The sequence below is a fragment of the Streptomyces wedmorensis genome, assembly GCF_000716445.1.
GTDB lineage: Bacteria > Actinomycetota > Actinomycetes > Streptomycetales > Streptomycetaceae > Streptomyces > Streptomyces wedmorensis.
On sequence record NZ_JNWK01000010.1, the window covers coordinates 56,838 to 219,736 of the forward strand.

Sequence of the window (162,899 nt, forward strand, 5' to 3'; positions counted from 1 at the left end):
GCCGCGGCCGTCCGGCTGGCGTTCGGCGTCCCGGCGGAGATCACCGAGAGCGGTGGTGCCGACTGGTCCGCCGCCCCCCTGGGCCCGTTCCCGGGGACTCCCGTGGCCGGGCTGCACGTCGTCCTCCGGGTCGCCGACCCCGCGTCCGTGGATCCGCACCGGCTGCGCGCGGTCGTGGCCGCCGCCCGCCCCGCCCACCTGCCGTTCACGGTCTCGGTGACCGCTTCCCGTACCTCCGAAGGAGCCTGACCCCCATGAGTGACGCGCCCCAGACCCGCCCCTGCCCGGACTGCGCGAGCCCGGTGCGTACGGCGGACCAGTCGTTCTGCGACAGTTGCGGAGCGTTCCTGCGCTGGGACACCCCGGCCGGAACGCCGGCCACCGCCGACCCGCACGCCGCCGACCGCACGCCCCCGGCGACCACGGCCGACGCCGCCGACGGCCGGTCCGGCCACGCGACCGGCACGGCGGCACAGGCCGGCGCGGGCCGGGAGGAGGGGTCCTCCCCCGCCCCGGCCGGCGACACGCCGGAGGCGGGTACGGCTCCGGCGGCCCCGCGGTCGGACGCCGTCGGCACGGAGACCTCGGGCCCGGACACAGCGGGCACCACGAGCGACGGCGCGCCCGGCGGTCCCCGCGTCGGTCCGCCGCCCGCCGGCCCCGAGGAGGTCACGGCACCGCTGCCGGCCGTCGCGGATTCGCCGGAGGCGCAGGGACCGGCTGACGCACGGGCGCAGGCACATGCGGAGGCACCGATTGCGGCACCCGCACCCACAGCGACGTCCTCGCCCTCGCCCGCCTCCGTACCGGTACCGGTACCGGAGGCACGGGCCGCGGGCGACGGGCCGTCGGACACGGCCGTGCGCGCGCTCCTCGTCCCGGTCCCCGGGAACCGGCCCGCGGAGCCGCCCGTCGCCGCGCCGGTGCTGCCCGCACGTCCGGAGGCGGCGCGGCCGACGGTCCGGGCCGCGGAGGCGGCCGTGCCCGTGCAGGGCGGCACGCCGTGCCCGGCGTGCTCGCTCGCCAACACGCCCGGCCGCCACTTCTGCCGTTTCTGCGCGACCCCCATGGTTCCCGAGCGGCTGTCCGACGTGGAGGGCCCCTACGCGGGCCGGCGGCCCGGGCTCGCCCGCGACGGGAGCCGGTGGATCGTCCGCGCCCTGATCGCCACGGCGGTCGTGGCCGTGGTGGTCGGCGGGATCGTCGGCGGCCCGCCGGCCGCCCGCGCGGTCCAGGACCACTTCGCCACCCGGGTCCCGGTGCACCCCGTCGCCTGGACCGCCTCGCACTCCGCGCCGAAGCGGGACCCGAAGCTGGCCGGGGACGGATACTCCAACACCTGGTGGGGCACGGGGTACGCGGGCGACTCGGCGGGCCAGTACCTGGAGGCCCGGTTCGCCGAGCCGACCGACCTGCTGAGCCTCCTGATCACCCCCGGCAGCTCGAAGAACACCACGCAGGCGGACGGCCAGGCGACCCCGCGGACCTTCGACCTCGTCGTGAAGGACTCCTCGGGCGAGACCCGCGTGACCCACCACCGCATCAACGACGGCGGCACCCAGCGCGTCGACCTCCGGGTGCGCGACGCGCTGTCCGTGCGCCTCGTCCTCGGCACGGCGTGGCGGGCCGACCCCCGCAAGCAGGTGGCCGTCGCGGAACTGGAGTTCTTCGGCAGGTCCGTCTCCTGACGCGCCTCGCACGCTCCGATGTGCCGGAGCGACCGGCTCGCGTACTACCTGGGTCGCTCCACCGTCCCCCACCACGCCCCGCCCCGGGCGGCGTCCGCCGCCGGGTGGTCGGGGGCGGTGCCGGCGAGGGCGAGGCGGGTGACGATGCGGTAGCGGTCACCGCGGTAGAGGGAACGGACGTACTCGACCGGGCGGCCGGTCGCGTCGGAGGTGGTCCGGTCGAAGAGCAGCGCGGGTGAGAGGACGGGGACCTCCAGGAGGGCCGCTTCCTCCTCGCTCAGTACGGTCGGTTCGATGGACTGGACGGCGTGGGCGGTCCGGATGCCGCGCCGCTCGCGCAGATGGGCGTAGAAGCCGCCCTCCATGTCGGCGACGGTGAGGCCGGGGACCAGGTCGGCCGGGACGTGGAGCTGTTCCAGGGCTATCGGTGCGCCGTCGACGTGCCGGAGGCGGGTGACGTGCACGAGTTCCGCCGCCGGCGAGACGGCGAGTCTGCGGCCGATGCGCGCGCCGGCCCGGACGGTGCGGAGTTCGAGGACCGTGCTGGTCCAGCTGCCGGGGCTGCGGGGAGCGCTCGCCGCGTGGTCCTCGGCGACCAGCTCCTGGGTGATCTTGTCGGGGGCGACGAACATGCCCCGGCCGTGCTCGCGCACCAGCAGGCCGGTGGCGACGAGTTCGTCGACGGCCGCGCGCAGGGTCGGGCGCGAGACGCCCAACGAGGCCGTCGCGGGTGAAGTCGAGGCGGGAGACGATCCGGTAGCGGTCGCCGCGGTAGACCGAGTGGACGTACTCGACGGGGCGGCCCGCGGTGTCGAGGGTGAGGCGCTCGATGAGCAGGGCGGGCGAGAGGACGGGGACGTCCAGGAGTGCGGCCTCGTCCTCGCTGACGACGGTGGGTTCGATGGACTGGGTGGCCTCCTGGACGTGGACGCGGTGGTGCTCCCGCAGGTGGTCGTAGAGGTCGCCCGCTTCGAGTTCCGCCGGGCTGAGCGCGGCGCCGACGAGGTCGGCCGGGATGTGCAGGTGCTCGATGGCCATGGGGGCGCCGTCGACGAGGCGGAGCCGGGCGACGTAGAGCAGCTCGGCGGCGGGTGACAGGCGGAGCTTGCGGCCGATGCGGGCGCCGGCCCGGACGGTGGCGGATTCCAGGACGGTGCTGGACCAGTCGCCGGAGGCCCGGGGGACGGCGAAGGCCGCGTCGTCCGGGGCGAGTTGCTGGGTGATCTTGGCGGGGGCGACGAACATGCCCCGGCCGTGCTCGCGCACCAGCAGGCCGGTGGCGACGAGTTCGTCGACGGCCGCGCGCAGGGTCGGGCGCGAGACGCCCACCGCTGGAGGAGCCGTCCTTCATGCCACTCTCCCTGACTGGTCAACTGGTAAGTCAGATACTAGCCGGACGAGTTGACCTGTCATCGGGTGAACAGCACATGTTTTCCGGGGGATTGACGACTCCATTGGTCCATGCCACCTTCTGGTCACAGACCTGACCACTTGACCAATTGGTCAACCACCCATCGAGGTGCCCCTTGAAGACTCGTCCCTTCGCCGGCCCCTTCGCCGGCCGCCTCGCCCTCGCGGCGGCCGTCGTCCTGGCCGCCGCGTCCTGCAGCGGCCCGACGGACCCGACGGCCTCCGGCGGACCCGAGAAGGTCACCGTCTGGTTCATGAAGGACAGCGTCACCGACGCGTTCCTCACCCGCTTCCGCACCGGCTTCGAGGCCGAGCACCCGGACATCGACCTCGACATCCAGATCCAGGAGTGGGACGGCATCGGCGAGAAGGTCACGGCCGCCCTCGCCAGCAAGGACGCGCCGGACGTCATCGAGGTCGGAAACACCCAGGTCGCGCAGTACGCGGCGAGCGGCGGAGTACGCGATCTCACCGACAAGTCCGGCGAGTTGAAGGGGTCCGACTGGCTCCCCGGCCTCGCGGAGCCCGGCAAGGTCGACGGCAGGCAGTACGGCATCCCCTGGTACGCGGCCAACCGTGTCGTCATCTACCACAAGGACCTCTTCGCCCGGGCCGGCGTCACCGCTCCCCCCAGGACGCAGGCCGAATGGCTCGCCGTCACCGCGAAGCTCGACCGGGGCACGACCCAGGGCATCTACCTGCCCGGCCAGAACTGGTACACCCTGTCCGGCTTCGTATGGGAGGCCGGCGGCGACCTCGCCGTACAGGACGGCACCACGTGGAAGGGCGCGCTCGACACCCCGCAGGCCCTCGCCGGGATGGACTTCTACCGGCGGCTCCAGGCCCTGGGCAAGGGCCCCAAGGACTCCGACGAGGCCAAGCCCCCGCAGGCCGAGGTCTTCGCCAAGGGCGACGTCGCCCAGATCGTCGCCGTACCGGGCGGCGCGAAGATCGTCGAGGAGATCAACCCCGCGCTCAAGGGGAAGCTCGGCTTCTTCCCCGTACCCGGCAGAACGGCGGAGAAGCCCGGCGCGGTCTTCACCGGCGGCTCCGACCTCATCGTCCCCGAGGCCTCCACCCACCCCGACGCCGCCTACGAGGTGGTCAAGGCGCTGGCCGGCGAGAAGTGGCAGACGGACATGGCGAAGACCATGAGCTACGTCCCCAACCGCACCTCCCTCGCGCACGTCATCCAGGACGACGAGGGCACGGCCGCCATGGCCGCCGGCGCGGCCCAGGGCCGGGCCACGCCGAACTCGCCGCAGTGGGCGGCCGTCGAGGCCACCAACCCGATCAAGCAGTACATGACCGCCGTGCTCACCGGCACCGACCCCGCCCGGGCGGCGGCGACCGCCTCCGCGAGCATCACCCGGACCCTCGGCTCGTGAGACGACGCCACGGACCGGACCTCCGGCCCTATCTCCTGATCGCCCCCACCGTCGTCGGCGGCGCCCTCCTCCTCGGATACCCCCTGGTCCGCAATCTGCTGATCTCCTTCCAGGAGTACGGCATGGGCGAACTCATCCGCGGCGGCGCCGGGTTCGTGGGGTTCCGCAACTACCGGACCGTGCTGGCGGACCCCGAGTTCTGGGAGGTGGTCCGGCGCACCTTCTGGTGGACGCTGGTCAACGTCACGCTGATCATGGTGATCGGCACGCTGGTCGCGCTGATGATGCAGCGGCTCGGCCGGCGGATGCGGATCCTGGTGACGAGCGGGCTCGTCCTCGCCTGGGCGAGCCCGGTCATCGCCACCACGACCGTCTTCCAGTGGCTCTTCGCCTCCCGCCTCGGGGTGGTCAACTGGGTGCTCGTCCGGCTGGGGTTCGAGTCCTTCGAGGGCTACTCGTGGCTGGCCGACGGGCCCGCCGCGTTCACGGTCCTGGTCCTCCTGGTGGTCTGGCAGTCGGTGCCGTTCGCCGCGATCACCCTCCACTCGGCGCTGCTCACCGTCCCGGCGGAGCTGTACGAGTCGGCCCGGCTCGACGGGGCCGACGGCCGAAGGATCTTCCGGTCGGTCACGCTGCCCCTCCTGCGACCGGTCTTCGGCCTCGTGCTCTGCCTCGAAGTCATCTGGGTCTTCCGCTGCTTCGCCCAGATCTGGGCCGTCACCAAGGGCGGGCCGGGCGAGGCGACCACCACCCTGCCCGTCTACGCCTACCGCGTCGCCCAGTCCCTGCACCGCTACGACCTCGGCGCGGCCGTCTCCACCCTCACCGTCCTCCTCCTCGTGGCCGTGCTCATCGCCTACTTCCGCCAGCTGCTCCGACAGGAGGCCGAACGGTGACCCCGCGCGCCCTGCGCCGACTCCCCCTGAACACGGCGGCGACGCTCGTCTTCGTCCTCGCCGTCTTCCCGGTGTACTGGATGGTCCTCACCGCCTTCCGGCCCACCCGCGACATCCAGTCCGAGACCCCGCGCTTCCTGCCCGGCGCCGTCACCCTGGAACACTTCCGGAACGCCGTCGCGGCGGACGGCTTCTGGACCTTCTGGCGCAACAGCCTGCTCGTCACCGCCGGGTGCGTCCTGCTCGCCCTGCTCGTGGCGCTCGCCGCCGCCTTCGCCGTGGCGCGGCTGCGCTGGCGCGGTCGCCGCGGCTTCCTGCTGATGGTCTTCCTCGCCCAGGTGGCGCCCTGGGAGGCGCTGCTGATCCCGATGTACGTCATCGCTCGGGACGCCGACCTGCTCGACCGGCTGGCGACGCTCAGCCTGATCTACTTCATGATCACGCTGCCGTTCACCGTCGTCACCCTCCGCTCCTTCCTGGCCGGAGTCCCGGCGGAACTCGAGGAGGCCGCGCAGGTCGACGGCTGCACCCGCGCCGGAGCCTTCCGCCGGGTGACCCTGCCGCTGCTCGCGCCGGGGCTCCTCGCCACCTCGCTGTTCGGCTTCATCACCGCCTGGAACGAGTTCGCCTTCGCCAACATGCTCATCATCAAGAACCAGGACGACCGCACCCTGCCCGTCTGGCTCTCCTCCTTCTCCAACGTCTTCGGCACGGACTGGGGCGCCACCATGGCCGCCTCCACCCTCTTCGCCCTGCCCGTCCTCGTCCTCTTCCTGGTCCTGCAGGGCCGGGTCTCCGCCGGAATGACCGGCGGAGCCGTGAAGGGATAACGCACCGCGATGCCCCTGCCCCCACTCGTCCCCGAACCCACCCACCTCTCCGTGCTCCCCGGCCGGTTCACCTTCGACGCCACGACCACGCTCAAGGTCACCCCCGGCGCCGACGCCGCGGCCGACCTGCTGCGCGCCCTCCTCGCCCCGGCCACCGGCCTGGCACTGCCCGCACGCCCCGACGGCTCCGTCGTCCTGGCCCTCGACCGCGCCCTGACCGGACTCGGCGACGAGGGGTACGGGCTGACCGTCGGCACCGAGGCGGTGCTGCTGCGGGCCGCCCGCCCCCGCGGCCTCCTGGCCGGCGTCCAGACCCTCCGTCAGCTCCTGCCCGTCGAGGCCCTGCACCCGGAGCCCGTGCCCGGCGTCGCCTGGTCGATCCCCTGCGCGCAGATCACCGACGTCCCCCGCTTCCCCTGGCGCGGGTCCATGCTCGACGTGGCACGCCGCTTCCGGCCCGTCTCCTACCTCCGGCGGTACGTCGACCTCCTCGCCCTGCACAAACTCAACGTCCTGCACCTGCACCTCACCGACGACCAGGGGTGGCGGATGCCGGTCGCCGCACTCCCCCGGCTCACCGAGGTCGGCGGCCTGCCGCACGGCGGCGCCTACACCCGGGCGGAACTCACCGGCCTCGTCGCGTACGCGGCGGAGCGCGGCGTCACCGTCGTGCCCGAGATCGAGATGCCGGGCCACGTCCGCGCCGCCCTCGCCGCCTACCCCGAGATCGGCAACCATCCGGGCCGCACCTACGAGGTCTGGGACCGGTGGGGCGTCTGCGACACCATCCTCGGCGTCCACGACGGGGCCCTCGACTTCTGCCGCACCGTCCTGGACGAGGTGATGGACGTCTTCCCGTCCCCCTACGTCCACATCGGCGGCGAGGAGTGCCCCACCACCGAGTGGCACGCCTCCACGGCGGCCCGCCGCAGGGTCGCCGCCGAGGGGCTGCCGGGGCCCGACGCCCTGCACGGCTGGTTCATGGAACGGGTCGGACGCCACCTCGTCGACGCAGGCCGCCGCCCGCTCAGCTGGACCGAGAACGGCGCCGACCTCCCTCCGTACTTCACCGTCATGCCCTGGCGGGACGCCGACCACGGACGCACGGCCGTCCGCCGCGGACACCAGGTCGTCATGGCGCCCCACCGGACCACCTACCTCGACTACCCGCAGTCGGCCGGCGCCGAGGAACCGCCCGGGCAGGCCGGCGAGGTCGTCGACCTGCGGGCCGTCCACGGCAACGACCCGGCACCCGCCGACTGGAGTGCCGAGGAGGCCGCCCGGGTCCTCGGGTCCCAGGCCCAGCTGTGGACCGAGTACGTGCCCACCGCCGCGCACGCCGAATACCTCACGTTCCCCCGGCTCTGCGCGCTCGCCGAGGTCGTCTGGACCGGCCGCCACGACTGGCCCGGCTTCCGCGAGCGCCTGCGCCACCACCGGACCCGGCTCGACGCCCTCGGGGTGCCGCGCCGCCTTTCCCCCACGCCCCCGGCCGCCGGCCGGACCCGACCCAAGGAGGAGTCCTCATGAGCGACCCGTCGAAGAACAGGAAGCTGCGCATCCGTGCCGCGCTCGCGGTCACCGCGGTGACCGGGCTCGGCGCCACCGCCCTCACCGCCCTTCCGGCGGCGGCGGCCGGTGAGGCCGTCACCGTCCAGTACCGGCAGAGCGCCACCGGCGGCGACCAGGTCGAGCCCTGGCTGAAGGTGGTCAACACCGGTACCGCCTCCGTCCCGCTGAGCCAGGTCAAGGTGCGCTACTACTTCAAGGCCGACGCGGGAGCCTCGTACACCTACGCCTGCTCCTGGGCCGTGAAGGGCTGCGCGAACCTCACCGGCACGTTCGGGACCCTGGCGAACCCCACGGCGACCGCCGACCGCTACCTGGAGGTCGGCTTCACCGCCGGCGCCGGTTCGCTCGCGCCCGGCGCGGACACCGGGGACATGCAGCTGCGCTTCCACCGCTCCGACTGGCAGCCGCTCAACCAGAACGACGACTACTCCTTCGGCCCGGCCCAGACCTCGTACGCCTCCTGGTCCAAGGTCACCGCCACTGTGGCCGGCGTCCCCGTCTGGGGCACCGCCCCCGCCGGCGCGGAGCCCACGCCGACGCCGACCGACCCGACGACGCCGCCTCCCACGGGCGCCGCGCTGTTCGACGACTTCGACTACACCGGACACACCGACCCGGCCGTGGGGGCCCACGGCTGGAGCGTGCGCTCCAACGCCGGCGGCCCCGGCGTGCCGGGCGCCACCTGGGCACCCGAGAACGTCACCTTCGCGAAGGAGGGAACGAACTCGATCATGAACCTCCGGACCTCCACCGCGGGAACCGGCGAGTCCACCCGGCACACCGAGATCCTCACCCGGGCCACGAAGTTCAGGAACGGCACCTACGCGGCGCGCGTCCGCTTCTCCGACGCGCCGCTCTCCGGCCCCGACGGCGACCGCGTCGTCCAGACCTTCTTCACCATCAACGACCTCAAGGCCCCGATGGCCGACGACTACGCCGAGTACGACTTCGAGTACCTGCCCAACGGAGGCTGGGGCGAGCCGGCCAACATCCTGTACACCACCTCCTGGGAGACCTACCGGCCCGACCCCTGGGAGGCGGTCAACCAGCACTCCGCGTCCCGTACGTCCTACGCCGGCTGGCACGACCTCGTCGTCACCATCGACGACACGGCGATCGTCTACTACGTCGACGGCCGGGAGTTCGGCCGCCACGACGCCCGCTACCTCCCCGAGCGCCCCATGTCCATCAACTTCAACCAGTGGCTGATCGACCTCGCCGGCCAGCCCTCCACGACCCCGCGCTCCTACGACCAGAAGGTCGACTACGTCCTGCACGTCAAGGACCAGGTCCTCACCCCGGCGCAGGTGGCCGCCAAGGTCTCCGCGTACCGCTCCGCCGGCACCGCCTTCGAGGACACCGTCCCCGCCACCTCGTGACCCCACGGGCCCGGTCCCGCACGGGACCGGGCCCCAGTGGAACCCCGCACCGCGGGGTGCCGCCGGGGCGACCCGGCCGGATACGGTGCTCCCTCGACACCGGCACGGAAGCGGGGGTCATGCGCAGCTGCACCGGGGTGCTCATCGGCCACCTCCTCTTCGCCACGCTCTGTCTCTTCCCGGGACCGCGTCAAGGACACGACCGTCGCCTACGCGGACGACACCTTCGTGCTGTGGGCGCCGCGCTCCGGCCCGGACGTGCCGGAGGCCCGGTTGGCACGGCGGACGTCCTGGAGGCGTCGCTCGTGCGGTACGAACCCGACAGCGAGGGGACGTTCACCACCTACGGGGGCGACTACGCCCCCGCCGAGTTCACCCCCCTGATCAGGCTGAGACTCCGGGTCCGTGACACCGGCGGGGACGCGCGGGCCGAAGGGGCCGCGCCGACCGGCGAGTTCGAGCTCACGGACGAGTGGCCGGTGCCGCCGCTCTGCCTGTCGGCGGTGACCGCCGGCCGCCTCGCGGTGCTCGTCGACCCGAGGGCTCCCGACGCGCCGGCCGAACCGGACCCCCGGACGATGGCCCGTGGGAGGTCCAGCGGGAACGCCTCCCCGCCCGGCCGGCCTCGAACTCCTCCTCCCGCCCCGCTCCGACACCCTCTGGCGCCTCATGACCCTCCTCGTCTCCCACGCCCACTCCGTCCCCACCTCCGTCCTCGACCTCCGCGACCGCCGCCACCACCCGCTCGCGGGACCCGTCATGGAGCTCTTGACCTAGAGAGGACTCCAGCTCCTAGCGTGGGGCCGTCGGCCGACGGGGCGACCGGAACGGAGCGGGGAGAGCATGGGTGTTTGGTTTGTCACGGGTGCGTCGCGCGGGCTCGGCGCGAGGATCACCCGTGAGGCACTGGATCGCGGGCACGGCGTGATCGCCACGGCGAGGGACGCGTCGGCGGTGGAGGGGGCGTACCCGGAGAGGCCCGACGGCTTGCTGGCGGTGAGCGCGGACGTGTCCGAACCCGGCCGGTTGGCGGCCGCGGTGGAGGCGGGTCTGGCGAGGTTCGGCCGGATCGACGTCGTGGTCAACAACGCCGGATACGGGCTGGTGGGCGCGGTCGAGGAGGTCTCCGACAGCGCCGCCCGGGCCCTGTTCGACGTCAACGTGTTCGGGGTGTTGAACACGCTGCGGGCGACCCTGCCGACGCTGCGGGCCCAGCGATCGGGGCACGTCCTGAACATCGGCTCCGTGGGCGGCTTCGCCACCGCTCCGGGCGTGGGTCTGTACGGTGCTTCGAAGTTCGCCCTCGAAGGCATCTCCGAGGCGCTGCACGGCGAGCTGGGCCCGCTGGGCATCCGCGTCACGATCGTCGAGCCGGGCGGCTTCCGCACCGACTTCCTCGACAGCCTGAGCATGCGGGTCGAACCGGCCTCCATCGCCGACTACGCCGCCGGGGCGGGGCCGGTGCGGGAGGCGCTCACCCACCACAACGGCCGCCAGCCGGGCGATCCGGCGAAGGCCGCGAGGGCCGTCGTCGACATCACCGAGGTCGCGGACCCGCCGCTGCGCCTGCAGTTGGGGGCGGACGCGGTGGAGCGCGTGGAGGCGAAGCTGGACCTGGTGCGGCGTGAACTCGACGCATGGCGTCACGCGGCACTCGCCACCGGCTTCTGAGCAGGTCGGACGGCGCGTCGTAGGGTGCTCGGTATGGCTGAGACGGGTGGGCTGCGGGAGCTCAAGAAGCGGCGGATGTACGAGCGGTTGTCGGATGTGGCGATCGGCTTGTTCGTGGAGAGGGGGTTCGAGGAGGTGACGGTGGCCGATGTGGCGGCGGCCGTCGAGGTGTCGAAGCCGACGCTGTTCCGGTACTTCCCGACCAAGGAGGACCTGGTGCTGCACCGGCTGGCGGACCACGAGGGGGAGGCGGGGAGGGTGGTCGCGGGGCGGCCCGAGGGGTGTTCTCCGCTGGAGGCGCTGCGGGGGCACTTCCTCGAGGGGCTGGCGCGCCGTGACCCGGTGACGGGGCTGAACGACGACGAAGGGGTGCTCGCGTTCCATCGGCTGGTGTACGGGACGCCGTCGGTGGTGGCGCGACTGCACGCGTATGTGGAGCGGAACGAGGAGATCCTGGCCGGGGCGCTCGGGGGCGGGGTGGCGGGCCGGCTCGCCGCCGGTCAGGTGGTCGCCGTCCAGCGTGTCCTCGCGCGGGAGAACTGGCGGCGGATCACCGGGGGCGACAGCGCGGACGGGCTCTATCCCGAGGCGGTCGCCGTCGCGTCGGAGGCGTTCGACCAGCTCGGCAGCGGGGTGGCCCTGCTCTCCTGAGCACCCTCCGATAAAACGTTACTCGGTTACATATTTTCTTGGGTTGCATTATGTTGAACCCATGACACCCCTCGATTCCGCACTCCGTGACGCCCTCAGCCGGGAACGCGCCCACCACGACGACTGCCGAGCGGCACTCACCGCGATGATCGACGGCGCGCAGGAACAGGTGGTCGTCGGCGAACACGCCTCCGCGTCCGGCGCGGACGCCGAGGTCCTGGGACGGCGGCTGCGCGGCCAGGCCAGGGACCTGCGTGAACTGCCCCCGGGCCCGCTGTTCTTCGGGCGGCTCGACTTCGCCCGGGCGCCCGGAACCGCGGGCGACCACGCCGGGCAGACTCACCACATCGGGCGCATGCGCATCGCGCGCGATCCGTCGGCGCCTCCGCTGGTGGTCGACTGGCGCGCACCGGTGGCACGCGCCTTCTACCAGGCGGCCGCCCGTGACCCGCAGGGCGTCGCCGTCCGGCGCCGGTTCGGCTGGTCGCCCGCCGGCCGCGGGGACGCGGCCGACCTGACCGGTCTGGAGGACGAGCACCTCGCCGGGGACGGGCCGGGCGGGCCCGGCCCCGGCGGCAACGGGGTACGGCCGAGCGGGATCGTCGCGGCCGAGATCGAACGCCCCCGCACCGGGCCCATGAGGGACATCGCCGCGACCATCCAGCCCGAGCAGGACGACCTCGTACGGGAGGACTTCTCCGCCTCCCTCTGCGTCCAGGGCGCCCCCGGCACGGGGAAGACCGCGGTGGGACTGCACCGCGCCGCGTATCTCCTCTACACCCATCCGCAGCGCGTCCAGCGGGGCGGCATGCTCATCCTCGGCCCCCACCGCGCCTTCCTCGCCCACATCTCCCAGGTCCTGCCCGCGCTGGGCGAGACGGACGTACGGCAATCCACCCTGGACGACGAGATCGCCCGCCACCCGGTCGGGGCGCAGGACGGCCCGGCGGCCGCCGCTATCAAGCACGACGTCCGCATGGCCGAGGTCCTGAACCGCGCGCTGTACGCACACGTGCGGGCCGACCGGGCACAGCCGCTGGTGCTCCCGGACGGCTCGTACCGGTGGCGGGTGCCCGTCGACGAGCTGGAGCGGATCGTCGAGGACGTGCGCGCGGAGGAACCCGCCTACGCGGTGGGGCGCGAGCGCGTCCGTACCCGTGTCGTCCGCGCCGCGCAGATGCAGGCGGAGCGCCGCGCGGGGCCCCGTACCCGGACGTGGGTGCGGAAGGCGTCCCGGGCGAGGCCGGTCACCGCCCTGCTCGACGCCGTGTGGCCCGCCGTGCGCCCTGAGCAGGTGCTCCTGGGGTTGCTGACGCGACCGGACGCCCTGGCGGCCGCGGCGGCGGGCGTCCTGGACGCGTGCGAGCAGCGGGAGCTGCTGCGGGCCGGCCCGTCGCGGTCCGTCAGGGCGGCGCGCTGGTCGGCGGCCGATCTGGTCCTGCTCGACGAGCTCGCCGGTCTGATCGAGCGCCCCGAGGGGTACGGACACGTGGTGATCGACGAGGCGCAGGACCTGTCCCCGATGCAGTGCCGCGCCATCGCCCGCCGTTCGGCCTTCGCGTCGCTCACGGTGCTCGGCGATCTCGCCCAGGGCACCACCCCGTGGGCGGCCCGTGACTGGCCGGGGCTGCTCGCCCACCTGGCCAAGCCCGGTACCGTCGTCACCCCGTTGACCACGGGCTTCCGTGTTCCGCGCGCCGTCGCCGAGCTCGCCAACCGGCTCCTGGGCCATCTCGACGTGGACGTGCCTCCGGCCCGTTCCCTGCGCGACGACGGCAGCGCGACGATCGAGGCGACGCACGACACGGCCGCGGCGGTGGTCGCGGCGGTGGCCGCCGCGCGCGAACGTCCGGGTTCCATCGGCGTCATCGCCGCGGACTCGGCCACGGACACGCTGCGGGGCGCCCTGGACACGGCCGGTGTCGCGACGGCGGGACCTGAGGTGCCCGGCGCCCGCGTCACCGTGGTCCCGGCGACGGCGGCGAAGGGCCTGGAGTACGACCACGTGATCGTCGTGGAGCCCGCGGACATCGTCGAGGCCGAGCCCCGGGGCCTCAACCGGCTCTACGTGGCGCTCACCCGGGCCGTGTCGGAACTCCGCGTCGTCCACGCGAAGCCCCTGCCGGCCGCCCTCGCACCGGCAGGGGCTTCGCGGCCGGTCAGCCGGGCATGACCGGCGAGTAGTGGATCTTGGCGTTGACTCCCGTGAAGAAGGGTTCACCGGTCTTCGGCATTGCGCGGGCGGCCGGGCGGTCGCTACGCGCGGAACGAGGCGCGTCCCGCCGGGCGGGTCGTCGTCATCCGGCCGAGCGCCAGCACGCTGAGGCCGAACATGAGGACGCCCAGGGGGACATGGAACGAGGGCATGTGCGCGATGCCCGACACCACCTGGCCCGAGGCGAGCACGAGGAAGACCGAGGCGTGCGGGATGGGGCGGAGCGACCCGCCGCCGGGCCGCCACGCGAGGATCGCGGCGAGCACGTAGAGCATCGACGCGCCGTACATCACGCGGGCGCCGACCGCGTGGAGCAGCTCGCCGTACGAGGTGGACAGCAGCAGGCCAGCGGAGACCGCCTGGAGGAACAGGGTCAGGGTCTGCAGGGCGATCGAGACCCGCAGGAACGTGTGGGTGCGCGATGCAGCCGTCGTGTCGGTGGCCATCGTGCGGTCCTCTCTTCTGCCTCGCGGCGGTGGATCGTCGCGTTCTCGACGGTTCGACGACGCAGGCGCGCGAAGTGTGAGTGGGACACCGGTCACGTCCGGTGCGATGATCATGTGACATACCGGGAGCGGGAACGGACGAGAAGAACGAGGGAGCGGTCGCGACCATGGGCACCCCAGTGGAGCAGACGCACGACCGGCGCGATCCGGTGCTGAGCGAGATCCTCGGCGAGCGGCGCCATCTGACCAACCTCGCCTACCGGCTGCTCGGTTCACTGGCCGAGGCCGAGGACGCCGTCCAGGAGACGTACACCCGCTGGTACGCGATGACGCGGCGGCAGCAGGAGGCGGTCGAGTCGCCGGGCGCCTGGCTGACCACGGTGGCCGGCCGCATCTGCCTGGACGTGCTCGGCTCGGCGCGCGCCCGGCGCGAGCGCTATGTCGGCGCGTGGCTGCCCGAGCCGCTGCCCGACCGTACCGAGTGGTTCAGCGGGCGGAGCGGGAACGGCGGGGCGGAGCCTGCCGACCCCGCCGACCGGGTCACCCTGGACGAGTCGGTGCACATGGCCTTCCTGGTCGTCCTGGAGTCGATGACCCCGGCGGAGCGCGTCGCGTTCGTGCTGCACGACGTCTTCCGCTACCCGTTCCCCGAGGTCGCCGGGATCGTCGGCCGGACACCCGCGGCCTGCCGGCAGCTGGCGGCCTCGGCCCGTCGGCGGATCCGCGACGCCAGGGCCTCGGCGGCCCCGGCTGCCGGACAGGCCGCGCTGGTACGGGATTTCAAGGAGGCCTGGGAGGCGAAGGACATCAAGGCCCTCGTCGGCCTCCTCGACCCCGCCGCCTCGATGACCGCCGACGGCGGGGGCCTGGTCGGGACCGTCCTCCGTCCGGTCGAGGGCGGCGACCTCATCGCCCAGTACCTGATCCACATCGCCGACAAGGCCCCCGGGCTGACACTCCTCGAACGCACGGTCAACGGCAGGCCCGGCCTGGTCGCGCAGCACGCCGGCACGACGGTGACGGTCGCCGCGTTCGACTTCGACGGCGGCCGGGTGACGCGCATCTGGGCGGTCCGCAACCCGGAGAAGCTCCGCCCGTGGATCGAGGACGGCACGGAGGCGACCGGGTAGGACGTGACGGGAGCCGTCGCCGTGGGGGACGGCGACGGCTCCCGTGAGCGGGGCGGGGTCAGGGGCAGCTGATGCGGGTGTCGCCCGCGTCGGTGGTGCAGGTGTCGGTGCCGAAGCCGCCGTTGGCGGTGTCGTTGGCCGGCACGCCGTCGGTGGTGGTGAGGCGGTCGTTGCCGTAGTAGCCGGTCAGGGTGTCGTTGCCCGGGCCGCCGTTCAGGGTGTCGTCGCCGAAGCCGCCGTCGATGTCGTCGTTGCCGTAGCCGCCGTGGACCGTGTCGTTGCCGTAGCCGGAGCGGACGGTGTCGTTGCCGCCGAGGGCGCAGATCACGTCGTTGGCGTAACCGCCGGTCAGGGTGTCGACGCCGCTGGTGCCGATGACGGTGCAGCCGCGGGCGTTGTTGACCGAAGTGGTCGCGACGGCCGTGTTGTTGGAGCCCACGGGGTCCTGCGGGCTCCCCGTGGCGGTGGCCGTGTGCGTGATCGTGCCGGTGGAGCGGGGCTCGGCCGTCACCGTGACCGTCGCGCTCGTGCCCGGGGCGAGGGAGCCGAGGGCGCAGGAGGCCGTCGTCGCCGTGGTCGTGCAGGTGCCCTGCGGCGAGGTGGCCGAGGTGAGGGTGACGCCGGCGCCGGAGAGCGTGTCGGAGAGGGTGACGCCGGTCGCGGTGGCGGTGGAGGCCGTGGAGTTGGCGACGGTCACCGTGTAGGTGACCCGGTCGCCGATGCTGACGGGGACCGTGGGGGCCTGCGTCACCACGAGGTCCGCGCTCGGCGCCGGGGGCGTGGTGCCGTCACCGCCCAGGTAGCGGGCGAGCGCGAAGGCGAAGCCCGCTCCGTGGCCGGCCGCGACGATCTTGCCGTCGGGCTGGACGAGTACCGCGCGGGCCTCGTCGAAGTCGTTGAAGCCGGTGACCACGAAGCCGTCGCCGCCGAAGCCGGTGTCGACGGTGCCGTTGGTGTGGAAGCGGACGACTCCGAAGTCGTTCGCCTCGGCGCTGTTCGGGTCGTCGGCCCGGCCGGCGAGGACGATCCTGCCGTTGGTCTGGAGTGCCATGGCGTTGGCGGTTCCGCCGTCGCCGGGGAAGGCCACCGAGGTACGCCCGCCGGTGGCGAAGCCTGTGTCGGCGGTGCCGTTGGCGTTGTACCGGAGGAGCGCGAAGCCGGCGCCGCCGCTCCCGGCGACGAGGATCCTGCCGTCCGGCTGTACCGCCACGGCGTTGCCGAACTCGGTGCCGCCGAAGTCCGCCGTCACCATGCCGTCGCCGCTGAAGGTCGTGTCGAGGGTGCCGCCCGGCAGGTAGCGGGCCACGCCGATGTCGAAGGCCGTGTCGCCGACGTAGCCGGTGAGGAGGATCTTCCCGTCGGGCTGGAGCGCCAGGGAGCGGGCGATGCCGCCGGCGTCCTGGGGCGAGGTGGGGGTGAAGCCGGCGACCACCGTGCCGTCGCCGCCCAGGCTCGGGTCGAGTTCGCCCTCGTCGGTGAGTCGGACCAGGGTGAAGCCACCGCCGCCGCTCTTGCCGGCGGCGATGATCGCGCCGTCGGGCTGTACGGCGATGTCCGTGCCGTCCGCCGAGCCGCCGAACTCCTCGATCCGTACCAGGCCGCCGTCGCCGAAGCCGGTGTCCGGGGTGCCGTCGGTGTTGTACCGGGCCACGGAGAAGAAGCAGCAGCCGCCGCCCTCTTCCGCGATCACCTCGGTGGTGCCCGCGACGACGATCTTGCCGTCCGACGGCTGGATCGCCACCGCGTTGGCCGTGTGGGCTCCGCCGCCGAAGTCGCTGGTGACCGTGCCGTCGCCGCCGAAGGTGGTGTCGAGGCCGCCGCCCGGCAGGTAGCGGGCGAGCGCGAAGCCCGCCTCGCTGCTCAGGCCGACCATGACGAGCTTCCCGTCGCCCTGCCGCGCGATGTCATGGCCTTCGGCGTACCCCGGGAGGGGCGTCGTGACCCGGCCGCCGGTTCCGAACGTCGGGTCCAGGTCACCGGGCGCGGCCAGTGCGGTGCCGGGCGCGGCGAGGGCGAGCGCCAGTCCGCACGCGGCGAGCGCCCCGGCCCTCCCGCCGGCTCTGCGGCGCCGGCCCGGCGGCCTGAGGTGTGCTTGGGTCATGGGAGCGGGAACCTCCGTCTTCGCTGGTGTACGGGCAGCGCACAGCTTCGTCCCGGTACTCCGCCGCTCCCCCGCAGACCGCGCCGCACTGCGCCCACTGGCCCCGGGGAACCACTCCCGTGAGGGAGCGCGCGCGGCGCCCTCCGGGTGGGGGGATACTGCCCGTCATGCGAGAAGCCACGACCGGCGACGCGACGCGTCCAGCGCCCCTGATCCTCGACGCCGACGAGGTGACGTCCGGCCCCGGCCTCCGCGCCCGGTTCGCCGAGGAGGCCCATCGGATCCTGGCGGACCTGGTCAGCGGGGGCGCCGCGCTCGGCTGGGTCGAACCCCCGGCGGCCGACGAGGTGGAGCGGCTCCTCGACGACGTCGTCGTCGCGGCCCGCGCGGGCGACGGTGCCCTGCGTGCCGCGTACGCCGACGGCCGTCTGGTCGGGCTGGGGTACTGGCTCCGCTACGCGCGACCGACCCACCGTCCGCACGCCGATCTGGAGAAGCTGGCGGTGGACGCCGCCGCGCACGGTCGCGGGATCGGCCGGGCCCTCACCGCCGCCCTGGTCGCCGACGCGGAGCGGGCCGGCATCGAGGTCCTGACCCTCGACGCCCGCGGCGACAACGCCGACGCCCTGCGCCTCTACCGGTCGCTGGGGTTCCGGGAGTACGGCCGCCTGCCCGACTTCGTCGCCGTCGGCGAGCGCCGCTACGACAAGGTCTTCTGCATGCTGGACTTCCGCGGGGAGCGCTGACGGCCCGGTGTGACGGCTACCGGCGCCGCCGGGTCACAGGCGCACGCCGAGGGCGTGGCTCGTGAAGGCGGTCTCCAGCTGGTGGCGTAGGTGGTGGGAGAGCGGGTCGAGGAGGTGGGCGCGCGCCATCGGCAGGGACAGGGCCAGGGTGGCCGGGACGGCGCCGGCCGAGAGGGGGACGGCGGCGCAGACGGTGCCGGGGGCGTACTCCTCGCGTTCCTGGACCGCGTGTCCCCTGCGGAGCCGGGAGAGTTTGTGCAGCAGCGCGTCGGCGTCGGGGACCGTGTACGGGGTGAGTTGTTCGGCGGGGTGGCGGGCCAGGTGGTCGCGTCGGGCTTCGGGGTCGAGCTGGGAGAGCAGGCACTGGCCGATCGCGTGCGCGTGGGCGGTGCGCCGGAAGTCCGCCCACTCCTCGACGGCCGGTATGCCGGGGCCGGAGGACTGTCCGACCAGCTTGACCTCGCCCTCGTCGTACCGGGCGTAGTAGATGGCGGCTCCGGTCTGGTCGCGCAGGGAGTCCAGCCACGCCTGGAGATCGCGGGCGTCGGTCTGTTCGGGTACGGCTCCGCCGAGGCGGGCCGTGGCGGCGCTGATGAGGTAGCGGCCGCCGTCGCGGTGCAGATAGCCGTCGTGGGTGAGGGTGCGGAGCAGGTGGTAGGTGGTGCCGATCGGGATGTCTGTGCGCCGGGCGAGGTGCTTGGCGGTGGAGCGCGAGGGGTCTTCGGCGACGGCTGCGAGCAGGCGCATGGCTCGTCGGACGGATCCGATGAGCGTGGGGCCTGCTGTGGTGGGTGGCGTCATGGCGGGGTTCCCCCTGGGGAGGCCCCTCGTCGTCGTGAGGGGCCTGTCGTCTCGTGGTCCGGTACTGCGTGGGGCGGCCCGGTCGTGCGTTCCCCCGGATACGTACGTCCTTCGCGTGGTCTTCCCCTGCATAGCCCACCATGCTGACACCCGCTCTGACCAGGTCTGTTCCATGTGAGCGGCGCGGGCCCCCGGTCGGGGCCCGCGCCGGTCGCGGGTCGGGAGCGGCCTGGAGGCCGCCCGGGACTACGGGTTGATGTCGATCCGGAAGGTGGATGTGGTGTTGCGCACGTCGACGGCGTTGCCGTTCAGTTCGAGGCCGTTGAACGTCACTTCGCCGACGGCCGGGCCCTGGCCGGACTCCGGCATCTCGTTGGCCCAGAGGCCGAAGCCGGACTTGGCGTCGTACGCGTCGCCGCTCTTGCGCGCGCCGGTGATCGAGACGTCGGTGAAGACCGTGTCCTTGATGGGGAACTGGGGCCGGCCGCCGACGTAGTTCGTCTGGAACATCACCCCGCTGTAGGTGGGGTCGACGATGTCGACGTGGTTGACCCTGATGCCCTGGAAGACCTTCGAGGCGGAGAAGACCCAGATGCCGGGGAAGGTCTGCGAGCCCCAGAAGTGGCCGCCGGCGCGGACGATCGAGATGTTCTCGAAGGTGGTGGGATCCGTTCCGAAGCCGTTCATCGGGTAGCCGAAGTCGAGGGACGAGATGGTGATCCCGGAGTAGACGAGGGTGTCGGCGATGTGGATGTTGCGGAAGGTGTTGGCGTAGCCGCCGTAGACGGCCACTCCGGCCGCCCGCCAGGTCAGGGTGGTGGTGAGGTTCTCGTAGACGTTGTTCTTCATGTCGGCGCCGCCGGCGTCGACCGCCGAGAACAGCGCGAAGCTGTCGTCGCCCGTCGCGCGGGCGTCGTTGTTGGTGACGAGGTTGTCCGTGGAACCGTTGGTCATGTTGACGCCGTCGGCGAACAGGTTGCGGATCCGGGAGTTCTTGATGGTCATCCGGTCGGTGTTGGCGCCCCAGTAGAGGCACACCATGTGCTCGTTCCAGACGTCGTCGATGACGATGTCCGACACGTTGGCGAAGTCGAACACCTTGCCCGGGCCGTCGATCCGCGAGGTGTAGTTGCCGAAGTAGGCGAAGCCCTTGAAGAGGGAGCCCTTCGCGGCGGCCTCGGCGCGGAAGCCGACGTCGGTGTTGTCCTGGGTCGAGGGCGCGTGGAACCGGGTGTACCACGGTCCGGCGCCGACGACCTTGACCGCCTTGCCGTAGACCTGGAACTTGCTCGACGTCTGGTAGTCGCCCGGCGGCAGGTAGACGCCGACGAGGGTGCCGGTGGTGTCCATGCGGACCTTGTCGAGCGCGTTCTGCACGTCCTGGTGCGTGGTCCCGGCCGGCACGGTGTACGTGGCCGGATCGGGGTTCGCGGCCGGCGCGACCTGCTCCAGGTTCACGAAGTCGATCGCGTACGTGGAGGTGTTGGCCGCGTCCTTCTGGAGCCGGATCCTCGAGCCGGCCGGGACCGTCTCGCCGAGGAGGAGGTGCGCCTCGTCGTAGATGTGGCGCGGGGCGCCGGCGCCCGGGGAGTTGCCGGGCGCGGTCTCGTTGCCGTACAGCCAGGCGTACTTGGAGGTCAGCGGGAGCGCCTTCCTGAAGACTCCGTCGACGTAGACGTCGATGGTGGAGTCGATTCCGCCGCCGCCCGGGGCGTCCGGGATGGAGAAGCGGGTCACCAGGGTGTTGGTCGCGGCGCGGGTGGTGAACTCGACGTACTCGCCCGTCGCGTCCAGGTTGACGGCCTTGCGGCCGGACGCCTCGCCCGCGATGTCGCCGACGGTCCGGTTGGGTCCGACGACGGTGGCTCCGCCGCCGGCCGTGCCGTCCTCCGCCTCGTACATGTCGTAGGGCATGTGCGCCCCGCGTCCGACGAACAGCGGCTGGGTGGAGGTGTTGTTGGTCCGCTTGACCGGCGGCTCGTTGGCGTCGTCGGCGAGGACGGTCCGCACGGTGTACGAGCCGTCGGCCGCGGTCCACGGGCCGAGGGTCACCTCGGCCGTGGCGCCGGGGGCGAGGGCGCCGCCGTGGGTTCCTGTGAGGGTCTTGACCGTGCCGCCCCGGGAGTCGAGGAGGCTGAGGGTGACGCCGTGGCCGCCCGAGGCGCTCGCCTCGGTGCCCTGGTTCCGCACGGTCGCCTTGAACGTGACGGTGTCTCCCGCGGCCGGGCTCGACGGTGTGGTCGTCACCGAGGCGGTGACCAGGTCGGATCCGCCTACGGGCTTGACTACGAGGGCGGTGGGGCTGGTGTGGGTGTTGTTGGACTCGTTCTGCTCGATGACGGCGTTCGCCTCGTCGGCGACGGCGCTCAGCTGGTAGGTGCCGGCCTCGCGGGCGCCGATGGAGGCGCTGACGGTGGTCTGCGCGCCGGCGGCCAGGGCGCCGACCTGTGCGGTGGCGACCTTGGTGCCGCCGAGGCGCAGGGCGACGGTGCTGGCCGGTGCGGCGGCGGGGCCGCTGTTGCGGACGGTGGCCGACACGGTGATCGGGTCGGACTCCACCGGGGCGGCGGGCGACACGGTGAGGCCGGTGACCTCCAGGTCGGGGTTGGGTGCCGGGACGCCGATGACCTGGAAGTCGGCGAGCTGGCCGGCCGGTGCGCCGGTGTTCGCGGTGAACGTGAGCCGGACGTCGGCGACGCGCCCGGAGACCGGGACGGTGACGGTGTTGCCGCTCGCCGGGTCGAAGGTGTGGCTCTTCGCCGCTGCCAGGGTCGTGAAGGCGGTGGCGTTCTGTTCGCGGCCGAGGACCTCGATGGTCTGCGAGCGGGTCGCCCAGGCGGTGTCCGGGTTGAGCCGGAGCACGATCCGGTCGAGATCGGCGTTGGCGCCGAGCTTCACGGTCAGGGTCTGGGGGTAGCTGCCGCCGGCGCCTTCCCAGTACGTCGCCGTGTTGTTGTCGTTGGCGTTCTCGGCGACGAACGTGTGGACGGTGGAGGAGGCGCTGATCGGCTTGGCCACGGCGAGGTCGGAGCCGGTGCCGCCGCTGCCGTTGCGGGTGACGGCGTTGCTGTCGACGGACTGGTTGCCGGCCGCGTCCCTGGCCCGGACGCGGTAGGTGACGGTCGCGGAGGCGGGCTGGGTGTCGGTGTAGGTGGTGACGCCGCCCGCGACGGTGGTGCGCAGGGTCCCGTTGGCGTAGACGTCGTAGCCGGTGACGGCGGTGTCGTCGGTGGCCGCGGTCCAGGTCAGCTTCACCTGGCCGCCGGCGGGCTCGGTGAAGGCGAGGTTCGCGGGTGCCGTCGGTGCCTGCGTGTCGCCGGTGTCGGCGGTGCGGGTCACGGTGTTGCTGTCGCCGGACTGGTTGCCGGCCGCGTCCCTGGCGCGGACGTGGTAGGACACCGTCTGGTTCGCCGGCCGGTTGTCGGTGAACGTGGTCACGTCGCCGGCGACGCTCGTGAGGAGGGATCCGTTGGCGTAGACGTCGTAGCCGGTGACGGCGGTGTCGTCGGTGGCCGCGGTCCAGGTGAGCCGGATCCGGCCGGTGGCGGGTTCGGTGTAGGCCAGGCCGGTGGGCGCGGAGGGGGCCTGGGTGTCGCCGGTGGCCGGGCCGTACACCTCCAGTTCGGATATCTGGGCGGCGGGCTGCACGCTGTTCGCGGTCACCAGGACCCGCAGGAACCGGGTGGTGGTGGCATCGAAGGTGACCGTCGCCGAGCGGCCGTTGGAGGCGTCGAAGGCGTGGGACCGCGAGGCGGTGAGGTCGGTGAACGCGGTGCCGTCGGTGCTGCCCTGGATCTTCAGGGTCTGGCTGCGGGCGCCCCAGGTCTCGGGCAGCCGCAGGACGACGCGGTCGACCCGTACGGCGGAGCCGAGGTCGGCCTGGAGCCACTGGGGCAGGGCGTTGTTGGCGCTCTCCCAGTAGGTGCCCCGGTTGCCGTCGTTGGCGTTGGCCGCCGTGTAGACCTCGGTGTGGCTGCTCGCCGTGAGGGTGCGGCCGCTCGCCAGGTTGCCCGAGGAGCCGTCGGCGGCGTGGACCTCCAGCTCCGACAGCTGGGCGGCCTGCCAGCCGGTGTTGGCGGTGATGTCGACCCGCACGAACCGGGTCTGGGCAGCGGGGAAGGCGACCGTGACCGTGTTGGCCGCGCCCGGGGCGAAGGCGTAGGTGGCGGAGCTCTTGAGGGTGGTGAAGCTCGTGCCGTCGGCGCTGCCCTGGACGGACAGCGTCTGGTTGCGGCTCTCCCAGCCCGCGGGGAGCTTCAGGACCACCTCGTCCACCCGGGTCGTGGCGCCGAGGTCGACCTGGACCCACTGGGGCAGGGTGCTGCCCGCGCTCTGCCAGTAGGTGCCCTGGTTCCCGTCGGTGATGTTCGCGGCGCCGTACTCGGCGTGGGCGCCGGCCGCCGCGGTGGCGTCGCCCAGGGCGATGTTGGGGCCGCCCGCCGCCGTGGCGGCCGTGAGGGGGCCGCCCAGTGCCAGGAGGCTGGTCGCGATCGCGGCGCTCAGGCCCCGTGATCTCCATGTACGCATGGTCGTCTGTCCTCGCTCTCGGATGGTGTGCACGGAGGTCAACCGGCCCGGTTGACGACGAACTGCGAGCCGGGCTCGACCAGGACGTCCCCCTCGGCCGAGTTCGTGATGGTGACGTCGGTGAGCGTCGCGCTGCCCCGGGCGCCGCTCATCGCGAGGATTCCGGAGCCGTTGGCGGATCCGTCGATGCGGACGTTCGTGACGCGCACGCCGGGCATCGATCCGCCGCCGGTCTTGAACTGGATGCCGTCGTAGGTCGAGTCGAGGATGTCGGTGTCGCGGATGGTGACGCCGGGGATGTCCTGGCCCTGCGCGAAGAGCGTGATGGCGCCGAACTCCTGGTCCTCGTTCCAGAACGCTCCGCCGGTGCGGTGCAGGGCGTTGTTGGCGATGAGGGTCTGCCCGGTGAAGGGCAGCGGATCGTGGTCGGTCGCCAGCATGATCCCCGGGTAGTTCATGGTGTCGGAGATGATGTTGTTCTCGATGGTGTTGCCGTAACCGCCGTACACGGCGATGCCGTTGGCACGCCAGGGCAGCTGGATGGTGTTGTTGCGGAAGTGGTTGTCGTGGCCGACGTCCACCGACGTGTCCTTGACGTACTTGCTCGACCAGACGGCCAGCGCGTCGTCACCGGTGTTGCGGAACGACGAGTTGTAGACGGTCGAGTTGCGGGTGCCGTTGGCGAAGTTGATGCCGTCGGCGTACGTGTTGCGGATGCGCATGCCGGTGAACTCCAGGCCGTCGCCGGGTCCCCACAGCTCGGGGATGTTGGAGTAGTCGCGGCCTGCCCACACGCCGACGTTCGCGTGCTCGATCCACACGTTGCTGATCTTCGTGCCCTTGCCGAACCGGCCGTTGAGACCGACGCCGCCCTCGGCGTTGCCGTCGCCGCCGCGGATGGTGCCGGAGCCGAAGATGGCGAGGTCCGAGATCTGGGTGTTGTGGTCGATGTCGAAGCCGAAGTTGCCCTCGTGCGGGTGGTTGATGCCGCCGGCCTGGTGGGGCGGGGTGGTGGTGTAGAGCTGGGAGTGCCACATGCCGGCGCCGCGGATGGTCACGTCACGGATTCCGACCTGGTTGAACTCGCCGCGGTTCAGCGGGTCGTCGGTGAGGATCTTCTGCTCCTGGCGCCACTGGCCGGCGGGGATCCACACGCAGCCGATCTCGCCCTTCTGGTCGGCGGTGACGGCCCGCTGGATGGCGTCGGTGTCGTCGATGCCGTCGTTGGGGACGGCTCCGTACGCGGTGATGGAGACGCATCCGGACGGCTGGGCGGCGGCCGGCGCCACCTGCTCCAGGTCGACGAGGTCGAGGACGTAGAAGGCGGCCGTGTCACCGGCGTCGCGCTGGAGCCGGAACCTCGTGCCCACCGGGTAGGTCTGCGTGAGGAGGGCGTGGGACTCGTCGAAGAGCCGTCGCGCGTCGCCCTGCGGGGTGTTGGTCAGGCCCTCGGGGCTGTCGGTGGTGCCGTAGAGCCAGCTGTGCTTGGAGGACAGGGTCAGCTTCCGCAGGAAGGTGTCGTTGACGTAGAGGCTGATCGTGGCCTCGGCGCCGCCGCCGGCCGGGGCGTCGGGGACCGAGTTGCGGACGACGATCGAGTTGGCGGGGTTGGTGGAGGTGAACTCGACGAACTGGCCGGTGGTCGTGAGCCGGACCGAGCGCCGCCCGGAGGACTCGGTGGCGAAGTTCGTGTGCCCGAAGGTCCGCTTCTGGTCGGCGGTGAGGAGCGTGCCCTGGTAGCGGGCGTCCTCCGCCTCGTACTCCGTGTACGGCACGGCGGCGCCGCGTCCGACGACGAGCGAGCGCGAGAAGACGTTGTTGTTCTCGTCGGTCTCGGCGACCGTGCCGGTGGCGTCGGCCGTGGCGGTGAGGGTGACGCCGCCGCTGGTGGCCGTCCAGGTTCCGGTGACGGCGACGGTGGCGCTGTCTCCCGGGGCGATGGCCGGGGTGGTGCCCTGGAGCGTGGTGGTGCCGGCGGAGAGGCGGGTGATCGTGCCGGCCGGGACGGTGGCGGTGCCTCGGTTCTGGACCGCGACGGTGAAGGAGACGGCCGCTCCGACGGCGGGCGCCGACGGGTTGGCGGAGATGCCGGTGACCTTCAGGTCGGGGCCGGGGCTCTGGGTGACGGTCAGCTTCGTCGCGGCGGTGCGGCTGTTGTTGCCGTTGTCCTGCTCGGCGACCGTGTCCGTCGGGTCGACGACGGCGGAGACGGTGTACGCCCCCATCGGTCGCCGTCCGACGGCGACCGCGACGGTCGTGGACGCTCCGGCGGGGAGGGAGGCCACCGGGGCGGACCCTGCCACGGCGCCCTCGACGCTGACGTTCACCGAGGTGGCGGCCGCGGGCGCGCTGCCGGAGTTGCGGACCGTGGCGTTCACCGTCACGGTGTCCGCCTCCGACGGCGTGGCCGGGGTCCAGGTCAGGTCGGTGAGGACGAGGTCGGGGTTGGGGGCCGCCGTGCCGAGGACCTGGACCTCGGCGACCTGGGCGCCGGGGGCGCCGGTGTTGGAGGAGAAGGCCAACCGGAGGTCCGCGTACCGGCCGGTGACCGGGACGACGACGGTGTTGGCGCCGGAGGACGGGCTGAAGGAGTAGTCGGCCCTGGCCTTCAGGGAGGTGAAGCCGGTGGCTCCCTGCGGGCGGCCGAGGACCTGGAAGGACTGGGTGCGCGGCCCCCACGCCTGGTCGGGGTTGAGCTTCACGACCACGCCGCTGATGTCGGCGTCGGCGCCGAGCCGTACGGTCAGGTCGGCCGGGAATCCGGCCGACTCCCAGTAGGTGGCGAGGTTGCCGTCGTTGGCGTGGGCGGCGACGTAGTTCTGGGTGGTGGAGGTCGCCTCGATCGGCTTGCCGCGGGCCAGGTCGGTCCCTTCGACGGGCGGGTCGACGGGGCCGCCGTCGCCGTAGACCTCGACCTCGGACAACTGGGCCGCGTTCCACCCCGTGTTGGAGTCGACCTGGATCCGGAGGTACCGGGTGGTGGCCGAGGTGAGGTCGATGTCCACCGCGTTGGCGGCGGAGGGGTCGAAGGCGCGGGACCTGGGGGCGGAGAGGGTGGTGAAGGTGCTGCCGTCGGTGCTGCCGAGCACGCCGACCGCTTCGGAGCGCGCCTCCCAGCCGGTGGGGAGTTTCAGCGTGACCCGGTCGACGCCCACGGCGGCGCCGAGGTCGATCTGCACCCACTGGGGGAACGAGCCCGCCGGCCCTTCCCAGTAGGACTGTTGGCTGCCGTCCGTGACGTTGCGGGCGGGGTAGGCGCCGTGGGCGCCTCCGGCCGTCACCGACCGGCCGAGCGCCAGGTTGGGTTCCGCCGCCGCCTCGGCGTGCGCGGGGGCGGGGAGCAGCCCGATGGCGAGCAGACCGGCGGTCAGCGCGCCGGCCGTGAGCCGCCGGCTCAGGTGTGTGCCTCTCATGGTGACCTTTCCATGAACCGGGCCGCGCGGCGCGCCCTACCTGCGGAGAGGAGAGCAACAGGGGCGTTCGGCGGGAACCCGGCATGACTCCGACAGTGAAGTGCGGCGCATTACCTGACTTTTGAGCAATTCAGTCAATCTTTTGCGTCGCCGAGGTGACAGGTTTCTACCGGGTCACGACTTTGTCAACGGTCGGGGAACTTCCGGACGCAAAAAAGCACCGGCACCGGGCGCCACGGGGGCGTCCTCGGTGCCGGTGCCGGCGGGTGGGGAAGGGAGGTGCGAGAGCTGCCGAAGGGGGCGGGGCTCAGCCGACGGGCGGCTGCGCGGTCGACCCCCGGACGACGAGTTCCGGCTCGAAGAGCAGCTCGCCGGGGTGCGTCTGGGTTCCCTGGATCTGGGCGCAGAGCAGCTCGACGACCGCGCGGCCCATGGCCTCGATGGGCTGACGGACGGTCGACAGCGGGGGCTCGGTGCAGTTCATGAAGGCCGAGTCGTCGAAGCCGACGACCGACACGTCCTCCGGCACCGAGAGCCCACGCCGGCGCGCGGCCCGGATGGCCCCGAGGGCCAGCGGGTCGCTCGCGCACACGATGCCGGTCACCCCGCGCTCCAGGAGCCGTGCGGCGGAGGCCTGTCCGCCTTCGAGGGAGAAGATCGACCGCTCGACGAACTCGTCGGTCAGCTCCCTGCCCGCGGCCGCGGCCACGCCCCGGGCCGCTTCGAGCTTGCGGCGCGAGGGGATGTGGTCGCCGGGCCCGAGGACCAGGCCGATCCGCTCGTGTCCGAGGGAGGCGAGGTGGCGCCAGGCCTGCTCGACGGCGACGGCGTCGTCGCAGGAGACGCAGGGGAAGTTCAGCCCCTCGATCGCCGCGTTGATCAGGACGACCGGGATGTTCCGCTCCGCCAGCTGGTGGTAGTGGTCGTGCGGCGCCGCGGCCTGGGCGAAGAGACCGCCGGCGAAGACCACGCCGGAGACCTGCTGCTGGAGCAGGAGCTCCACGTAGTCGGCCTCGGAGACGCCGCCCTTGGTCTGCGTGCAGAGGACGGGCGTCAGGCCCTGCTGCGCCAGCGCGCCTCCGATGACCTCGGCGAACGCCGGGAAGATCGGGTTCTGGAGCTCCGGAAGGACCAGCCCGACGAGCCGGGCGCGCTCGCCGCGCAGCTGCGTGGGCCGCTCGTATCCGAGCACGTCCAGGGCGGTGAGCACGGACTGCCGTGTCGCTTCGGAGACCCCGGGCTTGCCATTGAGGACACGGCTGACCGTCGCCTCGCTGACCCCCACCTTCTTCGCCACTTGAGCAAGTCGTCGCGTCATGAACGCAAGACTAGCGCAAGTCACGCAAGCGAGTTGCAGGTACCCCGCAACCAACCGCGCGCCACCGGCCGTCGTGCACGCGTCTCCCAGGCGCCGGAGAAGCCGGTACGCACGCGCCTCCCAGGCGCCGGAGAAGCCGGTACGCACGCGCCTCCCGTGCGCCGGAGAAGCCGGTACGCACGCGCCTCCCAGGCGCCGGAGAAGCCGGTACGCACGCGCCTCCCAGGCGCCGGAGAACGCCGGCGCGCACGCGTCGTTCCGCCGGTCGGCGACCGCCGGGCCGCGGGCATGCCGAAGGCCGCCCCCGGCGGTGCCGGGGGCGGCTCTCAGGTGGTCGGACGGACGCCGCCGGTCAGCCGGAGGTCGCCTCCCGGTGGGCCCGGACGATGTCGGCGTACCGCCGCCCGCTCGTCTTCACCGTGCGCCGCTGCGTGGCGTAGTCGACGTGGACGAGGCCGAAGCGCTTGTCGTAGCCGTAGGCCCACTCGAAGTTGTCGAGCAGGGACCAGGCGTAGTAGCCGGCGAGCGGGGCGCCCTTGCGCAGGGCGGAGGCGCAGGCGGCGAGGTGCTGCTCCAGGTAGCGGGTGCGGTCCGGGTCGTGGACCAGGCCGTCGGGGCCGACCGTGTCGGGGAACGCCGAGCCGTTCTCGGTGACGTACAGCTTGCGCACGCCGTAGTCCTCGGTGAGCCGCAGCAGGAACGCCTCCAGGCCGCCCGCGTCGATCTGCCAGTCCATGCCGGTGCGGGGCACGTCGGGCAGCCGCACCTCGGTGGCGTACGGGACGGGGCCGGCGGGGTCGTCGGCGACGGTGGCCGGGAAGTAGTAGTTGAGGCCGTGCCAGTCGAGCGGGGCGGCGATGGTCTCCAGGTCCCCCGGCCGTTCGGGGAGTTCGACCCCGTACAGCTCCCGCATGTCGGCGGGGAAGCCGCGGCCGTACACGGGGTCGAGCCACCAGCGGTTGGTGTGGCCGTCCATGCGGGTCGCCGCGGCGATGTCCTCGGGCCGGCTGGAGGCGGGCGTGACGGTCGAGTGGTTGGTGACCAGGCCTATGCGCGCGCCGGGGGCGGCCGCGCGGACCGCCTGTGCGGTGAGGCCGTGGGCGAGCAGGAGGTGGTACGAGGCGCGGACGGCGGCCGTGAGGTCGGTGAGGCCCGGGGCCATGCGTCCTTCGAGGTGGCCGATCCAGCCCGAGCAGAGGGGCTCGTTGAGGGTGGCCCACTGGGTGACGCGGTCGCCGAGGCGTTCGGCGACGACGGTGGCGTAGGCGGCGAGGTGTTCGGCCGTCTCGCGGACGGTCCAGCCGCCGCGGTCCTGGAGGGCCTGCGGCAGGTCCCAGTGGTAGAGGGTGACGGAGGGCGTGATGCCGGCGTCGAGGAGTCCGTCGACGAGCCGGTCGTAGAAGTCGAGTCCGGCCGCGTTGACGGGTCCGTCGCCGCCGGGGACGACACGGGGCCAGGCGACGGACAGCCGGTAGGCGTCCGTGCCGAGCTCCTTCATCAGGGCGACGTCCTCGGGCCACCGGTGGTAGTGGTCGCAGGCGGTGTCGCCGTGGTCGCCGTTGTCGACGGCGCCGGGGGTGTGGGAGAAGGTGTCCCAGATGGAGGGGCCGCGGCCGTCCTCGGCGACGGCGCCCTCGATCTGGTACGCGGACGTGGCCGTGCCCCAGGCGAAGGAGGGCGGGAAGGCGGCGAGGTCGAGCGGTTCAGACACGGGAGTCCTTTCGGGGGCGGTGGCGCCGGTGGTGGGCGTCACTTGACCGCGCCGGCGGTGAGGCCGGTGACGAGGTAGCGCTGGAGGAGGAGGAAGCCGGCGACGACGGGGACGCTGACCACGAGGGAGGCGGCCATCACCTGGTTCCAGTACACGTCGTTCTGGGTGGCGTAGCCCTGGAGGCCGACGGCGAGGGTGCGGGTGGTGTCGTTGGTCATGACGGAGGCGAAGAGGACCTCGCCCCAGGCGGTCATGAAGGCGTAGACGGCGACGGCGACGATGCCGGGGACGGCGGCGGGGACGATGACGCGGAAGAGCGCTCCGAGGGGGCCGCAGCCGTCGACCTTGGCGGCCTCGTCGAGGTCGCGCGGGACGGCGTCGAAGTAGCCGATGAGCATCCAGACCGAAAACGGCAGTGAGAAGGTCAGATACGTGAGGATCAGACCGCCCCGCGAGCCGAAGAGGGCGATGCCGGTGGCGTTGCCGATGTTGACGTAGATGAGGAACAGCGGCAGCAGGAAGAGGATGCCGGGGAACATCTGCGTGGACAGGACGGTGACCGTGAAGACGCGCTTGCCGCGGAAGGAGTAGCGACTGACGGCGTAGGCGGCGAAGACCGCGATGGTGACGGAGCAGACCGTCGCGATCCCGGCCACGACGACCGAGTTCACGAAGTAGTCGGCGAGCGGGACGGTCTCCCAGATGTCGAAGTACGGCCGGAGGGTGAGCCCGGAGGGGATCCACTGGAACTTCCCCGAGACGTCCTCCAGCGGCTTGAGGGAGCTGGAGACCATCACGTACACCGGCAGCAGGACGAAGCCGGTGAGCAGGGTGAGGAAGATCCGGCGGCTCCAGAGGAAGGAGCGGGGCGCGGCCATGGGCGAGCGCGGCCGCCTCCGTGCGGTCTCAGACATCGCTCGCCTTCCTTCCCCGGGTGGTGAGGAGCAGGTAGCCGCCCGTGACGACCAGGAGGAAGAGCAGCAGCAGGACGGACATCGCCGAGCCGGTGCCGAAGTTCCAGGTCTGGAACGAGGACTGGTAGATGTGCAGGGAGATCAGGTCGGCGGATTCGGGTGCCGCCTTGCCGAAGAGGACGAAGGGGGTGTTGAAGTCGTTGAAGGTCCAGAGGAACAGCACGAGGATCAGGACCTGGTTGACCGGGCGGAGGGACGGCAGGGTGATGCGGCGGATCTGCTGCCAGACGCCGGCGCCGTCGAGGGCCGCGGCCTCGTAGATCTCCTTGGGGATGTTCTGGAGCCCGGCCATCATGATGAGGAAGGCGAAGGGCCAGCCCTTCCAGACGGAGACGACGAGCAGGGTGACGAAGGCGTTGTCGCCGATGAGCCAGAAGGCCGGGCTGTCGCCGATGCCGAGCTGGTCGTGCAGCACGTGGTTCACGAGGCCGTTGTCCCGCTGGAACATGAACGCCCAGGTGATGACCGCCGCGTAGACCGGCAGGGCGTACGGGACGAGGAAGAGCGCCCGCAGGAAGCCGCGGCCCCGGAATGTCTCCTGCATGAAGATCGCGGCCGCGGTGCCGAGCAGCCAGCACAGGCCGACCGAGCAGAGCGTGAAGAGGCAGGTGGTGAAGAACGAGGCGAGCAGCGCCTCGCCGACGGGGGCGTCGAAGTCGACCGAGACGGCGTAGTTGTCCAGGCCGGCCCAGGGGGCGCTGGTCCAGTCGCGGATGAAGAACTGGGTGAGTTCCCGGAAGCTCATCACGATGCCGATGACCATCGGCACGAGGTGGACCAGGAGCTCGAGGAGCAGGGCCGGCAGGAGCAGCAGGTACGGCAGGCCGAGGGCCCGGAGCCGCCCGGGGCGGCGCTTGCGGGGCGCCGTCCCGGGGGTGTGCCGCTGTCCGCTCCGTCCGCCGGTCTTCTCGATGGCGGTGGTGGTCATGGTGGCTTCCGGACTCACTTCTTGGGCATCTGCTGCTGGGCCTTTTCGAGCTTGGCCCGGACGGACTCGGTGGTGACGGCCCGGCCCGCGGCGGCGTCGGCGAAGAGCTCCTTGACCGCGGTGCCGACGACGGTCTCGAACTGCGACTCCTCGGGGACCTGCGGGAGGGCGGCGGCGCTGGTGGCGAGCGTCTCGCGCAGGACGGCGAGTGCGGGGGCGCTGAACGCCGGGTCCTGCTGGGCGCTCTTCACGGGCGGGATGGAGCCGTAGGCCGTGTTGAGGATCTTCTGCTCCGCGTCGCCGGTCATGAAGTTCACGAACTTCATGGCGCCGTCGATGTTCTTGGTGTTCTTGAAGACGGCCAGGTTGATGCCGGCGACCATGGAGTTGGTGGCCTTGCCCGTGCCGGGGACGCCGGACGGGACGGGCGCGGGGGCGACGCCCCACTCGTCGTCGTTCATGCCCTGGGCCTTGAAGGTGGCGGAGGCGGTCTGCCAGAGGACCATGGCGGTCTTGTTCTTGGCGAAGTCGCTGAGGGACTGGTTCTGGGCGTACTCGGCGTTGCCCGGGGCGACGATCCTGTGGGTGGCCATGAGGTCGACGTACTGCTTGACGGCGGCGACGGCTCCGTCGGAGGTGAATTCGGCCTTGCCGTCGGGGGTGAAGAAGTCGGCGCCGTGCTGCTTGCCGAGGACGAAGACCTGGTGGATGTTGTTGGAGAGGTTGGAGCCCTCCACGCCGATGCCGGAGCCGCCACCGCCGGTGATCTTCTTTCCGGTGGCGATCACCTCGTCCCAGGTGGCCGGGGGCTTCTCCACGCCGGCGTCCTTGAACATCTTCTTGTTGTAGTAGAGCGCGTACGCCATGGAGTACAGCGGGACGGCGGCCGGGTCCTGGCCCTGGACGCCGGTGGAGCCGAGGGCGGAGTCGACGAAGCGGTCCTTGCCGCCGATCTTCTCGAAGTTCTTCGCGTCCCAGGGCAGCAGGGCGCCGCTGGCCTGGAGGGAGGCGCTCCAGGTGTTGCCGATGTTGAGGACGTCCGGTCCCTGGCCGGAGGTGGTGGCGGTGAGGATGCGGTTGAGGAGGTCGGACCAGGGGACGACCTCCAGCTTCACCTTGATGCCGGTCTCCTTCTCGAACTTGTCGAGTTCGGGCTGGAGGACCTTCTTGTCGACCTCCAGGCTGGCGCCCTGGTTGGAGGCCCAGTAGGTGAGGGTCTTGGGCTGGGAGTTGGAGCCGGCACCGTCCGTGGTGCCGCCTCCGCAGGCAGCCGCCGAGAGGACGAGGGAGAGGGTGACGGCACCGACGGCGGCGGCTCTGATTCTGCGCATGATCCCAGGGGCCTTTCGTGGGGTCGTGGAAGTCGGGGAGGAGGGAGCGCGACGTCCCGCGTTCAACCTCCGAAACCCTCTCCCGACTTAATTTAGGATGTGAGTTAAACCTCAAGCGAAGGTGGCGTCAAGAGGTCCGCCAGGGGTATGTTGCGAATCCGATCCAAGGGAAGAGGGTGCTCGGTGAGCGTACGCAGCGGCCGGACCGTGCGTGACCTGCGGCGGGAGAACCGCACCGCGGTACTGCAACGGTTGTATTTCGACGGGCCGATGAGCCGCTTCTCGCTGGGCCCCGCGACCGGACTGAGCTCGGGTTCGGTCAGCAACGTGGTCGCCGAACTCGTCGCGGACGGCCTGGTGGAGGAGGCCGGCAGCGTCGACTCGGCCGGCGGGCGCCCGCGGACGCTCCTCCGCATCCGCCGGGCCAGCGCGTACATGATCGGCGTGGACGTCGGCGAGACCCGCGTCCGCGTCGAGCTGTTCGACATGGCGCTCACCGAACTCGCCCGCGTGGAACGCCCACTGGACCCCGAGGGCCCCCGCCGGGTCGACCGCTACGAGGTCGGCGTCGTGGTCGGCCACGTCCGCGACGGCGTCGAGGAGGTCGTCCGGCAGGCCGGCGTCGACCCCGAGCGCCTGCTCGGCGTCGGCGTCGGCGTCCCCGGCATCGTCGTCCGCGACCCCGGCGGCCAGGCCGTCGTGCACGGCCAGACGATCGGCTGGGACGCCGTCCCGTTCGAGCGGCTGCTGCGCGCCGCCGTACCCCTGCCCGCGTCGGTGCCGTACGTCATCGACAACGGCGCCAAGACCCTCGGCCAGGCCGAGATGTGGTTCGGCGCGGGCCGGGGCGTCCGCAACGCCGTCGTCGTCCTCTTCGGCTCGGGCGTCGGCGCCTCGGTCGTCTCGGACGACCTGCGCCCCGGCCGGGCGGTGGAGTGGGGACACCTGACGGTACGGGTCAGGGGCCGGCGCTGCCGCTGCGGCGCCCGCGGCTGCCTGGAGGCGTACGCGGGCGCGGAGGCCCTGCTCGAACGGTGGCGCGAGGCGGGCGGACAGCCTCCGGCCGGCGCGGACGAGGAGACGGCCCTGACCTCGATGCTCGCCGCCGCGTACCCCGCCGATCCCGGCACGGCCCCCGACGCCACCGCGCTCGCCGTCCTGGAGGAGACCGCCGAGTACCTCGGCGCCGGCTTCGCCGACCTCGTCAACCTCTTCCAGCCCGAACGCATCCTCGTCGGCGGCTGGGCCGGCCTCCAGCTCGGCACCCGCTTCCTGGAGACGGTCAAGGGCTACGCGAACGAATACGCGCTCGCCTTCCCCGCCTCCCGCGTGCACATCGGCCTCGGCACGCTCGGCCCCGACGCCGTCACCGTCGGCGCGGCCATCCTCCCCCTCGCCGACTTCTTCGCCCGCGGCGGCCGCCTCGCACCACCGGACGTCGAGGAGGCGGCACCGGCCTGGCAGGAGACCCTCCGGGAACGGGCCGCGCACGGGTGACCGACGCGGGACGTGCCCGCGACGAACGGTCAGGCGTTCTGCGCCGGGTCCGTCCGCGACGCCGATTCCGGCGTCGGCTCGGAGGCCGCCGGGGAGTGGGTGTACGGGAGGTCGGCGGGCAACGGAACCCGCTGACGCCAGTGGGTGCACAGGAGCGCGTTGAGATCGCGTTCGGCTCCGGGCGTCGCCGGGCGCGCGAGGCAGAGCTTGTCGTACAGGGCGAATCGGTAGGTGTCGATCGCGGCGTCGACGGCCGCGCCGTACGCGGCGGCGGAGTGAACCGCCGCCCGGTAGCTGAGCCTTGCCAGGAAGGCGGGGGCCGCGGCGAGCAGCAGCCACCATCCGGAGTGCCACAGAAGCGCGGCCGCCGCCACCGCGGTGAGGCTCGCGGTCACGGCGAGTCGGGAAGCCGCGTCCATGGCGTCGCGGTACGTGTCCACCGACTCCTTGGCCCCGCCGTCGACGAGGGGGTAGAGCCGGGGCCAGGCGACCACCACGTCGAGCCGGTGTGTCGACCCGGCGTAGGACTCCATGGCCGCCAGGGTGTTGCCGAGGGCGGTCGGCGCCGCGGGCAACTCGTTGGGAGGGAAGCGCGTGGTGAGTTCGGTCCAGGCGGCGCCCGCCCGGTTCATCTCCGCCGGGGAAGGGGAGAGCGAGGCCGTCCGGCGCTCCGCTTCCTGCCGCCGGGACTCCTGGCGGCGGACGGCACGGACCCGGATCCGGGCGAGTATCGCCGGCCAGTCGCCCTCCAGGACACGGACCAGACGCAGCTGGAACGGGTGGGCCACGATCGCCACGAGGGTGAGGGCGAGCCACAGCAACAGCAGTTCCCCCACTCCCAGTTGGGCGATGGTGTCCCAGGCGCGGCCGAAGTCCGGGGCGCCCGCCCGCGGTGCACCGGCCCACGCCAGCACCAGCAGGAAGAACCCACAGCTCAGGGTCGGCAGGTAGGAGACCAGGAGGAAGCGGCTGCCCAGCACTCCCCCGGCAGGGCCGAGCAGCGACGACACCTTCACCGGAGCTCCGCCTCCGTCGGTCCGGTGCATCGCGGGCACGGCGGCGGGGTGGGCGACGGGCTGTAGACGGGCCCGGAGGAGGCGGGGCAAGCGGAGCAGTGGTAGGTGAAGGCGGTGTAGTGGCGGGATGCCCCGGGCATCGCCGATCGATCACCGTCGCCTCGGGAACCGAACCGCCGCTCGGACAGGTCGACGTCGCCGCCCGCACCAGGGCTCCCGGACTCGCCACGGCCACCGGAGTCGACCGGCGCCGATGGGTACATCGCGCGGGTCGCGACGCCGATCAACTCGCCTTCCACGTACACCGCGAGGACCTTCAGATCAGGGAACGCGTCGAATACGCACTGGAGTTGTTCGGCCGCGTCGGCCGCTCGGCGGGCCGCGGACCGGGCGTCCGATGCCGGGAGCGCGGCGACGGGATCCCGTTCCGTGGCCACCGAACCTGGTGTGATGATGTGGCGGTAAGTCCGTTGAAGTGCGCTCAGATTCGGCAACTCGGCTCCATCGGGGAGGGGACGACCGTGTCCGACGGGATGATAGCCGCGCTCGCCTCGCGGCTTTCGAGGTACCGGGAGAGCCGCGACCGCACGCTGCTCGAAGAACCCGAGGCGCTCGCGGAGTCCGCCGCGGTGCTCCAGTACGTCCTCGCGTCCTTGGACGACGGAACGCTCGTCGTGGACGGGGTGAACAAGCTGTGCTGGTTCCATGCCCACCGGCTCGACCCGGAGCGCGGAATCGGTCTCCACGACCTCGACGGCCCCGTGGCCATCCTGCTCACCTCGGTCCTCGTCGAATCCCTGGCCGGCTCTCCGTATCCGCTGCCCCCGCTGCCTCCCGGCCTCGTCGACCAGGAGCCGGAGCCGGCGCTCTTCGCGTGCAGCGCGTTCGCCCTTCAAGCCCCGCATCTGGCCCGCTCACCGGCGCGCCTCGCCACCGCGCGGGCTGTGCTGGAGGTCGTCGCCCGGGTCACGGCCACTCCCCGTCTGCGGCGCGAGGCGTTGAGCGCCCTCGCCCACGTCGAGTACGACAGGCACAGGGAGACCGGGGACGTCGCCGACCTGGAGCGGGCGGTGCACATCGGACGGCAGGCAGCCGACGCCCAGCTCCTCGGGCCCTCGGACCCCGGCCCCACCGCACAAATGTGCGACTCGCTCGGTACTGCCCTGTACTTCCTCTACAGAGCGACGTACGAGGTGGACCTCCTGGAGGAGTCCGTCTTCCAGCATGCCCGCTTCATGGAGATCGGCCCGGGAGACGGCCCTGCCGACAACCGCGTGCTCGCCCACTACATGGACAACCTGGGCGCGGCACTGCACGCGCTCGCCGAGGTACGCCGCGACCCGGAGACGCTGCGCGACGCCCTGGAGGCCTTCAAGGAAGCCGCCCGGACGCAGGACGCCGGACCCGCACGGTGGGCGGTGATCGACAAGGTCTGGCGGACCCTGGTGCTCGTCCCCACCGTCTGCCGTTCGGCCCGCGAACTGGACGAGGCGATCGCGGAGGCGCGTGCGCTGCTCGACGAGGGCGGCGAGGCGGACCCCCTGCATGCCACGCACCTGACCATGCTGTCCAAGTTGCTTCACGACCGCTGGTGTCTGAGCGGTACGGGCGCCCCCGCTCGTGCGGCGCTCGACGACTTCGTCGAGGCGGCACGGCAGGCTTGGGAGGCATATCCGGAGGGCGATCCTGACCGGTGGCGGGCAGCCTCCAACCTGTCCACGGCCCTCATGACCAGATCCATGGTGACCGGCAGCCCGGCGGACGAGCGGGAGGCCGAGGCCCTGGCCTCGCCGGCCACCGGCCGCACCGGGCCGCGGGAGGCGGTGGTCCCGCAGGAGACGGTCCCGCTCGATTCGTCCCCCGAGGCTCCGTCCGCCGTCCGCGGCGAGCTGAGGGCGCTTACCGCCCTCGCGTTCCTGTACGCGTCCCACAGCAATCCGCTGTACCTGGAGACGGCCATCCGGCAGTGCAGGGAAGCGGTCGCGACTGTTGCCCCCGACGATCCGGCGTACGGCGTCCTCCACGCGATGCTGGCCGATTTCCGGCAGGACCGGGCGCAGCGCACGGGTCGGTCCGAAGACCTGGATCACGACATCACGCGGCTGCGCTCCGTTCTGGGAGATCTCCCGGAGGATTCGGACGGTCGGGCCAACGTGGCCTCGACACTCGGTCACCTGCTGCGCGTCCGCTACGAACAGCAGGGGGCCAAGGCCGACATATACGAGGCCGTTCAGGTGGCCACCGCGTCACTCGGCGGCTTCGGCGGAGGCTTCGGGCGGGCCGCGGCGCTCAACCGCCTGGGCCTGGCCCTCAGGCTGCGCTATGACCACAACCGGGATCTCGCGGACCTGCGGGCTTCCGTGCACGCGCTCTCCGAGGCCGTCGAATTGCTGTCGGGTGACCCGGCCCACAAGGCGTCCGCCCTCGACAACCTGGGAACGGCTCAAGGAGAACTGTTCGCCCGGCTCGGCGACGTGGGAGACCTGGAACAGTCCATCGCCCGGCTACGGGAGTGTGTGGCGCTCACCTCCAACGGCGAGGTGCACTCCGCGACGCGATGGGACAATCTGGCCAGTGCCCTCCTGAGCCGGTACGCACGCTTCAAGGAACGCGGCGACCTGGACGAGGCGTTGGCCCACGCGCGGCGCGCCGCGGAGGAGACCCCGCCCGATCACGTGGAACGCGGCCGCCGCGTGAGCCGGATCGCGTCGCTCCTGCGGGCGCGGTTCCTGACAGGGTACGAGATCGGGGATCTCACCGCGGGTATCGCCTACGCGCGCAGCGCGGTGCGTGCGACTCCGCTCGGGCATGCCCACCGGGCGGAGTTCCTCGGCGCGCTCGGCGAACAGCTGAAGTTCCTCTTCCTGCTCGGCCAGAGGATCGCGGGGCTCGACGAGGCGCCCGAGGCCTTCGACGAGGCGCTCGACGCCTTCGACGCCGGCCGGCGGCACACGAGCTCCCTCATCCACCTACGGGCCTGGTCCGCCCGGGAATGGGCGTCGCTGCGCGCACTGCGGGACGACCGCGACGGTGTCGAAGCCGCCGTCGACGGCGCCGAGCTCGCATGGGAGCTGCTGTCGGAGATCGACTGGCACGGCATGACCGTGACAGACCGGCTGCGGCTCATTCGGGACTGGCGTGGATTCGCGAGGGAAGCCGCGGCCTGGGCGCTCTCGTCCGCCGATCCCGACAGGGCGGTGGCGTTCCTCGAACAGGGGCGCGGTCTCCTGTGGGCCCAGCTCACCGATCACGAGTCGGACGTCGAGCGGCTGCGCGAGGTCGACGACGACCTCGCCGACCGCTTCCTGACCGTACGCGCCCGAGCGAGAGACCTGACGGACGGGGAGCGGGCTCAGGCGGCCGCCCCGGGGGCAGCGGAGGGCAGCAGGGCGGAGGTGCTGGCGCGGGTGAACGACGAGCACCGGTCCCTCGTGCGGGAGATCCGCCGGCTGGACGGGTTCGACGCCTTCCTCGGCCCCCCGTCCCCGCACTCCTTGGCCACCGCGACCGCCGGAGGCACGGTCGTCGTCCTCAACGTCGGGACGACGCGATGCGACGCCGTCCTGGTCACGGCATCGGGAAAGGAATGCGTTCCCCTCGCCGTGACCGCCGCGGAGGTCACCGAGCAGGCCGCCCGGTTCACGGACGCGTGGCGGACCGCCGGGGAGGCCCAGGCCGCCCTGTCGGCCGGCCCTTCGGCACCTCGGGCGGCAACCGTGGCGTTCCGTACCGCGGTCGACGAGATGACGGACGTGCTCGCCTGGGGATGGGACGAGGTGACCGGGCCGGTTCTGGAGGCTCTCGGGCACCGGACGGCTCCGGGGGAAGGCGGGTCCTGGCCGCGGGTCTGGTGGTGTCCCACGGGACCGCTCACCGCCTTACCGCTCTTCGCCACCGGGCACCACGACGGTTCCCTGAGGTCCGTCATCGACCGCGTCGTCTCCTCGGAGGCACCGACGCTGAGGACCCTCGCCGAGGCCGGATCGCGCGCTCCGGCGCAGGGCGACCCTCGGCTCCTGGTCGCCTCGGTGCCCACCCCCTACGACAGAGCGGACGTACTCCACGGCGTCAGGGACGAGGTCGCGTCGGTGAGCGCGTTCTCGCCGGTTCCGGTCACCCGTCTGGAGGGTCCCGACGCGACGCGGGACGCTTTGCTCGAAGGGCTGCCCTGGCACGCCTGGTTCCATTTCGCCGGCCATGGCGCCGCCGCCGTCACCGACCCGGCGGACACGGCCCTCAGCGCCTTCGACGACCGGGTGACGCTCGCCGACCTGGCCGGACTGCGACGTGCCGGGGGCGTGCTGGCCTATCTGTCGACCTGTCACGGCGCCACCCCCGGGGCCGACGACCTGGACGAGTCCGCCCATCTGGCCGCTGCCGTACTCGTCGCGGGCTTCCGCCACGTGATCGCCGTCCGTCAGGAACTGGACGACCGGGTGGGCGCCGAGCTCGCCGCGGGCTTCTACCGCGCGCTGGGGGACGAACCCGACCCCGGGCTCGCCCTCCATCGTGCACTGCGCGCGCTCAGGGAGCGTCTGGACTCGGACTCGGACGAGTATCCGCCCGTGAACCCATGGGGATGGGCCGGCTTCGTCCACTTGGGGCCGGCCGGCTGAGGCCGGGGCGGGTCCCGCTCTCCCGCTACCGGTCCAGGCCGGGCAGCGCGTCCGGGGCGGGGCAGATCCTCGTGCCCTGGTGGTCGAACACGTACAACTGGGCGAGGTCGACGAGCAGCGGCACCTGCGCGCCGGCCCGGACGCGGACGTGGGGGCCGGTCCGCAGGACGAGGTCGCTGCGGCCCGCGGTGCGGCGTTCACGGGCGGCGTACGGTTCGCCGGACGGGCCCCGGCCGGCTGCCGGGTCCGCCGCCGGGCGGCCTTCCGCCGCAGGACCCGCCGGAAGGCCTTCCGCGGACGTCTGGCTCCCGCCGAAGGCCGCCGCGCGCGCCCTGATCCGGCCGACACCCAGGGCCGCCGCGCGTGCCCCGATCCTGCCGAGGCCCCGCTTGCGCCGTCCGCTCCCCCGCCGTCCGCCGGCGCGGGGGCGCGCCGCCTCCAGGTCCGCCACGACAGCGGGCCGTGAGCCGGTGTCCAGGTGTACGAGCACCTCGTGGCCCTGGTACTCGACGTGCTCGACGATCCCGACGAGTGAGGCCTCACCGGGCCGCGCCTGGCTGGGCGGCGCTATCCGTACCGCCTCGGAACGCAGCCCGACGATGATGGGTCGCCCCTGCTGGATCCGGAGGAGCTGGTGGTCGACGCTCAGCGGCAGGGGAAGGACGAGGCGCTGGCGGCCCAGCTCCAGGCTCATCGGCCCGTCGAGCGGTGCGTGGACGACCGCGTCGAGGAGGTTGATGCGCGGGGTGCCGACGAACGCGGCGACGAAGACGTTGACGGGCCGGGCGTACAGCTCCTGCGGCGGACTGACCTGTTGGAGGACGCCGTCGCGCATGACCGCCACCCGATCGCCCAGTGACATCGCCTCGGACTGGTCGTGCGTCACATAGACGGTGGTGACGCCCAGTTCGGCGGTGAGCCGGGCTATCTCGGCCCGCAGGTGGCCGCGGAGCTTGGCGTCGAGGCTGGACAGCGGCTCGTCGAGGAGGAAGACCGAGGGGCGCCGGGAGATCGCCCGGCCCATCGCGACCCGCTGGCGCTCGCCGCCGGACAGCTGCCCGGGCAGCCGGTCGAGCAGGTCCTCGATGGCGAGCATCCGGGCCGTCGCCTCGACCTGTGGGTCGTGGTCCGCCGACGGGTCCCGCAGCTTCAGGGGGAAGCCGATGTTCTCCCGCGAGGTCATGGACGGGTAGAGGGCGAAGTTCTGGAACACCATGGCGATGTCGCGTTCACGGGGCGGCACGTCGTTCGCGTGCTCGCCGTCGAGGAACAGGTCGCCGTCGGTGATGTCCTCCAGACCGGCGATCATCCGCAGGACCGTGGACTTGCCGCATCCGGAAGGGCCGAGCAGCACCAGGAACTCGCCCGGTTCGACGGTGAGGGAGACCCTCCGCACCACAGGGGAACCGCCGTAATTCTTGCTCACATCTCGCAGCACGATGGCGCGACTCATGGAAATCCGCCCGGAGTAGAAGGACCGCAGGGGGTGTGTGGCCGAAAGTAACCCATCATGAAGCGCTGCGGAACAGTTTCGTACGTATTACGGAAAGAGGAATTCAGCGGCGGACGAATGCGGAAGACACGGCCCGCCCCCGGTCGTCACGCGACCGGGTCAGGCCGATTCCCGCACGACGAGTTCCGGGGCGAACACCAGGTGCGCCGGGCTCGCGGACGCCCCCTGGAGCCGGCCCACGAGCAGCTCCGCCATCGCCGCGGCCATCCGCTCGACGGGCTGGCGCACGGTGGTCAGCGGAGGCCGGCAGGTCACGGCGACGCTGGAGTCGTCGAAACCCACCACCGCCACGTCCCCGGGCACGCTCAGACCCCGCTCGCGCAGCACCTCGCACGCCCCTTGAGCCATCAGGTCGTTGGCCGCGAAGACCCCGTCCACCCGCGGGTGCTCCGCGAGGAGCCGACGCATCGCCGCCGCACCGCTCTCGACCGTGAAACCGCCCTCCACCACCGGCGGGGCGGCCCGGCCGGCGCGCTCCAGGGCCTCGCGGAACCCGGCGAGGCGGGCCTCGCCGGCCGGGAGGTCCCGGGGCGCGCGGATCGTCGCGGGGCGACGGCATCCCCTGGCCAGCAGGTGCGCGGCGGCGAGCCGGCCTCCCTCGTGGTGGTCCACGTCGACGTAGCTCAGCGCCGGTCCCTCCGGGGGCCGCGCGAACAGCACGAGGGGGACGCCCGCGGCGGCGAGCATCGACGGCAGCGGGTCGTCGGCCTGGATGGAGACGACGAGGGCCCCGTCCGCGCTGCCCCGGCGCAGGTGGTCGACCACCTGCCGCCTGGCCGCCTCGGACTCCGCGAACATCAGCACGGGATGCGCGCCGCGCCCGCGCAGAAACGTCACGGCACCACTGACGACACGCCCGAAGAACGGATCGGCGAACACCCTCGCGGCGAACGCGTCCCCGGCCCCGCAGACCACGAGCGCCACGGTCTCGGTGCGCGCCACCGGATGCGGATCGCGGCCCGTGACCAGGCTCCTGGCGGCGGTGTTCGGTGTGTATCCGGTGCGCTCGATGGCCTGCCGCACGACGTCTTGGATCGCGGGGTCGACGTTGCGCACCCCGTTCACGACCCGCGACACCGTCGCCCTGGAGACGCCCGCCTCCCGCGCCACGTCCTCCAGCGTCGGTCCCCGCCTGATCACTCCCGTACTCTAACCTGCCGCTTTCCCGGGCACGACGGGCGGACCGCGGGAAGTGCCGTGCGACGGTCCGGGGCGCGGGCCGGTATTCACGGATGGGCATTCACGGCTCCCCGTCGGTGAATTCACCGCGTACGGGTGACGGAAATTCGGAATTCGGACGAGGGCCGTTGATCGGGCCGTTCCCGACGGCCGACCGGAATGCGGAGCACGTCCTCCGGCCCTCACGCGTTCCGCTCCCCCGGAACGGTTCCCAGCGTCACGTCGGTCGCGTGTTCCACCATTCCCGCCGAGCGGCCCACCATCAGCCGGTACGTCCCCGGCTCGACACGCCACTCACCCTCCTCCGGCGACCAGTGCCGCAGCGCCCGCGGCTCCACGACGATCTCGGCGACCGCCGCCTCGCCCGCCTCCGCGTGGACCGCCGCATGGCCGACGAACCAGCGCACGGGGCGCTCGACCGCCGAGCCGGGCCGCGCCAGGTACACCTGGACGACCTCGCGCCCGGGGCGCGCCCCGGTGTTCCGCACCCCCACCCGTACGGTGAAGGACGAGCCCGCGTCGATCCGGGCGGGCGCGTCCACCTCCCCGTACTCCCAGGTCGTGTAACCGAGGCCGTGCCCGAACCAGTAGGCCGGCCGCGTCCCCGCCCGCAGCCAGGCGCGGTGCCCGATGTGCAGGCCCTCCGTGTAGTCGAGCCGGCCGTCGGCCGGGCGCGTGCCCGTCACGGGTGCCTCGGCGAGCGTGGCGGCCCAGGTCGTGGGGAGCCTGCCGCCCGGTTCGCGGCGGCCGAAGAGGACGTCTGCCAGCCCCGCGCCGGCCTCCTGGCCGGGGAACCACGCCAGGAGCACCGCGGCGACCTCGTCGCGCCAGGGCAGTTCGACCGGTCCGCCGCTGTTGACGACGACGACGGTGCGGGGGTTGGCGGCGGCGACCGCCCGGACGAGCTCGTCCTGCGCGCCGCCCAGGGACAGGGACGTACGGTCGTGCCCCTCCGTCTCGTCGTGCTCGGTCGTCCCGACGACGACGATCACCGCGTCCGCCTCGCGGGCCGCCGCCACGGCCTCGGCGAGCGCCTGGTCCGGGGCTCGCCGAGGGGGTGCCGCGGCCACGACCGTCGCCCTGCCGGCACCGGGCACCAGTTCGCGGCGCGCGACGAGATGGGCGTGGCGGCCCCGTTCCAGCAGACTCGTGGCGGTGTGCAGGGGCGGGGTGACGTGCACGATCGCGGGGTCGTCGGTCTCGCGCGGATGGGTGCCGTCGAGGATCACGTGCCCGTCGACCTCGATCGCCATCCGGCCGAAGCCGCCGATTCCGAAGGTCCAGGCCCCGGTGGCGTCGGGGCGGAGCAGGGCCCGGACCTCCACGGTACGGGTGCCCGGGGCGAGGTCCGGTTCGAGCAGCCGCCCCGACAGGCGTCGTTCGGCGCTCAGTTCCCGTCCTTCGCCGTCCAGGCAGCGCAGCAGCAGTCCCGGCTCCCCGGAGCGCGGGTCCGTGCACCGGACCGTGTCGAGCGGTTCCGGCGGGGCGTCCGCCGACGGGCCGACGGTGTACGTGACGCGCCCGCGGCCTCGCAGACACGCGCGGATCCCGGCGAGCGGGGTGACCACGGCGGACGGGAAGACGCCGGCGCTGCCGCCGCCCTGGACGCGGGGCGAGGCGGCGTGTTCGCCGATCACGGCGACCGTGCCGAGGCCGGTGGGGTCGAGGGGCAGGACGCCCTCGTTGCGGAGCAGTACCGCTCCGGCGGCGACCGCGCGGCGCAGCAGGTGTCGCGGGCTTTCGTCCGGGCGCGTCGGGCGGCGGCGGGGGACGTCGCCGAGGGCGCCGACCCGGGCGGCGAGCCGGAGGAGCCGTCGGACCTTCTCGTCGACGGCGCTCTCGGGGACGCGGCCGTCGCGGACGGCCTCGGCCAGGTCCGCCGCCCAGGGACTGTCCGGGCCGGGCATGGCGAGGTCGAGGGCCGCCCGCGCGGGTTCCTCGGTGGTGCGCACGGCGGCCCAGTCGGAGACCGCGACGCCGTCGAAGCCCCACTCACCCTTCAGGGGCTCGGCGAGGAGCGGATGGGCCGTCATCGTCGTGCCGTCGACGCCGTTGTAGCCGGCCATGACCGCCCACACCCCGGCGTCGACCGCGGCGGCGAACGGTGCCAGGTACACCTCGCGCAGCGCCCGTTCGGACATCCGGACGTCCACGTTCAGCCGGTCGGTCTCGGAGTCGTTGGCCACGAAGTGCTTGGCGGTGGCGGCCACGCCGTGCTCCTGGAGGCCGCGGATCAGCACCGCGCCGGTGCGGGCGGTCAGCTCGGGGTCCTCCGAGAAGCACTCGAAGTGGCGGCCGCCGAGCGGGGTGCGGTGCAGGTTGAGGGTCGGCGCCAGGACGACGTCGACACCCCTCCGGACCGCTTCGGCGGCGAGCAGGCCGCCGAGGCTTCGCAGCAGGGGCTCGTCCCAGGTCGCGCCGAGGGCGGACGCCGACGGCAGCAGGAAGGAGGTGCGGCGTTCGTCCCAGGCTTCTCCCCTCACCCCGGCGGGGCCGTCGGAGAAGACCATCTCCCGCAGGCCGATCTCCGCGTCGGCGGCGGTGCGCCAGGTGGTGGCGCCGGTCAGGAGGCGGACCTTGCGGTCGAGGTCGAGCTTCTCGACCAGCGGGTCGAGCACGTCGTCGGGCGTTTCGGGCATGTCGTCAGGCATCGTCGGCTTTCGGTCGCCGGGGTCACGGGGCGGAGGCACCGGCCGCCCCGGGCGAGCGGGGCGGCCGGTGCCGAGTGGGGTGCGGGAGTGGATCAGGGCAGCCGGTACTGCTCGTTGAGGGCCGCGCCTCGCTCGGGGTGGGTCTGGTCGTAGCCCCGGGCGTCGCACTGGAGGCCGCCCACGATGCAGTGGTCGACCATGGCCTTGAGGGTGCGTTCCTCCCACGCGTTGAAGAAGTCGTAGTGGAAGGAGTACCCGCGGCCGCTGGCGAGGCGCACCTGGCTCATGTCGCCGTTGACCGGGAAGGCCATCTTGAACTCGATCATCGGCAGGGCGACCGGGTGGGAGGCCGGGCACATGTTGTCGTTGGTGCCGGGCTTGACGACCGGATACGCCATGTGGCTCTGGTGGTCGGGCGTGTCCAGGTGCAGGCCGTTCCAGCAACTGGGCGCCTGCATGCGCAGGTTGAGCTGGACGTCGGGTCGGCTCGGGCAGCTCGTCGGGAAGTCGACGTTGAAGAAGCTGTCACCGCATTCCCAGCCCTCGACGAATCCCTTGTGCTCGCGGAACTGCTGGGCGGTCTGCATCGGGTTGCCGACGACGAACCTGAGGCCCTTCGGGAAGGGCCGCACGCTCGTGTAGTCGGTGACGCCCGTCTTGTAGTAGATGACCTGGGGGCCGACGGGAAGGATCTTCCGGTCCCCGTCGTACAGGGTGGGCATCCAGTAGGCGGAGGAGTCGGCGGGCGCCTTGCACGCGGTGGCTCCGCCGTAGAGGGTGCCGGTGACGCTGTGCGCGTTCGTGGAGGTGTTGCCCATGAACGTGTGGTCGTGCGACCGGCCCGGCTGGCCGGGGTAGACGATGGGGTCGTCGGGTGCGGTGTGCGTGACGGCGCAGTTGGCCTGGAACTCGTGGAAGTACCGGGCCGGCGGGGTCGCGGTCGACGGTGTCACTCCGGTGACCTGCGGTACCGCGGGGATGTAGCCGTCGCCGTCCGGGTCGTCGCCCGACGCCTGGAGCGACGCGGCCATCCGGTGCCCGGTGTGCGCCGCGGCGGCCGGCGGAGGGGTGTCGGCCGTGGGGTCGGCGGCGGAGGCGAGGGTGCCGACGCCGAGGAGGGTGGCGACGAGCGCGGTGCCGAGGAGCAGTGCGGGGAGCCTCTTGGGACTCGCTCTCATGGGGATCTCCTGCCCGTGGGGGGGGTCGGTGGTGACTTTCGGGGGGGGTGGTGGTCGGCCGCGGTCAGCTGTGGACGCCGAACTCGTGGAGCGAGTAGCCCCACCCGGTGCCTCGGGCCGTCAGCTGGAGGCGTACGTGGCGGCCGGTGGTGGCGAGGGCGATCGTGTCGACGTCGCCGTCGCCGGTGGTCGTGGTGTGGACCGTGCGCCAGGCGGTCCCGTCGTCGGAGACCCGGACCTCGTAGGACCTGGCGTACGCGGGGTCCCAGACCAGTTGCACGGTGCGGATGGGCTTGACGGCCCCGAGGTCGACCTGGATCCACTGGGGGTCGCTCCAGTCACTGGCCCAGCGGGTGTCGGCGCGGCCGTCGGTGGCGCGGGCCGGCGGGCAGGGGCAGTCGCCGTAACCGGTCTGGTACGAGGAGGCGGTGGTGGGGCGGTCGAGGGCGAGGTTCGTGCCGGCGACCGGGGGCGCGACCACGCGGACGGACCTGGTCTCGATGCCGGCGTTGCCGTGGCCGTCCTCGGCCTGGACGTACACCTTCCACACGCCGAGCTTCTCGGGGGCGGTGACCGCGAAACCGCCGTCGCCGTCGGCGCGCCACCGCGCCTCGACGAGTCGCTTGTCCCCGTTGGCGTAGTTGCCGCTCAGGAAGATCCTGGGGGTGATCGGGTCGCCGTCGGGGTCGCGGATGTCGGCGCGGACGGTGAACTCGCGGCCGGCCGGGGCGGCGGTGGCCGGCGAGACGGTCATGCCGCTGATCACCGGCGGGGTGTTGTCGCCCGCGACGGAGCCTGTGTAGGCCTTCTTCACCGCGTAGTAGGAGAGCCGCTTCAGACCGTCGGGCAGCAGGTTGAACCAGACGCCGCCGAAGTCGTGTTCGGTGCCGTAGTGGAACATCGTGGCGCCGAGGGCGACGCCCTGGTGGCCGGTGACGCAGTTCCAGACGGCGGCGTAGCCCGCGGCCTTCTGCTGGTCGGTCGGCTCGTCGGGGACGCCGTTGACGTCGTTCGGCACCTCCCATTCGCCGGCCGGGCCCGTCTCGGTGATGAGGTAGGGCTTGGTGTAACCGCCGTCGATCCAGTCCTGGCGCACCTTGCAGAGGTTGTCGTAGGAGTTCATGGAGTAGAGGTCGAGGTCGGGGGCGTTGCGCTTGTAGTAGGGCCAGGCGCCGGTCCATGCGTCGGTCGAGGTCACCGGGTGGTCGGGGTCGATCGTGTGGATCTTCCTGGCCACGTCGTTGACGAAGCCGGTGTAGGCGTTGCGCTGGTTCTCGAGCGCGGTCCCGCTGTAGCAGTTCTGGAGTCCGAGGACGGATTCGTTGCCGACGTTCCACATGAGGGTCGCGGGGTGGCTCTTGTACGCCTCCACCCACTTGGCGAACTCGTCGAGCATCGTGGACTTGTACGCGGTGTCGGTGACGTAGTCGACGCAGCCGCCGGAGCCGGGGCCGCCGCCGGGCTGGAGCCAGAAGCCGTTGACGACCTTGACGCCCTGGGCCGCGGCGGCGTCGAGGAGCGGCTTGGTGGAGCCGTCGGTGCCCCAGGTGCGGATGGTGTTGACGCCCATGGACCTGACGTCGGGCAGGTACTTCGGGGCGTCCGCGACGGAGGGACCCCAGGTCAGGCCCTTGACGGTGTACGGCTGGCCGCCCACGGTCAGCTGCCAGGCGCCCTGGGGCCCGGTGACGCGGACGGCGCCGGTGGGCGTCGGGGTGGTGCCACCGGGCTCCCCGTACACCTGGAACTCCCAGAGCGAGTAGCCGTATCCGGTCGCGCGGGTCACGCCGTGCATCCGCACGTAGCGTGCGGTGCCGGAGACGGCGAGGGTCTCGGTGCCGCCGGAGCCGTTCGCCGTGCTGTACGCGGTGGTCCACGTGGTGCCGTCGGTGGACAGCTCGATCCGGTACGCCTTGGCGTACGCGGACTCCCAGCGGAGCACGACCTGGCTGACCGCGACGGGGGCACCGAGGTCCACCCGCAGCCACTGGTCGTCGGAGGCACCGCTCGACCAGCGGGTGCCGAGGTTCCCGTCGACGGCGTCGGCGGCGGGGGTGCCGTAGTGCTCCGTGCTGGAGGCGGTGACCGGCTTGCCCTGCGAGAGCAGGGCCGGGGCGGCCTGTGCTTGCTGGACCGGCAGGAGCGCCAGCAGCGTCGAGGCCACCACGGTGGCCACGGGTATGCCGACTGAGGGCATGAGGGGATCTCCTTGGAACGGGAGGGGGAGGTTGGGAGAGCGCTCTCCCGCACCATGCCCGCGCTCGCCGAACGCCGTCAATAACCGCACACCACTTTTCTTTTGACTTGACTTAAGAACTAGCACTTCACGGAAGAGCCCTGTGCCCGCCGCTCCTCGGACGGCTGCGGGCACAGGGCCGATCGGGACGGGTCCCGCCGGGCGGTCAGACCCGCAGCCAGACCGCCGTGTCCGGCGGCAGCAGTCCGTCCGGCGTGAGCGGGCCGCTCGCGAGGAGCAGCCGTTCGTGCGGAGGGAGGGCCACGGGCTCGCCGGCCAGGCTGACGACGCAGACCAGACCGCGCGTCCGCGTGAAGGCGAGGACGCCGTCGGCAGCGGGCAGCCAGGTCAGCGGGCCATCGCCGAAGCCCTCGTCCGACCTGCGCAGCAGGAGCGCTTCCCGGTAGAGCGCGAGCATCGACTCCGGGTCGGTGCTCTGCCGGTCGACCGCGTAGCGGGCCCACCCTTCGGGCTGAGGCAGCCACGGCTCGGCCGTCGCGCCGAAGCCGGCGTGCGGGACGTCGGCACTCCAGGGCAGCGGGACGCGGCATCCGTCGCGGCCCGGGTCGGTGCCGCCGGAGCGGAAGTGCATCGGGTCCTGGATCCGGTCGCGCGGGATGTCGGCTTCGGGGAGCCCCAGTTCCTCGCCCTGGTAGAGGTAGACGGAGCCGGGCAGGGCGAGGGTGAGCAGGGCGGCGGCGCGCGCCCTGCGGGTGCCGAGCGCGAGGTCGGTGGGGGTGCCGAAGCGCTTCGTCGCGAAGTCGAAGGCGGTGTCGGTGCGGCCGTACCGGGTCGCGGTGCGGGTGACGTCGTGGTTGCAGAGGACCCAGGTCGCGGGGGCGCCGACGGGGGCGTGCTCGGCGAGGGTGTCGTCGATGGTGCGGCGCAGCCGTTCCGGGTCCCAGGGGCAGGCCAGGAAGTTGAAGTTGAAGGCGGTGTGGAGTTCGTCGGGGCGCAGGTAGCGGGCGAAGCGCTCGGAGTCGGGCAGCCAGACCTCGCCGACGAAGACGCCTCCGTACTCGTCGGCTATCGCGCGCCAGGAACGGTAGATGTCGTGCAGTTCGTCCTGGTCGATGTACGGGTGGGGGTCGACGCCCTCGACGAAGTCGCCGAGCGCCGGGTCCTTGGCGAGGAGTGCGGCCGAGTCGATCCGTACGCCCGCGACCCCGCGTTCGAACCAGAAGCGGAGGACGTCCTCGTGCTCCTCGCGGACCTCGGGGTGGGCCCAGTTGAGGTCGGGCTGCTCGGGGGTGAAGAGGTGGAGGTACCACTCCCCGTCGGCGACGCGGGTCCAGGTCTGCCCGGAGAACTGGGAGGGCCAGGCGTTGGGCGGGAGCTCGCCGTTCTCGCCGCGGCCGGGGCGGAAGTGGAACCGTGCGCGTTCGGGACTGCCGGGGCCGGCGGCGAGGGCGGCACGGAACCAGGCGTGCTGGTCGGAGACGTGGTTGGGGACGATGTCCACGATGACCCTGATGCCGAGTGCGGCGGCCTCGGAGATCAGTTTCTCGGCCTCGTCGAGGGTGCCGAAGGAGGGATCGATGGTGCGGTAGTCGGCCACGTCGTAGCCGCCGTCCACCAGCGGGGAGAGGTACCAGGGGGTGAACCAGACGGCGTCGACGCCGAGTTCGGCGAGGTAGGGCAGTCTCGCCCGGACTCCCGCGAGGTCCCCGGTGCCGTCGCCGTCGCCGTCGGCGAAGCTCCGGGGGTACACCTGGTAGATGACGGCGTCGCGCCACCAGTCGTCGGTGCGGGGCGAGTGAGGGGCTGCCACGTGACGGTCCTTTCGGGCAGGTCGGGGTCTTCGCCGCCGGCCCGGTAGCTGCGGGGCGTCGGACGGGCCGGCGGCGAAGGCTTGGTGGTGAGGGGGGAGGCGAGGGGGCCGGGGGCGCCGGTCCGGATCCTGGACCCGGACCGGGTGCCCGCCGGTTCAGCCCTTGAGGCCGCCGGCGGTCAGACCGCTCATGATGTTGCGCTGGAACACCAGGAAGATGAGCAGCGTCGGCACGGAGGCGATGGTCAGGGCGGCGATGAGGACGTTCACCGGCACGCCGGTGGAGAGCGAGTAGATCCCCACGTTGAGCGTCTGCTTGGACGGGTCGGGCAGCGTCAGCATCGGCCAGAGGAAGTCCTTCCAGACGCCGACGACCGCGAAGATCGACACCACGCCCAGGATCGGCCGGGAGATCGGCAGCACGATGGAGCGCAGGATCCGCAGCGGGCTCGCGCCGTCCATGGCCGCGGCGTCGAGCAGTTCCTTCGGGATGGAGTCGAAGAACCGCTTGAGCAGGAAGATGCTGAAGGCGTTGGTGACCGCGGGCAGCCAGATCGCCCACGGCGTGTTCAGCAGGTTCCGCTCCACCACGGGCACGTCGAGCACGGTCAGGTACTGCGGTACGACCAGGACGGTGGCCGGGATCATCAGCGTGACGAGCATCCCGCCGAGGATCGCCTTGCCGAACACCGGGCGCAGCTTGGAGAGCGAGTACGCGGCGGCGACGTCCAGGACCAGCTGGAAGGCGAGGGCTCCGAAGGCGTAGTAGAGGGTGTTGAAGAGCAGCGTGGAGAGGTCCATGACCTCCCAGGCGCGTGTGTAGTTCTCGGGGGCGAAGGAGCCCGGGACCAGGGTCGGCGGGGTGCGGACCACTTCCTGGGTGTCCTTGAACCCGCTGGACACCATCCAGTACAGGGGGCCGAGGAAGACCAGGCTGAAGCCGCCGACGACGAGCGCGAAGGTCGCCCGGTAGAGCGCTTTGGCGCGGGGCTTGGCGAGCTGCGCGGGCGAGATGAGTGTGCGTGTGGACATGCGTGGTCTCCCCGGTCCTACTCGTCCTCGGCGCGGCTGAGCTTCACGTACACGGCCGAGAAGCCGGCCAGGAGTACGAGGAGGAGCAGGCCGAGCGCCGCCGCGGCACCGTAGTTGTTGAAGTTGAAGGCGTACTGGTAGATCAGGTACACGACGGTCGTGGTCGAGCCCTCGGGGCCGGCGCCGCCGGTGAGCAGGAACGGTTCGACGAAGACCTGCATGGTCGCGATGATCTGCATGAGCAGCATGAGCGACAGGATGAGGCGGGTCTGCGGGATGGTGACGTGCCAGATCTTGCGGAACAGCCCGGCGCCGTCCAGCTCCGCGGCCTCGTACAGTTCGCCGGGGATGCCCTGGAGCGCGGCGAGGTAGATGAGGGCCGCTCCTCCCATGTTCATCCACGTCGAGGCGATGACGACGGAGAGCATCGAGAGGTCCGGGTCCTGGAGCCACTGCTGTTCGGGCAGGTGCAGGAAGCGCAGCAGCTCGTTGAGCAGGCCGTAACCGGGGTCGTAGAGGTACTTGAAGAGGAGTACGGAGGCGACCGGCGGCAGCATCACCGGCAGGTAGACGAGCAGCCGCAGGTAGCCCTGGCCGTGGTGGAACTCGTTGATGACGACGGCCACGACGAACGGGACCGCGAAACCGAGTATCAGGGCCAGGACGGTAAAGAGGAGGGTGTTGCGCCAGGCCTGCCAGAAGGCGGGGTCGTCGAGGACGGTGGCGAGGTTCTCCAGTCCGACCCAGGTGGTCTGTCCGCTCTCGGTCTTCTGGAAGGCCAGGAGGACCTCCCGGACCATGGGGTACCAGGAGAACACGGCGAAGCAGACGACGGCGCCGATGAGGAACCCGTGGGCCGTCAGGTTGCGCTTCAGGTTCTTGGCGAACCGGCCGGCGGGGGGTGCGGATCCCGCCGCGCGCGGCGGGGAGTGACGGGGAGTTCCCGCCTTGCTCGGGGTCAGGCTGGGCGCCGACATCGTCGCTCCTTGGTGCTGGTCTGCCGGATTGCGGTACCCGGCGGGGCGGGCCGGGTGCGGGACGGATTCCCGGCGGGGCGGGCCCGGTGCGGGACGGATTCCCGGGCCCGCCCCGCCGGGAGGGGGTCACTGGTGGGCGAGGACCTGGTTGACCTGCGTCTCGGCGGTGGCGAGCAGCTTGTCTATGTCGGCGTCCTTGTTGGTGAGGAGACCGGACATCACGTTGTCCAGGACCTTGTAGACCTCCTGCGCCTTGGGCGGTTCGGCCTTGCCGGCGACGGGGTTGTCCATGAAGGTCTTGAAGTTGGCGACGGGCATGGTCGCGTTCTCGACGCGTGCGGCGTCGTCCGTGGTCTTGGACTCGCCCAGCCAGAAGTTGGGCTGCGGCACGCCGACCGGAAGGCCGTCGGCCTTGGTGCGGGCCCACGCGAACTGCCCCTTGCCGACGCTGAGGTTCTTGAAGTTGAGCCAGGCGACCGCGGCCTTGATCTTGTCGCCCGAGATGCCCTTCTTGATCATGTAGTTGTTGCCGCCGGCCAGCGTGTTCTTCGCGCCGGGGATCGGGCCCATGCCGAAGTTCTCGTACTTCGCGCCGAGTTGCTGCACCATGTACGCGATGTCGTCGGGCGCGGCGAGGAACATGCCGAGCTTGTCCGTGGCGATCTGCTTCTGGAGGTCGCCCCACTGGAGCAGCTGGGTCTTGCCCATGCTGTCGTCCTCCCAGCGCATGGCGTGGAGGTTCTTCGCGACCTGCTTGCCGAGGTCGTTGTTGAACGCGGCCTTCTTGCCGCTCGCGTCGACGACCTCACCGCCCACGCTGTACATCTGGGCGGTGAAGTGCCAACCGCCCGTGTTGCCCGCGCTGTACTCGCCGAAGCCCGCGATGCCGTTGCCGAGGCCCGCGATCTTCTTGGCGGCGGCGCGCACCTCGTCCCAGGTGCGCGGCGGGGCGTCGGGGTCGAGCCCGGCGTCCTTGAAGAGCTTGCGGTTGACCAGCAGGCCCATCGTGTAGTTGCTCGTCGGCAGGCCGTACAGCTTCCCGTCCTGCTTGAGCGAGCCGAGGACGTTCGGGTCGATGTCCTTCAGCAGCGGGACGGTCTTGTCGGTGACGTACGCGCTGATGTCCGCGGCCCCGTCGTTGTCGAGCACCTGCGGCAGGTCCGTGAAGTACGTGTAGAACACGTCGGGCTGCGACTTGGCCTTGAGCATCGCCGTGAACCGGGGCGGCTCCAGACACTGTCCGGGCGTGGAACGCCCCTCGATGGTGACGTTCGGGTACGTCTTGTTGAACTCCGCGACGTCCTCCTTCCACTCCTTCAGCTCGGCCGCCTTCGCCGCCGACGGCATGCAGTCGATGGTGAGCGTCACCTTGGTCTTCGGGTCCAGCGGGGCGGAGGGATCGGACGAGCCGCCGCCTTCGGAACCGCCGCCGTTGTCACTGCTGCTCGTGCCACACGCGGCGAGCGCGGTCAGCGTCACCGCGGAGACGAAAGCGACCGCGCTGGCGCGACGGGTACGGCGGAACCGAGCAGTTCTCATGGGTGGTCCCCTTCGGGCAAGTACGTGGAGGTCGCCCCACCGCCGGTGCGTTGTGGGGCGCGGCACACTCAACCACCCCCAACAAGTGAACGCAAGATATCGCGCTGATTTCGTAATTGCCTGACAGTCGAGAGCATCGACAGGTGGTCTACACGCACGAACCAGGCAGACCGGGCACCTCTATCACTCCCCAACACCCCTGACAGCAGACCGCCTTCACCGAACCGGCACCCTGCCGCATGCATCGTGCGCGCACACGATCAAGGCGGGCACCCCCTCAGGGGTGCCCGCCTTGATCGCAGCAGGACTTTCTCTTGTTTGCGTCAAACGATCAGAAATTTGCAGAGGAGCTAGGCCGCGTCCTCGTCGTCCTAGTCGTCCTCGTCGTCCTCGGGGAGGTGGAAGTAGACCGTGCCCGACCGCCAGGCGCCGTGCTCGGTCATCTCGGAGGAGATCACCACGTCCTGGACCTCGACGGGACCCAGGTCCTCGACGGAGTCCGCCAGGCGTCGCAGGAGGGCCGGAACGCTGTCGCAGCCGGGGCCGAACGGATTTGCCTGCGAGAAGTGGCGCACCGTCCAGTGCGTCGGGATATCAGTCACGGACTGATCGTAGGGCCGGCCCCGGACCGCACCACCGTGGCCGGCCTGCCACGCCGCAGCCCCCAACGGCCTGACTACCATGCGCCCATGACGAATCCCGACCCGGAACAGCCTCGGATACGCGTCCTGTACGACGAATCGCGACGTGATCTGCGCGACCCCACACGCCCGCGTCCCGTCCGCCTGTATCTCTGGGAACCGAGTACGCGTCCGGCCGCGCCCGCTCCGCTCGTCGTCGTCTCCCACGGGACCGGGGGCTCGGGCGGTGACATGGGGTGGCTGGCGCACCCGCTGCGCGAGGCCGGGTTCCGCGTGCTCGCCCTCGATCATCACGGCAACAACCACGTGGACGGGTACGAACCCGAGGGCTTCGCCCACGTCTGGCACCGGCCGATCGACGTCACGTTCGCCCTCGACGTCCTCGCCCAGGAGGGGCCGCTCGGACCTGTCGGTGCCGCCGGCTTCTCGCTCGGCGGCTACACCGTCGCGGCTCTCGCCGGAGCACGGATCGATCCGCACGTGTTGTGGGCCGTGCTCGGCGGCGCCGTACCGCTGCCGGACATCCCGGAGTTCCCCGGGCTCCTGGAGGCACTCCTGGAGAGGTACCCGGACGAGGAGTCGTCCCGACGCGTGCTCGAAGGCGCAGGCGCGGACCTCACCGACGCCCGGGTGCGCGCCGTGTTCCAGGTCGCGCCGGGCATCGGCGGCTTCGTGACCCCGGCCAGCCTGGCGACCGTGCGCGTGCCCGTCGGGATCCGCTGGGGCGGCGCCGACACCGTCAACCCCTACGACGTCGACATCAGGCCCTACCTCGACCACATCCCCACCGCGTCCGGCCGGTCGGCCGGACCGGACGTCCGCCATGACGACTTCTTCGCCGAGGACCCCGCCGACCCCGAGGTCCGCCACCGCGTGGGACGCGAGGCAGCCTCCTTCTTCCTCCGCCACCTCGCCTGACTTCCACGGGCAGGACGCGGGCCGGGGCGCTGCGGAAGGACACGCACGCGAGCGCTCCGGCCGACCCGGGTGGGGCGGGCGGAGCGCTCGGCGGGGGTGTGGCGTGCGTCAGCGGGAAGCGAGGAGCTCCAGGGTGTCGATGACACGGTTGGAGAAGCCCCACTCGTTGTCGTACCAGGCGACGACCTTGATGTGGCGGCCTTCGACGCGGGTGAGCGCGGAGTCGAAGATGGAGGAGGCCGGGTTGCCGGTGATGTCGGCGGAGACCAGCGGGTCGTCGGAGTACTCCAGGACACCGGCGAGGGGGCCCTCGGCCGCGGTGCGGTAGGCCGCGAGGACCTCGTCGAGGGTGACGTCACGGGCGACCGTGGTGTTGAGCTCGACGATCGAGCCGACCGGGACGGGCACGCGGATCGAGTCGCCCGAGAGCTTGCCGTCGAGGTTCGGGAGCACGAGGCCGATGGCCTTGGCGGCGCCCGTGGTGGTGGGGACGATGTTCACGCCGGCGGCGCGGGCACGGCGGGGGTCGCGGTGCGGGCCGTCCTGGAGGTTCTGCTCCTGGGTGTAGGCGTGGACCGTGGTCATGAAGCCGTGTTCGATGCCGGCGAGGTCGTCGAGGACCGACGCCAGCGGCGCGAGCGCGTTGGTGGTGCACGACGCGTTCGAGACGATCGTGTGGACGGCCGGGTCGTAGGCGTCGGTGTTGACGCCGTAGGCGAGGGTGACGTCGGCACCGTCGGCGGGCGCGCTGACGAGCACGCGCTTGGCACCCGCGTCGATGTGCGCGCCGGCGGCCTTGGCGGAGGTGAAGCGGCCGGTCGCCTCCAGGACGATGTCGACGCCGAGCTCGGCCCAGGGCAGGTCCGCCGGCTCGCGCTCCGCCAGCACCTTGATGCGGCGGCCGTCGACGACGAGGGTGTCGCCGTCGACGCTCACCGGACGACCGAGGCGGCCGGAGGTCGTGTCGAAGGCGAGGAGCCGGGCGAGGGTGGTGGGCTCCGTGAGGTCGTTGATGGCGACGACCTCGAGGTCGCTCCCGCGCTCGAGCAGCGCGCGCAGCACGTTGCGTCCGATGCGGCCGAATCCGTTGATGGCGATGCGAGTCATGACAGTGTCCCTTCGGTCCCTTCGCGTTCGCCACCATGTTCGTCCGGTGCGGTCGCACCTGACAGCGGCGTGATCGCCACGGTCCGCAAGTATCGCGCCAAGGTCCTGGCGGCCGTCCGTCCGGCAGCCCGCCCGCCTCGCGGAGGGCCGCGTTCGCCCCGGTGCTCGCCCCGCTACTCGCCCCGCTACTCGCCCCGGGCGAACGTCCGCCGGTACTCGCTCGGAGTGGTGCCGAGGATCCGCTGGAAGTGGAGCCGCAGATTCGCTCCGGTGCCGAGGCCCGTGTCGGCTGCGATCTGCTCGACCCCGCGCTCGGAACGTTCCAGCAGCTCACGGGCCATGTCGATGCGTGCCCGCATGACCCACTGCATGGGCGTGTACCCCGTGTCCTCGGCGAACCGACGGGAGAAGGTGCGCGCCGACACCGCCGCGTGCCGGGCGAGGATCTCCAGCGTGAGGGGCTCGCCCAGGTGGTGCAGGGCCCATTCGCGGGTGGCGGCGAACCGCTCGCCGAGCGGCTCGGGCACGCTGCGGGGCACGTACTGGGCCTGACCGCCGCTGCGGTAGGGGGCCGCGACGAGGCGACGGGCCGCGTGGTTCGACGCGGCCACGCCGAACTCCGCGCGCAGGATGTGCAGGCACAGGTCGATGCCCGAGGCGGCGCCGGCGGACGTCAGGACGCTGCCCTCGTCGACGAAGAGCACGTTCTCGTCGACCCTGATGAGAGGCCGCTTCGCCGCGAGCGCCCGTGTGTAGTGCCAGTGGGTGGTGGCCCGCCTGCCGTCGAGCAGGCCGGTGGCGGCCAGCGCGAAGGCGCCCGTCGAAATGGCTGCGAGCCGCGCCCCGCGCGCGTGCGCAGCGATCAGCGCCTCGACGACGGCCGCCGGCGGGTCCTCCCGGTCGGGGAACCGGTAGCCCGGCACGAAGACGATGTCGGCCCACGCGAGCGCGTCGAGGCCGTGGGCGACCTGATAGGACAGGCCGTCGCCCCCGGCCACGACGCCGGGTTCCGCTCCGCACACCCGGACCTCGCACGGCATGCTCGCGCGGGTCGTGAACACCTGCGCGGGGATGCCCACGTCGAGCGGCTTCGCGCCCTCCAGTACGAGAACGGCGACACGGAGCAGACGAGAGGGAGGCACGGACAAGAGCCTAGGCGGTGTCCTGTCGGTCGCGAGCCCGGCCCGATCGACCGGACACTCCCTACGCACCGGACCGCGTCGCGCGGTCCGGCCGGGGGTGTCGTGCGGGTCGCGACGACACCCCGGCCGGTCAGGCCCTAGAGGTACGGCCGGGTGATCAGTTCGATCGCGTGGCCGGCGGGGTCCTTGAAGTAGACGCCCCGGCCGCCGTGCTCGGTGTTCGTCTCGCCGGGACGGCGCATCTGGGGGTCGGCCCAGTGCTCGATGTCGCCGTCGCAGAGCCGCTGATACGCCCGGTCGAAGAGCTCGTCGTCGATGAGGAACGCGTAGTGCTGCATCTGGATCTCCACCGGGGGCTCGGCGAACTGGATCAGTACGCCGTCGGTGAGCTGGATGTTGATGAACGGGCCCCAGGAGGGTGCTTCGGGGAGTTCCAGGAGGTCGCGGTAGAACTGCGCCGATTCGTGGCGGTCCTTGGACGCGATGATGGTGTGGTTGAACGTGACGGTCATGTGGTCGGCCTCGCTGTTGTTCGACACGGAACGGGATCTCGAAGTGCCTGCGCACTGGGAGGTCCGCGTGCCGAACCGAGGGGGTGCCTTGCGCGCACCCTGGGGGCGGTCAGCCCTCCACCGGATAGCCCGTCTGTGCATGGCGAGTCGCCGGTCCGGTGTTCATACGGGTGACGCTACTTGATCACGCAGGGAAGCGACAAGGGCGTTTTCGAGCCGCCCGCCCTCGTCGCTTCTCCGCGTGCGTCACGTGAGCGCGTGGAGCACGCCCTGGGCCCTCGCCGTGAGTTCCGCCGCCTCGGGACCTTCGTACGAGCCGAGTTCGGCGACACACGCCGTCATGCGGGCGACGGCGTCCTCCGCGCGGCCCAGCTCCTCCTCCGTCCACGCCGCGTAGGCCAGGCACTGGAAGCGCTCGGCCAGGGCGTCCGTCCCGAACGTCGCGTAGAGGCCGGCCGCCCGGTCCAGAAGGGTGACGACCTGTTCACGGATCGCGCGCGCCTCGGACGAGGTCGTGGCCTCGGCCTCCCCCGCGCCGGATTCCTCGTCCTCGTGCTCGTGCCGGTCCTCGGGCAGGGTGTCCTGGAGGAGTCGGGCCAGCTGCTGCCAGGTCTGAGCCTGCTCGTACCGCAGGGCGGGCTCGTCGGAACCGTCGACGACGGACGCGGCTTGTTCCATCAGGGCACGCGCGCGGACCGGACCGTCTTCGGTCGACTCGTCGTCCACGGCCAGCCAGGCCAGCGAACGCAGCAGCCGGGCCTCCGCCGTCGGGTTGCCTCCGGTCCGGCGCCACAGTTCGAGGGACCGCTCGTAGGCGGCTTCGGCCTCGCGGGTCAGTCGTGCGGCGGCGAGGGCCTCTCCGGCGGAGTGGGCGAGGCCGGCCTCGAACCCGGGCTCGTCCCAGCCCTTGGCCGTCTCGGCGGCCAGCAGGTACTGCTCGGCGGCCGCATGCGGGTCGTGCAGCTCCCGCAGGAGCCCACCGAGCATCTCCCTCGCCTGTACGCCTTCGGGCTCGCCCTGCTCCAGGAGGTCGGGCAGCGCGGACTGGAGCACCTCCGCCGCCTCTGCGGTCCGCTCGGCCGCGGCGTAGGCCCGGGCGAGGAGCAGGCGCGCCCTGGCCCCCGCGGTCGCCTCGAGTCCGGCCTGGTCGAGCCAGTGCGTCGCGTCGAGGGCGTGCAGGACCGCCTCCTGGGCGCCGTCGCGGCCCTGGCGCAGGAGGACGTCCGCGAGGGTGAGCCGTACGCCGGCCTGCTCGGCCCCGTCGGTCAGTTCGGCGGCGTGGCCGAGGGCGGCACGGGCCTCGGACTCGGCGGCGGCGAGGTCGCCGTGTGCGGCCAGGACGCTCGCCCGCAGCGCCAGCGGCTCCACCGCGTCCCACGGCTGGTCGGCCGCGATCAGCCGTCCTGCCGCCGAGGCCAGCAGGATGCCCGCCCGGTCGAGGTCGTGCTCCTCCAGGGCCAGCCTGGCGAGCGTCACTTCGCTGTCGGCGATCAGGTCGGCGATGCCGCCCGCTCCGGCGGTGCGGGCGGCGGGCTCGTCACCGTGCTCCGCGACGAGGCGTGCGAGTGCGGCACCCAGGTGCGCCGTCCCCGAGGGCGGCGCGGCCTCGTCCGCGGCCCGCTCGCTCAGGTGTGTCCCGATGCGGAGGGTGGCGAGTTCGGCCGCGAGGAGGCGTCGGGTGCGCTCCGGGTCGGTGTCGTCCAGCTCCCGGGCCGCTTCGGTCGCGGCCGCGAGCAGGGCCCGTATCTCCTCGGGTTCGGCGCCGTGCCGGGCCGCGCATCCGGCGACGCCGAGCTCCGCGTGGGCTGCCCTGCCGAGGTGTCCGGCGGCCCGGTAGGCCGCGGCCGCCTCGACGTACAGGTCGGCGGCCTTCGGGTCCTCGGCCTGAGCGGCGAGGACGGCCCGGTGGGCGAGCAGGTCCGCGGCGAGCTCCGGGTCGGCGTCGGTCGTGGCTTCTCCCCCGGCCGCGGCGAGCTCGGCCACCTCGGCCCACAGCCTGTCGGCGGACGGGTGCCCCTGCTGCCGGGCCGTGCGGGCGTGGGCGAGGAGCGCGGGGAAGTCGGGCTCGGCCGGGGCGGGTGCGGCGCCCCGCGCGGCACGATCGTCCTGGACGCCCGCGTCCTGCCCGGGGCGCGGGGCGGGGAGGGCCGCCGACACCAGCCGCACGTTGCGGACGCCCAGGGGGAGGGTGTCGGTCACGGGCCGGCGGGCGATCCGGTCGACGAGCCGCTGGGAGACGAGGGATGTCCCGTTGCGGGCGTCGAAACGGGCGGCGATGTCGGTGGCTTCGCCGTACAGGAGGTCGTACAGCTCCCGTGCGGTGCGGTGCGTGCCCGCGTAGGAGACGGTGGGCCGGTCCCCGTGCCCCAGGTCGGTGAGCCTGCGGAGCAGGACGAGGACGCCGCCGGAGAACTCCATCTGCGACTCGACGTCGGCGAGTGGGCCGAGGTGGGCTGCGTGTTCGGCGAGGATCTCCAGGCCGCGCGACTCGTTGCCGGTGAGGGCGCAGAACTCGATGTGTTCGCCGACCGAGCGGAGCAGGCTCTCCTTGCCCCGGGCCATGCGGTAGCCGCGGAGGTGGTACGAGCGGGCCTCGTCGGTGCGGCCGAGGCGGACCAGCGGGAGCAGGGCGTGGGCGAGCACCCGGTGGGGCTCCTCCATGCAGGACATGCCGTCGGCGAGGACCGGCTGCCACACCTCGATCGCCTTGGCGTCGTCGCCCTTCCGGGCCCAGTACCAGCCCTGGGTGTTGATCTCGCAGGCGTGGCAGTCGCTCATGGCGTCGCGGTCGGCGGCCGCCCAGCCGGTGATGGCGCGCTCGGTCCTGGCCTCGTCGCCGATGGCGTCGGCGAGGTGGAACTCGGCCTGCCGGACGGCCCGTTCGCTGTAGCCGGCCAGCCGGTAACGGCGTTCCATGTCGGTCAGCCAGCCGTCCACCGCGGTGAGCGGGATCTCGGGGGACTCGACGATCCGGCCGGCCACCCATTTGAAGCGCCAGAAGAGCCGGTGGACCTCGTGGGAGGCGAAGGAGCCGGGGTCGCGGTCGTACTCCTGGAGCAGCCGGGCGAAGGGGACGACCATCTTGGTGCGTTCGGCGCTGTACTCGTAGGCCTCGATCTGGCAGACGAGCGCGGCGCGGAAGAGCTGCCGGTCGCCGGTGGCCTCGGCGGCGGCGCCGAGCGTCTCGGCGTGGACGTTGCGCGCGGCTCCGTAGGGCGCCCTGGCGTTCTCGGCGAGGCCGCGGCGGATCTCCTCGGATGTCATCGTGGTCACGGCTGGTTCTCCTCGGTGCTCGCGGGGGCGGTCGGGTGGGTGGCCCATTCCAGGAGCCCGAGGAAGGCCCGGTTGAGCAGGGTGGAGTCGGCGGGGCGCAGGGGCCGCTGGGACATCAGCAGGGCCTGGCCGTAGAGGGACTCGACGGCGGTGCCGGTGAGTTCGGCGTCGGGCAGGCCGGCGATCCGGCGGATCAGCGGGTTGTTGTGGTTGAGGACGAGCCGGGCGCGGGGTGCCGCGCCGCGCAGCGAGCCGAGGATGTCGCTCCACAGCGAGTCGGCGTTCTCCTGGGCGGTGGCCCGGTCGCGTTCCTGCCGTGCCTGGCGGTCGTCGAGGTACAGCGCGGGCACGCCCACCGGCTGGAAGGCGCGCAGCGCCACGTCGCAGCCGTGTGGGTCGAGGCGGGTGCGGGCGGTGGCGAGGAAGGGGGCGAGGGCCAGCTCGGCGGCGGTGGGCACCGGGTCGAGGCGGTCGGTGACGGCGCCGGCGTCGAGTTCGGTGACCTTCACCCCGGGCCGCACGGTGGGCAGCAGGGCGAGCAGCTCGGCGTCGTAGGTGTAGCCGGCGTTGACGACGCCGAGGCCGTGGGCGGCGGCGATCGGGGCGATCTGCCGGAACTCCTCGACGGTCCGGGTGAAGTGGATCTCGTCGTGGGCGGCGGCGAACTCCTCCAGGCCCACGTCTCCGTCGCTGGTCTCGAAGGGGAGCCAGGGCAGCATGAGCTCGAAGAGCTCGGTGTCGTGGCGCGCCAGGGACTTCACGCCGAGGTGGTGGACGCCCAGGAAGGCGGAGAGTCGCCGCGGGTCGCCGGCGGCGAGTTCGGCCAGCCACTGCCGGATGCGGGCGCCGAGCGCCTCGCGGACGGCGGCGAGGGTCTCGTCGTCGTACAGGTTCTCCCGCGAGGCGGTGGGGCGCAGCGTGTCCGTGTCCACGACGGCCCGTACGAAGAAGGCCCATTCGGGCAGCAGGTTGCTCGCGTGGTCGGTGAGCAGCATGCCCTTGAGGTAGGTGCGGTGTCCCGCCTTGTGGGCGGGGCTGGTCGCCTCCGGGAGCACGTACGCCACTCCGCGTACCCCGGCGACCGGGAGGTCGAGGTCGATGGTGTCGAGCGGGGTGAACCCGAAGACCTGGGCGCAGTGGCCGGCGAGCGCCACGCGGCGGGAGGCCGGGGTGGGGTGGGGGCGGTCCCAGGCGGCCGGGCGGTCGGTGACCGTGCGCTCGACGGCGTCCGGACCGGCGAAGGTGATGTCGTACGGGAGGAGGGAGCCGAAGTCGCGGGCGAGTTCCTCGACGCGCGACGGCTCCGTCCATTCGCCGACGCCGGGGCGTGCCTCCAGGTGGACGGTCGTGCCGGGCTCGGGACGGGCTTCGTCGGGCAGGGTCCTGACCGTGTACGAGCCGTCGTCGGAGGCGAGCCACTCGACCGGTGCGGCCCACGGGGTGCGGGCGGAGCGGGTGACGACCCTGATCCGTCGTGCGACCACGAAGCAGGCCAGCAGGCCGATGCCGAACTGGCCGAGGAACTCGCGCCGGGCGGACTCGATGCCGTGCTCCCCGCCGCGCTTGGAGCTGCGGCCGATGGTGGCGAGGAGGGTGTGCACCTCGTCGGTGGTCAGTCCGATGCCGCTGTCCTCGATGGACACGGTGCCGTCGGCGGCGCGGAGCCGGATGCGGATCTCCGCGACCGGGTCGAGGGCCTGGCGGGCGGTGACGGCGTCCACGGCGTTCTGCAGGAGCTCGCGGACGTACACCCGGGGGCTGGAGTAGAGATGGTGGGACAGCAGGTCGACGAGTCCTCGCAGGTCGACCTGGAACGTGCCGGCGTCCGGGGTCCGCTCGTCGTCCGGGGTCGCGGAAGTCATGGTGCATCACCTCGTGTGCGCATGGTGGGACAGGCGACCTCGAGGACCCCCCCCTCATAGATCGCGAACGGAGCACAGCCTAGGGGCGACCTCTGACAAGTGCGCGAGAGATATGCCCGGCCCCGTGCTCACGCGTCCGTCGCCCCCCTGGCCTCGCGCAACGCCGTGTGGACGGACCAGACGACCGAGACCAGCGGAACGGCCACCACGGCGCCGACGATGCCCGCGGCGATCGACCCGGCGATGACCGAGATGGCCACCACGAGCGGGTGCAGCCGCACGGCCCAGCTCATGACGAGCGGGTGGAGCAGATGGCCTTCGATCTGGCCGATCACCACGATGAGGGCGACGACGACGGCCGCCACCAGGGGCCCCTGGGAGGCGAGCGCGACGACGGCGGCGACGGCGAGGGCGATGGGCGAGCCGATCAGCGGGACGAAGGCGGCCAGGAACTCCAGGAGGGCGAGCGGGACCGCGAGGGGGACTCCTAGGAGCCACAGCGCGAGGCCGACGAGCACCGCGTTGATGGCGGCGACCAGCACGATCCCGTGCGTGTACCCGGTGAACGTGCGCCAGGCCGCACGCCCTCCGATGCCCACTCGACCGCGCACCGACCTGGGCAACTGCTCCTGGAACCATCGCCACTGGCGGTCCCCCGAGTGGACGAAGAACACCGCGCAGAACAGTGCGAGTGCCAGCGTCGTGAGCACGGCGACGACGTGACCGGCCCCGCTCAGTGCCGTGCTGACCAGGGTCGACCGGTGGCTGGACAGGAACGAGCCGATCCGGGACTGGAGGTCGGAGAGCGCTCCCGGGTCGAGCCGGAACGGCGGCCGCTCCAGCCAGTCCTCGATCCGGCCGATCCCCACCCGGAACTCGCGCACCAGCGTGGTCCGCTCGCCCGCCACGGCCTCCCCCATCAGGGCGAGCACCCCGAGGACCAGCGCGATGCTGCCGATCAGGGTGAGGGCGACCGCCAGTGGCCGGGGCAGTCCCCTGGCGACCACGTCGGCGACGGGGCGCAGCAGCGCGGTGACGACCAGGCCCAGGAAGACCGCCACGCCGATCTCGTGGAAGCGGCCGAGCACCGCGAACAGGCTGTACACGAGCAGGCCGACGACGAGCACGCGCCAGGCGTAGGCGGCGGCCGTGCGGAGGAAGGGGGTCACCGTCGGTGGTGTGCCTGGTTGCATGGCGTACGACGTACCACCCGCGGCCCACCGGGCCACGCCCCGGCACCGACATTCGCCCGACCGGGGCCCGCCCCGCACCCACGGCGACGGGGCGGGGCGGGCGGACCTGTCGGCCGTCGGTCCGTCGGTCCGTCAGGGCGTGGTGCCCGGGATCTGCTGTGCCTTGGTGTTGCGGTCCCATCCCGAGAACAGGTCGCCGTCGGCGCAGTAGGTGCAGCCGGGGCCGAAGAACATTCCGCGGGCGTTCTCGTCGCCGAGGAGCCAGAAGCGCAGCCAGGCGGTGGTCGGGGCGCGGAAGTCGCCGCCGTCGCCGATGGAGGCGAGGTGTCCGGCGCCGCGGATCTCGCCGTACACGGAGGGCACGTGGTCGGAGTCCCGGTGGAAGGCCTTGACCAGGGCCGGCCACACGGTCAGGTCGTTCTGGCCGGCCAGGTAGAAGACGGGTTCGTCCATCAGGTCGGGGTCGGCCAGCGGCCCGGGCTGGATGGGGACGGCGGTGTCGACGCGCGGGTCGATCGCGGCGTTGATCGCGGCCGCGCCGCCCTGCGAGTGGCCGGCGGAGGCGATGTGGTCGAGGTCGACCTTCCCGTGGAACCGGCTGGCGCTGTCCGCGTTCCGGTGCTCCAGGACGTCGATCCCGGCGCGCATGCTGAGCGCGAAGTTGGACGTGGGGGTGTTGGCGGCGGCGACGATGAAGCCCTGGCTCGCCCAGTGCCGCAGGAGGGAGCTGTAGATGCCGGGGACGGCGCCGGTGCCGTTGCCCCAGATGATCACCGGGTGCAGTTCGCCGCGCTGCCCCATGTTCCGCGGGTGGTAGAAGGTGTGCACGGCCTCGATGTCGACGTCCACCTCGTAGGGGCCGGGCGAGCCCCAGTCGGTGCCGACCGACGGAATCGCGCCGGTCGTCTCCTCGGCCGCGGCGGCGGTTCCCGGCGCGGCGTTCAAGGCCGTCACGACGGCGAGCAGCAGGCCGCCCAGTGCGCGGCCCCATTTCCCTGACATAGGAACTCCTTTACGGATCCGGCACGTTGCGCGTCCTCGCAAGCGTGACCAGCGCAATGATCGAGCCGGGCGGCGCGCCTGTCTGTCCGCAGGAGCCCAGACCTGCCGGAGCCGGGTTGGGCGTCTGCCCAAGCGGGGTGCGCGAGCCTGCTCCGGAACGGCGACCTCCGAAACCCGTCGGCCCGCGTCAGGAACCGATCTCGGTCGTTGGCACTCATGATCCATGCCGAATGACCGCTTCGAAGGAATCCGAGGAATCCCGTGCCCCTGTCGTCACACCGACGTCTGGCCGTCAGCACCACCCTCGTCGCCGCGCTCGCCGCAGGCCTCGCCCCGGCCGCCCCCGCGTTCGCCACCACCCCCGTGCCCGCCTCCGCCGCGGCGCCCGTCCGCACGGCGTCGGCCGCCGTTCCGGCCCCCGACATGGAGGGTGTGTCCGCCGCGCTCGCCGCAGCGATGACCAACGGCGCGCCGGGGGCGATGGCCCGGTACGTCGGTCCCGGCGGCGTCCAGAGCCGGACCGCCGGTGTCCAGGACCGGGTGTCGGGCGCGCCCATGGACATCCACTCGCGTTTCCGGATCGGCAGCGTCAGCAAGACGTTCTCGACCGTCGTCCTGCTGCAGCTGGTCGACGAGGGGAAGCTGGAGCTCGACGCGTCCGTGAACTCCCTCCTGCCGGGCCTGCTCCCCGACGACCGCATCACGGTCCGTCACCTGCTCACCCACCGCAGCGGTCTCTCGGACTACACCGACGCGATGTTCAACGACACCGTGCCGGGCTTCGAGGCGGTGCGGAACCGGGTGTTCAGCTACCAGGAGCTCATCGACCTGTCCCTGAGCGAGCCGCGCACGGGCGAACCGGGCGTGTCGTACAGGTACTCGAACGCCAACTTCGTCGTGGTCGGCATGCTCATCGAGAAGTTCACCGGGCGGCCGGTGGCGGAGGCGTACAAGAAGCGCATCTTCAAGCCGTTGAAGCTGCGCGACACGTCGTACGTCCACCCCGACACGCGCATCAAGGGGCTGCACGTGCGCGGCTACCTGCACCCGGACGCGGCCGGCGACCCGCTCGTCGACTCCACGGAGCAGACGGTGTCGTGGGCGCAGGCCGCCGGGGCGGTCATCTCCAGCCCCGCCGACCTGAACACCTTCACGATCGCCCTGATGCGGGGCCGGCTGCTCTCCCCGGCGATGATGGAGGCCATGACGACGGTCACCCCGACGGACACCACCAACACCCGGTTCTACGGACTCGGTCTGCGCCGTTACGACCTGTCGTGCGGCACCCAGGTGTTCGGCCACACCGGTACCGTGCAGGGCTTCTACACGTACACCTTCGCGACCCGTGACGGCCGGCGCGCGCTGTCCGCCATGGCCAACACCTCGAACCACGGCGTCGCCAACACGGCGCTCGGCGGGACGCTGGAGGCCGCGTTCTGCGGCAAGAAGCCCGCCCCCGCGGCGTCCGCGCGCACCGCCTCGCCCACCAACCCCGCCCTGACCTCGCGTCCGGCGGAGCGGGACCTGCCCGAGCGCCACTAGCCGGGCCGGCCTCCCGGTATCAGGCCTGGTACTCGGTGAGGTCGATGGCGTAGACCCGCAGGGGTACGCGGAAGACCGGGTGGTCGATCTCGCGCTCGGCGGTCATGCCGAGCTTGCCGATGACGTTCTCGGACGCCCGGTCGCTGATGTGGGCGACGGCGACGACCCGGTCGAGCCCGCGGTCCTGGAGTGCGAACTCCAGGACCGCGTGGGCGGCCTCCGAGGCGTACCCCTGCCCCCAGAACTGCCGGCCGAGCCGCCAGCTGATCTCCACCTCGGACATCAGCTCCGGCAGCGCGTCCGGCACGGACAGACCCGCGAGCCCGATCAGCTCGCCGGATCCGAGGAGCTCCACGGCGAAGACGCCGAAGCCCTCGTCGTCCCACTCCTCGTCGTACCGCTCGATGTCCTCGGCGGTCTCGTCCAGGTCCCGCACCGAGCCGTCGCCGACCCACCTCATCACCTCGCGGTCCGCGTTGATCTCGGACAGGGGGACGAGGTCGTCGTCGCTCCAGGGCCGGAGGAGGAGACGGGGCGTACGAATTTCGGTCATGCCTCCATCCTGACGCACGCCCCGAGGCTCCCGAGCCACCGGCCCTGTCCGGTCCGCCGGGACACGGTCCGCCGGGACACGGGCCGCCGGCCCTCCGGGGAGCCCGGTCAGGCCCCGGCGGGCGAACCGGTGAGATCGGACGGGTCGGTGTTGGCTCCGCAGAGGACGGCACAGACCTTCTCGCCCGGCTCCGGGCGGTAGGCGCCGGTCGTCGACCGGTCGTCCGTGGCGAGTGCGGCCAGTGCCGTGGCGGCGGCGTGCTCCACGGCGAGACGCCGGTCGTCCCACAGGGCCCGGCGGACGCGGGTGATCTCGGTGTCGGTGACGAGGACGGAACGGACGCCGTCCTCCTGGGCGGCGCGCAGGGCGGTGGCGGAGACCCGGCGGGCGCCGAGGGAGTCGGCGGCGACCGAGTCGACGGTGACGTCGACGGGGTGTCCGGCGCGCAGGGCCGCGTCGAGGGCGCGGCATTTCTCGGGTTCGACGGCGACGGTACGGACTCCGTGGTGGCGGGCGGCGGTGGCGACGCCGGCGAACAGGCCGCCGCCGCCGACCGAGACGACGATCGTGTCGAGGCCCGGCACCGCCCGGAGGATCTCGTCCAGCAGGGTGCCGGCCCCGGCCGCGATGAGCGGGTGGTCGTACGCGTGGGAGGCCAGCGCGCCGGTCTCGGCGGCGAACGCCTCGCAGGCGGCGAGCGCCTCGGCGTACTCGGTCCCGACGAGGCGCACGTCGGCGCCGTACGAGAGGAGCTTGTCGGCCTTCACCTTGGGGGCGGTGGTCGGCAGGAAGACGGTGGCGGGGACTCCCTGCCGGCGGGCCGCCCAGGCACAGGCGAGGCCCGCGTTGCCTCCGGAGGCGATCGTGACGCCGGTGTCGGGGAGGGTGCCCGCCTCGCGGTGCGCGAGGAGGAAGTTCTGCGCCCCGCGGGCCTTGAAGGAGCCCGTGTGCTGCATGAGTTCCAGCGCGAGGTGGAGCTCGTACGGCTCGGCGCCCGCCTCCGGGCCCGCGACCGTGACGGGCCGGACGTGGCCGCCGATCCGGTCGGCCGCGGTCGTGATGTCGTCGTACCTGAGGGGGTGCACCTGATGCTCCTGGGGAGGCCGGGACGGGACGGTCGTACCGAGGATCCTCTCGCCCTCCCCCGGTCGCGTGAAGCCGGGGGCGACCGTTCCGGCCGGAAATCCTCGGAGGTCCGCGGGACGTCGGATAGCGTCCGGAGGACGCAGCGCCGGCGCCGCCGCGCGCCCTCCGAAAGGACACGCATGCCCCTCGAAGGCGAGTACGAGCCCAGCCCGACGACGTGGGTGCGGAACCAGGTCGAGCTGTACGAGTCCTCCGGCGGGACGAAGGGCACGACCATGCGCGGTCTTCCCGTCGTCCTGGTGACGAACCTCGGCGCGAAGAGCGGCAAGCTTCGCAAGACCCCCCTCATGCGGGTGGAGCACGGGGGCGCCTACGCGCTCGTCGCGTCGAACGGCGGGGCGGTGAACCACCCCGTCTGGTTCCACAATCTGGTCGCCTCCCCCCACGTCGAGCTGCGCGACGGCCCCGACGTCTGGGACATGAAGGCCCGGCTGGTCACCGGCGAGGAGCGCCGCGTCTGGTGGGCGCGCGCCGTCGAGGCGTTCCCCGACTACGCCGACTACCAGCGCAAGACCGACCGCGAGATCCCCCTGTTCGTGGTCGAACCGGTCGGCCGCGCGTAGCCGGTGCCCGCCCGAGGTGCGTACGCGGCGCCGTCAGGACGGGGCCAGCACCGTGAGGAGGTGCGCCACCTCGTGGGCCACGGCGGCGCGGGCGGGGGTCAGGTAGTGGCGGGGGTCGACGGCCGCAAGGTGGTCGGCGAGATGGGTTCGGACGGCCAGGGTGAAGGCCTTGTTGAGGTGTGTGGAGACGTTCACCTTGGTCATGCCGGCGGCGATCGCGGCGACGAGGTCCCGGTCCGGTACGCCTGAGGACCCGTGCAGCACGAGTGGGGTGTCGACGGCGGCCCGCAGACGGACGATCAGGTCGAAGTCGAGGACCGCGTCCCTGGTCAGCATCTGGTGGGCGCTGCCGACCGCGACGGCGAGGGCGTCGACGCCGGTGGCCGCGACGAAGGCGCGGGCCTCGTCGGGGTCCGTCCGGACGCCCGGGGTGTGGGCGCCGCCCTTGCCGCCGACCTCGCCGAGCTCGGCCTCCACCCAGACGCCGTGCCGGTGGCAGTGCTCCACGACCTCGCGGGTCGCCGCGACGTTCTCCGCGTAGGGGAGTTTCGAGGCGTCGAACATGACGGAGCCCAGACCGAGTCCGACGGCCTCGCGGACGAGGTCGACGTTCTCGGCGTGGTCGAGGTGGACGGCGACCGGGGTCTTGGCGGCGCGGGCGATCGCCAGCGAGGCGAGCGCGACCGGCTCCAGTGCGCCGTGGTAGCGGACGGTGTTCTCGCTGATCTGGAGGATCACGGGCCGGTCGGCGCTCGCGGCGCCGGTCACGATGGCCTCGGCGTGTTCGAGCTGGAGGACGTTGAACGCCCCCACGCCCGTGCCCGCGGCGCGGGCGCGGCGGACGATCTCGTCGGTGGGCGTCAGCGGCATGGTCCTGCTCCCGGGGTGCGAACGGTCATGGGGCGGCGGTCAGGCATGGGCGTCGGAGAGGACCACGGAGCGGGTCAGGTTGCGGGGGGTGTCGGGGTTGAGGCCCTGGGCCTCGGCGACGGCCACCGCGAGGCGCTGGGCCCGGACGAGGTCGGCCATCGGGTCGAGGTCGCTCTCGGCGAGGGTGCCGCCGACCTTGCGCACGTCGTCCGCGAGTCCGGCGGGCAGCTCTCCGAAGCCCCAGGCCACCCGGCCCGGTCCGGTGATGCTGATGGGGCCGTGGCGGTACTCCATGGCGGGGTAGGCCTCCGTCCAGGCGCCCGCCGCCTCGCGCATCTTCAGTCCGGCCTCCAGGGCGAGCCCGTAGGTCCAGCCGCGGCCGAGGAAGGTGAACTGCTCGGCGGTGAGGACCTCTTCGGCGAGGGGGGACGCGAGGGCCTGCTCGGCGTCCCGTGCGGCCTCCTCCACGGTGGCGACGCCGTCGGGCAGCGCTTCCTCCGCCTCCAGGTGCGCGCGGAACAGGGCGAGTGCCGTGGTCGCGAAGCGGGTCTGGACGACGGACTCCTCGTCGGCGAAGTCCAGTACGGCGACCTCGTCGGCGAGGTCCATCACCGGGGTCGTGGGGTCTGCCGTGACCGCGCCGGTGGGGACGGTGCCGCGCAGGCGGGTCAGGACGGCGAGGACCTCGCTTGTGGTGCCGGAGCGGGTGATGGCAACGACCCGGTCGTAGCGGCGGCCGTAGGGGAACTCCGAGGCCGCGAAGGCGTCGGTCTCGCCGTGCCCGCCGGACTCGCGCAGCTCCGCGTAGGCCAGGGCCATGAACCAGGAGGTGCCGCAGCCGATCACCGCGACCCGCTCCCCCCGTCGCGGCAGGGCCGCGGAGTGCTGCGGCAGGGTACGGGCCGCCTGGCGCCAGGTCGTCGGCTGGGAGGCGATCTCCAGGGCGGTGCGGGTGGTGGTCATACGACTCTCCTTGCAAGAAGCGTGCGCAATCATGAGCGATATTGCTCGAAGTCAAGGGCATTCAAACAGAAACATGCACCGTCCACCAGGTCCGGCGCGCCCCGACCGATAGAATCGGACGCGCACGAGCGGGAGGGAGGGACGCATGCCCAAACACGAACGGTGGAACACGCTCCTTGAGCTGCTGGCGACCTCGGGAAAGGTCGAGGTCGAGGAGGCGGCGACCGCACTGGACGTCTCCGCGGCCACGATCCGCCGCGACCTCGACGAGCTCGCCGAGCAGCAGTTGCTGATACGGACGCGGGGCGGGGCGGTGGCACACGGCGTGTCGCACGAGCTGCCACTGCGGTACAAGTCGAAGCGGCACGCGCCGGAGAAGCGACGGATCGCGGAGGCCGCGGCCGATCTCGTCGCGCCGGGCGACGTGGTCGGACTCAACGGGGGCACGACGACGACGGAGGTGGCCCGCACCCTGGCGCTCCGGTTCGCGAGCGGCCGGGTCGAGGCGCCCGCCTCCCCGGGAGCGGCGTCCGGAAGCCCCGCCCTGACCGTGGTGACCAACGCGCTCAACATCGCGGGCGAGCTCGCGGTGCGACCGCAGATCAAGATCGTCGCCACCGGCGGAGTGGCACGCCCCCAGACGTACGAACTGGTCGGCCCGCTGACGGCCGGGGTGCTCGGCGAGGTCGTGCTCGACGTGGTGGTCCTGGGGGTCGACGGCGTCGACTCGGCGCTCGGCGTGATGGCCCACCAGGAGGACGAGGCGAACATCAGCCGGCTCTTCGCCGAGCGGGCGAGCCGGGTCGTCGTGGTGACCGACTCCTCGAAGATGGGTCGCCGCGCGTTCGCCCGGATCTGTGGTCTGGACCGGATCGACGTCCTGGTGACGGACACCGGCATCGCACCGGAGACGGTCGCCCAGCTCACCGAGGCCGGCGTGAAGGTGGTCACCGTCTGACGCCATTGGTCCACGGCCGGACCAATCAAGCCCCGGGATTCCCTGGACTCGGGCTGTTAACCCGCTAATTACGGCACAGCCGTATACCTTTAAGCTCGGCTCCCCCATCATGTCTCCGACGTGCCCGCCGGGGCACACCGTGACACGAGAGGCGGGGCATGATTCCCATCAGCCGCAGGGGGTTCGTCGGCATCGGCGCGGGGCTCGTGGCGGGTGCGGCGCTGCCGCCGGTGCCGGCGTCCGCCGCCGCGACGGCGGCCACCGGCACCCTCACCGACGTCAAGCACGTGGTGATCCTCATGCAGGAGAACCGCAGCTTCGACCACTACTTCGGCACCCTGCGCGGCGTCCGCGGCTTCGGCGACCGCGCCGCGGGCAACCTGCCGGGCGGCTGGGGCATGTTCAACCAGCCCAACTGGGGCGGGCGCCACTACCCCTGGAAACTGAGCGACACCCCGCCCGCCGGCGGCGTCGACGGCGAGACCCTCGCGCAGTGCAACGGCGACCTGCCGCACAGCTGGACCTCGCAGCACGCCGCCTGGAACAAGGGGCGCCTCGACAACTGGGTCACAGGCGTGGGCAACACCCGGACCCTCGGCCACCTGGACCGCGGGGACATCCCGTTCCACCACGCGCTCGCCGACCACTACACGATCTGCGACGCGTACTTCTGCTCGGCGCTCAGCGCCACCGGCCCCAACCGCACGTTCCTCTGGAGCGGGAAGATCGACGCCTCCAGCAAGGACGGCGGCGACGAGTCGGGCCTGACCTGGGAGACGTACGCCGAGGCGCTCCAGCGCGCCGGAGTGAGCTGGAAGGTCTACCAGAACGCCCAGGACAACTACGGCGACAACGGCCTCGCGTACTTCAAGAGGTTCACCGACGCGCGGCCCGGGGACCCGCTGTACGACCGGGGCATGGGTTCGGTCCCCAAGGTCACCGGCTCCACTCCGGACGACATCGCCGCGGCGATCCGCGCCGACGTCGTCGCGGGCACGCTGCCGCAGGTGTCGTGGGTGGTCGCGAGCGAGGCGTTCTCGGAGCACCCCTACGCGCCGCCCGGGGACGGCGCGCACTTCGTCGACCTCGTCTACCGCGCCCTCGCGGCCGACGCCGAGGTCTTCGACTCGACGGTGCTCTTCCTCAACTACGACGAGAACGACGGCTTCTTCGACCACGTGCCGCCGCCGGTCGCCCCGCCGGGGACGCCGGGCGAGTACCTGGACGGCGCGCCGATCGGCCTGGGCTTCCGCGTCCCGATGATTGTCATGTCCCCGTGGACCCGGGGCGGCTGGGTGAGTTCCGAGGTCTTCGACCACACCTCCGTGCTGCGCTTCATGGAGACCTGGACGGCGGCCCTCGGAACACCGGCCGCCTGCCCCAACATCAGCGCCTGGCGCAGGAAGGTGACGGGCGATCTGACCGGCGTCTTCGACTTCGCCCACCCGGTGTACGGGGTGCCGGCCGGCCTTCCCTCCACGGCGAAGGTGATCGGTCAGGCCACCTGCGGCCCGCTGCCGAATCCGGCACCGCAGAACAACGCCCTCCCCGCACAGGAGTCCGGCACCCGCCCGGCACGCGCCGTGCCGTACCAGGTGAACGGCAACCTCGACCGGTTCGAGTTCGGCGCCGCGGGCAAGATCCTGGCCTGGTTCTCGATGACGAACCAGGGCGCGGAGGCCAAGCGCGCAGCCCACTTCTCGATCCATCCGCACCAGTACCGCGACACGGCCGCCTGGCAGTACACCGTCGACCCGGGCGGCACGGCCTCGGACTACTTCAACATCGGCCTCGGCTCGGGCTCCGGCAAGTACGACATCTCGATGATGGGCCCCAACCGCTTCCTGCGGCGCTTCATCGGCGACGCCTCCAAGGCGGGCAAGGCCGTGGAGGTGGCGGCCCGGTTCGCGACCGAGCCGGGGACGGGCAGGACGGCGCTGTGGTTCAAGATGACCAACGCCTCGGGCGGTCCGGTCACCTTCACCGTCCGCTCGAACGCCTACCGCTCGGACGGGCCGTGGACGTACACGGTGCCGGCGAACTCCAGCCGTGAGGACTTCTTCAACGCGGTGGCCTACCAGGGCGGCTGGTACGACTTCACCGTCCTGGCCGACATCGACGGGACCTGGTCGCGGCGGTACACCGGCCACATCGAGACCGGGGCGCCGAGCGTCACCGGCTGACCCGCTCCCGCGTGCGCCGGGCGGCCCCTCGGGGCGCCGCCCGGCGTACGTGCGTGCGTCCGCGCACGCGGGCGCAGCACGTACGCGGACGCGCGTGCACGCGGCCGAGGCGGACGTACGCGGCCGTCAGCGGCCCGCCTGCGCGGCCCGGTGGATGGTGGCGTCGAGGAGGGCCACGGCGTCATCGGCCGTACGGCCGGGGGCCCGGTTCCACGGTCCGATCAGGTCGCACCACCCCCGCGATCTGAGCTCGGTCATGATCCACGCCGCCGCCTCGTTCATGGTGTCCGCGCTGCCGTGGCCGAGACGGTGCGCGGCGAGCAGGGCGCCGCACACACAGCGCGCCCCCCGCCTGTCGCGCAGCTTGTACGGGGCGTTCTGCCAGCCCCACTCCGTCAGCACGAGACGGGCGTAGCCGAGGTGGACCGACGGGCGCAGGTCGGCGCTGCCGATGCGGCGCCAGGCGTGCAGACGGTCCGGGAGTACGGCTCCGATGCGGCCCGGCAGACGGCGCTCGGCGGGGAGGGGCGGCGGCAGCGCGTCGAGCGCGTCGGCCACGAGTCTCTCCACCGGCACGGTGAGCAGGTCGCGCCAGCTCTCCGCCCCTGGCTGCGGGCCGTCGGGAGCGAGGGGTACGCCGGGAGCGAAGGGTGCGTCGGGAGCGAGAGGTGCGTCGGTGGTCCAGTCGGTGACGATCCGCTGCCAGGTGGCGCTTTCGTACAGCGCGGCGGCCTCGCGGTCGACGGTGTCGGGGGTGGGCAGGGAGAGGACGGGCGGCATCCGGCGGCTCCTCGGTCGGGGTGGCTCCATCTTTCAGGATGAATGTCGGTTTTGCGACTTTTGCCCTTGAGTGCACACCCGCCAGTCGAGGTCTTTTCCGCCCACTTCCCCATTAACAGAATTACAGTGCATATTCGGACATTAAGCACCTGGTGACGCGACTCACTTTCCCGGCCCCGACCCGGTGATCCACACCCCGCGAGCCATGGGACACACGGAAGTTCAAGAGGCCGGAGGACCGGCCGATCTTGAATTCACCGAATTCCGTGATCCTTTCGCCACGCCACGGGCCGCCGTCCTCTTGTTATCCGTCGCATTGCTGGCCTACGGTCACCTCCATTCGAGTGGATCGCCGAATCCTGCCACCGCTCGAAATACCTCCCTTTTCACCCGACGGCAGGAGCGGGGGACCCACGAATACGCCGGCCCGGAAATCCGGAACGGCTCGGGGTGCAGCCGCGTGCGCGCGGCCGGACACCTCCCGTCCGAACCCGACAGCTCACCCCGCAGGCGCCGGAGAGGAATCCGTCATGCCTGCTCACGGTAAGCACCGCCGCCCCCGTCGCCGCCCCGTCTCCCAGGGGATCGCTCTGGCGGGCACGGGCGGGGTCGCCCTCGCCCTCCCGCTGATCGCCCCCGCCGCGGCCGGCGCCGCGCCTGTTTCCGGAGCCCCGGAATTCACCGCCCGCGCCGTCGCCGCTCCCGCCGCCGCACCGGTGGCCGTCACGGCTCCCGCCGCGCCCGCCGCGGCCCGCACCTACACCGTGGTCAGCGGTGACTCGCTTTCCCTGATCGCCCAGAAGAAGGGAATTCAGGGCGGCTGGAAGAGCCTTTACCGGACCAACAGGAGCGCCGTGGGTGACAATCCGTCACTTATTCATCCGGGCCTTGAACTGACGCTTCGTCGGGATTCCGCGAAGGTCACTCCCGCGCCGGCGAAGAAGAAGACCACCGACTCCGAGCGGGCGAGCCGCTCCGAGCGCCGGTCCACCCCGGCCACCCCCACGGGCGCCTCCGCGGCGCAGGCCGCCCCGGCCGCCGCTCCGGCCGCCGTCCCTGCCGCCGCTCCGGCCAAGGCGGCCCCGGCGGCCACCAACTACGCCGACAACCTCGACGGCTGGATCCGGGAGTCGCTGGCCATCATGGCCCAGCACGGCATCCCGGGCACGTACGACGGCATCCACCGCAACGTCATGCGCGAGTCCTCCGGCAACCCTCAGGCCATCAACCTCTGGGACTCCAACGCGGCGGCCGGAACGCCCTCGAAGGGCCTGCTCCAGGTCATCGAGCCGACCTTCCTCGCCTACCACGTCCCCGGCACGTCCATGGACCTCTTCGACCCGGTCGCCAACATCACCGCGGCGTGCAACTACGCGGCCGACCGCTACGGCTCCATCGACAACGTCAACGGCGCCTACTGATCCCTGAAGTGCTCGGTGAACCAGGAGGTGGCGAGCTCCGCCACCTCCTCCAGGGCGCCAGGCTCCTCGAAGAGGTGCGTGGCGCCCTCCACCACGGTCAGCCGGCTCTCGCAGCGCAGCAGCGACCGGGCCCGCCGGTTCAGGTCCAGGACCAGCGCGTCCTCGCCGCCCACCACCAGGAGAGTCGGGGCGCGCACCCCGGCCAACCGGTCCCCCGCGAGGTCCGGCCGGCCACCGCGTGACACGACGGCCCGCACGGCGCACTCGGGGTCGGCGGCCGCCCACAGCGCGGCGGCCGCCCCCGTGCTCGCACCGAAGTAGCCCAGCGGAAGGCCGGTGCTCACCGGCTGACCGGCCAGCCACTCCGTCGCGAGCGCCAGCCGGCCGGCCAGCAGCGGTGTGTCGAAGACCCGCGCCCGGTCGCCGGCCTCTGCCTCCGTGAGCAGATCGAACAGCAGAGTCCCGAGGCCCGCCCGGTTGAGCACCTCCGCGACCGCCCGGTTCCGGGGGCTGTGCCGGCTGCTCCCGCTCCCGTGGGCGAACAGCACGATGCCCTCGGCCCCGTCGGGCACGGCGAGCCGCCCCGAGAGCGTGACGCCGGCGACCTCGATCCGCGCGTCCGAGTCCCGCACCACCGGGCCCCGCGCAGCCCTGCTCCGGTCAAGACAGGCGATGACCTCGGCGTCCGCGGTCTGCTCGAAGTCCCGGTAGAACTGACCGATCGCGTAGAAGACCTCCGGCGCGTGGACACTCACCGTCTCGTCCGCCTCGCCGCCGAGCCTCGCCGTCCAGCCGCGCGGCGCGACAGGGACGGCCAGCACGATCCGGGCCGCGCCCCGTGCGCGGACCACCCGGCAGGCCGCCAGCGCCGTGGCCCCCGTGGCGAGCCCGTCGTCGACGACGACCACCGTCCGCCCTTCGAGCGGTACCGACGCCCGGCTGCCCCGATAGCGGTCGGCACGCTCCTCCAGTACGGCGTGCTCGTGCTCCTCCACCGCCGCCAGCGCCCGGTCGCCGACACCCGTCTCCCGGATAACGCGCTCGTTGAGCACGCGCACGCCGCCCTCGCCGAGGGCGCCCATCGCGAGCTCCGGCTGCCGGGGCACCCCCAGCTTCCGCACCAGACAGATGTCGAGCGGCGCGTCGAGGGCGTCCGCGACCTGCGCGGCGACCGGCACCCCGCCCCGCGGGAGCCCGAGGACCACGACGTCACGGCCCTTGAGGTGGTCGAGCCGGGTGGCGAGCTGCCTGCCCGCGTCGGTGCGATCGCTGAAGAACATGGTCCGCCGCCCTTCCGCCTGCGCGGCCCGGACCGGGAAGGGGCGGCGCGCCCGTCCCCTGGCCCTCCTTCCAGGGTAGACGCGTCCCCGGCGGGCGGTCGGCGGGCGCCGGCCCGGTGTGCGCGGCGCGACGGAGGCCGCCGGAAGACCGCTCTTCCGGTGATGAGCAGGGCCTTGAGGCCGTCGGAAGACCACCGGCCGGTGATCGGCGGGACCCGAGGCCGCCGGACGGCCGCCTCGCCGGTGATCAGCACGGGGTGGACCAGAGGCCGCCGGAAGACCACCGGCCGGTGATCGGCGGGACCCGAGGCCGCCGGAAGACCACCGGCCGGTGATCGGCGGGACCCGAGGCCGCCGGACGGCCGCCTCGCCGGTGATCAGCACGGGGTGGACCTGAGGCCGTCGGAAGGCCGCCCGCCGGTGATCAGCGGGACTGCAGGGCGTCCAGGGCGACGGCCTGGGCTATCGCGAGGCGCCGGTCGAGCTCCGGATCGGCTATGTCCAGCACGTACCGGTCCCGCAGGCCGAACCGCTTGTCGACCGACATGACGGACCGTCCGGCCGCGGTGAAGTCGAAGTGGTACGGCACGGCGAAGGGGATCAGCTCCGTGAAGGGCAGGAACTCCCAGAGCCGCCGCAGCAGCGCCACTCCCTGGTGCCGCTCCTGTCCCATGGCCTCCCCTGCCGCGCCCTCCCCGCTCAGGTGCCACGTGCTGCGCAGCAAGGAGGCCGCGAAGTCCTTGCGGAAGCTCCCGAGCCGGGTCCCCGAGGCGCCGTGCACGTCGTAGGTCGCGCCGACGTCGAGGACCTGGCGGGCCTTGAAGGTGAACAGGACCTGGCTTCGGGACTCGTCGGTGTAGAAGGTGACGTGCTCCTTGAACGCCATTCTCTTCTGGTGGGCGAACGCGACGAGTTCCGCCTCCTCGCCGTCGGGACCGACGGTGTGCACCAGGTAGCGGTTCGCCATGAGCGTCACCTTCTGCCTGACGTGGAAACGGTGCTGTGACTGCGCGAGGCCCATCGGGTGTGCTCCTGCTGATCGTGGGCGGTCTCCCGGAGACCGCCCGTGGCGTCGTGACCACGATGATCGCGTGCGGCACGGCCCCACCGCTGTCCTCGAAAGTCGTCGGATCCGTCGACGTTCGGATGACGTCCCGCACACCGTGCGAAGACTTCCGAGGACAACGACGAGCCTCCGGGCGAAGACTTCCGAGGACACCGGAGAGCCCCCGCAGGGCGGGGGCTCAGGGCGTCATGCGGCGAGGAACGCCTCGATGGCCTCGGCGAGGGGTCCCGGCGTCTCCTCGGGGGCGTAGTGTCCGGCGTCCTTCAGGACTTCGAGGCGTGCGTTGGGGTACCAGCGCAGCCAGGTGGACTCCATCGCCTCGCTGCCGAGCGCCGGGTCGTGGGCGCCGACCACGAGCAGGACGGGGGTGGGGTTGTCGCGGACGCGCTCGTGGAAGTCGGTGCGGGACCAGGAGTCCAGGTAGGCGCGGAAGGCCGTGGCGGAGGAGCGGCCGACCGACCGGTCGACGAGCGCGGCGAGCCAGGCGTCGTCGTACCGGCCGCCGGTGGTGTTGTCGATGATCGCCCGGCGGTTGGCCGGTTCCTCGGCCGCGCCGGCGAAGAGCTCCCAGGTCTCGCCGTCGAGGGGGAAGCCCGCCGCCGAGACGGGTGAGATGCCGACGATCGAGCGGACGCGGTCGGGGGCGTCGAGCAGCATCAGCTGGGCCGCCTTGCCGCCCATCGAGTGGCCGATGACGGAGAAGGAGTCCCATCCGAGGTCGTCGGCGACCGCCAGCGCGTCGGCCGCGACCTCCTCCATCGTGTACGCGCCCGCGTGGTCGAGGGCCTCGCCGTAGCCGCGGCAGTCGACGAAGGCATAGGTGCCGGTGGCGTCGTTCAGGTGCGCGCGCAGGGAGTCGAAGCTGGTGCGGTCGCCGAACCAGTTGTGCAGCACGAGGGCCCGCGCGGGACCACCGCCCTGTACGTCGTACGGAAGAAGCCGGTCCGTCATCGTGCCCCCTGGTCGCGGGTCGTGGCGCCGCTCGCCGGCGGCGGCGGTCGACGACCGAGTGTGACGGTGCGGAAGCGTGCGGTCAACATCGCCGCCCGGAATGCGGGCCCCGGGGTCCGGGATGCGGGGGCCTTCGCGTCGGAGGCATCCTGTCTGTGTGACCTCGCACGGCACGTCCGGCTCCGGCCCGGCGGGCGGCACCGGGCGTCCGTCCGGGATGGGAACTGCCGACGGGCCTGCTTCCTCCGCGCTCACCTGGACGCTGGCGGAAGAGGCGCTCCGCGCCGTCGAGGAGGTCGGGGGGTACGCGGGCGGCGTCTACCTGCGCTCCGGCACCCCGGGGCTGCTGCGGCTCGCGGTGCTCGTCGGACTGCCGGGGCCCTTGTTCCGTCCGTGGTGGCGGATGCACGCGAACCGGCCGTTCCCGGTGGCGGAGGTGCATCGCTCGGGGCAGTCCGTCCACCTCTCCGACGTCGAGGAGGCCATGCGCCGGTTTCCCCAGCTGGTGGCCAGCCTGCCGTTCCCGTTCGCCTCGCTGTACGCGCCGGTCGTCGCCGGGCGTGAGCGGTTCGGGGTGCTCGTGGCTCTGCGGCCGCCCACGCCGGGGGTCGCCGTGGACGGGCGTGACCGGAACCGGATGACCCGCGGCGCGCTCCGCCTCGGCGAGTCCCTGTCCGGCCTGGCCCGCGCGGGCACCGTCGTCGAGTGGCCGGGCGATCCCGTGTGCGTGCAGCTGTCCACCGGCTCGGGACCGCCCGTCCGCTTCGGTTCCTTCGACTGGGACATGGACACGGGCACGGTCACGCTCGACGAGGGGCTGCTCGGGATCCTCGGGGCGGAGCTCGGCTCGCCCTGCTCGATCGACGTGCTGACGTCCCTGCTGGAACCGGAGGACGGGTACGCGCTCTGGGCGGCGGCACGGCAGGCGACGGGCGTCGACGGACGGCCCGCGGTCCGCAGGCTCCGGCTGAAGGGGCCGGACGGCGGCCTGCACCTGCTGGAGGTGGCCGCGCGGGCGCGGAGGAGCACGGCGGGCGGGACGAGCCCGCCCGCACCGGACGGTGCGGGCCCGGGCGGGGCCGACACGCGCGCGGCGGGCGCGCCCGGGTCGATCGGCGGCGGAAGCGGCCATCTCACGGGCACGCTCGTCGACCTGGGGACGGGCCTCGTCGGCTCGGACGCGACCGACCGGCTGCCACGGGCGATCCTGGCCATCGACCGGCTCGGTCGCATCACGTACGTCAACGAGCGCACCGAACGGCTGCTCGGCCGCCCCCGCGGCGCGCTGGCGGGGCGGCCGCTGTGGGAGGCCCTGCCGTGGTTCGGCCACCCCTTCCACGAGGAGCAGCTCCGCGCCGCGCTGCTCTCCGGCGAACCGGTGCGCTTCCTGGCCCGACCGGAGCGCGGCCGGTGGCTGTCGGTGTCGCTCCATCCGGGGCGGGACGGGGTCACCATGGTGCTGGTCCCGGAGGAGGATCCGGCAGGGCTCGGCGCCAGGACACGGGGCGGCCGGCGGGCGGACGACGGGCTCTCCGCGCCGGGCGACCGGGCGGCGGCCCTCTACCGGCCGGTGGCCCTGGCGATCGCGCTCACCGAGGCGGTGACGGCGCGCCAGGTGGCGGCGGTGGTGACGGAGGAGCTGCTGCCGGCGTTCGGCGGACGGCAGCTGGCGATCTATCTGCTGAGCGACCGGCGCCTGTACCTGGCCTGGGAGACGGGGTTCCCGCCGGGATTCCTGGAGCCCTTCGACGGCGTGGCCCTGGACGCCCGGCTTCCGGGGGTGGAGACGCTGACGACGGGCCGGCCGCTGTTCTTCGAGTCGATGGAGCAGCTGGGTCGCGCGTATCCGGACCTGCCGATGGACGCGCACTCGGGAGCGCGGGCGTTCCTGCCGCTGATCGCGTCGGGGCGGCCCGTGGGTTCCTGCATCCTCGGCTTCGACCGGCCGCGCGGGTTCAGCCCCGAGGAGCGGACCGTGCTCACGGCGCTCGCGGGCCTGATCGCGCAGGCCCTGGAGCGGGCCCAGCGGTACGACACGGAGTCGGCGGTCGCGCGCGGGCTGCAGGACGCGCTGCTGCCGCACCGGCTGCCGGTGCGGGACGGCGTGGACACGGTGGGCCGCTATCTGCCGGGCACTCAGGGAATGGACGTCGGGGGCGACTGGTACGACGTGATCGAGACGGACCACGGGCGGCTCGCCCTGGTCATCGGGGACGTACAGGGCCACGGCGTGGCGGCCGCCGCCACGATGGGTCAGTTGCGCAGCGCGGTCCGGGCGTTCGCGCTGGGCGGGCACCGTCCGCAGGACGTGATGCGGGGGACGAACAAGCTGCTGATCGACCTGGATCCCGGGCAGTTCGCGAGCTGCTGCTACGTACTGCTCGATCCGGAGACGGGTGACGTGCGGGCGGTACGGGCCGGGCATCCGCAGCCGCTGCTCCTGCAGCCGGACGGGACGACGGAGCTGGTGGAGCTGGCGGGCGGGGTGGTCCTGGGGGTCGACGACCGTGCCTCGTACCCCGTGACGCGGCTCCGGCTCGCTCCCGGCGCGGTGCTCGCGCTGTTCACGGACGGTCTGGTGGAGCGGCCCGGCCGGGACATCGACGAGGGGATCGAGCATCTGCGCGAGGCTCTCGCCGCGACCGGTTCGCTGCCGCTCCCGGAGGCCGCCGACCGGCTGATCCGGGAGGCCCGCCAGGCCACCGCCCGCCCCGACGACATCGCGCTGCTGCTCGCGGCCCGCTGGCCCGACGGCACCTGAGCACCTCGCGTCCGTACACCCCGGTTCACCCGGTCGGGCCCGTGGCGCTGGTCGGCCGCCGTCGGCGCGGAGAGGCTGGAGGGGTGCCGTGCCGAGAGGGCCCGGACGCGTCTGGGCGGCAAGCCCGAGGAGGACACGTGCAGCAGGACAAGCAGCCCGAGTACGGCCCCGTGGTCTTCCGCGACCGCTCGGCCGGGTACGCCTTTCTCACCCGGTCCACGGCGACGAGCGACCGGACGATCGAGTGGGACGACGGGCAGACGTACCCGGTGATCGACGTCGAGATCTCCTCGGAGAGCCATCCCTTCTACACGGGCACGGCGCGGACCGTGGACTCCGAAGGCAGGATCGCCAAGTTCGAGCGTCGCTTCGGCGAAGGGGACTGAAGCCTCCGGAATCCCGCTCGTGAAACTGGTCAGAAGGTGGCCAGTTCGCCTTCCAGGATGAGGTCACGAAGACGGCGGAGCGCACACGCTCCGCCCTGACTCCCTGGAGGGGACTGCTGTGATCGTGGTGACCGGAGCGACCGGGAACGTCGGACGACCGCTGGTGGAGCTGCTGGCCGCGGCCGGCGAGGAGGTCACGGCGGTGAGCCGACGGCCGGCCGGGGGTCTGCCCGCCGGGGTGGCGCACAGGGCGGGTGACCTGGCCGATGTCGACGGCCTGAAGGAGCTGTTCGAGGGCGCGGAGGCCGTCTACCTGCTCGTCGCGGGCCTCGGTGATGAGCTGCGTCCGGACGCGGTCGTCGCCGCGGCGGTGGCCTGCGGGGTGCGGAGGATCGTGCTCCAGTCCTCGCAACTGGCGGGGACGCGGCCCGAGTCCGTGTCGCACGCGGTGCTGCGGGCGTTCGAGTCCGCGGTGCGCGGGTCAGGGCTCGACTGGACGGTGCTGCGGCCCGCCGGTTTCGCCTCCAACGCGTACCTCTGGGCCGAGGGGGTGCGCTCCGCCCGTGCGGTCGCGGCCCCGTTCGCCGATGTGGCGTTGCCGGTGGTGGATCCGTCGGACATCGCCGCGGTGGCGGCGGCCGCGTTGCGGGATCCGGTGCACCGGGGGCGTACGTACGTGCTGACCGGCCCGGCCCCGGTGTCACCGCGCGAGCAGGTGCGGGCCCTCGCCGACGCGTTGGGCGCGCCGGTGGAGTTCGTGACGCAGAGTGCGGGCGAGGCCCGTGCGCAGCTGGTGCGGTTCCTGCCGGAGGAGGCCGTCGACGTGATGCTGTCGGTGATGGGCGCGCCCTACGAGGAGGAGCGGCGGGTGAGCCCCGACGTGGAGCGCGTGCTCGGCAGGGCGGCGCGGCCGTTCTCGTCGTGGGCGGAGCGGAACGCGCCCGCCTTCGCCTGAGGGGTCACCGGGGCCGCCTCGGGGCACGGCACCGGGGTGGCGGAGACACGGCGGAGGCGGGGGCGCGCGTCCGATGGACGGCGCTTCCCGCCCCGGCCGGGTGGGCGAGCGAGGGCGCGTGGCGCCCTCGGCTCGGCTCGGGAAGGCGATCAGGCCTTCACGATGCCGGACTCGGCGACCTTGATGACGGCGGAGGTGGCGCCGGAGCGGGAGCCGAGGCCCTCGATCTTCTTGACCAGGTCCTGGCCCTCGACGACCTCGCCGAAGACGACGTGCTTGCCGTCGAGCCAGTCGGTGACGATCGTGGTGATGAAGAACTGCGAGCCGTTGGTGTTGCGGCCGGCGTTCGCCATCGAGAGCAGGAACGGGCGGTCGTGCTTCAGCGTGAAGTTCTCGTCCGGGAACTTCTCGCCCCAGATGCTCTTGCCGCCGGTGCCGTTGCCGTTGGTGAAGTCGCCGCCCTGGAGCATGAACTGCGGGATGACGCGGTGGAACGGGGAGCCGGCGTAGCCGAAGCCCTTCTCGCCCGTGCAGAGCGCGCGGAAGTTCTCCGCCGTCTTGGGGACGACGTCGTCGAACAGCTTGAAGGTGATGCGGCCCGCGGGCTCGTCGTTGATGGTGATGTCGAAGTAAACGTTGTCGCTCATGGGGACATCCTGTCATTACTCGCGCACGGCGCGCGCACGGGCTGCCTCCTCCCGGGTCACGGCGTGGCGGTGCCCCGCGATCCACGGGGATCGCGGGGCACCGGTCGCCACCTGGGGCGCGGGGTCAGAGCAGTCCGCCGGGGGCCTGGCCCTGGAGGGCGCCTTCGGCCCCCTGGACGGTGTCGTGCAGGACGGTGGCGGCACCCTGGTCCTCCTGGAGGAGACCGGTGGCGCCGCCCAGCGGGTTCTCGGCCGCGTTCGCCTGCGGCGGCGGGGTGACGAGAGCGGTGACGACGCCTGCGGCGAGGGAGGCGATGGCGAGCATGCTGCGCTTCTTCATGCTCGGGTCAACTACTGAGAGCACGATGGGTTACGGTCGGCCGCCGTCGGATCCAGAAGAGCACCAGGAGCGAGGCGACGGCGGCGAGGGCGCACCACGTGGAGACGAACGCCTCGCCCCACAGGACCGCGCAGACCACGGCCCCTGATCCCGTCACGACGCCGAGGAACCGGAGGATCCGGTCGCGGGCGAGCAGCAGCGCGCCGACGGTGGCGAGGAGGTAGCCGGCGAGGACCAGGGGCGCGTACGGCAGGTCGACGGCGTAGCCGAGCGTGCGGCCCCGGATCCCGGCGGAGACGGGACGGGTGGCGAGGCGGTACGCGAGGAAGGCCGCGGTCGCCGCGCCCGCGAGGAGCGGCGCACGCAGCCGCGGCCGGTCGGCGGGGCGGGCGGCGGCCATGACGCCCGCCGACACCCAGAGGGGCAGCACGGGGAGGGCGATCACGGTCCAGGCGAGGGTGGCGGGCCCGGTGCCGCCTCCGCCGTGCCAGACGGCGGCCTCGACGATCTGATGGGCCCCCAGGAGCAGGGGCAGGGCGGCGAGGGGCGCGTCCGCGGGACGTCGTACGGAGGCGAGCGAGGCCACGCCGACCGCGACGATTCCGAGGCCCGCCCAGAGGTCGGCCGCCGCACTCCAGCACATAGCGCACTTTTACCCCATAACGGGTGGAACCGTACGCTTGTGGTGGATGTCTCTGCCAGTGACACCACTGTCCCCGAGCAGGAGAAGTTTGGGGGACGTCATGCAGCACCGTCACACCCTCGCGGCCGTGGCCGCGGGAATCCTCCTGACCGCCGGGATCGGCGCCACGCTCCCGGCAGGCGCCTCGAACGCCCCGTCCCGCACCTCCACGACGCCGACGACAGCCCTGGTCGTCAACGCCCGCTGGGGCGGCCACGCGACCTTCGACCGGCTCGTGATCGACGTACGGGGCGCCATGCCCTCCGTCACCGTGCACCAGGTCGGCGCGCTCCACTACGACGGTTCGGGCGAAAGGGTCCCGCTCGCGGGGAAGTACTTCCTGTCGATCACCCTCTCCCCCGCCGCCGCCCACGACGACGCCGGACGGTCCGTCTACCAGGGGCCCCGGCTGCTGAAGATCTACCTGCCCACGCTCAAGGGGGTCGCCCTGACCGGCGACTTCGAGGGCGTGGTCTCCATCGGAGCCGCCTTCGACAGCAAGCCCGCCTACAAGACGTCCACGCTGCACTCCCCCGAGCGCTTCGTGATCGACATCGCGCACCCGGTCGGCTGCCGCGCCTGACACGGCAGCACGGTGGGGCCGCCCGGAAGGGCGGCCCCACCGTCGTACCGCTGGTGTCCGCGGTCAGTCCGCGGCGGGACCGGCCTCGACGTACACCGTCGAGCCGGTCCTGCGGGCCCGGTCGATCTCGGCGAGGCGTGCGAACTCCGCCGGTTCCATCTCCCGCTCCCACTCGTCCAGGGTGCGCAGCCTGTACTCGCTGTGCTCCCCGGGGTCGAGGACGACCGCGGCGATCTGCTCGTCCGTCAGCTCCCCGCCGTCGAAGATGAAGCCGATGTGGTTGGCGGGCCAGTCCTCGCCCCGGTCCGTGACGAAGTGGGTGCCGAGGAGGCGCGGTTCGCCCGTGAAGGTCATCCCGGTCTCCTCCCGGCACTCGCGCACCGCCGTCTCCCAGGGGGTCTCCCCCGGATCCATGTTCCCGCCGGGCCACTGCCACCGCGCGGTGCGGTCGCTGGCCCGCAGCTGGAACGGGCGGCCGGCGGTGTCCGTGAAGTAGAGGCAGGCGTACGCCGTCGCTCTCGGCAGGGTCGCGATGTACTCGACGGGCGGCAGCCAGGTGTTCGCCATGGGCGGCTCTCTCTCGACGGGCTGGTGGGATCGCCTCCATCCAAGCGGTCCCGGGACCGGCGCCCGGCCGCTCGCCCGCGGATCACCGGATCGTGTGATCGTTCCACCCGCCGCCCCTGCCCTGGTCAGCCGGTGGAGACCAGACCCGCCTCGTACGCGATGATCACCAGCTGCACGCGGTCGCGTGCGTCCAGCTTGGCGAGCAGCCTGGTGACGTAGGTCTTCGCGGTGGCGACGCTGATGTGGAGCTCGGCGGCGACCTCCGTGTTGGAGAGGCCCCGCCCGACGAGGGTGAGGACCTCTCGCTCGCGCTCGGTGATGCCCTCGACGCCGCGACGCGGTGCGGGGGTGGTCCGGGGGCGGCCGGTGAACTCCTTGATGAGGCGGCGGGTGACGCTGGGCGCGATGAGGGCGTCGCCGGAGGCCACGACACGGACGGCGGCGAGGATGTCGTCGAGGGCCATGTCCTTGACGAGGAAGCCGGACGCGCCCGCGTGGAGCGCTCCGTAGACGTGGTCGTCGTCGTCGAAGGTGGTGAGGACGACGACCCTGGCGCCGGTGGTGCCGGCGGTGATGAGCCGGGTGGCCTCGATGCCGTCGGTGCCGGGCATGCGCAGGTCCATGACGACGACGTCGGCACCGGTCTCCTCGACGAGGCGCACGGCCTCGGCGCCGTTCGCCGCCTCGCCGGCGACGACGAGGTCGGCGGTGTCGGTGATGACCATCCGGAGCGCGGTGCGCACCAGGGGCTGGTCGTCGGCGAGGACGACCCGGACGGGCCGCTCCGCTGTGGTCTCGCTCATCGGGTGGTGGCTCCTGTGGGGAGGGGGATGCGGGCGGTGACGCGGAATCCGCCGCCGGGGCGGGGGCCCGCGCTGAACTCTCCGTGCAGCACCGCGACGCGCTCCCGCATCCCGGTCAGGCCGTAGCCGGAGCCCGGGCCGGCGCTCACGCGCGCGTGGCCGGTGCCGGGTCCGTGGTCCTCGACGGTGACGGAGAGGGACTCGGCGTCACGGTGGTCGACGGTGACGGTGCAGGAATCGGCGCCCGAGTGCCGTACGACGTTGGTGACGGACTCCTGGACGATGCGGAAGGCGGAGAGGTCGATGTCGGGGGGCAGCGGGCCCGGGGCTCCGACCCTGCGGACGGCGACCCGGACCCCGGCGTTCCCGGTGAGCTCGGCGAGCCGGTCGAGCGCGGCGAGGCCGGGCATCTCGGGAAGTCCCCGGAGTCCGGTGACGGCGGTGGTGCTGCCGGCGGTGTCCGGGCCTGCCTCCGATCGGGCCTCGGACGGCGCCTCGGAGGGAGAGGGACACCGTGCCTCGGACGGCGCTTCCGTGTCCGCCGTACGCAGGGCGCCGACCATCCGGCGCAGGCCGGCGAGGGTTTCGCGGCTCGCCTTCTCGATCTCGGTGAGGGCCTGCCGGGCGGCCTCCGGCTGGGTCGCGATGACGCGGCGGGCCGCCCCGGCCTGGAGGGCGACGATCCCGATGCTGTGGGCGACCGTGTCGTGCATCTCGCGGGCTATCCGCAGGCGTTCGGCGGTGACGGCCTGCTCGGTGGCCTGTGCGCGGCTCCGTGCCGCGTACTCCCGGGCCTGCCCCTCCGAGCGGCCGAGGAGCCAGGCCACGAGGGCGGTCAGGGCGACCGCCAGGGCGCTCGTGGTGCCCGCGCTCCAGCCGGAGAGCAGGCGCACAACCACGTAGACGACGAGGAGACCGACGGCCAGCAGGAGCGCCCGCCAGGCCTCTGGGCGGGGTCGGGCGGCGGCGATGGCGTACAGGGCGACGTCGACCGCGAGGTACTGCGCGAAGGGGATGGCGGTGACGCCGAGGGGGGTGGAGGCGATGACCGACGCGACGAGGAGGTGGTTGAGGGCGGCGGTCGGACGGCGGGCGAGCAGGGCGCTGCCGCGCAGGGTGAGGAGGGTGGCGACGGTCAGCATGGCGAGGCCGTCCCAGCGCAGGATGACGAAGCCGGGCAGGACGTCCGGCCCCTCCTGGCCCGGCACGGGCATCCGGAGGAGGGCTGTGAAGGCGATGCCCGCGCCCCAGGCGACGGCGGCCCACCCGCCGGGTGAAACCCTCTTGTAGAACGGTGCTGACGGGGTGACGGACATGCGGTGATCGTAAACGGCGCCCCCTGCCGCGGGCATCGGACCGGGGGTGTACGACCTGGGGTGACAGGGGCGCCCCACGATTGTCCGCGCCGGGCCGATGCCCGGCACGGGTCCCGGGCGGCACGGTGGTGCACATGATCGAAGTCAGGGAACTCACCAAGCGCTACGGCGCCACGACCGCCGTCGACGCACTCACGTTCACCGTCCGGCCGGGCCGGGTCACCGGCTTCCTCGGGCCCAACGGCTCCGGCAAGAGCACCACGTTGCGGATGATCCTGGGCCTGCACACGCCGACGAGCGGTTCGGTGACGGTCCAAGGGCGGCCGTTCGCCGACCGGCCGCGGGGTCTGCGGCACGTCGGCGCCCTGCTCGACGCCGGGGACGCGCACGGCGGACGGACCGCCCGGGCGCATCTGGCGGTCCTGGCACGCAGCAACCGCGTCCCGCTCTCCCGGGTCGACGAGGTCCTGGAGGAGGTCGGGTTGGGGGGTGCGGCCAGGCGCCGCATCGCCGGGTACTCCCTGGGCATGCGGCAGCGGCTCGGCATCGCGGGCGCGCTGCTCGGCGACCCGCCGGTGCTGCTGTTCGACGAGCCGCTGAACGGCCTCGACCCGGAGGGCGTGAAGTGGGTGCGGGGCCTGTTCAGGCGACTCGCCGCGGAGGGGCGCACGGTCTTCGTGTCGAGTCACCTGATGACGGAGATGGAGCACACGGCCGACGAGCTGGTGGTCATCGGCCGGGGTGCGCTGATCGCGGCGGAGAGCCTGACGGAGTTCGCCTCACGGGGCAGACGCCTGAGCGTGACGGTCGGCTCGCCCGACCGGGCCGCCCTGGCGGCGCTGCTGCTCGGCGAGGGCGCGGAGGTCGTGGACGACGCCGGGCTGCTGACGGTGAGCGGGCTCTCGGCTGCCCGCATCGGCCGACTGGCCCTGGAGCACCGGGTGCCGCTCGACCAGCTGACCACCCGTACGGCCTCCCTCGAGGAGGCGTTCATGGAACTGACCGCCGACAGCGTCGAGTACCTGGCAGGAGACGCCCGATGACGACCGTCGCTCTTCCCGTGGCCTCCGTGACGGAGCCCCGTGCCCGCTTCCGCGACCTGGTGGCGTCGGAGTGGCTGAAGCTGTGGTCGCTGAGGTCGACGGGCTGGTCGCTGTTCCTCGGCGCCCTCGCGGTGGTCGCCTTCAACCTCGGCACCGCGTGGGACCACTACCGCTACTTCCTCCAGTACGACGCGGCGAGCCGGGCCGAGTTCGTGGCGAACGACATGGCGCTGTGGGACGCGTTCACGTACAACGCGGCGCTGGTCCTGATCCTCGCCTCGGCCGCCATGGGAGTGGTCTCGGTGGTCGGCGAGTACGGCAGCGGGCTGATCCGTACGACGTTCACTGCCGTGCCGGCGCGGGGCACGCTCATGGCGGCGAAGCTGCTGGTCGTGGCGGTGGTGCAGGCCGTGTTCGGGGCGGTGGTCGCGTGCGGCTCGTTCTGGTCGACGCAGGCCGTGCTGTCGGCCCGGGACATCGGGCTGCCGATCACCCACCCGGGGGCGGCGCGCATCGTCGTGGCCTCGGCCCTCCTCGCCCCGGTGTGCGCGGTGGCCGGGATGGCGCTGGGCGCGGTGCTGCGGAAGAGCGCGACCTCGATCGTCGGCGCGGTGGTCCTGCTCCTCCTGCTGCCCGCGGTGTTCTCGGACCGGCGTCACCTGACCGCGGTGCTCGCCCACGCGACGCCGCTGCACGCCTGGGAGCGGCTCGCGGACGCGGGGCCGGCCGTCGAGGAGCCGTTCCCGTGGTCGGTGGGCGGGGCGTGGGTGGTGTACGCGCTGTGGGCGCTGGGCGCGGCGGCGGTCACGGTGCTCGCGGTGCGGCGCCGGGACCAGTAGGGGTCACGGGGAGAGCCGCAGTCGGCGGCGGAGGAGGGATTCGTGGACGAGGCGCCCGACGAGGGCGCCTCCGTAGACGACGAAGCCGACGCCGACGAGCCAGGACTGGAGCACCAGGACGGTGCCGAACTGTCCGTACGTCACCGCGTTCGAGGCGATCAGCGGGGAGAAGACGAGCTGCGAGAAGATCCGCAGCCCGAGGAGGCCGAGTGCGGTGAGCGCGGCGCCCGGCGCCAGGGCGCGCCAGCGGATGCGGCCGCAGAGCAGGAACCGCTGGGACCACCAGAAGAAGAGGAAGGTGCCGAGGAGGTCGCCGAGGGCGACGACGGTGGTCACGCCGGCCGGGGCGTCCTCGGGCGCGGGGAACGCGACGAAGAGGAGCAGGGACGCGACGAGGACGGCGAGCCAGACGACGTGCCGCCACATCGTGTGCCAGCGGGCGGTGGGGAGGTCCCAGGCCCGCTCGTATCCGGTCTGTACGGCGGAGCCGAAGGTGACGCCGAAGGCGGCGAGGGCGGCGAGGCCGAAGGCGGTGGTGCGTTGCAGGGCCTGACCCGGCTGGCCGAAGAGCCGCTCGACCTCCTCCTCCGAGACCTCGGAGACGCCGAGGCCCTGGACGAGCCAGCGGGCGAAGCCCCGGCCGCTCGCCAGGTCGGCCGCGGCGACGACGATCAGCAGGGGGACGAGGGTGAGCAGGCTGAGTGCCGCGAAGCCCATGGCGCGGTGCATGAGCTCCATCGCGCGGCCGCGGTTCCACGCCAGCCCGACGGGCGAGGCGAGCACGCGCGCGTAAAGCCGCTGGAACCAGTGGCCGTTCTCGGTGGGGGCACCGCCGTGCGGCGGACCGGGAAGGGAGGGCATGCCACGTCAGGTACCCGGCCGGGCGACGCCCCATCGCGGGGGTGCCGCCGAACGGGTGGCGGAGGGCGGACCGGTGGTGCGCCAAGCGGTGCGGCGGGGCCTCGTGGCGCGGAGGACCGCCGGGCCTCGTAGCGCGTCAGGCGGTGCTGCGGGTCCTCATGGCGCGGAGGACCACCGGGCCTCGTGGCGCGTCAGACGGCACGGCGGGGGCGGGCCGCCGGGCCAGGGCGGACGGTGACGTCACGGGGCGTGAGGACGGCCCGCTCGTCGCCCTCGCACTGGACGACGACGCGGACGGGGGAGCCGCAGGCGTCGTGCCGGATGTCGAGGACGGGCCCGTCGGGTTCACCCGCGTGCGTGTCGCCCCATTGCTTGAGGGCGAGGAGCACGGGCCAGAGGTCGACGCCCTTGCGGGTGAGCCGGTACTCGTGGCGGGTGCGGGCGCCGGGTTCGCGGTAGGGCTCGCTGCGCAGGAGGCCGGCGGCGACGAGTTTGCGGAGGCGGTCGGCGAGGACCGCCTCGGAGAGGCCGAGATGGTGGCGGAACTCGTCGTACCGCCGGACGCCGTTGAACGCCTCGCGCAGGATGAGCAGGCTCCATTTCTCGCCCACGACGTCCAGGGTGCGGCGGACCGGGCAGTTCTCCGTATCCGTCTCCAGCCAGTTCATCCGCCCACTGTAGCCACCTGACTCTGTCGTTGACAGTCAGCGGACGAGGAAGCTAGCTTCACTGTGCAAAGTCAGATGTGAGTGGAGCGGAGTGGTGATGGGGCGGTCACGAACGGTCGAGTGGGAGGACGCCGGGGCCACCGCGCGCGCCGCGATGACGATGGCGGGCATCGACTTCCTGCGGGAGATGATCGCGGGCCGACTCCCCGGCCCGCCGATCGCCGCCCTGCTCGGCTTCACCCTGGAAGAGGTCGAGCCCGGCCGCGCGGTGTTCGCACTCGAACCGGGCGAGGAGCACTACAACCCGATCGGCAGCGTGCACGGCGGGGTGTACGCGACGCTGCTGGACTCGGCCGCGGGCTGCGCGGTCCACTCCACGCTCCCGCAGGGCACGGCGTACACCTCGCTCGACCTGTCGACCCGCTTCCTCCGCCCGATCACGATGGACACGGGCAAGGTCCGCGCCATCGGCACGGTGATCTCCCAGGGCCGCCGCACGGCACTCGCGGAGGCCGGCCTGTACGACGCCGAGGACCGGCTCCTCGCCCACGCGACGAGCACGTGCATGCTCTTCCCGGTCCCCTCGTAGGACCGCGAACGCCTCGACCCCGGGACCCGCGGAAAGACCGCCCCCGGGACACGCGGACCGACAGCCCCCAGGACATACGGACGCCCGGCCCCCGGGACATACGGACGCCCGGCCCCCGGGCGTCGCGGCATCGACCGACGGCGCCCGGGGGCGGGGCCTTCAGCGGGTGCCGGGGACCGGGCGGGTGCGGGTGCAGCCGTCCGGGGCGACGTCGGGGACGCCGTTGGCCTGGAGGGCCGCGCTCACCAGGGTGGCGAGCAGGTCGATGTCCGAGCCCATGTCCAGACGGACCGTCACCCACCCCGATCCGGCGCGCAGACGCACCGCGCTCGACCCCAGGAGGGCCGGGCGCAGTTTCGCGACCATGGCGCGGGTGAGGTGGACGTCGGCCTCGTGCTCACCGTGGAAGTGGACGATTTCCTCCGTCGCGGTCCCCAGTCCGAGCTCGGCGCCGCAATGGGCGCGGCCGGGGGTCAGCGAGGGCCAGCTCATCAGACGTTCACTGGCATGCCTGGCCGTGTTCATACGAGGAGCGTGCCGGGCGCCGGGGCCGTGCACAAGCGTCCTGCGGGAAGAATCCCGCCAAGGGGCGAAACAGGTCGCCGACGAGGGCGGTGTGACCGTGCGTCACCGCGATTCGTGGGGAGGAAGTGACCCTGTGTCACGACGTGGGGCGCGCGCGGACCCGGGCCGCGAGGACGGCCACGTCGTCCTCCGCCCCGTGCGCGCCGAGGCGCCGGAGGACCTCGTCCACGACCTCGCGGGGACCGGAGCCGGCCGGCAGCCGGAGGGCGGCGAGGCGGGCGAGGGAGACGTCGATGTCCTCGTCGCGCCGCTCGACGAGACCGTCCGTGAAGATCAGCAGGGTGTCGCCGGAGACCAGGGGCCGCGTGGCGGGTTCGTAGCCGCCGACCCCGGTGCCGAGCGGCGGGCCCACGGGGAGGTCGACGAGCTCCGCGGAGCCGTCGGCGGCGAAGACGACGGGCGGCAGGTGCCCCGCGCTCGCGAAGGTCGCGCTGCCGCGTGCCGGGTCCACCCGGACCAGGAGGCAGGTGGCGGGTCGGCGGGCGTCGTCCTCGGCGACCACGGAGTCGAGGTGCCGCAGCACCCGGTGCGGCGGCAGGTCCGTCGCGGCGACCTCGCGCAGCGCCGTGCGGTAGGCGTTCATGTCCACGGCCGCGGCGAGGCCGTGGCCCATCACGTCGCCGACGACGAGCAGGCTCCTGCCGAAGTGGAGCCGTACGGTCTCGAACCAGTCGCCGCCCACCAGGGTCCGGTGCCCGGCGGGCAGATAGCCGCCGGCGATCTCCAGGTTGGGGTGCGGCCGGCCCGGTTCGGCGACGAGGGCGCGCTGGAGGTGGAGCGCGGTGTCCTCGGTGGCGGCGAGCCTGCGGGCGTGTCCGAGGTGCCGGGCGGCCAGCCGGGCGGTGTGGCGGAGCAGCGCCAACTCGTCGGCGGCGAACGCGGCACCGCCCGCCCTGGTGACGGTGACCGTCCCGAGCGGCTCCTCGTCGTGGACGGCGAGCGGCACGGCGAGACTGTCCCCCACCGCCCCGGAGCCCCCGCCGGCGACAGCGCCTCCGGCGGTTCCGGAACCCACAGCGACACCGGCAGGACCGGAACCCGCAGCGACGACGGTGACCTCGGAACCAGCGGCGCCACCGGCGGTGCCGGAGCCCGCAGTGCCTCCGGTGGTGCCGGAGCCCGCGCCGCGGCCGTCCGGGGCGGTGGCCGCCTTATCGCCGGCGGGCGCACTGGCGGCGGCGCGCCGGAGCGGGCCGCCGGTGTCGGCGAGGAGGTCGACCGTGGCGGAGGTGCCGTACAGGTTGCGGACGAGGAAGGAGGCGAGCTCGCGGCAGGTGGTCGTCTCGTCGAGGGTCGTGCCGATCTCGCCGATCGCCCGTTCCAGGGCCCGCACCCTGCTCAGGAGGCCCTCGTCCCGTTCCGCCACGACACCTCCACCGCCCGCGCGGTCCGCCGGGCGGCGAACCCGGTCTCCCCATTGCACCAGCGGGTGGCGCCCCGCGCACGGCACGGAGCCGGTGCGGGACGGTTGTGCGGCGGTGCCCGATCTGATCAAGTACGACTGATGCTACTGGCCGGTACGCCAATCCGCTCCCCGGGGGGACAGCCATGACCACCGCCACGACGACCGGGTTCTTCACCTCCGTCGACGACGTCGCCGAACGGCTCGCCACCACCGGCTATCTGGCGTCGCCTGCCGTCGCCACCACCGTCTTCCTCGCCGACCGGCTCGGCAAGCCCCTGCTCGTCGAGGGCCCCGCCGGGGTCGGCAAGACGGAGCTCGCGAAGGCCGTCACCGCGGTGACGGGGGCCCGTCTGGTGCGGCTGCAGTGCTACGAGGGCGTCGACGAGTCCCGCGCGCTCTACGAGTGGAACCACGCCAAACAGCTGCTGCGGATCACGGCGGGCCGCGGCGAGTCGTGGGACGAGACCCGGACGGACATCTTCGGCGAGGAGTTCCTGCTCCCCCGCCCGCTGCTCACCGCGATCCGCTCCGAAGAGCCGACGGTGCTCCTCATCGACGAGACCGACAAGGCCGACGTCGAGGTGGAGGGCCTGCTCCTCGAAGTGCTGAGCGACTTCCAGGTGACCGTCCCGGAGCTCGGCACGATCACGGCGACGCGTCGGCCGTTCACGGTCCTCACCTCGAACGCGAGCCGCGAGCTGTCCGAGGCGCTCCGGCGACGCTGCCTCTTCCTCCACATCGGCTTCCCCGAGGAGGAGCTGGAGCGCCGGATCGTCACCCTCAAGGTCCCCGGCCTCGACACCGCGCTCGCCGCGTCCGTCGTGCGGGTCGTGGGCGCGCTGCGGGCGATGGACCTGCGGAAGGTCCCTTCGGTGTCGGAGACGATCGACTGGGCCCGCACGCTGCTCGCGCTCGGCGCCGACCGGCTGGACGAGCGGGTCGTACGGGAGACCCTGGGTGTCCTCCTGAAGCACCAGGAGGACATCGTGAAGGCGGCGGCCAAGCTCGACCTGGACGCGGTGTGAGCACGGCGGCCCCCGCCGGGGGGACGGCCGCGCGCCTGACCGGTCTCGTGGCCGCGCTGCGTGCGCACGGTTTCGGGATCGGGACCGGCGAGACGGTCGACGCGGGTCAGGCGCTCCGGGCGGTCGGCTTCACGGACCGGGAGCGGGTCCGTGAGGCGCTGGCGGCGACGCTGCTGCACGGCGCGCCGCAGCGCGCGGTGTTCGACCGGGTCTTCGATCTGTACTTCCCGCTCGGCGGTGGCGTCCCCGGGGAGACGGCGTCCGGAGGCACCCCGGCGGATCTCGCGGCGCTGCGGGACCGGCTCGCCGAGGCCCTGGCCGCCGGTGACGGCGCCGCTCTCGACGGGCTCGCCGCCGAGGCCGTGGGCGGCTTCGGGGGCTTCGGCTCCGGTCCGGAGTCGGACGGCTGGTCCTCGTACCAGACCCTCTCCCGGCTGCGTCCCGAGACGCTGCTGGCCCGGGTCCGTGACCGGATCCGGGCGGCTTCCGGGGCCGCGGACCCCGAGTTCACCGACCGGCTGGTCGACGACGAGATCCGGCGCCGGATCGAGGCCTTCCGGGAGCGGGTGCGGACCGAGGCGCGGCGGCGCGTCGCCGAGCGGCAGGGCCGCGACCGGGTCGCTCGGCGGGCGGTCGCGGGCACGGCGGACCGTGTGGACTTCCTGCTGGCCGGGCGGGAGCAGCTGGACGAGTTGCGGCTTACGGTGCGGCCGCTCGCGCGGAAGCTGGCCACCCGGCTCGCGGCCCGGCGGCGCCGGGCGGCGCGCGGCGAGATCGATCTGCGGCGGACGCTGCGCGGCTCGCTGTCGACCGGCGGCGTTCCGGTGCGGCCCGTGCTGCGGCGCCGCCGCCCCCGGCGTCCCGAGCTGGTCCTGCTGTGCGACGTCTCGGGGTCGGTGGCGGGTTTCGCCCAGTTCACGATGTTGCTGGTGCAGGCCTTGCACGACCAGTTCAGCCGGGTCCGGGTCTTCGCGTTCGTCAACCGGGTGGACGAGGTGACGGATCTGATCGCCCGGGGCTCGGCGGACCCCGCGGCTCTCGGTGACCGGATCCTCGGCGAGGCCCGGCTGACGGGCTGGCACGGGCAGAGCGACTACGGCACGTCGCTCGGCGAGTTCGCCGAGCGGTACGCGGAGGCCGTCGGGCCCCGCACCGTGGTGTTCGTCCTCGGCGACGCCCGCACCAACGGCGCCGACCCCAACCTCGCGGCGCTCCGCCTGGTCGCCGACCGCGCCCGGCGGGTCCACTGGCTCAACCCGGAGCAGCCCTCCCTGTGGGGCACGGGCGACTCGGTGGCCCCCGCCTACGCCGGGCTCGTCGAGATGCGGCCCTGCCGCAACGCCCAGCAGCTCGGTGCGCTGGTCGGCCGGTTGTTGCCGGTCTGACGGAGGTACGCGCGCGCGGCGGCGGGCCGTGCGCCCGACCGCCGCCTACGCCCGGTTGTACGAAAGTCGGACGGGCGAACTAGCGTGGCCCCCATGGAACTTTTGGGAGAGATCACGGTCGACCGTCCCCTGCTCGTCGTCGCGGTCAAGGAGGAGGCGCAGTTCCTCGACACGGATCTGCCGGTGCTGCTGACCGGCATGGGCAAGGTGAACGCGGCGACGGCCCTCGCGACCGTACTGGGCCGGGGGCCGCGGCCCGCCGGGATCGTGAACCTGGGCACGGCCGGGGCGCTGCGTCCGGGCTGGACCGGGACGCACGTCGTCGGCACCGTGTTGCAGCACGACCTCGACGGTGAGCTGCTCGCCACCCTGACCGGCGAGACGTACGGGGCGCCCCTGACGCTCCCGGACGGCGGCGACGTGGTGCTCGCCACAGGGGACGCGTTCATCGCGGACGAGGCCTCCCGCGTGCGGCTGGCGGAGCGGGCGGCGCTGGTCGACATGGAGGGATACTCGCTGGCCACGGCCGCCGCGCTCGCCGGGGTACCGCTGCGCATCGTGAAGCACGTCAGCGACGAGGCAGGCGACGGCGCCGCGCGCAGCTGGCGCGAGTCGGTCGCCGAGTGCGCCCGCGCGCTGGCGGACTGGGCGGAGGCGAACACGCCGTACCGCTCCTGAGCTGCGTTCCGTACAGCTCCTGAGCCGAGGCCCGTGCCACTCCTGAGGTTCGGGCCGATACGCTCGCCGCTTCCGCGCCCCGTGGACGTCCCCGGTGCCGCTCCCGCGCACCGGGGACGCCCCGCGCCCCGGCCTGCCGGTCAGCGGCGCTGGAAGTGCACCTCCGGGTTCTCCGGCGACGGACCGTCGAGGACGGGGCGCGGGACTCCCCGCAGGTGCCGGTCGAAGAAGGCGGCCACGTAGGTCCGGGTCACGGCGACGGCGCGGTCGGTGGGCAGCGGGGCCTGGGGCAGGCCGAAGTGACGGGCGATCACGGGCCCGTCGGAGAAGGTGAAGTGCTCGGATCCGGCCACCGTGATCCAGCGTTTCCAGCCGTCGAGCGCCGGCCACGTGCGGTCCCAGGTGGTGTCGGTCCCCCCGGGCAGGTGCGTGTCGTCGTGGGTGCCGAGCATCATGAAGGGACGGCCCCGCAGGCCCTCCGCCGGAAGGTCCTCCCAGAACGCGCCGTCCATGTTGACGCCGGCGTCGACGCGCGGGTCGGCGGCCATCGTGGTGGCCGCGCTCGCCCCGCCGATGGAGTGGCCGGCCATGCCGACCCGGCTCGCGTCGATCACGTCGGCGTGACGCCAGACGGGCCGCGCGCCGGTGAGCCGGTCCAGGACGTACCGCATGTCGGCGGCGCGGGTCGAGGTCACGACGCTCCCGTGCACCCCGCCCTCGTCGAGGGCCGTGCACGCGACGCAGGTGAGGGTCCGGCCGTCGGGAAGACTGATCCCGAACGACTCGTACGCGTGGTCGACGGAGGCGACGACGTAGCCGCGGGAGGCGAGGTCCTCGGCGAGGTGGGTGAGCGTCCAGCGCGAGACGCCGAAGCCCGGCGAGAGCAGGACCAGCGGGCGGCGTCCGGGCGCCGGGCGGGCGTCGGACCTGCTGTGGGTGCGCGTCCGGGCCAGCACGTCGCCCTCGACGCCCGGCCCGAGCTGCCGGGCCAGCAGCCGTGCCTCCTCCCGGGTCGCGTACGGAGCCGGCCTGCCGCCACCGGAGCGCGCGGCCGGGTAGTGGAGTGTGACCATGAGCGCCCGCCCGTCGGCGGTGGGCACCCAGGGGTCGGTGCGCGACCGGTCGACCAGCGGCACGACCGTGCTGCCGACGGCGTACGGCCCGGTGGGCGCGGGAAGGGCGGCGGCCCGAGCCGACCGCGCGGCGGCCGTGGCGACCGTGGTGTCGGGAACGGAGGCCGTGGCGCCGGGGGCCGAGGCCGCGGTGGCGACCCCCGCGGATAAGGCGAGCGAGCAGGCGAGAGCGGCGGCCGCGGCCGCCCGGGTGATTCGGGTCATGCGGGCACGCTAGGCGCGGCGGACGGGCCGGCGCGTCCGCCCACGGGCCCACATCCGGTCAGACCGGAGTCTGAGTCGGGATCCAGCCCCTTGGGGGTGTCTTGTCGGTCAGGCTGTGCTCCACACGACCAGCACCGCTCACGGACACGCCCGATCAGCGCCTGGCCGACGCCCTGATCGGCAAGACGCCCCTTGGCGACCTCCGGACGGGCGCGTAACTCGCCACGCTCGTCCCTCTCCTGACGCTCCGACCGACGGGAACGCCGGGAGGGTGCAGGACGGTCGGAAGAACCTTGACAGGTCGGAAGGCGGCCTGCCTATGGTGAGGCGTCACCGTCCGCGTCCGGACGGGTCCACCACCGGGGGAGGCGCACGTGGTCACAGTGATCACCACGACACCGCACGCCCCCGCCCGGGCCGCCACCGGCCTGGTCTGCCGTCGGCACGTCGACTTCTGCCGTACCGCCTCGGCCATCTGTCCTTCCTCTCGCGCCTGACCCCGCTCCGCGTGGGTCCGCGCGTCCCGTGACGTCTCGCCGACCGGCTCCGGACAGCCGTGCCCCGCACCGCTGTCGTGCCGTCGCGCGCCCCTGACCTCCGGAAGGACCTCCATGCCCCGCCCTGCCCTGCGCCTCGCCGTCGAGATCGACGGTGACGGTGCTCATCCCGCCGCGTGGCGCCGTGCCGCGCACTCCCCCGGCGAGCTGCTGAGCCCTCGGCGGCTCGCCCGGGTCGCGGCCGTCGCCGAGAACGCCGGCTTCACCCTGGTCACCCTGGAGGACTCGATCCTGCCGCCGGGTTCCGGCGACGGATCGGGTCCCGTGGGGCGGATCGGCTCGGTGGAGCGGGCCGCGTTCGTGGCCGCCTCGACGAGCGTCCTCGGCGTGGCTCCGGTCCTCGCGACGACGTACGCGGAGCCGTTCCACGTGTCCTCGCAGCTCGCCTCGCTCGACCACGTCTCGGCCGGCCGTGCCGGGTGGGTGGTGGGGGTCGAGGAAGATCCTCGGGCCGCCCGTGCCTGGGGCCGGCCCGTCGTCGAGGGGGCCGACGCACTGGCCCGTGAGACCCACGACGGACTGCGGGTCGTGCGGGATCTGTGGGACTCGTGGGAGGACGACGCGGTGATCCGGTCGGTGGCCACCAGCCGCTATCTGGACCGGTCCCGGCTCCACGCCATCGACTTCGCGGGCGAGACGTACTCCGTGAAGGGCCCGTCGATCGTGCCCCGGCCGCCGCAGGGCCGCCCCGTGGTCCTGGCCCGCCGCGGGCTCGTGCCGGCCGGTCTGGCCGACGTGGCCCTGGTCGGCGGTGCCACCCCGGCCCTGGTCCGCGAGACGGCGGCGTCCTCCGGCGCGCCGCTCGCCTTCGCCGAGATCGAGGTCGCCCTGGACACCCCGCGCGAGACGGCGCGGGAGCGGACAGCCGACCTGGAGCGGTACGCCCCGTGGGGCGAACGCCCGGACCGGCTGCGGTACTCCGGTCCGGCCGACGGCCTGGTGTCGCTCCTCGCGGAGCTCGCCGGTCACGTCGACGGCGTGCGGCTCCATCCGCTCGTCCTCGACGAGGACCTGGCGGTGCTCTCGCGGCTGGTCCTGCCCGGCCTGTTCGCCCGCCGGCTCGCGGCCAGGCCGCTGCCGGGCACGACCCTGCGCACCTCCCTGGGCCTCCCCCGGCCCCTCAGCCGCTTCACGACCGACGGCGCCGCCGTGCCCGCCCCGGAGGAGATCCGATGACCCGCGCCGATCGCGACGACGTCCCCCGCCCCGACGCCCGGCTGCACTTCGGGGTCTTCTTCCAGGGGGTCAACCACTGGACGATCTGGTCGGACCCCGCCAGTGGTTCGCAGATCGATCCGGCGTCCTTCCTGCGGGTCGCGCGGACCGCCGAACGCGGGCTCTTCGACGCCTTCTTCCTCGGGGACGGGCTGCGGCTGCGCGAGTCCGGGGGCGGCATCCACGAACTGGACGTGGCGGGCCGCCCCGACTCGATCACCCAGCTGTCGGCACTGGCGGCCGCGACCGGGCGGATCGGGCTCGTCTCCACCTCCAACACCACCTTCAACGAACCGGGCGACCTCGCCCGGCGGCTCGCCGGGCTCGATCTGCTCTCCGACGGCCGGGCCGGCTGGAACGTGGTGACCACCCACAACGCCTGGACCGGGGAGAACTTCCGGCGCGGCGGCTACCTCGACCACGCCGACCGCTACCGGCGCGCGGAGGAGTTCCTCGCCGCCGCGCGCGCCGTGTGGGACGGCTGGGCCGACGGCGCCGTGGCGGAGTCCGCGGCCGCCCGTTCGTGGTCGGTGCCGGGCGCGGTGGGACGCGTACGGTCGCGGGGAGCGCACGTCGACGTCGACCTCGCGCCGACCCTGCCGCGCAGCGCCCAGGGCCATCCGGTGATCTTCCAGGCGGGTGACTCGGGGGAGGGCAGGGACTTCGCGGCGCGCCACGCGGACGTGATCTTCTCGGCGCACGGCACGGACTTCGACGACGCCCTGGCCTTCGCCGAGGACGTCCGCCGCCGGCTGCGGGCCGCTGGGCGTGCCGAGGACGCGCTGCGCATCCTGCCGGGTACGGAGATCGTCATCGGGGCGACGGAGAAGGAGGCGGAGGAGAAGGCCCGCTGGGTCCGCCACGAACAGGTCACGCCCGCCGTGGCCCTCGGCATCGCGAGCCGGCTGTGGGGCATCGACCTGTCGGACCGGGACGCCGACGGGCCGCTGCCCACCGAGGACCCGGTGGCGGTCCGGGACACCGGGACGTTCGGCACCCGGTGGGTGGAGGACCCGTGGCCGGTGGTGGCCGAATGGCGGGCGAGGGCCGAGGCCAACGGCTGGTCGCTGCGCGAGACCGTCATCGAGCTCGGTCCGCAGCACGGGCACGTCGGGACCCCGGCCGGACTCGCCGAGAAGTTCGCCCGGTTCGCCCGGCACGGCGCCGTCGACGGCTTCAACATCACGCCGTATCTGATCCCGGACGGGCTCGACGACATCGTCGACCTCCTCGTGCCCGAGCTCCAGGAACGGGACGTGTACCGGACCGCGTACACGGGGACGACGCTGCGGGAGCACCTGGAGCTGCCGCCGGTGGCGTGACACGCGGGCGGGGCGCGCACCCTGCCGGTGCGCGCCCGCCCTCCGGGTTCAGCCCAGGGGCAGTTCCAGGAACGACGGCTCGTCGTCGGGCGAGCCGACGGTGGTCTGCGTCCAGGTGACGGAGGCGTCTCCGTACAGGGGGTCCTTGCTGTCGACGACCAGCATCAGGCGGTGGCCGGCGGGGATGTCGTACGCGGCTGCCTGGAGCTCCCAGGTCACGGTGGTGTCCTGCTCGGGCGTCAGGTCGTACGCGCTCAGCGGTTCGTGGGTGACGATCCGGGCGGTGTCGTCCTCGGCGACGTCGAGGAGGTGGGCGATGAGGCTCGCCGAGGTGGCGGTGGAGCGGAACGTCAGGCGCAGGCGCGGGACGCCCCGGATCCTGCGGCCGACCGACCCCTCGCCGTCGGGGGCGGCGAGCGGATCGGTGGTCCATGCCACGGCGTGCCGGCGGTCGATCTTGCGGGTGTCGTAGATCTTGGGGTTTCCGGCCCACTCCGCCTGACCGGTGGTCATGAGCGGCAGGTCCATGGCGGTGGCGTCGGTGTCCACGCCCGCGACGAAGGAGCGTCGCCAGCCGACGGCCTCGGGAGGGGGCGTCCCTTCGCCGCCGGGGACGAGCGCTCCGTCGGCGCCGCCCGCCCCGTCACCGGTGAGGGCGAACGTCTCGACGCGGGTGGTGACCCGGCCCCAGTCGGCGCGGCTCTCGCGGACCGCGGGTTCGACGACGCGGTTCTCGCCGGTCGGTTCGCCCGTCTCGGGATCCAGGACCGGCTCCGTCACGTAGGTGAACATCACCTGGTTGCAGACCTCGTCCCAGTCGTCCACCCCGTTCGCCTCGCCCTTGAGGTGGTGGTCGAGCCAGGCGTACGCCTCCGCCAGGGGCACGTCGACCGTGCCCGGCCGGGTGCCGACGAGGCCCGCGCCCTCGGGGACGGCGTGGTCGCCGATCCAGAGGTTCAGGCGCTTGGGGACCTCCAGGCCCTGGAAGGTCGTCAGGAGCTGGTCGACCGGGAAGAGGCTCTCGTGCCAGGTGTGGGAGAAGAAGGTCGGCGTGCCCTTCTCGTTGGTCTGTTCGAGGTACGACTCGGGAGAGCGCTGCAGGCCCCAGTCGACGACGGCGTCCAGGTTCCGGTTGTTCGCGAAGTCGTCGAGGATCGCCCGGTTGGCCTCGTCGAACTTCTCCTCCACCCGTCCGCCGGTGAAGCCGGTGAGCGCCTCGACGACCACGAGGTGGCGGGTGCCGTGGCCGTAGAGGCTGGTGGCGAGGTTGCCCCAGGTGCTGAGGGCGACGACGGCGGAGACCCGCTCGTCGTGCGCGGCGACGAGCTGGCTGATGCCGGAGCCGTAGGACTCCCCCATGAAGCCGATGGCGCCGGGCGCGAAGCGGTCGCGGGCGAAGTCGATGACGTCGGAGCCGTCGGAGACGTCGTTGGGTCCTGCGACGTCGACGAATCCCTCGGAGGTGGAGGGGAGTCCGGCGTAGCCGAGCCCGCGGGGCGTGTAGGCCAGGACGTGGTATCCCTTGCGCGCCAGGACGGTGTACGCCCAGAGGAAGACCGGCCAGCCGAAGGGCGTCCAGCCGGCCGGGAAGACGACGAGCGGGTGCGGGCCGGGGGCGAGCTGCCGCAGGCTGAAGGCGGAGAGCCGGACGCCGTCGGTGGCCTCGATGCGGTGGTACGCGGGCCGGGCGAGGCCGCGTACCTCCTCGACGTGCGCGGCGAGTTCGGCGGGGAGGAGGTCCTCCGCGCTCGGGTCGAGCAGCGCCGTGGCGAGGGTCTGGCCGAGCCGGGCGGCGTCCGGGTCCACCGTTCCGTCGGCGGCCCAGAGGCCGCTTTCGGCGATCCGGGCGGTCTCGGCGGCGGTGAGCCCCACCGTGACGCCGGGGAACCCGGGGAATCTCTCGGACGAGTCACCGGTGAAGGGGGTGTCCTGGGGCACGTGCACCCGTTCCTCTCGAAGGTCTGCTGACTGTCCGCCGTACGGACGCCCGCAAGCCTCACGCATGGGGAGCAGAGCGACCAGAGCGCATGAACAGCGCACAGATCGCGGAACCGGACGTGAACGACACAAGCCGTCCCGAACTCGATGTTTGGGGGCACCTGTGACGGGCCGGGACCGTCAGCCGGACTCCGGCGCGCGGACGACGAGCACGGCGGCCACGTCGTCGTCGAGGCCGTCGATACCGTAGGCGGCGAGATCGCGGTGCAGGAGGCCTGGCAGTTCGGTGGCCGGTTCCCGGACCCAGCCGCGCATGCGCGTCTCCAGCGGGTAGAAGGTGCCGGTGCGGTCCCGGGTCTCGCTCACGCCGTCGGTGTAGAGGAGCAGCCGGTCCCCCGGGCCGAACGGGACCTCCTCGATCCGGTGGTGGTGCTCGGCGAGTCCCGCGAGGTTGACGGGTACGGAGGGGTCGGCGAAGGCGACCGGCTCGACCTCGGTCCCGTGCTGGAGCAGCGGGGCGGGGTGGCCGCAGCTGAGGAGGAGGGCGACGTCGCGGTCGTCGGGGAGTTCCACCAGGACGACGGTTGCGAAGCGCTCGGCGGCGTCCGAGTCCGGGTCCCAGCCGCCGTAGCGGGCGAGGCCCTCGTCGAGCCGGTCTGCGAGGGCGGCGAGGTCGGGGGCGGCGTTGACGGTGGCGCGGAAGGCGCCGAGCAGGACGGAAGCGGTCTCGACGGCCCCGAGGCCCTTGCCCTGGACGTCGCCGAGCATGACCCGAACGGCGCCCGGAACCCGTACCGCCTCGTAGAAGTCACCGCCGATCCTGGCCTTGGCGGCGGCCGCCAGGTACAGCAGGTGCAGGTCGAAGCGGCCGAGGCGGTCCGGGAGCGGGCGCAGGACGACCCGCTGGACGACCTCCGCCACGGCCGTGACCTCGCGCAGATCCCGTTCGTAGCGCGTACGGACGCTGCTGACCCAGGCCGCGGCGCCGGTGACGGCGGCGACCACGAGCTCGCTGGCGAGCAGGTCGGGTACGACGGCCTCGTCCCGGCTCAGGCTGAGCAGCGCGCGCACCGCCATGGCGAGCAGCCCGATGCCGACCGTCCCGCGCACGCTCCAGGTGACGGCGGCGAGCGCGGGCGCGGCGACGAGGAGGCGTTCGAAGTGCTCCTTGTCGGGGGTCAGGAGGTCGGCGAGGACCGTCATTGCCAGGATCAGGAAGGGCAGGGCGCGACCGAGATTGAACTGGGTGCGCGCCGCCTCGCCGAAGCGACGCCGGTGACCAGCAGCGGGCATCTCACGATCGTACGCAGGCCTGTTCCCCCGAGCCGGGTGACGTCGGCCCCCGGCGTGTCCCCGGCTCCACCCCCGGCCGCTTTCCCCGGCGTCTTCCCGGTCGGCCGCCCGGGGGCGCTCCCTCGCGGTCCCCGGTGCCCGGCAGGGCGAGCGCGGCGGGGACGGCGAGGGCCGCGATCGCGGCCAGGGCCGGGAGGGCGATCCCGCGGGCCGGTACGAATCCTCCCTGCGGGACGAGTGCGAGGAGGAGGGTCGCGGTGGCGACGCCGAGGGCCGGTCCGATGTTCATCACGGTCTGCTGGAGGCCGCCCGCAACTCCGGCATGGGCCTCCGGTGCGTGGTGGACGACGACGGAGGTCGCGGTGACCATCAGCGTGACGAAACCGGCTCCGAGGAGCGCGGAGGCGCATCCGACGGCGCCGGCGCCCGCGGTCGCGTCCAGCCGCGAGAGCAGCAGGACCCCCAGGGTGAGCAGCGCCGCGCCCGCGGTCGCCGTGCGCCGGGGCCCGAAGCGGCGCTTGAGCGCGGGGCAGAGGGGTGCGCCGAGCACCATGAGGACGGCGAGGGGCAGCACGCGCAGCGCGCAGTCCAGGGGGTCGAGCCGCTGCGTGTCCTGGAGGAAGTACGTCGCCACGAAGAGCGATCCGAAGAGGGCCGCCGAGGCGGCGAGGAGCACGGCGAGCCCGGCGACGACGGGGACGCTCCCGAGGAGTTCGGGGGCGAGGAGCGGCCGCGCGGTCCGCCGTTCGTGGCGCGCGAAGGCGGCCCCCGCGGCGCCGCCCGCCAGGCACGCGAGCCCGGCGGTGACGGCCCCGCCGGGACGGGTCGCCTCGACGAGCCCGTGGACGAGCAGTGCCAGGGCCGCGGCGAGCAGCAGGGCGCCGACCGGGTCGAGCGAGGCGAGGCCGCCGGGGGCGCGGCCGGTCCGGCGTTCCGCCCGGTGCGGAAGCTGCGGCGTGCCGGGAGTCGGGAGCGGTACGGGGTGCGGCTCCCGGGTCGTCAGCGCGATGAGGCCGATCGTGAGGGTCGGGGGTACGCCGAGCAGGAAGACCGAGCGCCAGCCGTACGCGGAGACCAGGGCGCCGCCGACGAGCGGCCCGGCCGCGGCGGCGAGGCCGATGGCGGCGGTGCGCACGGCGATCGGGGTCGCGAGCCGCTCGGGCGGGTAGGCGGTGCGCAGCATGCCGAGGGTGGCGGGCTGGAGGAACGCGCCGCACACGCCCTGGAGGACGCGCAGCAGGATCACCGCGCCGATCCCGGGTGCCAGGGCGATGCCGGCCGACGCGGCGGCGAAGCCGAGGGCGCCGAGGGCGAAGACCCGGCGGTGGCCGTACCGGTCGCCGAGGCGTCCCGCGAAGACCAACAGGCCCGCCACGGCCACGAGGTAGCCGGTGCTGGTCCACTGGACCTGGCCGACGTCGGCGTGCAGGTCGCGCTGGAGGACGGGTTGGGCGACCGTGAGGACGGTCCCGTCGAGGGCGACGACGACGGCGCCGACGATGCTGCAGGTGAGGACCGGGGTCCGCGGTCGGTTCACGGCGTCGGCTCCGCGGGGCCGAGGTGGGCGTCGAGGGCCGCCGTGAGGAAGGGCGCCGGGTCGTCGCCGCCGGTGGCGAGCCGGAGGCTGCCCCAGTGCCAGAGCTGGGCGATGCCGTGCAGGTTGGCCCAGAGCGCGCCCGCGACGACGGCGGCGTCGGCGCCGGGCCGGACGCGGGCGACGAGCCCGGTGAGGTGGGCGAAGAGCGGCAGGCTCGTCTCGCGCAGACCCAGGCGGCCGCTCTCCAGGAGGTCGTGCCGGAACATCAGCTCGTACATGCCGCGTCGGGTCGCGGCGTAGTCGAGGTACACGCGGGCGAGGAGCTCGATCCGTGCGCGCGGCCCGGCGGTCTCCCGGTCCTCGGCGGTGACGCGGGCCCCCAGTTCGGCGAAGCCCTGGCGGGCGATGGCCGAGAGGAGGTCGAGATGGGTCGGGAAGTGGCGGCGGGGCGCCCCGTGGGAGACGCCGGCGCGGCGGGCGATCTCGCGCAGCGAGAGGGCCTGGGCTCCTTCGGCGTTCACCAGCTCGACGCCCACGCGGACGAGTCGCCCGCGCAGCCCGTCCTCGGGATCGGCCGTCTCCGGCTCTCCGTGCACACCTGCTTCGTCGTTCATGGGCACTGTCTACCAAGATCGAGTAGACACTGTCTACTCACCCACGCGCCCCGGTCCGTTACACTGGGGCACAGCGAAGGGGAGTAGCCCTGCGAACCGGTCGTCGACACACTGGAACCCCCGGGTTCCCGGTGACCGGGTCCGCGCGTGACGCGGACGGGCGAGACCTTCGGCCAGGCAACAGCCGCGTCCGCGTACCCGTGGGCGCGGTCCGTCATGCCGGGCCGAGTGGTCCTCCCGTCGCCCACCGAGGCGCCGTGCGAAGTCCATGGGCCCGGACCGAGCAGAGAGCCCCGGTATGCACCTCGACCCCTTGGCGATCCTCACCGCCTTCGGGCTGATCTTCCTCGCCGAGCTTCCCGACAAGACGATGTTCGCGTCGCTCGCCATGGGCACGCGCATGCGTCCGCTGTACGTGTGGATCGGCACCTCCACCGCCTTCCTGGCCCACGTCGCCATCGCCGTGGGTGCCGGCAGCCTGCTCGGGCTGCTCCCCGGCTGGTCCGTGAAGCTCGTCTCGGCCCTGATGTTCGGCTTCGGCGCCTTCATGCTGCTGCGCGGCGGGGGCGACGACGAGGACGCCGACGCGGGCGGGCGGACGGTCACCGGCTTCTGGCCCGTCTTCTCCACCGCCTTCATGGCCGTCTTCATCAGCGAGTGGGGCGACCTGACCCAGATCACCACCGCCAACCTCGCCGCCACCAACGGCACCTGGTCGACGGCCATCGGCTCCCTCGCAGCCCTCATGAGCGTCTCCGCCCTCGCCCTCGTGGCCGGCCGCTTCATCGCCAAGCGCGTACCGCTCAAGACCGTCCAGCGCATCGGCGGCGTCTGCATGGCCGCACTCGCCGTCTGGTCCCTCACCGAGGTCTTCACCGGCTGACACCGGCCTCCCCGCCCGTCCGCGCCGCGCATCCCCGCTCCCGTGGGGTGTGCGGCGTTCGACGTCCGACGTCCGTCGCACACCCCACGCGTTCGGCGCCCGACGGACGTCGCGCGACCTCTTGATGAAGCAGTGAATCACTGCTTCACTCCTTCCATGCCCTACCGACGCACCCCCGCCGTCCAAGCCCGACTGGACGCCCAGCGCGCCTCCGTCGTCGAGGCCGCGCTCGGATTGCTGGCCGAGCAGGGGTACGCGGGGTGCACGATGGCGGCGGTCGCGACTCGGGCCGGGATCGCGACGGGGAGCGTGTACCGGCACTTCCCGAGCAAGGCCGAGCTCGCCGTCGAGCTGTTCCGCACCGTCGTGGGCCGGGAGGTCGCGGCCGTCTCGGAGGCGGCCGGGCACCCCGGGCACGGGTCGGCGGCCGAGCGGGTGGTCGCCGTCATCGAGACCTTCGCGCAGCGGGCCCTGAAGTCGCCGCGCCTCGCGTACGCGCTGCTCGCCGAGCCGGTCGATCCGGCGGTCGACGCCGAACGGCTCGTCTTCCGGCGTGCCTTCCGCGATGTGTTCGCCGCCCGTGTCGCGGAAGGCGTACGCACGGGCGAGCTGCCGCCGCAGGACCCGGCCCTCACGGCCTCCGCCCTGGTGGGGGCGGGCGCCGAGGCGCTCGTCGGCCCCTTGGCGGAAGGGGCCGTCGGGCCCGACACCGTACCCGCACTCGTCACTTTCACCCTGCGAGCTCTGGGAGTTCCCGATGCCGACCACGCATGAGGTCACCAACCAGGTACCGCCGCTGACCGGTTACGACGTGTCCGCCGATCCCGCGCTCCTGGAGGCGCTTCGCCGTGAGGGCGCCGGCTGGGCCGAGGCCGAGGTCCGCGACCTCGGGCGCCGGGCGGGCGGCGAGGAGGCACAGGAGTGGGGGCGGCTCGCCGAGCGCCACTCCCCCGTCCTGCACACCCACGACCGGTACGGGCACCGGATCGACGAGGTCGAGTTCCATCCCCACTGGCACGACCTGATGGACGTGGCCGTCCGCAACGGCCTGCACGGCGCGCCTTGGGGCGACGACCGGCCCGGGGCGCACGTGGCGCGCGCGGCGAAGGTGTTCGTGTGGGGGCAGGCCGACGCGGGCCACCTGTGCCCCGTCTCCATGACGTACGCGGCCGTGCCCGCCCTGCGCGCCCAGCCGGACCTCGCCGAGGTGTACGAGCCGCTGCTGACCTCCTCCGCGTACGACTTCGGGCTGCGGGTGCCGACGGAGAAGCGCGGGATCATCGCCGGGATGTCGATGACCGAGAAGCAGGGCGGCTCGGACGTCCGGGCGAACACCACCCGGGCGGTGCCGACGGGCGAGCCCGGTCTGTACGCGCTGACCGGGCACAAGTGGTTCACCTCGGCACCGATGTCGGACGTCTTCCTCACCCTCGCCCAGGCGCCCGGCGGCCTGTCCTGCTTCCTGGTGCCGCGGGTGCTGCCCGACGGCACCCGCAACGCGATCCGGCTCCAGCGCCTCAAGGACAAGCTGGGCAACCGGTCGAACGCCTCCTCCGAGATCGAGTACGAGGGCGCCCTCGGCCGGCTCGTCGGCGAGGAGGGGCGCGGGGTGGCCACCATCATCCGGATGGTCAACATGACGCGGCTCGACTGCGCGATCAGCTCCGCGTCGGGCATGCGCCTCGGGCTCGTCCAGGCCGTGCACCACGCCACGCACCGCGAGGCGTTCGGGGCGCGCCTCGTCGACCAGCCGCTGATGCGCAACGTCCTGGCCGACCTGGCGGTCGAGGCCGAGGCGGCGACGGTCGCGGCCCTGAGGCTCGCCGGGGCCGTCGACCGGGCGGCGCGCGGCGACGCGGAGGAGGAGCAGCTGCGCCGGCTCGGCCTCGCGGTCACCAAGTACTGGGTCTGCAAGCGGGCACCCGCGCACGCGGCCGAGGCCCTGGAATGCCTCGGCGGCAACGGGTACGTCGAGGACTCGGGGCTGCCGAGGCTCTACCGCGAGTCGCCGCTCCCCTCGATCTGGGAGGGCTCGGGCAACGTCGCCGCCCTCGACGTCCTGCGGGCCATGGCCCGTCAGCCGCAGGCCGTCGAGGCCTACTTCGCGGAGGTCGACCGCGGGGCGGGGGCGGACCGGCGCCTGGACGCGGCCGTCGCCGGCCTCCGCAAGGACCTCGCGGGCCTCGGCGACGAGGACTCGGTGGCGTACGGGGCACGCCGGCTCGTCGAGCGCCTCGCCCTCGTCCTCCAGGGCTCCCTGCTGGTGCGCCACGGCCATCCGGCCGTCGCCGACGCCTTCTGCGCCTCACGCCTCGACGGCGACCGAGGTCTCGCCTTCGGCACCCTGCCGCCCGGTGTCGACACGGCCGCGATCATCGCGCGGAGCGGCCCGGACGCCGTGCACGCGGGCTGAGTTCCGCCCCAGGGCGGACGACGAAGCGGTTCCGCCGCCCGCCGGAAGGTGCGGCGGGCGGCGGAACCGCGTTCGGATCGGGGACCGGCGGTGTCAGGAGCCGGTGAGGACGACGAGCTGCCGGGTCGCGCGGGTCATGGCGACGTAGCGGTCGACGGCGCCTGCGACGCCGTCTCCGAAGGCGTCCGGGTCGACGAGGACGACGAGGTCGAACTCGAGGCCCTTCGAGAGCGCCGGGGTCAGGGAGCGGACGCGGGGGGTCTCGCGGAAGGCGGGATGGCCGATGACGCAGGCGATGCCTTCGGCGTGCTCGGCCAGCCAGCCGTCGAGGATCGCGTCCAGCTCGGAGACGGATCCGCGGACGACGGGAAGTCCGCTGCCGCGGACGGACGTCGGCACGTTGGCGTCGGGGATCGCGGCCCGGATGACCGGCTCCGCCTCGGCCATGACCTCCTCCGGCGTGCGGTAGTTGATGCTGAGCGAGGCCACGTCGATCCGGTCGAACCCGTTGCGCTCCAGCCGTTCCCGCCACGACTCCGTGAACCCGTGCCGGGTCTGGGCGCGGTCCCCGACGACGGTGAAGCTGCGGGACGGGCAGCGCAGGAGCAGCATCTGCCACTCGGCGTCGGTCAGTTCCTGGGCCTCGTCGACGACGATGTGCGCGAACGGGCCGGCGAGGGGTTCCGGGTCGGCGACGGGCAGCGCGGCGTCGTCGATCAGGCTGTCCTTCAGGTCCTGTCCGCGCAGCATCGTCACGGCGCCCTCGCCGTCGTCGTCGGCCGCGAGCACGTTGTCGATGACGTCGGCCATGCGGGCCCGCTCGGCGTCGACGGAGGCCTGGTGGCGGCGCTTGCGCGCGGACGCCTCCGGGTCGCCGAGCCGCTGCCGGGCCGCGTCCAGGAGCGGCAGGTCGGACACCGTCCAGGCCTGCGGGTCGGTGCGCCGGAGCCTGCGCACCTCGTCGGGGCCGAGCCAGGGGGCGCACAGGCGCAGATAGGCGGGGACGCTCCACAGGTCGCCGACGAGGTCGGCCGCTTCGAGCAGCGGCCAGGCCCGGTCGAGGGTCCCGGTCAGCTCCCGGTCCAGGAGCAGCGACTTCCGGAACAGCTCGGGCGCCACGTCCGCGTCGTTCTTGTCCGTGAGGATCGCGAGCAGCTCCTCCAGGATCTGGTCGCGCGCCTCGTTGTGCGGGGTGCCGGGCTCGACCGCCCGGAACGCCTCGGCCCAGTCGTCGGCGCTCAGCCACACGTCGGACCAGGCCGTGGTGACCGTCATGCCCTCGGTGGGGGGCTCCTCGTAGAACCGAACGGCCGTCTCGATCGCCGCGACCATGTCGACGGTGGACTTCAGGCGGGCCACCTCCGGGTCGGTCTCGACCGAGGCCCGCGCGCCCTCGGCGACGAGGTCGCGCACGGTGCAGGTCTGTACGCCCTCTTCGCCGAGACTGGGAAGGACGTCGGCGACGTAGTTCAGGTACGGCTGGTGGGGGCCGACGAACAGCACGCCGCCGCGCCGGTGACCGAGGCGGGGATCGGAGTACAGGAGGTACGCGGTGCGGTGCAGGGCGACGACGGTCTTGCCGGTGCCCGGGCCGCCGTCGACGACGAGCGCGCCGCGGGATCCGGCCCGGACGATGGCGTCCTGGTCGGACTGGATGGTGGAGAGCACGTCGCGCATGCGGGCCGACCTGTTGCCGCCGAGGCTCGCGATGAAGGCGGACTGGTCGTCGAGCGCGGCGTGGCGCTCGAGGCCGTCGACGGTGAACACCTCGTCCCAGTAGTCGCTGATCCGGCCACGGGTCCAGCGGTACCTGCGGCGGCTCTCCAGGCCCATGGGCCGGGCGTGGGTGGCGGCGAAGAACGGTTCGGCCGCGGGGGAACGCCAGTCGACGAGGAGCCGGCGCCCCTCGCTGTCGGTGAGGCCGAGGCGGCCGATGTACAAGGGTTCGGCGCCGTCCGCGCCGACGACGCGACCGAGGCACAGGTCGAGGCCGAACCGGCGCAGCGCGCGCAGGCGGCCGGTCAGCCGGTGGATCTCCAGGTCCCGCTCCATCGCCGCCTGGCCGGCGCCGCCGGGCGCCCGGCGCTCGGCGTCGAGGCGGTCGGACAGTTCGCCGATGGCCTGCTCCAGGCTCTCGGCGATGGCCGCGAAGTGCTTCTCGTCGCCGGCGATCAGCGCCGGGTCCGCCTTCGCGGCAAGGCTGTCGGACAGGTCGAAGGCGCTGGTGGTCTGAAGGTGCATGTCTCCCGTTTCCGCAGGTCCTGGCTTCGAGGGGAGATTGTGCGGCACCCCGGGGGCCTTGCCGCAAGCCCCCCTGTGCGCTATACGTTGAGAGTGGCGGAGGATGTGTCGTCTCCTCGCGCCGGTGCGGGCCTTGACGACGACCGGTCCTCACCTCTCTCCCCGAGGCCACGCGTGCGTGTCATGTCCGTTGACTCCGCGTTCTCGCGGCGAGCCCGACTCCGGGGTGGCAGGCTGGTGGAACACGCGTCCCATGGCCACGGCTTCGGCCGTTTCGAGAGGGAGTCCCCGTTGGGCAGCGAGGCGATCCACGACGAACTGGACCGGCGGGCGGCCGAGGTCGCGGACCGGGTGGTGGCCTGGCGGCGCCATCTGCACCGGCATCCGGAGCTGTCCAACCGGGAGGTGAACACGGCCCGGTTGGTGGCGGAGCACCTGCGAGCGCTGGGCCTCGACGAGGTCAGGACCGGCATCGCGGGCCACGGGGTCGTGGGGGTGCTGCGCGGTGCGGCGGCGGGCGAGCGGGTCGTGGCCCTCCGGGCGGACATGGACGCGCTGCCGGTGAGGGACCTGTGCGGCACGGACTTCGCGTCCGAGGTGGTGGACGCCGACTACCCGGGCGGCCCGTTCCCGGTGTCGCACGCCTGCGGGCACGACTGCCACACCGCGATGCTGCTGGGAGCGGCGATGGTTCTGGCGGGTGCGCGCGACCGGCTGCCGGGGACCGTCCTGTTCGTCTTCCAACCCGCCGAGGAGGGTCCTCCGGTGACCGAGGAGGGCGGTGCGCGGGCGATGGTCGAGGCGGGCGCCTTCGCCGCTCCGGTGCCGACGATGGCGTTCGGTCTGCACGTGACGCCGCACCCGAAGGGGTACGTGGGGTACCGGATCGGCAACCAGTACGGCGCTTCCGCGCTGGTCAGGATCGTCGTCACCGGCAAGCAGACGCACGGTTCGACGCCGTGGCAGGGGATCGACCCGATGCCTGCGGTGGGGGCGATCCTGACGGGCATCGGTCAGGTGTACCGGCAGGTCTCGGCGTTCGACGCGGTCACCGTGTCCATCGGGCACGTGGAGGACGTCGGCCGCTTCAACATCATCGGCGAGACGGTGACCCTGTGGGGCACGGTCCGCTGCGCCGTGGAGTCGGACATGGCCGAGGTCCGCCGCCGCCTCACGACCCTGGCCGAGCACTCGGCGGCCGCCTACGGGGCGACGGCCTCCGTCGAGTACCTCCAGCCCGTTCCCCCGGTGCACAACAGCGGTCCGTGGGTGGCCGCGGCCCTGCCCACCTTCCGCCGGGTGGTGGGCGAGGAGCGCGTGGTGGAGACCGGCGGGACCCTCGGGTACGACGACGTCTCCGAGTTCGTGAGCCGGTTCGGCGGCCTCTACGTGATGCTCGGCGTCCAGGACGCGGCCCTGGACGCTTCGGGGCGGCCCGTGCCGCTGCCGGGCGGGCGCGGGCTCGTCACCAACCACAACCCGCACTTCTACGCGGACGACGACACCCTCGTCACCGGCGTCCGGCTCCACGCGCATGTGGCCTACGACCATCTGACGGGGAATCTGGTGGCTTCCGCGCCGTCCTAGGAGGTGAGGGCCGCACCCCGCCGGGGGCGCGGCCCTCGACACGAGGTGCCTAGGCGGTCCAGCCGCCGTACGGCACGGTGATGAGCTCCATGGCGTGGCCCGCCGGGTCCATGAAGTAGACGCCGCGGCCGCCGTCGTTGTGGTTGATCGCGCCGGGCTGCTTCCGGTGGGGGTCGGCGTAGTGCTCGATGCCGCGCTGCCTGATCTTCGCGTACGCCGCGTCGAACTCCTCTTCGGAGACCAGGAACGCGTAGTGCTGCGGGGTGATCCGGTCCGCGGGGATGGTGGCGAAGTCCAGCGTGACGCCGTTGTTCAGGGCCACCGCGATGAACGGGCCCCACTCCGAGGTGATCTCGAGGCCCAGCAGGTCCACGAAGAACTCCGCGGACTCCCGGTTGTCCCGGGCGTGGACGATGGTGTGGTTCAGATCGACTGACAAGGAATGCCTCCGAGGGCATCTCCCGACACCTCCATGCCTCACCCAGTCGGTGACCGACACGCGATGTCGCCGTCAACCCTAGTCGCCGCGGGCACCCCCGCACCACCGGTTCAGGCCGGGGCGGCCGTGCCGACCGCCGCCACGAAGGCCCTGAGCAGGTCGGAGTCAGCGGTGGCGGTCGGCCAGGCCAGGCCGTACGCGAGGGGCGGGGCGTCACGCAGCGGGACGTAGGCGATGCCGGGGCGCGGGTGGTAGGCGGCGCCGCGTGCGGCGCCGGGGGTGACTCCCCGGCCCGCCGACACGTGGGAGAGGACCTCCTGCCAGGTGGCGGCCGCCGGGCCCCGGCCGACGGGTGCGCCGGACGGGGTGCTGCGGGGGTAGTGGTGGTCGGTCCAGTAGTCCGGGGCGGTGCCCTCGGGGGCGATCAGGTCCAGGCCGGCGAGGTCCTCAAGGGTCAGGGAGGCGCGGCGGGCCAGCGGGTGGGCGGCGGGCAGGAGCAGCACGCGCTCGTCGGTGGTGACGACGGGGCCGGTGGTGAGGTCCGGCTCGCGGACGGGGAAGGCCACGCACTGGACGTCCAGCGTGCCGTCCTTGAGGGGGCGGACGCCCTCGTCCAGCTGGACCTCCCGCACGGTGATCTCGCAGGCGGGGTGGAGCGCGAGGAGGGTGTCGGCGGCGGCCGTGAGCAGCTCGCCGCCCCACGGGGTCCCGAAGCCGGCACGCAGCCTGCCGTGGAGTCCGCGGGCGGTGGCGGTGGCGCGTTCCAGCGCGGTGCGGAGCTGCCGGTAGGCGGGGAGGAGGTCCTCGTACAGGGTCCGGCCGACGGGGGTGAGGTCGACGCTGCGGCTGGTGCGGGTGAAGAGAGGGGTGCCGACGCGTCGTTCCAGCTTCTTGACGGTCTGGCTGACGCGGCCGGTGGAGAGGCCGAGGCGTTCGGCGGTTCGCCCGAAGTGGAGCTCTTCGGCGAGCGTCAGGAACGCCTCCAGTTCGTACCGTTCGAGCATCGTCCCTCCACTGATCGTTGAGTGTGGCTAAACGCCGGTTCGATGATCGCACCTTGTTCGGCGGGGGGTGGCGGCGGGAGCCTGGAGCGGTCCGCCTCCCCCGTACGGAAGAGAGTCCGTGGAGCCGAGTCCCCTCGCCTCGCCCGCACCCGCCCGACCGCTGAACGTGCCGCTGTTCGCGCTGGCGGGCGCCGTCACCGTCGCCAACCTCTACTTCCCGCAGCCGCTGCTGGCCGCCGTCGCGCGCGGCCTGGAGGTCTCGCAGCGGACGGCGGGGCTGATCGCCCCGGCCGCCCAGGTCGGGTACGCGCTCGGCCTCCTGCTGCTGGTCCCCCTGGCCGACACCGCGCGGCTGCGGCGCCTCACCTCCGTGCTGCTCGCCCTGACCAGTGCCGCCCTGCTCGTCGCCGCGGCGGCGCCCGACGTGGTCACCCTCGCCGTCGCGACGCTCGCGCTCTCCACCACGACGGTCCTCCCGCAGGTCCTCACCCCGGTGGCGGCGGTGCTGGCCGGTCCGCGGCGACGGGGCCGGGTCGTGGGCCTGATCGGTCTCGGCCTGACGCTCGGCTCGACGCTCTCCCGCACGGTCTCGGGTGCCGTGGCCGACGCCAGCGGCAGCTGGCGGGCGGCCTATGTCGTCGCCGCGGCGGCGACGGCGGCCCTGCTTCTCGTGCTGCCGCGCCGGCTGCCCGAGCGGCTGGGGTCGCGGAGCGGTGCGTCGTACGCCGGGCTTCTGGCCGGACTGCCCCGGCTCCTCGTCACCCATCGGGAGCTGCGGGTCTCGGCCGCGCTCGGAGTGTGCGCCTTCGCCGCGTTCAGCGTCTTCTGGGCCGTCCTCGCCTTCCATCTGGCGGCACCTCCGCTCGGTTACGGGCCGGGGGTGGCCGGTCTCTTCGGGCTGCTGACGCTCCCCGCGGCGCTCCTCTCGGCGACGGCGGGACCGCTCGCCGACCGTTACGGGCCGGGGGCGGTCAACGCCGGCGGTCTCGTCTGCGCGGGGCTGGGGCTCGGGGTGGCGGCCCTCGCTCCCGTCTCCCCCGTGGCGCTGGCGGCCGGGGCGAATCTGCTGGTGGTAGGGGTCAGCTCGTCCCAGGTGGCCGCGCAAGCCGGGATCTTCGCGATCGGGCAGGCGGTGGCGGCCCGGGTCAACACGGTCTTCATGCTGGCCACCTTCGGTGGTGGCGCGCTCGGCTCCCTGGTCGGCTCCTGGTTGTACGCGGTCCACGGCTGGACGGCCGCGCTGCTCGCCGCCGGGGCGTGCGTCGCCGCCGGGCTCCTGACGGTCGCCGTGTCGGCCCGAGCGGCGGCCCCGAGTTGCGTCCCGCACGCCAACCGGGAGGCTGGAGTCATCCGTCCGCACGCCTCGCCGGAGAGAACCCCGCAGGGAGAGACATGACGCTTGACCTCACCGCGCTCGCCGACGAGCACCTGGCCGCGGCGCGTACGGCTCCACACGGGCGCAGCGCCCATCTGGTGATGCACGACGGGGTGCTCCGGCAGACCGTCATCGCCCTGACGTCCGGCACGTCCCTCGACGAGCACAACGCGCCGCCCGCGGCGAGCCTCCAGGTGCTGCGCGGCCGCGTGGACCTGACGGCCGCCGGCTGGACGGAGGCGCTGTCGGCGGGCACGCTGCGCATGATCCCGAAGGAGCGGCACGGCTTGACCGCCCTGGAGGACTCGGTGGTACTCCTGACGGCCGTGAACGACTGACGGCCTTCGACGACCGACGTACGCGACGAGCTCCTCGTACCGACCGGATGGCCGACCGGTGCGAGGGGCTCGCCGCGTCTCACCGCGCGGCGGTCACCAGGACCAGCGGCACGCCGCCACAGGGCACCAGACGGAGGCCGCCGGCGTGGTGTTCGGCCTGCGGCCCGTCGAGGACGGCGGCGAAGTCCGGTCCCTTGGTGAGGGATCCGGCGAGGTGGGCCGGGTCGGTGGAGGCGGCGACCCGGCCCCGGGCGTTGACCAGCCGGGCCGGGACGGGGAGGCGCAGGAGTGCGGGCAGGACGGCTGTCTCGAAGTGGCGCAGGTACACGTCCGCGGCGGCCACGCCCACGAACCGGCCGGCGAGCGCGACGGGCGCGGAGAGGGTCAGGCCGTACTCGTCCGAGCAGAGGTAGTCGACGTACGGTCCGGCGACGGCCCGCCGGCCGGTCTCGCGCGGCAGGGTGTACCAGTCCCAGTGGGTGTAGTCGGAGTATGCGGAGTGCTCCGGGTCCAGGTCGAGGAGGAGCGGGCGTACGGCTCCGCCGGGTCCGCGCTGCCACCATTCGAGGCAGCCCGGGACGTCGGCGAGGAGGCCGGGCGCGGCGACGAAGCCCACGCCGGAGACGAGCGGGAGGGCGGCGAGGCGGGCGCGCAGACCGGGGCGCAGGGCCGCCAGGTCGGCGGCGACGGGCGCGCGGTCCGCCTCCGACACGTCCGCGAGGAGTGCGCTCGTGTCGGCGCCGGTCTCGGCGACGGCGGTGAAGACCTGTTCGAGCGTGTCCCGGACCCGGCGCACGACCTCGGCGACGGGGCCCGCGTCCGGCGCGGCGGCCCCGTCGTGCGCGTGCCCGGCTGTCATGGGTACGGCCTTGCCGGTGCCGGGGTGTGCGGCCGGTGTCTGGGCGACGACGGCCCTGGCGGGCCCGGCCGTCCCGTTCCCGCCGCGCGTGGTGTCAGTGGTGGCCCCTGCGGGCCCCGCGAGCCCGGTGCTCCTGGCCATGCGTGTCCTCCTCGGACCGAGGCTCGGCTGCGCGGCCGGGGGTGGCGAGGCGCAGCGCGATCAGCCGCTCCACCGACTCCCGTACGCATGTCTCGGCGAGCGTTCTGGCCCGCTCGTCGGCCTCATCCTGCACGGCGGAGATCACGGCGCGGTGACGATCCGACAGAACGGCGAGATGCGAGGGGTCGTCGAGGACGAGACAGAGCAGGGCGCCCAGGTCCGTCTGGAGGGCGATCTCCTCGCGGGTGAGGCGCGCGGACTGCGCGGCGGCGGCGAGTTCGACGTGGAAGCGGCCGTAGAGCCTGCCGCGGGTGGCCGGGTCGGTGGCGGCGGTCAGCTCGTCGACCGTACGGGTGAGGGGGCGGAGGTCGCCGGGCTGGGTGCGGCGGGCCGCGAGCAGGGCGGCGGTGCCGGAGACGGCGGCCCAGTGGTCGCCGAGGTCGCGCAGCTCCTCGGTGGACCAGTCGGCGAGGCGGGCGCGCAGCCGGTCCTCGGGAGGGCTGTCGGGCAGGGTGACGAAGCTGCCGCCGCCGCGCCCGCGGCGGGTGGTGACGAGCCCCTGCTGCCGCAGGGCCATGAGCGCTTCGCGCAGGGTCACGGTGGAGACGCCGAGCTGTCCGGCGAGTTCGGTCTCGCCCGGCAGCTGCTCCCCGTCGGCGAGGAGCCCGAGTTCGATGGCGTCGGCGATGCGGCGGACGACGGTGTCCACGCGCGCGCGGGTGTCGACGGGGGTGAAGGCGGCCTTGCGGGCGGTACCCGCCCCGGGCGCGCGGTCTCCGCCGTCCGGCCTGCCGTTCGGTCTCACGGTTAACCACCTCGCGCGTCGAGCTTGAGCGTTGACTCAGCCTTTACCTTAAAGGGGTCTTGAGATTTGAACTATGACTTCATATGTTTACGGCCACGCCCGAGCAACGCTCCACCGCACCAGAAAGGTTCCCGCCCATGGAGGGAATGGCGATCCGGCTGACGGGACTGCGCAAGGCCTACGGCCGGACCGAGGCCGTGGCAGGTGTGGACCTGGAGATAGCCGACGGCGAGTTCTTCTCGATGCTCGGCCCGTCCGGCTCCGGGAAGACGACCGTGCTCCGGATGATCGCCGGCTTCGAGACCCCCAGCGGGGGCACCGTCGAGCTGGCCGGCCGGGACGTCACCCGCCTCGCGCCCTTCGAGCGGGACGTGCACACCGTCTTCCAGGACTACGCGCTCTTCCCGCACATGACGGTCGAACAGAACGTCGCCTACGGCCTCAAGGTGCGCGGAGTGCCCCGCGCCGAGCGCCTCGTACGGGCCCGCGCCTTCCTCACCCGGGTCGGGCTCGACGGACTCGGCAGGCGACGGCCCGCCGAACTCTCCGGCGGCCAGCGCCAGCGCGTCGCCCTGGCCCGTGCGCTCGTCGGCCGCCCCCGGGTGCTGCTGCTCGACGAACCGCTCGGCGCGCTCGACCTCAAGCTCCGCGAGCGGATGCAGGTCGAGCTCAAGGAGATCCAGCGCGAGGTCGGCATCACCTTCGTGTTCGTCACCCACGACCAGGAGGAGGCCCTGACCATGAGCGACCGGATCGCGGTCTTCCACCAGGGCCGGATCGAGCAGGTCGGCACCCCCGCCGAGATCTACGAACGCCCCGGGAGCCCGTTCGTCGCCGGTTTCGTCGGCACCTCCAACCTGCTCAGCGGTGACACCGCCCGACAGGTGGTCGGGACACCGGGCACGTACAGCATCCGGCCGGAGAAGATCCGGATCGTCCGCGACCCCGCCGCACCCGCCGCGTCCGGCCTGGCCACCGCCGCCGGCACGGTCGCGGAGGTCGTCTACCTCGGCGACTCGACCCGCTTCCTGGTCGACCTCGACACCGGCGGCCGGCTCACCGCCGTCCAGCAGAACCTGGAGACCTCCTCGGCCGACCTCGCGGGCTTCCGCGGCGCCCGCGTCGCCCTCCGCTGGCACCCGAGCCACGCCGTACGCGTCCCCGAGACGACGTAGCCGCACCCCCTTCTCCCGGGCCCCACGCAAGCCGACACCCCCCTCCCCAGGACCCCGTCCCCTCACACAACGGAGAACCACGTGCGCCCGCACCACTCCCTCCTGACCGCAGCCGCCGTCTCGGGGCTGCTCCTCGTCACCGCCTGCGGATCGGCGGACCCGGCCGGTTCCGGCAGGCCGGGCGGCCTCAACACGCCGGACCTGAAGGCGCCCACGGCACTCGGCGAGGCCGAGGGCGAGGTCAACCTCATCGCCTGGGCCGGGTACGTCGAGGACGGCTCCAACGACCCCAAGACCGACTGGGTCACCGCCTTCGAGAAGCAGACCGGCTGTCAGGTGAACGCCAAGACCGCCGCGACCTCCGACGAGATGGTCTCGCTGATGAAGACCGGCGCGTACGACGCCGTCTCCGCGTCCGGCGACGCCTCGCTGCGGCTCATCGCCTCGGGCGACGCGGCTCCCGTGAACACCGCGCTCGTACCGAACTACGCCGACGTCTTCGCCGGGCTCAAGAACAAGGACTGGAACTCCGTCAAGGGCGTCGCCTACGGCATCCCGCACGGCCGCGGCGCCAACCTCCTCATGTACGACACGGAGAAGGTCAAGCCCGCCCCCGACTCCTGGTCCGCCGTCTTCGACGAGGCCTCGGCGCACTCCGGGAAGGTCACGGCCTACGACTCCCCCATCTACCTCGCGGACGCCGCCCTGTACCTCAAGGCCACCAAGCCGGAGCTGGGCATCCAGAACCCGTACGCGCTCGACCAGAAGCAGTTCGACGCCTCGGTCTCCCTGCTCAAGGAGCAGAACAAGCACATCGGCGAGTACTGGAGCGACTACCTCAAGGAGATCTCCGCCTTCAAGAGCGGCGACTCCGTCGTCGGCACCAGCTGGCAGGTCATCGCCAACCTCGCCGAAGCCGAGGGTGCGAAGACCGCGGCGGTGCTGCCGAAGGAGGGCTCCACCGGCTGGTCCGACACCTGGATGGTCTCGGCCAAGGCGAAACACCCCACCTGCGCCTACAAGTGGCTGGACTGGATCGTGTCCCCGAAGACCAACGCCCAGGTCGCCGAGTACTTCGGCGAGGCGCCGGCCAACGCGAAGTCCTGCGCCGAGACCGCCGACAAGAACCACTGCGCCACCTTCCACGCCACCGACGAGGCCTACTGGAAGCAGGTGCACTTCTGGACCACGCCGATCGAGCAGTGCCTCGACGGACGCACGGACGCGCGCTGCGTGCCGTACGCGAAGTGGGTCCAGGCCTGGAACGAGATCAAGGGCTGATCCGGGCGCCATGACCACGCTCTCCCCCTCCCCGCAGGCCGCCGGTACCGGTGGCGCCGCCGGGCCGGACCGGCCTCCCGGTCCCGCCCGGCGGCTCGCCGGGCTCCTGCACCGCCGCCCGCGGCTGCGGCTCGCGGCCCTGCTCACGGCACCGCTGCTCTGGCTGGTCCTCGCCTACCTCGGGTCCCTCGCGGCGCTGTTCCTCTCCGCCTTCTGGACGACCGACAGCTTCACGTCCGAGGTCGTACGGATCTGGTCCTCGCGGAACTTCGAGGAACTGGTCGGCTCCCCCGTCTACCGGACGGTCGCGCTGCGCACCGTCGGCGTCGCCCTCGCGGTGACCGGTCTGTGCGCCCTGATCGCCTTCCCGCTCGCGTTCTACACGGCGCGGGTGGCCCCTCCACGACGCCGGCCGCTGTTCGTGGTCGCCCTGCTGATGCCGCTGTGGGCGGGCTATCTCGTCAAGGTGTACGCGTGGCGGCTGATCCTGTCGGAGGGCGGACCGCTGGACTGGGCGCTGAGGCCGTTCGGCCTGAGCGGTCCGGGGTACGGGCTCACGGCCACGGTGCTCGTCCTGACGTACCTCTGGCTGCCGTACATGGCCCTGCCGATCCACACCGCGCTCGTCCAGCTCCCCGACAGCCTGCTGCACGCCTCGGCCGACCTCGGCGCGCGAGCGGGCCGCACCTTCGTCTCCGTCGTCCTGCCGATGGTGTGGCCCGCGGTGGCCGCCGGGTCCGTCTTCACCTTCTCGCTGAGCCTCGGCGACTACATCACGGTGCAGATCGTCGGCGGCAAGACCCAGCTGATCGGCAACCTCGTCTACTCCAACGTCACCCTCAACCTGCCGCTGGCCGCCGCGCTCGGCACCGTGCCGGTCGCCGTCATCGTGGTGTACCTGCTCGCGGTGCGGCGCTCCGGCGCGCTGCGCAGCCTGTGACCGGCCGGAAGGACCGCGACCGATGAACCTCTCCCGTCCCGCGCGGATCGCGCTGCGCACCGCGGCCGGCCTCGGCTTCGCGGCGATCTACCTGCCGCTGCTGCTCGTGCTGCTCGGCTCACTCAACCCCGACCGCTCGGCGAGCTGGCCGCCGCCGGGGCTCACCCTCGACTGGTGGGCGGCGGCCTGGGACAACGAAGGGGCCCGCGCGGCCCTGTGGACGTCGGTGAAGGCGGGCCTCGCGGCGACTGCGGTGGCGCTGGTGCTCGGCACCCTCATCGCGTTCGCCGTGCAGCGCCACTCGTTCTTCGGGCGCGAGGCCGTCTCGTTCGCGGTGGTGCTGCCGATCGCGCTGCCCGGCATCGTCACGGGCATCGCCCTCAACTCGGCCTTCGGCACGGTCCTCGAACCCCTCGGCGTGGGCCTCGGGATGTTCACCGTGGTGGTCGGCCACGCGACCTTCTGCATCGTGGTCGTCTTCAACAACGTGGTGGCCCGGCTGCGCAGACTCCCCGGCTCGTACGAGGAGGCCGCCATGGACCTCGGCGCGCACACCTTCCGCACCTTCCGGGACGTCACGTTCCCGCTGCTGCGGTCGGCGCTCCTCGCGGGAGGTCTGCTGGCGTTCGCCCTCTCCTTCGACGAGATCGTGGTGACCACGTTCACCGCGGGGCCCGGGGTGCAGACCCTGCCCGTGTGGATCTTCAACAACATGACCCGCCCTCAGCAGGCCCCGGTGGTGAGCGTGGTCGCCGCGGCGCTCGTCCTGCTGTCGGTGGTGCCGATCTACGCGGCACAGCGGCTCTCCTCGGACACGACGGGCGGCGCTCGGGTCTGACGGTCCGGCACCGGCGGCGAAGCCCCGCTCACCGCACCCCGCCGGTCCGCTGCGCGCCATCGCCGCCTCGCGGCTACCTTTACGAAATGCGTAGCTTGTGGGGTTTTCGGGGGTGGCGCGGACCGGCCGCCACGGGGAGCGGGCGCGGGTTCCGTACGGGGAGCGGGCGCGGGTTCGCCACGGGGAGCAGGCGCGTGTGGTGAGGCCCCTCCGCTTCGACGTGCGCTCGCTCGCCCGGCGGGCGGCGGCGGCCCCGACGGGCGCGGCGGCGAGCTGGACTTCGCCCCGGTCGAGGGACCGGACCTGCGGCTGGACCAGGTGGAGGAGCTGCAGTCGCCGGCGAAGCGGATGCGCGCCGAGCAGGTGTCCTTCGAGGACGCGCGGCGCTCGCTTCGGGAGGTGCGGGAGCGCCCTGAGCGGTTCAGCCCGGCCACCACCGTCCTCGGTTACGTCCTGCCGACCGTCGGCCTGGGCGCGATGCGGCACGCGACCGTCCCCGCGGTCGTCGGGTACGCGGTGCTGGGCGCGGGCGTCGGTCTGCTCCGGCTCTTCGGCGACCGGCTCCCCGCGGCCCGTACCGCCCTGCCGGTGGTCGCGGCGATCCTCGTGACGGCCGCCTCCCTGCGCTGGGCCGGACCGCTCCTGCACGAGGACCCCACGGTCCTGTACGTCCCCCCGCTGATCGCCTTCCTGCCCGGCGCCGCGCTGCCCCGAGCGCCATCGAACTCGCCACCGGGGCGGCCCTGTCGAGCATGGCGCGGCCGGCCGGGGCGGTGAACGTCCTGCTGCTCCTGGCGCTCGGCATCCTGGTCGGTACCGAAGTCGTGCGGCCCCGGCCGACGGGCGGGCCCCCGGCCGAGGCGCTGGGGGCCTGGGCGCCGTGGGCCGGGGTGCTGCTGCTCGGCTTCGGGTTCCTGCTGTACTACTCCGCGCCGCCGCGGGTCACGTCGTGGCTGCTCGGCGCGCTGCTGGTCGAGCGGTTCGTGCAGTCGGCGGCCTCCGGGTTCGGCGGCGTGACCTTCGGTGCCTTCGCCGCCGGCATGCTGCCGCCGCCGATGGCCAGTTGGATCGCACGCCACTCGCACACCCCGGACCAGGTGGTGTTCCTGCCCTGCTTCTGGCTCCTCGTGCCCGGCGCGGTCGGCCTCACCGGCGTCTCCGAGATCATCGTGAGCGGGGACACCGACGGCGGCCTGGACAGCCTGGTCAGCACGGTGATCACCGTGGCCGCCATCGCCCTCGGCGTCCTGGTGGGCGCCGGCCTCCGCCGGCGCCCTCGGCTGAGTCTCGGCGAGCCCGTTCCGGCGTCGCCCCTGCCCGAGTCGGGCGGAGGGAGCTCTCCGGGCGAGCCGCCGGCCACCGGCGGTCTCTGAGCCCGTGTGCGGAGTCGCCCCGGATCAGTGGGGCTTCTTCTCCCATTCGAGGGTCACCCGCAGGCTCGCGTTCGCGCTGCCCTGGACGACGAGCGCCGTCAGCCTGCCCGCGTCCAGGCCGAGCTGGCAGCCGAACTCGACGGTCGCGCGGTCCGGAGCCGCCTGGTGGAGCGCCTCGCCGATCTGCCCCGCGAAGGAGGAGAGCGCTTCGGTGACGGCCGAGAGGTCGGGCAGGCGGTCGCCGAGCCCTTCGAGTTCCGTGTCGGGGCCGAGGCGGCGGGCCTCCACGAACAGCGTCGCGTCGCCGACCTCGACCTTGGTGACGTCCGGCATCGATGCTCCCTGCGGTCGGTGAGGGCGGGCAGGACGTCAGTATCACCGAGGGGTACGGAACCGAGGGCGTCCACCGGGACGATCGGCGTGGCGCGGCGCCCGTTCAGAGCTCCGGGCGGAGGGCGCCGGCGGAGAGGGAGGACGCGGCGACGGCGGCGCTCGGGTCGAGAGCGCTACCCCGCCGCCACTCGGGCCAGCTGAGGTTCCAGTCGCCGAAGCCGTTGTCGAACGGCGTCATCGGCGCCCCGTACCCGTGGATCACACGCACGAGGTCGCCCTCGCGGACCGTGCCGAACAGCCAGGCGGCGTCCTCGGTGCTCATGCCGGTGCAGCCGTGGCTGACGTTCTCGCTGCCCTGCGCGTCGACCGACCAGGGTGCGGCGTGCAGGTACTCGCCGCTCCATGTCACCCGGGTGGCCCAGCGGACCTTGAGGTCGAAATAGTCGCGGCTGCCGCGCGCGATGCCGATGGAGTCGCCGCGCATGCGGACGAGCGGCTCCTTGCCGAGGACCACCTTGATGCCTCCTCGGGTGCGGTAGCCGGCCTTGCCCGTGGTGACCGGGAATGTCCGCAGCGGCAGGCCGTCGCGGAAGACGGTCATCTTGAGGGCGGAGACGTCGGTGACGGCTTCGAGCCGGGCCCCGATGGTGAAGGTGAGGGAGCGTGAGGGGCCGCCGTAGAGGCCGTCGGTGATCCTGACCCCGTCGAGGCCGCTGTGGACGCGGACGGTGGTGTACGCGGGCCAGTAGACACGGGGCCGGTAGTGGAGGGTGTTGGAGTCGATCCAGTACCAGGTGCCTTCGACGGGGGCTTCGGTGCGTACGTCGAGGGCGCGTTCCACGGTCCGGCGCGCCCTGAGGTCGTCGGCCGGCACGGGATGGCTGAGCTCGGCCGTGATCGGCTGCCCCACGCCGTAGGTGCGGCCGTCGTCGGGCCCGAAGGCAACGGTGAGGCGCTCTCCGGCGGGTGCCGAGGGGCTGCGGAAGTCGAGGCGGGCGAGGTCGCGGTGGGCGCCGCGGCCAGCGGCCCGTTCGACGGCGAGACGGGCCGTGAAGCGGGACCCCGCGGGCAGCGCCGCCGCGCTCGTCCACCGGGTGCCGTCGGCGCTCGACGTCCCGGCGACACTGCGGCCGCTCTGGTCGGTGACGGTGACGTCCGCGAGGACCCCGGGCGTGCGCAGCTCCAGTTCCACGGGGCCCGACGCCCCTGCGTCGAGCGCGAAGGGAGTGCCGGTGAGCACGGGGCCGCCGGTGAGCGCGACCGTGTGCCAGGGCACGGAGCAGAGTCCGCCGCCGGCGGAGCAGCCGTCGACGGTGACGACGGCGGTGGGGTCGGAGGCCGCGGCGGGGCGTTCCCGGCTCGCGGGCGCCTGTGCCGCCGTACCGACGAGCACGGCTCCGACCGCCAGGGACAGCGCTCCCCACCCCCGTACGTATCTGCGTGACGACACGTCGGACACCCTCCCCTTCCGGACGACGACGTCGGCGGACGGTGCCGACTCAAGCATCAAAACGGATCAAGGGAGAAAAAGATGATCAAGGCGCCGGGCGTGGCGGGCGAGAGGCGGACGAGACGACTCGAATGGGTCAGCGGGCGGGCTCGGGGAGCTCCTCACCGGTCTCCAGCAGCGACTTGAGGCTGGCGATCAGCGCGGGCCACCCTTCGCCGATCAGCTCCCTGATGGTGCCGTCGGGCTTCAGGTCGCCGTGTGTGACGGTGAGTTCGACCATGTCGCCGGAGGGCTCGATCGCGAAGGTCACCCGGGACCTCGGCTCGGCGGCGAGCCGTTCGTAGACCGCGCGATCGAGACCGACGGCCTCCGCCCAGGCGGGCGTGAACGTGTGCCAGGTGTACGAGAGGAGGCGGCCGGGCTCGGCGGCGAGGACGACCTGCTCGGGGTCCGCGGTGCGGCGTCCGCCCTCGTTCCAGACCATCGGGGAACCGGCGGTCCACTCGGTCTCGAAGGCCACGCCCCAGTAGCGCCGGGTGAGCTCGGGGTCGGTGAGCGCCTTCCAGAGCTCGTCGGGGGTCGTCCGGATGTAGGTGGTGTAGACGAACGAGTCGCTGTCCATCGTGCTGCCCCTCGGATCTGCTCCCCCGCTGCCTTCCCCTCTCCAGCCTAGGCAGGCGCCGGACCGACCTGCCAGCGAAGGACACCCGTCCGGCCCGTGGGGTGCCTTATCGGTTGAATAGGTGCGGAGGAAACTATTCAACATGCTGCTAGCGTGTCCGGATGTCGCTCAAGCACGCCGTCCTCGCAGCTCTCCTGGAGGGCGAGGCATCCGGATACGACCTGGCCAAGATCTTCGACGTGTCCGTCGCCAACTTCTGGGCCGCCACCCCGCAGCAGCTCTACCGCGAGCTGGACCGCCTCGACGAGGCCGGGCTGATCACGGCCCGCGTGGTGGAGCAGGAGCGGCGCCCGAACAAGCGGATGTTCAGCCTCACGGAGCCGGGCCTGCGCGATCTGGCGGCCTACACGTCGACGCCACCGCGCCCGAGCGCCGTCCGTGACGAGCTGATGGTCCAGGTACAGGCCTGCGACGAGGGCGACACGGCGGCGGTGCGCGGCTTCGTGGCACGGCGGATGGAGACGGCCCGGGCGAAGCTGGCCCGATACGACCGGCTGCGGGAACGGATGCTCGACGGTCGGGACGAGGACACCTACCTCGCCGAGGCGGAGCGGGTCGGCCCCTATCTGACGCTGATGCGCGGCCGGTTCTTCGAGGAGGAGAACCTGCGCTGGGGCGAGCGGGCGCTGGCGGTGCTCGACCGCCGTGCCGCCGCGCGGAACGGCGTGGCGGAAGCCGCTCCCCGCGGCTGAAGCGGTCCCTTCTCAAGGCCGTTCGCCCACCCGCCCGTATCCACCGGCCTTACCCTGCGGTAACGTCACCGACCGGCCACCGGAGGCGCCGGTGGCGTCGCGGGTAGGGATCGGGGACAGGCTTCCATGAACGTCGGTGACCTCGTCGAGGACTTCAGCCTTCCGGACGAGACGGGAGCGGCGCGCTCGCTCACCGGCCTCCTCTCCGAGGGGCCGGTCGTCCTCTTCTTCTACCCGGCGGCGCTGACGCCCGGGTGCACGGCCGAGGCCTGTCACTTCCGTGACCTCGCCGCCGAGTTCCGTGCCGTCGGCGCGCTTCCCGTCGGCATCAGCTCGGACGCCGTGGAGCGGCAGCAGGAGTTCGCGGAGCGACACTCCCTGGGCTACCCCCTGCTCTCCGACACGGACGGCGCCATACGCGAACGGTTCGGCGTGAAGCGCGGGTTCTCTCTCGCCCCGACCAAGCGGGTCACGTTCGTGATCGGCCAGGACCGGCGGGTGCGCGAGGTCGTCCGCAGCGAGCTGCGCATGAGCGCCCACGCGGACCGCGCTCTGGCCGCCCTGCGCCAGGACTGACCGGAGGGGCCGGGCTTCGTCCGCGGCTCCGCGTGGCCTCGTCGGCGCACCGGCGTTCCGCGGTTTCCATCCGACCACGGCGGCGCGCGACCCGCACGCCGGACCGCCACGACATGCGGAGCCGTGAGGGCTGGGTGAGACTCGCTCCAACGCCAGGCCTCTCCCGGCCGGGCGGGAACGGAGTACGCAGGAATGGACGACTACCCCCTCCTCAACGTCTTCTGGACCATGCTGTGGTTCTTCCTCTGGATCATGTGGCTCTTCCTGCTGTTCAAGGTGATCACGGACATCTTCCGCGACGAGTCACTCCACGGCTGGGGCAAGGCGGGCTGGCTGATCTTCTGCATCCTGCTCCCCTTCCTCGGGGTGTTCGTGTACGTCATCGCCCGCGGCAAGAGCATGGGGCAGCGTGACGTCAAGCAGGCCAGGGACAGCGAAGCCGCGTTCCAGGACTACATCCGCAAGACGGCGGGGACTGCGCCCGCGGGAGGCGGCAGCGCCACCGAGGAGCTGGCCCGGCTGGCGGACCTGAAGGACAAGGGCGCCATCACGGCCGAGGAGTTCGAGAAGGCGAAGGCCAAGGTCCTGTCCTGACCGGGCGTGATGAAGGGCGGCGGTGGTGCGGAAGGAGGCTGGGGCGGAGGCCTCCGCCGGGCTCGCGGGCTCCCTGCTGCGGGAGGTCGCCGCGGAGCCCGGCCGGCTCCCGGAGGCCCTGGCCTCCTTCGCCCTGCGCCGGCTGGGTCCGGGCGCGGGGCACGCCGTCGAGAGCCTGCGGGCCGCCCACCCCGAGGCGGACGCGGCGGCGCTGAGGGCCCTGGTCGTGGCGCGCGGGCGCCGAAGGGTGACCGCCGAAGGGGCTTTCGTCGGCGGCCCCTTCATGCTGTTCATCCCCTTCGCGTTCTGCGGGGCCCTGCTGTACCAGGCGCGGATGATCCTCGAACTCGCGGCCGTCGGGGGGCTGGACAGCACGGATCCCGAGCGGGCTGCCGAACTGCTCGTCCTCCAGGGCGTGTACGACGACACCGTGACGGCCCGCGCCGCACTGAGGGTCGCTCCCCCCAGCACCGGACGGCCTGGGCGACGCGGCCTGGGCCGGTGGGCCGCGCTGTGGAAGCTGGTGATCCGGATGGCGCGACTCCTCGGGCTGATGACACCGACCACCGACACCGCGCGGTGGTTCGTCCGGGTGGGGCAGATCGCGCTCGTGGTCGCCGTCTTCCTGGTCGGCCTGGTGGCGCCCCTCGTATGGCTGCCGTACCTGGCCGTCTCGTACTGGCGGGCCACCACGCGGCTGATGGACCGGGCCACCGTCTTCTACGTCGGCTCCCCCGACCTTCGCTCCCCGCGTGGTGCCCAGTTCGCCCCGGCCATGGGCGTGGCAGTGTTGCGCGCCGTGGGTTCCCTGCTCGTGCCGGCGGTCGCGGTGTTCCTGGTCGTCACCGCGGACCTCCAGGTCGCGGGCGGGCGGTGGCCGCTGCTCGGGATCGTGCTCACGTCGAGCTGCCTGTTCACGGGCGGCTGGTGGCTGTGGCGGCGCCACAGGCGCCGATCGACCCCCTAATAAGTAATCGAGATACCTCTTTGATACGGTCAGACCGTGAGGCTGACGAAGTTCACCGACCTGGCGCTCCGTGCCGTGATGCGCCTGGCGGTCACCGCACCGGAGGAGTCCGTCACCACCCGCGAGGTGGCGGAGTCGATGGACGTGCCCTACGCCCACATGGCGAAGGTGGTCACCCGGCTCCAGCACCTCGGCGTGGTCGAAGCGCGACGGGGACGTGGTGGCGGCCTGGCTCTGACGGAGCTGGGCCGACGGTCTTCGGTGGGATGGCTGACCCGCACCCTGGAGGGCGAGGAGGAGGTCGTCGCCTGCGAGGGCGATCCGCCGTGCCCGCTGCGCACCGCGTGCCGGCTGCGGGGGGCACTGCGCGAGGCCCAAGAGGCGTTCTACCGCGCGCTCGACCCGCTGACCGTGGCGGAGCTCGTGACCTCGCCGACCGGTCCGCTCCTCCTCGCCCTCACGCCACGCCCCACCTCCTGAACCGTGGCGCCCCCGGGCTCCACTCGACCTCCACACACCTTTTAATACGCAGATCATCTACCAGATTGAGGTTCCCATGCTGTCCGAGCAGGCCGTCCCGGTCGTCCGCGCCACCCTGCCCGCCGTCGGCGGCGCGCTCGACCAGATCACCGAGCGGTTCTACGGGCGTCTCTTCGCCGCCCACCCCGAGCTCCTGCGCGACCTGTTCAACCGGGGCAACCAGGCCAACGGCGAGCAGCGCAAGGCGCTCGCCGGCTCCATAGCGGCCTTCGCCGTCGCCCTGCTCGAGAACCCGGACAGCCGCCCCGACGCCATGCTGTCCCGGATCGCCCACAAGCACGCCTCGCTCGGCGTGACCTCCGAGCAGTACAAGGTCGTGCACGAGCACCTCTTCGCCGCGATCGTGGAGGTGCTCGGCGAGGCGGTGACCCCGGAGGTCGCCCAGGCCTGGGACGAGGTGTACTGGCTGATGGCGAACGCGCTGATCGCCGTGGAGGCCCGGCTCTACCAGGAGTCGGGCGTACCCGAGGGCGAGGTCTGGCGGTCGATGGAGATCGCCGGACGCCACGAGGAGACGCCCGACACGGTGTCCTTCACCCTGCGGCACACCGACGGCGCCCCCACCGCCGCGTTCCGGCCCGGCCAGTACGTGAGCGTCCGGGTCTCACTGCCCGACGGAGCGCGCCAGATCCGCCAGTACAGCCTGTCCGCCGCGCCGGGGCGCCCCGAGTGGCGGATCACCGTGAAGCGGGTCGACGGCGACCCCGCGGGCGAGGTCTCCTCCTGGCTGCACGCCCACGCCCGCCCCGGCGACACCGTGGAGGTGTCGGCCCCGTTCGGCGACCTGGTACTGCCCGAGGGCGAGGGCCCCCTGCTGCTCGCCTCGGCGGGCATCGGCAGCACGCCCATGCTCGCGATGCTCGACCATCTCGCGACCACCGGTTCGGCCCGCCCGGTGGTGGTCGTGCACGCCGACCGCTCCCCCGCGTCCCACGCGCACGCCGCCGAGCTGCGGCGCCTGGTCGGCACGCTGCCACAGGGCACGCTGCACCTCTGGTACGAGGAGCCGGGTGACTCCGGTGCACGCGCGGGCCGCGCGGACGTCACGGCGCTCGACCTGCCGGCGGGCACCACCGCCTACCTGTGCGGGCCACTGCCCTTCCTGCGCGCGGTGCGCGGCGACCTCCTCGGCGGGGGCACCCCGGCGGCCGACATCCACTACGAGGTGTTCGGTCCCGACCTGTGGCTCGGCTCCGAGAACTGACCACACCTCACTGCGAGACCTTCGATCCCTGTGCGTCATAGCACTCCCGCTGCGGATACTGCATAGTGAGGTCCCGTACCGGCCTCGCAATCAGCGGGTCCGCAGCGAATGGACGGAAGCGATGGGATCGATCGGATCAGCAGTCGGGAGCGGGGTCGCGGGCGCGGGGCGGCCGGTGCGCGGGATCGCCCTCGACATCGGCAGCTCCCGGACCCGGGCCTGGGCCCCGGGTGCGGGCGTCTTCGCGGACGTGCCGAGTGGTCCGGTGCGGCGCGGCCGCGTCACCGACTCGGCCTCCCAGCTCCGGCTGCTGCGCCGGCTGACCGCCTCGGCCCCCGGCGACGGCACGCACGACACCGTCGTGATGCTGACCCACCCGGTGCTCGCCGCTCCCGAGGAGCGGGAGGCGGCGCGCCGGATGATGGACGGTCTCGGTCCGGTACGGGTGATCGCCGTGGACAGCGCCCGTGCCGCGGCTGCGTACGCGGCCCCGCCCGGCGGCGGCCCGCTGCTCGTGGTCGACCTGGGTGCGCAGCTGACCGAGGTCACCCTCGTCGTGGACGGCCTGGTCGAGGACGCCCGGCTCGCCGAGGTGGGCGTCGACGACGTGCCGGAGTCGGGCCGCGTGCCGGACGCGATCGCCGGGACGGCCGCCGACATGGTGAGCGACCTGTGGCGGCACGACCGCACCGGCGCGGTCCGCGGAGCCTTGCGGCGCGGCGTTCTGGTGACCGGCGGCGGCGCCCTGCGCCTCGACGTGACGGGGCGCCTCGCCCACCTCCTGAGGGCCCGCCTCCGCCTGGCGAACGACCCGGCGACCAGCGTCGTCCGAGGCGCCGGGCTGATGCTCACCTCCGTCCTGCGCCACCCGGCGGGCCCCCTCACCCGCGGCTGAACCCGGGTGGCGGTGGTTTCCGGACCGGCCTCCGGGCCGGTCCGGGAACCACCCCCGTGCCGCTCAGCAGCCGGTCGCCCATGTGTGGGAGTCGCCGCGGTCGTTGGCGGCGCCGTTGTAGCCGACCTCCTGGCCGGGGGCGAGGCAGATGGTCATGCTGCCGCCCTGCCAGGCGCTCTCGTAGACGCGGACGTGGTCCTTGATGCCGGGGCCGGAGATGCCGTGGTTGGCCCACGAGGAGTCGGTGTCGGAGATCCAGCTCTCCCACCAGCCGTCGTCGCCGCTCCAGTTGGCGCGCTGGCCGCCGAAGTTCGCTTCCTGCCAGACGCAGAACTCCCCGCTGGGACATTCGGCGGCTCCGGCGGAGCCCGCGAGGGCGAAGCCTGCGGTGGTGGCGAGGAGCGCGGCGGCGGCGGTGGCGAGAAGTCGCTTCACGAGAGGTGGGGCCTTTCTACGGGTGGTCCGGACGCGGGCAGTTCGGCTGCCCGCCGCAGTGCGCGGTCGCGCAGCTGCCGGTATGTGGCGAGTTCGTCCCGGTGCAGCGTGCGCACCTCGGCCATCTCTGCGGCCTCCAGCCGCTTGCGTACGGCGTCGAGTCCGCTCTCCCGGTCACAGCGGGCGGCGACGGCCGGGGCGGGACGGTCGGGGCGGGGGCCCAGGGGCGGCGTGGCGCACCGGGTCCAGCGGGCGAGTGCCGCGCGGTGGGCCGGGTCGGTGCGCATGCGCGCCTGGGCCTCGGCGCGGAGGTTGTCGACGGTGACCTGGGCCCGGAACCAGCGACGCTGGTCGCCGTAGAGCCGCTGACGGGCGATGGCCAGGCAGCCGTCCTCGTGGGCGGTGACGGTGGCACCCGTGGCGAGGGTGACGGACAGTTCGCGCGGGCCGGCGCCGAAGAGCGCCGCCCGGAAGACGCGGTCGTCGTCCGGTGCGCGGGGCCGTGCCGAGAGGGTGATCCCCCGGCCCCTCAGACAGTCGACGACCAGTCGGTGTTCCGCGGACCGGAGCAGCTCGTCCTGCGCCGCCCGGGTCACCGGCACGGTCGGGGTTCCCACCCCTCCCGGAGCGACCACGGTGCACCCGGAGAGCAGCAGTGAGGCGGCGGCGACGATGGCGGCGCGGCGAGCTCGCGCGGCGGTGCGAAGCATGGTGTCCCCCTGGATCGTCCCTGGTCGGAGCGGCCTTCCGGTGATCGTCGGGCGGCCCGCGGTGATCATTTCCCGGGGGCTCGGCCACCATGCCGAAGCTCACTCGAACGGGTCGGACGCGCCGGAGTGCGCGCCCCTCGGGCGCCGTCGGGTGCCGTGCGTTCGGGCGTCCGGGAACGACAGAGCCCCGGTTGGACGGGGGATTCCAACCGGGGCCGATCGCCGTGACGGCGAAGAGCGGTCACCTCTGGGGGGGGGGACCTTGGGGACCGGACCCCTTCACAGTCACATACGTATGAACGGTAAACCTTGCCCGAATGTTCCGAGAGGTCCCGGGTGGGCGATGTGAGTCACCTCACCCGGTTTCGACAGGTGAGCTCAGTCCCTCTCGGGGCGGTAGACCGTACCGGGCTCGGCCTTCCCCGGGGCGAGGAGCTCCGGCACCGTCACGAAGGTGAAGCCGCGACGCTTGAGCTCGTCGATGATCGACGGGACGGCCGGGACCGTTCCGTCGTAGATGTCGTGGAGAAGGATGATGCCATCGCCGTGCGCCTGGTCGAGTACGCGCTGCCGGATGAGGGCGGAGTCGGTGGTGGAGTAGTCCTTGGCCGTGATGCTCCAGAGGACCTGGGCGAGTCCGAGCTCGCGACTGACCTCGGACACCGTGTCGTCGGTCCTGCCCTGCGGCGGGCGCATGAGGGTGGGCTTGCGACCGGTTATCTTCTCGACGGCGTCCTGCGTGCGCGCGAGCTCGTCGCGGACCTCGGCGGCGTCGAGGTCGGTGAGTATTCGGTGGGTCCAGGTGTGGTTGGCGACCTCGTGCCCCTCGTCCGCGATCCTCTTGACCACCTGGGGGTAGCGGTCGACGTGCTTGCTGCCGAGCAGGAAGAAGGTGGCGGGGACCTGCTTCTCCTTGAGGATGTCCAGGAGCCTGGGAGTGTCCTTGCCCGGCCCCGCGTCGAAGGTGAGCGCGATGCACTTGACCTCGGCGCAGTCGACGCGGCGAGCCGCGGCGCCTGCCTTGTCGTCGGCTCCGCTCTCGTCCCGGGCGTCCTGCGGCGTGACCGTACTGGTCCCGCAGGCCGCGAGCGTCAGCATCAGCGACGCGGCGGCGAACAGGGCGGTGGCCGTTCCCCCGCGTCGGCCCGTCCTGGATCGGAACATGGTGGAACCCGCTTTCCCCGTAGTGACTTCGGTACAGCCGCAACCGGCCTGGTCAGGGCGGCGCTCGCGACCGCCAGGAACTCTACACACGGTGTATACCGAAGCCGGGAGCGGGGGTCCCCCGGGCGCACCGAGGCGCGCGTGAACCCCGGGCGGAGCCCGTCCGCTCCGTCCGGGGTGTTCGTGTCAGCCGCTCAGCGGGAGGCGAGCAGCAGTCGGGCCTCGGTCTCCTGGTCGCCGGAGACGGCTTGCAGGGACTGGATGTCGAATCCGGCGGCGAGCACCTTCTGGACCTCGTCGACGGCGTGGTACCCACCGGTGAGGGTGGCGCCGACCAAGGCGGTCAGCCGAGTGGGGCCCACCTCCTGGCGCTGCCCGCCGGCGGTGTCGAAGATGGCGGTCCAGACGGTGGGCGCGGGGCCCTTGACCGCCTGCGGATTCGGGGTGGCCGTGTCCTCCAGCTGGTACACGCTGTCGAGGACGTCGAAGACGGCCTGGGCGTCCTCCCGGCTGCAGTCGCACAGCTGCACGGTGACGTCGGTGTCGATGTGCAAGTCGTACACGTCGCTCATCTCCTCGCGGCCCGCCGGTCGCTCGTGGTGCCACGCGCTCGTCGTGCCGGGCGCTCGTCGTGCCACGTCTCCAGCATCCCTCGCGTGACGCCGTCCCGCGATATCCCGCACCCCACCGCTCAGCGTCCGATGACCCTGTCGACGGTGTCCGCCTCCGAGGCCGGCTTGTCGGGCCGGTGGCGTACGACGCGGGCGAAGCGGAGGGTGACGCCGGCCGGGTAGCGGGTGGACCGCTGGAGGCCGTCGTAGGCGATCTCCACGACGAGTTCGGGCCGAACCCGCACGGTGAAGCCGTCGTCCGACACGGCCAGTTCACCGAGGCGCTCGGTCTGCCAGCGCAGCATCTCGTCCGTGAGCCCCTTGAAGGTCTTGCCGAGCATGACGAACCCGCCTTCGGCGGTCCGCGCACCGAGGTGGAGGTTGGAGAGCAGCCCGCTCCTGCGCCCGTGGCCCCGCTCGGCGGCCAGGACGACGAGGTCGACGGTGTGGACGGGCTTCACCTTCAGCCAGGCCCGTCCCCGCCGCCCCGCCGCATAGGGCGCCTCCAGCGCCTTGACCAGGACGCCTTCGTGCCCGCGGGCCAGCGTGTCCCTGAAGAACCTCTCGGCTGCCTGGATCTGCGCCGGGTCGGCCGGGTCGGTGACGAGGGTGCGGCCCACCCGGTGGGCCGCCGGGAGCAGCCGGGCGAGCACCTCGTGCCGGTCCCGGCCCGACCGGTCGATCAGGCCCTCGCCGTCCACGGCGAGGACGTCGAAGAAGACGGGTGTCAGTGGAAGCGCGGCGTGGGCGCCGGCCACGTCGGTCCGGGAGCCGACCCGGGACGCGACGGTCTGGAAGGCCACGGGGCGTCCGGTCGCCGGGTCGAGCGCGATGACCTCGCCGTCCAGGATGAACCCGTCGGCCGGCACGGCCCGGCCGACGGCGACCACTTCGGGCAGCCGGTCGGTGATGTCGTCGAGCGAACGGGTGTGGACGCGGACGTCGTCGCCGTCACGGTGGACCTGGATGCGGAAGCCGTCGAGCTTCTCCTCGACGGCGCACGGCCCCAGGGCCGCGATCGCCTCGGTCACCGAGCCGGCGGTGTGGGCGAGCATGGGCTGCACGGGGCTGCCGACCCGCAGGGTGAACCGGTCGAGAGCGGCGGCTCCCTCGGCGAGCACCGCCTGGGCGACCGGCGGCAACGAGCCTTCGAGCATCACGGCGCGCCGCAGTTCCGCGGCGGGCACCGTGGCCGCGCGTGCGACGCCTTCCAGCGCGACGGCGTCGAGAGCCCCCTGCCGCACCTCCCCGCTGAGAAGCCTCAGCAGGAGCTCCTGTTCGTCATGGGTGGCAGCGGAGAACAGACCGTGAACCAGCCGGGCCCGTTCGGCCCTGGCCCCGGCTCCCGAGACCGCGGCCAGCGCCGTCAACGCGGCATCGACCCCGCTCAGCGTGAGACCGGGCCTCTCGACCGGTGGAACGGCCGGCGGGACGACGTCCTTGAGCACGCTCCAGCCGACACCGATCCTCCCCTGCGGGAGCCGCCCCGACAGATACGCGATGACGAGCGGACTCTCTTCCGGGTCGGCCTCCGCGAACAGTTCGGCGAGCAGGACGATCTTGCGGGAACGCGCCGAGGTCGCGGCAACCTCCCGGGACACCTCCGCGACATGGGCCAGCAGCATGTGGCCCATCCTCCCCACACCCGGCCTCCGCCGCACCCGGTGCCGCCACCCGTGCCCACCCTCGCCTCACGGCCAGGACACCGACCTCCTCCCTCGCCGAACGCGCCCCTCCCCCACCCCCTTCCTGCGGAGCAGTCGATCCACAAGCCGGGTCCGCGCCGGACGACCGGCGGGCCTGACGGGCGCCGCCGGGCGGCTCGGCCGAAGGTCGACCTCCGCCCGGCCGGGGGCAGGGGCAGCGTGGCCCTCGAGACCAGGGCCAGGGGCCGCCCGCTCATCGGGACCACGGCCAGGAGCCGTTCGCCGCCCCTCCACGACCGGATCCGGCGGGGAGCCGTCCCGCGGCACGCACGGCGGAGCCGCCGGGGGCATCAAGGGAAGCGGCGGCATCGTCAGGATCCCCGTGTCGCCACCGGAATCCGCCCTCCGTGCGCGACGGACCGGCAGCCCGGGCGTCAGGGCGTCAGCCCACCCGGCGGCCGTCGCGGTCACGAGCGCCCCGGACGCGGTCGAGGCCGCGGCCGTGGTCCCGGGCACGCCCTGGGTCGTGGGAGCGGGGCTGAGGTCGCCGGGATACGGGGCCGGTTGTCGGGAGCGCGCTTCGTCGAGGGCCAGGGCCAGGCTCATGCGGTGCCAGAGGATCTCGTCGGGTTCGTCCGCCCGCGTGAGCCGTTCGGCGACGTCGTGCGCGGCGGCCGCGACCGGCATGCCGGCGGGCGGTGGCGGGCGCAGCCGGTCCAGGTGGGCGCGCTCGTAGGGGTCGTCGACGACCTCGGCCACCTGGACGGGGTCGAGGAGTGAGGCGATGGCGGCGGCGCGGGCCCACGGATCGTCCGTGGCGCGGAGCAGCAGACCGAGTCGGCGGGCTCGCCAGTTCCTGGGCCGCCGGTCCTCGTGCGCGGCGAGACGTTCGCGGAGGTCGAGGGGGAGCCGCCCGGCGAGCAGGGCCGGACACCGGCGGCCGAAGTCGGAGGCCTCCGCCGCCAGGTACGTCCACACCACCGCCCGGTAGCGGTTCAGGGTGAACCGCACGGGGCTGAGGTGCCCCGTGCGGGCCAGCCTGGTGAAGCGTTCCGGGGTGATCGACAGGAGTGCCGCGGCCTCCCCCGTGCCGACCGTGCGCACCCGGTCGCGCAGGCCGGTCGGGAAGTCCGGTGCTCCGCTGAGGCGGTCGAGCTCGCACCGCTCGACCCGCCTCCGCCCGCCCTCTCCCGTCGGCACCGTCCTCACCAGTCCGAGCTGGACCGCGAGCCGGAACTCATCGCGCCTCAGTTCCAGTTCCTGCGCGGCCCGCGCCGGTGTGACCGTGCGCGTCCCTTCGTCCACCGTCATCGTGTGGCCCTCCCCCGTACGTCCGTGTTCTCTCCGTGCCGTGGATCCCTCGGACCCACGAAGAGAACGTAACGCAGAGTGACGACACCAGCGCGACTTGTGGACAACTGCCTGTGGACAACTGCCGATGGACAATGGAAGCGACCCCTGCCCCCGGCACCCGGACGTCAGAGTCCGGACGTCAGAGTTCGGCCGCCGCACTTCAGACGTCACACCCCGGCTGTCACACTCCCGGTGTCGGCGCCCCGGAAGTCGGCGCCCCGGCCCTCAGCGCTTCGACCGTCGGCGGCCCGGCGTCAGAGCGCGCCGCCGGGCAGGCCCGGCTGCCGCGCCGCCACGCCCAGGTGTTCGCCGACGCGGTTGACCAGCAGGGTCATCTCGTAGGCCACCTGGCCGACGTCCGCCTCCGCCGCGCTGAGAACGCAGAGGCAACTGCCCTCGCCCGCCGCCGTCACGAAGAGCAGGGCCTCGTCGAACTCGACCATCGTCTGCCGTGCCCGGCCTGCCCGGAAGTGCCGGCCGGAGCCCCGGGCGAGGCTGTGCAGGCCGGAGGAGACGGCTGCCAGGTGCTCGGCGTCCTCTCGTGCGAGCCCGCTGCTGGCGCCCGTCACCAGGCCGTCGTTCGACAGCACCAGCGCGTGCTGTATGTACCCGACCCGCTGCGTCAGGTCGTCGAGGAGCCAGTCCAGGCCCTTGTCCAATGCCATCAGTGTTTCCTCCCCCTGGGTGGTGCGTCCCCGTCGACCCGGATTCCCGTGGTCCCCGCGCCTCCGTGGTCCGCCGTATCGCCGCAAGCCTTACGCACTGTCGTGAACAGGGCAAGCACCGCACCACGCCCGCGCGTGCCGCAGGACGGGGCCATGCCCTCATGACCGAGGATCAGTCGCGGTCGTTCGTGTCCGCGGGGAGGAACGGGCGGCGGAGTTCGGCGGGCGTACGGCCGGGGATCAGCCGACGCTGTCCAGCAGTCGTGCGGTGTGCATCCGCCCCGCGTACTCGACGAGGCGGATGAGCACTTCCTTCCCGGAGTCACGGTCGCGCGCGTCGCAGAGCACGACGGGCGTGCCGCGGTCCAGGTCGAGGGCGAGGGAGACGTCGGCCGCGCCGTACGTACGCGCGCCCGTGAAGCAGTTGACGGCGACGACGAAGGGGATCTTCCGGTGCTCGAAGTAGTCGACCGCCGGGAAGCAGTCCTCCAGACGGCGCGTGTCGGCGAGGACGACGGCCCCCAGGGCGCCCTGTGACAGCTCGTCCCAGAGGAACCAGAAGCGGTCCTGCCCGGGCGTGCCGAAGAGGTAGAGCGAGAGCCCGGAACGGATCGTGATGCGGCCGAAGTCCATGGCGACGGTCGTGGTGGTCTTCTGGTCGACACCCCCGGTGTCGTCGACCGACTGTCCGGCGCGGCTGAGCTGTTCCTCGGTGCGCAGCGGCCGTATCTCGCTGACCGCGCCGACCAGGGTCGTCTTGCCCACGCCGAATCCGCCGGCGACCAGGATCTTCAGGGCGAGGGCGGTGCTGTCCGTCTCGTCGCAGGCGCCGGTTCTCTCAGAGCGCTCGTAGGCCATCGATTACTTCCCTCAGGATTCTTTCGTCTGGGAGCTGCGCGGGCGGTACGGGCCTGCTGACGCGTACGAAGCCCGATTCGAGGAGGTCGCCGAGGAGGACCCGGACGACGCCGACGGGGAGGTCGGCGTCGGCGGCGAGTTCGGCGACCGACTGCGTCTCGGCCCGGCAGAGGGTGAGCAGGGACCGGTGTTCGGGCCCGAGGAGGGCCTCGTCCGCCGGTCCTGGCGGGTCGTCGTCCACGACGACGAGGGCGATGAGATCGAACCGCACGTTGCTCGGCCCCGGCTTGGTGCGGCCGCCGGTCATCGCGTAGGGACGGACGAGTGGTCCGGCCTCGGCGTCGTACCACTGGCTGCCCGGCGCGGACGGACCGTCGCCGGTGCTGTCCTCGTTCATGGGGTCTCTCCGGGTCAGCCGCCGGCCGGCGGTGTCATCGTGAGCCGCGGCGGGGTGTGCAGGTGCTCGCCGACGCGCTTGACGAGGCGGGCCATCTCGTACGCGATGAGTCCGATGTCGGCGCTCGCGGAGCTGAGTACGGCGAGGCAGGAGCCGTCCCCCGCCGCGGCGACGAAGAGGAAGCCGTCGTCCATCTCTACCATCGTCTGGCGGACCCCGCCGGTGTGGAACTGCCGGCCCGCGCCCTTGGCGAGGCTGTGGAATCCGGAGGCGATGGCGGCGAGGTGTTCGGCGTCCTCGCGGCTGAGCCCGCTGGAGGCGCCGACGGCGAGTCCGTCGTTGGAGAGCACCACGGTGTGCCGGACCTCGCGGACCCGCATCGCGAGGTCGTCGAGGAGCCAGTCGAGCTCGCCGGACCGGTGGTGGGAGATCCTCTCGTGGTCGATCATGCGTCGTCTCCTTCGGTGCGGGTGTCGTCGAGGTGGGCCGTGCCGTGGTCGTGGCCGAGGCGGTGAACGGTGCCGAAGTCCTTGCTCGGGGACGGGCCCTGGAGCGAGGCGGGGTGCGGGCTGGGGGGTGAAGCCGGGTACGCGCGCGTGGCGGGGTTCGCGTGCGGGCCGGTGCGCGGCTCCGGAGCCGTACGGGGGTCTGTTCCGGGCTCGGTGACGGGAACGGGGCCCTGCTCGCCGCCGAAGCCGGTGCCGAGGGGGCGCCGGCTGCCGGCCGCGCCGCCGCCTCCCCGCTGCCATCCGTCCTGGTAGGCAGCCATCCGGTCCCTGACCTGTTCCGGGGTGCGGGTGCCCGATCCGGCGGCCGGTGCGGGGACGGGCTCCGGAGCAGGCGCCTCGCGCAGCTGCGGGACCAAGCTCGCCTGGCGTATGCGACGCGGCAGTTCGGCCTCGGGGTCTTCGTGGCCGGCGGGACCGGTCGGCGTACCGGGTGGGCGGTCCCCCGTCGGTGACGGTACGGCGGGGCCGCGTCGGCGCAGTTCGGTGACACCGGCGGACGGCTGCCCCGCGTCCGGGCCGGCGGCGAGCGCGGGCACGGCGGTCGGGCGCGGCAACGGCTGCGGCCGGGGGGCCGGCACGGACCGTGGCGGGGAGGGCGGCCGGGACGCGTCCGCCGGCCCGGGCGTGCTGCCGGCCCCCGCGCCGGCCGATGGCTGCGGTGCGCTCCGGCGCGGTCCCGCGACCGGGGCCCCTGAGGACCCGGCGGGTCCGGCCGGTGTGCCGGTCGCGAGCCCCGGGGCGGTCGGGGCGGACGGACCGGCCTGCGTCGGCGTGCGCGGCGAAGGTGGGCGGCCGAAGCGGCGGGCCTCGGCGCGCTGGGCCTCGGCGTGTTCCCGGGCGGCGCGCGCGCCGTCCGTCCGCGGGTCGACGGTGGTCTTCTCGGCCGAGCCGGAGCCCTGTGTACGCGGGTGCCCGGCGTCCGCGGCTCCGGCGTGGGCGCCGTCGGGTCCTGGTCCGGTCGCCGGGGTGCCCCGGCCCGGCGGCAGTGCGCCCTGGAGGAGGTCGGTCGGGAGCAGGACGACGGCGGTGGTGCCGCCGTACGGGGAGGTGCGGAGGTGGACCTTGACGTCGTGGCGGGCGGACAGGCGGCTGACCACGAAGAGACCGAGGCGGTCGCTGTCGAACAGGTCGAGGGCTTCGGACTGGGCGATGCGGTCGTTGGCCTCGGCGAGGGTGTCCTTGCCCATGCCGAGCCCCCGGTCCTCGATCTCCAGGGCGTATCCGTTGCCGACGGGTTCGCCGCTGACGCGCACCTTGGTGTGGGGCGGGGAGAACTGCGCGGCGTTCTCGATGAGTTCGGCCAGGAGGTGCGTGAGGTCGGCGACGGCGCCGCCGACGACGGCCGTCTCGGGCAGTCGCCGCACTTCCACGCGCGCGTAGTCCTCGATTTCGGAGACGGCGGCCCGGACGACGTTGGTGAGGGGGACGGGCATGCGCCAGGCCCGGCCGGGTGCAGCGCCGGAGAGGATGATCAGGCTTTCGGCGTGGCGCCGCATGCGGGTGGTGAGGTGGTCGAGGCGGAAGAGGTCACCGAGCTCGTTGGGGTCGTCGGCGCGCCGCTCCATGCTGTCCAGGAGGTTGAGCTGGCGGTGGACCAGGACCTGGCTGCGGCGGGCGAGGTTGACGAAGACGCCGGAGATGCCGCTGGCGAGTTCGGCGCGTTCGACGGCCGCGGAGAGGGCGGCGCGGTGAACGGTGGTGAGGGCTTCGCCGACCTGGCCGATCTCGTCCTGGGAGACGGGCCCCGGCGGGGCCTCCGCCTGGACGTCGATCTCCTCGCCGGCGCGCAGTCGGCGCATGGCGGAGGGGAGTTTGTGGCGGGCGATGCCGAGGGCGGTGTTGCGGAGGCTCACGAGCTCGACGACGAGGCCGCGGCCGATCCGGACGGAGATGACGAGGGAGGCGACGACGGCCGCGAGGCCGAGGACGACGGCGGCGCCACCCGCGCTGAGCACACCGCCGGCGAAGGGGTCGGCGCGGTCGGCCGCCGCGGTGCGGGCGTCGGTCTCGATGACGATGAGGCCACGGCGTACGGCGGTGAGGGTGTCGTCCCAGTCGGCGGAGGTGACCGACTGGGCGGCGGGGCGGCCGGGGGTCGCGGCGCGTACCCGGTCCTCGTTCCGGATCAGCCTGGCGTGGTCTCCTCCCCCGGCGAGGCGGGCCCATTCGGAGCGTGCGGCCGCGGGCAGGTCTGCGGTGGCCGAGGCGGTGAGCGTACGGCGGGTGTCGACGGCGCCGGCGAAGGCGCGGAGCCGGTCCCCGGTGAGGCTGCCGGTGAGATGGGCGGAGGTGAGGAGGGCGTCCTCGCGGGAGAGCATCTCGCCGGCCTTGCCGAATTCCAGGAGCACGCGCGCGTCGGAGCCCTGTCCGCCGTCCTGGATCCCGGTGAGGGCACCGCCGACGGCGAAGGCGGCGGTGACGGCCGCGGTGTACTCCTCGTACACCTGGTCCCAGTCCGCCCGGCCGCCCGCCGCGGCGGTACGGAGTTCGGCGAGGCCCTCGACCTTGTCGACGAAGGCGCCGACCCGGCCGGCGACCTCGCCGGGCAGGTCCCCGGTGTCCCCGATGGTGTGCGTGTCGTCGAGGCGGAGCCGGTCGACGGCCTCGTCCGTGCGGCGGATCCGGTCCTTGAGCTCGGCGGCCCGGGCTGCGCCGGGCGCCGCGACCTGCCGTACGGCTGCGCGCCGTTCGTCCTGGAGCGCGGCGAGGGCGGCCGTCACGGGCTCCCGGATCTCGGCGTCGACGCGCTGGAGCCGGCTGAGCGCGGCGATGTCCTGGGCGGTGGTGACGGTGGCGAATCCCCACAGGGCGAGGAGCGAGACGACCGGGACCATCAGGAGCGACACGATCTTGGCGCGGACCGTGCGCGGCCGAAGACCGTGGCGGACGCGGGGCCCTGCGGGACCGTGCGGGCCGGTGGGGACGTGAGGCCGGGCGGGACCGTGCCGGCGGGCGGAACCGTGGGGGCCGTCGGCTTCGACGGGCCCGGCCTTGACCGGTCCCCCGGTGGACGTGTCGCCCGGGGCCGGGAAGGCGCCGGGGGTCTGCGGCCCCGGTTCGTCGGCGGGCGGCCCGGCGTGCGCGCGCCGCCCGCGTGCGGCGGCCGGCGGCGGTGTCGCCTCGGCGCCCTTGGTCTTGCGGGGAGTTCGCATGGCCTCCTCGTTCCGGCTGCTTGGTGCTCTGGTGCGGTGGATCGTGCGCGAGGGTGGTTCGGGGGTCGGGTGCGGGGTCCGGTCGCCAGGGGTGCGGGGTCCGGTCGCCAGGGGTGCGGGGTCGGGTCGTCACGGGTACGGGGTCCGGTCGCCAGGGGTGCGGGGTCGGGTCGTCACGGGTGCGGAGCCCGGCCGCGAGGAGGGGCGGGGCGCGCCCGGACGAGTGCTCCTCCAGGCGGTGCGGGCGCCGGCCGAGTCCTGGGCACGCGGGTCAGGTCGCCGTCGTTCGGGCGGGTTCGGTGGTGCGGAAGCCGGGAGGTGCGACGTCCACGGCGCGCTCGTCCGGCTCCGTCAGGCGGCCTGCGGAGGCGTACGCGGCCCGCTCCCTGGCCGTCGGCGAGAGGGCAACGAAGGCGGAGGTGATGAAGAGGTACGAGCCGAGGCCGACGGCGAGCGGGAAGATGAACTGCATGACGGTGGCCCCGGGGAGGACTTCGGCGGAGGGCGCGACCTCGACCCCCACCGCGAGCATCCCGGTGTAGTGCATGCTGCTGACGGCCGCGCCCATCACGAGCGAGGCGACGGCGACCGCGGCCGGCGAGTGGATGTTGAGGGCCGCCCACAGCGCCGCGGTGGCGGCGACGACCGCGATGAGCACCGAGAGGCCGACGAGGACGGGGTCGTACGTGACGCGGCCGTGGAGCCGGAGCGCGGCCATGCCCATGTAGTGCATGCTCGCCACGCCGACGCCCGTGGTGAGGCCTCCGACCAGGAGCGAGCGGACCCGGTCCCGCCCGTAGCCGACGGCGAACACCCCGACGCCGACGACGGCCATCGCGATGCCGAGACTGAGGATGGTGAGCGGAACGTCGTAGCGGATGTCGGTGCCGGTGACGCCGAATCCGAGCATCGCGACGAAGTGCATCGTCCAGATGCCGGTGCCGATCGCGGAGGCGGCGGTGAGCAGCCAGTTCCGTCGCGATCGACCGGTGGCGTCGAGCGCCCGTACGGTACAGCGCAGCCCGAGGGCGGCGCCGATGCAGGCCATCGCGTACGACAGCGCGGGTGTCAGCCAGCCGAAGGTGGCGTGGTCCAGGTGTCCCATGGCTCCGGGACGCTAGTGCGCACTGGGGGGCGCACCAGGGGCGCATTTCGAAAGCTGATGGAATATGACAGAGAGATGGTCCCGAACGATCACGCCGAGCTCGAACGTGCACACAGAACGTTCACCCCTCCGAGTGCGCGATCATGAGCACATGAGCGATGACCCCACACACGTACGAGAGTTCTTCGGCGCCCGCGCGGCCGGCTGGGACAGCCGGTTCCCGGACGACGGGCCCGCGTACGCCGCCGCCGTGGAAGAGCTGGCCCTGCGCCCCGGGGACGCCGTGCTCGACGCCGGCTGCGGGACCGGCCGGGCCCTCCCGCCGCTCCGCGCCGCCGTCGGCCCCACCGGCACCGTACTCGGTGTCGACCTCACCCCCGAGATGCTCGAAGAGGCCGTCAAGGCCGGCCGCGGCGGCCGGAACGACATGAGCGGCCAGGCCGGTCACGAGGGAACCGCGACGCTGCTGCTCGCCGATGTCGGCCGGCTCCCGGTGCACGACGGCGCCCTCGACGCCGTGTTCGGCGCGGGGCTCGTGTCCCACCTGGCCGACCCCGTCGCCGACCTGCGCGAACTGGCCCGTGTCGTACGCCCCGGCGGCCGGCTGGCGCTCTTCCACCCGATCGGACGCGCCGCCCTCGCGGCCCGCCACGGCCGCCGGATCACCCCGGACGACCTGCGTGCCGAGCCCCGGCTGCGTCCGGTGCTCGCCGAAGCCGGCTGGCGGCTCGTCAGCTACGTCGACGAGGACACGCGCTACCTGGCCATGGCCGTACGGGAAGCCTGAGCGGCGGCTCCCGTCGCCGGCGCGCCACGAGCACGACCAGGCGGAGCACAGACGGTCCGGACACTCCGGCCTCCGGGCGGACGGCGCCCCTTTCCGGACCCTGGGCCTGGTGATCACGCCGAGAGCCCGGCCTGATCGGCAGGGCCCCCGTGTCCGGGCCGCCGGAGTCGTCGGCGTCCCCGGTCCGGGCGCCTCGGGGAGCGCGTCGGGTCCGTCCCGGAGTGACCTTGCGGGTCGCGGTGCCGCTTTGTGATCGCGGGTGTCAACGCACCCTTCTGTCACGGCACTTCACTGATTACCGTGGACATGCCGGGCAGTCGTGCCCGGGAGAGGCGGCGGGCCGTGGCACGAGTAACGGAAAGACTGCGCAGACTCCTCCCCTCCGCACGGCGGGCGTCCTCGGCCGCCGCGCCGGCGCCACCGCGCGCCCGGCAGGGGTACAACCTCTTCGAAGCCGCGGCCGCGTACGTGGTGGCGTGCGCCGAGGACGATCCGGCCCGGGCGGAGGAGGCGTCGACCCGGGTCTCCCCCGACATGCTGACCTTCGGCGTCAACGAGCTGGCATGCCGTGCCGTCCTCACCCTCGCCCGGGAGCGGAACGAGTCGCCGAGCGCCGTCGCCCGTTCGCTGCTCGGCCTGCGGGAGGAGTCGCCGCGACGATCGGCGGGAGACGCCTGACGGGCGGAACCGGAGGGCGCGGGTTCCCGGGTGAAGGCCCTCGACGCGCGGGTTACTCACTGGTTAAGGTGCGCCGACGACCGGATGGGGAGGCTGCCGTGGCTGGGACGGACCCGATCGCCGAGGCCGACGGCGACGCGGACGCGTTGTTCGTACTGACCGCGGCGCTGCTGACGCCCGAGCGCTTCCTGAGCGTGCTCGGCGACGACTACCCGGCGGCCTGCGCCGCGCTGGGGCTCCAGCCGTACGCGGAGGGGTACGGGCTCGTGTTCGGCCAGGACGGGCTCGGGGCGCGGTGGACCGTGGTCGTCGACGACGTGTCGCTGGTCGCCGTGGCCATCTCGTCCTGGGACTGCGGCATGGCGTACGACCTCTCCCCCGACGAGCGCTCGGTGGTGGCCGGGCTGCCGGGCTGGCCACTCGCCCTGGCCTCCCGCGCCCCGGGAGTGCCGGCCCCGCACGACCCGGAGCCGCAGGAGGGCGACCCCGATCCGCTGGTCCCGCCCTCGGGCACGGAGTGGGGTCCGGCCCAGCGCCGCCTCGGGGCCGACGAGGTGGCGCTCCGGTGGGCCGCCTGGCGGTCCCGGGCGGACGACGACGAAGCGTCCGCCGCCCCCGCGCCGGCCGAGGAGGCCCAGGCCCCGGAGGCCCCGGCCCAGGGCGACGAGAACCCGCCTCTCCCCGCGGAGCCCGACCCGTACGACGGGGTCAGGAAGGCACTGGCGGAACTCCAGGGCTATCTGGAGGAACAGCCGCCGATCGGGCGCGTGCGGTCCGACGGCGGCGCGGAGGACGGCCCATGCACCCTGCGCGCGGACGGTCCCGGCTGGTCGCTGGCGGCCCGCACCGACGACATGGCCTTCGTCCTCCTCGACGAGCTGCCCCGCGAGGTGCTGCCGGTGCCCCGGAGCCCGAAGCTGGCCGCCCTCCTCGAAGGGCTCGCCGCGATGGCCGTGCGACCGTCCTGAGCGAGCGGAGGGTGCTGCCCCGAGGCCGGGTCGGTGACGGCGTGCTCCCGGGGGCGCGCCATGGGCGGGGTCAGGTGACGGCGTGCCCGTACTCGGACGCCAGCCCGTCCAGCTCGGGGTCGCCGAACACCGCCCGCAGGGTCCGGAACGCCGCGGACTTGTCCTCCCCGAAGCGGCCCACGGCCACCTCGTAGGTCTCGGGGGACACGAACCTGGGCGGCGTGCTCTTGCTGTGGAACTTGTCGGCGTACATCACCAGGCGTTCCTCGGGGGTGACCGCGACGTAGTCGGCCGGCGGCAGCGGCAGCCCCTGCTTGAGGACGTCCTCCTTGGTCAGCCCGACGCCCGTGTGGCACGAGCAGAAACGGCACAGCGTCTCCGGCAGCCCTTCCGAGGCGAGGATCTCGTGGCCCAGCATCCCGTGCAGCAGGTAGCTCCGGCCGTCCCGCCGTCCGTCGGCGTCGTACAGGCGATAGACGCCGATGTCGTGGAGGAGGCACCCCGCGCGCACCAGTTCCGGGTCGACGCCCCTGTCCGCGCGCGACATCAGGTGCTGGGCGACCTTCCACACGATCTCGCAGTGGGTGAAGACGCGCTCGAACGCCACTTCGTCGGGGGCGTACTTCAGGTGCAGGGCTCGGATGTCGTCCGTGGTGGGAATCTCCATCCCCGCAGGGTAGCGAGTGCGGCCGCGGAGCCCGGCCCGTCCCGCACCCACATGGGACGGAGGGCCGACGTGTGGTTCCGAACCATGGTCCGGCGGCGGGGGCCCACCGCACGATGTGGCGCTGTACACCGTCACGTCGTCCCATCGGAGGCCCACCATGCGCCTGTTCCCAGGCGTCCCCCTGATCGCCGCGCTGCTGACCGGGGTCACCGCCCTCGCGCCCGCGAGCCCTGCCGGGGCCGCGGAGGAGGCCTCCGCGCACTGCGCGCGGCAGGACCGGCTCCATGTGCCCGGCGCCGAGCACCAGGAGACCGCGTGTCTGCAGGACCTGACCACCGCGGGGCTCGCCGGCACGCCGTACACCGACATGGCGGACCAGGCGGGCCTGGCCGCGAAGGGGACCCGTCATCCGTCCGGGGTGCCTGGCGTCCAGATCGACGGATACTTCCCCGACGATTCGCGCCTCAACGCCACGCACGGCTGGTCGCACGACGCGCAGTTCGTCATCCGGCTGCCGGACGACTGGAACGGCGGGCTCGTCGTCACGGGTGCGCCGGGCACGCGGCGCCAGTACTCGACGGACGCGCTGATCTCCGACGAGGTCCTCGCCAAGGGCTTCGCCTACGCGGCCACCGACAAGGGAAACACCGGCGCGAACTTCTTCACCGACGGGCAGGCTCCGGGCGACGCGGTCGCCGAGTGGAACCGCCGGGTGACCGAACTGACGCGGGCGGCCAGGAAGGCCGTGCGCCAGCGGTACGGGAAGGCCCCCGATCACACGTACATGACGGGGATCTCCAACGCCGGCTATCTGACGCGCTGGCAGTTGGAGAACCGGCCCGAGCTGTACGACGGCGGGGTCGACTGGGAGGGCGTGCTGTGGACCACGCGCGGCCCCAACCTCCTGACCAGCCTGCCGGTCACGGTGGCCCGGTCCCAGGGCCTGGCCACCGACGACGACCTGATCGCGGCCGGCTTCGCACCCGGCTCGCGCTTCCTGTGGCCGTACCACGAGAAGGCGTACTGGGGTCTGACGCAGAAGATGTTCCGGGCCGAGTTCGACCCCGCGTACGACCCCGCCTGCCCCGGTGCCTCCATCGGCGGCACGGTGGAGCAGATCCTCGCGCCCTGCGCCTCGGACGCCTCGTACGACTACGCCTCCCGGCCGGCGGCCGTCCACCGCGCGGTCGCGAAGGTCGCGCTCACCGGCCGGATCGGCAAGCCGCTGATCACCCTGCACGGAGACCTCGACACGCTGCTGCCCATCGCCACCGACTCCGACGTGTACGCGGGGATGATCGACGCGCGCCGACGGGGCGGTCTGCACCGGTACTACACGGTGCAGGGCGGGACGCACACCGACGGCCTGTACGACACCTACCCGGACCGGCTGCGCCCGATCCTGCCGTGCTACCGCTCCGCGTTCGACGCCCTGACGCGCTGGGTCGAGGAGGGTACGGCTCCGCCCGCCGACCGCACGATCCCGCGGCCGACGGACGGTGACGTGGTCAATTCCTGCGCTCTGGCGGAGTAGCGGGGGCCCTGGACCCCAAGGCGGGTGTCCCGTCGATCGAGCCCGGCCTGATCGACGGGACACCCCCGGGAGGTCGGACGCGTCCCAGCGGGATGGTCACGCCGCTGACGTGACGGCCTACGCGGCGCCCTCGGAGCGGAGCGGCGCGCCCACGTCGTGCAGGTGGCCGAGCGCCTGGCGGTACGAGTCGAGGAAGCCCGTCTCGGTGTACGGGACGCCCAGCTCGGCGCAGTGGGCCTTGACGGCGGGCTGGGCGAGCCGGAGGTGGGGGCGCGGCATGCTCGGGAAGAGGTGGTGCTCGACCTGGTAGTTGAGCCCGCCGAGGAACCAGTCGGTCAGGGCGCCGCCGCGGATGTTGCGCGAGGTGAGCACCTGTCGGCGCAGATGGCCCCAGCTGTCGCCGTCCTCGTGCTCGTCCGGACGTTCCATGCCCTTGTGGTTGGGGGCGAAGGCCATGCCCAGGTGCACGCCGAGGAGCATCTGGTGGACGAGGGCGAACACGAGGGCCTGCGCGGGCGTGAGGAGGGTGAGGAGCAGCGTGGCGTAGCCGGCGAAGTGGGCGAGGAGCAGACCGCCTTCGACGAACCGGTCGCGGCGGGTGCGGCAGGGACCGTCCTTCGCAAGCAGGGCCCGGACCCCGTACACCTTGAGGGCGATGCCCTCCAGCGTGGTCAGCGGGAAGAACAGCCAGGCCTGGTGGCGGGTGAGGAATCCGCGCAGTCCGGTGCGGCCCGTCGTCTGGTGCTCCGCGAAGACGAGGATGTCCGCCGCGACGTCCGGGTCCTTGTCGAGGTGGTTCGGGTTGGCGTGGTGACGGTTGTGCTTGTCGTTCCACCACTCCCGGCTCATGCCGAGGAGGAGGTTGGCGTGGACGAGCTGGATGATCCGGCTCGCCCTGCGGTCGGCGGTGATCTGGGCGTGGCCGGCGTCGTGGCCGACGAACGCGGCGCGGGCGGACAGGAGGGCGAGGGGGACGGCGAGGAGGAGTGCCCACCAGGAGGGACCGATCAGGGCGAGGCCGGCGACGACGGCGGCGATGCCGACGAGGTTGACGGCGATGCCCCGGGCGTACCAGCCGGGTCGGTGTTCGAGCAGGCCCTGTTCCCTGATCGTCCGGAGGAGCGGGGTGAACTCGCTGGTACCCCTGGCGCGGCCGGGCTTCCCGGTGGTGACCGTGGGGAGCGCCGCGGACGGCGCGGCGGCCGGGGGCAGGACGGTGGCCTGGGACATGTGGGGCTCCGGTTCTCTCGGTCGTACGGGGCGGCCGGGGGTCCGTCGTCTTCGCCGGGTGCGGTGGCGAACGGTCGCCGGAGGCCTACCGAGAACGTACGGATCCGTGATCGTCCGGGGCCATGGCGTCACCACCCGTCCCGGGGAGGGGGTGGCCCGGGGTGCGGAGGTGGGGGCAGCCCCACCTCGCTCCATGTGAGGCGGATCACGCCTGGTGATGGCACGTCAGACGGGTGCGGTGGGGTAACCTCGGCGGCTCGGTCCCCAGGTAGTCAAATTTGAGGAATGCGTTGTCGCTGTCGCACGGACCCGATGATTCGGCCCGCGAACCCGCTCCCACTCCCGCTCCCGCTCCCGGTCAAGCGCCCGCTCCCGACACCTCACCCGCGCCGGCCCTCGGGCTCGATCCCGCACTCGCCCGGCACGCCGCCGTGTTCCTCCCCGCCGATCCGCCGCGCGCCGGCCGGATCGTCTTCTGGTCACCGGACGGCGAGGCGCTGCCGGAAAACGGCGCGGCCGGGGACGACGACACCGCGGAGGACTCCGCGTCGCCGTACATCGAACTGACCGTCGTGGACGGGGACGGCCACCGGCCCGTGACCGTCCCCGCCTACGCCGTCCCCGTGCGGGACGCCCTGCCGCTGCTCCTCCGCGCGCGGTTCTCGGACGTCGCTTCCCCCGCGGCCTCGTTCTGGGGCGCCGCGTCACTCCTCTCCCTCGGCCTCGTCTCCCGTGGCCTCCTCCTGCCCGGACTCACCGCGGAAGACCACGACGCGTGGCGCGTCGGCCCGCTCGGCCCGGAGGAGCTCGCGGAACTGCGTACGCTCGCCGCCTCGATGCCGCCCGTGGCCCACGCCGTCCCACTCTCCCTGGACGAACCGCTGCTGCTGCCCGCGCCCGAGGCGCTGCTGCGCGCCTTCGCCGACGCGGTCGCGGACACACTGCCCCGTACCCCGGCCGCACCGATCGCCGCCGGTGGCCCCGCGTTCGCCGCCGACGCGCCGCAGCGGATCCCCGAACAGCGGGCGTGGGCCGCCGACGTGGCGGCCGTCCACGACGCGGGAGTCCGGCTGTCGCTCCGGCTCGAACTGCCCGGCTTCACCACCGAGGCCCACGACGCCCCGGCCTTCCGCGCCGTGCTCCAGCTGCACGGCGTCGCGGATCCGACGCTGGTCGCGGACGCGGCGGAGGTGTGGGCGGGCGCCGGCGCGACGGGAGCGGCCTTCGGCCCCCGCGCCCGCATGGACGCCCTGCTCGCCCTGCGCCGGGCCGCCCGCGCCTGGCCACCGCTGACTCCACTGCTCTCGGCGGCCGTTCCCGACAGCGTCGAGCTCGCCGACGAGGAGGTCGCGGAACTCCTGGGCCCGGCGGCCCGCGCCCTCGCAGCGACGGGCGTCCAGGTCCACTGGCCGCGCGAACTCTCCGACCGGCTGACCGCCCGCGCGGCGATCGGCCCCGCGGACACGGGCCCGGGAGGAGCCGGTGACGGCGGCTCGACCGAAGGCCCTTCCGCCTCGTCCGACAGCGCCTCGTCCGACAGCGCCTCCTCCGCCTCGTCCTCCCTCTCCTCCTCTCTCCCGTCCTTCCTCTCCGCCGACGCCTTGCTCGGCTTCCACTGGCGCTTCGCCGTCGGCGACCACGAGCTGACCCGGGCCGAGCTCGACGGCCTCGCCGAGGCGGGCCGGCCGCTCGTCCGGTTGCGCGACCGGTGGGTCCTCGTCGACCCGGCGGAGGTGCGCCGTGCGAGGTCCCACCAGGACCGCAAGGTGACGACGGTCGACGCGCTCTCGGCCGTGCTCACGGGAACGACCGAGGTCGACGGACAGTCCGTCGCGGTGGCGGCGACCGGCTGGCTCGAGCGGCTGCGGGAACGGCTTGCCGACCCCGAGGGCGGCCGGCCGGAGATCTCCCAGCCCGCGGCGCTCGCCGCGACCCTGCGCGACTACCAGCTGCGCGGGCTCGACTGGCTGCACCGGATGACCTCGCTCGGCCTCGGCGGCTGCCTCGCCGACGACATGGGCCTCGGCAAGACGATCACCGTCATCGCGCTCCACCTGCACCGCCAGACCGACCCGGCCGCCGCGGGCCCCACGCTCGTCGTCTGCCCCACCTCCCTCATGGGCAACTGGCAGCGGGAGATCGAGAAGTTCGCGCCCGGCACTCCGGTGCGCCGCTTCCACGGCGCCACGCGCGATCTGGACGGGCTCGCCGACGGGGGCTTCGTCCTCACCACGTACGGCACCATGCGCCTCGACGCCCAGCGGCTCGCCGCGCACGGCTGGGGGCTCGTCGTCGCGGACGAGGCGCAGCACGTCAAGAACCCGTACTCGGCGACGGCCCGGCAGCTGCGGACCATCGGGGCACGCGCACGCGTGGCGCTGTCCGGCACACCCGTGGAGAACAACCTCTCGGAGCTGTGGGCGATCCTCGACTGGACCACGCCGGGGCTGCTCGGCACCCTGGGCGCGTTCCGGACCCGGTTCGCCGCCGCCGTCGAGGGCGGTACGGACCCGGCCGCCGCCGAGCGGCTCGCGTCCCTCGTCCGCCCCTTCCTGCTGCGCCGCCGCAAGTCCGATCCCGGCATCGCACCCGAACTGCCGCCGAAGACGGAGACCGACCGGGCCGTCTCCCTGACGCCCGAGCAGGCCGGGCTCTACGAGGCGGTGGTACGGGAGACCCTGGAGGCGATCGCCGGCGCCGACGGCATGGAGCGCCGCGGCCTCGTCATGCAGCTGCTGACCGCCCTCAAGCAGATCTGCAACCATCCCGCCCAGTACCTCAAGGAGGAGCGGCCGCGGATCGAGGGCCGCTCGGGAAAGCTGGAACTGCTCGACGAACTCCTCGACACGATCCTCGCCGAAGGCGCACACACGCTGGTGTTCACCCAGTACGTGGGGATGGCCCGGCTCCTGGAGACGCATCTGACGGCGCGCGGGGTGCGGACGCAGTTCCTGCACGGCGGCACGCCGGTCGCCGAACGGGAGGCGATGGTCGCCCGCTTCCAGAACGGTGACGTCCCCGTCTTCCTCCTCTCCCTGAAGGCCGCGGGAACGGGACTCAACCTCACCCGGGCCGAACACGTCGTGCACTACGACCGCTGGTGGAACCCCGCCGTGGAGGCCCAGGCCACCGACCGCGCGTACCGGATCGGGCAGGACCGGCCGGTCCAGGTCCACCGGCTGATCGCCGAGGGCACCGTCGAGGACCGGATCGCGGCCATGCTCGACCGCAAGAAGGAACTCGCGGACAGCGTGCTCGGGACGGGGTCCGACGCCCCGCGGGAGCTGACCGAACTGACCGATGCCGAACTGGCCGAGCTGGTACGGCTGCGAGGGGACGGACGATGAACCGGACGGGACACGGGTACGGGCACGGCGACGGAGCGCTCGGCGGACAGGGAGGCTCGCCAGGCGGCGGACACGGGGGCGACGAGCGTACGTTCGCGGCCCTGCCGCCGGCGAAGGGCACGGCCTTCGCCCGGACCTGGTGGGGTCGGGCGTGGCTCAAGGCCCTGGAGGACACCGCGCTCGACGGGGTGCAACTGAAGGCCGGCCGCCGCCACGCGCGCGCGGGGGCGGTGGGCGCCGTGACGGTGCGGCCCGGCCGGATCACGGCGGTCGTCAAGGACCGCGACGGCACGGCGTACCGCAGCGACGTCCTGGTGCGGGAGCTCTCCGACGACGAGTGGGAGCGGTTCCTCGACCTCGCCGCGGACAGCGCGGGGCACATCGCCGCGCTCCTCGACCGCGAGATGCCGCCCCACCTGGTGGAGGACGCCGCGGCGGCCGGGCTCGACCTGCTGCCCGGCATCGGCGACCTCGACCCCGAGTGCGGCTGCGAGGCCTGGGACCACTGCCCTCACACGTCGGCGCTCTGCTACCAGGTCGCCCGCCTGCTCGACGAGGACCCCTTCGTCCTGCTGCTGATGCGGGGGCGCGCCGAACGCACCCTGCTCGACCAGCTCCAGGCGCGCAGCGTCGCGCGCGCCTCCGCTCCGTCGGCGAGCGGAGGGAGCGGCGGGAGCGGCGGGGACGGTGCGCCGACCTCCGGTACGGCGGCGGGTGCCGGCGGCATGCCGGGCGTGTCGGCTGCCGACGCGTACGCGGAGGGCTTCCTCCTGCCGCCGCTGCCCGCGCCTCCGGTCGTCGCCACCGACCCGGGCGTGTCGCCCGCCTTGGACACGGACACGGACCCCGAGCCCGGGGTGCACCCGACAGCCCTGGAGTTCCTGGCGACGGACGCGGCGGCCCGTGCCCACGGGATGCTGGTCGCCGCCCTCGGTCCCGTACACCAGGAGTCCGCGGGGGCGTGCCTGACGGCCGCTCAGGACGCCGTACGGCTCGCGGTGGACTCGCCGATGCCGTGGATCACGGCGCGGCTCGCCGCCGGTTCCGGCCGGACACCGGCCGAGCTGGACCTGGCCACGCGCGCGTGGCGGCTCGGAGGGGCAGCCGCCCTCTCCGTACTGGAGGAGGAATGGGCCCCTGACGGGGAGAGCCTCGCCCGGGCCGGCACGCGTCTGTCGGAGGCGTGGGAGGACGACGAGCGGCCCGCCCTGCACCGGTCGGGCGCCCGGTGGACGGCGGTGGGCACGGACGGACAGCTCCGGCTCGGCGTCGACGGTCGCTGGTGGCCGTACGCCAGGGAGGGTGCCCGCTGGTCTCCGGCGGGGCCGCCGGACCGGGACCCGGCCGTCGCCCTGGCGGCGGCGCTGACGACGGCGCTGACGACCGGCCCCACGGGCGACGGCACGTAGGCGCACCGCTGGTGGGGGGGCGGAGCACCGGTCCCCCACCGGGTCGCCGCGCCGGTCGCCGCGCCAAGTCGCCCTGCCAAGTCGCCCTGCCGGATCGCCCTGCCAGGTCGCCGCGCCGGGCTTGTGCCCGGACACGGCGCGGGCAGGCGCCCCGAGCGCTACAGGCCGAGCTGGCGCTCGGCGCCCTCCACGGTCTGGGCGAGGAGGACGGCGATGGTCATGGGGCCGACACCGCCGGGCACGGGGGTGATGAGGGAGGCGCGTTCGGCGGCGGAGGCGAAGTCGACGTCGCCGATGTTGCCCGGGTTGTAGCCGGCGTCGATGACGACGGCGCCCGGCTTGATGTCCTCGCCCTTGATGAAGTTCGGCTTGCCGACGGCCGCCACCAGGATGTCGGCCTCGCGGACGACGGACGAGAGGTCCTTGGTGCGCGAGTGGCAGTAGGTGACGGTGGCGTCGCGGCCGAGGAGGAGCAGCCCCGCGGGCTTGCCGAGGATCGCGCTGCGGCCGACGACGACCGCCCGCTTGCCGCTGAGCTCGACGTCGTAGGCGTCGAGGAGGCGCATGATCCCGCCGGGCGTGCAGGAGACGAAGCCGGGCAGGCCGAAGCCCATGGCGGCGAAGGACGCCATGGTGACGCCGTCGACGTCCTTCTCCGGGGCGATGGCCTCGAAGGCGGCCCGCTCGTCGATGTGCGGGCCGACCGGGTGCTGGAGGAGGATGCCGTGGACCTCGGGGTCCTCGGACAGGGCGGTGATCGCGGCGACGAGTTCCTCGGTCGTCGTGGCGGCGGGCAGCTCGACGTGCTTCGAGCGGATTCCGGCCTTCGCGCAGCGGTTCTGCTTCATCTTCACGTACGTCACGGAGGCGGGGTCCGCGCCGACGAGGACGGTCGCGAGACACGGCGTGACGCCGGTGCGGCGGGTGATCTCGGTGGCGCGGGCTGCGGTCTCCTCGACCGTACGGCGGGCAAGGGCCGTGCCGTCCATGAGGGTGGCGGTGCTGGTGGACATGGCAACTCCTGGGCGTCGTCTCTGACCGGTGGTTCGCCCAGGCGCACGGCATCGGCGGACCCGCGCCGTCGCGACGCGCCCCACCGGGCCGCTCCCCGGTGGTGATCCACCTCAAGCGCCAGTCACGGCCCGAGCCCCACTCTACGTGAGGGGTCCGGGGCGGGTCCCGGACAGGGTGCATATGCCGTGCCGTCCGGCCGCTTGTAGACGGCCCGGCCGGGCACCACGATGACCGGGACGGGCCGTGACGACCTCGACGGGGAGGCCGAGTTGAGCGATGCGTGGATGGCGGGGGAGACGGAGCCGGGTCCGGCCGCCGGGAACGCGCGGCCGCTGGTCGCGGCGTCCTGGCGGCGTTCCGTACGCGCGCGCGTGAGCCCCGACGGGGCGGCACGGGTGGAACTGGACGAGGACGAACTCGCCGCCTACCGCGACGGCCATCCGCTGGCGGCCGCCATGCCCGTGATCCGGGAGCTGATGGGGGCGTACGCGACGGACGGGGAGCATCTCCTCGCGGTCTGCGACGCGGCCGGGCGGATGCTCTGGGTCGAGGGCCATCAGGACACCCTGCGCAAGGCGCGGGGCATGAACTTCGTGGCCGGGGCCCGGTGGTCCGAGTCGGCGGCGGGGACGAACGCGCCCGGGACCGCCCTCGCCGTCGACCGACCCGTCCAGGTCGTCGCCGCCGAGCACTTCCGGCGCCCGGTCCGGGCGTGGACCTGTGCCGCCGCCCCCGTGCACGACCCGCGCACCGGGCGGGTCCTCGGCGCCGTCGACATCACAGGCGGTTCACGGCTCGCCCACCCGCACAGCCTCGGCTTCGTGCAGGCGGTCGCGCGGGCGGCCGAGTCCCAGCTGGCCCTGCTCACTCCGGCACGGGAATCCGGTCGGCTCAGACTGTCGGCGCTCGGCCGGGACGAGGCCGTGCTCCACGTGGACGGACGGCGGGTGCGGCTCAGCCGCCGCCACAGCGAGATCCTGGTGATCCTCGCGCACCGCCCTGAGGGTGTCGGCGGCGACGGCCTGCTCACCCTGCTGTACGAGGACGAGTCCGTCACCCCGGTCACCCTGCGGGCGGAGCTGTCCCGGCTGCGCGCACTGCTCGGCCCCGACGTGCTGCGTTCCCGCCCGTACCGCCTGGCGGACGTCATGGACGCGGACTTCACGACGGTGGACCGGCGCCTTGCCTCCGGGTCGGTCGCCGCCGCGGCCGCCGAGTACGCCGGCCCGCTGCTCCCCGCCTCGACCGCCCCCGGGGTCGTACGGCTCCGGGAACGGCTCGCGGGACGGCTGCGGGCCGCGCTGGTGGACCGGGGCGATCCCGGCCTGCTCGGCGACTGGGCGTACAGCACCTGGGGCGAGGACGACGTGGTGGTCTGGCGGGCGCTGCGCGCGGCCGTACCGGCGTCCCGGCTCGCCCCCGTACGGGCGCGGCTCGACGCCCTGGAGGCGGAACTGTCCGCCGGTGCAACGGACTTGCAACGTAAGGGTCAGCACACTCGGCCGTGAGCGCCGGCCAGGGACGGCCGGCGCGTCCCAGGGAGGCCATGCCCATGACCCGTTACGCCGCACCCGGTACCGAGGGCGCGCTCATGTCGTACCAGGCCCGCTACGACCACTGGATCGGAGGCGAGTACGTCGCCCCGGCGGGCGGCCGCTACTTCGAGAACCCCAGTCCGGTCGACGGCCGCCCCTTCACGGAGGTCGCCCGCGGCACCGCCGAGGACGTGGAGCGCGCCCTGGACGCGGCGCACGCCGCCGCTCCGGCCTGGGGACGGACGGCCCCCGCCGAACGCGCGGCCGTCCTGCTGCGGATCGCCGACCGCATGGAGAACAACCTGGAGGCGCTCGCGGTCGCCGAGACATGGGACAACGGCAAGCCCGTCCGGGAGACCCTCGCCGCCGACATCCCGCTCGCGATCGACCACTTCCGCTACTTCGCCGGAGCGCTCCGGGCCCAGGAGGGCGCCCTGAGCGAGATCGACGACGACACCGTCGCCTACCACTTCCACGAGCCGCTCGGCGTCGTCGCACAGATCATCCCGTGGAACTTCCCGATCCTCATGGCGGTCTGGAAACTGGCCCCCGCCCTCGCCGCCGGCAACGCCGTGGTCCTCAAGCCCGCCGAACAGACCCCGGCCTCCGTCCACTTCTGGCTCGGCCTCGTCGCCGACCTCCTGCCGCCCGGCGTCCTCAACGTCGTCAACGGCTTCGGCGAGGAAGCCGGCAAGCCGCTCGCCTCCTCGCCCCGCGTCGCCAAGATCGCCTTCACCGGCGAGACCACGACGGGCCGGCTGATCATGGGTTACGCCTCCGAGAACCTCAAGCCCGTGACCCTCGAACTCGGCGGCAAGTCACCGAACATCTTCTTCGACGACGTCTGGGCCGCCGACGACGACTTCCGCGACAAGGCCCTCGAAGGCTTCACGATGTTCGCCCTCAACCAGGGCGAGGTCTGCACCTGCCCCTCCCGCGCCCTCGTCCAGCGCGGCCACTACGCCGACTTCCTCGAAGCGGCCGTCGCCCGCACCGAGAAGATCGTCCCCGGCCACCCCCTCGACACCGACACGATGATCGGCGCCCAGGCCTCCGCCGACCAGCTCAAGAAGATCCTCTCCTACCTGGAGATCGGCCAGCAGGAAGGCGCCAAGATCCTCACCGGCGGCCAGGTCGTCGAGCACGGCGGCGAACTGGCCGGCGGCTACTACGTGCAGCCGACCATCTTCGAAGGCGACAACCGCATGCGCGTCTTCCAGGAGGAGATCTTCGGCCCCGTCGTCGCCGTCACCTCCTTCACCGACTTCGACGACGCCATCCGCACCGCCAACGACACCCTCTACGGCCTCGGCGCCGGCGTCTGGACCCGCGACACCAACACCGCCTACCGCGCCGGCCGCGCCATCCAAGCCGGCCGCGTCTGGACCAACTGCTACCACGCCTACCCCGCCCACGCCGCCTTCGGCGGCTACAAACAATCCGGCATCGGCCGCGAAACCCACCGCATGATGCTCGACCACTACCAGCAGACCAAGAACCTTCTCGTCAGCTACTCACCGAAGAAGCTCGGCTTCTTCTAAGGGCTGTCCCGCTATAGGGCAGCGGAGCTAAGCACTGTTCAAGCGGCCCGTCATACTCGGCGTGTGACGATCACTGATGCTCACGGCCCGCTGCCCGATCCACGGGTACTCGTCAGGGCGACCGACTGGGCGACACTTGAGCACGCTTACGGCCCGGCCGAAGAGTCCCCTGCCCTGCTCGTTGGCCTCCTAGCGGACGACCTCAGCACGCAGGCCAGGGCACTGCGTCACCTTGAAGATCCGATTCATCACCAGAACTCGGTCTATTCGGCGACGGTACCTGCAGCACTGTTTGTTGCAGCGGCGCTCAAGGATCCGTCGACGGCCACGGCCCTCCCCGCTCCGGGTGGAGGCCAGAAGCAGGTGCGTGCAGCCTTGCTGGATTGGCTGGAGTCCGTGGCTGACGCGGTCGGCAACGCGGCGGAGGCGACGATGGCACGGCTGGGGCTCTGCCTGGAGAGCAACCCGGTGTCCGTCCAGGTTCGGGCACTGCGTCCTGCAATCTTCCGGGCCGTCTCAGCCTTCCTTCACGATCCCGACGCTGCCGTCCAGGAAGCGGCCATCGCCGCGGCTATCTCCCTTCTGGATGCTCCAGAGCTGGAGCATCACCGGTCAGTTCTCACTCCGTTGGTGCGCGGTGTGCTGGCCACCAGTGCCGACAAGTCCTACCGGTTCGTTGCCGCCCGTGGCTTGAGTGCCTGGGGGCAGGAAGGAGGGCCCTCACCAGCCCTGCAGGACGCGGGCCCGTGGGCCCGCGGCTGGAGCACCGAACCACCCTTCTAAGACCTCCGACCTCCCGGAAGAAGACCAGCCGCGTCGGGCCGACGAGCGTGATGCCATGATCGCCCCGTGGCTGGTGTGATCACGGCGTCGGAGCCGTCCTGGATAGCTCCCTTCACTGGGCTGAGCCCGAAGCAGTTCAGCAAGCTGATCACTGCATTGCGGCGCGAGGGAGCTGACCCCGTTCGCAAGGGCCGACCCTGGAGCCTGCCTCTGGAGAACCGGGTTCTGCTGGTTGCCGCGTACTGGCGCACGAACCTGACTCTCAGGCAGCTTGCCCCGCTCTTTGGGGTCTCGAAGTCGGCGGCGGACCGCATCATCGATCACCTCGGCCCGTTGCTCTAGCTCCAGCCCCGCAAGCGGTTCCGTAGGGGCACTGTGCTGATCGTGGACGGCACCCTGGTCCCCACCCGCGATCACACCGTCGCCGAGCAGTCGAAGAACTACCGGTACTCGACCAACCACCAGGTCGTGATCGACGCCGACACTCGGCTTGTCGTCAGCGTTGGTCGGCCGTTGCCCGGCAATCGCAACGACTGCAAGGCGTGGGAGGAGTCCGGAGCCAAGGCCGCTGTGGGCAAGACCACGGTGATTGCCGACGGCGGCTACCGGGGTACTGGCCTGGTCATCCCGCACCGCCGCGAACGTGGACAGTCCGAACTACCGGCTTGGAAAGAGGAACACAATACCTCCCACCGCAAGGTCCGCGCCCGCGTCGAGCACACCTTCGCCCGTATGAAGAGCTGGAAGATCCTCCGCGACTGCCGCCTCAAGGGCGACGGCGTTCACCACGCCATGCTCGGTATCGCCCGTCTCCACAACCTCACCCTCGCCGGCTGACCGAGGAGAGAGCAGGCCGGCAAGTACGCCCGAGATCATTTACGGGACATCCCTTAGACATCGTTTCTTATGGCGTGATCGCTCGTTGTTCCGTGCATGACGGATCTGGTTGAGCGGTTGGTGCCGGACGAGTTGTGGGTGCTGTTTCGGC

137 protein-coding genes, 2 pseudogenes and 2 riboswitches (1 of these 141 only partly in view) are annotated in these 162,899 nt (G+C 73.0%); of the genes and pseudogenes, 63 read left to right on the forward strand and 76 right to left on the reverse strand.

All coding sequences use genetic code 11. The annotated features are described in order from the left end of the window. Positions 1 to 249, forward strand: the 3' end of a protein-coding gene (locus tag OO54_RS10860) for a phage tail protein (protein ID WP_033202654.1). Its footprint begins 321 nt before the window's first position; 249 of the gene's 570 nt are visible here — the last part of the coding sequence; the start codon falls outside the window, past its left edge; its stop codon occupies positions 247 to 249. 5 nt (positions 250 to 254) lie between these two features. After that, the gene (locus tag OO54_RS10865; RefSeq protein ID WP_033202655.1) at positions 255 to 1,688 is read left to right on the forward strand and encodes an NADase-type glycan-binding domain-containing protein; all 1,434 of its coding nucleotides are present in this window, start codon (positions 255 to 257) and stop codon (positions 1,686 to 1,688) included. Between the two features lie 44 nt (positions 1,689 to 1,732). Here OO54_RS10865 and OO54_RS10870 read toward each other — a convergent pair whose 3' ends face one another. Both OO54_RS10870 and OO54_RS43480 read right to left on the reverse strand, forming a co-directional pair. Next, positions 1,733 to 2,404, reverse strand: a complete 672-nt coding sequence (locus tag OO54_RS10870; RefSeq protein WP_078905148.1) for a GntR family transcriptional regulator — start codon at positions 2,402 to 2,404, stop codon at positions 1,733 to 1,735. Between the two features lie 22 nt (positions 2,405 to 2,426). Beyond that, positions 2,427 to 3,017: pseudogene (locus tag OO54_RS43480) on the reverse strand (GntR family transcriptional regulator); the annotation flags it as partial. 197 nt (positions 3,018 to 3,214) lie between these two features. Here OO54_RS43480 and OO54_RS10875 point away from each other — a divergent pair. The 9 genes from OO54_RS10875 (at position 3,215) to OO54_RS10915 (ending at position 13,658) form a co-directional block, all read left to right on the forward strand. After that, positions 3,215 to 4,486, forward strand: coding sequence for an extracellular solute-binding protein (locus OO54_RS10875; RefSeq protein ID WP_033202656.1), 1,272 nt, complete (start codon positions 3,215 to 3,217; stop codon positions 4,484 to 4,486). Further along, positions 4,483 to 5,382, forward strand: a complete 900-nt coding sequence (locus OO54_RS10880; protein WP_051786853.1) for a carbohydrate ABC transporter permease — start codon at positions 4,483 to 4,485, stop codon at positions 5,380 to 5,382. Before OO54_RS10875 ends, OO54_RS10880 begins: the two co-directional genes overlap by 4 nt. Next, complete coding sequence (locus OO54_RS10885; RefSeq protein ID WP_033202657.1) at positions 5,379 to 6,212, forward strand: carbohydrate ABC transporter permease; 834 nt, start codon at positions 5,379 to 5,381, stop codon at positions 6,210 to 6,212. The genes OO54_RS10880 and OO54_RS10885 overlap by 4 nt, the downstream gene beginning before the upstream one ends. 9 nt (positions 6,213 to 6,221) lie before the next feature. Then, positions 6,222 to 7,742, forward strand: coding sequence for a beta-N-acetylhexosaminidase (locus OO54_RS10890; RefSeq protein WP_033202658.1), 1,521 nt, complete (start codon positions 6,222 to 6,224; stop codon positions 7,740 to 7,742). Then, positions 7,739 to 9,163, forward strand: coding sequence for a cellulose binding domain-containing protein (locus tag OO54_RS10895; protein ID WP_033202659.1), 1,425 nt, complete (start codon positions 7,739 to 7,741; stop codon positions 9,161 to 9,163). Before OO54_RS10890 ends, OO54_RS10895 begins: the two co-directional genes overlap by 4 nt. A 585-nt stretch (positions 9,164 to 9,748) precedes the next feature. Then, complete coding sequence (locus OO54_RS45820) at positions 9,749 to 9,940, forward strand: hypothetical protein (RefSeq protein WP_033202660.1); 192 nt, start codon at positions 9,749 to 9,751, stop codon at positions 9,938 to 9,940. A 66-nt stretch (positions 9,941 to 10,006) separates the two neighbouring features. Next, entirely contained in the window at positions 10,007 to 10,834 is an 828-nt protein-coding gene (locus tag OO54_RS10905; RefSeq protein WP_033202661.1) for an oxidoreductase, read from the forward strand. A 33-nt stretch (positions 10,835 to 10,867) separates the two neighbouring features. Continuing rightward, positions 10,868 to 11,485, forward strand: coding sequence for a TetR/AcrR family transcriptional regulator (locus tag OO54_RS10910; protein WP_033202662.1), 618 nt, complete (start codon positions 10,868 to 10,870; stop codon positions 11,483 to 11,485). Between the two features lie 61 nt (positions 11,486 to 11,546). Continuing rightward, positions 11,547 to 13,658 (forward strand): HelD family protein, encoded by a 2,112-nt coding sequence (locus tag OO54_RS10915; RefSeq protein WP_033202663.1) that lies wholly within the window; start codon positions 11,547 to 11,549, stop codon positions 13,656 to 13,658. Positions 13,659 to 13,741: 83 nt separating this feature from the next. Here OO54_RS10915 and OO54_RS10920 read toward each other — a convergent pair whose 3' ends face one another. Continuing rightward, positions 13,742 to 14,146, reverse strand: a complete 405-nt coding sequence (locus OO54_RS10920; RefSeq protein ID WP_033202664.1) for a hypothetical protein — start codon at positions 14,144 to 14,146, stop codon at positions 13,742 to 13,744. 167 nt (positions 14,147 to 14,313) lie between these two features. Between OO54_RS10920 and sigJ the strand changes: the two genes are divergently transcribed. After that, a complete protein-coding gene (gene sigJ / locus OO54_RS10925) occupies positions 14,314 to 15,276 on the forward strand; it encodes an RNA polymerase sigma factor SigJ (protein WP_033202665.1) in 963 nt (320 codons plus the stop codon). Between the two features lie 58 nt (positions 15,277 to 15,334). Here sigJ and OO54_RS10930 read toward each other — a convergent pair whose 3' ends face one another. Continuing rightward, positions 15,335 to 17,377: a DUF11 domain-containing protein gene (locus OO54_RS10930; RefSeq protein ID WP_033202666.1), complete on the reverse strand. Its 2,043-nt coding sequence runs from the start codon at positions 17,375 to 17,377 to the stop codon at positions 15,335 to 15,337. Positions 17,378 to 17,544: 167 nt separating this feature from the next. Between OO54_RS10930 and OO54_RS10935 the strand changes: the two genes are divergently transcribed. Continuing rightward, positions 17,545 to 18,123: a GNAT family N-acetyltransferase gene (locus OO54_RS10935; RefSeq protein ID WP_033202667.1), complete on the forward strand. Its 579-nt coding sequence runs from the start codon at positions 17,545 to 17,547 to the stop codon at positions 18,121 to 18,123. A gap of 33 nt (positions 18,124 to 18,156) precedes the next feature. Here the strand turns inward: OO54_RS10935 and OO54_RS10940 are convergent, their stop codons facing one another. The 8 genes from OO54_RS10940 to OO54_RS10975 all read right to left on the reverse strand — a co-directional run bounded on the left by OO54_RS10940 (position 18,157) and on the right by OO54_RS10975 (position 33,126). Next, on the reverse strand, positions 18,157 to 18,924 hold the full coding sequence (locus OO54_RS10940) for an IclR family transcriptional regulator (protein ID WP_234439257.1): 768 nt from the start codon (positions 18,922 to 18,924) through the stop codon (positions 18,157 to 18,159). A gap of 246 nt (positions 18,925 to 19,170) precedes the next feature. Beyond that, entirely contained in the window at positions 19,171 to 23,451 is a 4,281-nt protein-coding gene (locus OO54_RS10945) for a discoidin domain-containing protein (RefSeq protein ID WP_051786854.1), read from the reverse strand. A gap of 38 nt (positions 23,452 to 23,489) precedes the next feature. Beyond that, entirely contained in the window at positions 23,490 to 26,864 is a 3,375-nt protein-coding gene (locus OO54_RS10950) for a CARDB domain-containing protein (protein WP_033202669.1), read from the reverse strand. Positions 26,865 to 27,171: 307 nt separating this feature from the next. Further along, positions 27,172 to 28,182 carry a LacI family DNA-binding transcriptional regulator gene (locus tag OO54_RS10955; RefSeq protein ID WP_017237405.1) on the reverse strand — a complete coding sequence of 337 codons (1,011 nt, stop codon included), beginning with the start codon at positions 28,180 to 28,182 and terminating at the stop codon, positions 27,172 to 27,174. A gap of 352 nt (positions 28,183 to 28,534) precedes the next feature. Further along, positions 28,535 to 29,893, reverse strand: a complete 1,359-nt coding sequence (locus OO54_RS10960) for a GH1 family beta-glucosidase (protein ID WP_033202670.1) — start codon at positions 29,891 to 29,893, stop codon at positions 28,535 to 28,537. A 38-nt stretch (positions 29,894 to 29,931) separates the two neighbouring features. Beyond that, entirely contained in the window at positions 29,932 to 30,771 is an 840-nt protein-coding gene (locus OO54_RS10965; protein WP_033202671.1) for a carbohydrate ABC transporter permease, read from the reverse strand. A gap of 28 nt (positions 30,772 to 30,799) precedes the next feature. Next, entirely contained in the window at positions 30,800 to 31,795 is a 996-nt protein-coding gene (locus OO54_RS10970) for a carbohydrate ABC transporter permease (RefSeq protein ID WP_017237403.1), read from the reverse strand. 14 nt (positions 31,796 to 31,809) lie between these two features. Then, positions 31,810 to 33,126 (reverse strand): ABC transporter substrate-binding protein, encoded by a 1,317-nt coding sequence (locus tag OO54_RS10975; RefSeq protein WP_033202672.1) that lies wholly within the window; start codon positions 33,124 to 33,126, stop codon positions 31,810 to 31,812. Between the two features lie 183 nt (positions 33,127 to 33,309). On the opposite strand from OO54_RS10975, the gene OO54_RS10980 reads away from it, so the two are divergent. After that, the gene (locus tag OO54_RS10980) at positions 33,310 to 34,623 is read left to right on the forward strand and encodes an ROK family transcriptional regulator (protein ID WP_033202673.1); all 1,314 of its coding nucleotides are present in this window, start codon (positions 33,310 to 33,312) and stop codon (positions 34,621 to 34,623) included. A 29-nt stretch (positions 34,624 to 34,652) separates the two neighbouring features. Here OO54_RS10980 and OO54_RS10985 read toward each other — a convergent pair whose 3' ends face one another. Continuing rightward, positions 34,653 to 35,729: a hypothetical protein gene (locus OO54_RS10985; RefSeq protein ID WP_157856460.1), complete on the reverse strand. Its 1,077-nt coding sequence runs from the start codon at positions 35,727 to 35,729 to the stop codon at positions 34,653 to 34,655. A 431-nt stretch (positions 35,730 to 36,160) separates the two neighbouring features. Here OO54_RS10985 and OO54_RS10995 point away from each other — a divergent pair, with 431 nt between their 5' ends. Further along, positions 36,161 to 40,255 (forward strand): CHAT domain-containing protein, encoded by a 4,095-nt coding sequence (locus tag OO54_RS10995; RefSeq protein ID WP_033202676.1) that lies wholly within the window; start codon positions 36,161 to 36,163, stop codon positions 40,253 to 40,255. A gap of 25 nt (positions 40,256 to 40,280) precedes the next feature. Here OO54_RS10995 and OO54_RS11000 read toward each other — a convergent pair whose 3' ends face one another. The 10 genes from OO54_RS11000 to OO54_RS11045 all read right to left on the reverse strand — a co-directional run bounded on the left by OO54_RS11000 (position 40,281) and on the right by OO54_RS11045 (position 54,933). Further along, positions 40,281 to 41,708, reverse strand: a complete 1,428-nt coding sequence (locus OO54_RS11000) for an ABC transporter ATP-binding protein (protein ID WP_033202677.1) — start codon at positions 41,706 to 41,708, stop codon at positions 40,281 to 40,283. A 159-nt stretch (positions 41,709 to 41,867) separates the two neighbouring features. Next, positions 41,868 to 42,908, reverse strand: a complete 1,041-nt coding sequence (locus tag OO54_RS11005; protein ID WP_033202678.1) for a LacI family DNA-binding transcriptional regulator — start codon at positions 42,906 to 42,908, stop codon at positions 41,868 to 41,870. Between the two features lie 221 nt (positions 42,909 to 43,129). Beyond that, complete coding sequence (locus OO54_RS11010) at positions 43,130 to 45,586, reverse strand: beta-glucosidase (RefSeq protein WP_033202769.1); 2,457 nt, start codon at positions 45,584 to 45,586, stop codon at positions 43,130 to 43,132. A gap of 104 nt (positions 45,587 to 45,690) precedes the next feature. Beyond that, the gene (locus tag OO54_RS11015) at positions 45,691 to 46,776 is read right to left on the reverse strand and encodes a DUF1996 domain-containing protein (RefSeq protein ID WP_033202679.1); all 1,086 of its coding nucleotides are present in this window, start codon (positions 46,774 to 46,776) and stop codon (positions 45,691 to 45,693) included. 64 nt (positions 46,777 to 46,840) lie between these two features. Beyond that, entirely contained in the window at positions 46,841 to 48,973 is a 2,133-nt protein-coding gene (locus OO54_RS11020) for a discoidin domain-containing protein (RefSeq protein WP_033202680.1), read from the reverse strand. A 205-nt stretch (positions 48,974 to 49,178) separates the two neighbouring features. Next, positions 49,179 to 50,783 carry a glycoside hydrolase family 13 protein gene (locus OO54_RS11025; RefSeq protein ID WP_033202681.1) on the reverse strand — a complete coding sequence of 535 codons (1,605 nt, stop codon included), beginning with the start codon at positions 50,781 to 50,783 and terminating at the stop codon, positions 49,179 to 49,181. A gap of 156 nt (positions 50,784 to 50,939) precedes the next feature. Next, the gene (locus OO54_RS11030) at positions 50,940 to 51,815 is read right to left on the reverse strand and encodes a carbohydrate ABC transporter permease (protein WP_033202682.1); all 876 of its coding nucleotides are present in this window, start codon (positions 51,813 to 51,815) and stop codon (positions 50,940 to 50,942) included. 17 nt (positions 51,816 to 51,832) lie between these two features. After that, a complete protein-coding gene (locus OO54_RS11035; RefSeq protein WP_033202683.1) occupies positions 51,833 to 52,792 on the reverse strand; it encodes a carbohydrate ABC transporter permease in 960 nt (319 codons plus the stop codon). Between the two features lie 126 nt (positions 52,793 to 52,918). Continuing rightward, complete coding sequence (locus OO54_RS11040) at positions 52,919 to 54,331, reverse strand: extracellular solute-binding protein (protein ID WP_033202684.1); 1,413 nt, start codon at positions 54,329 to 54,331, stop codon at positions 52,919 to 52,921. A gap of 371 nt (positions 54,332 to 54,702) precedes the next feature. Continuing rightward, entirely contained in the window at positions 54,703 to 54,933 is a 231-nt protein-coding gene (locus OO54_RS11045) for a hypothetical protein (RefSeq protein WP_063738271.1), read from the reverse strand. Positions 54,934 to 55,020: 87 nt separating this feature from the next. Here OO54_RS11045 and OO54_RS11050 point away from each other — a divergent pair, with 87 nt between their 5' ends. Continuing rightward, on the forward strand, positions 55,021 to 55,890 hold the full coding sequence (locus OO54_RS11050) for an alpha/beta hydrolase family protein (protein WP_200146598.1): 870 nt from the start codon (positions 55,021 to 55,023) through the stop codon (positions 55,888 to 55,890). Between the two features lie 108 nt (positions 55,891 to 55,998). Here OO54_RS11050 and gap read toward each other — a convergent pair whose 3' ends face one another. The 7 genes from gap to OO54_RS11085 form a co-directional block, all read right to left on the reverse strand. After that, entirely contained in the window at positions 55,999 to 56,997 is a 999-nt protein-coding gene (gene gap, locus OO54_RS11055; RefSeq protein ID WP_017237387.1) for a type I glyceraldehyde-3-phosphate dehydrogenase, read from the reverse strand. 185 nt (positions 56,998 to 57,182) lie between these two features. Then, positions 57,183 to 58,139, reverse strand: a complete 957-nt coding sequence (locus OO54_RS48285; RefSeq protein ID WP_106970002.1) for a GlxA family transcriptional regulator — start codon at positions 58,137 to 58,139, stop codon at positions 57,183 to 57,185. A gap of 137 nt (positions 58,140 to 58,276) precedes the next feature. After that, positions 58,277 to 58,651, reverse strand: a complete 375-nt coding sequence (locus OO54_RS11065; protein WP_033202771.1) for a VOC family protein — start codon at positions 58,649 to 58,651, stop codon at positions 58,277 to 58,279. A gap of 246 nt (positions 58,652 to 58,897) precedes the next feature. Then, entirely contained in the window at positions 58,898 to 61,924 is a 3,027-nt protein-coding gene (locus OO54_RS11070; protein WP_033202686.1) for a hypothetical protein, read from the reverse strand. Continuing rightward, positions 61,921 to 63,786 carry an HSP90 family protein gene (locus OO54_RS11075; protein ID WP_033202687.1) on the reverse strand — a complete coding sequence of 622 codons (1,866 nt, stop codon included), beginning with the start codon at positions 63,784 to 63,786 and terminating at the stop codon, positions 61,921 to 61,923. Before OO54_RS11075 ends, OO54_RS11070 begins: the two co-directional genes overlap by 4 nt. A 128-nt stretch (positions 63,787 to 63,914) precedes the next feature. Beyond that, positions 63,915 to 64,979, reverse strand: coding sequence for an AI-2E family transporter (locus OO54_RS11080; protein WP_033202688.1), 1,065 nt, complete (start codon positions 64,977 to 64,979; stop codon positions 63,915 to 63,917). A 132-nt stretch (positions 64,980 to 65,111) separates the two neighbouring features. Further along, positions 65,112 to 65,981 (reverse strand): poly(ethylene terephthalate) hydrolase family protein, encoded by an 870-nt coding sequence (locus tag OO54_RS11085; protein ID WP_033202689.1) that lies wholly within the window; start codon positions 65,979 to 65,981, stop codon positions 65,112 to 65,114. A 261-nt stretch (positions 65,982 to 66,242) separates the two neighbouring features. Between OO54_RS11085 and OO54_RS11090 the strand changes: the two genes are divergently transcribed. Next, the gene (locus tag OO54_RS11090; RefSeq protein ID WP_033202690.1) at positions 66,243 to 67,523 is read left to right on the forward strand and encodes a serine hydrolase domain-containing protein; all 1,281 of its coding nucleotides are present in this window, start codon (positions 66,243 to 66,245) and stop codon (positions 67,521 to 67,523) included. A 19-nt stretch (positions 67,524 to 67,542) separates the two neighbouring features. Here the strand turns inward: OO54_RS11090 and OO54_RS11095 are convergent, their stop codons facing one another. Beyond that, positions 67,543 to 68,076 carry a GNAT family N-acetyltransferase gene (locus OO54_RS11095; protein WP_033202691.1) on the reverse strand — a complete coding sequence of 178 codons (534 nt, stop codon included), beginning with the start codon at positions 68,074 to 68,076 and terminating at the stop codon, positions 67,543 to 67,545. 107 nt (positions 68,077 to 68,183) lie between these two features. Further along, positions 68,184 to 69,161, reverse strand: coding sequence for a threonine/serine dehydratase (locus OO54_RS11100; protein ID WP_033202692.1), 978 nt, complete (start codon positions 69,159 to 69,161; stop codon positions 68,184 to 68,186). 180 nt (positions 69,162 to 69,341) lie between these two features. Here OO54_RS11100 and OO54_RS11105 point away from each other — a divergent pair, with 180 nt between their 5' ends. Then, complete coding sequence (locus OO54_RS11105) at positions 69,342 to 69,785, forward strand: nitroreductase family deazaflavin-dependent oxidoreductase (RefSeq protein WP_033202693.1); 444 nt, start codon at positions 69,342 to 69,344, stop codon at positions 69,783 to 69,785. Between the two features lie 33 nt (positions 69,786 to 69,818). Here OO54_RS11105 and OO54_RS11110 read toward each other — a convergent pair whose 3' ends face one another. Beyond that, positions 69,819 to 70,655 carry a class II fructose-bisphosphate aldolase gene (locus OO54_RS11110; RefSeq protein ID WP_033202694.1) on the reverse strand — a complete coding sequence of 279 codons (837 nt, stop codon included), beginning with the start codon at positions 70,653 to 70,655 and terminating at the stop codon, positions 69,819 to 69,821. A gap of 39 nt (positions 70,656 to 70,694) precedes the next feature. Continuing rightward, a complete protein-coding gene (locus OO54_RS11115) occupies positions 70,695 to 71,618 on the reverse strand; it encodes an SIS domain-containing protein (protein WP_033202695.1) in 924 nt (307 codons plus the stop codon). Between the two features lie 145 nt (positions 71,619 to 71,763). Between OO54_RS11115 and OO54_RS11120 the strand changes: the two genes are divergently transcribed. Both OO54_RS11120 and OO54_RS11125 read left to right on the forward strand, forming a co-directional pair. Continuing rightward, the gene (locus tag OO54_RS11120; protein WP_033202696.1) at positions 71,764 to 72,576 is read left to right on the forward strand and encodes a DeoR/GlpR family DNA-binding transcription regulator; all 813 of its coding nucleotides are present in this window, start codon (positions 71,764 to 71,766) and stop codon (positions 72,574 to 72,576) included. A gap of 158 nt (positions 72,577 to 72,734) precedes the next feature. Then, positions 72,735 to 74,759, forward strand: a complete 2,025-nt coding sequence (locus OO54_RS11125; RefSeq protein WP_033202697.1) for a phosphocholine-specific phospholipase C — start codon at positions 72,735 to 72,737, stop codon at positions 74,757 to 74,759. Positions 74,760 to 74,885: 126 nt separating this feature from the next. On the opposite strand, the gene OO54_RS11130 is transcribed toward OO54_RS11125, so the two are convergent. Next, complete coding sequence (locus OO54_RS11130) at positions 74,886 to 75,539, reverse strand: DUF6197 family protein (protein WP_033202698.1); 654 nt, start codon at positions 75,537 to 75,539, stop codon at positions 74,886 to 74,888. Positions 75,540 to 75,879: 340 nt separating this feature from the next. Further along, positions 75,880 to 76,065: riboswitch (cyclic di-AMP (ydaO/yuaA leader) on the forward strand. Positions 76,066 to 76,069: 4 nt separating this feature from the next. On the opposite strand from OO54_RS11130, the gene OO54_RS11135 reads away from it, so the two are divergent. Next, positions 76,070 to 76,960: a LysM peptidoglycan-binding domain-containing protein gene (locus OO54_RS11135; protein ID WP_033202699.1), complete on the forward strand. Its 891-nt coding sequence runs from the start codon at positions 76,070 to 76,072 to the stop codon at positions 76,958 to 76,960. Here OO54_RS11135 and OO54_RS11140 read toward each other — a convergent pair. The 3 genes from OO54_RS11140 to OO54_RS11150 form a co-directional block, all read right to left on the reverse strand. Continuing rightward, on the reverse strand, positions 76,954 to 78,240 hold the full coding sequence (locus OO54_RS11140) for a phosphoribosyltransferase family protein (RefSeq protein ID WP_033202700.1): 1,287 nt from the start codon (positions 78,238 to 78,240) through the stop codon (positions 76,954 to 76,956). The two genes, OO54_RS11135 and OO54_RS11140, sit on opposite strands and share 7 nt — an antisense overlap. Before the next feature lie 424 nt (positions 78,241 to 78,664). Then, entirely contained in the window at positions 78,665 to 79,261 is a 597-nt protein-coding gene (locus OO54_RS11145) for an LURP-one-related family protein (protein WP_033202701.1), read from the reverse strand. 231 nt (positions 79,262 to 79,492) lie between these two features. After that, the gene (locus OO54_RS11150) at positions 79,493 to 80,257 is read right to left on the reverse strand and encodes an alpha/beta fold hydrolase (protein ID WP_033202702.1); all 765 of its coding nucleotides are present in this window, start codon (positions 80,255 to 80,257) and stop codon (positions 79,493 to 79,495) included. A 157-nt stretch (positions 80,258 to 80,414) separates the two neighbouring features. On the opposite strand from OO54_RS11150, the gene OO54_RS11155 reads away from it, so the two are divergent. The 3 genes from OO54_RS11155 (at position 80,415) to OO54_RS11165 (ending at position 84,359) form a co-directional block, all read left to right on the forward strand. Continuing rightward, on the forward strand, positions 80,415 to 83,018 hold the full coding sequence (locus tag OO54_RS11155; protein ID WP_033202703.1) for a SpoIIE family protein phosphatase: 2,604 nt from the start codon (positions 80,415 to 80,417) through the stop codon (positions 83,016 to 83,018). A 137-nt stretch (positions 83,019 to 83,155) separates the two neighbouring features. Next, on the forward strand, positions 83,156 to 83,404 hold the full coding sequence (locus tag OO54_RS11160; RefSeq protein ID WP_017237366.1) for a type B 50S ribosomal protein L31: 249 nt from the start codon (positions 83,156 to 83,158) through the stop codon (positions 83,402 to 83,404). A gap of 118 nt (positions 83,405 to 83,522) precedes the next feature. Further along, positions 83,523 to 84,359 (forward strand): SDR family oxidoreductase, encoded by an 837-nt coding sequence (locus OO54_RS11165; protein ID WP_033202704.1) that lies wholly within the window; start codon positions 83,523 to 83,525, stop codon positions 84,357 to 84,359. Positions 84,360 to 84,508: 149 nt separating this feature from the next. Here the strand turns inward: OO54_RS11165 and OO54_RS11170 are convergent, their stop codons facing one another. The 3 genes from OO54_RS11170 to OO54_RS11180 all read right to left on the reverse strand — a co-directional run bounded on the left by OO54_RS11170 (position 84,509) and on the right by OO54_RS11180 (position 85,989). Beyond that, positions 84,509 to 85,006 (reverse strand): peptidylprolyl isomerase, encoded by a 498-nt coding sequence (locus OO54_RS11170; protein WP_033202705.1) that lies wholly within the window; start codon positions 85,004 to 85,006, stop codon positions 84,509 to 84,511. 124 nt (positions 85,007 to 85,130) lie between these two features. Next, positions 85,131 to 85,346 carry a hypothetical protein gene (locus OO54_RS11175; protein ID WP_017237363.1) on the reverse strand — a complete coding sequence of 72 codons (216 nt, stop codon included), beginning with the start codon at positions 85,344 to 85,346 and terminating at the stop codon, positions 85,131 to 85,133. A gap of 7 nt (positions 85,347 to 85,353) precedes the next feature. After that, a complete protein-coding gene (locus OO54_RS11180) occupies positions 85,354 to 85,989 on the reverse strand; it encodes a DUF6629 family protein (RefSeq protein WP_033202706.1) in 636 nt (211 codons plus the stop codon). A 100-nt stretch (positions 85,990 to 86,089) separates the two neighbouring features. Between OO54_RS11180 and OO54_RS11185 the strand changes: the two genes are divergently transcribed. Then, a complete protein-coding gene (locus OO54_RS11185) occupies positions 86,090 to 86,611 on the forward strand; it encodes an AMIN-like domain-containing (lipo)protein (RefSeq protein WP_033202707.1) in 522 nt (173 codons plus the stop codon). 63 nt (positions 86,612 to 86,674) lie between these two features. Here the strand turns inward: OO54_RS11185 and OO54_RS11190 are convergent, their stop codons facing one another. The 3 genes from OO54_RS11190 to OO54_RS11200 form a co-directional block, all read right to left on the reverse strand. Further along, positions 86,675 to 87,178, reverse strand: a complete 504-nt coding sequence (locus tag OO54_RS11190; RefSeq protein WP_033202708.1) for an NUDIX domain-containing protein — start codon at positions 87,176 to 87,178, stop codon at positions 86,675 to 86,677. Positions 87,179 to 87,303: 125 nt separating this feature from the next. Continuing rightward, positions 87,304 to 87,981 (reverse strand): response regulator, encoded by a 678-nt coding sequence (locus OO54_RS11195; RefSeq protein ID WP_017237361.1) that lies wholly within the window; start codon positions 87,979 to 87,981, stop codon positions 87,304 to 87,306. After that, positions 87,978 to 89,297, reverse strand: a complete 1,320-nt coding sequence (locus tag OO54_RS11200; RefSeq protein ID WP_033202709.1) for a sensor histidine kinase — start codon at positions 89,295 to 89,297, stop codon at positions 87,978 to 87,980. Before OO54_RS11200 ends, OO54_RS11195 begins: the two co-directional genes overlap by 4 nt. Positions 89,298 to 89,431: 134 nt before the next feature. Between OO54_RS11200 and OO54_RS11205 the strand changes: the two genes are divergently transcribed. Together OO54_RS11205 and OO54_RS11210 are read left to right on the forward strand one after the other, a co-directional pair. Beyond that, positions 89,432 to 90,340 carry an ABC transporter ATP-binding protein gene (locus OO54_RS11205; protein WP_033202710.1) on the forward strand — a complete coding sequence of 303 codons (909 nt, stop codon included), beginning with the start codon at positions 89,432 to 89,434 and terminating at the stop codon, positions 90,338 to 90,340. Beyond that, complete coding sequence (locus tag OO54_RS11210) at positions 90,337 to 91,179, forward strand: ABC transporter permease (protein WP_033202711.1); 843 nt, start codon at positions 90,337 to 90,339, stop codon at positions 91,177 to 91,179. The genes OO54_RS11205 and OO54_RS11210 overlap by 4 nt, the downstream gene beginning before the upstream one ends. 3 nt (positions 91,180 to 91,182) lie before the next feature. Here the strand turns inward: OO54_RS11210 and OO54_RS11215 are convergent, their stop codons facing one another. Beyond that, complete coding sequence (locus tag OO54_RS11215) at positions 91,183 to 92,040, reverse strand: YhjD/YihY/BrkB family envelope integrity protein (RefSeq protein WP_033202712.1); 858 nt, start codon at positions 92,038 to 92,040, stop codon at positions 91,183 to 91,185. A 191-nt stretch (positions 92,041 to 92,231) separates the two neighbouring features. Then, positions 92,232 to 92,708, reverse strand: coding sequence for a winged helix-turn-helix transcriptional regulator (locus OO54_RS11220; RefSeq protein WP_033202713.1), 477 nt, complete (start codon positions 92,706 to 92,708; stop codon positions 92,232 to 92,234). Between the two features lie 97 nt (positions 92,709 to 92,805). Between OO54_RS11220 and OO54_RS11225 the strand changes: the two genes are divergently transcribed. Continuing rightward, complete coding sequence (locus tag OO54_RS11225) at positions 92,806 to 93,297, forward strand: PaaI family thioesterase (protein WP_033202714.1); 492 nt, start codon at positions 92,806 to 92,808, stop codon at positions 93,295 to 93,297. 159 nt (positions 93,298 to 93,456) lie between these two features. Here OO54_RS11225 and OO54_RS11230 read toward each other — a convergent pair whose 3' ends face one another. Together OO54_RS11230 and OO54_RS11235 are read right to left on the reverse strand one after the other, a co-directional pair. After that, a complete protein-coding gene (locus OO54_RS11230) occupies positions 93,457 to 93,822 on the reverse strand; it encodes a luciferase domain-containing protein (RefSeq protein WP_026057873.1) in 366 nt (121 codons plus the stop codon). Positions 93,823 to 93,958: 136 nt separating this feature from the next. After that, entirely contained in the window at positions 93,959 to 95,248 is a 1,290-nt protein-coding gene (locus OO54_RS11235; protein WP_033202715.1) for a PP2C family protein-serine/threonine phosphatase, read from the reverse strand. A 182-nt stretch (positions 95,249 to 95,430) separates the two neighbouring features. On the opposite strand from OO54_RS11235, the gene OO54_RS11240 reads away from it, so the two are divergent. From OO54_RS11240 to OO54_RS11250, 3 genes are all read left to right on the forward strand, one after another. Next, positions 95,431 to 96,312, forward strand: coding sequence for an AAA family ATPase (locus tag OO54_RS11240; protein WP_033202716.1), 882 nt, complete (start codon positions 95,431 to 95,433; stop codon positions 96,310 to 96,312). After that, positions 96,309 to 97,697: a VWA domain-containing protein gene (locus OO54_RS11245; RefSeq protein ID WP_033202717.1), complete on the forward strand. Its 1,389-nt coding sequence runs from the start codon at positions 96,309 to 96,311 to the stop codon at positions 97,695 to 97,697. Before OO54_RS11240 ends, OO54_RS11245 begins: the two co-directional genes overlap by 4 nt. Before the next feature lie 93 nt (positions 97,698 to 97,790). Further along, complete coding sequence (locus tag OO54_RS11250; protein WP_234439258.1) at positions 97,791 to 98,375, forward strand: nucleosidase; 585 nt, start codon at positions 97,791 to 97,793, stop codon at positions 98,373 to 98,375. Between the two features lie 140 nt (positions 98,376 to 98,515). Here the strand turns inward: OO54_RS11250 and OO54_RS11255 are convergent, their stop codons facing one another. Beyond that, on the reverse strand, positions 98,516 to 99,712 hold the full coding sequence (locus tag OO54_RS11255) for an alpha/beta hydrolase family protein (RefSeq protein ID WP_033202719.1): 1,197 nt from the start codon (positions 99,710 to 99,712) through the stop codon (positions 98,516 to 98,518). Between the two features lie 383 nt (positions 99,713 to 100,095). Here OO54_RS11255 and OO54_RS48530 point away from each other — a divergent pair, with 383 nt between their 5' ends. The 3 genes from OO54_RS48530 (at position 100,096) to OO54_RS11265 (ending at position 102,806) form a co-directional block, all read left to right on the forward strand. Next, a complete protein-coding gene (locus OO54_RS48530) occupies positions 100,096 to 100,209 on the forward strand; it encodes a putative leader peptide (RefSeq protein ID WP_342450913.1) in 114 nt (37 codons plus the stop codon). Between the two features lie 114 nt (positions 100,210 to 100,323). After that, positions 100,324 to 101,445 (forward strand): LLM class flavin-dependent oxidoreductase, encoded by a 1,122-nt coding sequence (locus OO54_RS11260; protein WP_033202720.1) that lies wholly within the window; start codon positions 100,324 to 100,326, stop codon positions 101,443 to 101,445. Continuing rightward, positions 101,442 to 102,806: an NtaA/DmoA family FMN-dependent monooxygenase gene (locus tag OO54_RS11265; protein ID WP_033202721.1), complete on the forward strand. Its 1,365-nt coding sequence runs from the start codon at positions 101,442 to 101,444 to the stop codon at positions 102,804 to 102,806. The genes OO54_RS11260 and OO54_RS11265 overlap by 4 nt, the downstream gene beginning before the upstream one ends. A gap of 48 nt (positions 102,807 to 102,854) precedes the next feature. On the opposite strand, the gene OO54_RS11270 is transcribed toward OO54_RS11265, so the two are convergent. The 4 genes from OO54_RS11270 to OO54_RS11285 all read right to left on the reverse strand — a co-directional run bounded on the left by OO54_RS11270 (position 102,855) and on the right by OO54_RS11285 (position 108,188). Further along, the gene (locus tag OO54_RS11270) at positions 102,855 to 104,744 is read right to left on the reverse strand and encodes an alpha/beta fold hydrolase (protein WP_234439259.1); all 1,890 of its coding nucleotides are present in this window, start codon (positions 104,742 to 104,744) and stop codon (positions 102,855 to 102,857) included. Positions 104,745 to 104,924: 180 nt separating this feature from the next. Continuing rightward, complete coding sequence (locus tag OO54_RS11275; protein WP_033202722.1) at positions 104,925 to 106,037, reverse strand: PP2C family protein-serine/threonine phosphatase; 1,113 nt, start codon at positions 106,035 to 106,037, stop codon at positions 104,925 to 104,927. A 1-nt stretch (position 106,038) separates the two neighbouring features. Then, entirely contained in the window at positions 106,039 to 107,574 is a 1,536-nt protein-coding gene (locus tag OO54_RS11280; RefSeq protein ID WP_033202723.1) for an MFS transporter, read from the reverse strand. After that, positions 107,571 to 108,188: a TetR/AcrR family transcriptional regulator gene (locus tag OO54_RS11285; RefSeq protein WP_051786856.1), complete on the reverse strand. Its 618-nt coding sequence runs from the start codon at positions 108,186 to 108,188 to the stop codon at positions 107,571 to 107,573. The genes OO54_RS11280 and OO54_RS11285 overlap by 4 nt, the downstream gene beginning before the upstream one ends. A 298-nt stretch (positions 108,189 to 108,486) precedes the next feature. On the opposite strand from OO54_RS11285, the gene OO54_RS11290 reads away from it, so the two are divergent. The 3 genes from OO54_RS11290 to OO54_RS11300 all read left to right on the forward strand — a co-directional run bounded on the left by OO54_RS11290 (position 108,487) and on the right by OO54_RS11300 (position 111,484). Beyond that, positions 108,487 to 109,071 (forward strand): TMEM165/GDT1 family protein, encoded by a 585-nt coding sequence (locus OO54_RS11290; protein ID WP_017237345.1) that lies wholly within the window; start codon positions 108,487 to 108,489, stop codon positions 109,069 to 109,071. Between the two features lie 156 nt (positions 109,072 to 109,227). Then, entirely contained in the window at positions 109,228 to 109,845 is a 618-nt protein-coding gene (locus tag OO54_RS11295; protein ID WP_017237344.1) for a TetR/AcrR family transcriptional regulator, read from the forward strand. Next, a complete protein-coding gene (locus tag OO54_RS11300) occupies positions 109,829 to 111,484 on the forward strand; it encodes an acyl-CoA dehydrogenase family protein (RefSeq protein ID WP_033202725.1) in 1,656 nt (551 codons plus the stop codon). The genes OO54_RS11295 and OO54_RS11300 overlap by 17 nt, the downstream gene beginning before the upstream one ends. A gap of 93 nt (positions 111,485 to 111,577) precedes the next feature. Here the strand turns inward: OO54_RS11300 and helR are convergent, their stop codons facing one another. After that, positions 111,578 to 113,725 carry an RNA polymerase recycling motor ATPase HelR gene (gene helR / locus OO54_RS11305; RefSeq protein WP_033202726.1) on the reverse strand — a complete coding sequence of 716 codons (2,148 nt, stop codon included), beginning with the start codon at positions 113,723 to 113,725 and terminating at the stop codon, positions 111,578 to 111,580. Between the two features lie 291 nt (positions 113,726 to 114,016). Here helR and OO54_RS11310 point away from each other — a divergent pair, with 291 nt between their 5' ends. Continuing rightward, a complete protein-coding gene (locus OO54_RS11310; RefSeq protein WP_033202727.1) occupies positions 114,017 to 115,312 on the forward strand; it encodes a M20 metallopeptidase family protein in 1,296 nt (431 codons plus the stop codon). Positions 115,313 to 115,361: 49 nt separating this feature from the next. On the opposite strand, the gene OO54_RS11315 is transcribed toward OO54_RS11310, so the two are convergent. Then, positions 115,362 to 115,751: a VOC family protein gene (locus OO54_RS11315; RefSeq protein ID WP_033202728.1), complete on the reverse strand. Its 390-nt coding sequence runs from the start codon at positions 115,749 to 115,751 to the stop codon at positions 115,362 to 115,364. Positions 115,752 to 115,861: 110 nt separating this feature from the next. Next, the gene (locus tag OO54_RS11320; RefSeq protein ID WP_033202729.1) at positions 115,862 to 116,755 is read right to left on the reverse strand and encodes a LysR family transcriptional regulator; all 894 of its coding nucleotides are present in this window, start codon (positions 116,753 to 116,755) and stop codon (positions 115,862 to 115,864) included. Positions 116,756 to 116,873: 118 nt separating this feature from the next. On the opposite strand from OO54_RS11320, the gene OO54_RS11325 reads away from it, so the two are divergent. Further along, on the forward strand, positions 116,874 to 118,151 hold the full coding sequence (locus OO54_RS11325; RefSeq protein ID WP_033202730.1) for an MFS transporter: 1,278 nt from the start codon (positions 116,874 to 116,876) through the stop codon (positions 118,149 to 118,151). After that, entirely contained in the window at positions 118,148 to 118,468 is a 321-nt protein-coding gene (locus OO54_RS11330) for a cupin domain-containing protein (RefSeq protein WP_017237337.1), read from the forward strand. Before OO54_RS11325 ends, OO54_RS11330 begins: the two co-directional genes overlap by 4 nt. A gap of 79 nt (positions 118,469 to 118,547) precedes the next feature. Here the strand turns inward: OO54_RS11330 and OO54_RS11335 are convergent, their stop codons facing one another. Continuing rightward, positions 118,548 to 119,327 (reverse strand): cache domain-containing protein, encoded by a 780-nt coding sequence (locus OO54_RS11335; RefSeq protein WP_033202773.1) that lies wholly within the window; start codon positions 119,325 to 119,327, stop codon positions 118,548 to 118,550. Positions 119,328 to 119,421: 94 nt separating this feature from the next. Beyond that, the gene (locus tag OO54_RS11340) at positions 119,422 to 120,273 is read right to left on the reverse strand and encodes a FadR/GntR family transcriptional regulator (protein ID WP_033202731.1); all 852 of its coding nucleotides are present in this window, start codon (positions 120,271 to 120,273) and stop codon (positions 119,422 to 119,424) included. Between the two features lie 137 nt (positions 120,274 to 120,410). Between OO54_RS11340 and OO54_RS11345 the strand changes: the two genes are divergently transcribed. The 6 genes from OO54_RS11345 to OO54_RS42350 all read left to right on the forward strand — a co-directional run bounded on the left by OO54_RS11345 (position 120,411) and on the right by OO54_RS42350 (position 125,880). Next, complete coding sequence (locus OO54_RS11345) at positions 120,411 to 121,448, forward strand: ABC transporter ATP-binding protein (RefSeq protein ID WP_033202732.1); 1,038 nt, start codon at positions 120,411 to 120,413, stop codon at positions 121,446 to 121,448. A gap of 81 nt (positions 121,449 to 121,529) precedes the next feature. After that, positions 121,530 to 122,729 (forward strand): ABC transporter substrate-binding protein, encoded by a 1,200-nt coding sequence (locus tag OO54_RS11350; protein ID WP_033202733.1) that lies wholly within the window; start codon positions 121,530 to 121,532, stop codon positions 122,727 to 122,729. Positions 122,730 to 122,739: 10 nt separating this feature from the next. After that, positions 122,740 to 123,669, forward strand: coding sequence for an ABC transporter permease (locus OO54_RS11355; protein ID WP_234439260.1), 930 nt, complete (start codon positions 122,740 to 122,742; stop codon positions 123,667 to 123,669). 22 nt (positions 123,670 to 123,691) lie between these two features. Further along, positions 123,692 to 124,507 carry an ABC transporter permease gene (locus OO54_RS11360; protein ID WP_033202734.1) on the forward strand — a complete coding sequence of 272 codons (816 nt, stop codon included), beginning with the start codon at positions 123,692 to 123,694 and terminating at the stop codon, positions 124,505 to 124,507. A gap of 318 nt (positions 124,508 to 124,825) precedes the next feature. Further along, entirely contained in the window at positions 124,826 to 125,284 is a 459-nt protein-coding gene (locus OO54_RS42345) for a threonine/serine exporter family protein (protein ID WP_051786857.1), read from the forward strand. Then, positions 125,260 to 125,880, forward strand: coding sequence for a threonine/serine exporter family protein (locus OO54_RS42350; RefSeq protein WP_051786858.1), 621 nt, complete (start codon positions 125,260 to 125,262; stop codon positions 125,878 to 125,880). The genes OO54_RS42345 and OO54_RS42350 overlap by 25 nt, the downstream gene beginning before the upstream one ends. A gap of 24 nt (positions 125,881 to 125,904) precedes the next feature. Here OO54_RS42350 and OO54_RS11370 read toward each other — a convergent pair whose 3' ends face one another. The 3 genes from OO54_RS11370 to OO54_RS11380 all read right to left on the reverse strand — a co-directional run bounded on the left by OO54_RS11370 (position 125,905) and on the right by OO54_RS11380 (position 128,285). Continuing rightward, a complete protein-coding gene (locus OO54_RS11370; RefSeq protein ID WP_033202735.1) occupies positions 125,905 to 126,213 on the reverse strand; it encodes a CU044_2847 family protein in 309 nt (102 codons plus the stop codon). A gap of 103 nt (positions 126,214 to 126,316) precedes the next feature. Then, a complete protein-coding gene (locus OO54_RS11375) occupies positions 126,317 to 127,663 on the reverse strand; it encodes a L,D-transpeptidase (RefSeq protein ID WP_051786865.1) in 1,347 nt (448 codons plus the stop codon). 136 nt (positions 127,664 to 127,799) lie between these two features. After that, positions 127,800 to 128,285, reverse strand: coding sequence for an SRPBCC family protein (locus OO54_RS11380; RefSeq protein ID WP_017237328.1), 486 nt, complete (start codon positions 128,283 to 128,285; stop codon positions 127,800 to 127,802). 161 nt (positions 128,286 to 128,446) lie between these two features. On the opposite strand from OO54_RS11380, the gene OO54_RS11385 reads away from it, so the two are divergent. From OO54_RS11385 to OO54_RS11415, 7 genes are all read left to right on the forward strand, one after another. Next, on the forward strand, positions 128,447 to 129,037 hold the full coding sequence (locus OO54_RS11385) for a PadR family transcriptional regulator (RefSeq protein ID WP_017237327.1): 591 nt from the start codon (positions 128,447 to 128,449) through the stop codon (positions 129,035 to 129,037). Between the two features lie 126 nt (positions 129,038 to 129,163). After that, positions 129,164 to 129,613 (forward strand): peroxiredoxin, encoded by a 450-nt coding sequence (locus OO54_RS11390; RefSeq protein ID WP_017237326.1) that lies wholly within the window; start codon positions 129,164 to 129,166, stop codon positions 129,611 to 129,613. A 192-nt stretch (positions 129,614 to 129,805) separates the two neighbouring features. Beyond that, positions 129,806 to 130,207: an SHOCT domain-containing protein gene (locus tag OO54_RS11395; RefSeq protein WP_033202736.1), complete on the forward strand. Its 402-nt coding sequence runs from the start codon at positions 129,806 to 129,808 to the stop codon at positions 130,205 to 130,207. Between the two features lie 25 nt (positions 130,208 to 130,232). Continuing rightward, positions 130,233 to 131,174 (forward strand): hypothetical protein, encoded by a 942-nt coding sequence (locus OO54_RS11400; RefSeq protein WP_159391559.1) that lies wholly within the window; start codon positions 130,233 to 130,235, stop codon positions 131,172 to 131,174. A gap of 36 nt (positions 131,175 to 131,210) precedes the next feature. Then, positions 131,211 to 131,654 carry an RrF2 family transcriptional regulator gene (locus OO54_RS11405; protein ID WP_033202737.1) on the forward strand — a complete coding sequence of 148 codons (444 nt, stop codon included), beginning with the start codon at positions 131,211 to 131,213 and terminating at the stop codon, positions 131,652 to 131,654. 76 nt (positions 131,655 to 131,730) lie between these two features. After that, positions 131,731 to 132,918 carry a globin domain-containing protein gene (locus OO54_RS11410; RefSeq protein WP_033202738.1) on the forward strand — a complete coding sequence of 396 codons (1,188 nt, stop codon included), beginning with the start codon at positions 131,731 to 131,733 and terminating at the stop codon, positions 132,916 to 132,918. Between the two features lie 121 nt (positions 132,919 to 133,039). Further along, positions 133,040 to 133,813: a rod shape-determining protein gene (locus OO54_RS11415; RefSeq protein WP_051786860.1), complete on the forward strand. Its 774-nt coding sequence runs from the start codon at positions 133,040 to 133,042 to the stop codon at positions 133,811 to 133,813. 63 nt (positions 133,814 to 133,876) lie between these two features. On the opposite strand, the gene OO54_RS11420 is transcribed toward OO54_RS11415, so the two are convergent. The 12 genes from OO54_RS11420 to OO54_RS11475 form a co-directional block, all read right to left on the reverse strand. After that, a complete protein-coding gene (locus OO54_RS11420; protein WP_033202740.1) occupies positions 133,877 to 134,248 on the reverse strand; it encodes a peptidase inhibitor family I36 protein in 372 nt (123 codons plus the stop codon). After that, positions 134,245 to 134,958 carry a hypothetical protein gene (locus tag OO54_RS11425; RefSeq protein WP_033202777.1) on the reverse strand — a complete coding sequence of 238 codons (714 nt, stop codon included), beginning with the start codon at positions 134,956 to 134,958 and terminating at the stop codon, positions 134,245 to 134,247. The genes OO54_RS11420 and OO54_RS11425 overlap by 4 nt, the downstream gene beginning before the upstream one ends. Positions 134,959 to 135,336: 378 nt before the next feature. Next, a complete protein-coding gene (locus OO54_RS11430) occupies positions 135,337 to 136,122 on the reverse strand; it encodes a polysaccharide deacetylase family protein (RefSeq protein WP_033202741.1) in 786 nt (261 codons plus the stop codon). 194 nt (positions 136,123 to 136,316) lie between these two features. Further along, on the reverse strand, positions 136,317 to 136,760 hold the full coding sequence (locus tag OO54_RS11435) for a hypothetical protein (protein WP_234439261.1): 444 nt from the start codon (positions 136,758 to 136,760) through the stop codon (positions 136,317 to 136,319). A 53-nt stretch (positions 136,761 to 136,813) separates the two neighbouring features. Further along, the gene (locus OO54_RS11440; protein ID WP_033202743.1) at positions 136,814 to 138,358 is read right to left on the reverse strand and encodes an ATP-dependent DNA ligase; all 1,545 of its coding nucleotides are present in this window, start codon (positions 138,356 to 138,358) and stop codon (positions 136,814 to 136,816) included. A 66-nt stretch (positions 138,359 to 138,424) separates the two neighbouring features. Further along, positions 138,425 to 139,690 (reverse strand): DUF6397 family protein, encoded by a 1,266-nt coding sequence (locus tag OO54_RS11445; RefSeq protein WP_033202744.1) that lies wholly within the window; start codon positions 139,688 to 139,690, stop codon positions 138,425 to 138,427. Positions 139,691 to 139,986: 296 nt separating this feature from the next. After that, a complete protein-coding gene (locus tag OO54_RS11450) occupies positions 139,987 to 140,397 on the reverse strand; it encodes a roadblock/LC7 domain-containing protein (RefSeq protein ID WP_026057870.1) in 411 nt (136 codons plus the stop codon). A gap of 240 nt (positions 140,398 to 140,637) precedes the next feature. Further along, positions 140,638 to 141,255: a GTP-binding protein gene (locus OO54_RS11455; RefSeq protein ID WP_033202745.1), complete on the reverse strand. Its 618-nt coding sequence runs from the start codon at positions 141,253 to 141,255 to the stop codon at positions 140,638 to 140,640. Beyond that, the gene (locus OO54_RS11460) at positions 141,236 to 141,652 is read right to left on the reverse strand and encodes a DUF742 domain-containing protein (RefSeq protein ID WP_033202746.1); all 417 of its coding nucleotides are present in this window, start codon (positions 141,650 to 141,652) and stop codon (positions 141,236 to 141,238) included. Before OO54_RS11460 ends, OO54_RS11455 begins: the two co-directional genes overlap by 20 nt. 14 nt (positions 141,653 to 141,666) lie before the next feature. Beyond that, a complete protein-coding gene (locus tag OO54_RS11465; protein ID WP_017237311.1) occupies positions 141,667 to 142,101 on the reverse strand; it encodes a roadblock/LC7 domain-containing protein in 435 nt (144 codons plus the stop codon). Beyond that, entirely contained in the window at positions 142,098 to 145,313 is a 3,216-nt protein-coding gene (locus tag OO54_RS11470; RefSeq protein ID WP_033202747.1) for a sensor histidine kinase, read from the reverse strand. Before OO54_RS11470 ends, OO54_RS11465 begins: the two co-directional genes overlap by 4 nt. A 271-nt stretch (positions 145,314 to 145,584) precedes the next feature. Further along, positions 145,585 to 146,418, reverse strand: a complete 834-nt coding sequence (locus tag OO54_RS11475) for an MHYT domain-containing protein (RefSeq protein ID WP_033202748.1) — start codon at positions 146,416 to 146,418, stop codon at positions 145,585 to 145,587. A 151-nt stretch (positions 146,419 to 146,569) separates the two neighbouring features. On the opposite strand from OO54_RS11475, the gene OO54_RS11480 reads away from it, so the two are divergent. The 3 genes from OO54_RS11480 to OO54_RS11490 all read left to right on the forward strand — a co-directional run bounded on the left by OO54_RS11480 (position 146,570) and on the right by OO54_RS11490 (position 148,851). Beyond that, positions 146,570 to 147,205, forward strand: coding sequence for a class I SAM-dependent methyltransferase (locus OO54_RS11480; protein ID WP_033202749.1), 636 nt, complete (start codon positions 146,570 to 146,572; stop codon positions 147,203 to 147,205). Between the two features lie 342 nt (positions 147,206 to 147,547). Next, entirely contained in the window at positions 147,548 to 147,883 is a 336-nt protein-coding gene (locus OO54_RS11485) for a hypothetical protein (RefSeq protein ID WP_033202750.1), read from the forward strand. A 98-nt stretch (positions 147,884 to 147,981) separates the two neighbouring features. Then, positions 147,982 to 148,851, forward strand: a complete 870-nt coding sequence (locus OO54_RS11490; protein ID WP_033202751.1) for a hypothetical protein — start codon at positions 147,982 to 147,984, stop codon at positions 148,849 to 148,851. Positions 148,852 to 148,921: 70 nt separating this feature from the next. Here OO54_RS11490 and OO54_RS11495 read toward each other — a convergent pair whose 3' ends face one another. Next, positions 148,922 to 149,518, reverse strand: a complete 597-nt coding sequence (locus OO54_RS11495; RefSeq protein WP_033202752.1) for an HD domain-containing protein — start codon at positions 149,516 to 149,518, stop codon at positions 148,922 to 148,924. Between the two features lie 157 nt (positions 149,519 to 149,675). Between OO54_RS11495 and OO54_RS11500 the strand changes: the two genes are divergently transcribed. Continuing rightward, on the forward strand, positions 149,676 to 151,052 hold the full coding sequence (locus OO54_RS11500) for a tannase/feruloyl esterase family alpha/beta hydrolase (RefSeq protein WP_033202753.1): 1,377 nt from the start codon (positions 149,676 to 149,678) through the stop codon (positions 151,050 to 151,052). Between the two features lie 117 nt (positions 151,053 to 151,169). Here the strand turns inward: OO54_RS11500 and OO54_RS11505 are convergent, their stop codons facing one another. Continuing rightward, a complete protein-coding gene (locus OO54_RS11505; RefSeq protein WP_033202754.1) occupies positions 151,170 to 152,282 on the reverse strand; it encodes a fatty acid desaturase family protein in 1,113 nt (370 codons plus the stop codon). A gap of 290 nt (positions 152,283 to 152,572) precedes the next feature. Between OO54_RS11505 and OO54_RS11510 the strand changes: the two genes are divergently transcribed. Both OO54_RS11510 and OO54_RS11515 read left to right on the forward strand, forming a co-directional pair. Then, complete coding sequence (locus OO54_RS11510; RefSeq protein ID WP_033202755.1) at positions 152,573 to 155,629, forward strand: DEAD/DEAH box helicase; 3,057 nt, start codon at positions 152,573 to 152,575, stop codon at positions 155,627 to 155,629. Further along, a complete protein-coding gene (locus tag OO54_RS11515; protein WP_033202756.1) occupies positions 155,626 to 157,038 on the forward strand; it encodes an SWIM zinc finger family protein in 1,413 nt (470 codons plus the stop codon). The genes OO54_RS11510 and OO54_RS11515 overlap by 4 nt, the downstream gene beginning before the upstream one ends. Before the next feature lie 158 nt (positions 157,039 to 157,196). On the opposite strand, the gene OO54_RS11520 is transcribed toward OO54_RS11515, so the two are convergent. After that, positions 157,197 to 158,051, reverse strand: a complete 855-nt coding sequence (locus tag OO54_RS11520; protein WP_033202757.1) for a bifunctional 5,10-methylenetetrahydrofolate dehydrogenase/5,10-methenyltetrahydrofolate cyclohydrolase — start codon at positions 158,049 to 158,051, stop codon at positions 157,197 to 157,199. 28 nt (positions 158,052 to 158,079) lie between these two features. Then, a riboswitch (ZMP/ZTP riboswitch) is annotated at positions 158,080 to 158,187 on the reverse strand. A 134-nt stretch (positions 158,188 to 158,321) separates the two neighbouring features. Here OO54_RS11520 and OO54_RS11525 point away from each other — a divergent pair. From OO54_RS11525 to OO54_RS41470, 4 genes and pseudogenes are all read left to right on the forward strand, one after another. After that, positions 158,322 to 159,560: a GAF domain-containing protein gene (locus tag OO54_RS11525; protein WP_051786867.1), complete on the forward strand. Its 1,239-nt coding sequence runs from the start codon at positions 158,322 to 158,324 to the stop codon at positions 159,558 to 159,560. A gap of 44 nt (positions 159,561 to 159,604) precedes the next feature. Continuing rightward, positions 159,605 to 161,128 (forward strand): acetaldehyde dehydrogenase ExaC, encoded by a 1,524-nt coding sequence (exaC, locus tag OO54_RS11530; protein WP_033202758.1) that lies wholly within the window; start codon positions 159,605 to 159,607, stop codon positions 161,126 to 161,128. Positions 161,129 to 161,191: 63 nt separating this feature from the next. After that, positions 161,192 to 161,911, forward strand: a complete 720-nt coding sequence (locus tag OO54_RS45825; protein ID WP_157856461.1) for a hypothetical protein — start codon at positions 161,192 to 161,194, stop codon at positions 161,909 to 161,911. Between the two features lie 66 nt (positions 161,912 to 161,977). Further along, positions 161,978 to 162,748: pseudogene (locus tag OO54_RS41470) on the forward strand (transposase). Positions 162,749 to 162,899: the final 151 nt, after the last annotated feature.

Bases quoted from the DNA above. Each gene is read 5' to 3' on its own strand.
- OO54_RS11150 (WP_033202702.1), bottom strand. From the start codon at position 80,257: ATGACGGACCGGCTTCTTCCGTACGACGTACAGGGCGGTGGTCCCGCG.
- OO54_RS11355 (WP_234439260.1), top strand. From the start codon at position 122,740: ATGACCACGCTCTCCCCCTCCCCGCAGGCCGCCGGTACCGGTGGCGCC.
- OO54_RS11440 (WP_033202743.1), bottom strand. From the start codon at position 138,358: ATGCTGCTGGCCCATGTCGCGGAGGTGTCCCGGGAGGTTGCCGCGACC.
- OO54_RS10970 (WP_017237403.1), bottom strand. From the start codon at position 31,795: ATGACCACCACCGCCATCGAGAAGACCGGCGGACGGAGCGGACAGCGG.
- OO54_RS11035 (WP_033202683.1), bottom strand. From the start codon at position 52,792: ATGTCGGCGCCCAGCCTGACCCCGAGCAAGGCGGGAACTCCCCGTCAC.
- OO54_RS11215 (WP_033202712.1), bottom strand. From the start codon at position 92,040: ATGCCCTCCCTTCCCGGTCCGCCGCACGGCGGTGCCCCCACCGAGAAC.
- OO54_RS11075 (WP_033202687.1), bottom strand. From the start codon at position 63,786: ATGACTTCCGCGACCCCGGACGACGAGCGGACCCCGGACGCCGGCACG.
- OO54_RS11265 (WP_033202721.1), top strand. From the start codon at position 101,442: ATGACCCGCGCCGATCGCGACGACGTCCCCCGCCCCGACGCCCGGCTG.
- OO54_RS11495 (WP_033202752.1), bottom strand. From the start codon at position 149,518: ATGGAGATTCCCACCACGGACGACATCCGAGCCCTGCACCTGAAGTAC.
- OO54_RS11470 (WP_033202747.1), bottom strand. From the start codon at position 145,313: ATGCGAACTCCCCGCAAGACCAAGGGCGCCGAGGCGACACCGCCGCCG.
- OO54_RS10915 (WP_033202663.1), top strand. From the start codon at position 11,547: ATGACACCCCTCGATTCCGCACTCCGTGACGCCCTCAGCCGGGAACGC.
- OO54_RS11260 (WP_033202720.1), top strand. From the start codon at position 100,324: ATGCCCCGCCCTGCCCTGCGCCTCGCCGTCGAGATCGACGGTGACGGT.
- OO54_RS10865 (WP_033202655.1), top strand. From the start codon at position 255: ATGAGTGACGCGCCCCAGACCCGCCCCTGCCCGGACTGCGCGAGCCCG.
- OO54_RS11105 (WP_033202693.1), top strand. From the start codon at position 69,342: ATGCCCCTCGAAGGCGAGTACGAGCCCAGCCCGACGACGTGGGTGCGG.
- OO54_RS11125 (WP_033202697.1), top strand. From the start codon at position 72,735: ATGATTCCCATCAGCCGCAGGGGGTTCGTCGGCATCGGCGCGGGGCTC.
- OO54_RS11225 (WP_033202714.1), top strand. From the start codon at position 92,806: ATGGGGCGGTCACGAACGGTCGAGTGGGAGGACGCCGGGGCCACCGCG.
- OO54_RS11200 (WP_033202709.1), bottom strand. From the start codon at position 89,297: ATGTCCGTCACCCCGTCAGCACCGTTCTACAAGAGGGTTTCACCCGGC.
- OO54_RS11300 (WP_033202725.1), top strand. From the start codon at position 109,829: ATGCCGACCACGCATGAGGTCACCAACCAGGTACCGCCGCTGACCGGT.
- OO54_RS10930 (WP_033202666.1), bottom strand. From the start codon at position 17,377: ATGACCCAAGCACACCTCAGGCCGCCGGGCCGGCGCCGCAGAGCCGGC.
- OO54_RS11475 (WP_033202748.1), bottom strand. From the start codon at position 146,418: ATGGGACACCTGGACCACGCCACCTTCGGCTGGCTGACACCCGCGCTG.
- OO54_RS11230 (WP_026057873.1), bottom strand. From the start codon at position 93,822: ATGAACACGGCCAGGCATGCCAGTGAACGTCTGATGAGCTGGCCCTCG.
- OO54_RS10935 (WP_033202667.1), top strand. From the start codon at position 17,545: ATGCGAGAAGCCACGACCGGCGACGCGACGCGTCCAGCGCCCCTGATC.
- OO54_RS11445 (WP_033202744.1), bottom strand. From the start codon at position 139,690: ATGACGGTGGACGAAGGGACGCGCACGGTCACACCGGCGCGGGCCGCG.
- OO54_RS10955 (WP_017237405.1), bottom strand. From the start codon at position 28,182: ATGACGCGACGACTTGCTCAAGTGGCGAAGAAGGTGGGGGTCAGCGAG.
- OO54_RS11135 (WP_033202699.1), top strand. From the start codon at position 76,070: ATGCCTGCTCACGGTAAGCACCGCCGCCCCCGTCGCCGCCCCGTCTCC.
- OO54_RS11190 (WP_033202708.1), bottom strand. From the start codon at position 87,178: ATGGCGAACACCTGGCTGCCGCCCGTCGAGTACATCGCGACCCTGCCG.
- OO54_RS11130 (WP_033202698.1), bottom strand. From the start codon at position 75,539: ATGCCGCCCGTCCTCTCCCTGCCCACCCCCGACACCGTCGACCGCGAG.
- OO54_RS11295 (WP_017237344.1), top strand. From the start codon at position 109,228: ATGCCCTACCGACGCACCCCCGCCGTCCAAGCCCGACTGGACGCCCAG.
- OO54_RS10905 (WP_033202661.1), top strand. From the start codon at position 10,007: ATGGGTGTTTGGTTTGTCACGGGTGCGTCGCGCGGGCTCGGCGCGAGG.
- OO54_RS11170 (WP_033202705.1), bottom strand. From the start codon at position 85,006: ATGAGCGACAACGTTTACTTCGACATCACCATCAACGACGAGCCCGCG.
- OO54_RS11065 (WP_033202771.1), bottom strand. From the start codon at position 58,651: ATGACCGTCACGTTCAACCACACCATCATCGCGTCCAAGGACCGCCAC.
- OO54_RS11145 (WP_033202701.1), bottom strand. From the start codon at position 79,261: ATGGGCCTCGCGCAGTCACAGCACCGTTTCCACGTCAGGCAGAAGGTG.
- OO54_RS11085 (WP_033202689.1), bottom strand. From the start codon at position 65,981: ATGTCAGGGAAATGGGGCCGCGCACTGGGCGGCCTGCTGCTCGCCGTC.
- OO54_RS11180 (WP_033202706.1), bottom strand. From the start codon at position 85,989: ATGTGCTGGAGTGCGGCGGCCGACCTCTGGGCGGGCCTCGGAATCGTC.
- OO54_RS11040 (WP_033202684.1), bottom strand. From the start codon at position 54,331: ATGAGAACTGCTCGGTTCCGCCGTACCCGTCGCGCCAGCGCGGTCGCT.
- OO54_RS11015 (WP_033202679.1), bottom strand. From the start codon at position 46,776: ATGAGAGCGAGTCCCAAGAGGCTCCCCGCACTGCTCCTCGGCACCGCG.
- OO54_RS11330 (WP_017237337.1), top strand. From the start codon at position 118,148: ATGACGCTTGACCTCACCGCGCTCGCCGACGAGCACCTGGCCGCGGCG.
- OO54_RS10920 (WP_033202664.1), bottom strand. From the start codon at position 14,146: ATGGCCACCGACACGACGGCTGCATCGCGCACCCACACGTTCCTGCGG.
- OO54_RS11370 (WP_033202735.1), bottom strand. From the start codon at position 126,213: ATGCCGGACGTCACCAAGGTCGAGGTCGGCGACGCGACGCTGTTCGTG.
- OO54_RS10910 (WP_033202662.1), top strand. From the start codon at position 10,868: ATGGCTGAGACGGGTGGGCTGCGGGAGCTCAAGAAGCGGCGGATGTAC.
- OO54_RS11320 (WP_033202729.1), bottom strand. From the start codon at position 116,755: ATGCTCGAACGGTACGAACTGGAGGCGTTCCTGACGCTCGCCGAAGAG.
- OO54_RS11415 (WP_051786860.1), top strand. From the start codon at position 133,040: ATGGGATCGATCGGATCAGCAGTCGGGAGCGGGGTCGCGGGCGCGGGG.
- OO54_RS11455 (WP_033202745.1), bottom strand. From the start codon at position 141,255: ATGGCCTACGAGCGCTCTGAGAGAACCGGCGCCTGCGACGAGACGGAC.
- OO54_RS11425 (WP_033202777.1), bottom strand. From the start codon at position 134,958: ATGCTTCGCACCGCCGCGCGAGCTCGCCGCGCCGCCATCGTCGCCGCC.
- OO54_RS11185 (WP_033202707.1), top strand. From the start codon at position 86,090: ATGCAGCACCGTCACACCCTCGCGGCCGTGGCCGCGGGAATCCTCCTG.
- OO54_RS11010 (WP_033202769.1), bottom strand. From the start codon at position 45,586: ATGCCCGAAACGCCCGACGACGTGCTCGACCCGCTGGTCGAGAAGCTC.
- OO54_RS10940 (WP_234439257.1), bottom strand. From the start codon at position 18,924: ATGACGCCACCCACCACAGCAGGCCCCACGCTCATCGGATCCGTCCGA.
- OO54_RS11000 (WP_033202677.1), bottom strand. From the start codon at position 41,708: ATGAGTCGCGCCATCGTGCTGCGAGATGTGAGCAAGAATTACGGCGGT.
- OO54_RS11210 (WP_033202711.1), top strand. From the start codon at position 90,337: ATGACGACCGTCGCTCTTCCCGTGGCCTCCGTGACGGAGCCCCGTGCC.
- OO54_RS10975 (WP_033202672.1), bottom strand. From the start codon at position 33,126: ATGCGCAGAATCAGAGCCGCCGCCGTCGGTGCCGTCACCCTCTCCCTC.
- OO54_RS10895 (WP_033202659.1), top strand. From the start codon at position 7,739: ATGAGCGACCCGTCGAAGAACAGGAAGCTGCGCATCCGTGCCGCGCTC.
- OO54_RS11505 (WP_033202754.1), bottom strand. From the start codon at position 152,282: ATGTCCCAGGCCACCGTCCTGCCCCCGGCCGCCGCGCCGTCCGCGGCG.
- OO54_RS11450 (WP_026057870.1), bottom strand. From the start codon at position 140,397: ATGGCATTGGACAAGGGCCTGGACTGGCTCCTCGACGACCTGACGCAG.
- OO54_RS11345 (WP_033202732.1), top strand. From the start codon at position 120,411: ATGGAGGGAATGGCGATCCGGCTGACGGGACTGCGCAAGGCCTACGGC.
- OO54_RS11390 (WP_017237326.1), top strand. From the start codon at position 129,164: ATGAACGTCGGTGACCTCGTCGAGGACTTCAGCCTTCCGGACGAGACG.
- OO54_RS11195 (WP_017237361.1), bottom strand. From the start codon at position 87,981: ATGAGCGAGACCACAGCGGAGCGGCCCGTCCGGGTCGTCCTCGCCGAC.
- OO54_RS42350 (WP_051786858.1), top strand. From the start codon at position 125,260: ATGGCGCGGCCGGCCGGGGCGGTGAACGTCCTGCTGCTCCTGGCGCTC.
- exaC (WP_033202758.1), top strand. From the start codon at position 159,605: ATGACCCGTTACGCCGCACCCGGTACCGAGGGCGCGCTCATGTCGTAC.
- OO54_RS11110 (WP_033202694.1), bottom strand. From the start codon at position 70,655: ATGCCGCTGACGCCCACCGACGAGATCGTCCGCCGCGCCCGCGCCGCG.
- OO54_RS10890 (WP_033202658.1), top strand. From the start codon at position 6,222: ATGCCCCTGCCCCCACTCGTCCCCGAACCCACCCACCTCTCCGTGCTC.
- OO54_RS11080 (WP_033202688.1), bottom strand. From the start codon at position 64,979: ATGCAACCAGGCACACCACCGACGGTGACCCCCTTCCTCCGCACGGCC.
- OO54_RS11515 (WP_033202756.1), top strand. From the start codon at position 155,626: ATGAACCGGACGGGACACGGGTACGGGCACGGCGACGGAGCGCTCGGC.
- OO54_RS11285 (WP_051786856.1), bottom strand. From the start codon at position 108,188: ATGAACGACGAAGCAGGTGTGCACGGAGAGCCGGAGACGGCCGATCCC.
- OO54_RS11500 (WP_033202753.1), top strand. From the start codon at position 149,676: ATGCGCCTGTTCCCAGGCGTCCCCCTGATCGCCGCGCTGCTGACCGGG.
- OO54_RS11290 (WP_017237345.1), top strand. From the start codon at position 108,487: ATGCACCTCGACCCCTTGGCGATCCTCACCGCCTTCGGGCTGATCTTC.
- OO54_RS11240 (WP_033202716.1), top strand. From the start codon at position 95,431: ATGACCACCGCCACGACGACCGGGTTCTTCACCTCCGTCGACGACGTC.
- helR (WP_033202726.1), bottom strand. From the start codon at position 113,725: ATGCACCTTCAGACCACCAGCGCCTTCGACCTGTCCGACAGCCTTGCC.
- OO54_RS11460 (WP_033202746.1), bottom strand. From the start codon at position 141,652: ATGAACGAGGACAGCACCGGCGACGGTCCGTCCGCGCCGGGCAGCCAG.
- OO54_RS11020 (WP_033202680.1), bottom strand. From the start codon at position 48,973: ATGCCCTCAGTCGGCATACCCGTGGCCACCGTGGTGGCCTCGACGCTG.
- OO54_RS11385 (WP_017237327.1), top strand. From the start codon at position 128,447: ATGTCGCTCAAGCACGCCGTCCTCGCAGCTCTCCTGGAGGGCGAGGCA.
- OO54_RS11095 (WP_033202691.1), bottom strand. From the start codon at position 68,076: ATGACCGAAATTCGTACGCCCCGTCTCCTCCTCCGGCCCTGGAGCGAC.
- OO54_RS11520 (WP_033202757.1), bottom strand. From the start codon at position 158,051: ATGTCCACCAGCACCGCCACCCTCATGGACGGCACGGCCCTTGCCCGC.
- OO54_RS11250 (WP_234439258.1), top strand. From the start codon at position 97,791: ATGGAACTTTTGGGAGAGATCACGGTCGACCGTCCCCTGCTCGTCGTC.
- OO54_RS10965 (WP_033202671.1), bottom strand. From the start codon at position 30,771: ATGGCCGCGCCCCGCTCCTTCCTCTGGAGCCGCCGGATCTTCCTCACC.
- OO54_RS11465 (WP_017237311.1), bottom strand. From the start codon at position 142,101: ATGATCGACCACGAGAGGATCTCCCACCACCGGTCCGGCGAGCTCGAC.
- OO54_RS11335 (WP_033202773.1), bottom strand. From the start codon at position 119,327: ATGACAGCCGGGCACGCGCACGACGGGGCCGCCGCGCCGGACGCGGGC.
- OO54_RS11220 (WP_033202713.1), bottom strand. From the start codon at position 92,708: ATGAACTGGCTGGAGACGGATACGGAGAACTGCCCGGTCCGCCGCACC.
- gap (WP_017237387.1), bottom strand. From the start codon at position 56,997: ATGACTCGCATCGCCATCAACGGATTCGGCCGCATCGGACGCAACGTG.
- OO54_RS11380 (WP_017237328.1), bottom strand. From the start codon at position 128,285: ATGGACAGCGACTCGTTCGTCTACACCACCTACATCCGGACGACCCCC.
- OO54_RS11430 (WP_033202741.1), bottom strand. From the start codon at position 136,122: ATGTTCCGATCCAGGACGGGCCGACGCGGGGGAACGGCCACCGCCCTG.
- OO54_RS11410 (WP_033202738.1), top strand. From the start codon at position 131,731: ATGCTGTCCGAGCAGGCCGTCCCGGTCGTCCGCGCCACCCTGCCCGCC.
- OO54_RS11395 (WP_033202736.1), top strand. From the start codon at position 129,806: ATGGACGACTACCCCCTCCTCAACGTCTTCTGGACCATGCTGTGGTTC.
- OO54_RS11205 (WP_033202710.1), top strand. From the start codon at position 89,432: ATGATCGAAGTCAGGGAACTCACCAAGCGCTACGGCGCCACGACCGCC.
- OO54_RS11140 (WP_033202700.1), bottom strand. From the start codon at position 78,240: ATGTTCTTCAGCGATCGCACCGACGCGGGCAGGCAGCTCGCCACCCGG.
- OO54_RS11255 (WP_033202719.1), bottom strand. From the start codon at position 99,712: ATGACCCGAATCACCCGGGCGGCCGCGGCCGCCGCTCTCGCCTGCTCG.
- OO54_RS11050 (WP_200146598.1), top strand. From the start codon at position 55,021: ATGACGAATCCCGACCCGGAACAGCCTCGGATACGCGTCCTGTACGAC.
- OO54_RS11480 (WP_033202749.1), top strand. From the start codon at position 146,570: ATGAGCGATGACCCCACACACGTACGAGAGTTCTTCGGCGCCCGCGCG.
- OO54_RS11115 (WP_033202695.1), bottom strand. From the start codon at position 71,618: ATGACCACCACCCGCACCGCCCTGGAGATCGCCTCCCAGCCGACGACC.
- OO54_RS10945 (WP_051786854.1), bottom strand. From the start codon at position 23,451: ATGCGTACATGGAGATCACGGGGCCTGAGCGCCGCGATCGCGACCAGC.
- OO54_RS11030 (WP_033202682.1), bottom strand. From the start codon at position 51,815: ATGTCCACACGCACACTCATCTCGCCCGCGCAGCTCGCCAAGCCCCGC.
- sigJ (WP_033202665.1), top strand. From the start codon at position 14,314: ATGGGCACCCCAGTGGAGCAGACGCACGACCGGCGCGATCCGGTGCTG.
- OO54_RS11175 (WP_017237363.1), bottom strand. From the start codon at position 85,346: ATGAAGAAGCGCAGCATGCTCGCCATCGCCTCCCTCGCCGCAGGCGTC.
- OO54_RS11120 (WP_033202696.1), top strand. From the start codon at position 71,764: ATGCCCAAACACGAACGGTGGAACACGCTCCTTGAGCTGCTGGCGACC.
- OO54_RS11360 (WP_033202734.1), top strand. From the start codon at position 123,692: ATGAACCTCTCCCGTCCCGCGCGGATCGCGCTGCGCACCGCGGCCGGC.
- OO54_RS11275 (WP_033202722.1), bottom strand. From the start codon at position 106,037: ATGCCCGCTGCTGGTCACCGGCGTCGCTTCGGCGAGGCGGCGCGCACC.
- OO54_RS10950 (WP_033202669.1), bottom strand. From the start codon at position 26,864: ATGAGAGGCACACACCTGAGCCGGCGGCTCACGGCCGGCGCGCTGACC.